229 protein-coding genes and 2 pseudogenes (1 of these 231 running past the window's edge) are annotated in these 224,684 nt (G+C 63.9%); 101 read left to right on the top strand and 130 right to left on the bottom strand.

Annotated features, from left to right (window positions below; translation table 11 throughout):
• From QUV25_RS01145 to QUV25_RS01100, 10 genes are all read right to left on the bottom strand, one after another.
• Window positions 1–209 carry the start of a creatininase family protein gene (locus QUV25_RS01145; protein WP_300860704.1) on the bottom strand. 649 nt of this gene lie to the left of the window's left edge, so the window shows 209 of its 858 coding nt (coding positions 1–209); its start codon is at window positions 207–209; its stop codon lies beyond the left edge, outside the window.
• 17 nt (window positions 210–226) lie between these two features.
• Window positions 227–688, bottom strand: coding sequence for a RidA family protein (locus tag QUV25_RS01140; RefSeq protein WP_300860703.1), 462 nt, complete (start codon window positions 686–688; stop codon window positions 227–229).
• Entirely contained in the window at window positions 685–1,989 is a 1,305-nt protein-coding gene (locus tag QUV25_RS01135) for an amidohydrolase family protein (protein ID WP_300860702.1), read from the bottom strand. The genes QUV25_RS01140 and QUV25_RS01135 overlap by 4 nt, the downstream gene beginning before the upstream one ends.
• A 14-nt stretch (window positions 1,990–2,003) precedes the next feature.
• Window positions 2,004–2,591, bottom strand: coding sequence for an NAD(P)H-dependent oxidoreductase (locus tag QUV25_RS01130; RefSeq protein WP_300860701.1), 588 nt, complete (start codon window positions 2,589–2,591; stop codon window positions 2,004–2,006).
• Between the two features lie 2 nt (window positions 2,592–2,593).
• The gene (locus QUV25_RS01125) at window positions 2,594–2,896 is read right to left on the bottom strand and encodes a 2Fe-2S iron-sulfur cluster binding domain-containing protein (RefSeq protein WP_300860700.1); all 303 of its coding nucleotides are present in this window, start codon (window positions 2,894–2,896) and stop codon (window positions 2,594–2,596) included.
• A 128-nt stretch (window positions 2,897–3,024) separates the two neighbouring features.
• Window positions 3,025–3,693: a TetR/AcrR family transcriptional regulator gene (locus QUV25_RS01120; RefSeq protein WP_300860699.1), complete on the bottom strand. Its 669-nt coding sequence runs from the start codon at window positions 3,691–3,693 to the stop codon at window positions 3,025–3,027.
• Between the two features lie 40 nt (window positions 3,694–3,733).
• Window positions 3,734–4,168 carry a VOC family protein gene (locus QUV25_RS01115; RefSeq protein ID WP_300860698.1) on the bottom strand — a complete coding sequence of 145 codons (435 nt, stop codon included), beginning with the start codon at window positions 4,166–4,168 and terminating at the stop codon, window positions 3,734–3,736.
• Window positions 4,165–5,145: a 2-oxoglutarate and iron-dependent oxygenase domain-containing protein gene (locus tag QUV25_RS01110; RefSeq protein WP_300860697.1), complete on the bottom strand. Its 981-nt coding sequence runs from the start codon at window positions 5,143–5,145 to the stop codon at window positions 4,165–4,167. The genes QUV25_RS01115 and QUV25_RS01110 overlap by 4 nt, the downstream gene beginning before the upstream one ends.
• Before the next feature lie 19 nt (window positions 5,146–5,164).
• Window positions 5,165–6,193, bottom strand: a complete 1,029-nt coding sequence (locus tag QUV25_RS01105; protein ID WP_300860696.1) for an ABC transporter substrate-binding protein — start codon at window positions 6,191–6,193, stop codon at window positions 5,165–5,167.
• A gap of 79 nt (window positions 6,194–6,272) precedes the next feature.
• Entirely contained in the window at window positions 6,273–7,652 is a 1,380-nt protein-coding gene (locus QUV25_RS01100; protein WP_300860695.1) for an amidohydrolase family protein, read from the bottom strand.
• 389 nt (window positions 7,653–8,041) lie between these two features.
• Between QUV25_RS01100 and QUV25_RS01095 the strand changes: the two genes are divergently transcribed.
• Window positions 8,042–9,061, top strand: a complete 1,020-nt coding sequence (locus QUV25_RS01095) for an aromatic ring-hydroxylating dioxygenase subunit alpha (RefSeq protein WP_300860694.1) — start codon at window positions 8,042–8,044, stop codon at window positions 9,059–9,061.
• Window positions 9,062–9,124: 63 nt separating this feature from the next.
• Here QUV25_RS01095 and QUV25_RS01090 read toward each other — a convergent pair whose 3' ends face one another.
• The 10 genes from QUV25_RS01090 to QUV25_RS01045 all read right to left on the bottom strand — a co-directional run bounded on the left by QUV25_RS01090 (window position 9,125) and on the right by QUV25_RS01045 (window position 21,485).
• The gene (locus QUV25_RS01090; RefSeq protein WP_300860693.1) at window positions 9,125–9,601 is read right to left on the bottom strand and encodes a nucleoside deaminase; all 477 of its coding nucleotides are present in this window, start codon (window positions 9,599–9,601) and stop codon (window positions 9,125–9,127) included.
• Between the two features lie 129 nt (window positions 9,602–9,730).
• Entirely contained in the window at window positions 9,731–10,495 is a 765-nt protein-coding gene (locus QUV25_RS01085) for an ABC transporter permease (RefSeq protein ID WP_300860692.1), read from the bottom strand.
• Window positions 10,496–10,511: 16 nt separating this feature from the next.
• Complete coding sequence (locus tag QUV25_RS01080; protein WP_300860691.1) at window positions 10,512–11,354, bottom strand: ABC transporter ATP-binding protein; 843 nt, start codon at window positions 11,352–11,354, stop codon at window positions 10,512–10,514.
• A 68-nt stretch (window positions 11,355–11,422) separates the two neighbouring features.
• Entirely contained in the window at window positions 11,423–12,454 is a 1,032-nt protein-coding gene (locus tag QUV25_RS01075) for an ABC transporter substrate-binding protein (RefSeq protein WP_300860690.1), read from the bottom strand.
• 361 nt (window positions 12,455–12,815) lie between these two features.
• Window positions 12,816–14,165, bottom strand: coding sequence for a nucleobase:cation symporter-2 family protein (locus QUV25_RS01070; RefSeq protein WP_300860689.1), 1,350 nt, complete (start codon window positions 14,163–14,165; stop codon window positions 12,816–12,818).
• Window positions 14,166–14,337: 172 nt separating this feature from the next.
• Complete coding sequence (locus QUV25_RS01065) at window positions 14,338–16,635, bottom strand: NADP-dependent malic enzyme (RefSeq protein WP_300860688.1); 2,298 nt, start codon at window positions 16,633–16,635, stop codon at window positions 14,338–14,340.
• An 11-nt stretch (window positions 16,636–16,646) separates the two neighbouring features.
• On the bottom strand, window positions 16,647–17,900 hold the full coding sequence (locus QUV25_RS01060) for a M20/M25/M40 family metallo-hydrolase (RefSeq protein WP_300860687.1): 1,254 nt from the start codon (window positions 17,898–17,900) through the stop codon (window positions 16,647–16,649).
• A gap of 55 nt (window positions 17,901–17,955) precedes the next feature.
• Complete coding sequence (gene uraD / locus QUV25_RS01055) at window positions 17,956–19,737, bottom strand: 2-oxo-4-hydroxy-4-carboxy-5-ureidoimidazoline decarboxylase (RefSeq protein ID WP_300860686.1); 1,782 nt, start codon at window positions 19,735–19,737, stop codon at window positions 17,956–17,958.
• A 24-nt stretch (window positions 19,738–19,761) separates the two neighbouring features.
• The gene (puuE, locus tag QUV25_RS01050; protein ID WP_300860685.1) at window positions 19,762–20,715 is read right to left on the bottom strand and encodes an allantoinase PuuE; all 954 of its coding nucleotides are present in this window, start codon (window positions 20,713–20,715) and stop codon (window positions 19,762–19,764) included.
• 104 nt (window positions 20,716–20,819) lie between these two features.
• Entirely contained in the window at window positions 20,820–21,485 is a 666-nt protein-coding gene (locus QUV25_RS01045; RefSeq protein WP_300860684.1) for a GntR family transcriptional regulator, read from the bottom strand.
• Window positions 21,486–21,569: 84 nt separating this feature from the next.
• Between QUV25_RS01045 and uraH the strand changes: the two genes are divergently transcribed.
• On the top strand, window positions 21,570–21,923 hold the full coding sequence (uraH, locus tag QUV25_RS01040) for a hydroxyisourate hydrolase (protein WP_300860683.1): 354 nt from the start codon (window positions 21,570–21,572) through the stop codon (window positions 21,921–21,923).
• Window positions 21,924–22,040: 117 nt separating this feature from the next.
• On the opposite strand, the gene QUV25_RS01035 is transcribed toward uraH, so the two are convergent.
• Window positions 22,041–22,418 (bottom strand): hypothetical protein, encoded by a 378-nt coding sequence (locus tag QUV25_RS01035; protein ID WP_366945620.1) that lies wholly within the window; start codon window positions 22,416–22,418, stop codon window positions 22,041–22,043.
• 372 nt (window positions 22,419–22,790) lie between these two features.
• On the opposite strand from QUV25_RS01035, the gene xdhC reads away from it, so the two are divergent.
• The 8 genes from xdhC to QUV25_RS00995 all read left to right on the top strand — a co-directional run bounded on the left by xdhC (window position 22,791) and on the right by QUV25_RS00995 (window position 30,348).
• Window positions 22,791–23,627: a xanthine dehydrogenase accessory protein XdhC gene (gene xdhC / locus QUV25_RS01030; protein WP_300860682.1), complete on the top strand. Its 837-nt coding sequence runs from the start codon at window positions 22,791–22,793 to the stop codon at window positions 23,625–23,627.
• A 177-nt stretch (window positions 23,628–23,804) separates the two neighbouring features.
• Window positions 23,805–25,001: a urate hydroxylase PuuD gene (locus QUV25_RS01025; RefSeq protein ID WP_300860681.1), complete on the top strand. Its 1,197-nt coding sequence runs from the start codon at window positions 23,805–23,807 to the stop codon at window positions 24,999–25,001.
• Window positions 25,002–25,235: 234 nt separating this feature from the next.
• Window positions 25,236–26,342, top strand: coding sequence for an S-(hydroxymethyl)glutathione dehydrogenase/class III alcohol dehydrogenase (locus tag QUV25_RS01020; RefSeq protein WP_300860680.1), 1,107 nt, complete (start codon window positions 25,236–25,238; stop codon window positions 26,340–26,342).
• A gap of 10 nt (window positions 26,343–26,352) precedes the next feature.
• The gene (locus tag QUV25_RS01015) at window positions 26,353–27,276 is read left to right on the top strand and encodes an alpha/beta hydrolase (RefSeq protein ID WP_300860679.1); all 924 of its coding nucleotides are present in this window, start codon (window positions 26,353–26,355) and stop codon (window positions 27,274–27,276) included.
• Window positions 27,277–27,302: 26 nt separating this feature from the next.
• Window positions 27,303–28,175, top strand: coding sequence for an S-formylglutathione hydrolase (gene fghA, locus QUV25_RS01010; protein WP_300860678.1), 873 nt, complete (start codon window positions 27,303–27,305; stop codon window positions 28,173–28,175).
• Window positions 28,176–28,267: 92 nt separating this feature from the next.
• On the top strand, window positions 28,268–28,927 hold the full coding sequence (locus QUV25_RS01005) for an HAD-IA family hydrolase (RefSeq protein ID WP_300860677.1): 660 nt from the start codon (window positions 28,268–28,270) through the stop codon (window positions 28,925–28,927).
• Window positions 28,928–28,951: 24 nt separating this feature from the next.
• Window positions 28,952–29,332, top strand: a complete 381-nt coding sequence (locus tag QUV25_RS01000) for a Rieske 2Fe-2S domain-containing protein (protein ID WP_300860676.1) — start codon at window positions 28,952–28,954, stop codon at window positions 29,330–29,332.
• Window positions 29,333–29,364: 32 nt separating this feature from the next.
• Entirely contained in the window at window positions 29,365–30,348 is a 984-nt protein-coding gene (locus QUV25_RS00995) for a S49 family peptidase (protein ID WP_300860675.1), read from the top strand.
• Window positions 30,349–30,474: 126 nt separating this feature from the next.
• On the opposite strand, the gene QUV25_RS00990 is transcribed toward QUV25_RS00995, so the two are convergent.
• Window positions 30,475–31,350 (bottom strand): MobA/MobL family protein, encoded by an 876-nt coding sequence (locus QUV25_RS00990; RefSeq protein ID WP_300860674.1) that lies wholly within the window; start codon window positions 31,348–31,350, stop codon window positions 30,475–30,477.
• A 397-nt stretch (window positions 31,351–31,747) separates the two neighbouring features.
• Here QUV25_RS00990 and QUV25_RS00985 point away from each other — a divergent pair, with 397 nt between their 5' ends.
• Entirely contained in the window at window positions 31,748–32,032 is a 285-nt protein-coding gene (locus QUV25_RS00985) for a hypothetical protein (protein WP_300860673.1), read from the top strand.
• 91 nt (window positions 32,033–32,123) lie between these two features.
• Here the strand turns inward: QUV25_RS00985 and QUV25_RS00980 are convergent, their stop codons facing one another.
• The 28 genes from QUV25_RS00980 to uppS form a co-directional block, all read right to left on the bottom strand.
• The gene (locus QUV25_RS00980; RefSeq protein ID WP_300860672.1) at window positions 32,124–32,894 is read right to left on the bottom strand and encodes a YdcF family protein; all 771 of its coding nucleotides are present in this window, start codon (window positions 32,892–32,894) and stop codon (window positions 32,124–32,126) included.
• A gap of 4 nt (window positions 32,895–32,898) precedes the next feature.
• Window positions 32,899–33,939 carry a UDP-glucose 4-epimerase GalE gene (gene galE / locus QUV25_RS00975; RefSeq protein WP_300860671.1) on the bottom strand — a complete coding sequence of 347 codons (1,041 nt, stop codon included), beginning with the start codon at window positions 33,937–33,939 and terminating at the stop codon, window positions 32,899–32,901.
• A gap of 46 nt (window positions 33,940–33,985) precedes the next feature.
• A complete protein-coding gene (locus QUV25_RS18240; protein ID WP_366945635.1) occupies window positions 33,986–34,444 on the bottom strand; it encodes a UDP binding domain-containing protein in 459 nt (152 codons plus the stop codon).
• A complete protein-coding gene (locus tag QUV25_RS00970; protein WP_366945619.1) occupies window positions 34,339–35,130 on the bottom strand; it encodes a hypothetical protein in 792 nt (263 codons plus the stop codon). Before QUV25_RS00970 ends, QUV25_RS18240 begins: the two co-directional genes overlap by 106 nt.
• A 228-nt stretch (window positions 35,131–35,358) precedes the next feature.
• Window positions 35,359–35,448, bottom strand: coding sequence for a hypothetical protein (locus QUV25_RS18235; RefSeq protein ID WP_366945634.1), 90 nt, complete (start codon window positions 35,446–35,448; stop codon window positions 35,359–35,361).
• 69 nt (window positions 35,449–35,517) lie between these two features.
• Window positions 35,518–36,603, bottom strand: a complete 1,086-nt coding sequence (locus tag QUV25_RS00965) for a DUF1972 domain-containing protein (protein WP_300860670.1) — start codon at window positions 36,601–36,603, stop codon at window positions 35,518–35,520.
• Window positions 36,591–37,718, bottom strand: coding sequence for a glycosyltransferase family 4 protein (locus QUV25_RS00960; protein ID WP_300860669.1), 1,128 nt, complete (start codon window positions 37,716–37,718; stop codon window positions 36,591–36,593). The genes QUV25_RS00965 and QUV25_RS00960 overlap by 13 nt, the downstream gene beginning before the upstream one ends.
• Window positions 37,719–37,759: 41 nt before the next feature.
• The gene (locus QUV25_RS00955; RefSeq protein ID WP_300860668.1) at window positions 37,760–38,941 is read right to left on the bottom strand and encodes an O-antigen ligase family protein; all 1,182 of its coding nucleotides are present in this window, start codon (window positions 38,939–38,941) and stop codon (window positions 37,760–37,762) included.
• Window positions 38,942–38,954: 13 nt separating this feature from the next.
• Window positions 38,955–40,508, bottom strand: coding sequence for a hypothetical protein (locus QUV25_RS00950; protein ID WP_300860667.1), 1,554 nt, complete (start codon window positions 40,506–40,508; stop codon window positions 38,955–38,957).
• Complete coding sequence (locus QUV25_RS00945) at window positions 40,495–41,391, bottom strand: hypothetical protein (protein WP_300860666.1); 897 nt, start codon at window positions 41,389–41,391, stop codon at window positions 40,495–40,497. Before QUV25_RS00945 ends, QUV25_RS00950 begins: the two co-directional genes overlap by 14 nt.
• Window positions 41,388–41,987, bottom strand: a complete 600-nt coding sequence (locus QUV25_RS00940) for a methyltransferase domain-containing protein (protein ID WP_300860665.1) — start codon at window positions 41,985–41,987, stop codon at window positions 41,388–41,390. Before QUV25_RS00940 ends, QUV25_RS00945 begins: the two co-directional genes overlap by 4 nt.
• Before the next feature lie 181 nt (window positions 41,988–42,168).
• On the bottom strand, window positions 42,169–43,416 hold the full coding sequence (locus QUV25_RS00935; RefSeq protein WP_300860664.1) for a hypothetical protein: 1,248 nt from the start codon (window positions 43,414–43,416) through the stop codon (window positions 42,169–42,171).
• A 25-nt stretch (window positions 43,417–43,441) separates the two neighbouring features.
• A complete protein-coding gene (gene pseI, locus QUV25_RS00930) occupies window positions 43,442–44,500 on the bottom strand; it encodes a pseudaminic acid synthase (RefSeq protein WP_300860663.1) in 1,059 nt (352 codons plus the stop codon).
• 201 nt (window positions 44,501–44,701) lie between these two features.
• On the bottom strand, window positions 44,702–45,484 hold the full coding sequence (locus tag QUV25_RS00925; RefSeq protein WP_300860662.1) for an imidazole glycerol phosphate synthase subunit HisF: 783 nt from the start codon (window positions 45,482–45,484) through the stop codon (window positions 44,702–44,704).
• Window positions 45,478–46,116 (bottom strand): imidazole glycerol phosphate synthase subunit HisH, encoded by a 639-nt coding sequence (hisH, locus tag QUV25_RS00920; RefSeq protein ID WP_300860661.1) that lies wholly within the window; start codon window positions 46,114–46,116, stop codon window positions 45,478–45,480. Before hisH ends, QUV25_RS00925 begins: the two co-directional genes overlap by 7 nt.
• Before the next feature lie 3 nt (window positions 46,117–46,119).
• The gene (locus QUV25_RS00915; protein ID WP_300860660.1) at window positions 46,120–47,271 is read right to left on the bottom strand and encodes an N-acetyl sugar amidotransferase; all 1,152 of its coding nucleotides are present in this window, start codon (window positions 47,269–47,271) and stop codon (window positions 46,120–46,122) included.
• A gap of 20 nt (window positions 47,272–47,291) precedes the next feature.
• A complete protein-coding gene (locus QUV25_RS00910; protein WP_300860659.1) occupies window positions 47,292–47,912 on the bottom strand; it encodes a pseudaminic acid biosynthesis-associated methylase in 621 nt (206 codons plus the stop codon).
• Window positions 47,909–48,667, bottom strand: coding sequence for a glycosyltransferase family protein (locus tag QUV25_RS00905; RefSeq protein WP_300860658.1), 759 nt, complete (start codon window positions 48,665–48,667; stop codon window positions 47,909–47,911). Before QUV25_RS00905 ends, QUV25_RS00910 begins: the two co-directional genes overlap by 4 nt.
• Window positions 48,664–49,839: a UDP-4-amino-4,6-dideoxy-N-acetyl-beta-L-altrosamine transaminase gene (pseC, locus tag QUV25_RS00900; protein ID WP_300860657.1), complete on the bottom strand. Its 1,176-nt coding sequence runs from the start codon at window positions 49,837–49,839 to the stop codon at window positions 48,664–48,666. Before pseC ends, QUV25_RS00905 begins: the two co-directional genes overlap by 4 nt.
• Window positions 49,840–49,850: 11 nt before the next feature.
• Window positions 49,851–50,849, bottom strand: a complete 999-nt coding sequence (gene pseB / locus QUV25_RS00895; protein ID WP_300860656.1) for a UDP-N-acetylglucosamine 4,6-dehydratase (inverting) — start codon at window positions 50,847–50,849, stop codon at window positions 49,851–49,853.
• A 2-nt stretch (window positions 50,850–50,851) separates the two neighbouring features.
• Complete coding sequence (locus QUV25_RS00890; RefSeq protein WP_300860655.1) at window positions 50,852–51,007, bottom strand: hypothetical protein; 156 nt, start codon at window positions 51,005–51,007, stop codon at window positions 50,852–50,854.
• Between the two features lie 112 nt (window positions 51,008–51,119).
• Window positions 51,120–51,317 (bottom strand): hypothetical protein, encoded by a 198-nt coding sequence (locus tag QUV25_RS00885; RefSeq protein ID WP_300860654.1) that lies wholly within the window; start codon window positions 51,315–51,317, stop codon window positions 51,120–51,122.
• Between the two features lie 12 nt (window positions 51,318–51,329).
• Window positions 51,330–51,611, bottom strand: a complete 282-nt coding sequence (locus QUV25_RS00880; protein WP_300860653.1) for an ORF6N domain-containing protein — start codon at window positions 51,609–51,611, stop codon at window positions 51,330–51,332.
• A 68-nt stretch (window positions 51,612–51,679) separates the two neighbouring features.
• On the bottom strand, window positions 51,680–53,122 hold the full coding sequence (locus QUV25_RS00875; RefSeq protein WP_300860652.1) for a mannose-1-phosphate guanylyltransferase/mannose-6-phosphate isomerase: 1,443 nt from the start codon (window positions 53,120–53,122) through the stop codon (window positions 51,680–51,682).
• A 19-nt stretch (window positions 53,123–53,141) separates the two neighbouring features.
• Window positions 53,142–54,290: a glycosyltransferase gene (locus tag QUV25_RS00870; RefSeq protein WP_300860651.1), complete on the bottom strand. Its 1,149-nt coding sequence runs from the start codon at window positions 54,288–54,290 to the stop codon at window positions 53,142–53,144.
• A gap of 10 nt (window positions 54,291–54,300) precedes the next feature.
• Window positions 54,301–55,491, bottom strand: coding sequence for a Wzz/FepE/Etk N-terminal domain-containing protein (locus QUV25_RS00865; RefSeq protein WP_300860650.1), 1,191 nt, complete (start codon window positions 55,489–55,491; stop codon window positions 54,301–54,303).
• 5 nt (window positions 55,492–55,496) lie between these two features.
• Window positions 55,497–57,803: an SLBB domain-containing protein gene (locus QUV25_RS00860; protein WP_300860649.1), complete on the bottom strand. Its 2,307-nt coding sequence runs from the start codon at window positions 57,801–57,803 to the stop codon at window positions 55,497–55,499.
• Window positions 57,804–57,836: 33 nt separating this feature from the next.
• Window positions 57,837–58,574, bottom strand: a complete 738-nt coding sequence (uppS, locus tag QUV25_RS00855; protein ID WP_300860648.1) for a polyprenyl diphosphate synthase — start codon at window positions 58,572–58,574, stop codon at window positions 57,837–57,839.
• Between the two features lie 253 nt (window positions 58,575–58,827).
• Here uppS and galU point away from each other — a divergent pair, with 253 nt between their 5' ends.
• On the top strand, window positions 58,828–59,715 hold the full coding sequence (galU, locus tag QUV25_RS00850) for a UTP--glucose-1-phosphate uridylyltransferase GalU (protein ID WP_300860647.1): 888 nt from the start codon (window positions 58,828–58,830) through the stop codon (window positions 59,713–59,715).
• Window positions 59,716–59,759: 44 nt separating this feature from the next.
• Here galU and QUV25_RS00845 read toward each other — a convergent pair whose 3' ends face one another.
• On the bottom strand, window positions 59,760–60,560 hold the full coding sequence (locus QUV25_RS00845) for an SAM-dependent methyltransferase (RefSeq protein WP_300860646.1): 801 nt from the start codon (window positions 60,558–60,560) through the stop codon (window positions 59,760–59,762).
• A complete protein-coding gene (locus tag QUV25_RS00840) occupies window positions 60,557–61,183 on the bottom strand; it encodes a Maf family nucleotide pyrophosphatase (protein WP_300860645.1) in 627 nt (208 codons plus the stop codon). Before QUV25_RS00840 ends, QUV25_RS00845 begins: the two co-directional genes overlap by 4 nt.
• Window positions 61,184–61,219: 36 nt before the next feature.
• On the opposite strand from QUV25_RS00840, the gene QUV25_RS00835 reads away from it, so the two are divergent.
• From QUV25_RS00835 to nagZ, 23 genes are all read left to right on the top strand, one after another.
• On the top strand, window positions 61,220–61,792 hold the full coding sequence (locus QUV25_RS00835) for a YceD family protein (RefSeq protein ID WP_300860644.1): 573 nt from the start codon (window positions 61,220–61,222) through the stop codon (window positions 61,790–61,792).
• Window positions 61,793–61,966: 174 nt separating this feature from the next.
• Complete coding sequence (rpmF, locus tag QUV25_RS00830; RefSeq protein ID WP_019575026.1) at window positions 61,967–62,149, top strand: 50S ribosomal protein L32; 183 nt, start codon at window positions 61,967–61,969, stop codon at window positions 62,147–62,149.
• A gap of 134 nt (window positions 62,150–62,283) precedes the next feature.
• The gene (gene plsX / locus QUV25_RS00825) at window positions 62,284–63,345 is read left to right on the top strand and encodes a phosphate acyltransferase PlsX (protein WP_300860643.1); all 1,062 of its coding nucleotides are present in this window, start codon (window positions 62,284–62,286) and stop codon (window positions 63,343–63,345) included.
• Window positions 63,346–63,358: 13 nt separating this feature from the next.
• Window positions 63,359–64,336, top strand: coding sequence for a beta-ketoacyl-ACP synthase III (locus QUV25_RS00820; RefSeq protein WP_300860642.1), 978 nt, complete (start codon window positions 63,359–63,361; stop codon window positions 64,334–64,336).
• A gap of 66 nt (window positions 64,337–64,402) precedes the next feature.
• Window positions 64,403–65,356: an ACP S-malonyltransferase gene (fabD, locus tag QUV25_RS00815; RefSeq protein WP_300860641.1), complete on the top strand. Its 954-nt coding sequence runs from the start codon at window positions 64,403–64,405 to the stop codon at window positions 65,354–65,356.
• A 16-nt stretch (window positions 65,357–65,372) separates the two neighbouring features.
• Window positions 65,373–66,134 carry a 3-oxoacyl-ACP reductase FabG gene (gene fabG, locus QUV25_RS00810; RefSeq protein WP_300860640.1) on the top strand — a complete coding sequence of 254 codons (762 nt, stop codon included), beginning with the start codon at window positions 65,373–65,375 and terminating at the stop codon, window positions 66,132–66,134.
• A 119-nt stretch (window positions 66,135–66,253) separates the two neighbouring features.
• Window positions 66,254–66,493: an acyl carrier protein gene (acpP, locus tag QUV25_RS00805; RefSeq protein WP_291011388.1), complete on the top strand. Its 240-nt coding sequence runs from the start codon at window positions 66,254–66,256 to the stop codon at window positions 66,491–66,493.
• Between the two features lie 120 nt (window positions 66,494–66,613).
• A complete protein-coding gene (gene fabF, locus QUV25_RS00800) occupies window positions 66,614–67,858 on the top strand; it encodes a beta-ketoacyl-ACP synthase II (RefSeq protein WP_300860639.1) in 1,245 nt (414 codons plus the stop codon).
• Window positions 67,859–67,897: 39 nt separating this feature from the next.
• Complete coding sequence (locus tag QUV25_RS00795; protein ID WP_300860638.1) at window positions 67,898–68,359, top strand: hypothetical protein; 462 nt, start codon at window positions 67,898–67,900, stop codon at window positions 68,357–68,359.
• 64 nt (window positions 68,360–68,423) lie between these two features.
• Complete coding sequence (rpoE, locus tag QUV25_RS00790) at window positions 68,424–69,065, top strand: RNA polymerase sigma factor RpoE (protein ID WP_300860637.1); 642 nt, start codon at window positions 68,424–68,426, stop codon at window positions 69,063–69,065.
• 56 nt (window positions 69,066–69,121) lie between these two features.
• Window positions 69,122–69,802, top strand: a complete 681-nt coding sequence (locus QUV25_RS00785; protein ID WP_300860636.1) for a sigma-E factor negative regulatory protein — start codon at window positions 69,122–69,124, stop codon at window positions 69,800–69,802.
• Between the two features lie 95 nt (window positions 69,803–69,897).
• Complete coding sequence (locus tag QUV25_RS00780; protein WP_300860635.1) at window positions 69,898–70,902, top strand: MucB/RseB C-terminal domain-containing protein; 1,005 nt, start codon at window positions 69,898–69,900, stop codon at window positions 70,900–70,902.
• A gap of 138 nt (window positions 70,903–71,040) precedes the next feature.
• Complete coding sequence (locus tag QUV25_RS00775; protein ID WP_300861961.1) at window positions 71,041–72,501, top strand: DegQ family serine endoprotease; 1,461 nt, start codon at window positions 71,041–71,043, stop codon at window positions 72,499–72,501.
• 150 nt (window positions 72,502–72,651) lie between these two features.
• Window positions 72,652–72,792 carry a hypothetical protein gene (locus QUV25_RS00770; RefSeq protein WP_300860634.1) on the top strand — a complete coding sequence of 47 codons (141 nt, stop codon included), beginning with the start codon at window positions 72,652–72,654 and terminating at the stop codon, window positions 72,790–72,792.
• Between the two features lie 221 nt (window positions 72,793–73,013).
• Entirely contained in the window at window positions 73,014–74,822 is a 1,809-nt protein-coding gene (lepA, locus tag QUV25_RS00765) for a translation elongation factor 4 (protein ID WP_300860633.1), read from the top strand.
• An 11-nt stretch (window positions 74,823–74,833) separates the two neighbouring features.
• Window positions 74,834–75,799, top strand: a complete 966-nt coding sequence (gene lepB, locus QUV25_RS00760) for a signal peptidase I (protein WP_300860632.1) — start codon at window positions 74,834–74,836, stop codon at window positions 75,797–75,799.
• Window positions 75,800–75,842: 43 nt separating this feature from the next.
• Window positions 75,843–76,190, top strand: a complete 348-nt coding sequence (locus QUV25_RS00755) for a DUF4845 domain-containing protein (protein ID WP_300860631.1) — start codon at window positions 75,843–75,845, stop codon at window positions 76,188–76,190.
• A gap of 43 nt (window positions 76,191–76,233) precedes the next feature.
• The gene (gene rnc / locus QUV25_RS00750) at window positions 76,234–76,950 is read left to right on the top strand and encodes a ribonuclease III (RefSeq protein WP_300860630.1); all 717 of its coding nucleotides are present in this window, start codon (window positions 76,234–76,236) and stop codon (window positions 76,948–76,950) included.
• A gap of 22 nt (window positions 76,951–76,972) precedes the next feature.
• Complete coding sequence (era, locus tag QUV25_RS00745; RefSeq protein WP_300860629.1) at window positions 76,973–78,016, top strand: GTPase Era; 1,044 nt, start codon at window positions 76,973–76,975, stop codon at window positions 78,014–78,016.
• A gap of 181 nt (window positions 78,017–78,197) precedes the next feature.
• The gene (recO, locus tag QUV25_RS00740) at window positions 78,198–78,986 is read left to right on the top strand and encodes a DNA repair protein RecO (RefSeq protein ID WP_300860628.1); all 789 of its coding nucleotides are present in this window, start codon (window positions 78,198–78,200) and stop codon (window positions 78,984–78,986) included.
• Window positions 78,987–78,988: 2 nt separating this feature from the next.
• Window positions 78,989–79,762 (top strand): pyridoxine 5'-phosphate synthase, encoded by a 774-nt coding sequence (locus tag QUV25_RS00735; RefSeq protein ID WP_300860627.1) that lies wholly within the window; start codon window positions 78,989–78,991, stop codon window positions 79,760–79,762.
• 7 nt (window positions 79,763–79,769) lie between these two features.
• On the top strand, window positions 79,770–80,183 hold the full coding sequence (gene acpS / locus QUV25_RS00730; protein ID WP_300861960.1) for a holo-ACP synthase: 414 nt from the start codon (window positions 79,770–79,772) through the stop codon (window positions 80,181–80,183).
• Window positions 80,184–80,185: 2 nt separating this feature from the next.
• Entirely contained in the window at window positions 80,186–81,277 is a 1,092-nt protein-coding gene (gene nagZ / locus QUV25_RS00725) for a beta-N-acetylhexosaminidase (protein ID WP_300860626.1), read from the top strand.
• Window positions 81,278–81,420: 143 nt separating this feature from the next.
• Here nagZ and QUV25_RS00720 read toward each other — a convergent pair whose 3' ends face one another.
• The 19 genes from QUV25_RS00720 to QUV25_RS00630 all read right to left on the bottom strand — a co-directional run bounded on the left by QUV25_RS00720 (window position 81,421) and on the right by QUV25_RS00630 (window position 100,848).
• Window positions 81,421–82,104 carry an LON peptidase substrate-binding domain-containing protein gene (locus QUV25_RS00720; RefSeq protein WP_300860625.1) on the bottom strand — a complete coding sequence of 228 codons (684 nt, stop codon included), beginning with the start codon at window positions 82,102–82,104 and terminating at the stop codon, window positions 81,421–81,423.
• Entirely contained in the window at window positions 82,101–82,979 is an 879-nt protein-coding gene (accD, locus tag QUV25_RS00715) for an acetyl-CoA carboxylase, carboxyltransferase subunit beta (protein WP_300860624.1), read from the bottom strand. The genes QUV25_RS00720 and accD overlap by 4 nt, the downstream gene beginning before the upstream one ends.
• 169 nt (window positions 82,980–83,148) lie before the next feature.
• Window positions 83,149–83,958 (bottom strand): tryptophan synthase subunit alpha, encoded by an 810-nt coding sequence (gene trpA / locus QUV25_RS00710; RefSeq protein WP_300860623.1) that lies wholly within the window; start codon window positions 83,956–83,958, stop codon window positions 83,149–83,151.
• The gene (trpB, locus tag QUV25_RS00705) at window positions 83,955–85,286 is read right to left on the bottom strand and encodes a tryptophan synthase subunit beta (RefSeq protein WP_300860622.1); all 1,332 of its coding nucleotides are present in this window, start codon (window positions 85,284–85,286) and stop codon (window positions 83,955–83,957) included. Before trpB ends, trpA begins: the two co-directional genes overlap by 4 nt.
• A 41-nt stretch (window positions 85,287–85,327) precedes the next feature.
• Window positions 85,328–86,005, bottom strand: coding sequence for a phosphoribosylanthranilate isomerase (locus tag QUV25_RS00700; protein ID WP_300860621.1), 678 nt, complete (start codon window positions 86,003–86,005; stop codon window positions 85,328–85,330).
• Window positions 86,006–86,101: 96 nt separating this feature from the next.
• On the bottom strand, window positions 86,102–86,881 hold the full coding sequence (gene truA, locus QUV25_RS00695; protein ID WP_300861958.1) for a tRNA pseudouridine(38-40) synthase TruA: 780 nt from the start codon (window positions 86,879–86,881) through the stop codon (window positions 86,102–86,104).
• Between the two features lie 82 nt (window positions 86,882–86,963).
• On the bottom strand, window positions 86,964–89,624 hold the full coding sequence (locus QUV25_RS00690) for a FimV/HubP family polar landmark protein (protein WP_300860620.1): 2,661 nt from the start codon (window positions 89,622–89,624) through the stop codon (window positions 86,964–86,966).
• A gap of 182 nt (window positions 89,625–89,806) precedes the next feature.
• The gene (asd, locus tag QUV25_RS00685; protein WP_300860619.1) at window positions 89,807–90,937 is read right to left on the bottom strand and encodes an aspartate-semialdehyde dehydrogenase; all 1,131 of its coding nucleotides are present in this window, start codon (window positions 90,935–90,937) and stop codon (window positions 89,807–89,809) included.
• A gap of 318 nt (window positions 90,938–91,255) precedes the next feature.
• Window positions 91,256–92,326: a 3-isopropylmalate dehydrogenase gene (leuB, locus tag QUV25_RS00680; RefSeq protein ID WP_300860618.1), complete on the bottom strand. Its 1,071-nt coding sequence runs from the start codon at window positions 92,324–92,326 to the stop codon at window positions 91,256–91,258.
• Between the two features lie 116 nt (window positions 92,327–92,442).
• Window positions 92,443–93,087 carry a 3-isopropylmalate dehydratase small subunit gene (gene leuD, locus QUV25_RS00675; RefSeq protein WP_300860617.1) on the bottom strand — a complete coding sequence of 215 codons (645 nt, stop codon included), beginning with the start codon at window positions 93,085–93,087 and terminating at the stop codon, window positions 92,443–92,445.
• Window positions 93,087–93,218 (bottom strand): entericidin A/B family lipoprotein, encoded by a 132-nt coding sequence (locus tag QUV25_RS00670; RefSeq protein ID WP_300860616.1) that lies wholly within the window; start codon window positions 93,216–93,218, stop codon window positions 93,087–93,089. Before QUV25_RS00670 ends, leuD begins: the two co-directional genes overlap by 1 nt.
• A gap of 12 nt (window positions 93,219–93,230) precedes the next feature.
• Complete coding sequence (leuC, locus tag QUV25_RS00665) at window positions 93,231–94,652, bottom strand: 3-isopropylmalate dehydratase large subunit (RefSeq protein WP_300860615.1); 1,422 nt, start codon at window positions 94,650–94,652, stop codon at window positions 93,231–93,233.
• A 146-nt stretch (window positions 94,653–94,798) separates the two neighbouring features.
• Entirely contained in the window at window positions 94,799–96,109 is a 1,311-nt protein-coding gene (locus QUV25_RS00660) for a citrate synthase (protein WP_300860614.1), read from the bottom strand.
• Between the two features lie 38 nt (window positions 96,110–96,147).
• A complete protein-coding gene (locus QUV25_RS00655; protein WP_300860613.1) occupies window positions 96,148–96,435 on the bottom strand; it encodes a succinate dehydrogenase assembly factor 2 in 288 nt (95 codons plus the stop codon).
• Between the two features lie 19 nt (window positions 96,436–96,454).
• The gene (locus tag QUV25_RS00650) at window positions 96,455–97,159 is read right to left on the bottom strand and encodes a succinate dehydrogenase iron-sulfur subunit (RefSeq protein ID WP_291011455.1); all 705 of its coding nucleotides are present in this window, start codon (window positions 97,157–97,159) and stop codon (window positions 96,455–96,457) included.
• Between the two features lie 66 nt (window positions 97,160–97,225).
• On the bottom strand, window positions 97,226–99,037 hold the full coding sequence (gene sdhA / locus QUV25_RS00645; protein WP_300860612.1) for a succinate dehydrogenase flavoprotein subunit: 1,812 nt from the start codon (window positions 99,035–99,037) through the stop codon (window positions 97,226–97,228).
• Between the two features lie 4 nt (window positions 99,038–99,041).
• Window positions 99,042–99,407, bottom strand: a complete 366-nt coding sequence (gene sdhD / locus QUV25_RS00640; protein ID WP_300860611.1) for a succinate dehydrogenase, hydrophobic membrane anchor protein — start codon at window positions 99,405–99,407, stop codon at window positions 99,042–99,044.
• A 24-nt stretch (window positions 99,408–99,431) separates the two neighbouring features.
• Window positions 99,432–99,863 carry a succinate dehydrogenase, cytochrome b556 subunit gene (gene sdhC, locus QUV25_RS00635; RefSeq protein ID WP_300860610.1) on the bottom strand — a complete coding sequence of 144 codons (432 nt, stop codon included), beginning with the start codon at window positions 99,861–99,863 and terminating at the stop codon, window positions 99,432–99,434.
• Between the two features lie 160 nt (window positions 99,864–100,023).
• Window positions 100,024–100,848: a GntR family transcriptional regulator gene (locus QUV25_RS00630; RefSeq protein ID WP_300860609.1), complete on the bottom strand. Its 825-nt coding sequence runs from the start codon at window positions 100,846–100,848 to the stop codon at window positions 100,024–100,026.
• A 214-nt stretch (window positions 100,849–101,062) separates the two neighbouring features.
• On the opposite strand from QUV25_RS00630, the gene QUV25_RS00625 reads away from it, so the two are divergent.
• The 3 genes from QUV25_RS00625 to acnB are packed head-to-tail and all read left to right on the top strand — an operon-like array spanning window position 101,063 to window position 105,718.
• A complete protein-coding gene (locus QUV25_RS00625; protein ID WP_300860608.1) occupies window positions 101,063–102,049 on the top strand; it encodes a malate dehydrogenase in 987 nt (328 codons plus the stop codon).
• Between the two features lie 16 nt (window positions 102,050–102,065).
• Entirely contained in the window at window positions 102,066–103,076 is a 1,011-nt protein-coding gene (locus QUV25_RS00620) for an aldolase/citrate lyase family protein (RefSeq protein WP_300860607.1), read from the top strand.
• A gap of 41 nt (window positions 103,077–103,117) precedes the next feature.
• Window positions 103,118–105,718: a bifunctional aconitate hydratase 2/2-methylisocitrate dehydratase gene (gene acnB, locus QUV25_RS00615; protein WP_300860606.1), complete on the top strand. Its 2,601-nt coding sequence runs from the start codon at window positions 103,118–103,120 to the stop codon at window positions 105,716–105,718.
• A gap of 63 nt (window positions 105,719–105,781) precedes the next feature.
• On the opposite strand, the gene QUV25_RS00610 is transcribed toward acnB, so the two are convergent.
• Window positions 105,782–106,666 (bottom strand): DUF364 domain-containing protein, encoded by an 885-nt coding sequence (locus QUV25_RS00610; protein ID WP_300860605.1) that lies wholly within the window; start codon window positions 106,664–106,666, stop codon window positions 105,782–105,784.
• Window positions 106,667–106,807: 141 nt separating this feature from the next.
• On the opposite strand from QUV25_RS00610, the gene QUV25_RS00605 reads away from it, so the two are divergent.
• From QUV25_RS00605 to QUV25_RS00575, 7 genes are all read left to right on the top strand, one after another.
• Entirely contained in the window at window positions 106,808–109,675 is a 2,868-nt protein-coding gene (locus tag QUV25_RS00605) for an aconitate hydratase (protein ID WP_300860604.1), read from the top strand.
• A gap of 106 nt (window positions 109,676–109,781) precedes the next feature.
• A complete protein-coding gene (locus QUV25_RS00600; protein WP_300860603.1) occupies window positions 109,782–110,690 on the top strand; it encodes a trypsin-like peptidase domain-containing protein in 909 nt (302 codons plus the stop codon).
• 106 nt (window positions 110,691–110,796) lie between these two features.
• Entirely contained in the window at window positions 110,797–111,801 is a 1,005-nt protein-coding gene (locus QUV25_RS00595; protein WP_300860602.1) for a MoxR family ATPase, read from the top strand.
• A 95-nt stretch (window positions 111,802–111,896) separates the two neighbouring features.
• Window positions 111,897–112,826 (top strand): DUF58 domain-containing protein, encoded by a 930-nt coding sequence (locus QUV25_RS00590; RefSeq protein WP_300861956.1) that lies wholly within the window; start codon window positions 111,897–111,899, stop codon window positions 112,824–112,826.
• Between the two features lie 76 nt (window positions 112,827–112,902).
• Complete coding sequence (locus tag QUV25_RS00585; protein WP_300860601.1) at window positions 112,903–113,982, top strand: VWA domain-containing protein; 1,080 nt, start codon at window positions 112,903–112,905, stop codon at window positions 113,980–113,982.
• Between the two features lie 76 nt (window positions 113,983–114,058).
• Entirely contained in the window at window positions 114,059–115,282 is a 1,224-nt protein-coding gene (locus QUV25_RS00580) for an FAD-dependent monooxygenase (RefSeq protein WP_300860600.1), read from the top strand.
• Window positions 115,283–115,435: 153 nt separating this feature from the next.
• Complete coding sequence (locus QUV25_RS00575) at window positions 115,436–116,410, top strand: tripartite tricarboxylate transporter substrate-binding protein (protein ID WP_300860599.1); 975 nt, start codon at window positions 115,436–115,438, stop codon at window positions 116,408–116,410.
• 222 nt (window positions 116,411–116,632) lie between these two features.
• On the opposite strand, the gene kynA is transcribed toward QUV25_RS00575, so the two are convergent.
• The 9 genes from kynA to QUV25_RS00530 all read right to left on the bottom strand — a co-directional run bounded on the left by kynA (window position 116,633) and on the right by QUV25_RS00530 (window position 124,103).
• A complete protein-coding gene (gene kynA, locus QUV25_RS00570) occupies window positions 116,633–117,502 on the bottom strand; it encodes a tryptophan 2,3-dioxygenase (protein WP_300860598.1) in 870 nt (289 codons plus the stop codon).
• A gap of 11 nt (window positions 117,503–117,513) precedes the next feature.
• The gene (gene kynU / locus QUV25_RS00565; RefSeq protein ID WP_300860597.1) at window positions 117,514–118,806 is read right to left on the bottom strand and encodes a kynureninase; all 1,293 of its coding nucleotides are present in this window, start codon (window positions 118,804–118,806) and stop codon (window positions 117,514–117,516) included.
• Complete coding sequence (gene kynB / locus QUV25_RS00560; protein WP_300860596.1) at window positions 118,803–119,432, bottom strand: arylformamidase; 630 nt, start codon at window positions 119,430–119,432, stop codon at window positions 118,803–118,805. The genes kynU and kynB overlap by 4 nt, the downstream gene beginning before the upstream one ends.
• Before the next feature lie 91 nt (window positions 119,433–119,523).
• Window positions 119,524–120,441 carry a class I SAM-dependent methyltransferase gene (locus QUV25_RS00555; RefSeq protein WP_300860595.1) on the bottom strand — a complete coding sequence of 306 codons (918 nt, stop codon included), beginning with the start codon at window positions 120,439–120,441 and terminating at the stop codon, window positions 119,524–119,526.
• A 13-nt stretch (window positions 120,442–120,454) separates the two neighbouring features.
• The gene (locus tag QUV25_RS00550; protein WP_300860594.1) at window positions 120,455–120,775 is read right to left on the bottom strand and encodes a YkgJ family cysteine cluster protein; all 321 of its coding nucleotides are present in this window, start codon (window positions 120,773–120,775) and stop codon (window positions 120,455–120,457) included.
• A complete protein-coding gene (locus QUV25_RS00545) occupies window positions 120,772–121,332 on the bottom strand; it encodes a hypothetical protein (protein ID WP_300860593.1) in 561 nt (186 codons plus the stop codon). The genes QUV25_RS00550 and QUV25_RS00545 overlap by 4 nt, the downstream gene beginning before the upstream one ends.
• Before the next feature lie 37 nt (window positions 121,333–121,369).
• Window positions 121,370–121,834, bottom strand: coding sequence for a GNAT family N-acetyltransferase (locus tag QUV25_RS00540; protein WP_366945618.1), 465 nt, complete (start codon window positions 121,832–121,834; stop codon window positions 121,370–121,372).
• A complete protein-coding gene (gene argF / locus QUV25_RS00535) occupies window positions 121,831–122,778 on the bottom strand; it encodes an ornithine carbamoyltransferase (protein WP_300860592.1) in 948 nt (315 codons plus the stop codon). Before argF ends, QUV25_RS00540 begins: the two co-directional genes overlap by 4 nt.
• A 125-nt stretch (window positions 122,779–122,903) precedes the next feature.
• Window positions 122,904–124,103, bottom strand: coding sequence for an aspartate aminotransferase family protein (locus QUV25_RS00530; protein WP_300860590.1), 1,200 nt, complete (start codon window positions 124,101–124,103; stop codon window positions 122,904–122,906).
• Between the two features lie 311 nt (window positions 124,104–124,414).
• On the opposite strand from QUV25_RS00530, the gene QUV25_RS00525 reads away from it, so the two are divergent.
• On the top strand, window positions 124,415–124,732 hold the full coding sequence (locus tag QUV25_RS00525) for a DUF3579 domain-containing protein (protein WP_300860589.1): 318 nt from the start codon (window positions 124,415–124,417) through the stop codon (window positions 124,730–124,732).
• 69 nt (window positions 124,733–124,801) lie between these two features.
• Window positions 124,802–125,026: a dodecin family protein gene (locus QUV25_RS00520; protein WP_300860588.1), complete on the top strand. Its 225-nt coding sequence runs from the start codon at window positions 124,802–124,804 to the stop codon at window positions 125,024–125,026.
• A 132-nt stretch (window positions 125,027–125,158) separates the two neighbouring features.
• On the opposite strand, the gene rpsT is transcribed toward QUV25_RS00520, so the two are convergent.
• Window positions 125,159–125,458 carry a 30S ribosomal protein S20 gene (gene rpsT / locus QUV25_RS00515; RefSeq protein WP_300860587.1) on the bottom strand — a complete coding sequence of 100 codons (300 nt, stop codon included), beginning with the start codon at window positions 125,456–125,458 and terminating at the stop codon, window positions 125,159–125,161.
• 190 nt (window positions 125,459–125,648) lie between these two features.
• Here rpsT and murJ point away from each other — a divergent pair, with 190 nt between their 5' ends.
• The 5 genes from murJ to QUV25_RS00490 all read left to right on the top strand — a co-directional run bounded on the left by murJ (window position 125,649) and on the right by QUV25_RS00490 (window position 130,245).
• Entirely contained in the window at window positions 125,649–127,214 is a 1,566-nt protein-coding gene (murJ, locus tag QUV25_RS00510) for a murein biosynthesis integral membrane protein MurJ (RefSeq protein WP_300860586.1), read from the top strand.
• 21 nt (window positions 127,215–127,235) lie between these two features.
• Entirely contained in the window at window positions 127,236–128,093 is an 858-nt protein-coding gene (locus QUV25_RS00505; protein ID WP_300860585.1) for a tetratricopeptide repeat protein, read from the top strand.
• A 123-nt stretch (window positions 128,094–128,216) separates the two neighbouring features.
• Window positions 128,217–128,609 carry a PA2779 family protein gene (locus tag QUV25_RS00500; protein ID WP_300860584.1) on the top strand — a complete coding sequence of 131 codons (393 nt, stop codon included), beginning with the start codon at window positions 128,217–128,219 and terminating at the stop codon, window positions 128,607–128,609.
• Between the two features lie 55 nt (window positions 128,610–128,664).
• Entirely contained in the window at window positions 128,665–129,570 is a 906-nt protein-coding gene (locus tag QUV25_RS00495) for a PA2778 family cysteine peptidase (protein WP_300860582.1), read from the top strand.
• A 42-nt stretch (window positions 129,571–129,612) separates the two neighbouring features.
• A complete protein-coding gene (locus tag QUV25_RS00490; protein WP_300860581.1) occupies window positions 129,613–130,245 on the top strand; it encodes an NAD-dependent dehydratase in 633 nt (210 codons plus the stop codon).
• A 21-nt stretch (window positions 130,246–130,266) separates the two neighbouring features.
• Here QUV25_RS00490 and QUV25_RS00485 read toward each other — a convergent pair whose 3' ends face one another.
• Entirely contained in the window at window positions 130,267–131,460 is a 1,194-nt protein-coding gene (locus QUV25_RS00485; protein ID WP_300860580.1) for an MFS transporter, read from the bottom strand.
• Window positions 131,461–131,467: 7 nt separating this feature from the next.
• On the bottom strand, window positions 131,468–132,508 hold the full coding sequence (gene purM, locus QUV25_RS00480) for a phosphoribosylformylglycinamidine cyclo-ligase (RefSeq protein WP_300860579.1): 1,041 nt from the start codon (window positions 132,506–132,508) through the stop codon (window positions 131,468–131,470).
• Window positions 132,509–132,642: 134 nt separating this feature from the next.
• Between purM and QUV25_RS00475 the strand changes: the two genes are divergently transcribed.
• Genes QUV25_RS00475 through folK form a run of 5 tightly spaced genes read left to right on the top strand, consistent with a single transcriptional unit; the run spans window position 132,643 to window position 137,436 of the window.
• Window positions 132,643–133,773 carry an AI-2E family transporter gene (locus tag QUV25_RS00475; RefSeq protein WP_300860578.1) on the top strand — a complete coding sequence of 377 codons (1,131 nt, stop codon included), beginning with the start codon at window positions 132,643–132,645 and terminating at the stop codon, window positions 133,771–133,773.
• Window positions 133,774–133,793: 20 nt separating this feature from the next.
• Window positions 133,794–134,480, top strand: a complete 687-nt coding sequence (gene hda, locus QUV25_RS00470) for a DnaA regulatory inactivator Hda (protein WP_300861951.1) — start codon at window positions 133,794–133,796, stop codon at window positions 134,478–134,480.
• A 46-nt stretch (window positions 134,481–134,526) separates the two neighbouring features.
• Entirely contained in the window at window positions 134,527–135,210 is a 684-nt protein-coding gene (locus QUV25_RS00465; protein ID WP_300860577.1) for an HAD family phosphatase, read from the top strand.
• Entirely contained in the window at window positions 135,207–136,937 is a 1,731-nt protein-coding gene (gene pcnB / locus QUV25_RS00460) for a polynucleotide adenylyltransferase PcnB (RefSeq protein ID WP_300860576.1), read from the top strand. Before QUV25_RS00465 ends, pcnB begins: the two co-directional genes overlap by 4 nt.
• A gap of 1 nt (window position 136,938) precedes the next feature.
• Window positions 136,939–137,436, top strand: coding sequence for a 2-amino-4-hydroxy-6-hydroxymethyldihydropteridine diphosphokinase (gene folK, locus QUV25_RS00455; protein ID WP_300860575.1), 498 nt, complete (start codon window positions 136,939–136,941; stop codon window positions 137,434–137,436).
• Window positions 137,437–137,451: 15 nt separating this feature from the next.
• Here the strand turns inward: folK and QUV25_RS00450 are convergent.
• Window positions 137,452–138,483: pseudogene (locus tag QUV25_RS00450) on the bottom strand (integron integrase).
• Between the two features lie 123 nt (window positions 138,484–138,606).
• Here QUV25_RS00450 and QUV25_RS00445 point away from each other — a divergent pair.
• From QUV25_RS00445 to QUV25_RS00415, 7 genes are all read left to right on the top strand, one after another.
• Window positions 138,607–139,041, top strand: coding sequence for a hypothetical protein (locus tag QUV25_RS00445; RefSeq protein ID WP_300860574.1), 435 nt, complete (start codon window positions 138,607–138,609; stop codon window positions 139,039–139,041).
• A 149-nt stretch (window positions 139,042–139,190) separates the two neighbouring features.
• Window positions 139,191–139,874, top strand: coding sequence for a GNAT family N-acetyltransferase (locus tag QUV25_RS00440; RefSeq protein ID WP_300860573.1), 684 nt, complete (start codon window positions 139,191–139,193; stop codon window positions 139,872–139,874).
• Window positions 139,875–140,001: 127 nt separating this feature from the next.
• On the top strand, window positions 140,002–140,433 hold the full coding sequence (locus QUV25_RS00435) for a GNAT family N-acetyltransferase (RefSeq protein WP_300860572.1): 432 nt from the start codon (window positions 140,002–140,004) through the stop codon (window positions 140,431–140,433).
• Between the two features lie 132 nt (window positions 140,434–140,565).
• The gene (locus QUV25_RS00430) at window positions 140,566–141,030 is read left to right on the top strand and encodes a hypothetical protein (protein ID WP_300860571.1); all 465 of its coding nucleotides are present in this window, start codon (window positions 140,566–140,568) and stop codon (window positions 141,028–141,030) included.
• A gap of 161 nt (window positions 141,031–141,191) precedes the next feature.
• Window positions 141,192–141,662 (top strand): hypothetical protein, encoded by a 471-nt coding sequence (locus QUV25_RS00425; RefSeq protein WP_300860570.1) that lies wholly within the window; start codon window positions 141,192–141,194, stop codon window positions 141,660–141,662.
• A gap of 156 nt (window positions 141,663–141,818) precedes the next feature.
• Entirely contained in the window at window positions 141,819–142,262 is a 444-nt protein-coding gene (locus QUV25_RS00420) for a DUF3592 domain-containing protein (RefSeq protein WP_300860569.1), read from the top strand.
• Window positions 142,263–142,447: 185 nt separating this feature from the next.
• On the top strand, window positions 142,448–142,669 hold the full coding sequence (locus QUV25_RS00415; protein WP_300860568.1) for a DUF6429 family protein: 222 nt from the start codon (window positions 142,448–142,450) through the stop codon (window positions 142,667–142,669).
• Between the two features lie 15 nt (window positions 142,670–142,684).
• Here QUV25_RS00415 and pdxH read toward each other — a convergent pair whose 3' ends face one another.
• A complete protein-coding gene (pdxH, locus tag QUV25_RS00410; RefSeq protein WP_300860567.1) occupies window positions 142,685–143,320 on the bottom strand; it encodes a pyridoxamine 5'-phosphate oxidase in 636 nt (211 codons plus the stop codon).
• Window positions 143,321–143,364: 44 nt separating this feature from the next.
• On the bottom strand, window positions 143,365–144,030 hold the full coding sequence (locus QUV25_RS00405) for a gamma-glutamylcyclotransferase (protein WP_300860566.1): 666 nt from the start codon (window positions 144,028–144,030) through the stop codon (window positions 143,365–143,367).
• A 109-nt stretch (window positions 144,031–144,139) separates the two neighbouring features.
• Here QUV25_RS00405 and QUV25_RS00400 point away from each other — a divergent pair, with 109 nt between their 5' ends.
• Window positions 144,140–144,664: an OmpA family protein gene (locus QUV25_RS00400; protein WP_300860565.1), complete on the top strand. Its 525-nt coding sequence runs from the start codon at window positions 144,140–144,142 to the stop codon at window positions 144,662–144,664.
• Between the two features lie 77 nt (window positions 144,665–144,741).
• Here the strand turns inward: QUV25_RS00400 and gloA are convergent, their stop codons facing one another.
• From gloA to QUV25_RS00345, 11 genes are all read right to left on the bottom strand, one after another.
• Window positions 144,742–145,152, bottom strand: coding sequence for a lactoylglutathione lyase (gene gloA / locus QUV25_RS00395; RefSeq protein WP_300860563.1), 411 nt, complete (start codon window positions 145,150–145,152; stop codon window positions 144,742–144,744).
• A 34-nt stretch (window positions 145,153–145,186) separates the two neighbouring features.
• Window positions 145,187–145,750, bottom strand: a complete 564-nt coding sequence (locus QUV25_RS00390; protein ID WP_300860562.1) for a PaaI family thioesterase — start codon at window positions 145,748–145,750, stop codon at window positions 145,187–145,189.
• Window positions 145,751–146,020: 270 nt separating this feature from the next.
• Window positions 146,021–149,125 (bottom strand): efflux RND transporter permease subunit, encoded by a 3,105-nt coding sequence (locus QUV25_RS00385; RefSeq protein WP_300860561.1) that lies wholly within the window; start codon window positions 149,123–149,125, stop codon window positions 146,021–146,023.
• Window positions 149,125–150,207, bottom strand: coding sequence for an efflux RND transporter periplasmic adaptor subunit (locus tag QUV25_RS00380; RefSeq protein WP_300860560.1), 1,083 nt, complete (start codon window positions 150,205–150,207; stop codon window positions 149,125–149,127). The genes QUV25_RS00385 and QUV25_RS00380 overlap by 1 nt, the downstream gene beginning before the upstream one ends.
• Before the next feature lie 61 nt (window positions 150,208–150,268).
• Entirely contained in the window at window positions 150,269–151,066 is a 798-nt protein-coding gene (locus tag QUV25_RS00375; RefSeq protein ID WP_300860559.1) for an SDR family NAD(P)-dependent oxidoreductase, read from the bottom strand.
• Between the two features lie 13 nt (window positions 151,067–151,079).
• Entirely contained in the window at window positions 151,080–152,207 is a 1,128-nt protein-coding gene (locus QUV25_RS00370; RefSeq protein WP_300860558.1) for an ankyrin repeat domain-containing protein, read from the bottom strand.
• Complete coding sequence (locus QUV25_RS00365) at window positions 152,204–152,779, bottom strand: RNA polymerase sigma factor (protein ID WP_300860557.1); 576 nt, start codon at window positions 152,777–152,779, stop codon at window positions 152,204–152,206. Before QUV25_RS00365 ends, QUV25_RS00370 begins: the two co-directional genes overlap by 4 nt.
• A gap of 71 nt (window positions 152,780–152,850) precedes the next feature.
• Complete coding sequence (locus tag QUV25_RS00360; RefSeq protein WP_300860556.1) at window positions 152,851–153,747, bottom strand: hypothetical protein; 897 nt, start codon at window positions 153,745–153,747, stop codon at window positions 152,851–152,853.
• Between the two features lie 126 nt (window positions 153,748–153,873).
• Window positions 153,874–155,265 carry a HAMP domain-containing sensor histidine kinase gene (locus tag QUV25_RS00355; RefSeq protein WP_300860555.1) on the bottom strand — a complete coding sequence of 464 codons (1,392 nt, stop codon included), beginning with the start codon at window positions 155,263–155,265 and terminating at the stop codon, window positions 153,874–153,876.
• The gene (locus QUV25_RS00350; RefSeq protein WP_300860554.1) at window positions 155,262–155,924 is read right to left on the bottom strand and encodes a response regulator transcription factor; all 663 of its coding nucleotides are present in this window, start codon (window positions 155,922–155,924) and stop codon (window positions 155,262–155,264) included. The genes QUV25_RS00355 and QUV25_RS00350 overlap by 4 nt, the downstream gene beginning before the upstream one ends.
• Before the next feature lie 69 nt (window positions 155,925–155,993).
• Window positions 155,994–156,215, bottom strand: coding sequence for a hypothetical protein (locus tag QUV25_RS00345; RefSeq protein WP_300860553.1), 222 nt, complete (start codon window positions 156,213–156,215; stop codon window positions 155,994–155,996).
• A gap of 165 nt (window positions 156,216–156,380) precedes the next feature.
• On the opposite strand from QUV25_RS00345, the gene QUV25_RS00340 reads away from it, so the two are divergent.
• The gene (locus tag QUV25_RS00340) at window positions 156,381–156,764 is read left to right on the top strand and encodes a hypothetical protein (protein ID WP_300860552.1); all 384 of its coding nucleotides are present in this window, start codon (window positions 156,381–156,383) and stop codon (window positions 156,762–156,764) included.
• A 28-nt stretch (window positions 156,765–156,792) separates the two neighbouring features.
• Here the strand turns inward: QUV25_RS00340 and QUV25_RS00335 are convergent, their stop codons facing one another.
• Window positions 156,793–157,836, bottom strand: a complete 1,044-nt coding sequence (locus QUV25_RS00335) for an endonuclease/exonuclease/phosphatase family protein (protein WP_300860551.1) — start codon at window positions 157,834–157,836, stop codon at window positions 156,793–156,795.
• A gap of 206 nt (window positions 157,837–158,042) precedes the next feature.
• Window positions 158,043–159,815, bottom strand: a complete 1,773-nt coding sequence (locus QUV25_RS00330; protein ID WP_300860550.1) for a DEAD/DEAH box helicase — start codon at window positions 159,813–159,815, stop codon at window positions 158,043–158,045.
• A 333-nt stretch (window positions 159,816–160,148) separates the two neighbouring features.
• Between QUV25_RS00330 and QUV25_RS00325 the strand changes: the two genes are divergently transcribed.
• From QUV25_RS00325 to QUV25_RS00310, 4 genes are all read left to right on the top strand, one after another.
• Window positions 160,149–162,320, top strand: coding sequence for a DUF1631 family protein (locus QUV25_RS00325; RefSeq protein WP_300860549.1), 2,172 nt, complete (start codon window positions 160,149–160,151; stop codon window positions 162,318–162,320).
• Window positions 162,321–162,470: 150 nt separating this feature from the next.
• A complete protein-coding gene (ettA, locus tag QUV25_RS00320) occupies window positions 162,471–164,132 on the top strand; it encodes an energy-dependent translational throttle protein EttA (protein WP_300860548.1) in 1,662 nt (553 codons plus the stop codon).
• 117 nt (window positions 164,133–164,249) lie between these two features.
• Window positions 164,250–164,801 (top strand): DUF1415 domain-containing protein, encoded by a 552-nt coding sequence (locus tag QUV25_RS00315; RefSeq protein WP_300860547.1) that lies wholly within the window; start codon window positions 164,250–164,252, stop codon window positions 164,799–164,801.
• Window positions 164,802–164,903: 102 nt separating this feature from the next.
• A complete protein-coding gene (locus QUV25_RS00310; RefSeq protein WP_300860546.1) occupies window positions 164,904–166,961 on the top strand; it encodes a DUF1631 family protein in 2,058 nt (685 codons plus the stop codon).
• 27 nt (window positions 166,962–166,988) lie between these two features.
• On the opposite strand, the gene QUV25_RS00305 is transcribed toward QUV25_RS00310, so the two are convergent.
• From QUV25_RS00305 to QUV25_RS00290, 4 genes are all read right to left on the bottom strand, one after another.
• Window positions 166,989–168,317 (bottom strand): TAXI family TRAP transporter solute-binding subunit, encoded by a 1,329-nt coding sequence (locus QUV25_RS00305; RefSeq protein ID WP_300860545.1) that lies wholly within the window; start codon window positions 168,315–168,317, stop codon window positions 166,989–166,991.
• A gap of 48 nt (window positions 168,318–168,365) precedes the next feature.
• Complete coding sequence (locus QUV25_RS00300; protein WP_300860544.1) at window positions 168,366–169,949, bottom strand: methyl-accepting chemotaxis protein; 1,584 nt, start codon at window positions 169,947–169,949, stop codon at window positions 168,366–168,368.
• Window positions 169,950–170,119: 170 nt separating this feature from the next.
• A complete protein-coding gene (locus tag QUV25_RS00295; protein WP_300860543.1) occupies window positions 170,120–171,499 on the bottom strand; it encodes a heavy metal sensor histidine kinase in 1,380 nt (459 codons plus the stop codon).
• Window positions 171,496–172,182, bottom strand: coding sequence for a heavy metal response regulator transcription factor (locus tag QUV25_RS00290; RefSeq protein ID WP_300860542.1), 687 nt, complete (start codon window positions 172,180–172,182; stop codon window positions 171,496–171,498). The genes QUV25_RS00295 and QUV25_RS00290 overlap by 4 nt, the downstream gene beginning before the upstream one ends.
• Before the next feature lie 100 nt (window positions 172,183–172,282).
• On the opposite strand from QUV25_RS00290, the gene QUV25_RS00285 reads away from it, so the two are divergent.
• The 6 genes and pseudogenes from QUV25_RS00285 (at window position 172,283) to QUV25_RS00260 (ending at window position 176,878) form a co-directional block, all read left to right on the top strand.
• Window positions 172,283–173,431 (top strand): hypothetical protein, encoded by a 1,149-nt coding sequence (locus QUV25_RS00285; RefSeq protein WP_300860541.1) that lies wholly within the window; start codon window positions 172,283–172,285, stop codon window positions 173,429–173,431.
• 13 nt (window positions 173,432–173,444) lie between these two features.
• Window positions 173,445–174,884 (top strand): copper oxidase, encoded by a 1,440-nt coding sequence (locus QUV25_RS00280; RefSeq protein WP_300860540.1) that lies wholly within the window; start codon window positions 173,445–173,447, stop codon window positions 174,882–174,884.
• Window positions 174,885–174,954: 70 nt separating this feature from the next.
• Window positions 174,955–175,437 (top strand): annotated as a pseudogene (locus QUV25_RS00275) (cupredoxin family protein); the annotation flags it as partial.
• Window positions 175,438–175,464: 27 nt separating this feature from the next.
• Window positions 175,465–175,965: a DUF411 domain-containing protein gene (locus QUV25_RS00270; protein WP_300861949.1), complete on the top strand. Its 501-nt coding sequence runs from the start codon at window positions 175,465–175,467 to the stop codon at window positions 175,963–175,965.
• 11 nt (window positions 175,966–175,976) lie between these two features.
• Window positions 175,977–176,306, top strand: coding sequence for a copper-binding protein (locus tag QUV25_RS00265; protein WP_300860539.1), 330 nt, complete (start codon window positions 175,977–175,979; stop codon window positions 176,304–176,306).
• A gap of 35 nt (window positions 176,307–176,341) precedes the next feature.
• Complete coding sequence (locus QUV25_RS00260) at window positions 176,342–176,878, top strand: hypothetical protein (protein ID WP_300860538.1); 537 nt, start codon at window positions 176,342–176,344, stop codon at window positions 176,876–176,878.
• A 12-nt stretch (window positions 176,879–176,890) separates the two neighbouring features.
• Here the strand turns inward: QUV25_RS00260 and QUV25_RS00255 are convergent, their stop codons facing one another.
• From QUV25_RS00255 to QUV25_RS00230, 6 genes are all read right to left on the bottom strand, one after another.
• Window positions 176,891–177,619, bottom strand: coding sequence for a thioredoxin family protein (locus QUV25_RS00255; protein ID WP_300860537.1), 729 nt, complete (start codon window positions 177,617–177,619; stop codon window positions 176,891–176,893).
• A gap of 94 nt (window positions 177,620–177,713) precedes the next feature.
• On the bottom strand, window positions 177,714–178,760 hold the full coding sequence (locus QUV25_RS00250; protein ID WP_300860536.1) for a glycerophosphodiester phosphodiesterase: 1,047 nt from the start codon (window positions 178,758–178,760) through the stop codon (window positions 177,714–177,716).
• A 62-nt stretch (window positions 178,761–178,822) separates the two neighbouring features.
• Window positions 178,823–179,569 carry an amino acid ABC transporter ATP-binding protein gene (locus QUV25_RS00245; protein ID WP_300860535.1) on the bottom strand — a complete coding sequence of 249 codons (747 nt, stop codon included), beginning with the start codon at window positions 179,567–179,569 and terminating at the stop codon, window positions 178,823–178,825.
• Between the two features lie 12 nt (window positions 179,570–179,581).
• Window positions 179,582–180,685, bottom strand: coding sequence for an amino acid ABC transporter permease (locus QUV25_RS00240; RefSeq protein ID WP_300860534.1), 1,104 nt, complete (start codon window positions 180,683–180,685; stop codon window positions 179,582–179,584).
• Window positions 180,686–180,689: 4 nt separating this feature from the next.
• Window positions 180,690–181,862 (bottom strand): ABC transporter permease subunit, encoded by a 1,173-nt coding sequence (locus QUV25_RS00235; protein WP_300860533.1) that lies wholly within the window; start codon window positions 181,860–181,862, stop codon window positions 180,690–180,692.
• 145 nt (window positions 181,863–182,007) lie between these two features.
• Window positions 182,008–183,027, bottom strand: coding sequence for an amino acid ABC transporter substrate-binding protein (locus QUV25_RS00230; RefSeq protein ID WP_300861946.1), 1,020 nt, complete (start codon window positions 183,025–183,027; stop codon window positions 182,008–182,010).
• Window positions 183,028–183,358: 331 nt separating this feature from the next.
• On the opposite strand from QUV25_RS00230, the gene QUV25_RS00225 reads away from it, so the two are divergent.
• The 3 genes from QUV25_RS00225 to QUV25_RS00215 are packed head-to-tail and all read left to right on the top strand — an operon-like array spanning window position 183,359 to window position 186,372.
• Window positions 183,359–185,071, top strand: coding sequence for a long-chain fatty acid--CoA ligase (locus tag QUV25_RS00225; protein ID WP_300860532.1), 1,713 nt, complete (start codon window positions 183,359–183,361; stop codon window positions 185,069–185,071).
• Window positions 185,072–185,117: 46 nt separating this feature from the next.
• Window positions 185,118–185,405 (top strand): hypothetical protein, encoded by a 288-nt coding sequence (locus tag QUV25_RS00220; protein WP_300860531.1) that lies wholly within the window; start codon window positions 185,118–185,120, stop codon window positions 185,403–185,405.
• The gene (locus QUV25_RS00215; RefSeq protein ID WP_300860530.1) at window positions 185,371–186,372 is read left to right on the top strand and encodes an MDR family oxidoreductase; all 1,002 of its coding nucleotides are present in this window, start codon (window positions 185,371–185,373) and stop codon (window positions 186,370–186,372) included. Before QUV25_RS00220 ends, QUV25_RS00215 begins: the two co-directional genes overlap by 35 nt.
• A 156-nt stretch (window positions 186,373–186,528) precedes the next feature.
• Here QUV25_RS00215 and QUV25_RS00210 read toward each other — a convergent pair whose 3' ends face one another.
• Both QUV25_RS00210 and QUV25_RS00205 read right to left on the bottom strand, forming a co-directional pair.
• Window positions 186,529–187,386, bottom strand: a complete 858-nt coding sequence (locus QUV25_RS00210) for a DUF2189 domain-containing protein (RefSeq protein ID WP_300860529.1) — start codon at window positions 187,384–187,386, stop codon at window positions 186,529–186,531.
• Window positions 187,387–187,484: 98 nt separating this feature from the next.
• Window positions 187,485–187,898 carry a hemerythrin domain-containing protein gene (locus QUV25_RS00205; RefSeq protein ID WP_300860528.1) on the bottom strand — a complete coding sequence of 138 codons (414 nt, stop codon included), beginning with the start codon at window positions 187,896–187,898 and terminating at the stop codon, window positions 187,485–187,487.
• Window positions 187,899–188,028: 130 nt separating this feature from the next.
• Between QUV25_RS00205 and QUV25_RS00200 the strand changes: the two genes are divergently transcribed.
• The 12 genes from QUV25_RS00200 (at window position 188,029) to QUV25_RS00145 (ending at window position 196,670) form a co-directional block, all read left to right on the top strand.
• Complete coding sequence (locus tag QUV25_RS00200) at window positions 188,029–188,772, top strand: 2OG-Fe dioxygenase family protein (RefSeq protein WP_300860527.1); 744 nt, start codon at window positions 188,029–188,031, stop codon at window positions 188,770–188,772.
• 274 nt (window positions 188,773–189,046) lie between these two features.
• Window positions 189,047–189,562, top strand: coding sequence for a hypothetical protein (locus tag QUV25_RS00195; RefSeq protein ID WP_300860526.1), 516 nt, complete (start codon window positions 189,047–189,049; stop codon window positions 189,560–189,562).
• A gap of 385 nt (window positions 189,563–189,947) precedes the next feature.
• On the top strand, window positions 189,948–190,304 hold the full coding sequence (locus QUV25_RS00190; RefSeq protein ID WP_300860525.1) for a metalloregulator ArsR/SmtB family transcription factor: 357 nt from the start codon (window positions 189,948–189,950) through the stop codon (window positions 190,302–190,304).
• Window positions 190,301–190,774, top strand: a complete 474-nt coding sequence (locus QUV25_RS00185) for an SRPBCC domain-containing protein (RefSeq protein ID WP_300860524.1) — start codon at window positions 190,301–190,303, stop codon at window positions 190,772–190,774. The genes QUV25_RS00190 and QUV25_RS00185 overlap by 4 nt, the downstream gene beginning before the upstream one ends.
• The gene (locus QUV25_RS00180; RefSeq protein ID WP_300860523.1) at window positions 190,771–190,962 is read left to right on the top strand and encodes a hypothetical protein; all 192 of its coding nucleotides are present in this window, start codon (window positions 190,771–190,773) and stop codon (window positions 190,960–190,962) included. The genes QUV25_RS00185 and QUV25_RS00180 overlap by 4 nt, the downstream gene beginning before the upstream one ends.
• A gap of 83 nt (window positions 190,963–191,045) precedes the next feature.
• The gene (locus QUV25_RS00175; RefSeq protein ID WP_300860522.1) at window positions 191,046–191,399 is read left to right on the top strand and encodes a DUF1428 domain-containing protein; all 354 of its coding nucleotides are present in this window, start codon (window positions 191,046–191,048) and stop codon (window positions 191,397–191,399) included.
• A gap of 26 nt (window positions 191,400–191,425) precedes the next feature.
• Window positions 191,426–191,866, top strand: a complete 441-nt coding sequence (locus QUV25_RS00170) for a VOC family protein (protein WP_300860521.1) — start codon at window positions 191,426–191,428, stop codon at window positions 191,864–191,866.
• A 155-nt stretch (window positions 191,867–192,021) separates the two neighbouring features.
• Complete coding sequence (locus tag QUV25_RS00165) at window positions 192,022–192,612, top strand: dihydrofolate reductase family protein (protein ID WP_300860520.1); 591 nt, start codon at window positions 192,022–192,024, stop codon at window positions 192,610–192,612.
• A gap of 423 nt (window positions 192,613–193,035) precedes the next feature.
• A complete protein-coding gene (locus QUV25_RS00160) occupies window positions 193,036–193,959 on the top strand; it encodes a LysR substrate-binding domain-containing protein (protein ID WP_300860519.1) in 924 nt (307 codons plus the stop codon).
• Window positions 193,960–194,082: 123 nt separating this feature from the next.
• Window positions 194,083–195,531 carry an FAD-linked oxidase C-terminal domain-containing protein gene (locus QUV25_RS00155; protein WP_300860518.1) on the top strand — a complete coding sequence of 483 codons (1,449 nt, stop codon included), beginning with the start codon at window positions 194,083–194,085 and terminating at the stop codon, window positions 195,529–195,531.
• The gene (locus QUV25_RS00150) at window positions 195,528–195,788 is read left to right on the top strand and encodes a hypothetical protein (protein WP_300860516.1); all 261 of its coding nucleotides are present in this window, start codon (window positions 195,528–195,530) and stop codon (window positions 195,786–195,788) included. Before QUV25_RS00155 ends, QUV25_RS00150 begins: the two co-directional genes overlap by 4 nt.
• Before the next feature lie 15 nt (window positions 195,789–195,803).
• On the top strand, window positions 195,804–196,670 hold the full coding sequence (locus tag QUV25_RS00145; protein ID WP_300860515.1) for an ABC transporter substrate-binding protein: 867 nt from the start codon (window positions 195,804–195,806) through the stop codon (window positions 196,668–196,670).
• Between the two features lie 437 nt (window positions 196,671–197,107).
• Here QUV25_RS00145 and QUV25_RS00140 read toward each other — a convergent pair whose 3' ends face one another.
• The gene (locus QUV25_RS00140; RefSeq protein ID WP_300860514.1) at window positions 197,108–197,950 is read right to left on the bottom strand and encodes a helix-turn-helix transcriptional regulator; all 843 of its coding nucleotides are present in this window, start codon (window positions 197,948–197,950) and stop codon (window positions 197,108–197,110) included.
• Between the two features lie 130 nt (window positions 197,951–198,080).
• Here QUV25_RS00140 and QUV25_RS00135 point away from each other — a divergent pair, with 130 nt between their 5' ends.
• The 5 genes from QUV25_RS00135 to QUV25_RS00115 all read left to right on the top strand — a co-directional run bounded on the left by QUV25_RS00135 (window position 198,081) and on the right by QUV25_RS00115 (window position 204,245).
• Window positions 198,081–199,667: an ABC transporter substrate-binding protein gene (locus tag QUV25_RS00135; RefSeq protein ID WP_300860513.1), complete on the top strand. Its 1,587-nt coding sequence runs from the start codon at window positions 198,081–198,083 to the stop codon at window positions 199,665–199,667.
• Between the two features lie 91 nt (window positions 199,668–199,758).
• The gene (locus QUV25_RS00130; RefSeq protein WP_300860512.1) at window positions 199,759–200,727 is read left to right on the top strand and encodes an ABC transporter permease; all 969 of its coding nucleotides are present in this window, start codon (window positions 199,759–199,761) and stop codon (window positions 200,725–200,727) included.
• 9 nt (window positions 200,728–200,736) lie between these two features.
• Complete coding sequence (locus QUV25_RS00125) at window positions 200,737–201,564, top strand: ABC transporter permease (protein WP_300860511.1); 828 nt, start codon at window positions 200,737–200,739, stop codon at window positions 201,562–201,564.
• Window positions 201,565–201,571: 7 nt separating this feature from the next.
• Complete coding sequence (locus QUV25_RS00120; protein WP_300860510.1) at window positions 201,572–203,233, top strand: ABC transporter ATP-binding protein; 1,662 nt, start codon at window positions 201,572–201,574, stop codon at window positions 203,231–203,233.
• 7 nt (window positions 203,234–203,240) lie between these two features.
• The gene (locus QUV25_RS00115; protein ID WP_300860509.1) at window positions 203,241–204,245 is read left to right on the top strand and encodes an asparaginase; all 1,005 of its coding nucleotides are present in this window, start codon (window positions 203,241–203,243) and stop codon (window positions 204,243–204,245) included.
• A gap of 261 nt (window positions 204,246–204,506) precedes the next feature.
• Here the strand turns inward: QUV25_RS00115 and QUV25_RS00110 are convergent, their stop codons facing one another.
• On the bottom strand, window positions 204,507–204,869 hold the full coding sequence (locus tag QUV25_RS00110; RefSeq protein ID WP_300860508.1) for a hypothetical protein: 363 nt from the start codon (window positions 204,867–204,869) through the stop codon (window positions 204,507–204,509).
• Between the two features lie 58 nt (window positions 204,870–204,927).
• On the opposite strand from QUV25_RS00110, the gene QUV25_RS00105 reads away from it, so the two are divergent.
• From QUV25_RS00105 to sulP, 3 genes are all read left to right on the top strand, one after another.
• A complete protein-coding gene (locus QUV25_RS00105) occupies window positions 204,928–205,566 on the top strand; it encodes a peroxiredoxin (RefSeq protein WP_300860507.1) in 639 nt (212 codons plus the stop codon).
• A gap of 76 nt (window positions 205,567–205,642) precedes the next feature.
• Window positions 205,643–206,539 (top strand): MBL fold metallo-hydrolase, encoded by an 897-nt coding sequence (locus QUV25_RS00100; RefSeq protein ID WP_300860506.1) that lies wholly within the window; start codon window positions 205,643–205,645, stop codon window positions 206,537–206,539.
• 50 nt (window positions 206,540–206,589) lie between these two features.
• Window positions 206,590–208,347: a SulP family inorganic anion transporter gene (sulP, locus tag QUV25_RS00095; RefSeq protein ID WP_300860505.1), complete on the top strand. Its 1,758-nt coding sequence runs from the start codon at window positions 206,590–206,592 to the stop codon at window positions 208,345–208,347.
• Window positions 208,348–208,352: 5 nt separating this feature from the next.
• On the opposite strand, the gene QUV25_RS00090 is transcribed toward sulP, so the two are convergent.
• The gene (locus QUV25_RS00090; RefSeq protein ID WP_300860504.1) at window positions 208,353–209,072 is read right to left on the bottom strand and encodes a class I SAM-dependent methyltransferase; all 720 of its coding nucleotides are present in this window, start codon (window positions 209,070–209,072) and stop codon (window positions 208,353–208,355) included.
• A gap of 118 nt (window positions 209,073–209,190) precedes the next feature.
• Here QUV25_RS00090 and QUV25_RS00085 point away from each other — a divergent pair, with 118 nt between their 5' ends.
• A complete protein-coding gene (locus tag QUV25_RS00085; RefSeq protein ID WP_300860503.1) occupies window positions 209,191–209,604 on the top strand; it encodes a DsrE family protein in 414 nt (137 codons plus the stop codon).
• A gap of 49 nt (window positions 209,605–209,653) precedes the next feature.
• Here the strand turns inward: QUV25_RS00085 and QUV25_RS00080 are convergent, their stop codons facing one another.
• From QUV25_RS00080 to QUV25_RS00040, 9 genes are all read right to left on the bottom strand, one after another.
• The gene (locus QUV25_RS00080) at window positions 209,654–210,115 is read right to left on the bottom strand and encodes a PaaI family thioesterase (protein ID WP_300860502.1); all 462 of its coding nucleotides are present in this window, start codon (window positions 210,113–210,115) and stop codon (window positions 209,654–209,656) included.
• 36 nt (window positions 210,116–210,151) lie between these two features.
• On the bottom strand, window positions 210,152–210,544 hold the full coding sequence (locus QUV25_RS00075) for a hypothetical protein (RefSeq protein WP_300860501.1): 393 nt from the start codon (window positions 210,542–210,544) through the stop codon (window positions 210,152–210,154).
• Between the two features lie 181 nt (window positions 210,545–210,725).
• Entirely contained in the window at window positions 210,726–211,154 is a 429-nt protein-coding gene (locus QUV25_RS00070; protein WP_300860500.1) for a group II truncated hemoglobin, read from the bottom strand.
• A complete protein-coding gene (locus QUV25_RS00065; protein ID WP_300860499.1) occupies window positions 211,151–212,287 on the bottom strand; it encodes an FAD/NAD(P)-binding oxidoreductase in 1,137 nt (378 codons plus the stop codon). The genes QUV25_RS00070 and QUV25_RS00065 overlap by 4 nt, the downstream gene beginning before the upstream one ends.
• Window positions 212,284–212,937 carry a hypothetical protein gene (locus QUV25_RS00060; protein WP_300860498.1) on the bottom strand — a complete coding sequence of 218 codons (654 nt, stop codon included), beginning with the start codon at window positions 212,935–212,937 and terminating at the stop codon, window positions 212,284–212,286. The genes QUV25_RS00065 and QUV25_RS00060 overlap by 4 nt, the downstream gene beginning before the upstream one ends.
• A gap of 91 nt (window positions 212,938–213,028) precedes the next feature.
• Entirely contained in the window at window positions 213,029–213,646 is a 618-nt protein-coding gene (gene petA, locus QUV25_RS00055) for a ubiquinol-cytochrome c reductase iron-sulfur subunit (RefSeq protein ID WP_300860497.1), read from the bottom strand.
• A gap of 74 nt (window positions 213,647–213,720) precedes the next feature.
• Window positions 213,721–213,885, bottom strand: a complete 165-nt coding sequence (locus QUV25_RS00050) for a DUF2474 domain-containing protein (RefSeq protein ID WP_300860496.1) — start codon at window positions 213,883–213,885, stop codon at window positions 213,721–213,723.
• Window positions 213,882–214,886, bottom strand: coding sequence for a cytochrome d ubiquinol oxidase subunit II (cydB, locus tag QUV25_RS00045; protein ID WP_300860495.1), 1,005 nt, complete (start codon window positions 214,884–214,886; stop codon window positions 213,882–213,884). Before cydB ends, QUV25_RS00050 begins: the two co-directional genes overlap by 4 nt.
• Window positions 214,887–214,896: 10 nt before the next feature.
• On the bottom strand, window positions 214,897–216,309 hold the full coding sequence (locus QUV25_RS00040; RefSeq protein WP_300860494.1) for a cytochrome ubiquinol oxidase subunit I: 1,413 nt from the start codon (window positions 216,307–216,309) through the stop codon (window positions 214,897–214,899).
• A gap of 274 nt (window positions 216,310–216,583) precedes the next feature.
• Between QUV25_RS00040 and QUV25_RS00035 the strand changes: the two genes are divergently transcribed.
• Window positions 216,584–217,948, top strand: coding sequence for a sigma-54-dependent Fis family transcriptional regulator (locus tag QUV25_RS00035; RefSeq protein ID WP_300860493.1), 1,365 nt, complete (start codon window positions 216,584–216,586; stop codon window positions 217,946–217,948).
• Window positions 217,949–218,055: 107 nt separating this feature from the next.
• Here the strand turns inward: QUV25_RS00035 and QUV25_RS00030 are convergent, their stop codons facing one another.
• From QUV25_RS00030 to QUV25_RS00005, 6 genes are read right to left on the bottom strand one after another with little or no spacing between them, the layout of a single operon-like run.
• Window positions 218,056–218,658: a bifunctional 2-polyprenyl-6-hydroxyphenol methylase/3-demethylubiquinol 3-O-methyltransferase UbiG gene (locus tag QUV25_RS00030; protein WP_300860492.1), complete on the bottom strand. Its 603-nt coding sequence runs from the start codon at window positions 218,656–218,658 to the stop codon at window positions 218,056–218,058.
• 10 nt (window positions 218,659–218,668) lie between these two features.
• A complete protein-coding gene (locus tag QUV25_RS00025; protein WP_300860491.1) occupies window positions 218,669–219,457 on the bottom strand; it encodes a c-type cytochrome in 789 nt (262 codons plus the stop codon).
• Window positions 219,458–219,471: 14 nt separating this feature from the next.
• Window positions 219,472–220,839 carry an NAD(P)/FAD-dependent oxidoreductase gene (locus tag QUV25_RS00020; RefSeq protein ID WP_300860490.1) on the bottom strand — a complete coding sequence of 456 codons (1,368 nt, stop codon included), beginning with the start codon at window positions 220,837–220,839 and terminating at the stop codon, window positions 219,472–219,474.
• Complete coding sequence (locus tag QUV25_RS00015) at window positions 220,839–221,300, bottom strand: cytochrome c class I (protein WP_300860489.1); 462 nt, start codon at window positions 221,298–221,300, stop codon at window positions 220,839–220,841. The genes QUV25_RS00020 and QUV25_RS00015 overlap by 1 nt, the downstream gene beginning before the upstream one ends.
• Window position 221,301: 1 nt before the next feature.
• Window positions 221,302–222,525 (bottom strand): hypothetical protein, encoded by a 1,224-nt coding sequence (locus QUV25_RS00010; protein WP_300860488.1) that lies wholly within the window; start codon window positions 222,523–222,525, stop codon window positions 221,302–221,304.
• Window positions 222,526–222,529: 4 nt separating this feature from the next.
• Window positions 222,530–223,921: a cytochrome c gene (locus QUV25_RS00005; RefSeq protein ID WP_300860487.1), complete on the bottom strand. Its 1,392-nt coding sequence runs from the start codon at window positions 223,919–223,921 to the stop codon at window positions 222,530–222,532.
• Window positions 223,922–224,684: the final 763 nt, after the last annotated feature.

Genomic DNA, 224,684 nt, shown 5'->3' with positions numbered 1-224,684 from the left:
GGCACGTCGTCTGGCAGGCGGGCCAGCGCATGGCCGACCACACCGGCGGAGATGACGGTGTCCACCGCGCAGGGCAGGTGCGGGCCATGTTGCTCGGTGGCACCGGTGGGCAGCACGATGACGGTGTTGGCCTTGTCGGGCAATTCGGCAACCTGCGTCCAGCTCAGGTACGGGAGAAAGCGCGCGGGTGGGTTGTAGCCATGCAGCATGGTGTTTCCTCGGATGGCTAGCGTTGGGGAAGCCAGGCTGTGGCTTCGACTTCGATCAGGATGTCGGCGCTGGGCAGCATGGCGCTGACCTCGACCACGGTGGAGGCGGGTGGCTCACCCGGAAAGAACTGCTTGCGCACTCGGCTGTAGTGCGGAAAGTGGTCCAGGTTCTTGAAGTACTGAACCAGCTTGAACACATCGCTCATCTGGCCGCCAGCGGCCTCCATGGTTTGGCGAATGCGGTCGAGCACGTACCAGCTCTGCGCCAGGATGGGGCCTTCCTTCATGTCGGTGCTGAATTCGCCGGTGCGGCCAATCAGCGTGGCCGCCGCATCGGGAATGTCGTCGTAGCCGAGCACGATCTTCTTCGCGCCAGGATCCACCGCGATCACACCGGAGAGAAAGACGAAGTCGCCCGCGCGCCGCCAGGCGGCGTAGCGCGCCAGCGGCTGTGCGATGCCCGGTGCCGATGGCTTCATGCCTCACTCCCGGCCAGTGCGGCCTCGGTCACCATCCAGGCCGCTGGCACCAGGCCGTGGGCCACGCGACCCGCGCGCAGCACCACACGCGGCTGGGTACGAGAGGGAAAGCCCCAGGCATCTGCTGTGGGAAACACCAGCAGATCGGCCAGACTGCCCGTCAAAGGTGGTGCCGTGGCGACCCCGGCATGCAACCGGTCTGCCCGGCACACGGCATCGCTCCATTGGTCGAAGGGCGCGTCGAGTTGCGCGGCGAGCACGCCGGTGGCGAGAGCGTCAAGCGGGTCGTAACTGCCCACTGGGCAAAACGGGTCTTGCACGTTGTCGCTGGACACCAGCAGCGGGATGCCCCGCGCGCGCGCTTCCTTCACCAGCGTCAGTCCCCGCTGGCGGGGCGTGCGCCCGGTGCGTGCGTCCTGCAGCAGCAGGTTGGTGATGGGCAGGGTGATCAGGGTGACGGGTGCCTTGGCCACGGCATCCAGCGTGCTCAAGGCTTGGTCTTCGTCTTGTGCGGCCAGGGCGCAGTTGTGGCCGCACACCACCTGCCGCTCAAAGCGCAGGTCTCGCAGCAACCGCGTGGTGGTGGCCAGGCCACAGGCAGCGGGTTCAAGCTCTTCGTCTATGTGCAGGTCCACGCCCAGCTCGTGTTGCTGTGCGGCTTCGAGCAGGTGCCGCAAGGCTTGCGGGTCCCAATTGGTCGAGTGCACAAAGCCCCCCATCAGGGCGCCTGGACCGCTGCGGGCCACGGTGGCGGCCAGGGCATTCGCTGCATCTCGCTCAGCGAACAAATGCAAAGGCATGAGGCTCACGCGCTCGATCGTGATGCGGCCAGCCCAGTCCTGGGCCAGTTCACCCAACACGTTCCAGGCCATGGGCTGCACCTCGGGTTCCCACCAGTCGCAGTGGGTGCGCAGGTGCACCACTCCGGCTTCATGGGCCCACTGCAGCGCGCGGCTGGCCCGCTCGCGCACATCGGCCTCGGTCCAGGTCAACCGGTCCGCCATCATGGCTTGAATCGCACCCAGAAGGCCCGGCGTGACCCGACCCATGCGAGGCAGCGTGAAGGTCTTGTCGAGGTGGGTGTGTGCGTCCACCAGGCCAGGTAGAACCAGGGCGCCGTTCAAGTCCCAGGCCAGTGGATCGGTGAGCGCAGGCGTGTGTGGTGCAACAGCGCTGATGCGTCCCGCGCTCAGGCGCAGGTCGGCCAGCATGGGTGCGACCCCTTGCAAAGGCCAGTCAGCCGGCAGACACCAGTGCGGCAGGCGGGCGCGTTGAAGGAGGGTGGGCGCGTTGTTGAACATGGTGGGCAGTCGGCTCAGGCAAACTGCGCCATGGCGCGTCCGACACGGGCCTTGAAGGCCTGGAGTTTCGGCGGAGTGGCCACGTTCATGTGATAGCAGGCGTGGTAGTCCACGCGCGCGCTGCCGCCCGTGAGCAGGCGCAGGTAGCGGGTCACTGACTTGCGCGGTGGGTCCCCCATGAGCAGGGCGGTCCAGCGCGGACGGCCATAGGTGACCACCGCCGAGATGCGCTTGATGTGGGTGAGAGACGGCTTGACGTTGTGCGGATCGCTGATGTCGAACGCGACACCCGGCATGAGCACCCGGTCAAAAAAGCCTTTGAGCATGGCGGGCATGCCAAAGCACCAGGTGGGAAAGCAGAACACCACCGCCTCTGTGCGCATCAGCCGGTCCACATACCCTTGCACAGGTAGGCGGTTGCTCGGCACCTCGTGATAGCCCAGGCGTTCCTCGCGCGACAGCACCGGGTTGAAGCCTTCCGCATAGAGGTCGCAGTTGTCCACTTCGTGACCGGCGGCGGTGAGGCCCGCGAGAACCTCGGCGTGCAAGGCCGCGTTGTAGCTGGTCTCGACCGGGTGGCAGTAGATGACAAGCACGCGCATGGTCACAGGTCCAGGGTGAGCCGATCGCTGTGGCTTCGCGCACAGCAGATCGCCAGCTGACTGCGGCGCTCATCGGCACCCAGGCAGCTGTCGCGGTGTTCAGGGTCACCGGCCAGCCAGGTCGTGACGCAGGTGCCGCAGACACCTTGCTCACACAGCGTCTCGACCTGAACGCCCGCCAGTTGCAGCACGTCGGTGATGCTCTCGTTGGCACCCACGGTCAACTCGGTGCCACGCCGAGCCAGAACCACGGTGAAGGCGCGGTCAAGGCGGGTCGTGGGCGCGGTGGCGGCGAGTGCTGGCATCGTTGGCAGAAAAGTTTGAACAGTTGGTCAAACTCAAGCAAGCCTTGTGCCAATGGCGTTGGGCCGCCCCTCGGGCCGGCTGGGTGCACCAACGCACCGAGGTGAGGAAGCGGCGGACCCGACCCGCCTCAGTCTGGTGCCAGCCCGCAGCCCAGGAGCACGAAGTTGGTGAGCTCGCGGGCGATGGGCTCCCGGTCCAGGGTTTGGTCGGGCGCCAGGCCCAGCATGACCTGCACCTGCACACCGTAGTCGGCATAGTGCTGGGTCATGCCCCAGATCTGCATCAGCAGCAGTCTGGCGTCGAGCGAACGCATCCGGCCTTCGGCCATCCAGCGGTTGATCACCACCACCTTCTGCTGGGTGGACTTCACCGCCACTGGCCAGTACCGGCCCAGGTTGCGCCCGCCGCCCAGCACCTCGCTGGTGAAGATGCGCGAGAGCCCCGGGTTGTCCAGCGCGTAGTCCAGCTTCTTGCGCACGTAGTGGCTCAGCACCTGCTTCGGGTCGTCGCTTTCGATGTCAAACGCGAACGCGCTGGACCAGCCGTTGAGCACCGAATACAGCAGGTCTTCATACAGTTCTTCCTTGCTGCTGATGTAGTAGTGCAGGTGTGGCTTGGTGAGACCAGCGCGTTCAGCAATGGCCTTGGTGGAAGCGCCCTTGAACCCATGCCGGCTGAACTCCGCGATGGCGGCTTCGCGGATGGCCGCCAGCATGCGTTCGCGCCCGGGCTTGCCTCGGCCGGTCAGGTTGTCGGCGAGGTTTTCGGACAGGGTGTCGTCTTCCGGTGTGGTCATGGCCGAAGGATAGCGCGCGTGTTCCGGCGACCAGTCCGCATCAGTGCGGCAGTTGCAGGGCAGGCGCGGTCAGGCCAGGTGGCAGCTCGCCCGCGCTCAACCGGAACACATGGTCTTCCGGGTCGCACAGCACCGCCTGCCATTCACCGTAGTAGGTGGCGTAAGGTCCCTTGATCACGCGCCCACCCAGTGGCTGCACACGCGCCGTGGCTTCGCTCACAGCGGCCGCGCTGTCCAGCATGAATGTGGCGTAGGCGGTGACATCGCCCGGCGTGCCCACAGCGGGTGCGCGGCCACTCAGGTTCAGCAGGTCGTAGGCCGCAGGCGCATGGAAGCCGAACTGGAAGCTGGGCGAGGCCAGCGCGCAGTAGATGGGCGAGCGGCTGTGCGTGGCTTCTTCCAGGCCCAGCAGAGCCTGGTAAAAGCGAAGTTGCTGCGCGATGTCGTGGCAGAACAGATTGACATAGAGCTTCATGCGACCTCGGTCTGCTCGGTGGTTTGTTTCAAGCTGTAGGTCCTCTGGTACATCTCGTTGAGATGTTCACCGGCGGTGCAAGGCGGGTACTTCGGCGCTTCGCCGGGCGCCACCGTGCCGGGCACCGCTTCAATGCGCGCGAAGAATTCCGGCTCGTAGAAAAAGGGGATGGAATAGCGCGGCGCGCCGCCGGAATGCAGGTTGCGCACGCGGTGCGGGTTGGAGTGGTAGAGGCCGTTGGTCCAACGCGGAATCATGTCGCCCAGGTTGACCACGAAGCAACCTTCAATGGGTGTGGCCGGTACCCAACTGCCATCGGGCATCTGCACCTCCAGGCCGCCGTGGGCGTCCTGCGCCAGCACTGTCACGGCGCCCCAGTCGGTGTGCGCACCGGCACCAAAGGTGCGCTCGTCCGCGCCTTCCGGGTGGGCCGGGTAGCGCGCCATGCGCAGCGTGACCATCGGGTCCTTGCAGGCAGCATCGAAGTGGTCTTCCGGCAGTCCCAGCGACAGCGCCAGCAACTGCATCAGCCGCAGCGACAGTGCGTTCATGGTGTCGATGTACGCCTCGCAGATGGCTTGCGCATGTGGCAGCTCTTCGGGCCACTGGCTGGGGCCGTAGGTCTGGTGGCCGGCCAGCACATAGGGGTGATCGGCGGGCCAGTTCATACCGCAGTAGAAGCTCTCCTTCAGGTCAGGCCTGGCACTGGCGTCCAGCGTCTGCGCGCCCAGCGCTTCAAAGCCACGCATGATGGGCGAGTGCTGGATGGACAGCGCCTCGCGCCGCTCCAGCGGCAGCTCCATCAGTTCGCGGGCGATGCTGAACTGGCGCGCCACCACCTCGGCCGGCACCCCATGGTGACGAACATAGAAGAAGCCCGCGCTCATGGCCGCCGCGCGCAGTTGCTGCGCCACTTCGGCAGAGCGCGGGCCACCGGGCGCCAGCGCGCCGCTCAGGTCGATGACGGGTATGCCCATGGTGCGTGGCTCCCTGCGTTCAGGTCTTGAGCCGGCGCTCGACGGCTGTGGGCAGGAACTGGTCCGTCCAGAACTCGGCCACGGTGGGCGAGCTCTTGAGGTTGAAGGCCGCCACGGTTTCGTCTATGGTGCCCTGCAACCGCGCGGTGGTGGCCGCGCCCCAGCCGTTGGCCTGGGTGTCGGGCGTCTTCATGGTGCCGTCCACGATCAGCTTCAGCCGCTCGAATTCCAGGGTTTCATTCGCCAGCGGCTCGCGTGCCTTCACGGCGGCCGCGCCCGCTTTGGGGTCCGCGATGCATTCGATCCAGCCGCGCGTGCTGGCCTTCACGAAGGCCTTGAGCACGTCGGGGCTTTTGCTCATCACCTTCGGGTTGGCCACCAGGCCGTTGCCATACGACTTCATGCCGTGGTCCGAGAACCGGAACACCGTGAGCTGCTCCGGACCCATGCCGCGGGACTGCAGGTTTAGCAGGCCGGTGAAGAAGAAGTAGGCCACCGCGTCAAAGTCGCCTTTGACGAAACGCGTGTCGCCAATGTCGGGGGTGGCGTTCTCCCACTTCACGCCGCTGGGGTCGAAGCCCTGCGCCTTGGCAAACACCGGGAACAGCTTGCGCGACGCATTGAAAGGCTGACCCAGGATGGACTTCCCCGCTAGGTCGGCGGGCTTCTTGATCGGGCCGTCCTTGCGCACTATCACCGCGTTCGGGTTCAGGTCGTACTGCATGGCCACCGCCTTGAGTGCCACCTGCGGGTTGGCCAGGTTGAACTCAATCATCGAAGACAGGTCGGCAGACGCGGCGTCGTAGGCGCCGCCACCCACCAGGCTGATGGCGGCCGCCGAGCCGTTGCCGGTGTCGATGGTCACGTCCACGCCCGCGTCCTTGTAGTAGCCACGCTGCTGCGCCAGCAGGAAGCCGGCACCTGATGCCTCCACCTTCCAGCCCAGGTTGAACTTGAACTCCTGCAGCGAACCTTGCGCACGCACAAACGGCGACACGGCCAGCAACGATGCGGCGCCAGAGGCGCAGAGGAGGGAACGGCGTTTCATGGAACAAGTCTCCTTTCAGAGGAAGGAACCTGCCTGGGCAGGGGAGGGGTGGAATAAAAGAAGGGCATGCATGAGCGGTTCAGCCCGCCACGGTTTGTGTGATGTGCTGCACCGCTTCGCGCGCGTGCGCGGCCAGCTGTGCTCGGTCCAGGCCGGGAATCTCCCCGCCCATCAACACGGGCTTTCCGGCCACCCACACGGTGTCGGTTTGCAGCGCGCGGCCGCACAGCACGGGCGCACTGCCGGGGTCGTGCAGACCGATGGCGGCCGCGCTGTCCAGGCGGTAGCTGGCCAGGTCGGCGGCCTGGCCAATCTCCAGCGTGCCAATACCGGGCAGTCCCAGCACATCGGCGCCACCAGCCGTGGCCATGTGCACCACGTCGTCGGTGCTCAGGGCCTCAGGGCCATGGCGCAGCCGGTGCATCATGTAGGCCATGTGCACCTCGCTGAGCATGTCGGCGGCTTCGTTGGAGGCCGCACCGTCCACACCCAGCGACACCTTGCCCCCCAGGCGCAGCAGTTCCACCACTGGCGCCGTGCCCGAACCCAGCCGCGCGTTGCACTGCGGGCAGTGCGCCATGCCGGTGCCGCTCTGCGCCAGCAGGCGCTGCTCGGCTTCTTCCATCCACACCAGGTGGGCGAACCACACGTCCGGCCCCACCCACTCATGCCGTTCCACAAAGGCCAGCGGTGTACAGCCGTACACCTCACTGGTGTGGCGCCCATAGTCGGCCGTTTCAGACAGGTGGCTGTGCATGCGAAGGCCCAGCGAACGCGCAAACCGCGCGATCTCGCGCAACTCATCCGGCCGCACCGACCAGTTCGGCGTGGTGGGTGCCACCACCACGCGGCGCATGGCGTCGGGCGCGGTGTCGTTGAAGCGCGTGGCATCGTCTGCCACGCGGCGGAAAAACAGGTCCAGCGGTTCGGGTGCAATTTGTGGCGAAGGAGTGGCATCAATCTGCCGAACCTGCGTGGCCAGTCCCCGGCACACCACCATGCGCAGGCCCAGCTTGTCGGCTTCGTCGAACACCACGGCCGTGGGGTCGAAGGGCATGTCCGGGTAGTGGTGGTACTGGTGGTCGGCCACCGTGGTGCAGCCAGACGCCAGCAGTTCGCTCAGGCCCACCCGCACCGCCAGGCGGAACAGGGCCTCATGGTCGAACGCACGCCGGTGGCGCACCGGCACCGCCGCCAGCCAGTCGGCCAGGCGCGCATTCAGGCCCGCCGGCACGCCCTTGAGCAGGCTCTGGAACAGGTGGTGGTGGGAGTTCACCCAGCCGGGCGCCAGCACACAGTCTGTGGCGTCATAAACCACCTCGCCTGGCTCGGGCACCAGCGCCCCCATGGCGGCGATCTTGCCGTGACGCACGCGCACATCGCACTGGGGAAGCCGCGCGCGGTCTCCGGGCAGGCCGGTGAGCACGGCGGTGGCGTTCAGAATGAGGCAGTCGTTCATGCCAAGCTGAAACTGCTTGCTCAAGACCTGCGCCCTTGAACCATGGCATGGAACCAGGCAGGCAAATGGGAATGGCTGCGATGCATGAGGTGCTCCAAGGGCGTGCAACTTGTGGCCACCCCCATCTGCCTTGCGGGCAGAAGGGGGCGGTACAAGAGCAATTTCCGGGCACGTGCCACTGGGACACCACGCTGAACGCTTCTACTCTTGCCAGTGATGCACGCAGGAGTCATGCCAGTCCTGGGTCGCCATGGTTCTCCAAAACGGTGCACCGCCATGGCCTGTCTTTTGCTAACATCCAGCGCCAGAGTAGAAGCGTTCACCCTGCACCACGCAGGGCAGGAAATTGCTCTTGAGATCCCTCAAGCCATTTCATTCAGGAGCGTTTCATGCTGGTCACCCAACAGCCCATCTTCCGCAAGCATTGGCATGCCGTCATGCCGCTGTCCCACCTGCAAGACGGCCCCAAGCCCTTTACCCTGCTGGGCGAAAACATCGTGCTCTTCCTGGATGAGCACGGCCAGCCCGCCTCCCTGAAAGACCGCTGCTGCCACCGCACCGCCAAACTCAGCAAAGGCTGGTGCAAGAACGGCAACCTCCAGTGTGGCTATCACGGTTGGGTCTACAACCGCACCGGCCGCGTGATCGAAATTCCCCAGTACGGTGCAGACCGCGAAATCCCCAAGGATTACGGCACGCCGGCCTACCACTGCGTGGCGCGCTACGGCTACGCCTGGGTGGCATTGGAAGATCCAGTGGCCGACATTCCGGTGATCCCGGAATTCGAAGCGGACGGCTGGCGCACCATCTTCCAGTTTTATGAAACCTGGCACACCAGCCCGATGCGCGCGCTGGAAAACTCCTTTGACAACTCGCACTTCAGCTTCGTGCACCGCGCCACTTTTGGCGTGGCAGCATCCCCCAAGCCCAGCAAGTACGAATTGATCGAAAACGAAGCCGGCTTTTACGCCGAGACCGTGATCGACGCGGTGAATCCTGAAAAATTTCACCGCATCAGCGGCGTGCAGGATGCCATCACCCAGCGCCACATGCGCAACGCCTACTTTCAGCCGTTCTCCCGCCGGTTGGACATCGAATACCCCAGCGGTGTGCGCCACGTGATCATCAACGCGTTCACACCCATCGACGATGGCCGCATGCAGCTCTGCCAATGGCTGTTCCGCAACGACACCGAAGCCGATTGCCCCGCGCAGTTGCTGATCGACTTCGACGAAGAAATCACGCGCGAAGACAAGGACATCCTCGAATCCACCGACCCCGACGCAGTGGTGGATTTGCGGCGGCGGGGGGTGGAATACTCGATGGACTCTGACCGGCCCGGCATCCTCATCCGGCGCAAGTTGATGGCAATGTTGTCGGAGGCGGGGGAGGCGGAGGTGCATCGCTGACTTCGCGCCGGCGGAGCCGGACACCCCGGTCACCGTCGGCCGGACTCGCCAGAGAAGTAAAACTCAGCGCGAAGCCCAGAACCCCTGATGAGGCGCCAGCATCTCGGCCTCCAGCTCAGGCACCGGCCCGATCACCTCGATGTGCTTCTGCCCTCTCGCCAACACCTCGCGGCATGGCAATGAGAGTGTCGGGTTCTCCTCATGGCTGCCCGTGAGCGCCAGCAAAGCCTCTTCACTGGCCCCGTACACCACCCGCCCCAAGTTCGCCCAGTACAACGTGCCCGTGCACATCGCACAAGGCTCGAACGTCGTTACCAGCGTGCACCGCGCCAGATACTCGCCCGGCCAGTTGTCCGCTGCGGTGCGCGCCAACGTAGCCTCCGCATGGTTCACCGTGTCGATGTTCCCCTGCTCCGCCAACACCGTCTCACCATCCGGCGCCACCAGCAATGCCCCAAACGGATGCCGCCCCATCGAAGCAGCGCGTCGAGCCACGTCGTTGGCACGGCGAAGATGACGGGTGATCTGATCTAGGTTCATAAAAGGAACATAAAAGCCTAGCGAAGGGCAGTTGGTCCAGGGACACCGTGGAACCGGCTTTGCCGGTTCACAGGTATCGTCCCCCCGCGAAGCAGGGGGGGAAGCGGCGTCAGGCGCTCAGGGGGTTACTTAGTGCTGACTCCCGCGATGTGCCCAACCGGTCGTGTGCTTCTCCACGAAACTGAACAGCTCGTACATCGCCATCGCCATCACCCCCACCACCAGCAGGCCGCTGAAGGCCAGGCCCATCTGCATCGAGCTGCCAGCGGAGATCAGCAGGTAGCCAATGCCTTCGTTGGACGCGGTCATCTCGGACACGGTGGTGCCCACAAAAGCCAGCGTGATCGCGACCTTGAGCGAGCCGAAGAAGTAGGGCATGGAACGGGGCAGGCCGACCTTGGTCAGCACGTCCCAGCGCTTGGCGCCCAACACCCGCAACACATCCTCCAGCTCGGGCTCCAGCGTGGCCAAGCCGGTGGCGATGTTGACCATGATGGGGAAAAAGCTGATCAGGAAGGCGGTCAGAATCGCCGGCCCCACCCCGATGCCGAACCACACCACGAGGATGGGCACAAAGGCAGCCTTGGGCAGGGCGTTGAACGCCGTCATGAGCGGGTACACCGCGGCATAGGCCAGGCGTGAGCTGCCGATCAGAAAACCGAGTAAAACGCCTACCACGATTGCAATGCCAAAGCCGGCCATCGTCACCCAGAAGGTGCGCCAGGCGTGCCCCAGGATGGTGGTCTTGTGTTCCAGCGTCTGTTCCCAGATGCGCGAGGGGCTGGGGAAAATGAATTCCGAGACACCAAAGCCGCGCGTGATCGCTTCCCACAGGGCCACGATGATGATCAGCAGGATCAGGGGCGACCAGCGTTCGAGTTGTTTCTTGGTCATGGTGTTGGGCTCTCTGTCACTGGTTGATCACGGCGCCGGCCTTGCGCATCGCGCCGATGTGCCCGCGCAGTTCGTGCACGATGTCGGTGAATTCCTTGGTGTAGGTCACCTCCAGGTCGCGGGTGCGCGGAATCGGGATCTCGCGCTGAACCACGAAGCGACCCGGGCTGCGGCTCATGCAATACACGGTGTCGGCGAGAAACACCGACTCGCGCAGGTCGTGCGTGACGAGGATGACGTTGAAGCGCTGCGCCTCCCACAGGTCGCGCAGCGTGCACCAGAGCTCTTCGCGGGTGAACGCATCAAGCGCACCAAACGGCTCGTCAAGCAGCAGCATCTTGGGTTCGTGGATCAGGGCGCGGCAGATGCTGGCGCGCTGCTGCATGCCGCCCGAGAGTTCCCAAGGGAACTTGGCTTCCATACCGCCCAGACCCACGCTCTCCAGTAGGCGACCGGCTCGCTCCACGTACTCTTTGCGGCGGTCCTTGAACTGGCTGCGGTAGGGCTCGACGATTTCCAGCGGCAGCAGCACGTTGTCCAGCGTGGTGCGCCAGGGCAGCAGCGAAGGCGCCTGAAAGGCCATGCCCGAAATTTTCAGCGGACCGGTGACCGGCTGGCCATCGATCGTGATCTTGCCCATGCTGGGCATCTTCAGCCCGGTGGTGAGCTTCATGAATGTGGACTTGCCGCAGCCCGAAGGGCCGACGATGGCAATGAACTCGCCCTGCTTGACTTGCAGGTTGATGTCTTCCACCGCAAAAACGTTCTTGGCCTTGAGCTCGTCGTTGTAGGCGAGCCAGACGTCCTTGAAATCGACAAACGGCGTGTCGCTGCGGGGTGCGGTTTCGGTGTCGGGCATGAAGAATCCTGAAAAAAGGCCAGCCGTCCTGCAAGGGGGCTGGCCTGTGGCCTGACCAGGGGAGTGGTTTACTTTTTGGCCGGAGGCAGCACGTTGAGCTCGGCTGCCGTAGGCAGCATGGAGCCATCCCACACGGCCTTGGGGTCGACGCGGGCCTTGGTGCCGTAGGCGTCAGACACCTGCGAAGCCATCAGTGCCAGACGGCCGGGCACGACCTGGCCAAAGCCTTCCTTGCGTGCATCGGGGCTGGCCACGACGGCGTCGATAGCGAGTTGCAGGCGGCGTGTTTCCAGGCCCACGTTGATGATGCCGTCGCGCGCCTTGACCGACTCGATGCCCGTGGTCGGGCTGGCCATGGCCTCTTTGGCGCCCTTTGCAAAAGCGGAGAGGAAGGCCTTGATCGCGGCCGGGTTCTCCTTGATCAGCTTGGGACTGGCGATGATCGCGTTGCCATAGAGCTTCACGCCGTTGTCGGCGTACGGCATCATCACCACGTCGGCCGCAGGCACGCCGCGCGCTTCCAGGTTGAGCAACGAAGTGAAGCCAAAACCGGTGATGGCGTCGATATCACCGCGCACCAGCATGGTTTCGCGCAGTGGCGGGTCCATCGAGGTCCAGGTCACGTTGCTGATGTTGTTGGCCTTCTGGAAAATCGGGAAGGCTTTGCGGCCAGCGTCAAACACTGGTGCGCCCAGTTTCTTGCCATTGAGGTCGGCTGGCTTGGTGATGCCGCTCTTCTTCAGAGCGAGCACGGCGGCGGGCGTGTTGTTGTAGACCATCATCACGGCCACCGGCTTGTTGGGGGCGTCCGGGTTGTTGGCGTGGAATTCCATGAGCGCAGCCATGTCGGCAAAGCCCATGTCATAGGTGCCCGAGGCCACGCGGGTGACGGTGCCGCCCGAGCCGTTGCCCGAGTCGATGGTCACGTCCAGGCCGGCGGCCTTGAAGTAGCCCTTGGCGGCCGGGTGAAGGAACAGAGCGGCAGGGCCCTCGAAGCGCCAGTCGAGCTGGAACTTGATCGCGGTCTGGGCATGGGCGCTGCCAAAGGCTGCGGCTGCGGCCAGTGCAGCGGTGGTCTTGAGGAAGTGGCGCTTGTTCATGAAGGCTCCTGGAAACAGGGAAGGTGAGGAAAAAGGCATCTGGCGGTTGGCGCCATGCACGGGGTTCAGCACAGCCAAGTCAGCAAAAAGGGTGCCAGCTGCCGAGGGCTGAACGACAGCCTGGAGTCGGCCAACGGCTCCTGAATACACAACGTGTATACATATTGTTTGGCGTGTACGGGCCAGCGTCATCATGGCTAACCCTGAATCGGTGCATGGTCTGGGCTCATTTGCACCCAAGTGGTGCGCATGAGCCCAGACCATGGGTCAGCCTGGATGCTTCGTGGTCGGCTCGGCCGCTTCGATGCCAGTCGACGGTGTGCTCAGGGGAGCGCCGCGAGGCGAGCCGCCAGACCTGCTCTCAGTCCAGTTCCTGAGGCAGCAGCAGGTTGAGCACGATGGAGATCACGGCTGCCGGCAGCAGGCCGCTGGTCATCAACACCTGAGCCATCTTGGGCAGGTGCTGCAAGGCGTCGGGCGCCAGCTGCAGGCCCAGGCCGACCGAAAGGGAGATGGCGAAGATCACCATGTTGCGCCGGTTCCAGGTCACGTCGGAGAGCATGCTCACACCGGCCGCAGTGACCATGCCAAACATGATGATCACACCGCCACCCAGCACGGTGATGGGCATGGAGGCGATCACAGCGCCAAACTTCGGGATCAGGCCACAGACGATCAGGAACACGGCGCCCAGTGTGACCACATGGCGGCTCATCACACCCGTCATGGAGATCAGGCCCACGTTCTGGCTGAAGCTGGTGTTCGGCAGGCCACCGAACAGACCGGCAACGGCAGTGCCCAGGCCATCGGCGAAGGTGGCGCCAGAGATCTCCTTGTCGGTGGCTTCGCGCCCGGCGCCGCCCTTGGTGATGCCAGAGACATCACCCACGGTTTCCACCGCAGACACCACGGCCATGAAGCACATGCCGACGATGATGGCCCAGTTGATCTCCCAGCCAAATTTGAACGGCTCGGGCGCGGTGAACCAGGCCGCCGAGGCGATCGGGGCGAAGTTGACCTTGCCCAGCAGCAGGGCGTAGCCGTAGCCCGCGACCAGACCGACCAGCACCGCGGCAACCGACAGCATGCCGCGGGTGAAGAACTTCAGCACCAGCGTCACCACGATCACCACCAGCGCCACGGACCAGTTGACCAGGCTGCCGAACTCAGGCTTGCCCTTGAGCGGGATGCCGCCGGCGGCGTATTCGATGCCCACCTTGACCAGCGCCAGACCGATCATCAGCACGATCAGGCCAGTGACCAGTGGCGGCAGCGCGTGGCGGATACGGCCGATGAAAAAGCCCAGGAAAAAATGGAAGATGCCGCCGATGACGATGCCCGTCATCAAGCCTGCCATGCCCGCCACACCAGCGCCCGCCACGGCCGGAATCATGATCGGGATGAAGGCGAAGCTGGTGCCCTGCACGATGGGCAGGCGGGCGCCGACCGGGCCGAATCCGATGGTCTGCAGCAACGTGGCAATGCCCGCGAGGAACATCGACATCTGGATCATGTAGATCATGTTCGGAAAGTCGGGCGAGTTCGATCCGAACCCGAACCCAGCTGCACCGGCCACGATGATGGCCGGCGTCACGTTGCTCACGAACATGGCCAGCACATGCTGGATGCCCAGCGGAATCGCCTTGCCGAGCGGCGGCGTGTAGTTGGGGTCTTGCAGCTGTTCGCGGGTGCCCAGGCTGTTGTGGTTCATCGATCGCTCCAGTGAAAAGGCGCAGGTCGTGGTGCCTGCGAAAAGTGTATACACATTATGTGTACAGAGAGATAAACCGTTCTGTGGGTAAACCCTGAGAGCGGTCGCCATCTGTCCGATGGCGCAAAAAAAGGGACGCCTGAGCGTCCCTGTGGGTGGTGCGCGTTTGCGTTCAGCGGCGTGCGCCAGCAGCGGCCAGTGCCGTCATGTTGAGCACACGCCGCACCGTGGCCGCCGGTGTGAGGATGTGTGCGGTGGCGGAGCACCCCATGAGCACCGGACCCACCGTCACGCCGCCGCTGGTGGTGGTTTTCAGCACGTTGTAGAGGATGTTGGCCGCGTCCAGATTCGGGCAGATCAGCAGATTGGCCGAGCCGCTGAGCGTGGAGTCGGCGTTGTAGTGGTTGCGGATGTCTTCTTCCAGAGCAGCGTCACCGTGCAGCTCGCCGTCGCACTCGATCTCGGGGTGCTGGGACACGAACAGGTCGCGCGCGTGGCGCATCTTTTTGGCTGAGGCGCGGCGGCTGGAGCCGAAGCTGGAGTGCGACAGAAAGGCGACCTTGGCCGGGATGCCAAAGCGCTGCACCTCCTGCACCGCCATCCAGGCGATCTCGGCAAGCTGCTCGGCGTCGGGGGCTTCGTTCACATAGGTATCGGCCACGAACAGCGGCCCTTTGTCGGTCATCAGCGCATTGACCGCGGCGTAGTTGCTCACGCCCTCGCGTTTGCCCAAGATGCTGTCGATGCGCTCCAGGTGCGTCATGTAGTGGCCGGCCAGGCCGCAGATGAGCGCGTCGGCGTCGCCGAGCGAGACCATGAGCGAACCGATGATGGTGTTGGAGCGGCGCACCGCGGCCTTGGCCACCTCGGGGGTCGCGCCGCTGCGCACCATGAGCTGGTGGTATCGCTCCCAGTACTGGCGAAAGCGCGGATCGTCTTCCGGGTTGCAGTTCTCCACATCCACGCCCAGCCGCATGCGCAACCCGGCCTTTTCGATGCGTGCGGCGATCACGGCCGGGCGTCCGATGAGGATGGGCTTGGCCAGGCGGTCGTCGATGGCCATTTGCGCAGCGCGCAGGGCGCGCTCGTCTTCGCCATCGGCATAGGCCACGCGCTTCTGCGCGTCGGGCATCGCCTTGGCGGCGGTGAAGATGGGCCGCATCAAAATGCCAGTCTGGTAGACGTAGCGACCCAGGCTTTCGATGTACGCCGGCATGTCGGTGATCGGGCGCGTGGCCACGCCCGAGTCGGCCGCAGCCTGTGCCACCGCCGGCGCGATCTTCAGGATCAGGCGCGAATCGAACGGCTTGGGGATCAGGTAGTCAGGCCCAAACACCAGCTCCTGGCCGGCATAAGCGTTGGCCACCTCTTCGCTGGTTTCGCTCTTCACCAGGTCAGCGATCTGGCGCACACAGGCCAGCTTCATTTCTTCGGTGATGCGGGTCGCGCCGCAATCCAGCGCGCCGCGGAAGATGTACGGGAAGCACAGAACGTTGTTGACCTGGTTGGGGTAGTCCGAGCGGCCGGTGGCAATGATGCAGTCGGGCCGCGCGGCCTTGGCCAGTTCGGGGCGGATTTCCGGCTCCGGGTTGGCCAGCGCCAGGATGATGGGCTTGTCGGCCATGGTCTTGACCATGTCCACCGTCATCACACCCGGAGCCGAGCAGCCCAGGAAGACATCAGCACCCTTGACCGCGTCGGCCAGGGTGCGGTCGCTGGTAACGCTGCAATAGCGCTGCTTGGACACATCGAGCTTGCCGGCTTTGGCATCGTCGCGCTCGGTCTGGATCACACCTTTGGAATCGCAGACCACGATGTTCTCGGCCTTCACGCCCAGGCCAACCATCACGTCCAGGCAGGCGATGGCGGCCGCCCCCGCGCCCGAGACGGCGATCTTGACCGCGCCAATGTCTTTGCCCACCAGCTCCAGCCCGTTGAGCAGGGCGGCGCTGGAGATGATGGCGGTGCCGTGCTGGTCGTCGTGGAACACCGGGATGTTCATGCGCTCGCGCAGCTTCTTCTCGATGTAAAAACACTCGGGCGCTTTGATGTCTTCGAGGTTGATGCCACCCAATGTCGGTTCGAGCGCGGCGATGATTTCGACCAGTTTGTCCGGGTCCTTCTCGGCCAGCTCGATGTCGAACACGTCGATGCCGGCGAACTTCTTGAACAGGCAGCCCTTGCCTTCCATCACCGGCTTGGAGGCCAGTGGGCCGATGTCCCCCAGGCCGAGCACAGCCGTGCCGTTGGTGATGACGCCCACCAGATTGCCGCGTGAGGTGTATTCGGCGGCCAGCGACGGGTCGGCCTCGATCGCCAGACAGGGGTAGGCCACGCCAGGCGAATAGGCCAGCGACAGATCGCGCTGGTTGGACAGCGGCTTGGTCGGGACGACCTTGATCTTGCCCTTGCTGGGTGAGCGGTGGTATTCGAGCGCGGCGTCGCGCAGGGCTTCTTCGGCTGGGGTCATGTCTCTCTCACTTATTTGGGTTGCAGCAGGTCAAACAGGGTACGCGCAATCACCTTGGTGGCGCAACGCAGGTCGCTGAGCGCGAGTCGCTCGTCGGCGCGCTTGGCGTGCGACTCCAGCACCGTGCGCGGTCCCGCGCCGTAGATCACGCCCGGGATGCCGCGTTCGACGTACAGGCGCACATCGGTGTAGAGCGGCGTACCGATGGCAGGGATGGCTTCACCCAGCACCGCGTGTGCGTGCTTCTGGATGGCTTGCACCAGCGGCTGGTTGCCTGGCAGCGGCTTCATGGCGCGAGACAGCAGCAGGCGCTTGACATCTACCGTGACCTGTTTTCCACCACGTGGCGGGTTGAAGCTCGCCGCTGCCTCGGCGATGGTGCGGCGGATGGACGCCTCGACCTCGGCCGGGTCCTCTTCGGGGATCATGCGGCGGTCGATCTTGAGCACCACCTTGCCCGGGATGACATTGGTGTTGGTGCCGCCCGCGATCTGACCCACGTTGAGGTAGGGGTGGGTGATGCCTTCGACCTTCGACGTGACGCCCAGGTACTCGGTGTTGAGCGCATAGAGTGCACTCAGGATGTGGGTCGCGGCCTGCAGCGCATCGGTGCCGCTGTCGGGGATGGCGGCATGTGCCATGTCGCCGTGCACCGTAGCCTCCAGCTGCAGGCAGCCGTTGTGCGCCACCACCACCTGGTAGCTGAAACCGGCAGCGATCAGGAGGTCGGGCTTGGTCAGGCCATGGTTCAGCAGCCAGTCGGGACCGACCACACCGCCAAACTCCTCGTCGTAGGTCACGTGCAATTCCACGCCACCCGCCAGCTGGGCGCCCAGCGATTCCAGTGCGCGGATGGCAAAGGTGAAGCTGGCGATGTCGCACTTGCTCACCGCGGTGGCGCGGCCGTACATGTGGCCATCCACGATCTCGCCGTCATAAGGATCGTGCGTCCAGCCTTCGCCGGGCGGCACCACATCGCCGTGTGCGTTCAGCGCAATGGTCTTGCCGCCATCGCCGTAGCGGCGGCGCAGGATCAGGTTGGTGACCGACTCCAGTCCTGCGGCCCTGACCTCGGCATCGGGCACCGCGTGTTTTTCGGCGTTCAGGCCCATGGCGGCCAGCAGCTCGGCGGTGCGCTCGGCGTGCGGTGCGTTGTTACCGGGCGGTGTGTCGGTGGGTACACGCACCAGCTCCTGCAGAAAACGCACTTCTTCGTCGAAGTGGGTGTCGATCCAGGCGTCGAGTTGTTCCAGGGCTGAGGTCATGTGGGTGGGTCTCTTGGGGATGGGAATGGGAATGGGAGGATGAGGAAGGCGCAGGCTAAGCGGTCCCGGTGGCCAGTTGCTGCAACAGATGAGAGAACGCGTGCACGCAGAGATCGATGTCGTCGCTGGTGGTCGACTCCAGCGGGTTGTGGCTGATGCCGCTGTTCTGACCACGCACGAACAGCATGGCCTGCGGCATGATTTCATGCAGCTTCATGGCGTCGTGGCCGGCGCCGCTGGGCAGGCGGTACAGCGCAACGCCGAGCGACTTCACCGCTGTCTCCCAGCGCGACTGCCACTCCGGCGCGCTGGGCGCGGCGGCAGCGCGCATGGTTTCTTCCAGCGTGTGGCGAACGCCGCGGCGCTCGCAAATCTTTGTTAGTTCGGCAAGCACGTCGCGCGCCAGCGCGTCTCGCTGGGCGTCGCTGGGCGCGCGCAGGTCGAGCGAAAACGTGCAGCGCCCTGGGACCACGTTGATCGATCCGTTGGGCACTTGCAGCATGCCGATGGTGGCCACCGAGTCGCCGTCTTGCCGTGCACGTTGTTCGGCGTAGAGCGCGAGTTCGGCCACGGCGCAGGCGGCGTCGCGTCGCCGGTCCATGGGCGTAGTGCCGGCGTGGCAGGCCATGCCAGTCACGGCGCCCAGGTAGCGCACGCTGGCATTGATGGAGGTGACCACGCCGAGCGGGATGTCGAGCTCGTTGAGCACCGGGCCCTGTTCGATGTGCACCTCGACAAAGCCGAGGTACTTCTGCGGGTCGCGCTGCAGGGCCTGAATGGCCTCCAGCGTGGCCGGCAGGCCTGCGTGGAGCATGGCCTCGCGCATGGTGACGCCATCGGCGTCTTGCTGCTCCAGCCAGGCCGGGTTGAAGTGGCCGGTGAGCGCGCCCGATCCGAGGAAGGTCGCCTTGTAGCGCTGACCCTCTTCTTCGGCAAAGCCCACCACTTCGATCGAGAACGGCAGGCGCTGTCGGGCTGCTTGCAACTGTTTGACGCAGGCCATGGGCACATAGATGCCCAGGCGGCCGTCGTACTTGCCACCGTTGCGCACCGTGTCGTAGTGACTCCCGGTGAGCAGGTTCGGTGCGTCGGGCGTGGTGCCCAGGTAGCGTCCCACCACGTTGCCCACGGCGTCGATGTGCACCTCGTCAAAACCGCAGTCGAGCATCTGCTGCTGCAACTGCACGGCACAGGAGCGGTGCGCCTCGGTGAGATAGGTCACGGTGAGCTGGCCCAGCTCGGCGTATCCCGGGTCGGTGTGCTGAGCCAGCGATTCGTGCCAGTCCCAGACGGCGTGGCCCAGGATGGGCTCGGCACCGAACTTGTCGTTGAGGCGGATTTCGGCGATGCGGTGGATGTGGCGCAGGCATTCGGCCTGCTCAAAGTCCACCGGGTTATGCAGTCGGCGCTCGAACGTGGCGATGATCTCGGCCTTGCTCAGACCCGTGCCGCGTGGCCCGCGCACCGCGAGGATGAAGGGAAAGCCGAAGCGCGCGTTGTAGTCGGTGTTGAGTCGCTGGATGTGGGCAAACTCTTCGGGCGTGCAGTTCGTGAGGCCGGCCTTGCTTTGCTCGTTCGTGGACTCGGCGGTGAGCGTCTGGCTCACCATGGCCTTGCCGGCAAGCTCCGGGTGGGCGCGAATGAGCGCCAGCTGCAGCTCTGACCCGGCTGCATGCAGCACTTGCGCACAGGCGTGCTTCAAGGCCGCCAGCGAGACAAATGGCCGCTTGGCCATGGCAAGTTCGGCGATCCAGGGGGAATGCTCGTAGAGGCCGTCGAGCAGCTGCACGGCTTCAGGCAGCGGCGCGGCGTTGAGTTGGTCCAGGGTGATGGGCATGGTCGGGGTTCTCGGGCGGTGTGCTCAGGTGGCGAGGGGATGCGCGGTCTTCCAGTGGCGCGCGATGTCGATGCGGCGCGCTACCCAGACCTGGTCGTGCCGCTGGATGTGGTCCATGAAACGCTGCAACGCGGTGATGCGGCCAGGGCGCCCAAGCAACCGGCAATGCATGCCGATGCTCATCATCTTGGGGCGGTCCAGACCGGCCGGGTCGCCTTCGGCGTACAGCGCGTCGAAGCTGTCCTTGAGGTACTGGAAGAACGGATCGGCGTGTGAATAGCCCTGGGGCAGGGCAAAGCGCATGTCGTTGTTGTCCAGCGTGTAAGGCACGATGAGCAGATGGGCATCGCTGCCGTCGGTCTTGCGAACTTTCATCCAGAACGGCAGGTCGTCGCCGTAGTAGTCGCTGTCGTACTCGAAGCCACCGAAGTCCGCCACCAGGCGGCGCGTGTTCGGGCTGTCGCGCCCGGTGTACCAGCCCAGCGGCTTTTCGCCGGTGAGCCGCTGGATGATGGTCATGGCCTCGGCCATGTGGGCGCGCTCGGTGCCTTCATCCACCTGCTGGTAGCTGATCCACTTCAGGCCGTGGCAGGCGATCTCGTGGCCGAGTTCCTTGAATGCCGCGGTTACCTCGGGCGAGCGCTGCATGGCCGTGGCCACGCCAAACACGGTGAGTGGCAAACCCCGCTTCTCGAATTCGCGCAGCACCCGCCACACGCCGGCGCGGGATCCGTATTCGTAAATGCCCTCCATGCTGATGTGGCGATCGGGGAAGGCGGGCGGGTTGAACATCTCCGACAGGAATTGCTCCGAGCCCCCATCGCCATGCAGCACGCTGTTTTCGCCACCCTCTTCGTAGTTCAGCACAAACTGCACCGCGATGCGTGCTCCTCCCGGCCAGCGCGCGTGCGGCACATCGCGGCCATAGCCGATCAGATCACGGGGGTAGGCAGCGGTGGAGTCGTAGACGGAGGGCATGGGTGTATCTGATGGAGTGTCTTGTTTTCAGAACGCCGCAGATCCGGCTTTGCCGGTCTGCCAGCGTTGCCCCTTGAGGGGCGGAGCGAAGCGACGGGGGTGGGTCAAGTCAACGCCAGCGACAGGTCGTTGGTCGGGATCTTGCGGTCGAAGGTCAGGTTTTCTTCCACATGCATCAGGTGCTCGTTCATCAGGCGGACCGCGAGCTCTTCGTCCTTGGCGGCCAGGGCCTTGACGATGTCGGCGTGTTCGTCGTTGGAGTGTTCGGCCGCGTGCGTGCTCTGGTACATGAGGGTGATCAGCGCGCAGCGCGAGATCAGCTCGCTCAGCAACTCGGCCAGCACCTGGTTGCCCATGAGCTCGGCCATGCGCACGTGAAAGTCGCCCAGCAGCTCGGTGCGGCTGGGCACGTCTTCTTGCTGCACAGCCAGCTTTTCCTGCGCCACATGCTCGCGCAGCGCCTTGATGCGTGCCGGAGTCGACGAGCGGGCAAAGGCGCGCGCCATCTCGGCTTCCAGCATGCGGCGCACCGCGAACACCTGCTTGGCTTCTTCCACCGAAGGCGCTGCCACGAAGGCGCCGCGCGCCGGCTCCAGCTTGATCAGCCGGTTTTGCGAAAGCTGGAACAAGGCCTGTCGAACCAGGGTGCGCGAGACGCCGAAATGGTCGGCCAGTTTCTGCTCCGCCAGTTTGGTGCCGGGGTGCAGCCGGTGTTCCACGATGGCGCGGGTCAGCGATTCGACAATGTGGTTGGTGCTGGAGGTTTCCATGGACGCATGGTATCGGGAAAAACAAAAAGTGTATACACTTTCGGTCGACTGAAAGCATTGTCCGCATATTTTCAAGGAGACCCCATGGGCTTGAGCACCCACGTACTCGATACCATGCACGGCTGCCCGGCTGCCGGCATGGCGGTTGAGCTGTACACCACCGAGGGCGAGCAGGCCACCCTGGTCAAGCGCTTCACGCTGAACCAAGATGGCCGCAACCCTGATGGCCCGCTGTACGACAACGCCAGCCTCAGAGCCGGCACCTACCGCCTGGTGTTCGATGTCAAAGGGTATTTCGCAGCCAAAGGCGTGGCCTTGCCCGAGCCCAATTTCCTCAATCGCGTCGCACTGGACTTTGGCGTGGCTCACACCGACCAGCACTACCACGTGCCCTTGCTGGTGAGCCCCTGGAGCTATTCGACCTACCGAGGAAGCTAGGCGTCTGCGCCACACAAGGAACGTCGGCTGCAGCTGACGCCGCGCAGGCTCCTGGGCCAAAAAAAAGCCCGCGCGAGCGCGGGCTTGTCAACCTCAGAGAAAGAGACGAAGTGGCGCTCAGCGGTCTCGCTGGCCTTCGGTGAGCGTGTCGAGCTGGAAATTACCGCTGCGGTCCCAGAGCCAGACATCGGTGTAGGTCACGCCGCCGAGTTGCACCGGCGCAGGGAACGGCGCCGCGGCGCGCACCGTGCGCTCAATCTCGCGCATGACGTCCGGCACGTGGCTGGGCGCGCGCATCCAGTTGATGTTGCGCACATTGCCGCGGCCGTCGAGGTCGACCTGCAACACGCCCACAGCGTGCATCAGCGGCGGCAGCCTGCCTTTGTAGATCCGGTTGGCGTTGAGGCCATAGAGGTGCTTCGCTCCGTCTTTCCGGTAGTCCTTCGCGGTGCGGGCGTTCGAGATAAGTGCAGGTGGCGCCGGTACGACGGCCACCGGAGGCGGAGGCGGTGGCGGGGCTGGCGCCGGAGCGGGCGGTGGTGGTGGCGGCGGCGGAGGCGCCGGAGGTGCGGCGCAGGACGCAAGCACCAGGGCGGTCAAGAGGCCCAGCGCCCGGCTTGCACGGGATGCGATTGCGCGATTCGGGCTGGCGGCGATCGGTGTGTCTTTCATCATTGGTCTTCCCAAGTGTTGGTCTGCGATCGGGACCGGATCCGGTCAGTTACCGCCGGGCGAAGCCTAAGAGCGCTTGAAGTGTAGGAGGGTTTTTCGGCCAGCGAAAGCTACCAGGCGGCGATACTGCGCATCGTTGACCAAGTTTACGAATTCACACATTTTCATGGCCTGAGCGCCACATGCAGCCTGCCCATGGCCCACCTTCTGGACGATTTCCTGCGCCGTCTGGCGACTGAGCGCGCCATTCTCGTCAGCGTGCGCGTCACACGCGGATCGGTGCCGCGCGAGGCCGGCACCTGGATGGCGGTGTTCGCCCAAGGGCAGGTCGGCACCATCGGAGGCGGTCATCTGGAGTGGGATGCGCTGCGCGCCTGCCGAGAGCAGTTGAAGACACAGCCCCAGGGTGGCGCGCCCTGGGTGCACGACGTGGTGCTGGGCCCAGCGCTGGGGCAATGCTGCGGCGGCGCACTCGCGCTGGACTTCGAGCCGGTCGGCGCAGACAACATGTCCGACTTGCGCCAGCGGCTGGTCGAAGTTTCGCAGCCGGTGGCGCTCTTTGGCGGTGGCCATGTGGGCCAGGCCATCGTGCAGGCGCTGGCGCCGTTGCCGTTTGCCGTGACCTGGGTCGACAGCCGGGACGAAGTCTTTCCGCCGGCACTGGCGGGCCTGGCGGCCACCGAGCATTCCGACCCGGTGCATGCCGCGGTGAATGATCTGCCTGCCGGCGCGTTCGTCCTCATCATGAGCTTTTCTCACGCCGAAGATCTGGACATCGTGGCCGCCTGCCTGCGGCGCCAGCGCGCGCGCGCCGATCTGCCGTTCGTGGGCCTGATCGGCAGCCAGACCAAATGGGCCAGCTTTCGCAGCCGGCTGCAGGCGCGCGGTTTTGCACCCGCAGAGCTGGCCCAGGTCAGCTGTCCGATCGGCCTGCCTGGCATCCGCGGCAAGGCGCCAGCGGTGATTGCGGCCTCGGTGGTGGCGCAGTTGTTGCAAGTGCAGTCCCAAAGCGAAAGCGCCCGCTCGGGGTGATCGCGGGTTAACCCTGGACTTGTTGTGCTCAAAAACTGTATACAATTTGATTTCGGTCGCAGCGGTGCGGGTGAAACAGACTTTGGTCTCTCACTCATACGCGGCCCCCAGTCGACTCAGAGCGCCCGCGGTGGTGAGTCGCAATCCCTGACGGTCATGCCGTCCTGAGGAGGCGCCATGGAAACCTACCTGCTCGACTGGGCCAATCTGCTGTTGCGCTGGCTGCACGTCATCGTCGCCATTGCCTGGATCGGCTCTTCCTTTTATTTCGTCTTTCTCGACAGCAGCCTCACGCCGCCCGTGGACGAGCAGCTGAAGAAAGATGGCGTGAGCGGCGAACTCTGGGCGGTGCACGGCGGCGGCTTTTACCACCCGGTGAAGTTTGCGGGCGCCCCGCCCAAGCTGCCCGAGCACCTGCACTGGTTCTACTGGGAGAGCTATTCCACCTGGCTCTCGGGCTTTGCGCTGTTCCTGATCTCCTACCTGTGGAGTCCCAGCGTCTACCTGATCGACCCCAACGTCATGGCCTGGAGTCCCGCGGGCGCCATTGCCGCCGCGCTGGCGTTTCTGGTGGTGTTCTGGCTGCTTTACGACGCCATCTGCCGCACCCTGGGCCAGAGCGAAAACGGCGACTCCAAGGTGGGCGCGCTTGTGCTGGTGCTGGTCTGTGTGGCGTCTTACGCCGCCACCCACATGTTTGCCGGCCGCGCCGCTTTCCTGCTGGTGGGCGCCATGATCGCAACCGCCATGAGCGCCAACGTGTTTTTCTGGATCATCCCGGGCCAGCGCACCGTGGTGGCGCAGATCAAGGCTGGCCAACCGGTGGATCCGATCCACGGCCAGCGCGGCAAGCAGCGCAGCGTGCACAACACCTACTTCACGCTGCCGGTGCTGTTCGCCATGCTGAGCAACCACTACAGCTTCACCTACGTCCACCCGCAGAACTGGCTGATCCTGATCGGCATGATGTTCGCTGGCGCCGCCATCCGCCAGTTTTTCGTGTTGCGTCACGGCTTCAAGCTCGGCCGCAATGCCCATCCCTGGCCGTATGCCGCGGTGGGCGTGGTGGTGTTGCTCGCGCTGATCGTCTGGCTGCGGCCGGCGCCGGTGGCGGCGGTGGCACTGCCCGAGACGGTCGACTACGCCGCACTCAAGCCAGTGATCGAGCAGCGCTGCGTGATGTGCCACGGCGAAGCGCTGGCTTCCAAGAACGTTCGACTCGATTCGCCCGAGGCCCTCAAGCAGCACGCGCAAACGGTGTACCAGCAGGTGGTGGTGAGCAAGCTCATGCCCATGAACAATGCCACTGGCCTCACCGACGAAGAGCGGGCCTTGTTCGGAAAATGGTTCCGGGACGGCGCACGGGTGGACTGACCCACCCGACGGCTTTGCCGTCACCCACTGGGGGGCAACGCTGGCGGCCTGGCCAAGCCAGCTCCGTGGCGAAACTTGGTTCACCCCGCAGCGTTTCGCGCTACCCCTCGAGGGGCAACACCTGCGGCCTGGCAAGTCCAGTTCCGCGGAGTTATGGGTTGAGGGATTTCGCGCTCCAGCGTCTTCCTCCTGCGGTACCCTTGAGCAGTTGTTCAACTCTCAAGATCTCCATCCATGAAAACCCGCGCCGCCGTCGCCTGGAAAGCAGGCCAGCCCCTCAGCATCGAAACCGTGGACCTTCAGGGTCCGAAGCTCGGTGAGGTGCTGGTCGAGATCAAGGCCACTGGCATCTGCCACACCGACCAGTACACGCTCAGCGGTGCCGACCCGGAAGGCATCTTCCCGGCCATCCTCGGCCACGAGGGCGCGGGCATCGTGGTCGATGTCGGCCCTGGCGTGACTTCGCTCAAAAAGGGCGATCACGTGATTCCGCTCTACACGCCGGAATGCCGGCAGTGCAAGTTCTGCCTCAGCCGCAAGACCAATCTGTGCCAACTCATTCGCGGCACCCAGGGCAAGGGCCTGATGCCCGACGCCACCAGCCGCTTCAGCCTCGACGGCAAGCCCATCTTTCACTACATGGGCACCAGCACCTTCAGCAACTACACCGTCGCGCCTGAAATTTCCCTGGCCAAGATCCGCGAAGACGCTCCGTTCGATAAGGTCTGCTACATCGGCTGCGGCGTCACCACCGGCATCGGTGCGGTGCTGTTCACCGCCAAGGTGGAGGCGGGCGCCAACGTGGTGGTGTTCGGCCTGGGCGGCATCGGACTGAACGTGATCCAGGGCGCGAAGATGGTGGGCGCCGACAAGATCATTGGCGTCGACATCAACCCGGCTCGCCAGGAAATGGCGAAGAAGTTCGGCATGACGCACTTCATCAACCCGAAAGAAGTGGACAACGTGGTGGACGCCATCGTTCAGCTCACCGACGGTGGCGCCGACTACTCGTTTGAGTGCATTGGCAACACCCAGGTGATGCGCCAGGCGCTGGAATGCACCCACAAAGGCTGGGGCCGAAGCATCATCATCGGCGTGGCCGAGGCCGGCGCTGAAATCAGCACGCGCCCGTTTCAGCTCGTCACCGGGCGCAAATGGGAAGGCTCGGCGTTTGGCGGCGCGCGCGGCCGCACCGATGTGCCCAGGATCGTCGACTGGTACATGGAGGGCAAGATCAACATCGACGATCTCATCACCCACACCATGCCGCTGGAAGACATCAACAAAGGCTTCGACCTGATGCACCGCGGCGAGTCGATCCGCAGCGTGGTGCTGTACTGAGGCCGCGGCCATGAGCGGGTTGATGGTGCCCCTGCACTCGGTGAGAGCCGGTGTGCTCGACGTGTCGTACTTCGCTGCCGGTCCGGCCGACGGTCCGCCCGTGCTGCTCATGCACGGCTTCCCCTACGACATCCATGCCTATGTCGAAGTGGCGCCGATGCTGGCGGCCGCGGGCTGCCGCGTCATCGTGCCCTACCTGCGCGGCTTCGGTGGCACGCGCTTTATGAGCGCCGACACGCCGCGCTCCGGCGAGCAGGCGGCATTGGGTACCGACCTGCTGGCGCTGATGGACGCGCTGGCCATTCAGCGTGCGGTGCTGGCGGGTTACGACTGGGGTGGCCGCGCCGCCTGCGTGGTGGCGGCGCTGTGGCCCGAGCGCTGCAGCGGCCTGGTGTCTCTCAACAGTTACAACATCCAGAACATCGCGCGGGCCATGGTGCCCGACCAGCCGGCCAACGAACACCGGCTCTGGTACCAGTACTACTTCCACAGTGAGCGCGGCAGAGCGGCGCTGCAGGCCGAGCGGCGCGGCGTCTGTCGGCTGCTCTGGCAGCTCTGGTCGCCCAGCTGGCGCTTCGACGACGCCTGCTTTGATCGCAGCGCAGAAGCGTTCGACAACCCCGACTTTGTTGACGTGGTGATCCACTCTTACCGCCACCGCTTTGGCCTGGTGCCCGGCGATCCGGCACTTGCCGAGATTGAGCGCCGCCTGGCCGAGCAACCCGTGATTGCCGTGCCCGCCATCACCTTCGACGGGGTGGACGACGGCGTGCGCTCGCCCGACGCGGCCGAGGTTCACGCGCCACGATTTGGCGGGCCGCGCTCGCATCGCATCATTCCCGGCGTGGGCCACAACCTGCCGCAGGAAGCGCCGCAGGCCTTTGCCGACGCGGTGCTTGAGCTGGTGAGATCTGCCGCGCTGGCCAGGCCTTAGCCTTTTATTTTTTGGAGCCTATCCCGATGCCGATTGCTTTCGAGCGCCTCGAACTCATCAGCGAACACGCCTGTTTCGGCGGCGTGCAGCGCTTCTACAAACATGCGTCGAGCGAGATCGGCCTGCCGATGCGCTTTGGCCTGTTTCTGCCGCCGCAGGCGCTGGCCGGCAGTCAGGTGCCCTTGCTCACTTTCCTGGCCGGCCTGACCTGTACCGAAGAAACCTTCGCGACGAAGGGCGGCGCCCAACGGATGGCTGCCGAGCTCGGCCTGGCGCTGCTCTCGCCCGACACCAGCCCGCGCAACACCGGCGTGGACAGCGAGGATCACCATTGGGACTTTGGCGTGGGGGCTGGCTTTTACCTCGACGCCACCCAGTCACCCTGGTCGGGCCACTGGTGCATGGAAAGCTACCTGCTCAAGGAGCTGTTGCCGGCGGTCTTGGGTGAGTTTCGGCTGGTCCAGGAGCGCCAGGGGCTGTTTGGTCACTCCATGGGCGGCCATGGCGCGCTCACCCTCGCGCTGCGGCATCCGGGCGTGTTCGCCAGTGTGTCGGCCTTCGCTCCAATCTGCGCGCCCACGCAATGCCCCTGGGGTCACAAGGCGTTCACCGGCTACCTGGGTCAGGACGAGTCGACCTGGGCGGCCCACGATGCCAGCCTGCTCATGGCCGCACAGACCCGGGCGCCATACCCCGAAGGCATCCTGATCGACCAGGGTCTGGCCGACAAGTTTCTGCAAGAGCAATTGCACCCGGAGGCCTTCGAGGCCGCTTGCGCCGCTGCCTCTCAGCCGCTGACCCTGCGCCGGCATGCCGGCTACGACCACGGCTACTATTTCATCGCCAGCTTTGTGGCTGACCACTTGCGGCATCACGCCCAGACCCTGAGGGCGGCTTGACGCGGTCGCCATGCCTGTGCTGCTCAGGGGGTGTAGGCTCAGGCTTGAGGTTCGCGCGCCGATAATTGGGCATGTCCCACTTCCTGCCAACCATGCGCCCGCGCCAATTTGATCTCATCGCCTTCGACTGGGATGGCACCCTGTTCGACTCCACCGCACTCATCACCCGTTGCATCCAGGCCGCGGTGCGCGATGTGGGCGGCACGGTGCCCAACGACAAAGACGCCAGCTACGTGATCGGCATGGGCCTGATGCAGGCGCTCGCTCATGTGGCGCCCGATGTGCCTCAGAACCTGTACCCCAAGCTCGGCAAGCGCTACAAACACCATTACACCAAGCATCAACACGACCTGGCCTTGTTCGACGGCGTGTTGCCGCTGCTGGCCGATCTGAAACAACGCAACCATTGGATCACCGTGGCCACAGGCAAGAGCCGAGCCGGTCTGAACGAAGCCCTGCACGCCGTGGAACTCAAAGGCATGTTCGATGGCTCGCGAACCGCCGACGAGACCGCCGGCAAACCCAGCCCGCTGATGCTGCATCAGCTCATGCACGAATTTGGCGTTGAGCCCGAACGCACCCTCATGATCGGCGACACCACGCACGACCTGCAGATGGCGCTCAACGCCGGCTGCGCCAGCCTGGGCGTGAGCTATGGTGCGCACGAGCCCGACGCGTTTCACGCGCTCAAGCCGCGCTTTGTCGCGCACTCGGTGCGCGAACTGCACGACTGGCTCAACACCCACGCCTGAGCGCCCTGAAACCGTTTCAACACCATGTCTGGCCCCAGCGACGACAGCCTGCACCCCCTGTGCAACAGCGGCGACTTGCAGAACGGTGGCCGCGCGGTGTCATTCGATGTCGTCTACGGCGGCCAGACCTGCCGCGCCTTTGCGGTGCGCTATCAGGGGCAGGCCCACGCCTACCTGAACCGCTGCGCCCATGTGGCGATGGAAATGGACTGGCAGCCCGACCGTTTCTTTGACGACACCGGCCGCTGGCTGCTGTGTGCCACCCATGGCGCCACTTACGCGCCCGACACCGGTGCCTGTTCGGGCGGCCCTTGCCGGGGCGGACTGGTCAAGATCGAGCTGCTGGAGCAGGGCGGCGTGGTGCACTGGCGGTCACAATACAACTTGCAGCCGCTGGCATTCTGATCGCCGGCCTAGTTTCCAGACGAGCACCCACCATGACCGAACCCACCTTTGGCCCCTCCACCAGCAACTCCCCCGATCGGGTGGGCGGCGTCACCTGGGAACGCGCCACCATCGAAAAGCTGGTGCTGGCCCAGATCAGCGAGCAGCGGGCTGCGCGGCGCTGGAAGATGTTCATGCGCCTGCTCTGGCTGGCGATCATTGGCGCTGTGATCTGGTTCGTCTACAAGGCCGAGTCAATGAGCGTGCCCATCACCACGCCGCACACCGCGGTGATCGAGATCCGCGGTGAGATCGCATCCGGGGCCGAAGCCAGCGCCGAAAACGTCGTGGCGTCCCTGATCTCCGCCTTCGAAGACAAAGGCGCGCAGGCGGTGGTGTTGCTGATCGACTCGCCTGGCGGCAGCCCGGTGCAGGCCGGCATCATCAACGACGAAATCACCCGCCTCAAAGCGCTTCACAACAAGAAGGTGTACGCGGTGGTCGAAGAGACCTGTGCATCCGCCGCGTATTACATCGCTGCCGCTGCCGACAGCATCTATGTGGACAAGGCCAGCCTGGTGGGCAGCATTGGCGTGCTCATGGATGGCTTTGGCTTCACCGGCCTGATGGAGAAGCTGGGCATCGAGCGCCGGCTCATGACCGCGGGCGAAAACAAGGCCATGCTCGACCCCTTCAGCCCGCAAGACGAAGCCCAGCGCGCCTACATCCAGGCCATGCTCACGGAGATTCACACCCAGTTCATCGGGGTGGTCAGGAAAGGCCGCGGTGATCGCCTGAAGGAAACGCCCGACACCTTCAGCGGCCTGGTCTGGAGCGGTCAGCAAGCGGTGAACCTGGGTCTGGCCGACGGCCTGGGCAGCCTGGACTACGTGGCACGCGAGGTGGTGAAAGCCGAAGACATCGTGGACTACACCCAGCGCGAAAACCTCGGCCTGCGGCTGGCGAAGCGCTTCGGCGCCAGCATCGGCGAGGGCATGTTCTTCGCGGCCCGCTCCACTGGCATGCAGTTGAAATAGCAGCCTAGCCCGGTCTGGGGGCTCAGGACTCGGTCGGATCGATCCCAGGGATGATGCGATTCATCCGCACACACGGTCCGTGCCCAGGCAAAGACCCTGGGCTTCACGCGCAGTCGAGTTCGGTCCTCAGCCCCGGGGGATGTCCCGCCACCACTGGACATCTTCTTGCGGGTACTGGTCATCGGCCAGGTCCTGCTCGGGGTTGGCGGTTGGCGGGTAAAGATTCGGGTCGAACGGCCAGGCAATCCCATTCTCCTCAAAGACTCTGGAGAACTGGTCGCAGACTTCTGGGGTGAAGGTCTTCAGAAGCCGGCGGTTCAGTGAGCGGATGATGCGGTTGCGTTTGCGGCGCTTCTCCGAGCCCGGCCCCCTGCCTTGTGCAATGGTCGGGACCTCCAGGCGACCCAGCGTCGCGTGTGACCGGTGATCGACGCGCGACGCAAGCTGGCACTCGGCGAGCGCCTGGTTGACGAACTCGCACCACTGCTCCCTGATCTTTTGGATCTCTTTGGGGCCATCGGAAATGTGATCAAGCTCCCTGCATTTTTTTGTGAAGCCGTCTGGCCCGAAACGGCGAGTCGATGTCAGCATGTGAGCGTGGAAGTTTCGGTGGTCGTTGCACTCAGTTGGTTCATGAATAGCCAGATCCACCACGCAGGCGTAGTTGTCAACAATCCATCTGGCCATCTTCACACTCAGCATGTATTGCTGAAACCTGGGGAGCTCATGCGGCAGGGACACCAGAACTTCCCGGGCAACGGTGGAATCCTTGCGGCGTTCAGCGGCCTCCGCCTGGTTCCAGCATGCCCCTCGTGACAACTCAGGGGCACCAGCAGGAAAGAACAATTGCTTCAATGCGACACCACCCCGGCCACCGAAGTCATGAACAAAGCCAGTGCGGATATCGACGATCCGCTCCCCCGAGCGATATGCGGCAGCCGCAGTTCCTGATTCGCCTTTCCTGCGGCTGAAACACTTGACGTGGCAGTGAAAGATGGCCATGTTGAATACTCCTGTAGAAGTGCATTTGTGACAGTTGCTTGGGTCAAGGTCGGCGAGAACATGAGTGGTCTGTGGTGTGCTGATGTTGTTCGCAACGCTTGCGAGAAAGTCTCACCGATCCGCAGAGCTAAATCAAATCACTACAGTCAGGACATGTCAGCCAAGCGTTTTCTTGCGGTGGGCGTGACAGCATCTGCAGCCCGCGACCAGCCTGCGGCGCATCATGTTTGTGAGGCAGCAAGTTGGCCGTTTTTGGCCAATGCCTAACTGCACTATGCGCCCGCTAAGAGCACGTTCTTCGCGAGCAAGTCGCTGCCACTTCGGTCGATGCCTCGCCTCAGAACAAGGTCTTGGCGGGCGGGGATCGGTAGTGGCTAGGCAAGATTTGCAATCGCCTTTGGATTTCGCGAAGATTGTCTCGTTCATCAACTTCTTCGAGAAACAAGTCATGCAGAACGATCCTTCCCCCGCAAACGACTCATCCACCCGAGCCGAGCAGTTGCTTGCCTGGCGAGAAAATTTCTCTCCCAAGCGATGCTCGCGCAAGAAGAGGCGCCCCGACACATCACCTCAGAAAGTGGGGTGTTGGATACAGGGCCGCTATCCAGAGAAGTACGCAAGAATTCTGGAAATGATCGAGGAAGAAAAGCGTGCCGAGCCGCCCAAAAAACCAGTCGCTTGAAGGTGAGGGGCGTTGGCGGGGGGCTGGGCGAAATGCGGTCTGGAGTGCGCACAGGGCTTTCGCTCGCTTCGCGCAGCCCGCGGCGCGATCTCTACAGCGTCGCCCGCCCCGACACCCAGTACGCGAAGAGTCCCAGGCACTCGTGCAGGGCGAACTGCCATTGCTGCACGCCACGGGTCAGCGAATAGGCGGTCCAGGGTGTCTGCTCACTGCCACGAAAATCCACCGGCCAAGGAGTCACGTTCCAGCCCTGGGTCTGAAACGTCGCCATGGCGCGCGGCATGTGCCAAGCTGAAGTGAGCAACAGCCAGGGTTGCGTCTTGTCTACTCCGGACAGTTGGGCGGTCAGCAGAGCGTTTTCAAAAGTGGTGCGTGAAGCCGATTCATATTGCACCCGGTCTGGCGCCAGACCCATTTGGGTGAAGAAGCGGTGGGCCAGCTCGGCCTCGGCCACAAAGCCTTCGCCCGTGTCCACACAGCCGCCAGTGAAGACGATGGGCAGGCTCGGGTGTTCCCTGGCCAGCGCCACCGCTTCCGTCAGGCGCTCGGCATGCGCGTTCAGCTGCACCTTCTCTCGCATGACCTGCAGCAGCGCGCTTTCGAAAGATCCACCCAGCACCACCACACCTGCGTAGGCAGAAGGGTCCTGAACGGCAGGGGGATGCCAGGTTTCCAGCTGGTGCATGACCGCATTCGACGGGAGCCGCCAGCCCAGCAACACCAGGATCACCAAGCCCGCCAGGACCCAGCGTCTGCCCCCAGCAGGCCGGCGCGTGCCCAGCAGCATGCCAACTGCCAGCAGGGTCACGACCCAGAACAGTGGGTCGGTCAGCAGGCTGCGCGCCAGTCCATAGAGCTGCAAGGACTCAGCCCCGGTACCCGTTCGGGTTGCCGCTCTGCCAGCGCCAGGCGTCGGCGCACATCTCGTCCAGCGAGCACTTCGCCTCCCAGCCCAGCAGGCGCTTCGCGAGCGAAGCATCGGCGTAACACTGCGCCACGTCACCCGCGCGCCGCGGGGCAAACACATGGGGAATGGTCTTGCCACAGGCCCGCTCCACCGCGCGAATCACCTCCAACACGCTCACGCCCCGGCCCGTGCCCAGGTTCACCGTGAAGCTCTCGCCCTTGGAGAGCAAAGCCTGCAGTGCCGCCACATGGCCCGCAGCCAGGTCTTGCACGTGGATGTAGTCGCGCACCCCGGTGCCGTCGGGCGTGGCGTAGTCGTTACCGAACACGTTCACATGCGGCCGCTGGCCCACCGCCACCTGCGTCACAAAAGGCATGAGGTTGTTCGGAATGTCGGCCGGGTCTTCACCCATGAGCCCGCTGGGGTGCGCGCCCGCTGGGTTGAAATAGCGCAGCACGCCGACACGCCACGCCGGGCTGGCCCGCCTGAGCGAAGCGAGCATTTCTTCAATCACCAGCTTGCTGTGGCCGTAGGGGCTGGTGTGGCTGAGCGGAAAGCTCTCAAGGATAGGCACCGAAGCCGGGTCGCCATAGACGGTGGCGCTGCTGGAGAACACCAGCGTGGGCAAGGCGGGCGCGCTCCCGTCTTCGAACACGGTGGTCATTGCCCGCAGCAGGCTCACCGCGCCACCGATGTTGTTGTGAAAGTACTTCAGCGGCTTGGCCACACTCTCGCCTACTGCCTTGTCGCCCGCAAAATGCACCACGCCCGCCGGCCGATGGCGCCGCAACACATCTGCCACCCAGGCCGTGTCCAGCACATCGCCACGCTCCAGCAACACCGGCCGCCCAGAGATGCGCTCCAGCCGCTCCAGCACCACCGGATGGCTGTTGGCAAAGTTGTCGAGGATCACCGGCTCAAAGCCCGCCTCGCGCAGGGCGATGAAGGTGTGGCTGCCGATGTAGCCGGCGCCGCCGGTGAGGAGGATGGTCGTTGACATGTGGTCTCTCTGGTCAATGGAATCAAAGCGCGGGCGGCAAGCCTTTTCAGGCGTCATCACCAAACAGGTCGCGGGTGTACACCTTGTCTTGCACGTCGCGGATCTCGTTGGTCAAACGGTTCGCCACGATCACGTCCGCCTCGGCCTTGAAGGCCGCCAGATCGCGCACCACGCGCGACTTAAAAAAGTCCAGTGCTTCCAGCGCTGGCTCGTACACGATCACCTCCACACCCTTGGCCTTGATGCGCTTCATGATGCCCTGCACCGACGAGGCGCGGAAACTATCCGACCCCGCCTTCATGATCAAGCCGTGAATCCCCACCACCTTCGGGTTCCGACGCAAGATGTCTTCGGCCACAAAGTCCTTGCGCGTCGAGTTCGAATCCACGATCGTGCGCATCAGGCTCTGGGACACCTGGTTGTAGTTGGCCAGCAGCTGCTTGGTGTCTTTGGGCAGGCAATAACCGCCGGAGCCAAACGAAGGGTTGTTGTAGTGGTTGCCAATGCGCGGGTCCAGGCACACGCCTTCAATGATCTGCCGCGTGTCCAGCTCGTTGAGTTGGCCACCCGCATCGCGAGGAAAGTGTTGGCAAACAGCTTGATCGCCTCGGCCTCGGTGTTGTCGGTGAGCAGCACCGGCACGTTTTGCTTGATGGCGCCTTTGCGCAGCAACTGCGCAAACGCCTGGCCCCGCTCGGAGCGATCCCCCACCACGATGCGGGATGGATACAGGTTGTCGTACAGCGCCTTGCCCTCGCGCAGAAATTCTGGCGAGATCATGATGTTGTCGCAACCCAGTGACTGTTTCAGCTTCTGCGTAAAACCCACTGGCACCGTGGACTTGATCACCATCACTGCCTGCGGGTCGACCGGCATCACGTCGCGCGCCACCGCTTCCACCAGGCGCATGTTGAAGGTGTTGGTCTGCGGGTCGTAGTCGGTCGGCGTGGCGACGATCACAAAGTCCGCTCCGGCGTGGGCATCGTGCTTGTACATCGTGGCGCGCAAGTTCAGCGGCTTGCTCGCCAGGTACTCGTCAATCTCGGGATTTTGGATCGGTACGCGCTTCTGGTTGAGCAATGCCACCTTGGCGGCATCGATGTCCAGCGCCACCACCTCAAGCCGCTGGGCCAGCAAGATGGCGTTGGACAAACCTACGTAGCCGGTACCGGCTATGGCGATTTTGGTCATGGTTGGATGAACTGTTTCACAAACTCAAAAGTCTTCTAGACAGGCACGCCACGACTCGTGGACACCTTTTAGAGTTCAAGTTTGCTCGATGGGCTTCGGCGTCGATGGGAGTTGAGCTGCCTCGCCAGCGCGCAGGCGATGTAGATCGGCGAATCAGGGCGTGTTCTACAGTGTTCTGATGAGGAACACATCCCGAATACCACTCAGCAATAGTGTCCTCAACAGGTCTTACACCATGGGTTTGTCATAAACCGGTATTAGCAGCTTGCACACCGCTTGAACAAAGAGATAAAGCCTGGTTCCGGAACCTCCTACCAGTACGCACGCCTTTGCATATCATTCAGCGCCTATCATTAACATGTAGGATTAAATTTCAACAAAACAATTTCATGTTATTGCGGCATCCACGTACTCAGAAGCTATATTGGTCGCCGTGTACCGCTTGCGAAGCTCAGCGCGTCCGTCTGGCGTGGTGTCCGTGACTTCGATTAGTCGAGCTAATTCGTTAGCATCAGAAAAATATGAAGCCGCATGGCCAGCAGTCTCGCGGTTAAAGCTGCAGTCGAAGCAAAGGATCACGCAATCGTAGAACAGCATTTCAACTAACGAAGGGTTTGTTCCACCCACACTATGTCCATGAAGATAAAGCCCGCATTGCTCGCGCAACTGAGCTAGGGCCTTTGAATCATAAATTGGGTCCAATAGATTCAACCGAGGGTGGGCGGAATATCTGTTACGCAGCTTGCGTCCATACTCGCTCGCATTCCAATTGCCAACAACCGTGTACATATTGAGTTTTGAGAGTAAAGCGCCTTCTATCAAAAGATTAATCTGGTTCTCTGGCTCTATGCGACAAATCGTGAGGGCTGTATTGCTGTCACGTTGTAAATCGGAAAAACGCAAGACATGATCTCCAGGGTAGCCGATCTGCACCGCTTTGCTTCGACAGTAAGGTAAGACAAAATCTAATAGCGCTACATTATCGTAGACAACGACATGGGAGAATATCTGAGCGAAAGCGTCGAAAAATCTAAGGGCGCAGCGGTGCCAAGTAGTGAACTTTGATCGTCGCCACTCTACGCCGTCAATATTAACAATCAGACGTTTTCCAGAAAAAGTGCACATTAGACGCCAAAGCGGGAACCAAGGGCCTCCAGAAACACCGAGAACGACAATGTGCGTGGTGTAACGATAGACACGGAAGAAGGCGCATAGATCATGAATTATTGAAGCAATCCCGTTAGCCCTTATACCGATAAAAAGCCGGACTACTCCACGATAACTGGCCTCCCTATCGTTGTAAAGAGACCTGTCGCATGTGACGGTAACAGAATGCCCTTGAGCAGCTAAGACAGGTGCGCAATGCTCGAGAAATGCCTCGAATCCTCCGTAGCGGTTGGGGATACCAGCGCTGCCAATAAACGCAAAATGGCAGGGCTCTTTGCACTTAGCGAGATTAGTCAAAGAAGACATTGAATGACTTTATGAAGATCTCGAGCAAAGCCTTCGTCAGAAAAGCGCTCTGAGGAAGAGCTTGCTGCAGCACTCGCTTGTGCCCAAGCTTGGCCATTACTTGCTAGCTCTGTTACGCGTGAACACAGTGCGTCAAGATCCTTAGAATCAATGAGCCAACCACCTTCACCGTCCCGCACTAATTCTGTGCATCCACCGACCTGAGGTGCAATAACTGGAATACCACACGCCATCGCCTCTAGCAGAGTGAGACCGAATGACTCGACACAGGCTTCACGATGACTAAGATTGACGACCAGCCCTGCGTCGCGATAATGTTCATACACGGAAGTTGGACGCCTGACGAGCTCTAAGTTATCCGGTAGGTATTGAGATGAAATGAAATTCTCGAATTCCTGCAACTCACAGTTGATTACGAGTTTGAAACGGATGCCTGCATTTTTCAGTCGTCGTGACGCTTCTATGAACGAGTCGATGCCTTTGTACCATTTAAGAGAGCAAGCCATCAGCACTGTGAATGGTTGATGAGGCCCAATTTCAAGATTCTGCGCAGCAATCCGATTGGCCATTTCGCGATCCTTCTGTGGTAAAGCGTTATAAACTACGACCATTTTTTCTCTGTTTAGAGGTAGATTTATCGCGACGTAATTTGATACGCATATCACGCGGTCGGCCCCCCAGTGGACGACCCGGATCAACATGTGAAATAGAGTCGGAGTGCCTAGGCCTACCTCATGCATGTGTACAACAACTGGGACCCGACAAAGCACAGCCGCTATGACGGCACCGGCCGGCAGTACGGTGTTTGCATATACAACGTTCGGCTTCCACGAGCGACAATATTTGCATGTAGCGAGAAATAGTCGAAACTGCGCTGCAGCAAAGGAGAACAACATTCGGAACTTTGAGCCGCCGAAAGAGTAATTAAACAAAACTACTGGGTGAAACTCCCTGATAAATCCGGTGGCGCCGTATGAGCCAACGAGCGTGAGAATGCTGTGACCGTGTCGATGTAACGCGTCAATTGATTGTGCCATCACTTTGGATGATCCACTAAAGTCATCATACAGATGAACGCACAGAACTTTCTTTAACTCATCAACCTTTGGTGGCATTGTTGAACTATATAATTAAGTGTTACAACGAGCGCGCGTTGCTACTTGTGGTTGCGTTCGACGCGAACCATGAAAGCGCATCCGAGTCCGAGAAAAAGTACGTGACTCCATTCTGTAAGTCCTTGCAATGTGACCGCCTTAAGGAGGACGAATAGCACGATCCACCGTCCAGCTGCATGCAGAATTTCCAATTCCCGGCCGATCGATCTATGAGAGAGAGACCAGTGGCGCGCAAGGTAGATTAAAAGCATGACAATTCCTACCAAGCCGAACTTCACAATAATAGTAAGAAAACTGTTGTGAAGGTGAGGGATGGAGGTGTTGTCATTAAAATCGAGTACGCCAGATGGCAGAGGAACGCGTGCACCGAAGCCAAAGCCTGCTAGCCACTCAACGGGACCTGCCCCTAGCATCATATCCAAGAAGGATGCGTTCTCCATGAGACGCCACCCCACCGATGAATCGTCTGCTCCAACGCCGGAAGCTATTCGATTCTGTACGACATCTAGCGAAATAAACAGCGGTAGCAATAATACTACTATGCAAAGGCCGTATAGGATGCGGCGGCGCACTAAGCGGTTGGCCAATAACTGTGGCAAATGACGGACCAATAGAACGAACAGAAACAATGCGACCAGAATGAGATCGGTGCGTGACAGCGAAGCAAGTGTGCCAACGACGCAAAAGGCAAAACGCCGAACATAAACGGCTGCGTGAGATTTTTCAGTTTGTGCCAGCACATAGTTAACTACCATCAGATACGGAAGCCAAGAATGTGAGGGCGGAATGAACTCTCCGCGCCATTGATATGCACTAGCACCAGCAATGTATGCTAGGGATGCAGCCACAAGTGTAGCTACAACAATCAAGAGACCAACTTCAGACAGCGCCTTAAGATTTTGCTTGACCGGATCACCATGTCCCAAAAAAACAAAACGGCCGACGAAGAAAGCTGCGATTGCTCCTAAGTCACGCAGCACGTCTCGCAATTGTGCCTCGTTGAGATAGGTGATGATCCCCATGAAAACGAGCCATATGCAGAACGGTAGCCACCACATTGAGGGAGGTCGTATTCGGTATTGCAGGTTGCTTGGATTGAGGACCTTATGCAGCGAAAGCAGTGCGAATGCGACCAGATATCCCAGGTACGCCGGTTCAATAAGACTTTGAGCTAACGCAATGGCCACCATAAACACAACGATGGCGAAACGGTGTCTGCTCATGTTGCCGTCGTGCTTAATCCGCACTTACTCTGCACTTACCGACAGCGATACGATCGTTTAAAAGACGGGCTACGCTTTGCAGTGCGACCGTATCGCCGAGAGAAGCCTTGAAGTCGAACGCGCCAGCAGCCGTGAACTCAGCATACGCAGCCATAGCTTCGAGCACTTCCTGCGGAGGACAGTCAGGACAGTTCAGGGCCCACTCAAGTGCTGCTCCTATACCGGCACAGGTTTGCACCATGCGAACATTCGGAAAATATCCGTAAAGCACATCTCCCAAAGCAATCACAGGCTTGCCCATCGCTGCCGCCTCAAAGCCAAGCGTGCTGGTCACGCAGACGACACCCACGCTTTCGCGTGCGAGGCGCTTAGCTGAAACGTGCGAAGCCAGTAAATCTACGTTCGGAAGTTCGGACAACTGCCGGTAAAACTCCCGTGGCTGCATTGCAACGGCAGACGGATGCTCTTTAACTACCAAGCGAACACTAGATGGCAAACGGAATGCTATCGATTTTATAACGTGCATTTCATCGATGAAGTCAGGGGCCAATACGGAGGTGGAGGCTTCCGGATGGAAGTGCAGTGGATAAAGAATAAAGCGTCCATGGCGCGGCTTCAATTTGTAAAATTCTCGGACAAAGGTGAAACGGATGCGCCGTCGCAACGCTCTCATGAAATAGGCCCATGAAAGTTTGAAGGGGTCTCCGTGTTGATATGCCAATGCAATATCCTCAGGGTATTTGCGTCGATATTGCCATGCACGGCCAAGATGCTTTAACTTGCTGATGTTGGCGTACCGTCCCAACAGGCCGATCCGTGAAAGCATCTCACCGGCTTGCCCAGCCTTCATGTAGTCGGGAACCGCTGTATCAACCTGTGCAATGTATTCTGCTGCTATTCGCCAAGAAGATTGGTCTATCTGCCTATCTCGGGCCTTTTTACAATGCTCTGCTAGAGTTTTGTAGTCCTCGATCCCACCTGTTGAGCTTACCTCGATACGACCCGGGATACGGGCTGGAGCAATGCTGCAAAATGGGATACCTTCTTTCTTAGCCCGAGCGTGTGCTGAGAGGGCAAAGCTGTTGCTGGCCTGCTCGTACAAGACGGCAACTGGTTTCCAGCGATCGAATGCATCGTCGAAAAACTCGCGAAGTAGTTTCGGAATGTGCTCATAACGTAGGGGCCCATCCGCTTTGAGCGCTGGACGGATATTCATTGTCAAGAAGCGGTCAAAATCTGAAAACAACAAAGACCAACCAGGTTGGCAATCATCAGTGTAGTCATCGGGTAGGGGCATGCGGCTGCGGCAGTAGTCGGTAAAGTACGCCGCATTTGCGAGCGGAAGTCCATCGGAATACATGACGTCGGATAGGTGTGAGTCCAATGCATATGCCACCTCATACCCGAGCCCCTTCAAAAGCGGCTCTAATTGTTGGAAATACGTCCGGCTATAAGCAGCAGCATTTACTAGGCAAAGAATCACTGGTTTACTACAGGAGCTGGACACATCATTTCCTATCATTACAACATTTCGACTTTTTGTTGAGTTTGGATTAGGGTCGCTCATATAGAAGCGAAGTAACTTCAGTTGGGTTGTAAGAAGTAACCTCTTCAACAGTCAAAGGAGATCTGAAGACTGTTGGCATAATCGAATACCTGAACTGGACCAGTAGGCGCCTTCCGCTGTACGGCAGTTGGCCCTTGTGCATTCCGAACGTGTCTTCCATGAACGCATCACCGGCGCAACCAGTTATCTTTAGCAGACGCTCATTGCCAAAACATGCCTGAACCTCGCTGTCTGTGAATCTACGGCGATCAAGAAGACTCGAGACTGTATGTGATTCAGTCACGAAGCAATGAGGCCCATGCATGTCATCTACATCTGTCAAGTAGAGGAAAAATTTAAGAAAGCGGATGGAATCGTTGTCGCGATGATAGTTTTCCGCTTCCTCTGGGTCTTTGTTTCCTGGCAATGACCACCAAGCCTGAACACTGTCAAGATAGGGTCGGCATCCGAAGTAAGCAGCGGCCATGCGCAGCAAACGCTGATCTAGTGCCAGTTCGTGAAGTACCCGAAGCGTTGGTGCCGCAGGAATATCTGCAACGTGTGTTCCTGCAGGTGCATCATCAAACCTGAACGTACCGACATGGGGTTTCCATGGATCACGGCAAGGAAACGTTGAAAGAATTTCTCTAAGCTGAGCAGCCTGCGAAGGGTCGATAAATCCTGGCATTCGGAATAAGCCCAAACGCATTAGTTCAGCATCTTCGACGCCGGTTTGCGTTGTCGTGCTGGGCCTTACAGTTGCGATTATGCGGGACAGCATACTTCGCAATGCTGGATTGCGAATTCGCTCCTGAATTCTGTGCCATACGCGAATAGAGATGGACGGCTGGACTCCGCTGCGACGAGTCCTTAGCGTTTCAATAGATGATAAGCCTGACATCATGATCTCTCCTTAATGCTGAATACTACTGCTACATTCGAGACATTTTCTACGAGGCCTGATGAGCTATGAGACACGCCTCGTGGTGCATCATGATTAAAGTAAACGTGATCGACCTTGTCCTTAAAAAGTGCCAGTATCTGTGCCGTCGAATTTACGCGGGCGCCAATTTTTTCAAATTCTTGAATCTGATAACCTAAAAGTTTTTTCTCATCGTCTGGACCCATCGTTGAGTACTCAACTCCTATACCCACGATTCCGCCAGGGCGAGTTACGCGAATCATCTCGCTGGCCGCGAGAAATGGGTCGGTACTGTAGCTGAGTGTCCAACCGCAGATAATTGCGTCGAAGCTTTCGTTAGGGAATGGAATCTGGTGCATATCCCCAAGTTTTATATGCTTAGAGTAGCTGATTAGATCCAGTCCGACAATGTTTTTTAGCTTGAAGCCCAGTCCCTTCAGAGCGAATAAGTCATTCTCGTTCCGTGGGCCGATTACGAGGATTTGAGAATTTACATTTAGAGTTTCAATGATGGCTAGTGGATATATCAAGAGATTTGTCCTGTTGTTTGCACCATACAGGGATTTGAGATTATGCATCACATTTGCCTTGACGGCATTTTGGCTTTCAAGCGTGTGGAGCTGACCGCGTAGACGCACAAAGTACCAAATTCGTATCAGAACAATGTAATGTCGGAGCGTTGGTTCGATTAGTAGATTAATCCGCCTTAATGATCGTAGGAATTTGTTTATCATGATTCTCTTTTATTTAGTTTAATTATTAAATTTGATTATTGGCTGAAAGGAACTTAAACAACCAGCGACGCCCTATCCACAGCAGCAATGCCGAACATGGCGAGGCTATTGCCGCGCCGACAAGGCCGAGATTGGACACCAGCGTTACACTAATAACTATTCCACAAGCAAGGCTGCCCAGGGCGAGCCACATTAGCGATATATCTTTGTGTGCGGCGTAAATGGCGAGATGTAGTGGCTGTGACCCTACTATCAATATCTGCGCAGCCAAGAGCAAGGGCAGTATCCATAGCCATCCAAGATATTCAGGATGCGACGTTAGCCAGACTAGTGGCAAAGCAGTAAGCCCTATAGCGGCCGATAGCCCGATACCGATGGCCCAACTCCGACGACCTACCCTTGATAAAAGCTCCATGCGATTGGGCGTTTGTCGACCGAAAGCGCCCAGGAGCTGAGGCAGCCACACGTTGAGCACTGCCGACTGAACAAGCGCGGGGAGTGTGTTGGCTAGAGTTTGGAAAAAAGTGAATATTCCCACCGCAGTCGGTCCCAGCATCATTTGAAGTACGAATCGATCCAAGTTGCTTTGTAGTACTGATGCACTAGCGATGAGATAGTACGTGCGCGACAGCGCAAGACCGCGTACCAGATATCTAAATCGTGGGCGCACCGCCGAGCCGAGCGCTTCACGCATGATCCATAGTGCCCAGCTCACACTGAGCAATGACGCCAATGCCCAAAGAGCTAAGAGCGCAGTCAGCTCTTCGTTTGTGCCAAGATAGGTAAGTAACAGCGGCTGCCAGCCTGCTGTCCTGATGAAGGTCATTGTTACTGAATGAAGCGGCCTATTTGTCAGTACCATGAAACGGCCGACCTCATTGGAGAGCATGCCGGTCGCGACGATCGTTCCCAGTAGCACGAGCTCTGTGGCGGAGAGGTGCAACCGCAACACTAAGGCAACCGTAACTGCCACCAAAACCGCCAGGGGCGCGCACACCGTCAGTAACTGAAAGTGGCTCGCAGCGCACAGCCGCAGCATCGTACGACAAGGGCGACGGGCGTAGCGCCGTGTTGTGAAGGTATGAAACTCCAAACCACAAAGATAAACAATCACCATCTCTATGGCCACTAGGAGACCGAACACGCCTAGTAGCGTCGATCCACTCCAGCGCAGTATGGCTAACATGAAACCTAGCCTGATGACGAGGCCAAGACCGTGCAGCACTAAAGAGCTCAGACCTGGCTGCGCCTTTATGGTGTCGCGCAGGCGCATTAACGACTCCAAAGATGTGCTCCGACTAGCCAACGAATTCCCATGTCAGTGGCGTGCCTGCGATTGCGTCGCGTGAAGCGCAGCGTCCGATGACCATGTCCAAGTATTTGGGCGGTAGCCCAAAACCAGGTCTAACGCTGCGCACGCTGTCTGCTGTTATCACATCACCGGCTTTCATGTCTTTAACGATGTAAAGCGAGCGGCGGAATTTCATATTTCCTTGCTCACTTGACTTGCGTCCATAGTCCACTCTCCCCAAAGCCAGCCAAGCAGTTTTGGCTCCGGCACACAATTGAGCCATTTCGATAGGTTCTAAGCTGAAGCTGTCATCCGGCCCGCCGCCGTTGCGGTCAAGAGTGAAGTGCTTTTCTATGATCGAAGCACCTAGGGCCACGCTGGTGATGGCGGTGGTGTTGTCCAGGGTGTGGTCGGACAGCCCGGTGACCAGGCCAAAGCGCTTGATCATGTCTGGGACGGTTCGCAGGTTGTAGTCCTCCGCCGGGGCGGGGTAGCCGCTCACGCAGTGCAGGATGGCGAGTTCCTTGCAGCCGCCTTCCTGCGCAGCATCGATGGCTTCCTGGATCTCCTCTGCGTCCGCCATGCCGGTGGAGATGATCATCGGCTTGCCGGTGCTGGCAACGTACTTGATCAGCGGCAGGTCGACCGCCTCGAACGATGCGATCTTGTAGGCTGGGGCATTGAGATCTTCCAGCAGGTCGACCGCAGTGTTGTCGAAGGGCGAGCTGAAGATAGTGATTCCGAGCTTACTGGCGTGCTCGAACAGCGGCTTGTGCCACCCCCAGGGCATGTGCGCTTCTTGGTAGAGCTGGTAGAGCGTCTTGCCGTTCCACAGGCCGCCGTGGATCTGGAACTCCTCGGCATCGCTGTTCAGGGTGATGGTGTCGGCGGTGTAGGTCTGGAGCTTGACCGCATCGGCACCGGCCTTTTTGGCTTGTTCGATGATTTTCATCGCCGTGTCGAGCTTGCCGTTGTGATTGGCTGAAAGTTCGGCGATGATGTAGGGCGGCTCGTCGGCTGCGATACGACGCCCTGCGATGGAAATAGATGGAATGTTCGACATCATTTTTTCTCTCATTTGATAGGTGCCTGTTTGGTCGCGCAGGCCTTGGAGTCCTGCTCTTGTGTGGCGCCTAGCCAGTGGCGGTGGTCGAGGTCGGGGTTGGTGCCTTTGGGCCGGGCGCGGTCGCGATTTCTGCCATCGTCAAACAGCGCATGACGTGTCCTGTGCCAATCTCCAGCGCGGCGTGGGTTCGGAACACAGCTTTCATGTAGAGGCAGATTCCCTGAAGGAGTCTCTCATTGGGATTCCTGCAGCGGCCAGCGCAGCCTTGGCGCCAGCCGGGGTTTGTTCGGTGAAATGGAACATGCTGGCGGCGGCTACCGCCGATGCGCCGGCTTTTGTCACGGCCTCCACCAGGTGCTGGTAGGCACCCGCGCCACCAGAGGCGATCACCGGGATGTTGACGGCCCGCACCACGGTCTCGATCAGCGCGAGGTCGTAGCCCTGCATGGTGCCGTCGCGCTCGATGGAGGTGATGAGGATCTCGCCGGCACCGCGGTCTTCGAGTTCTCGCGCCCAGGCCGCCACCTCGCGGCGGGTGGCTTGCTGACCGGCGTGGCTGAAGCAGGTCCAGCCACCGCCGATCTGCGCGCGCACGTCGATGCTGGCCACGACGCACTGCACGCCGTGGCGTTTTGCGATCTCGGACACCAGCTCGGGGTGGCTGTAGGTAACGGTGTTGAGGCTGACCTTGTCGGCTCCCGCGCGCAGAAGGCGCTGCACCTGTTCCATCCGCGTGATGCCGCCGCCCACGGTGAGCGGCACAAAGCAGTCCTGACCAAACTCGTCGATGGATTCGAAATCCGGGTCATCGTCGCCCAGGTGGGCGACGATGTCGACCAGCACCAGCTCGTCCACCTCGCGCTGGTTGTAGACCTTGATCGCCGGCAGCACCGGCCCGACGCGGCGCCAGCTGTCGAAGCCGACGCCCTTGACCAGGCCGAACTGCTTCCAGAGCAGGGTGGGGATGACGCGCACCTTCAGCATGCCGGTCCCGCGATGAAGTTGCGCAGCAGCTGAAAACCGGCGCGGGAGCTTTTTTCGGGGTGGAACTGGGTGCCCCAGACGTGGCCGCGTCTGACGGCGGCCGTCACCGGGATACCGCAGTCGGTGGTGGCCAGTACATCGTGTGCGTCGGCGGGTACGAAGGCGTAGCTGTGCACAAAGTAGAAATCGGTGCCGTCGGGAATGCCTTTGAACAGGTGATCGCGGGTGGGTGTCTGGGCGATCCCGTTCCAGCCCACATGCGGCACGCGCGCGGTGCATCCCAGCGTGCGCAGGTGCTCAACGCGGCCGGGCACCAGCCCCAGGCCAGGGACACCTTGCGAGTCGCTCGCGCCTTCCATGCTGGCATCGGCCAGCAGCTGCATGCCCAGACACACGCCGAGCAGCGGGCGGTTGTAGCCCAGCACCTCGTCGCGCAACGCCTGCATCCAGCCACCACCCTGAAGCAGTTGAACGCAGTCAGCGAAATGACCGACGCCGGGCAGGATCAGACAGTCGGTGGCGTGCATGTCCTGTGCGCGGTTGACCAGCACCGGCGTCACGCGCAGTGCTTCCACTGCGCGCAGCACCGAGCCCAGGTTGCCCACGCCGTAGTCTATGACGCCGACCTTCATGGTTCAGATGTTGTCGTCATTGATCTTCGTGAGGTTGCCGTCGCGGTCTTTCATCAGTGCACCGCTCACGTCGCGCTTGAAGATCTTCTTGTTGGTGAACTTGTCGCAGATGCGGATGAATTCGTCTTCGGTCAGTTCCAGCGGCCGCAGGATGTCTTTGAGCGACTTGCCCAGGTACTCCCAGGGGAACAGCCCGTCCAGCCGCTTGACGGCTTCCAGGCCGTCTTGCCGCGTGAGGCGGCCGCGGCGGATGTGCAGGCAGGCCAGGTCGGTGGCGCGGCCGAAGCCGAACTTCAGGAACTTGAAGTAGTCGTGGATGCCGGTCTGGTGGTTGTCCAGGTTCTCGTAGTTGACCATCGAGCCTTCGACCACCTTGTGGTAACTGTGGAAGCCGTTGGCCTGCGCGATCAGCGTGTTGGACAGGCCGTCCCAGGGCAGGTAATGGCCCAGAAACAGACCGGTCACGCCCACCCGCTGCAGCTCTTCGTCGCTCGGGTAGGTGTAGTGGATCAGGTGCTTGGCTTCGATGCCTTCCTGACCAATCAGATCGGACACGCGCATGCCGAGCAGGCCGCCGAACTCTTCGAGCCAGCGGCGGTTGAGCACGTTGTTGTCGGCCGCGGCGGCGGGGCCGCCGTATTCGTTCTGCGAGTTCTCACCCCAGACGATCAGCGGCACGTTGAACTGCACGGCGGCGCGCACGGGAATCGTGAAGATGCCCACGTGTTCGGGCCACGAAATGTCGCCCACTTGGGTGAGGCCCACGCGGTTGAGCTTGGCGCGCACCAGCGGGTTGGGGGATATCTCGATGTGGTCCACGCCCAGGCGTTTGAGGTTCTCGATGTTGGCGCGGCCCAGCGGCGAGAGATCGCAGGTGGACGAGGTCACGCAAAGCGGGTTCAGGCCCAGCTGCAGCATGCGCACCACCTGGTAGGTGCTGTCCTTGCCACCGCTCACCGGCACGATGCAGTCCCAGTGGCTGCCGTCCGGGCGCCGGTACTTGTCCAGCACCTTGAGCAGGTCCTGGTAACGCGCGTCCCAGTCGACCTCGGTGCGTTTCTCGTAGCTGCGGCAGGCGTTGCACACGCCGTGTTCGTCCAGGTGCAGGTCCGGCTTCGTGTCCGGCATCACGCAGTGTTTGCAGTAGGTCAGCATGCTCTTCTCTTGGAAAGGAATCAGCGCTTTTCCATCAGGAACCAGGTGATGTCGTCCTGCGGAAAGTTGGGGTCGCGGCGGTAGGCGAAGCCGTAGTCCACCAGCTGCAGCTGCGGATGGCGTTCCATGATCTCGCCAGCGAAGTCGCGCTTGAACAGTCGGTCGCTGTGGCCGCGGTAGGGAATGGCCACCGGCGCCGGGTTGTAGTACTCGGCCACCATCAGGTAGCGGCTGGTGCTGGCCACAAGCTTGTCGTACACCTGAGGCAGCACCTCGGGGTTGATGTGGATGAGCACGCCCTTGATGAGCGTCAGATCCCACTGGCGTGAGGGCGCAAAGTCCAGGATGGAGCTGTGGTGCACGTTCGCTGCGGGGATCACCTCGCCGAGCTGCCGGGCCGCTTCGGCGTTGATCTCGATGGCGTGCGCGTCGATGCCGGGATGCAGCAGCTTGAGCGCCCTGAGGTTCATGCCGATGTTGGCGCCGAATTCGATGCAGCTTTTGATGCCGCGCGCCTGGCGCAGGGCCTTGCCGAAAAAATCGAGGTTGGAGGCCAGCAAGGCATCGCCCTGGTTGCGCTGGATGTACTCGGTGCCGAAGTCGCCGGCCCAGAAGGCTTCCTGCTCGGTCTTGAACGTCATGGGTGGGTCTCCTGTGGGGTTTGTGATTCGGTGGCCGGCTTCTGCCGGATGTGCTGGTTGATCGCGATCCAGTCGGGATGGGCATCAAGCACGGCGAGGATGTCGTTTTGCGTGAAGTGGGGCCGTGCCGGATACAGCGCTTCGAACAGGCGACGGACCAGTTCGTAGTCTTCCGCCGTGTCCACCGTCCAGCGGTGGTGGCTCAGATCCACCGGGCTGGTGACGTTGCGCAGCCGGTAGCGCTCGGGGTGCGCGTAGAGGAAGGGCGTGACGTGTTCGCGCTCGGCGGGCTGCCTGGCTTCGGCGTGCGCCTGCTGCAGCGCGGCGGCGCTGAACACCTCGACCGCCATGCCGTAAGGCCAAGTGGGCGGCAGCATGTTGGAGACGCAGTCGCTGTCGCCTTCTTCGTAAACCGCGATCACCTGGTCGATCAGCGCCGGGTCGATCAGCGGGCAGTCGGACGTGATGCGCACCACCACGTCGGCCCTGTGCAGGCCGGCCGCATCGGCGTAGCGCGAGAGCACGTCGAGTTCGCTGCCGCGGTGGCAGGGCACGCCCAGTTTCGCGCACAGCTCGGCGATGGCGTCGTCGGTGGTGTTGGTGGTGGTCGCGATGACGATGGCATCGGCGCGCTGCACCCGGCGCAGCCGCTCCACCAGCTGCGTCAACATGGGCTTACCGGCCAGCGGCAACAGCACCTTGCCCGGCAAGCGGGTCGAGGTCATGCGGGCCTGCACGATGATCAGCATTGTCATGCTTGCAGGGCTTTCTTCAACGCCGCCACCACGTAGTCCTGCTGCTCATCGGTCAGCGACGGATACAGCGGGATCGACAAGGCCTGCGCGGCGTAAGCCTCGGCTACCGGGAACTGGCCGGGACGGAAGCCCAGACCTCGGTAATAGGGTTGCAGCGGGATCGGTTCGTAGTGCATGTTGACGCCGATGCCCGCCTCGCGCAGACGGGCGAACACGGTCGCGCGGTCGGCCACGCCGGGGCTGGGCACCACCTCCACCACATACAGGTGCCAGGACGACTGGGCGGTCGCGCTGGCCGACGGCGCTCGTGCGGGCAGCTTCAGCGGCAGACCGGCCAGCAGCTGGTCGTAGCGGTCGGCCAGGCGTTCGCGCGCGGCCTGGAAGCTGTCCAGACGCTGCAGCTGCGAATACCCCAGGGCCGACTGGATGTCGGTCAGGCGGTAGTTGAAGCCCAGGCTGTGCTGTTCGTAGTGCCAGGCGCCCGTGTCGGGTTGCTGCATCTCGCTGGTCTCACGCGTGATGCCATGCGAACGCAGCAGCTGCAGTCGACGAGCGATCGCAGGGTCTTGGGTGGTGACCATGCCACCCTCGCCGGTGGTGATGATCTTGACCGGATGGAAGCTGAACACGCTGGCATCGGCGTAGCGGCTGCCGATCGGCTGGCCCTCGTAGCTGGCACCCACGCCGTGCGAGGCGTCTTCCAGCAGCTTGAAGCCGTAGCGATCAGCCAGCGCGCGCATGGGCAACAGGTCGCAGGGTAGGCCGGAAAAATGCACCGGGATCACCACGGTGGGCAGCGAGCCATGGCGCTCGGCTTGCTCCAGCTTGGCCTGAAGTGCTGCGACGCTCATGTTGCGCGTGAGCGGGTCGATGTCCACGAAATCGACGTCGGCGCCGCAGTACAGCGCGCAGTTGGCCGACGCCACAAAGCTGTTGGGGCTGGTCCAGACCGTCTTGCCCGGACCTGCACCCAGCGCGAGGCAGGCTATGTGCAGACCGGCAGTGGCATTGCACACGGCCACCGCGTGTGCCACGCCATGTGCCTGAGCGAAGGCTTCTTCGAAGCGAGGCCCTGCAGGCCCCTGTGTGAGCCACCCGGAACTCAACACCTCCTGAACAGCGGCGATGTCGTCTTCGTTGATCGACTGCGTGGCGTAGGGTATGACGTTCATGGTGAGCCGGCTCAGATGCGGCCGATCTTGTCCTGGTGCTGCGCGATCCAGGTCTGCAGGGCGGCTGCGTCCATCCACTCGGTGTTGCTGTCGCTGGCGTAGGTGAAGCCTTCGGGTACGCGTTGGCCATCCTTGATGCGCTTGAAGTCCTCGTGCCAGCTGTGGATGGCCGGCAGGATCTTGAAGTGCTCGGGGTATTCGTAGGTGTAGTAGGCGTCTTCGGGGCTGATCATCTGCTCGTGCAGCTTCTCGCCCGGACGGATGCCCACAATCTCGTGCCTGGCGTCGGGGTCCACCGCGTGCGCGATGTCGGTCACCTTCATCGACGGGATCTTCTTCACGTAGATCTCGCCACCTTCCATGTCTTCAAACGCGTGCCAGACCAGTTCCACGCCCTGTTCCAGGGTGATCATGAATCGCGTCATGCGGTCGTCGGTGATGGGCAGCGAGCCCTTGCCCTTTTGCGTGAGGAAAAACGGAATGACCGAGCCGCGCGATCCCATCACGTTGCCGTAGCGCACCACCGAAAATTTGCAGCCATCGGCTCCCGCATAGGAGTTCCCCGCCACGAACAGCTTGTCGGAGGCGAGCTTGGTCGCACCGTACAGGTTGACCGGGCTGCTGGCCTTGTCGGTCGAGAGCGCCACCACACCTTTCACCCGGGTGTCGATGCAAGCATCGATCACATTCATGGCGCCGTTGATGTTGGTCTTGACGCATTCGAACGGGTTGTATTCGGCCGTGGGCACGATCTTGGTGGCCGCCGCGTGCACCACGTAGTCCACGCCATCGAGCGCGCGGTACATGCGTTCGCGGTCGCGCACATCGCCTATGAAGAAGCGCACACGGTCATCGCCCTGGAACAGCTTGGCCATTTCCCATTGCTTCATCTCGTCGCGCGAGTAGACGATGAGCTTGCGCGGCTGGTAGCGGGCCAGCGTCATCGGCACAAAGGTGTTCCCGAAAGAGCCAGTGCCCCCGGTGATCAGGATGGTTTTGTCGCGCAGCATGTTCAGGCTTTCTTGGTTGGTTGGATGCGGCCGTAGGTGTCTTCCAGCTTGTCTCGGCTGTGCAAGCGGTGCACCTCGCCAATCGGGATGTAGGTGCTGGCTGTTTGTATGGGCTGGACCCGTCCGACCATGGCTGTGTTTGCATGTGTGTGTTTCATGGACTCTTTGGCAAGGGCTTAGGGTTTGTTGGGGTCTCAATGTCGGCCGTAAAGCCGATGGGGTGGCTGCGGGTTTGGGGTGGTGTCATGAGTTCGCGCAGGGCGTAAACACTTATTTGAGCTGGTTGCGGCTGTTGCGGCTGAAGGTGTCGTGCTGCATGGAGAGCAAACCGGTTCTTTCTTCAAGCTCACTGAGCTTCTTTGCAAGCTCGCCGTGTGTGGCGGCCAGCTCGCGCATCCGCACAAACGTGCGCACGATTTCGATGTTGACCGCGATGGCGCGCGGGCTTCCGAGAACCGAGGACAACATGGCAACGCGTTGCTACGTGAAAGCGTAGGGCGCCGAGCGACGGCCACCGCTGCCAGGTTTTGAGGTCACAGTTTGTGACTTCAAAGCGCTGAACTCGTCGATGATCAACTGAAACATGAAATCAGCAGGAAACCGCGTGAGGTTGCGTTTGACGGCCTGAACCAGGACCTTGGTCTGAACGCCGCAGAGTTCGGCCGGATCGGCGTCGAGCATCACGCGCTGCTCTCGCAGCAGCAAGAAGCGCCCACCGATGACCGTCTGGAGCGGCGCTGTGGTCGTTTCTGGGGGCATCATGGGCAAACAAGTTGTCTGGTCGATTGCAAAGGGGGTCGGGCGTTGTGCAGGTGAAGAGGGATCGGCCTTTACTTCACCCGCCCATACGTATCTTCCAGCCGAACAATATCGTCTTCCCCCAGGTAGCTGCCCGACTGCACCTCGATCATTTCCAGATCAAGCTTGCCGGGGTTGTGCAGGCGGTGCACCTCGCCGATGGGGATGTAGGTGGACTGGTTCTCTGACAACAGGTAAGTTTCTTGCCCCCGCGTGACCTCCGCCGTGCCCTGCACCACGATCCAGTGTTCGGCGCGGTGGTGGTGCTTTTGCAGGCTGAGGCTGGCACCCGGCTTGACGCCGATGCGCTTGACCTGGAAGCGCTCGCCTATGTCCACGCTGTCGTACCAGCCCCAGGGGCGGGCCACGCGGCGGTGGACTGCGGCTTGGGGGATCTTCTGCGCCGAGAGGTGCGCCACCACATCCTTCACCTGCTCGGCGTGGTTGCGGTTCGCCACCAGCAAGGCGTCGGGCGTGTCGATGATGAGCAAATCTTGCGTGCCCAGCGCCACCACGGTGCGGCCGGGGGCGTGGATGTAGGTGTTGCGCGAATGCAGGCTGTGGCCCTGGCCGGTGATGCGGTTTCCATCGCTGTCGGCCGGGCTGAGCTCGGCCACGGCGTTCCAGCTGCCCACATCGCTCCACTGGCCCTGGAAAGGCACCACGGCCACGTTGTCGTGTGGCTCCATCACGGCGTAGTCGATGCTCTGCGAGCGACAGGCCAGGAAGGCTTCGGCGGCCGGGCGCACGAAGGCCACCGCACCGCCGCCGCTGCTCACCTTCTCCTTGCCTGGGCTGGCCATGGCCTGTTCGCAGGCTTGCAGAATGTCGAGCGCGTGCTGCCTGAGCGCGGCCAGCAGCACGCTGGCGCGGGTGAGGAAAATGCCGGCATTCCACAACACGCTGCCTTGCAGCAGCAGGGCCTGGGCCGCGGCAGGCGCTGGCTTTTCGATGAAGCGCGCCACGCGGTGGCTGCCGTCGGCGCGGTCGGTACCCTGCTCGATGTAGCCGTAGGCGCTGCTCGGAAAGCTGGGCACCACGCCGTAGGTGACGATGGCGCCGGCCCTTGCGGCGGATATGCCCTGGCGGATGGTGGTCGCAAAAGCAGTGGCGTCCGGAATGTGGTGGTCGGCCGGGCAGAACAGCAGCAGTGGGTCAGCGCCTGCTGCGCTGGCATGCAGCGCGGCCAGCGCCATGGCCGCCGCCGTGTTGCGCCCGGCTGGCTCCAGCACCACCTGGCTGCCGGCAAACTGGCTGCCCAGCGCATCGGCCACCAGGAAGCGGTGTTCCTCCGCCGCCACACACGTCACCGGCTGGCCACACCAGGCCAGGCGGCCAAGAGTGAGCTGCAGCAGGCTCTGGTTGCCAATGAGTGGCACGAACTGCTTGGGGAAGCTCTGTCGGCTCAGCGGCCAGAGGCGGGTGCCCGAGCCACCGCAGAGGATCACCGGGGTGATGGCGGTGTCGAGGGTCAAGACAAGCTCCTTGGCAGTTTCATGGCTGGTGGGTCGGCTTCGTACGCGCCTCGGGCAGCCCCTCAAGAGGCGCAGGCGCGCTGGTCAGTCCGGCCAGGTCGCTGTTGGCGGTCGGGTGCAAACGGGCGCGCGCAGCCAGGCGCTGGTAGACGAGGTGGTACACCAGCACGCAAGCTGCAAAAGAGGCGGCGAGCGTCGACTCAGCGGCACCTTGCAGCACCACGCCCAGCGAGGCGGTCAGTCCGGCATAGAGCCACATGGCGGGTGAAACCGCAGCATTGCGCAGCCTGGGGTGCCAGTTGGGGAAGCGGGGCATGATCAGCTGGGTCTTCACCAGGCTGTGCAAGTGCATGCTGTCTGGCGCGCCGGCCGAGAGCTTGTTTCGCCAGCGGCGCCATACGCTGTAAAGCACCTCGATCACCGGGTAGCCGCAGGCCAGAAGGGCGGCCCAGGGCGACACGGCTGGGTGGCGCATCAGCAGCAAGACGGCGATCCAGGCCAGCGCGAAGCCCACAAAATAAGCCCCGCCATCGCCCAGAAACAGCTTGCCGAGCGGAAAGTTCACAAGCCAGAAGCCGCCAATGGCTGCTGCCGTGAGCGCACACAGCCACACCAGCGGCTCATCGCCCTGCAGGCCAGCCAGGCTGCCCAGCGCAGCCAGCGCGATCAGCGCGGTGCCGCTGGAAAGCCCGTTGAAGCCGTCAATGATGTTGATGGCGTTGGCCACGCCAGCCGCTGCAAAGGCCGTGAACAGAATAGCCAGCGGAGTCCAGACCAGCAGTTCGTTCACGTACGGAATGCCGACACGATTCAACGCGAAGCCGGTGAGGCCACAGGCCAGCGCGCCACTGACCATGGTGGCCAGCAGGCGAGCCTTGACACCCACGCGCTTGGTCACGTCTTCGGCCATGCCCGCCGCAAAAGCCGGAATGCTGGCCAGCAGGAGTGGCCCGAGCAGCGCCCGCACCGCAGCAGGTGCGAGCGCATAACCCGCCACCATGCCAGCGCCGATGGCAATGCCGCCGATGCGAGGCGTGGGCTTGGTGTGGAACTTCTGCACGCCTTCGGTGTGGTCCAGGCTGAAATGGCCGTGCCAGTGCTTCGTGAACACCAGCACCAGGCTGGTGCCCAGCGCGACGCCGAAGGCCAGGGTAATGAAGGATTCCATCAGGCCAGGCTCACGGCGCGGTGTTGCTGCGCCTGCCCAGCGCTCTCGCCCAGGCCTGGCGCAGCCGGCTCAGCTTGGCGGCGGACTCGGCATCCTGAGCGGCGTTGCGCACCGCTTGCCTCACGAACACGAACAACAGCAGCGCAAAGCCGGTGGCCAGCGTGGCGAGTACGGCGATCATGGCCTTCTTCGGCTTGCTCTTTCGCTCGGGCGCCACGGCCACATCCACCACCTGGATCACCGCGGCTTCGCGGCTTTCGTCCACCCGGGCCAGCTCGTATTGCTTTGCGAACAGCTCAAACAGGGTTTCGTTGTACTTGAAGTTGCGGAACCGGGCGATGTACTCGTTGCTGCTGGCGGCGCCTGGTGCCTGGGCCTGTTCGGCTTTGTTCAGCTGATTGCGCAAGGCGGCCAGCTCGGTCATGGCCTGACGGAAATCGGGGGCGTTTTCGGTCAGGTAGCCGCGCATGGAGGCCACTTTGATTTCCTGTGCGGTGATGCTGGCCTGCAGCTTGGCCAACCCTTCCACCGCCGAAGCCGGGTCGGCCTTGAGGGTGGCCAGACTCACGCCGGTGGCCTGAAGGGCTTGTTCCGCATTGACCAGCTTGTCCTTGGCATCGGCCAGCTGCTTCTCAAAAAACACCCGGCGCTGCTGCGCTTCAGTCAAGGCCAAACGCCCCAGCATGTCTCTGAGTTCCGACACATGGGCGTTGGCCAATTGCGCCGCCAGCGCGGGGTCCTGGTCGTCTACCGACACACTGACCAGGCCGCTTTTCCCGCTTGAAATGCGAACATGGCCAGAGAGGGCGAGTCGAGCGTCGTGCAGGTTGCTTGCGCCATAGCGCTCTACCAGCTTGAAGCGCTGAATGAGTGCATCCTGGATCGAGCGGCTTTGGAGGAAGGTGACAAACTGTTCGTTGGTGTTCTTGATGCCGGTGGCCGCGCCAGCCAGGCCGCCGAGCGCACCCAGGTTTTGCAGCAGTGCGGCTGCCGAACCCTGCTGCTGGAGCGGCGGCATGAACTGGGTGGTGGCGGTGAAGGTGGGCGGGATGAAATAGCTGATGCCCAGCGCCAGCAGGCCAGCAGCCAGCGGCGCAAACACGAGCAGACGCAGGTTTTCCACCACGGTCTGCAACAGATCGAGCAGACTGATTTCGTCTTCATCTTCCGCAGCAGAAACCGCGTGTATGGGCTCGTTCATGGTGTTCACAGCGAGTTGATCGCAGCCACACCCAGGCCGAAGTTGGCGAAGATCTGTGTCCAGTCTTTGAGCGCGCGGGTAATGAAGCTGTAACGGCTTTCGCGGTCGATCTGCGCCGGCACCACCAGGGTGTCACCCGGCATGATCTCCGTGCTTTCAAAACCGCTGCCGAAGAAGCCACCCACATCGCGCCGGGCGATGATGGAGCCATCGGCCCGCAGCACGAACGCCTGGCTGGGCTCGGCGTCTTCGGTCAGGCCAGCCGATTTCATCACGTCACCCACCGTGCGGCCAGGGCGGTGGATGAACACGTTTTCGTTGTTGACTGAGCCCAGCGCCGAGACAAATCCGGGACGGGCCGGAACCAGCACGCGGTCTCCGTCTTCCAGCGGCAGGTCGGGCAACGCGGAGACATCGGTCACTTTGGGATCGAGCTCCAGTGCCATGCGCCCGTTGCTGCTGAAGCTTTTGAGCCGCTCGATCTGGCTGCGCAACTGGGCCTGCTGTTGCTGCTGAATCACTTGGGCCTGCGCGGCGTTCTCGGTGCCCGAGTTGGAAATGACGGTACTGACCTGAGATTGCAGCTGGCCCTCCAATCGACGAACCAGCTGGGTCAGGTTTTCTTGCTGGCGCTCGCGCACCGAGACACGATTGAGTTCGGTGCCGAACACGTAGGCCTGCGGGGTCAGACCACCGATGCGCTGCAAGAGCTGGGGCAGTGTTTCACCCGGTTGGGTCTGGTAGACCCCCGGCGCACCCACCTCGCCCTCAACGCGGACCAGCCGCGTCTGCTTGCCTTGGGGCAGGCGCAGGTCGTTCTGGCTGAGGATGGTGACCACGTCTCCCGGCAACAGCGCCAGGTTTTGCGCAGGGTCCTTTTGCAGCACCGCCTTGCCCAGGTTGAAGGGGATCAGCTCGGCGGTGAGTTTGCTGCGGTCGAGCCGCTCGATCACCGCGTAGTCCCAGTTGATCTGGTCCGCGAGACCGCGCACCCGGCTGCTCACGCCGGCGCCAGCGGTTTTGGCCACTTCGGCGTTTTGCACCAGCAGGTTTTTGCGGCGGTAGTAGTCGGGTGTGATCAGCGCATCTTGTTCGGGAATCAGATCGAGGATGCGCATGCCCTCGAACCAGCGGTAGCGCAGGGGCGCTGCCACCGTGCCCTGCAGCGTCACCGCGTTGGCAAACGCGGGGCTGATGCCGAGCAGGATGAGCACGTCACCATCGCGCATGACTTGTTTCAGGCCGTCGGCATCCAGCGCAAGGTCCTGCACCTGGCGGGGCGGGCTCTTTTCTGGCGCGATGCGTTCGAGCAAGGCCTTTTTGGCATTGGCCAGGGAGGGCAGGCCGCCGTTCAGGCCAAGGATGTCGCCAACGGTGTCGGCCCCTGGCTTCAGTTCGTAAATCGCGGCCTGGTCGAATGCGCCCGTGACGGCCACGCGAGGTCCTGCTGCGGGAATGACGATCACGTCGCCCGCCTGCAGCGACAGGTCTCGGCCCTTGTCGCCGCGGGCAATGAAGTCGTACAGGTCCAGCGTCGTGATCGTGCGCCCGGCTCGCTTGAGCTGGATGTTGCGCATGGAGCCGTTCGTTGAGGGGCCGCCGCTGACGAACAAGGCGTTGACGAGTGTGCTGAGGCTCGACACCTGGTGCGCGCCAGGCTGCTGCGCCTGGCCCACCACGTAGATCTGGATGCTGCGCAAACGACCGAGGCTGGCATTGACCTCGAAGTTGGTAAACACCTTGGCGATCTGGCCGCGCAGCACCGTATCCAGGTTTTTCACCGGAACGCCTGCGAGGGGCACCACGCCCACCCGGGGCAAGGTGATCTGGCCGTTGCGATCCAGCGTGTGGCTGCCGCTGTAGTCCACCGCTCCCCAGATCTGAACCCTGACCTCGTCGCCCGGGCCGATCGCATACTCCGCAGGTGGGGGCAGGGCCGTGTCGGGCGAGTAGGTCTGTGTGCCGTAAAACAGGTCGCTGCCAAAGATGTCCAGCTGGCGGCCTGTGGACTCCTGCACAAAGCGCTGAAACTGGCTGGCGGCTGGTGGGCGGCGCAGCGGTTCGGGGACCTTGCGTTGCTCAATCAGCGCATCGCGCATTGGCGCTGGCTCTGCACGCTCAGCAGAAGGCTCCATCAGGCTGCGGCGGCTGGTCTCTTTGCTCTCGATGGAGGTGGGGAGCGCAGTGGCCGTGGTTGAAGTGGTCGAAGCCCCGCTAGTAACGGGGGACCCAAGACTGAACTGCGCATGGGCGCTGACGGACAGACTCAGCAGCAGCAAGGCGACAGTGCGCGAGATCAAGGAAGAAGCCATCAATGCCATCAATCAAATAAAGGAGCTCGGGAATCAGCTCGCAGTGCGCTGAGTTTCGCTGCCGAATCGGCGGTCCCGCTTGGCGTACCAGTCAACAGCCTCTTCCAGCACCTGTGAAGTGAAGTCGGGCCAGAGAGCGGGCGTGAAATAAAGCTCGGTGTAGGCGCTCTGCCACAACATGAAGTTGCTGATGCGCGACTCACCGCCCGTGCGGATGAGCAGTTCGGGGTCGGGTGCGTAGGCCAGGCTCAAATGCGGCTTCAAAGCCTCTTCGCTCAATTGGCTCACAGGGGTGCCAGGGTGGGCTTCTTGCCAGCGCTGCACCGCTTGCAGCATGTCCCAACGACCACCGTAGTTGGCGGCAATGGTGAGCGTGAGGCGGCGGTTGTGAGCGGTCTTTTCCTGCGCAAACTTCATCAGCGCCTGCAACCGGTTGTCAAAGCGAGAGGTGTCCCCCGCGACCATCAGGCGCACGCCGCCCTGGAGCATGCTCTCGACTTCCTTTTCCAGGTAGTGAACGAACAGGCCCATGAGGCTTGAAACTTCTTCCTGGGGGCGTTGCCAGTTTTCGGTGCTGAACGCGAACAGCGTGAGGTGGCGCACGCCCATTTCTTTGCACGCCATCACCGTGCCTCTGACCCGCTGCGCGCCGCGCGCGTGTCCCACGGCTTTGGGCAGCCCCCGCTGTTGCGCCCAGCGGCGGTTGCCGTCCATGATGATGGCGACGTGCTGAGGTACCTTGGGCCCGGCAGGGAACTTGATGACGGTCATGCCATGCTGCCTCGGTGGGCGAGTGGTGCGTTCATTTTTGTGACAGGTTTTGCAGCGTGGGGAGTCTGTGCGCCCTTGATCATCTGCGTCGAGCACTGCTGGGCAAGCAGTCTCGAGGGTGTAATGCGTACATGGCAGCAATGCTGCGCCGCAATATTGCTAACCGGTGATTTTACCTGTAGGCCCGAGCGAAACTGTTTCTGAATCCTTCAGCCGCAGATTCGTGAAATATGACTCTGAATTGGGAGGAACCATGGTGGTGATCAAAAAAGCTGTTCTCCCTGTGGGGGGCCTAGGCACTCGGTTTTTGCCTGCCACCAAGGCCATTCCGAAGGAGATGCTCCCTGTGGTGGATAAACCACTGATCCAGTACGCCGTGGAGGAGGCCTATGCCGCCGGGGTACGCCAGATGATCTTCATCACCGGGCGCCATAAGCGCGCCATTGGCGACCATTTCGATGCGGCTTTTGAGCTGGAATACGAGTTGGAGAAGTCCGGAAAAATGGACATGCTGGCGGTGGTTCACGGCATCAAGCCCGACGACATGGACTGCGTGTTCATTCGTCAGCCGCGCCCCCTGGGGCTGGGTCATGCCGTCTTGTGTGCCGAGAGTGTGGTGGGCCATGAGCCATTTGCCGTTTTGCTGGCCGACGATCTGATGCTGGGGCGCGAGCAAGCGCAGGGCGGCGCGACCGTGCTCCAGCAGATGGTGCAGGCCTACGAAAGCAGTCCTGGCACGGTGCTGGCGGTGCAGGATGTGCCCCGGGCGGAGACCCGCCGCTATGGCGTGGTCGATGTCCATGGCGAAACTCAGCCGCTCGCCGAGGTGTTCGGCATGGTTGAAAAACCGGCGCCTGAAGCCGCACCGTCGACCCTGGCGGTAGCGGGCCGGTACATCCTTACACCGGCGGTTTTTGACAGCATCCGGCGCCAGCCGCGAGGCGCGGGCGGCGAAATCCAGCTCACGGACGGCATCGCAGCCTTGATCGGGCAGGAAAAGGTGCAGGCGTTTCGGTACGACGGCGTGCGCTACGACTGCGGCAGCAAGGAAGGATTCCTGCAGGCCACGATTGACCTGGCGCTGGCCAACCCTGAGTTACGTACGTCAGTACTTGCTCACTTGCAGGGCCTGAAGGGGTAACGAAGTAAGCCTCCCTGTCGCTTGCCCGAGGGTTCGAAAGCGTTTCAGCGGCCGATGAGAAAAACGCTGGGCAAGGCCAGCGGCAGGGCTTTCGCCTGGAAAGCTGGCGCGCGCCATTGCCGCACTGTTCCGCTCCGACACACCTGGCCGGGCAGGCTGAGGCCGCAGCAGATGGCCAACCGCGTGTCGGGATGCAGGGTCTTCACCAGCGCTTCCAGCAAAGCTGTGTTTCTGTAGGGCGTCTCGATCAGGATCTGGGTTTGGCCCGATTGGGTGGCCAGCCGCTCCAGTTCGTGCAAGCGCTTGGCCCTTTCGGCCGGCTCCTGCGGCACGTAGCCGACGAAGGCGAAAGATTGGCCATTCATGCCGCTGGCCGCCAGCGCCAGCATCAGCGACACCGGGCCCGCCAACGGCGTCACAGGCACCGCCATCGCGTGGGCAGTGCGCACCACCGAACTGCCCGGGTCGGCGATGGCCGGCATGCCGGCTTCACTCACCAGGCCGATGTCGTGGCCATCCAGGGCCGGCTGCAGCAGCGCGCGAGCGGCGGCATCGGTTTGTGCATCGGGCCTGTGATCGCCCTTTTTGTGCGTGGCACGCGCAAGCTCGGTGATCTGCTGGGCCTGGATGGGCGCAGCCAGGGGGGAAATCTGATCGACCCGCTTCAAGAAGGCCCGCGTGCTCTTGGCGTTTTCGGTGATCCAGTGTGTCAGCCGGCTGGCTGTGGCCACCGTATCGCCCGGCAGCAGCTGGTCCAGCGGGGCTGGATCTAGGGAGGCGATGCCGAAGTCCAGCGGTGTGGGGACGAGGTACAGCGTCCCAGGTTGAAGCGTGGCCTCGCTCATGGGATGGTCAGGCCCGCAGCGCGGAGCATGCGGCAGGTTCGAATCAGGGGCAGGCCGACCAAGGCCGTCGGGTCGTCGTTGTCGATGCGCTCCAGCAGCGCAATGCCCATGCCCTCGCTCTTGGCGCTGCCGGCGCAGTCGTACGGCTGCTCCGCGATCAGGTAACGCTCGATTTCTTCACGCCCAAGAGAACGGAACACCACCCGCACAGCGGCCACCTCGGCCTGTTCAAAGCCTGTGGCCCCGCAGACCACGCACAGCGCAGTCTGGAACACCACCGTCTGACCGCTCATCTGCTGGAGCTGCGCCACCGCACGCTCGTGGGTGCCAGGCTTGCCCAGGGCCAGCCCGTGCAGGTCGGCCACCTGGTCGCTTCCGATGACCACGGCTTGCGGGTGGCGTTCGGCCACCGCGTGCGCCTTGGCGCGTGCCAGGCGCAGTGCCATGTCGACGGGCTGCTCGCCCGGCAACGCCGTTTCGTCAACGTGGGGGCTGTCGGTGACGAAAGGCACGCCCAGCCGCTGCAAAAGGGCATGCCGGTAGCGCGATGTAGACCCCAGGATCAGCGGGCGGGCGAGGGGGGGCAGCGTGGCCGCAAGGGGGTCTGATGGGGATGCTGACATGGGCGTATTGTCCCAGCGATCTCTTACACTGCCCGCATGAAACCGAACCCGCCCACAGCATGGAACCCGTCGCGCCTGGATGCCCGGCGGTTTGCCGAGGCGGGTGGCGAATTGCGCGGTGAGGTGCAGGTGATGGACCTGATTCGACTCAGGGAAGACCTTCATGCCGGTGGCGAAGGGGCAGCGACTGGTCAAGTGACCTGGCAGGCTCGCGCCGAGCTGAGGCCCGCTGCGCAAGGTGGTGCGCCCGCCGCCTGGATGCACCTGGAGGCCAGCGCCGAGGTGCCGCTGACCTGTCAGCGCTGTCTGGGGCCGGTGCAGGCGACGTTGATGGTCGATCGCTGGTTCCGTTTTGTGGCGACCGAAGCGGTGGCCGAGGCCGAGGACGACGACTGTGAGGAGGACCTGCTCGCGCTGGAGCCTCGACCCAGCCTGATCGGGTTGCTGGAAGACGAGCTGCTCATGGCTTTGCCGCTTGTGCCCATGCACGAGACCTGCCCCGTGGCCGTGCCCATGGCGTCAGCTGACCGGCGCGATGCGGATGAAACGGAGCCAGCTCGGCCAAACCCGTTTCAGGCCCTGGCCCAGCTGAAGCGCCCTCGCGGCTGAGCAGCTCCCTCGCCTGCCTCGGCGGGTTTGCTGCCGTGGCCGGTTTCGGGCTACAATCTAAGGCTTCGCGTCGGTCCAGCGTTTCCAGTGTGCCTGGAAGACGATCAAGATCGGTCCGAGTGGCTGAATGCTTCGCACGCAAGCCACCACACCACATTTCCACAGGAGCCCGTCATGGCCGTCCAGCAAAACAAAAAATCGCCGTCCAAGCGCGGCATGCACCGTTCGCACAACGCCTTGAACGTGCCCGGTATCGCAGTGGAGCCCACCACTGGCGAGATCCACCTGCGTCACCACATCAGCCCCAACGGCTTTTACCGTGGCCGTCAGGTGCTCAAGAACAAGTCCGAAGCCTGAATGACAAGCCACCTCTGGCCCCGCCGCGCTGGCGTGGCTGGGGTCATTGAAGCTGTCGAGGCGCAGGCCCGCATGCTGCATGCGGGCTTTTTGCGTTTCTGGCGCCCGTCTGCGGCGCAGCTTCAGGAGTCTGCATGATCACTTTGGCGGTTGATTGCATGGGGGGTGACGTCGGCCCCGCGACCACGTTGCCTGCTTGCGAGGCTTTCCTCACCAGCCATCCCCAGGCACAGTTGCTGCTGGTGGGCAAGCCCGAATCGTTTGCCGCCTGGCCGCAGGTGCTGAACAACGTGCGTTGTCGCGTGCTCCCGGCCACCGAGGTGGTCACGATGGACGACTCGGTGGAGGTGGCCTTGCGCAAGAAGAAGGACTCTTCCATGCGCGTGGCCATCCAGCAGGTCAAAGACGGTGGCGCGCAGGCCATGGTCTCTGCGGGCAACACCGGCGCCTTGATGGCCATTGCGCGCTATGTGCTCAAGACGCTCGACGGCATCGACCGCCCGGCCATCGCCACCCAGCTGCCCAACGCCCGAGGTGGCGCCACCACGGTGCTGGATCTGGGTGCCAACGTAGACTGCTCCGCCGAGCACTTGCTGCAGTTCGCGGTGATGGGCTCTGCACTGGTGGCTGCCATGACGGGCCGCTCAGAGCCCACCGTAGGCCTGCTCAACGTGGGCGAAGAAGTCATCAAGGGCAGCGAAGTCATCAAAAAAGCAGGTATCTTGCTGCGAAATGCGGCCAACACCGGCGATTTGAATTTCTTTGGCAACGTCGAGGGTGACGATGTGTTCAAAGGCACGGTCGACATCGTCGTTTGCGACGGCTTTGTCGGCAACGTCGCACTCAAGGCCAGCGAAGGCTTGGCTGCCATGATAGGTGGCTTCATCCGCGAGGAGTTTTCTCGCAATATCTTTCGGAAAATGGCGGCGATCGTTGCCTATCGTTCGCTAATGGCATTCAAAAAGCGGGTGGATCACCGCCGCTACAATGGTGCGGCCTTGCTTGGCCTGCGCGGCATGGTGTTCAAGAGCCACGGTTCTGCTGACGCGTTTGCGTTCGAGCAGGCGCTGGCGCGGGCTTATGATGCGGCACACCACGGCATGCTCGACAACGTGCGCGAGCGCATTGCCCATGCGGCTCCGCTGATCGCGGGCACCGCGGCCGCCAGCGAATTCAAGAGCATCCCCACCCTCTGACCCTCTTGCCCACATGACCCGCTTTGCCCGCATCACCGGCACCGGCAGTTGTTTGCCGCCCAGACGCCTGAACAACGACGACATGGTGGCCCTGCTCGCGGAGCGCGGTGTGGAGACCAGCGACGAGTGGATTGTCGAGCGCACCGGCATCCGGGCCCGGCACTTCGCTGCCGATGGCGTGTTCACCAGCGACCTGGCCGAAACCGCTTGTCGTCAGGCCTTGCAGGCGGCGAACACGGCGCCCGGTGAGATTGACCTCATCATCGTGGCCACCTCAACCCCAGACATGGTGTTCCCATCGTCCGCCGCCATCCTCCAGCACAAGCTGGGCATCGCAGGATGCCCGGCGTTTGATGTGCAGGCGGTTTGCAGCGGTTTCATTTATGCACTGACGGTTGCCAACGCGATGATCCAGACCGGTTCGGCTCGCAAAGCCCTCGTGGTCGGTGCCGAGGTGTTCAGCCGCATTCTGGATTTCAACGACCGCACCACTTGTGTGCTGTTTGGTGACGGCGCCGGGGCCGTGGTGCTGGAAGCCAGCGACACGCCCGGCATTCTCGCCACCGACATCCATGCCGATGGCAAACACGCCGACATCCTGTGCGTGCCCGGCCATGTGTCGGGCGGCAACATCCTGGGCGATCCCTTGCTCAAGATGGACGGGCAGGCGGTGTTCAAACTCGCTGTCGGCGTGCTGGAGGACACCGCGCTGGCTTCGCTGGCCAAAGCGGGTCGCACAGCGGCCGATGTCGACTGGTTGATCCCGCATCAGGCCAACATCCGCATCATGCAAAGTACGGCGAAGAAGCTCAAGCTGTCGATGGACAAGGTCGTGGTCACGGTGCACGAGCATGGCAACACCTCGGCGGCATCCATTCCGCTGGCGCTCGACCATGCGGTGCGCTCGGGGCAGGTCCGGCGTGGCCAGACGCTGCTGCTCGAAGGCGTGGGCGGCGGATTTACCTGGGGTTCGGTGCTGCTCGACTTCTGAGCGCCCGGTGGGCGCCCAGTGGAGCCCAACCGTGCGCGTGTCTCCATCTTTCCAAAGAACCTATCCATGAGCAGCCCATTTGCATTGGTTTTCCCCGGACAAGGCTCGCAGTCGGTCGGAATGCTCGACGCCTGGGGCGATCACCCGGCTGTCGCCACCACCCTGAAAGAGGCTTCTGATGCGCTGGGTGAAGACATCGGGCGTTTGATTCATGAGGGCCCCAAAGAGGCACTCGCGCTGACGACGAATACCCAGCCTGTGATGCTGGTGGCCGGAGTGGCAGCGTGGCGAGTCTGGCAGGCCGAGGGGGGCGCTGCCCCAGCCTTGATGGCGGGGCACTCGCTGGGTGAGTACGCGGCGTTGGTGGCTGCAGGCGCATTGACGCTGACCCAGGCGGCACCGCTGGTCCGGTTCCGGGCAGCGGCCATGCAGTCGGCCGTGCCGGTCGGCACCGGGGCGATGGCCGCCATCCTGGGCATGGACGCCGAGCGCGTGGTGGCAGGTTGCGCCGAAGCCCAGGCGATCTTTGGCGCGGACAGCTCCGAAGTGGTCGAGGCGGTGAACTTCAACGATCCGGCGCAGACGGTGATCGCCGGCAGCAAGGCCGCGGTGGACAAGGCCTGTGAGCTGCTCAAGGCACAAGGTGCCAAACGGGCACTGCCGCTGCCGGTGTCGGCGCCGTTTCACTCCAGCCTGATGAAGCCCGCCGCCGAGGCGCTGAAAGCCAAGCTGGCCGACACGCCTTTTGCCACACCCCGTATTCCGGTGGTGAACAACATCGATGTGGCGGTCGAGACCGATGCCGACCGCATTCGCGACGCCCTCTATCGCCAGGCCTTTGGACCGGTACGCTGGGTGTCCTGTGTGCAGGCCATACAGGCGCGCGGAGTGACCACCCTGGTGGAATGTGGACCGGGAAAGGTGCTGGCGGGCTTGGCCAAACGCATCGATGCTGGCCTGACCGGCGTCCCCCTGTTCGACCCGGCCAGCCTGGCCGAAGTCAAGCATCTGTTGGGCTGAGCCCGGGAGCACAAACATGTCTGAACCCACATTTGCTGGCCAGGTGGCCCTGGTCACCGGTGCATCGCGTGGCATCGGCGCAGCGATCGCCCACGAACTGGTCGCGCGCGGCCTGATTGTCATCGGCACGGCAACGAGCGAAGCCGGCGCGGCCAAGATTTCCGCGACGTTGAAAGCAGTCGCTGGCGCCGCTGAAGGCTGCCGCGGCGCAGTGCTGGATGTCAACCAGGGAGCTGACTGCGAGGCCCTGATCGAGGACATCACCAAGGCCCACGGCGGTCTGCAGGTGCTCGTCAACAACGCAGGCATCACGCGCGACATGCTGGCCATGCGCCTGAAAGACGATGACTGGGACGCCGTGCTCAACACCAACCTGAAGGCTGTCTTTCGCATGAGCCGGGCCGTCATCCGCCCCATGATGAAGCAGCGTTACGGCCGCATCATCAGCATCACCAGCGTGGTCGGTGCGTCCGGCAACGCAGGGCAGGCCAACTACGCTGCGGCCAAGGCCGGTGTGGCTGGCATGACGCGCGCCCTGGCCCGGGAGCTTGGCAGCCGAAACATCACGGTCAACTGCGTGGCGCCGGGTTTCATCGAAACCGACATGACGGCTGCGCTGCCGGAAGAACAGCAAAAAGCGCTGCTGGGTCAGATTCCCCTGGGACACCTCGGCAAGGCAGCGGACATTGCGCACGCGGTGACTTACCTCGCCAGCCCTCAGGCGAGCTATGTCACGGGCCAGGAGCTGCACGTGAACGGCGGCATGTTCATGGCCTGAACCCGCGTACTGCCAACGATCTGTGCCAGCCGGGATGGCCGCCCGGCGGGCCGTCTAGGGTCAGCTCCCTAGCCCGGCTAAAATGGCGGCCTGTATTTCAACCACCCTCAGAGGGACTTATGAGCGATATCGAAGCACGTGTGAAGAAAATCATTGCCGAGCAACTTGGCGTGGAAGAGGGCCAGGTCACCCCGGAGAAGGCCTTTGTGGCCGATCTCGGCGCCGATTCGCTGGACACGGTTGAGCTGGTGATGGCTCTGGAAGACGAGTTCGGTATCGAGATCCCTGACGAAGACGCCGAAAAAATCACCACGGTGAAAAACGCCATCGATTACGCGATGGCCCATCAGAAGGCCTGAATGGGTCGGTGAGCGGTCAGCGAGCCAGCGTTCCGCAGTGACCCTGCTGGAGCGTGGCGCGCGGCCAGATCAAGACTGGCCTTGCCGGGATCTCGCCGGCACGGGCCTGAGAGGAAATTGATGAGTCGACGTCGTGTCGTGGTGACCGGCCTGGGGTGCGTGAGCCCCGTGGGCAATACCGTCAACGAGGCCTGGGCCAATCTGCTGGCTGGGCGTTCCGGTATCGACCGCATCACCAAGTTTGATGCGTCCGCGTTTGCCTGCCAGATCGCGGGCGAGGTGAAGGGTTTCGACTTGGAGTCTTACATCGGCGCCAAAGAAGCGCGTTCGATGGACACCTTCATCCACTACGGCATCGCTGCGGCGCATCAGGCTGTGGTGGATGCGGGCTTGCCCATTGGTGATGCGCTGGACGAAGAGGCGGCGCATCGCATCGGTTGCATCATCGGTTCGGGCATCGGCGGCCTGCCGCTGATCGAAGCCACGCACGCCGAGTACGTTGGCCGCGGCCCGCGTCGAATCTCGCCGTTTTTTGTACCGGCCTCGATCATCAACATGATCGCCGGTCACGTTTCGATGCGATTCGGCTTCAAGGGTCCGAACCTTGCCGTGGTGACGGCATGCACCACGGGTCTGCATTGCATCGGTGAGGCAGCTCGCAAGATTGAATACGGAGACGCCGATGTGGTGATCGCCGGCGGCTCCGAGGCCACGGTATCGCCGCTGGGCGTGGGAGGATTCGCCGCCATGCGTGCCCTATCGACCCGCAACGACGACCCCGCGACCGCTTCGCGTCCCTGGGACAAAGACCGCGACGGCTTCGTGCTCGGTGAAGGTGCGGGTGTGATGGTGCTCGAGTCGTACGAACACGCCATGGCCCGCGGCGCTCGCATCTACGCCGAAGTGGCAGGTTATGGCATGAGCGCCGATGCCGGTCACATGACCGCGCCCAACATGGACGGCCCGCGACGCGCCATGCAAAACGCGCTGCGCAACGCCGGAGTGAATGCCGACGAGGTGCACTACCTCAACGCGCATGGCACCTCGACACCACTGGGCGACGTGAACGAATCCAACGCCATCAAGGCCGCGCTGGGCGACCATGCAAAGAAGACGGTGGTGAATTCCACAAAGTCCATGACGGGACATCTGCTGGGTGGCGCGGGAGGGATCGAGAGTGTTTTCACCGTGCTGGCGGTGCACCACCAGAAGAGCCCGCCCACCATCAACATCTTCAACCAAGATCCCGAGTGCGACCTGGACTATTGCGCCAACACTGCTCGCGATCTGAAGATCGATGTGGCGCTGAAGAACAACTTCGGCTTTGGTGGCACCAACGGCTCGCTGGTCTTCCGACGCGTGTGAATGCATCGCGGGTCGCCGGCTCCTGCTCACCTCTGACCCATGCAACGCGCCCCATCGGTGATGTACCCGGTGGGGCGTTGTGTTTGGTACGGGCGTCTGCTGTTGGGGCTCGCGTCTGCACTGGCTTTGGTATGGGCCGCCTGGTGGTGGCTTGGCGCGCCCTCGGGCTGGCTGTTGTTTTCGAGCGGCGGCGCGGCATGCGGGATCTGGGGCCTGATGGCTTGGCGCAGCTGGCGAGAACCTGCGGTTGGCCAGCTGCACTGGGATGCCCAGGCGCCCGGCCTGGTCGACGGCGAGGCCGGCCGTTGGTTGTGGCGCGCTGGATCGGCAATCGAGGGCACGCCCCTGAGGCGCGTCGAAGTGACTTTCGACGGGCAGACCGTGGCCTGGTTGCGGCTGCATGGTCCCGCCGAGGTGCCGGCCTGGATCTGCTTGCAGCGGGCGAGCGATCCTGCCCGGTGGCACGCCTTGCGGCGCGCCTGGGTCCAGGCCGCGCGTTGATCGGTGCGGGGCTTGTGCAGCGCCTGACGGCACGGCCCAGGCCGTGCGGTATATTTTGCCGCGCATGACCCAAGAAGATCACACTGCTCCACCTCCGCCCGACAGCGACGTCATGCTCGTCCAGCGCACGCTGGCAGGGGAGCAGCGGGCCTTCGAGTTGCTGGTCATCAAATACCAGAGGCGGGTCGAGCGCCTGATCGGGCGCATGGTGCGCGACGTCGACCTCGTGCCTGATATTGCCCAGGAGACGTTCATCCGCGCCTACCGCGCCCTGGGCCAGTTCCGCGGCGATGCGCAGTTCTACACCTGGCTTTACCGCATCGCGGTCAACACGGCCAAGAAGCAGCTGATGGAACTCAAGCGCGACCCGCTGATCTTCCAGTCACAGATGAAATCTGCCGATGACGATGAAACTTCCGGCTCGGATCGCGAACTAAACCCCAACGTGGCAGACAGCGAAACGCCCGAGGCGATCTTCGCCAGCAAGGAAATCGCCGAGGCGGTCAATGCTGCCATGGATGCATTGCCGGAAGAATTGCGCATGGCGATCACCCTGCGCGAGATCGAAGGTCTGAGCTACGAAGAGATTGCGCAGGCACTGGATTGCCCCATTGGCACCGTGCGATCCCGCATCTTCCGGGCTCGCGAGGCGATCTCCAGTCGCATCAAGCCCATGTTGGATCGCCAGACGGGCAAGCGCTGGTGAACGCGCAGGGCATCGAGAACTCAGGGGCCAGTGAGCCGGAAACAGGAAGTCAGGACATGAACGCCAAACAGAACAAGGATTTGATCGCGGCCACCGCCGCGGGTGCTGGTGAAGACCTGTATCAGGACAGCGCGCTGTCGGCCATGCTGGATGGCGAACTGCCTGCGCACGAGCTTGAGGGCTGGCTTGAAGGCGTGGCCTCGTCAGCATCGACTGCGACGCGCTGGCACGCCTATCAGCTCATTGGCGAATCGCTTCGCGGTCAAGCCCCGGCACTGCCTGTGCAAACGCCGGCCGAGTTCTTGGCGGCGGTGCAACTGCGCCTGGCCCAGGAGCCGCTCTCGGTCACTGTCGCACCCGAACGGGCCGTGGTGATCCAGCATGTCCGTGGGCAGGCTGCCAACGACGCGGTGTTCCGCTGGAAACTGCTTGCGGGCGTGGCCTCGCTGGCCGCGGTGATGGCTGTGAGCTGGACCGTGCTGGGCACTACGCCGGGCAGTCCGACGAACTCCGCAAGCCCCCAGCTGGCGCTCATGGGCCCGGCAGCGGCACCCGCAGCCCAGCTCGCGCGCGTCGGCACCGAGCCGGTGGCGGTCAACACCTCCCAAGGTGTACTGATTCGGGACGCTCAGCTCGAAGCCCTGATGGCCGAGCACCGGCAGTTTGGTGGCGTGTCAGCCCTGCAGATGCCTGCCGGCTTTCTGCGCAATGCAACCCACGACGCCAACGAGCGCTGAATCCCATGACTGCTCACATGCACGTGACGTCGTTGCTGGCCACCGCATCAACGGGGGGTGGTCGCCTTTTTTCCGCTTGCCGCAAAACGCGGGTGGTGCCATCTGTTCGGCGCTGGACGGTGGTTGCCGCGGTGTCGGTGTTGACTGGTCTTGCGATGCCGGTGATGGCCCAGAGCACGGCACCCGCTGCGTCCGAGACCCGCAGCATCAACGACTGGCTGACCCGCATGCACGAGGCCTCGCGGCAGCGCGCCTATCAGGGCACGCTGGTGGTCTCCGCCGGATCGGCCATGTCGGCCTCGCGCATCTGGCATGTGTGCGATGGCGTGCAGCAGATGGAGCGGGTAGAAACGCTCACTGGTGCGCCGCGCACCACGCTGCGGCGCAACAGTGAGGTCATCACCTTCGCCCCGGAAACAAAGACGGCCTGGGTGGAAAAGCGAGAATCGTTGGGTCTCTTTCCCGAGCTGCTGCGCACTCCTCGCAACGCCATTCCCGCGTTCTACGATGTGCGTGAAACCGGTGTGGACCGCGTGGCCGGGCACAAGGCCGATCGCATCGAGATCGTGCCGCGCGACGAACTGCGTTTTGGCTATCGCATCTGGGCGGAAAAAAACTCGGGCCTGGTGGTCAAGATGCAGACGCTGGGTGAGCGAGGCGTCGTACTGGAACAGGTGGCGTTCTCCGAGCTGCAGCTGGACGCACCCGTGCGCATGGACAAGCTCAGTCAGCAGATGAACGACACCAAGGGCTACGACGTGCAGCGCTCGGTGCAGAAGAAGACCACGCCCGACGCCGAGGGCTGGCGCCTGAAGGAGTCCGTGCCAGGTTTTGCGTCCATGAGTTGCTACACCCGAGGCTCGGTGGCTGGGTCGACCGAGGCCCCAGGCATGCAGTGGGTGTTCTCTGACGGTCTGGCTTCGGTATCGCTGTTCGTTGAGGCGTTTGATGCCAGTCGCCACGGCGAGGAGAAAGTGGCGTCGGTCGGCGCCACCCATTCCGTGACACGCCGTCTGGACAAGCACTGGCTCACCGTGCTCGGCGAGGTGCCACCCGCCACGCTGCGCCGGTTTGCTGACGCGCTGGAGCGAACGCGCTGAACCGCTTCGCGCCCTCGTGTTCTGCTGCGACTTCCAGGGTTTCCGTTCTCCGGATACACCGTCGTTGTGTTGTTTGACTCGATTTTGTTTGAGCAGAGGTTTTTCATGATGCTTCGTCGTTGGCTTCGTCTTCCTCAAATGGCCTTGCTGGCCAGTGCTGCGCTCGCGGGTGCTGGTGGCGCCGTCCTGCTGACTCATGCGCCCCTGGGGGCGCAGACGCCTGCCGTTGTCGCGCCCAGCGTGCGGGGCCTGCCCGATTTCACCGACCTGGTTGATCTGGTTGGTCCTTCCGTGGTCAACATCCGCACACTGGAGAAGGCCAAGGCCGAGACGGGTTCGGGTCCTGACGAGCAGATGCTGGAGTTTTTTCGCCGCTTTGGTATCCCGGTTCCTCCCGGCGCGGTCCCAAGGGGACCGCGCTCTGACCGGGGTCCCTCAGACGAGGCGCAGCCCCGCGGCGTGGGTTCGGGCTTCATCCTGAGTTCCGATGGCCTCATCATGACCAACGCCCATGTGGTCGACGGTGCCGACGAATTGATCGTGACCTTGCCGGACAAGCGCGAGTTCAAGGCAAAGATCGTCGGCACCGACAGGCGCACCGACGTGGCCGTGGTCAAGATTGAAGCCAGTGGACTCAGCGCGGTCAAGATCGGCGACATCGATCGGCTGCGGGTCGGCGAGTGGGTGATGGCGATCGGCTCGCCGTTTGGTCTGGAAAACACGGTGACCGCCGGCATCGTCAGCGCCAAGAAGCGCGATACCGGCGATTTCCTTCCCTTTATTCAGACCGACGTGGCGATCAACCCGGGCAATTCCGGCGGGCCGCTGATCAACATGCGTGGCGAGGTGGTGGGCATCAACAGCCAGATCTACTCGCGCTCGGGCGGATTTCAAGGCATCTCGTTTGCCATCCCGATCGATGAAGCGGTTCGTGTGTCCGATCAGCTCAGAAGCACTGGACGCGTGACCCGCGGGCGCATCGGGGTGCAGATCGATCAGGTCAGCAAGGACGTGGCGGAGTCGATCGGCCTGGGTGCACCCAAGGGTGCCCTGGTGCGCGGCGTGGAGCCGAATTCGCCAGCCGCTAAAGCCGGCGTCGAGCCGGGCGACATCATTCTGAAGTTCGATGGCAAGTCGATCGACAAGTCGGTTGACCTGCCCCGGTTGGTGGGCAATACCAAGCCAGGCAACAAGAGCAGCATGACGGTGTTCCGGCGCGGCGCCGAGCGCAATCTGAGTATCGTCGTGGCGGAGCTGGAGCCGGAGCGACCTGAGCAGCGTGCAGAGGCGCCCGAGACGCCGAAGGCACCGGCCACGGGTGCAGCGCAGTCGCTGGGTCTTTCACTTTCCGAGCTCACGGCTGCGCAGCTGAAGGAGTTGAACCTCAAGGGCGGTGTGCGCGTGGTGGCCGCCGACGGCATTGCGGCCCGTGCCGGCCTGCGGGAAGGCGATGTGATCGTGCAGTTGGCCAACACCGAGATTCAGGGCCTGAAAGAGTTTGACGCAGCACTGGCCAAGCTGGACAAGAGCAAACCCATCAACGTGCTGTTCCGCCGCGGTGAGTGGGCTCAGTACGCGGTGATTCGCCCGGCACGCTGATCCTTTCCGCACCCATGTGCCCCTACAGTCCCGTGTCGGATGTGGGGGCATTTTTTCGAGTTGGTCGTTTTGCGACACATGAACCCGCGACATTCCCGTCAGTGGCCCGACCCCAAAAGTCAGTGGTTGCTTACAAACATGAGCATGCCCATGAGCGAATTCGATAAAATCTTGGCATCTGTGGCCAGATTTGTGCGCTGGGTGCGTTGGTTGGTCCACGATGTGAAAATGGCAGGCGACGTTGCGCGGGTCATCCACAGCAGCCGTACCAATTGTGTGGATTGCCTGTGATCAATCTGTGGATAAGTTGCTTGTTGCAGCGCTGCGACAACCAGGGAAAGCGGTGTGGGTGGTGTGTCTTCCAGGCTTTTTGCCTACAATGAAACCCCAACTATCGCAGTTGCCATTGATTGTTGGTTCTGGGCGCGTCAACACCTGACGCGCCCTTTTTTATGCTCGTGTGCTGCGGTAAGTCAGCCCACCTATGTCTTTGAGTTGAGCCGTTTTTTTCGATGAATCACATCCGCAATTTTTCCATCATCGCGCACATCGATCACGGCAAATCCACGCTCGCCGATCGCATCATCTCGCGCTGTGGAGGGCTCGCCGATCGCGAGATGAGCGAGCAGGTGCTCGACTCCATGGACATCGAGAAAGAACGCGGCATCACCATCAAGGCGCAGACTGCTGCGCTGCATTACAAAGCGCGCGATGGTCAGGTCTACAACCTCAACCTGATCGACACACCTGGTCACGTGGACTTCTCGTATGAGGTGAGCCGCTCGCTCTCGGCGTGTGAAGGCGCGCTGCTGGTGGTGGACGCCAGCCAGGGCGTGGAGGCGCAGACCGTGGCCAACTGCTACACCGCATTGGACCTCGGCGTGGAAGTCGTGCCGGTGCTCAACAAGATGGATCTGCCGAATGCCGATCCGGAGAACGCCAAGGCCGAGATCGAAGACGTGATCGGCATTGACGCCACGGACGCGATTCCCTGTTCGGCCAAAACCGGCATGGGCGTGGAGGACATTCTGGAGGCGGTGGTGGCACGTATCCCGCCACCGCGCGGCAATCCCGATGGACCGCTGCGCGCCATGATCGTGGACAGCTGGTACGACGCCTACGTGGGCGTGGTGATGCTGGTGCGAGTGGTTGATGGCCGTTTGCTCAAGGGCGAGCGTTTCAAGATGATGGCGACCAACACCGTCTACAACGCCGACACCCTGGGCGTTTTCACACCGGCCACCGAGCCGCGTGAGTCGCTGCAAGCGGGCGAGGTGGGCTACATCATCGCGGGCATCAAGGAACTGCAGGCCGCCAAGGTGGGGGACACCATCACGCTGGAAAAAAAGCTGCCGAACAACGCCGGCCCGGCGGCCCAGGCCTTACCCGGTTTCAAAGAGGTTCAGCCCCAGGTGTTCGCCGGCCTCTACCCGACGGAGGCCAACCAGTACGACGGCCTGCGCGACGCGCTGGAAAAACTCAAGCTCAACGATGCCGCGCTGATGTACGAGCCCGAGGTGTCCCAGGCGCTGGGTTTTGGGTTTCGCTGCGGCTTCCTCGGCTTGCTGCACATGGAGATCGTGCAAGAACGCCTGGAGCGCGAGTTCGACCAGGACCTGATCACGACCGCGCCCAGCGTGGTCTACCAGGTGGTCAAACCCGATGGTGAAGTGATCCTGGTGGAGAACCCGTCCAAGATGCCTGACCAGGGGCGCCTGGAGGAGATTCGTGAACCGATCGTGACGGTGCACCTTTACATGCCGCAGGAGTATGTGGGCGCCGTCATGACGCTGGCCAACCAGAAACGCGGCATGCAGCTCAACATGGCCTACCACGGCAAACAGGTCATGTTGACCTACGACATGCCGCTGGGTGAGATCGTGCTGGACTTCTTTGACAAGCTCAAATCGGTGAGCCGTGGTTATGCTTCCATGGACTACGAGTTCAAGGAGTATCGGGCGGCCGATGTGGTCAAGGTCGACATCCTGCTCAACGGCGAGAAGGTCGATGCGCTGTCCATCATCGTGCATCGCAGCCAGTCTCAGTACCGCGGGCGGGCAGTGGTCGCCAAGATGCGCGAAATCATCAGCCGGCAGATGTTTGACGTGGCGATTCAGGCGGCCATCGGCGGCAACGTGATCGCGCGCGAAACCATCAAGGCTTTGCGCAAGAACGTGCTGGCAAAATGTTACGGCGGCGACATTTCCCGCAAACGAAAACTCCTCGAAAAGCAGAAGGCGGGTAAGAAGCGCATGAAACAGATCGGTTCAGTGGAAGTTCCCCAGGAGGCCTTCCTGGCCATTTTGCAGGTGCAAGACTGATGCAGGCCGCCATGAGCATGATCACGGGCGTGATCCTGGTGGCCTTCGTGGGTTACGCCTTCGCCTGGTACACCGGCTCGGTCGAGGGCAACTTCGCCTTGCTGCTGATGCTGGCGGTTGGGGTGACCGGAGTGTATTGGGTCGCCGAAAAGCTGTTCTTTCTGCCGCAGCGCCGCCGAGCCGCCGATCACCTGTTGCATGAGCACCAGAGCCGCAAGGAAGCGCTGCGCAAACAAGGCTTCAGCGACGTTGAAGGTGATGTGGAGCCTGCGCGCCAGCAGCTCTTGGCGCAACCTTGGTGGCTGGACTGGACGGCGGGCCTGTTCCCCGTGATTCTGGCGGTGTTTGTGTTGCGCTCGTTCCTGTTCGAGCCGTTCAAGATCCCGTCGGGTTCTATGATCCCGACGCTGCGGGTGGGTGACCTGATCCTGGTCAACAAGTTTCATTACGGACTGCGTTTGCCGGTGTTCAACACCAAGCTGCTGGCCAACCACGAGCCCCAGCGGGGCGACGTGATGGTGTTTCGCTATCCGCCGCAGCCCAGTCTGGACTACATCAAGCGTGTAGTGGGCGTGCCCGGAGACGAGGTGGCCTATCTCAACAAGCGGCTGATCATCAACGGGCAACCGGTGCCTCAGGAAGCCCTGGCGGACTTCTTCGACGGTGACAGCATGCGTTACGCCAAGCAGTTCCGCGAGACGGTGGGGAGCAAGCAGTATGGCACCCTGAATGACGAAGATCGTCCCGCCTTCATTCCAGGTGCCACCGATTTTCCCAACAAGTCCAATTGCCGCTACACCGTCGAGGGCGTGGTGTGCAAAGTGCCTGAAGGCCACTTCTTCATGATGGGTGACAATCGAGACAATTCACTGGACTCACGCTATTGGGGTTTTGTGCCCGAGGCCAACATCGTGGGCAAGGCGTTTTTTGTCTGGATGAACTTTGGTGATCTGGGACGCATCGGCTCGTTTGAATGACGAGCGATGCGAGGGCTTTGAGGCACAGCAGGAGTACACACACATGATGCAGCGCAAATCACAACGCGGCCTGACCTTTCTGGGCCTTCTCTTCGTCGGCATCTTGCTGGCTTTTGCCGGCGTGGTGTTCGCGCAGGTGGTGCCTACCTACATCGAGTACATAGCGGTCCAGAAGGCCGTGGACAAGGCGTCGGCCGGTGAGACGGTGGCAGAAGTGCGTTCGATCTTTGACAAGGCCGCCCAGATCGACGACATCCGAACCATTTCGGGTAAGGACTTGGAAGTGGGGAAGGAAGGCAGCAAGGTGGTGGTGTCTTTCGCCTACGAGCGCGATGTGCACTTGGCTGGCCCTGCCTTCCTGGTCATGAGGTACCAGGGCCGCTCCAAGTGAGCCTGGTGCGGAGCAACTGGGGCCGTGGCGGCCGGCGTTTCGCTTGAGCACGGAACTGCAGGCGCTGCAGAAGCGACTGGAGTTGGCATTTGCCAATCCACGCCTGCTGGAGCGCGCGCTCACCCACCGCAGTTTTTCGGCTGATCACAACGAGCGGCTGGAGTTTCTGGGCGACTCGGTACTGAGCCTGGCGATCTCGGGTCTGCTGTTTGAAAAGCTGAGCGATCTGCCCGAGGGCGATCTGTCCCGCGTGCGCGCGAACCTGGTCAAGCAGGACACCCTGTTTCAGCTGGCCTCTCGGCTGGATCTGGCGGCCGCCCTGCGACTGGGCGATGGCGAGAAGCGCTCGGGTGGCCACAAGCGGCCGTCCATCCTCGCCGATGCGCTGGAGGCCGTGATCGGCGCGGTCTACCTGGACGCCGGCTTCGAGGCCGCATCCGCCCTGGTGCGACGCCTCTTCAGCGGCGTTGAGCTCAGCGCTCAGATGAGTGCCTTGGGCAAGGACCCCAAAACCGAGTTGCAGGAGTGGCTGCAGGGGCGCAAGATGAAGTTGCCGATTTACCGGGTGGTGGCCACGCTCGGCGAGGCCCACAAACAGACCTTTGACGTGGAGTGCACCGTGACCGATACGGGCCACAGTGAGCGCGGCATCGGTGCTTCTCGCCGCGCTGGCGAACAGGCTGCCGCAGCGGCGATGCTGCAGCACCTGCACCGAGCCCGACCCGAAGCAGCAACTCTGCCGCCCAACCCCTCCGCCTGATGGCGGCGTGAACCGACCCGACATGCCCCGATCCAAACCCGACTCCACCGCCGCCCAGGCCGCCATCCCACCTAATCCCGAGCTCGATGCCATGCTGGCTCGAGCGCTGGGTCGTGAGGCAGGTGCCGATGCGGGCTTGCCTGCCGCCGACGAGGAGCCCGCCGACCCTGAGGTGATCGATCCGGATCGACAGCACTGCGGCCTGGTCGCGATTGTTGGCAAGCCCAACGTGGGCAAGTCCACCCTGCTCAACGCGCTGGTGGGCCAAAAGATCAGCATCACGTCGCGCAAGGCCCAGACCACGCGCCACCGCATCACCGGCTACCGCACCGTTGGCGCCAGCCAGTTCGTGTTTGTCGACACACCAGGCTTCCAGACCCGGCATGGCAACGCGCTCAACCGCTCGCTCAACAAGACGGTGCTGGGCGCGGTGGCCGATGTGGATCTGATCCTGTTTGTGGTGGAGGCTGGTCACTTCAACCAGGCCGATGCCAAGGTGCTGGATCTGCTGCCTGACAACATTCCGGTCGTCCTGCTGGCCAACAAGTTCGACCTGGTGCATCGCCGGGGAGACCTGGCGCCCTGGTTGCAGTCGATGCAGGAGCGCCGTGCCTTTGCCGAGTTCGTGCCCATGTCGGCCAAGACGGCGCGTGATATCCAGCGGCTGTTTGGCATCTGCGAAAAGTACCTGCCCCGCCAGCCCTGGATGCACGCGCCGGAAGAGCTCACCGACCGCAGCGAGCGTTTCATGGCCAGTGAAATGGTGCGCGAGAAATTGTTCCGCCTGACCGGCGACGAGCTGCCCTACACCTCCACCGTCATCATTGACAAGTTCGAGCAGGAAGGTTCGCTCAAGCGCATCGCAGCGACCATCGTTGTGGAGCGGGAAGGGCACAAGGGCATGGTGATCGGCGACAAGGGCGAAAAACTCAAGCGCATTGGTACCGAGGCCCGCCAGGAGCTGGAGAAGCTCTGGGACTGCAAAGTCTTTCTGGAGTTGTGGGTCAAGGTGCGGTCGGGCTGGGCCGACGATGCAGCGCGGGTGCGGTCGTTCGGTTATGAGTGAAGGTGCCCCCACGCTCCGCCGCTGCGCGGGTCGCTGCCCCCCGAGGGGGCTGGGCCTGCCTTGGGGCGGCCCGGCGGCTGGCCCGCTGGCCCCTTTGGGAGCTGCATCCCGCGGATGCGACCTGCGGCGCCGCCGCTGCGCGGGCCGCTGCCAGGAATTTTGGCGTTGAGCACGCTCGACGATGGCCACGCGTCGCTCGGCTGAAGAGCCTGCTTTTGTCCTGCACCGCTACGACTGGAGCGAGTCCAGTCTGATACTGGAGGTCTTCAGCCGCCGCGAGGGCCGCATTGCGCTGGTGGCCAAGGGGGTGAAGCGGCCGACCTCGCAGTTTCGCCCGGTGCTGCTGCCCTTGCAGCCGCTGCTGCTGGGTTGGGGGGGGGATGCCGAGGTGCGCACGCTCAAGTCGGCGCAGTGGCGGGGCGGCCACGTGATGCCAACCGGCGAGGCGCTGCTCTCGGGCAGCTACCTCAATGAGTTGCTGATGCGGCTGCTGGCCCGAGATGATCCGCACCCAGGCTTGTTCGACCACTATGAGATGGCGGTTCAGTTGCTGGCCGAGCGGGGCGATGCGCAGCAGTTGGTCTTGCGCGCCTTTGAGCTGCTGCTGCTGCGTGAGGTGGGTTTTCTCTCGGACCTGGGGCAGGAGGGCAGTTCGCTGGCGGCGCTCGATCCGCAGGCCAACTACCTGCTGGTCCCCGAGAGCGGTCTGCGGCTGGCGCAGCCCGAGGAGGCGCACAGCCTGACCGGTGCGCAATGGCTGGCGCTGCAGCGAGCGATGCGGTCCGACGATGTGTTCATCGCCACCCTTCGTGCCTGCGCGCCCGCTCTGCCAGCCCTGCGCACGCAGCTTCGCACCCTGCTGCACTACCATTGCGGCGTGCGCGTGTTCAAGACCCGCCAGCTGATGCTCGATGTCCAGGCCATGCGCCGCCTGCCAGAGCTCGATGCGTTGCCCAACCCACCCCTGTGACCATGAGTTCCTCCTCCAAGCACACCGCCCTCTCGGTTAACCTCAACAAGGTGGCACTGGTCCGCAATACGCGCCACCTGGGCATCCCTTCGGTGACCCGTGCAGCCACGCTCTGCCTGCAGGCGGGTGCGCGCGGCATCACAGTGCACCCGCGGCCCGACGAGCGCCACATCCGGCTTCACGATGTGCTGGATCTCGCCGAGTTGATGTTGAGCTGGCCGGATCGCGAGTTCAACATCGAAGGCAACCCGTTTCACAACCTCATGGCCATTGCCGCCGACTTGCGCGCGCGCGGGCTGCCTCTGCACCAGCTTACCTTTGTACCCGATAGCGAAGGCCAGTTCACCAGCGATCAAGGCTGGCGCTTTCCCGAAGACGCGCAGCGGCTGGCGCCGCTGGTGGTGCAGGCCCAGGCGTTGGGTGCTCGAGTGAGCCTGTTCATGGACGCCGAAGTCTCCGCCATGCCGGCGGCCAAGGCGGTGGGCGCCGACCGCGTGGAGCTCTACACCGAGCCTTATGCCGCGGCCTGGGGAACCCCCGGGCAGGCCGAGCAACTGGCGCGTTTCCGCGCGGCGGCACAGGCCGCGCTGGATGCTGGTCTGGGCGTGAACGCCGGCCACGACCTCAACCGCGATAACCTCACCGCGTTTTTGCGCGCCGTGCCTGGCGTCAGCGAAGTCTCGATCGGTCACGCGCTGATCGCCGATGCGCTGGAGCAGGGCTATATGGCCACCGTGGCCGCGTACATTGGCTGTATCGATGAGGCGTTCGCCTGAAACCTGCATGATTTACGGCATCGGCACCGACGTCTGCGATATCCGCCGCATCGAAACCACGGTTCAGCGGCAGGGTGAGCGATTTGTCCGCAAGGTGCTGGGCGAGGCCGAGTGGCTGGTGTGGCAGCAGCGAAGTGTGCGTTGGCCACAGCGCGGTCTGCGCTACCTCGCCACGCGTTTTTCCGCCAAGGAGGCGTTCTCCAAGGCCATTGGCCTGGGTATGCGCATGCCGATGAGCTGGCGGCGCTGTGAAATTCTGAATGAACCCAGTGGCCGGCCAATGATCGTGTTGCACGGCGAGCTCAAGACGTGGTTTGAGGCGCAGGGCTTGCGCGCCCACGTCACGGTGACCGACGAGACCGACTACGCAGCCAGCTTTGTGGTGGTCGAGCGCGACCCAACGAACCTCACTATCTCTTAGCTATGAACCTCCACGCCCCTTTGATCATTGACGTCGCCGGGCTCGCGCTCACCGAAGCCGACCAGCAGCGTCTGGCCCACCCGCTGGTGGGCGGCGTGATTCTGTTTGGCCGCAATTGGAAAGACCGCACCCAACTCACCCACCTGTGTGCTCAGATCAAGGCGGTGCGTGCGGATTTGCTCATCGCGGTCGATCACGAGGGCGGGCGGGTACAGCGTTTTCGCACCGACGGTTTCACCCACCTGCCTCCCATGGCGGCGCTGGGTGCGCTGTGGATGAGGCCGGAAAAAAAGGGCGAAATCGCAGGCGCGTCGGCGCTGCTCGCCTGCAACACCGCCACCGCGGCGGGGTATGTGCTGGGCGCGGAGCTGCGCGCCTGTGGCGTGGATCTCAGCTTCACCCCGGTGCTGGACCTGGATCACGGAGGCAGCTCGGTGATTGGGGACCGCGCGCTGGGCCGGGACGCGCGTGTGGTCACGCTGCTCGCTCAAGCCCTCATGCTCGGGCTCAGGCAGAGCGGCATGGGCAACTGCGGCAAACACTTTCCGGGCCATGGTTTTGTCAAGGCCGACTCACACCTGGAGATCCCGGTGGATGGGCGCAGCCTGAAAGCCATCCTGGCGGAGGACGCGGCCCCCTACGGCTGGTTGTCGAGCAGCCTGGAGGCGGTGATGCCGGCGCATGTCATCTACCCCAGGGTCGATCGCCGCCCGGCGGGTTTTTCTGAACGCTGGCTACAGGACATTCTGCGTCACCGGCTGGGCTTCACCGGCGCCATCTTCAGTGACGACCTGAGCATGGAGGCGGCGCGCTTCATCGATGGCCGGCGGGTGAGCTTCACCGAGGCGGCGCTGGCGGCGCTGGCGGCTGGCGCCGACATGGTGCTGCTGTGCAACCAGTCCGTCGTGGACGACGGCGCACCCATTGATGCGGCCATCGATGACCTGTCGCGCGCGGTGCTTCAGGGCGACTGGGCGCTCAGCGCTGCGAGTGACGCCAGGCGCCTGGCGCTGCTGCCCGCAGGCGCTGCTGTCGAATGGGACGAGCTGATGGTGAGCGATCGCTACATGCACGCCTTGTCGTTGCTGCCCTGAGGCCAGGCCTGCGCTGCGGTGGCGCAGCAAAACATATGCGCAGGACGCGGCTGGAAGGGAATCCAACGATCCGGCGCCGGTCCGGCCCACGCCGGATCAGCCCCTTCGGGGGCAGCGGTCCGCTCAGCGGTGGAGCATGAGGGCTATCTCTCCACACCCATCTTGTCCAGCAGATCCGACACCAGCTCCAGCCTGAGCAAGGGGTTGTCGAGCGTCATCAGGCGCTGCTTGAGTTCGGGCGGCGCCGGCAGCAGCTCGACCCAGCGGTTGGCTACCCAGCCGCTGTCGTCCCAGCGATAGGGCGGCTGCAAGGGCAGCTCGTTCAGGCTGTCGGGTTCGCGCTCCCGCAGATTGTCCAGCAGGCGCTGCAAGGCGTCGCGGGTGGACATCAGGTCCTGGGGTACCGGCACCACCGTTTCGGTGGGTTGCAGCGTGACATCCGCCACCCAAAGGCCGTGGGGCAACTGGTGGCTGCCATCGATCTGGAAGCGCTGCAGACCGCGGCAGTGGATCATGAGCAGGCCGGGCTGCGGCTTTTCCAGCCGCTCGATCCGCGCCAGTGTGCCCACCGGGAAAAACGCCTCGCGTGCAAACGCGTCGCCGGTGGGAGGCGCCTTGGGATCGATTCGACGCACCTCGCTGCCCTGGGACAGGCAGACCACACCAAATGGCGCGCCCGCCTTGTGGCAGCGGCTGATCATGTCGAGGTAGCGCACCTCAAAGATGCGCAGCGGCATCCAGCCGTCGGGAAACAGCACAGTCTGCAGCGGGAACAGGGGCAACTGCTGAAGGGTGAGCGGCGCTGCCGCGTCGTTGGTGTCGCTCAATCGGCGACCACCGCGTCGGCGCTCTGGCGTTGCAGCATCGCGAGCACATTGGCCACTGTGGCGCGCAGCTCACGCCGATCGCAGATGAAGTCCAGCGCGCCTTTGGTCTGCAGGAACTCGGCGCGCTGGAAGCCTTCGGGCAGCTTCACCCGCACCGTGTTCTCGATCACGCGCGGACCCGCAAAACCGATCAAGGCCTTGGGTTCGGCAATGACCACGTCCCCTACAAAGGCAAAGCCGGCGCTCACACCACCCATGGTGGGGTCGGTGAGCACGCTGATGTAGGGCAAGCCCTTCTTCGCCAGGCGGGTCAGGGCCGCATTGGTCTTGGCCATCTGCATCAGCGACAGCAGGCCTTCCTGCATGCGGGCACCCCCGGTCGCGGTAAAGCACACGAACGGCACCTTCTGCGCAATCGCTTCTTCCACGCCACGCACAAAGCGCTCGCCCACCACCGAGCCCATGGAGCCACCCATGAAGTCAAATTCAAAACAAACGACCACCAGGCTCATACCTTGCACAGCGCCGCCCATGACCACCAGCGCGTCGGTCTCGCCCGTGGTCTCCAGCGCTTCCTTCAGGCGTTCGGGATACTTGCGGCTGTCTTTGAACTTCAGCGCATCGACTGGCAGCACCTCCTGCGCCAGCTCGTAGCGGCCTTCGGCGTCCAGAAACGCATTGAGCCGCGCGCGGGCGCCGATGCGATGGTGGTGGCTGCAGTGCGGGCACACATTCTGGTTTTTTTCCAGATCGGACTTGTACAGGACCGCTTCGCAACTCGGGCACTTGATCCACAGCCCTTCGGGCACGCTGCGGCGTTCAGTGGGATCGGTGGGGGTGATCTTGGGGGGCAACAGTTTTTCTAGCCAGGACATGTGGTTCTCCTAAAGCGAAGCAAATTAGACCATGCAGGCAGGCGATGGGTCACTGGCCTGCCGGGCCGCTCCCGAGCGAGGCCCTGCACCCTTAAGCCGGGAAAGCAGCTGGTGGCTTGCGGGTCCAAGGGCAGCGTCCCGCGCAGCGGTGGAACGCGCGGGCCATCCATCACGCATCGAGCGCTTTGCGGATCGTCCGCATGAATTGCGATGCCACCGCAATCACCTTTTCGTACGGCTCGTTTTCGATCAGCTGGATCAACCGACTGCCAATGACCACGGCGTCGGCTGACTTGCCGATGGCTTTGGCGGTCTCGGCATCACGAATGCCAAAACCCACGCCCACCGGCACCGTCACATGCTGGCGGATGCGCGGCAGCATGGCCTCGACCTGCCCGACGTCCAGCGTGCCAGCACCGGTCACGCCCTTGAGCGAGACGTAGTACACGTACCCGCTGGCCACCCGGGCCACTTGTGCCATTCGCTCGTCGGTCGAAGTCGGCGCCAGCAGAAAGATCAGGTCCATGTTGTTCGCGCGCAAAGTCGAGGCGAACTCTTCGCACTCCTCCGGTGGGTAGTCCACGACCAGCACCCCGTCGACACCGGCGGCCGACGCGTCTTGCACGAAGCTGCCTTCACCGTGTTTCTGGTCGTAGCGCTCAATCGGGTTGGCATAGCCCATCAGCACCACGGGGGTCTGCTTGTTGCGCTCACGAAACGCCTTGACCATGGCGATCACCTGCACTAGGCCAACGCCCAGCGCCAGGGCTCGGTCACCCGCCTTCTGGATCACTGGGCCGTCGGCCGACGGGTCCGAGAACGGTACGCCGAGTTCGATCACATCGGCGCCACCCTCAACCAGTCCATGCATCAGCTCGGGTGTGATGTTGGCGAAAGGAAATCCGGCCGTGACGAAGGGAATGAGCGCTTTGCGGTTCTGCGCCTTCAGGGCACTGAACGTGGTGTCGATACGGCTCATGGTGTTTTGGCCTCCACGCTGGTGGCGCTGCGTGCCACGCTGGCTGTCACCTTCATCACCGAGGTGTCGGCGCCGCCCTTCACCGACTGGCCTTTGCAGCTGGGGCGGCAGTAGAAGTCGGCTTGCGACAGATCGGCCACGGTGCCGATGTCTTTGTCGCCGCGGCCGGACAGATTGACCAGGATGGACTGGTCAGGCTTCATGGTCTTGGCCAGCTTCATCGCGTAAGCAATGGCGTGGCTGGATTCGAGCGCGGGAATGATGCCCTCGGTGCGGCAGAGGTAGTGAAAGGCTTCCAGCGCTTCGGTGTCGGTGATGCCCACGTAATCGGCACGCCCGATGTCTTTGAGAAACGCATGTTCGGGGCCGACACCGGGGTAGTCCAGGCCAGCGCTCACGCTGTGGGTTTCGGTGACCTGGCCGTTGTCGTCTTGCAGCACGTAGGTGCGATTGCCGTGCAGCACGCCCGGACTCCCTTTTTGCAGCGAGGCCGAGTGTTTGCCACTCTCCAGTCCTTCGCCGGCCGCTTCCACACCGACCAGACGCGTGGCGGCGTGGTTGATGTAGGGGTAGAAGATGCCCATGGCGTTGCTGCCGCCGCCCACGCAGGCGACCACCACATCGGGTTGCTCACCGGTGCAGCCTGCGGTCTTGAGCATCTCTGGCATCTGCACCAGGCATTCGTTGCCGATCACACTCTGGAAGTCGCGCACCATCATGGGGTAGGGGTGCGGACCAGCCACGGTGCCGATGATGTAGAAGGTGTTGTCGACGTTGGCGACCCAGTCGCGCATGGCTTCGTTGAGCGCGTCTTTCAGCGTCTTGCTGCCCGACTCCACCGGTACCACGGTCGCACCCAGCAGCTTCATGCGGTAGACGTTGGGGCTCTGGCGCTTGACGTCTTCGCTGCCCATGTAGACCACGCACTCCAGGCCGTAGCGCGCGCAGATGGTGGCGGTGGCCACGCCATGTTGGCCGGCGCCGGTCTCGGCGATGATGCGCGGTTTGCCCATGCGCTTGGCCAGCATGGCCTGACCGATGGTGTTGTTGACCTTGTGGGCACCGGTGTGGTTCAAGTCTTCGCGCTTGAGGAAAATCTGTGCGCCGCCTTGTTCGCGACTCATGCGCGCGGCGTGGTAGACGGGGCTTGGGCGGCCGACGAAGTGGGCCAGCTCGCTCTGGAACTCGGCCAGGAACTCGGGGTCGTGCTGGTATTTCGCGTAAGCCGCTTTGAGCTCGTTGATCGCGTGGGTGAGCGTCTCGCTCACGAAGCTGCCGCCGTAAATGCCGAAATGGCCTCGGGCGTCGGGTTGCTGGTAGGTGTCCATGGGTGTCTCGGTTCAATGACCCGAGCGACTCGGAAACGGGTTCAGCTCGGGCGGGATAAGAGGGCGTCGGCCGCGCGAACGGCGGCGACGAATGCGTGGATCCTGTCCGCGTCCTTGATGCCTTTGGACACCTCGACGCCAGAACTCACGTCAACGGCCCAGGGCCGCACGCGGCTGATGCCATCGATCACGTTTGCAGCGTCGAGTCCACCAGACAAAACGAGGCGAGAGCTGGCGTTTAGAAGCGGGTGTGACCACGGGAAAGCGTTCCATTCGAAGGATTGACCTCCGCCACCAAATCCTTCGACATGGGCGTCGAGCAGGATGGCCTGGGCGGCAGAAAAGTCTTCTGCGTATTTTAGGAGATCAAAGCCCGACCCGGCGGGGCCGGTGGGTATGCGGGCGGCGCGCAGATAAGGTCGGCCAGCGGCCAGGCAGTCGGCGGGCGTTTCGTCACCGTGAAATTGCAGCAAGGCATTGGGCACGGACTGCACGCCTTGCGCGATGAACTCAGGGCTTGCGTTCACGAACAGCAGCACCGGCGTGACGAAAGCCGGCAGGCGGCGCGCCAGTTCACCCGCCCGCTCGGGCGGCACGAAGCGCGGGCTGTGTGAGTAAAGCACAAAGCCGATGGCGTCCGCACCGGCCTGCACGGCCGAGTCCACGTCGGACTCGCGGGTAAGTCCACAAATCTTGATGCGCGTGCGAAGGTGTTTCATCAGCAAAGGTGTCTTGATCAAGGACGCCGCGGAACCGGCTCCGCCGGGCCGCCAGTGTCGCCCTGGGGGGTGACGCCGAAGGCGGCGCGGGGGGAGCTAAGGCAACCAGTCAAACGCGGGCGTGCGGTCCGGCAGACCCCATGACGCATCGTAAACCGGTCCCAGGAAATACAAGCCATCTGGCGAAAAGGTGGGCGCGGCGGCATCTCGGTTGCGGGCTGCCAGCACCTCGGCCATCCAGCTCACCGGCTGCTTGCCGGTGCCAATCGCGATCAGGCAGCCCATGATGTTGCGGATCATGTGGTGCAGGAACGCAGTGGCCTCGAATTCAAAACGCCAGTAGGCGCCACGCCGCGTGATGGCGATGCGCAGCACGTGTTTGACTGGGCTGTGAGCCTGGCAGCTGGAGGCGCGGAACGAGCTGAAATCGTGTTCGCCGACGAGTGTCTGCGCTGCGCTCACCATGGCATCCTGATGAAGAGGCCGAAACACCCAGCCCACCTGGCCGCAATCCACGCTGGGCCGCACGGGCGACTCGAGCAATACGTAAGCGTAGCGCCGCGCTCGGGCGCTGGCGCGGGCATGAAAGCTGGACGGCACGCGTTGCGCCCACTGCACCGCGATGGTCTCGGGCAGGAAGCGGTTGGTGCCGCGCACCCACGCGTTGTCGTCTCGTTGCAGTGGGGTGTCGAAGTGCACCACCTGCATCAGGCCATGCACACCGGAGTCGGTGCGACCTGCGCAGAGCGTCTGCACGCGCGGCAGAGCGCAAAAGCTCGCCAGCGCCTGCTCCAGGTGGTCTTGCACGGTGATGCCGCTGGCCTGGCTCTGCCAGCCCTCAAACGCCCGACCGTTGTAGCTCACGCCCAGCGCCATGCGCTGCGGCGTGGGGGCGTCGGGGGCCGTGGACTCGGGTGCGGAAGCGCTCAAGGCACGGACGCGCGGGCCGGGCCCGGGCTCAGGCCAGATCGCTGAGGAAGGTGCTGGCCTTGGTCTTGAGCGTACCCGAGGCTTCGGCCAGCACTTCCTCGGCCAGCGACCGCGCGCCCTCCAGATCGCCGATGGCCCGAAACTCTTCGGCCAGCGAGAGCTTGGTTTCCAGCGGGTTCTCTTCCGTCAGGCCTTTGTCCACGCCTTCAGCGGTCTCGGGCGTTTCCAGATCAAGGTTGATGTCGTTCAGGTCGAAGGACATCAACTCGTTGTTCTCGACAGCCGGTGCTGCGGCCGCTGCCGCGGGCATTTTGGGCTCAACTTCAGCCAACGGGGTTGGCTCCGAAGGTGCATCGAGCGCAAAGTCAGGCAGGATCTCGCTGTCGTCGAACATAGACGCGTCGGGTGTTGCCTCGGGTGCGACGGTATCGGCTTTGGCCGCCTGCAATGGCGCTGGATTGGTGGGGAAGTCCAGATCAAAGTCCATCAGCCCCGAATCGGCTGCCACGACCTCAGGCGCTTTGGCTGCGGTGAGTGCCTCGGTGCTCTTCAGGTCGTCCAGCGCCGACATCACGTCGCCGCTGGACGCAGCGGGTTCGTCTGCCGAGAAATCGAGATCCAGATCCAGACGGCCTTCGTTGGTCCGGCCCGTGGCCTCGGACAGTGTGCTGTTGCCAAACGGCACCGTCATGGCGCCACCGGCGGCGGTCATGGCCACGACCTTTTGAGCGGGCGCACCGCCTGGCTGGTACAGCGGATTGCTCGGATCCAGCTCCTTGCCCAGCGCGCACGCCTGTTCCCATTCGGGCCCTTGGCCTTGTGTCAGGGCGTAGGCCTCGGTGGCCACGACCTCGAAGGCCTTGGCATCGCGGCGCTTGGCGTAAATCTCGAGCAGCTTGTTGTGGATGGCGACACGGGTGGGCGTGCTGCGCATGGCCTCCTTGAGGATTTCCTCAGCCTGCAGGTCGCGGCCATAGGCCAGATAGACGTCAGCTTCGGCGACTGGGTCCACGTCTCCGGCCGCATCCAGCTGGCTGGGTGAATAGACCATGGACGAGCCCGATGCGCTGGCTTCGGCGGTGTCGATACGCTGCCCACCGCTGGAGCCAAAGAACGAATCGGGCTGCAGTCGGCTCTCCAGGAACGAACTGTCGACGGCGGCACCTTTTTTGCGCTGGCGCATCCGGTACAGGCCAAAGCCCGCCAACAAGGCCAGCAGGCCACCCGCAGCGGGCAGCACCAGAGGATTTTCCTGCAGCTGCTCAAGCAGAGAGGGTTCTTCGAGCATCGGCGCAGGCGGGGGGGCTGGCGCAGGCTGCGGAGCGGGTGCCGCGACGGGCGCTGGCTCGGCCACGGCAGGCGTGCTTTCGGCAGGGGTGGTTGCCGTCGCGGTATCAGCCACAGGGGCCGTGGACGTGGCCTCCGCCGTGGTGGCGACGGCGCCGGGCAGCGTCACTGCGCCGGTGGGCGAAGCGCTGGCCGCGGCGGCGGTGGTGGCCGCCGTGGTGGTACCCAGCTTGGCCAGTTCGTCAATGTTGCGAGAGAGTTCGGCGACCCGGGCCGAGGCTTCCTGGGCCTGGCGCTCTTGAGCGATCTTGTCTTCGCTGGCGGTCGCTCCTGGCGTGGCGCCTTTGGACAGGGTGAGTTTGTCCTGAGCAGGGGCCGCAGGAGCTTGGTCTTGCACCTCGGCCTGCACGCGTCCTGCAGCTTCACGGCCACCGGTTTCGACGGCGGCGGCAGGAACACGGTTGGCAAGACGGCGGCGGAATTCGTTGAAATCGCGGCTCTGGGCCGCGATGATTTGCCGGGCTTCACCGGTCGGGGTGCTGTCCGCATCGGCGGCGCTGGGCAAGTCGATGATCGCGCCGGCCTTGACGCGGTTCACGTTGCCGTCGATGAAGGCATCCGGGTTGGCGCGCAACATGGCGACCAGCATCTGGTCCAGCGACACGTTGGCGGGGCGGTTGGCGTTGGCGATGCGGCCGGCGGTGTCGCCAGCGCGAACTCTTACCTGCCCACCGGCGGCCTGGGGTGCTGCAGGCGGCTGAGCCGCTGGCGCGCGCGCGGGTGCTGGGGCGCGGGCGGCAGGCGCCACCACGGGTGGCAGAGGTTGTGCGGCGACGGGCGCGGGTGCGGGGGCTGGCGAAGGCCGTGCGGGCGCAGCCTGCGGCGCAGCGGCGGCAGGCACCGGGGCCACGGGGGCAGCAGCGCGTGCCTTGGGCGGATCGATCAGCAGGGTGTAGTCGCGAAGGATGCGACCAGAGGCCCAGTTGGCCTCGACGATGAGGTCGACAAAGGGCTCATTGATCGGGCGCGGGCTGGTCAGGCGCAGAAACGCCCGGCCATCTGGACGGCGCTGCAGACTGACCTGGGCATTGCCCAGCGCAGGATTGAACTCCATGCCGGCGGCGCGAAACGCTTCTGGCGAGGCCAGACCCACACGAAGGGTGGATGCCTCTTCCGCGCTGATGTCGGGCACGTCGATTTCGGCCCGCAGCGGCTCACCCAGGGCTGACTGCACCGCGATGCGGCCAAGCGCCAGCGCCAGGGCGTCGGGAGTGTGCGCGAGCCCGGTGCAAAGCACCACAGCCGCGGCAACTGCGTGTAACCGGGTCAGGCCGATTGAAGTGGGGTTTTTTCGGGACGACGAGGCCGTTTTGAATAGGGTATTGCGGGTGGTGGATGGCACGTGGACCTCGACGTAAAAAACCGAGAATTGACCTTAACATCAACGCATTAGGGTGACAAGCTGAGAATCCGCTTGAGTTTCCAAGGCGCCCGTTGGTCGGGATTCTGGTGCCTCTGCGTTGTGGAGTCGCAACGCAGACGCTGGACGTGAAGGACGCCCGGCGCGGTTTCGATTGCTGACAGTCAGGCCACCAGCAGGATGCGCAGCATGCGGCGCAGCGGCTCGGCAGCGCCCCACAACAACTGGTCGCCGATGGTGAAGGCGCCCACATATTCAGGTCCCATCGCCAGTTTGCGGATGCGGCCGACGGGAATGGTCATGGTGCCGGTCACGGCCACCGGTGTCAGGTCGGTGATGGTGGCTTCGCGCGTGTTCGGCACCACCTTGGCCCAGGGGTTGTCGGCGGCGATCATGGCCTCGATGTCGGCCACCGGCACGTCTTTCTTCAGCTTGAAGGTCAGGGCCTGGCTGTGGCAGCGCATGGCGCCCACGCGAACGCAGAAACCATCAACCGGGATGGGTGCTGAGCCGAAGCCTTCACCCAGCCCGAGGATCTTGTTGGTTTCGGCCATGCCTTTCCACTCTTCCTTGGACATTCCGTTGCCCAGATCCTTGTCGATCCAGGGGATCAGGCTGCCACCCAGCGGCACGCCGAAATTGGCGGTTTCCGCCCCGCTCAGGCTGCGCTGCTTGGCGATCACCTTGCGGTCAATCTCCAGGATCGCGCTCTTGGGGTCGTCCAGCAGCGCTTTCACTTCGGCGTTCAGCGTGCCGTACTGCGTGAGCAACTCGCGCATGTGCTGTGCGCCACCGCCGGAAGCGGCCTGGTAGGTCTGGGTGCTCATCCATTCGACCAGCCCCGCCTTGTACAGCGCGCCCACACCCATCAGCATGCAGCTGACGGTGCAGTTGCCGCCGACCCAGTTCTTGCCGCCCTTGCTCAGTGCATCCTTGATCACCGGCATGTTGACCGGGTCGAGGATGATCACCGCGTCTTTTTCCATGCGCAGCGTGGAAGCGGCATCGATCCAGTGGCCGTTCCAGCCGGCGGCGCGCAGCTTGGGGAACACGGCGGAGGTGTAGTCGCCGCCCTGGGCGGTGATGATGATGTCGCAACGCTGGAGCGCGGCGATGTCGTGCGCGTCCTGCAGCGTGGTTTCGTTCTTGGCCATCGCGGGGGCTTTGCCGCCGGCATTGGAGGTGGAGAAGAACAGGGGTTCGATCAGGTCGAAGTCTTTTTCCTCGACCATGCGATCCATCAATACCGAGCCGACCATGCCGCGCCAGCCGACCAAACCAACCAACTTGCTCATTTCAAACGCCCTTTCAAGTAGATAAACAGGTCCAAACCAGACCGACTTGCCCCGGCTCGTCTGGCCGGGGAGGGCGCACGACGAACCAGGCTGGATCAGCCCTTAACGGTCGTGGTTTTGATGGTGGTTGCGAGCGCAGCCACATCCGCCGGGGCGGCAGATGCGAGGTTCAGGTCGAACGGGCTGGTCGCAGACATAGACCCGAATTGTATCGGAGCCTGGCTTGACGCCAGCTGACAACCGTCCGGCCGGCGGCGTGCTGTGTCCATGAAAAAGGGCGGCCACAGCCGCCCCGGGATCACGGTGGAGCGTGTTGGATCAGCCCAGCGCCTGGACCACTGCGTCGCCCATCTGGGCGGTGCCCACTTGGGTGGTGCCTTCACTGAAGATGTCCGGAGTGCGAAGACCTTGCGCCAGCACCTTCTGCACCGCCGCTTCGATTCGCTGCGCTGCGGCTTCCTGGTTCAGGCTGAAGCGCAGCATCATGGCCGCGCTCAGGATGGTGGCCAGCGGGTTGGCGATGCCCTGGCCCGCGATGTCGGGCGCGCTGCCGTGACTGGGTTCGTACAGGCCCTGGTTCTTGCTGTTGAGCGAGGCCGAGGGCAGCATGCCGATCGAGCCGGTGAGCATGGAGGCTTCGTCGGACAGGATGTCGCCAAACATGTTGCCGGTGACGACGACGTCAAACGCTTTGGGTTTCTTGACCAGCTGCATGGCCGCGTTGTCCACGTACATGTGCTCCAGCTCCACGTCGGGGTACTGGGCATGCACCTCGGTGACGACGTCTCTCCAGAACTGGAAGGTCTCCAGCACGTTGGCCTTGTCGACGCTGGTCACCTTCTTGTGGCGCTTGCGCGCAGCTTGGAAGGCCACGTGGGCGATGCGCTCGATTTCGGGCTTGCTGTAGCGCATGGTGTCGAAGGCTTCCTCGGCGCCGGGGAAGTGCCCATCGAAGGCGGTGCGCCTTCCGCGCGGCTGGCCGAAGTAGATGTCGCCGGTGAGCTCGCGGATGATCAGTATGTCCAGCCCGGCAATCAGCTCTGGCTTCAAGCTGGAGGCGCCCACCAGTTGTTCGTAGCAGATGGCGGGGCGGAGGTTGGCGAACAGCCCCAGGTTCTTGCGCAGGCCCAGGATGGCCTGCTCAGGGCGCAGTGGGCGATCCAGTTTGTCGTACTTCCAGTCGCCGACCGCGCCAAACAGGATGGCGTCAGCCGATTGCGCCAGCTTGAGCGTGGATTCGGGCAGCGGGTGCCCGTGGGCTTCATACGCTGCACCGCCGACCAGGGCCGATTCCATCTCAAACGGGAGGCCGAGCGCATCAAGCACTTTGACCGCTTCGGCCACGATTTCGGTGCCGATGCCGTCACCAGGAAGAACTGCAATTTTCATGGGGGTAGGGAAGTGAAGAGGTGTGCTGACAGGTGATCGCGGGTCCGGCTGCTCCGGCCCGAGAACAACTTCCCCACGAAGGGGAGGCGCCGCAGGCGCCGCCGGGGCGCCGAGGCCTACATCGTGCTGGCCAGCCAGGGCTTGGTCGCCAGCCGCTCGGATTCAAATGCGGCGATCTTGTCCTGGTGGCGCAGCGTGAGACCGATGTCATCCAGGCCGTTGAGCAGGCAGTACTTGCGAAACGCCTGCACGTCAAATGGCAGCTCGTCGCCCTGCGGCTTGACCACCACTTGACGCTCCAGGTCGATGGTCAGCTCATAGCCGGGGAACGCCGCCACCTCGTCGAACAGCCGGTCGACCTGTGCCTCAGGCAGCACGATGGGCAGGATGCCGTTCTTGAAACAGTTGTTGTAGAAGATGTCGGCGTAACTGGGCGCGATCAGGGCACGGAAACCGAATTGCTCGATCGCCCATGGCGCGTGTTCGCGGCTGGAGCCGCAGCCGAAGTTCTTGCGCGCCAGCAGCACCGAGGCGCCTGCATAACGCGGCTGGTTGAGCACGAAGTCGGTATTGGGCTTGCGGCTGGCCGGGTCCTGTCCGGGCTCGCCTTTGTCGAGATAGCGCCACTCGTCAAACAGGTTGGGTCCGAATCCGGTCTTGCGGATCGACTTCAGGAATTGCTTGGGGATGATGGCGTCGGTGTCGACGTTTTCACGATCGATGGGCGCCACCAGCCCCTTGTGCACGGTGAAGGCTCGCATCACTTCTTCTTGGCAGCGTCTTCGAGCACCTGCCCGCCTTTCTGGATGTCCTGACCTACGCCCTGTACGGTGTTGCAGGCGCTCAGGGCCAGCGCGATGGTGGCAGCAAAGATGGCGGCAATGGCTTTCATGGCGTTTTCCTTTCAGACAAATTGACGGACGTCGACGAAGTGACCATGGATGGCCGCAGCGGCCGCCATGGCGGGAGAAACCAGGTGGGTGCGACCGCCAGCACCCTGGCGGCCTTCAAAGTTGCGGTTGCTGGTTGAGGCGCAGCGTTCGCCGGGCTCCAGGCGATCGGCGTTCATGGCCAGACACATGGAGCAGCCAGGCTCGCGCCACTCAAAACCGGCGGCCTTGAAGATCTCGTGCAGACCCTCTCGCTCGGCCTGCTCTTTCACCAGGCCCGAACCTGGCACGACCATCGCAAGCTTGACATTCTTGGCCACCTTCTGGCCCAGCTTCTTCACCAGGGCCGCGGCTTCGCGCATGTCTTCGATGCGGCTGTTGGTGCAGGAGCCGATGAATACCTTGTCGACAAAAATGTCGTTGAGTGGCTTGCCGGGCTGCAGCGCCATGTATGTGAGCGCGCGCTCGATCGCACCGCGTTTGTTCGGGTCTTTTTCCTTGTCGGGATCGGGCACGATGCCGTCCACGCCGAGCACCATCTCGGGCGATGTTCCCCAGGTGACCTGCGGCACGATGCGGCTCGCATCGAGTTCGACCACGGCGTCGAATTCGGCGTCGGGATCGGATTTCAGCGTCTTCCAGTAGGTCACCGCCTGCTCCCAGGCCACGCCTGTGGGCGCCAGCGGGCGGCCCTTGACGTACTCAATGGTCTTGTCGTCCACGGCGACCAAGCCAGCTCGGGCACCGCCTTCGATGGCCATGTTGCACACCGTCATGCGGCCTTCCATGGAAAGCGCCCGGATGGCGCTACCGCCGAACTCGATGGTGTAGCCGGTGCCGCCTGCGGTACCGATCTTGCCGATGATGGCCAGAACGATGTCTTTGGCGGTCACGCCCTTGGCCAGTGAGCCTTCCACTTTGACCAGCATGTTCTTGGCCTTCTTGGCCAACAGCGTTTGCGTGGCCATGACATGCTCGACTTCACTGGTGCCGATGCCGTGCGCCAGCGCACCGAAAGCACCATGGGTGGAGGTGTGCGAGTCGCCGCAGACGACAGTCATGCCGGGCAGGGTGGCCCCGTTTTCCGGGCCGATCACGTGCACGATGCCTTGGCGCTTGGACATGAACGGGAAAAACGCCGCTGCGCCGAATTCAGCGATGTTCTTGTCGAGGGTGACGATCTGCTCTTTGCTGATCGGGTCGGTGATGCCGTCGTAGCCCATTTCCCAGCCCGTGGTGGGCGTGTTGTGATCAGCCGTGGCGACGATGGAGCTCACGCGCCAGACCTTGCGGCCAGCCTTGCGCAGGCCCTCAAAGGCTTGTGGGCTGGTGACTTCGTGCACCAGGTGCCGGTCGATGTAGAGCACCGAGGTGCCGTCGTCCTCGGTGTGAACAACGTGCTCGTCCCAGATCTTGTCGTAGAGGGTGCGTCCCATGTGGCTTGTGTGTGGTCTTGGTCGGGTCGAAGGGTGTGACGGGTGATTTTAGGGCTTCACCTGAAAAAACGCCCGCCCGGCATGTCGCGGGGCGGGCGCAGGCACTGCGGCCGGGCCGATGACTCGGCCCAGGGTGCGGCGTGCGATCAGCGGCTGAGGGCTTGCGGCATGTCGCGGCGCGGCGAACCGGTGAACAACTGGCGCGGGCGTCCGATCTTGTATTCCGGGTCACCAATCATCTCGTTGAGCTGGGCGATCCAGCCCACGGTGCGGGCCAGCGCAAACACGCCGGTGAACAGGTTGACCGGGATGCCGATGGCGCGCTGCACGATGCCAGAGTAGAAGTCGACGTTGGGGTAGAGCTTGCGCGACACGAAGTATTCGTCTTCCAGCGCGATCTTCTCCAGCTCTTTGGCGAGCTTGAACAGTGGGTCGTTTTCCAGACCCAGCTCAGCCAGCACGTCGTTGCAGGTCTCCTGCATCAGCTTGGCGCGCGGATCGTAGTTCTTGTACACACGGTGACCAAAACCCATGAGCTTGACGCCGGAGTTTTTGTCTTTGACCTGCTCCATGAATTCGCCGACTTTGGCCACGCCGCCCTGCCGCTGGATGTCTTCCAGCATGTTCAGGCAGGCTTCGTTCGCGCCGCCGTGTGCCGGACCCCAGAGGCAAGCCACGCCCGCGGCTATGGCGGCGAACGGGTTGGTGCCCGACGAGGCGCACAGGCGCACCGTCGAGGTAGACGCGTTCTGCTCGTGATCGGCGTGAAGGATGAAGATGCGGTCCAGCGCCTTTTCCAGCACCGGGTTGACCACGTAGTCCTCGCACGGTGTGCCGAACATCATGCGCATGAAATTGCCAGCGTAGGACAGGCTGTTCTGCGGGTACATGTAGGGCTGACCGAACTTGTACTTGTAGGCCAGCGCCACCAGCGTGGGCATCTTGGCGATCAGTCGGATGGCTGCGATTTCGCGGTGCTCCGGGTTGTTGATGTCGGTGCTGTCATGGTAGAAGGCCGACATGCCGCCCACCAGCCCGGTCAGGATGGCCATGGGGTGGGCATCGCGTCGGAAGCCGCGCAGAAAGAACTGCATCTGCTCGTTGACCATGGTGTGGTTGGTCACGAGCTTGTGGAAGTCGGAGCGCTCCTTGTCGTCAGGCAGTTCGCCCTTGAGCAATAGGTAGCAGGTGTCGAGGTAGTCGCAGTGCGTGGCCAGTTGCTCGATCGGGTAGCCACGGTACAGCAGCTCACCTTTGTCGCCATCGATGTAGGTGATGGCCGACTGGCACGACGCGGTAGACAAAAAGCCCGGGTCGTAGGTGAACATGCCGGTCTGCGCATACAGCTTGCGGATGTCCACCACGTCGGGGCCGATGCTGCCGGCATACACGGGCAGCTCGACGCTGGGACTGCCATTGGAAAACGACAGGGTGGCTTTGTTGTCAACGAGTTTCATGCGGTTTCCTTCACGTGGCGCGGTAACGAATGGCGCTGTTAAATGGTGGTCCTGGCTGCGCGCAGCATGCCCAGGACCTGGCTGACGTCTGCACGGGCCAGTTCGCCCTCGGGGTGTGTTCGGCCCAGCAACAGATCCAGCAGATCGTTGTCAGACAGGTCCATTAAAACCCCCAGAGCTTCGGCCTGACTGACAGTCAAGCCAGATTCATGCCGGCTGAAAAAGCGCTCGATGAACAAGTCGTTTTCGAGCAGTCCACGCCGACAGCGCCAGCGCAGCTTGCTCAGAGCCCGTTCATCGAGCAGTGGGTCGCCGGTGGCGTTCATGCTGACGGAGGATGGGCGCTCAGACCGAGCGCATCACCATCATTTCCTTGATCTTGCCGATCGCCTTGGTCGGATTCAGCCCCTTGGGACAGACGTCGACGCAATTCATGATGGTGTGGCAGCGGAACAGGCGGTAGGGGTCTTCCAGGTTGTCCAGACGCTCGGCCGTGCCTTGATCGCGGCTGTCGGCGATGAAGCGGTAGGCCTGGAGCAAGCCGGCCGGGCCGACGAACTTGTCCGGGTTCCACCAGAAGCTCGGGCAGCTGGTTGAGCAGCTGGCGCACAGGATGCACTCGTACAGACCGTTGAGCTCTTCGCGCTCCTCGGGGCTTTGCAGGCGCTCTTTTTCGGGCGGTACGGTGTCGTTGATCAGGTAGGGCTTGATGCTGTTGTACTGCTTGAAGAACAGCGTCATGTCCACGATCAGGTCGCGCACCACGGGCAGACCGGGCAGGGGTTTGAGGGTGATCACGCCGGGCAGCGTGTTCATGTTGGTCAGGCAGGCCAGACCGTTCTTGCCGTTGATGTTCATCGCGTCCGAACCGCACACGCCTTCGCGGCAGGAGCGGCGGAACGAGATCGACGGATCGACCTTCTTGAGCTTGCCCAGTGCGTCCAGCAGCATGCGCTCGTGACCGTCGAGTTCCACCTCGATGGTCTGCATGTAGGGCTTGGCGTCCTTCTCGGGGTCGTAGCGGTAGATCTTGAAGGTGCGAAGTGACATGGTGTGATCCTGAAATCGGTTAACGGCGGTGCGCCTGGCTCGCGGCGCTGCGTGCGAGCGGGTAGGTCAAAACGTTCGGACTTTGGGCGGAACGGATTCCACTGTGAGCGGCTTGAGGTTGACCGCCTTGTATGTCAGGCTGTTGTCCGCGCTGTGCCACAAGGTGTGTTTCATCCATTCGGCATCGTTGCGACCCAGCGGGAACTGCGCGTCATCGGCCGGACGCTCGTAGTCGTTGACCGTGTGCGCACCGCGGCATTCCTTGCGCGCGGCGGCCGAGGTCATGGTGGCCTGGGCGCACTCGATCAGATTTTCCACCTCCAGCGCTTCGATGCGCGCGGTGTTGAACACCTTGGACTTGTCCTTGAGTGCAATGGCATTGACGCGTGCCCGCATGGCGTTGATCTTGTTCACGCCTTCGTCCATGCTGGCCTGGGTACGGAACACGCCTGCGTGTTGCTGCATCGCTGCGCGCAGGTCGTTGGCCACGTCCTGCGCATATTCGCCGTCGGTCGCATTGTCCAGTCGCGCCAGTCGTGCCAGGGTCTTGTCGGCCGCGTCGGCCGGCAGCGGCTTGTGGGTCTTGGTCTTGTCGTGGTTCTGCACGATGTGGTTGCCGGCTGCGCGACCGAACACCAGCAAGTCGAGCAGGGAGTTGGTGCCCAGGCGGTTGGCGCCGTGCACGCTCACGCAGGAGCATTCGCCCACCGCGTACAAGCCGTTGACGACTTCTTGCTTGCCGCTGCCATCGGCCGCGGGCGTGACGACCTGGCCGTTGATGTTGGTCGGGATGCCGCCCATCTGGTAGTGGATGGTAGGAACGACCGGAATCGGCTCTCGGGTGATGTCGACGTTGGCAAAGTTCACGCCGATCTCATACACCGAAGGCAGGCGTTTGTGGATGGTGTCGGCCCCCAGGTGATCGAGCTTGAGCAGCACGTAGTCCTTGTTGGGTCCGCAGCCACGGCCTTCCTTGATTTCCTGGTCCATGCAACGGCTGACGAAGTCGCGCGGTGCCAGGTCTTTCAGGGTGGGCGCGTAGCGCTCCATGAAGCGCTCGCCTTCGCTGTTGAGCAGGATCGCGCCTTCGCCACGGCAGCCTTCGGTCAGCAGCACGCCGGCACCGGCCACGCCGGTGGGGTGAAACTGCCAGAACTCCATGTCTTCCAGCGGTATGCCGGCTCGTGCTGCCATACCCAGGCCGTCGCCGGTGTTGATGAAGGCGTTGGTAGAGGCCGCAAAAATGCGGCCGGCGCCACCAGTGGCCAGCAGCGTGGTCTTGGCTTCCAGGATGTAGGTTTCGCCGGTTTCCATCTCCAGCGCGGTCACACCCACCACGTCGCCGCTCTGATCGCGGATCAGATCCAGCGCCATCCATTCCACAAAGAAAGTGGTGCGTGCCTGAACGTTTTGCTGGTAGAGCGTGTGCAGCATGGCGTGACCGGTGCGGTCGGCTGCGGCACAGGCGCGCTGCACCGGCTTCTCGCCGTAGTTGGCGGTGTGGCCGCCAAACGGGCGCTGGTAAATCGTGCCATCCGGGTTGCGGTCGAACGGCATGCCGAAGTGTTCAAGTTCGTACACGACCTTGGGTGCTTCGCGGCACATGAACTCGATCGCATCCTGATCACCCAGCCAGTCCGAACCCTTGATGGTGTCGTAGAAGTGGTAGTGCCAGTTGTCCTCATTCATGTTGCCGAGCGAGGCGCCGATGCCGCCTTGCGCAGCCACGGTGTGCGAACGGGTCGGGAACACCTTGGACAGCACGGCGACCTTGAGGCCGGCGCGAGCCAGTTGCAGCGAGGCGCGCATGCCAGAGCCGCCGGCACCGACGATGACGACGTCAAACTGACGCTTGGGAAGATTTGCGGTTGCGGACATGAAATCAGAGCCTCCAGAGAACTTGAACGGCCCAGCCCAGACAGGCGACCAGCCAGACCATCGTGAACACGTGCAGCACGACGCGGACACCGGCGGGCTTCACATAGTCCATCCAGATATCGCGCATGCCGACCCACACATGGTAGGTGAGGGCCAGTAACACAACGAAGGTGAGGGCCTTCATCCACTGGGCAGCAAAGATGCCGGCCCAGGATTCGTAGCCGATGGGTCCCGAGGTGAACAACACCTGCAGCAGGACGATGAGGGTGAAGACCGCCATCACGGCGGCGGTGAGACGCTGGGCCAGCCAGTCGCGTAGACCGTAGTGGGCGCCGGTGACGACGCGTTTGGAACCGTAGTTGACAGACATGGTGGGTGATCCTTTTGGTGTGGCTCAGTACAGGCCGAAGAGCTTGGCTCCCAGCACCAGGGTGAGGCCGATGCTCAGCGCCAGCGTCACGATGGCCGACGACTTGCCGAATTCCTTGGTCACGGCGTGGCGCGCGTCCATGAACAGATGGCGCAGCCCGGCGATGAGGTGGTGCAGATAGGCCCAGATGAGGGCCAGCACCACCAACTTGAAGAGCCAGCCAGGCAAAAAACCGATGCCAGCTGCAAATGCCGAGGTGAAGCGGGCAAACGAGATTTCGGAGGAGATGGAGGTGTCGAACAGCCAGACGATCAGGGGCAGCAGCACAAACATCAGGCCGCCGCTGGCGCGGTGCAGAATGGAGACCCACCCAGCTGGAGGCAGGCGATAGGTGGTGAGGTCCTTGAACGCATTGATGTTGCGGAACTCGGGCCGCTTGCGGCTCAATTCGGTCATGGTGGGGGCTTTCTTGCGGAGGTGGGAGCGGGAGGTTGGCAGGCGATGTGACGGCTTGGTAACTCGGTCGCGCAGGGCTCAAATTCTAGGGCAAGGCAACATACTGGAGGCTGACGCCGGGGCGATTGACCTGCAACGTACTCGGTGTCGCGTGTTCAGCTCAGTTCAACTCGTTGCGGTAGTGCCGGCCGTCGGTGCGGTAGAGGCCGCGCCGCAGCTCCATCGGTACATCGTTGTAGGTGTAGGCGATCCGCTCCACGCTCAGAAGAGGCGCGCCTTCGGCCACCTTGAGCAGCGCCGCGGCTTCCGCATCGGCGCTGACCGCCTTGATTTTCTCGACTGCGCGCACCATGCGCACTCCAAACTGGGTTTCGAACAGGGCGTACATCGGGCCTGTGTCATCAGACAGGGTCTCCACCGTGAGGCCCTTGAACGGACCGCCCGGCAACCAGATCTCTTCCAGGATGGCTGGTGACGCGTCAAACGACAGCACGCGTCGCACCTGCAGCACCGGGTCGCCAGTACGGGCACCCAGTTGGCGCGCCACCTCTGCGCTGGCGCGCTGGCGGCGGCAGTCGATGATGTGGCGCTCGGCTGGCCCCTGGCTTTCCAGGTCACCGGTATCGGGCAAAAGGCGCAGGAAGCGGTACTGGATGTGCTGCTCGGCGTGGGTGGCCACAAAGGTGCCCTTGCCCTGGCGGCGCACCAGCAGGTTGTCCGTGGCGAGTTCGTCGATCGCCTTGCGCACCGTACCCTGGCTGACTCGGAAGCGTGCGGCCAGATCGAACTCGCTGGGAATCGCGTCGCCCGGCTTCCATTCGCCCGCCTGCAGGCTGCGCAGAATGAGTGTCTTGATCTGTTGATACAGGGGGCTGAAGGCCGGCGCGATCTGGCCCGCGGTGTCGACTTCTGCGCTGCCAGCACGGGCATCCGACGAGGGCAGGTCGGCTGGCATTGAGGGAGGAGTGGCGGGCGAAGTGGGCATGAAGGCTGATGGCGCCAGAGGCCGCCAAGTGTTGCAATCATATCTTATATAAGACATAAGACAAATTGACGTATCAGGGTTTCCGCGGGTACACTTCAACGCTGACTTTGACCCCCGTTTTCCGGGTTTTCCCGCAGGCTGGTGGCCGCCGTCCCCTGGGGCTTGGTCCCCCGGTCTCTCCTTCATTTCCACCGTCCCATTCTGGAGTTTTCACATGAGCAAGAAGCCTGTCCGAGTTGCCGTCACTGGAGCCGCTGGCCAGATCGGTTATGCCCTGCTGTTTCGCATCGCCTCGGGCGAAATGCTGGGCAAAGACCAGCCCGTGATCCTGCAACTGCTGGAAATTCCCGATGAAAAGGCCCAGAAGGCGCTCAAGGGCGTGATGATGGAGTTGGACGATTGCGCCTTCCCGCTGCTGGTGGAAATGACCGCTCACGGCGACCCGATGACAGCGTTCAAAGATGCCGACTACGCGTTGCTGGTCGGCTCGCGACCCCGCGGCCCCGGCATGGAGCGTGCCGAGCTGCTCGCCATCAACGGTGCCATCTTCATCGCGCAGGGCAAGGCGCTCAACGCTGTGGCCAGCCGCGACGTCAAGGTGCTGGTGGTGGGCAACCCGGCCAATACCAACGCCTACATCGCCATGAAGAGCGCGCCCGATCTGAAGCCGGGCAACTTCACCGCCATGCTGCGCCTGGACCACAACCGCGCCGCCAGCCAGCTGGCCGCCAAGACCGGCAAGGCCGTCTCCAGCATCAAGAAGCTGGCCGTGTGGGGCAACCACTCGCCCACCATGTACGCCGATTACCGCTTCGCCACCATCGACGGCGCATCGGTCAAGGACATGATCAACGACCAGGCTTGGAACAAGGATGTATTCCTGCCCACAGTGGGCAAGCGCGGCGCCGCCATCATCGAAGCGCGTGGCCTCTCCAGCGCGGCCTCCGCCGCCAATGCCGCCATCGACCACATGCGCGACTGGGCGCTGGGCACCAACGGTGAATGGGTCACCATGGGCATTCCGTCGCAAGGCTGGTACGGCATTCCGAAGGACGTGATGTTCGGCTTCCCCGTCATCTGCGCCAACGGCGAATACAAGGTTGTCGAAGGTCTGGAGATCGACGCGTTCTCGCAGGAATGCATCAACAAGACACTGGCCGAACTCGAGGGCGAGAAAGACGGCGTCAAGCACCTGCTTTGATGGCCGCTCGCTGCCCATGAACGCTGCCCACCCCCGTGACGTGCTGCTGGGTGCCCAGGCTTCGGCCTGGGCTTTGCCTGTTTGCGATCACTACAGCGGGGTCGAGGCGCGCATGCACAAGAGCCTGCAGCTTCAGTCTGAGTTGACGGCTGAGTTCGGTACCTGCGTGTTTGACGTAACGCTGGACTGCGAAGACGGTGCGCCCGTAGGGGGCGAAACTGAGCATGCTGCCCTGGTCACTGAGCTGATCCTGGGTGCGGCGGCCGATGCCCGCGTCGCGGTACGCGTGCATCCGGTGGACCACCCTTCGTTCGATGCTGATGTGTCCGAAATCGCGGGTCGCGCGGGCCATCGCCTGCGTCACCTCATGGTGCCCAAGGTCGAGTCGCTCGCCGACGTGTTGCGGGCCATCAAAGCGGTGGATGCTGCGGGTGCCTCGGCCCTGCCGCTGCACGTGCTCATCGAATCACCAGCGGCAGTGCACCGCGCGTTCGACATCGCGGCCCACCCGCGGGTGCAATCGCTGAGCTTCGGGCTGATGGACTTTGTGTCGGCGCACGGCGGCGCCATCCCCGCTGACGCCATGGGCGTCGCGGGCCAGTTTTCGCACCCGCTGGTGCAGCGCGCCAAGCTGGCCATTGCGTCGGCCTGCCATGCCCACGGCAAGGTGCCCTCGCACAACGTGGTGACCGAATTTCGCAACACCGATGCGCTGCAGATCGCGGCGCGTCGCGCAGCCCGTGAGCTCGGCTACACGCGCATGTGGAGCATCCACCCCGACCAGATACGACCCATCCTGGCGGCGTTTGCACCCAGCGACGGCGAGGTACAGCAAGCCGCGGCCGTGCTGGGCTGCGCGGTCGCAGCCGACTGGGCGCCGGTCTCGGTGGAAGGCCGCCTGCATGACCGCGCCTCCTACCGCTTTTACTGGCAGGTGCTGGTGCGCGCCCATCAGACCGGCCACGCTCTGCCCGACACCGTGGCGCACTGGTTTCAGAGCTTAACCGCCGAGCCCGCGCTGCATTGACTTTCTGAGCTTCGTTCCCTCCCACTTCTCTGGAGAAAACCATGTCCGACTTCCTCACCACCTACCGCGCCCACACGGCCGAGCGCGCCGCCCTGGGTATTCCGCCGTTGCCGCTGGACGCCAAGCAGGTGGCCGCGCTGATCGAGCTGATCAAGAGCCCGCCCGTCGGCGAAGACGCCTTCCTGATGGACTTGCTCACCCACCGGGTGCCACCGGGTGTGGACGACGCGGCCAAGGTCAAGGCCAGCTTCCTGGCCGCTGTGGCGCACGGCGACGAGAAGGTCCAGCTGGTCAGCAAAGCCAAAGCCACCGAACTGCTGGGCACCATGGTGGGCGGTTACAACGTGCACCCGCTGATCGAGTTGCTGGACGATGCCGAGGTGGCCACTGTGGCCGGTGCCGCGTTGAAGAAAACGCTGTTGATGTTCGACTTCTTCAACGACGTGGCTGAAAAAGCCAAGGCCGGCAACGCCGTCGCCAAGGAAGTGATGCAAAGCTGGGCCGACGGTGAGTGGTTCACCAGCCGACCGGAAGTCGAGAAGAAGATCACCGTCACCGTGTTCAAGGTGCCGGGTGAGACCAACACCGACGATCTCTCGCCCGCCCCGGATGCCACCACGCGACCGGACATCCCGATGCACTACCTCGCGATGCTGAAGAACACCCGCCCGGACGCAGCCTTCAAGCCCGAGGAAGACGGCAAGCGCGGCCCGATGCAGTTCATCGAAGACCTGAAGAAAAAGGGCAACCTCGTGGCCTATGTGGGCGACGTGGTCGGCACCGGATCTTCGCGCAAGTCGGCCACCAACTCGGTGGTCTGGGCCACCGGCCAGGACATCCCGTTTGTGCCCAATAAGCGCTTCGGCGGCGTCACCCTGGGCGGCAAGATTGCCCCCATTTTCTTCAACACACAGGAAGACTCGGGCTCGCTGCCCATCGAAGTGGACGTTTCCAAGCTCGAAATGGGCGACGTGGTGGACGTGTTGCCCTACGACGGCAAGCTGGTCAAGAACGGCCAAACCGTGGCTGAGTTCAAGCTCAAGAGTGATGTGCTGTTTGACGAAGTGCGCGCCGGCGGCCGCATCAACCTGATCATTGGCCGTTCGCTGACCGCCAAGGCCCGCGAATTCCTGGGCCTGCCAGCGTCCACGCTGTTCCGCCTGCCCAGCACCCCCGTGGCCACCAAAGCCGGCTTCACGCTGGCGCAAAAAATGGTCGGCCGTGCGGTTGGTTTGCCCGAAGGCCAGGGCGTGCGCCCCGGCACCTACTGCGAACCCAAGATGACCACCGTGGGCAGCCAGGACACCACCGGCCCCATGACCCGCGACGAGCTGAAAGACCTGGCTTGCCTGGGTTTCAGCGCCGATCTGGTGATGCAGAGCTTCTGCCACACCGCCGCCTACCCCAAGCCCGTGGACGTGAAGACGCACCGCGAACTGCCCGCCTTCATCAGCAGCCGCGGCGGCGTGGCCCTGCGCCCAGGTGACGGCGTGATCCACAGCTGGCTCAACCGCCTGCTGCTGCCCGACACCGTGGGCACCGGTGGCGACAGCCACACCCGCTTCCCCATTGGCATCTCCTTCCCCGCAGGTTCCGGGCTCGTGGCTTTTGGTGCCGCCACCGGCGTGATGCCGCTGGACATGCCCGAGTCGGTGCTGGTGCGTTTCAAAGGTGAAATGCAGCCCGGCGTGACCCTGCGCGACCTGGTGCACGCCATTCCGCTGTACGCCATCAAGCAAGGTTTGTTGACCGTGGCCAAGGCCGGCAAGATTAACGAATTCTCCGGTCGCATTCTGGAAATTGAAGGCCTGCCCAACCTCAAGGTCGAGCAAGCTTTTGAGTTGTCTGACGCGTCCGCCGAGCGCTCGGCTGCCGGCTGTACCATCAAGCTCAACCCCGAGCCGATCAAGGAATACCTCACCAGCAACATCGTGCTGATGAAGAACATGATCGCCGACGGCTACGAAGACAAGCGCACCCTGCAGCGCCGCATCGAGAAGGTCGAAGCCTGGCTGGCCAAGCCCGAGCTGCTCGAAGCCGACAAAGACGCCGAATACGCGCACGTCATTGAGATCGACCTGGCCGACATCAAGGAACCCATCCTCTGCTGCCCGAACGATCCGGATGACGCCAAGTTCCTGTCTGACGTGGCCGGCACCAAGATCGACGAAGCCTTTATTGGTTCTTGCATGACCAACATCGGCCATTTCCGTGCGGCGGCCAAGCTGCTCGGCGGCAGCCGCGACATCCCGGTCAAGCTGTGGGTGGCGCCGCCCACCAAGATGGACGAGAGCGAGCTCATCAAGGAAGGTCACTACGCCAGCTTTGGTGCCGCCGGCGCCCGCACCGAAATGCCGGGCTGCAGCCTGTGCATGGGCAATCAGGCGCAGGTGCGCGAAGGCGCGACTGTGGTCTCCACCAGCACGCGCAACTTCCCCAACCGCCTGGGCAAGAACACCAACGTGTTCCTCGCTTCGGCCGAGCTGGCGGCAATTGCGTCCAAACTGGGCAAGATCCCCACCGTGGCGGAATATCACCAAGCCATGGGCGTCATCAACAAAGACGCCGCCGACACCTACCGCTACATGAACTTCGACCAGATTGAGGAATACGCAGAGACGGCCAAAGGCGTCACGGCGTAAGCTGATTGGCTGAGTCGTCCAAAGAAAGCGGCCTTCGGGCCGCTTTCTTTTTTGGGGCTCGCCTCAGGTGCCGGCGAGCAATCGCCAGCCTGGCCAACTCTCGCGATGGATTGCAAACTTCTGCGTGCAGGCGCTCCACGAATCACCTGCCGCCAGGGCGTCGCGGAAGGCGGCGCGATCGGTCACCCGGGTACCACCGAGCAGCGTCACGCCGCGCTCGAACAATACATCGGGCCATAGCCCTGCCGACGGGCCGATGACTGCGAAGCGCTGGGCGTTCGGCGCTGCGGCGAGCATGGCGTCGAGCGTGTCGTTGAGCAGCATGGTCGAGGTGCCGACGACCAGGTTGCAGTCGCGCAGTGTGTCTCTGTCCTGGGAAATGCTCACGCCCGGGAAGCGCGCTTGCTGGCGCGCCACCATTTCGGTGTTCATCTCAACCACGCTCAGCCGCCCGCCGGCCTCGGTGATGCGGCGCACCAGCGGTGGAAAGAAGCCGATCATGCCCAGGTGATCGCTGGAGCTCAGCGCGATGTCGCCCAGGGAATTGCCGGCGGCTGGCGGCTCGTAACCAATCCGACGCCACACAGCGTCGGTCATCGCGTTGACGACCGCCAGCGCAAGTGCGCGTTCCACCGGGTCGCCACCGACCAGCGGCTGAGCGAGCGCCATCGGATCGACACCGGCCAGTGGCGGCGTGCTTCGCGCGTGGTCGTGGCGCGCCAACAGTGCGTGCAGCGTGTCACCGAGCAGCACATAGGACAAGCCCATGCTGCCGTCGGCCAGTTCGATGGCGCAAAACTCGGCGTCGTGGGGCTGCCCGGTGGGCGCCCGGGCGGGGATGTGCAGGCGTGCCACGGGCGCTGGGGGAAAGCGCGCTGCGATCACGTCCATCTGGTCGAGCAAGGCCCGGGCGACCGGGGTGCTGCAGTGCGGTGTGATCGTGTTCATGGCGGGATGGTATCGCCCGAGTCGCTCAGGCGCGTGCGAGGCGCATCTCCGGTCTTGGGCAGGGAAAGAAACCGCGCCGCTGGCATAGGCATTGGCGGGGTCCACAATGAACAGATTGCCACCCAGCTGTCAGGAGTCTTTGTGTCGCCCACGCCATCCCCGTTTGCCCACCCGTTCGCCGCCACCGTCAAAGGGTTCAAGACCGCCTCGGGCAAGAGCGGACGCCTGTATTCGCTGCCTGCCCTGGCCAAGCGCTTCCCGAACATCCATCGCTTGCCGGTATCGCTGCGCATCGTGCTGGAGAGCGTGCTTCGCCATTGCGATGGCGAGCGGGTGACCGGCGAGCATGTGAAGCAGCTGGCGAACTGGGCACCCAAGGCCGTGCGCACCGACGAGATTCCTTTCACGGTGGCGCGGGTGGTGTTGCAGGACTTCACCGGCGTGCCGCTGCTGGCCGATCTGGCGGCGATGCGCAGCGTGGCGCAGCGGCTGGGGCACGACCCGAAGAAGATCGAACCGCTGGTGCCGGTGGACTTGGTGGTGGACCATTCCATCATGGTCGATCATTTCGGCACCAAAAACGCGCTCGATCTGAACATGAAACTGGAGTTTCAGCGCAACCACGAGCGCTACCAGTTCATGAAATGGGGCATGCAGGCGTTTGACACCTTCCGCGTCGTGCCGCCCGGTTTTGGCATCGTGCACCAGGTCAATCTGGAGTACCTGGCGCGTGGCGTGCACCTGAAGGGCGGGCTGTACTACCCCGATACCTTGGTGGGCACCGACAGCCACACCACCATGATCAACGGCATTGGCGTGGTGGGCTGGGGCGTGGGCGGTATCGAAGCCGAAGCGGCCATGCTCGGCCAGCCGGTGTACTTCCTCACGCCCGATGTGGTGGGTTTTGAGATGAGCGGGCAGCTGCGCGAAGGCGTCACCGCCACCGACCTCGTGCTCACCGTGACCGAGATCCTGCGCCAGCACAAGGTGGTGGGCAAGTTTGTGGAGTTTTTTGGTGCCGGCACCGCTTCGCTCACGCTGCCAGATCGCGCGACCATCGCCAACATGGCGCCCGAGTACGGCGCCACCATGGGGTTTTTTCCGGTCGACGACAAGACCCTGGACTACCTGCGTGGCACCGGCCGAAGCAAGGCCGAGATCGAGGCCTTTGAAGCGTATTTTCGCGCCCAGGGCATCTTTGGCGTGCCCGGTGCGCCAGGTGCCACCATCAAGGCTGGCGAGATCGCGTATTCGCAGGTGGTCAAGCTCGACCTGGGCTCAGTCACGCCCAGCCTGGCCGGCCCCAAGCGGCCGCAGGACCGCATTGAGCTGGATCAGGTTGCTGCGCAGTTCAAGTCGCTGTTCAGCAAGCCCAACGAGGAGAACGGCTTCAACCAACGTGCCGACAAGCTTGCGCTGCGCGTGTCGGTGCATCCCGGCGGTGGCCACGCCGTCGGGTCGGGTGTGAGGGAGACCACCGCCGGTGCGCCACGCGACCTGGCCGAAATGGTCAGCAACCGGCCCGCGCTGGCTGCGCGTACACCCACGGGCGCCAAGGACATCACGGTGGGCAACGGTGACGTGCTGATCGCTGCCATCACCAGCTGCACCAACACCAGCAACCCCAGCGTGTTGCTGGCCGCAGGTCTGCTGGCCAAGAAGGCGGTGGAGGCCGGCCTCAAGGTCCAGCCACACATCAAGACTTCCCTGGCTCCGGGCTCGCGCATCGTCACCGAGTACCTGACGCAGACTGGCCTGCTGCCCTACCTGGAGAAGCTGGGCTTTGCGGTGGCCGGCTACGGCTGCACCACCTGCATCGGCAACGCGGGCGACCTCACGCCCGAGCTGAACGAGGCGATCACGAGCAACGATCTGGTCTGCGCCGCGGTGCTCTCTGGCAATCGCAACTTCGAGGCGCGCATCCATCCCAACCTCAAGGCCAACTTCCTCGCCAGCCCGCCGCTGGTGGTGGCCTATGCGATTGCGGGCACCGTCATGAAAGATCTGATGACCGAGCCGGTGGGTCAGGGCAAGGGTGGGCGCGATGTGTTCCTGGGCGACATCTGGCCGACCAGCGAAGAGATCCACCGCCTCATGAAGACCGCGATGAACGGCAAGGCCTACCGCGAGAACTACGAACGCGTGAAAAGCGAGCCGGGCAAGCTGTGGGAACGGATTCAGGGCGTGAGCGGCGAGGTGTACAACTGGCCGGAAAGCTCCTACATCGCCGAACCGCCGTTCTTTGAAGACTTCTCGCCCGAGACGCCTGCGCTGGAGGATGCGGCGGTCAAAGGGGCTCGCATCATGGCGCTGTTTGGCGACTCCATCACCACTGACCACATCTCGCCTGCGGGCTCGATCAAGGAGAGCTCGCCCGCCGGGCAGTGGCTGCGAGAGCGTGGCGTTTTGAAGGCCGATTTCAACAGCTTCGGGGCGCGGCGAGGTCACCACGAGGTGATGATGCGCGGCACGTTTGGCAACGTTCGCATCAAGAACCTGATGCTGCCCGCCGATCAGCACGGTTCGCGCGAAGAGGGCGGCTTCACCCTGTTCGAGGGCAAGGGCGCCAAGGTCTCGATCTACGACGCCGCCATGCGCTACCAGGCGGCCGGCGTGCCTACCGTGGTGCTGGCGGGTGAGGAGTACGGAACCGGCTCCAGCCGCGACTGGGCGGCCAAGGGAACGCAGCTGCTGGGCATCAAGGCCGTGGTGGCGCGCAGCTTCGAGCGCATCCACCGCAGCAACCTGGTGGGCATGGGCGTGCTGCCGCTTCAATTCAAGGCCGGCGACTCCTGGGAAGCCCTGGGCCTCAAGGGCGATGAAACCATTGATGTGCTGCCCCACCCCGAGCTGTGTCCCCAGAGCGAAGCCACGCTGGTGGTCACTTCGCCGGGCGGCCAGCGGCGCGAGCTCCAGCTCGTGCTGCGCATCGACACGCCGGTGGAGGTGGCTTACTACCGCGCCGGCGGAATCCTGCCCTACGTACTCAGGCAATTGTTGAGCGCTTGAGCGGGACGCCGCAACGCGGCATGATGTATGCGACCGCGCCCATCCTGACGCGGTGACCTAGCCGCCGGGTCCGGCCCAGCCGGACCCGAGGCGCCAAGGAGCTGTCATGCGAAAGCCCGCTCTCTACAGCCGGTCGGACCGAGGTCCGACCGTGCGGGTCCCCGAGCCGCCGATGGCGGACCCGGTTGTGCCTGGTGCGGCGCGTGCTCGCTGGCGCGGTGCCCTGTCGGCTGCGGCGGTCAACCCCCGGGTGATGTGGGCGGCCTTGGCCCTCCTGGCCACATTGCTGCTGGTCAGCGTGCTCCAGCGTGGTGCGTTGGGACCCAAGGCCCTCACCCAGAAAGACATCGACGCCGCAGTGTTGCGCACGCTCACCACCCAGAACATGCCATCGGCTGCGGCACGAGCCGCCGAAGCCATTCGCCCCGCAGTGGTGCGCGTGATGTCGTTCACGAAGAACAAACAGGGCGAAGAGGTGGAACAAGGCGTGGGCACCGGTGTGGTCATCGTCGACAAGGGCATCATCCTCACCAACCTGCATGTGGTGCAGTCGGCGCAGGTGATCAGACTGGTGTTTGCCGACGGCAGTGAGTCCGAAGCCTCGGTGACCGGCGCGCAGCCGGAAAACGATCTGGCGGTGCTGCAGGCCAAGACCATTCCCGACGATCTCATCGCCGCCACGATGCGCGGCACGGCCGATCTGGTGCCAGGCGACCAGGTGGTGGCGGTGGGCTTCCCGTTTGGCATCGGCCCCTCCACCTCGGCCGGCGTGATCTCAGGCCTCGGACGCTCGTTCCGTTCGCCTGAGGGTGAGCAGGAAATCGGCAACTTGATCCAGTTCGACGCCGCAGCCAACCCGGGGAACTCGGGGGGGCCGCTGGTCACCATGAGCGGTGAGGTGGTCGGTATCGTCACCGGCATCCTCAACCCCACCAGCCACCGCACGTTTGTGGGCATCGGTTTTGCTGTGCCCATCGAGAGTGCGGCGGCAGCGGCGGGGCTGCCGCCTTTCTAGGCGCTCCTCTCGCGTCGCCTGCGGAGACGCTGGCGGCCTGGCAAAGCCAGATCCGCGGTGCCCTTGGACAAGACATTTCTCGCCGAATAAATGATTGGAGATCAACATGAGTGAGCCGAACAAGAGCAACGACACCGCAGAGTTGATGGAACAGATCCTCTATGAGGTCAAACGCGTGGTGGTGGGGCAGGACCGTTTCCTGGAGCGCGTCATGGTCGCCATGCTGGCCCAGGGTCACCTGCTGGTGGAGGGTGTGCCCGGGCTGGCCAAAACCCTCACCGTCAAGACCCTGGCCAATGTGGTGCAGGGGCGTTTCAAGCGCATCCAGTTCACGCCCGATTTGGTGCCGGCCGACCTGGTGGGCACGCGCATCTACAACCAGAAGAACGGCGATTTCAGCACCGCCCTCGGCCCCGTGTTTGCCAACCTGCTGCTCGCCGACGAAATCAACCGCGCGCCGGCGAAGGTGCAGAGTGCGCTGCTGGAGGTGATGCAGGAGCGCCAGGTGACCATTGCCGGCGAGACGCACAAGGTGCCCACCCCGTTTCTGGTGATGGCGACTCAAAACCCGATCGAGACCGAGGGCACCTACCCGCTGCCTGAAGCGCAGGTTGACCGTTTCATGATGAAGGTGCTGGTGGACTACCCGACCGATGAAGAGGAGTTCGTGATCGTCGAGCGCGTCACCGGGCCAGCGGTGCAGGTGCAGGCGGTCGCCACCACCGATCAGCTCGCCGCGCTGCAGGCGCAGTGCCGCGAGGTGTACGTGGACCCGTCGCTGGTGCAGTACGCGGTGAAGCTCATTTCGGCCACGCGAACCCCGGACAAGCACGGCATCAAGGACTTGGCGCGTTTCATCACCTACGGCGCGAGCCCTCGCGCCACCATCGGCCTGGTGGAGGGTGCACGCGCCCTGGCCATGCTGCGCGGACGAAGTTACGCGCTGCCAGAGGATATGACTGACCTGGTGCCCGACGTGTTGCGCCACCGCGTGGTGCTGTCCTACGAAGGTCTTTCCGAAGGGCTGAGCAGCGATGCGCTGATCAGCCGCATCATGGCCGGCGTCAGGCCGCCCGCACGGCCGCTGGAGCACGAAAAGAAAGCGGCCTGACGGCGCATTGCCCCATGTTTGGCCTGTTCAAGAAGCGCCCCGAAGTCGAAGCCGCGCCGGCGCCGCTGGCCGAGCCGCAGGAGCGTGCCGATGCCATGCTGCAGCGCCTCGAATGGACTGTGATTCGCCGGCTTGATGGCCTGCTGCAGGGGGACCACCGCACCCTCATGCGCGGCAGCGGACTGGACCTGGCCGACCTGCGCGAGTACCAGCACCACGACGACGTGCGCCACATCGACTGGAACGTGACGGCGCGCCTGCAACAGCCTCATGTTCGCGTATTCACCGAAGACCGAGAAATGGCAGCCTGGTTTCTGCTGGACCTGAGTCCGTCGGTTGACTTCGGCTCGGGCGCGCAGCGTAAGAGCGAGCTGCTGCTCGGTTTTGTGGCGGTGCTGGCGCGGCTGATCAGCCGCCATGGCAACCGCGTGGGAGCGGTGCAATACGGCGCGCTGGGCCAGGCCCAGGTCGACGCGGTGCTGCCCGCGCGCGGGGGCCGCGCCCAGGTGCTGCGCCTGATGCAGCTGGTGCGCAAAGGGGTGGCCGCATCGTCCACACCGTCCAGGCACAACGGCGTGACGCGACTGGCCGATCTGCTGCGCAGCGCCACCCATGCGGTGCGCCAGCGCAGCACCGTGTTCGTGGTCTCGGATTTCATCAGCGAACCGGGCTGGGAAAAACCGCTGGGGGAATTGGCCCGGCGCCACGACGTGGTGGCGGTGCGCCTGCTCGACCCGCTGGAGCTCAATCTGCCCGACCTGGGCCTGGTGACGGTGCGAGACGCCGAGACTGGCGAGCAGATGCTGGTGGACACGCATGACAGCGGTTTTCGTCAGCGCTTTGCCCGCATCGCGGCGCAGCGCGAGGCTCAGCTGCGCGAGAGTCTGACTCGCGCCGGTGTCGACACGCTGGAGCTGGCCACCGACGACGACCTGGCCGAGGCCATCCTGCGTTTTGTGGACCTGCGCCGCCGCCGCAGTGCCTTGCGCGCCGGCCAGCCACTGCCATCCCACATGGCTCGTTGATGCCTGCCATGTCGAATGATTTTTTGCCTTTCCTGCGTTCCGCCTGCCGCGGGGCACCGCACCTGGGAGCCCGATCGTGAACATCAACTTCGCCAACTTTCCCGTCACCTTCCTCTGGCCGCAGTTTCTCTGGCTGTTGCTGGCGTTGCCCCTGCTGGTGCTGCTGTACTGGTGGCTGTTGCGCCGCCGGCGCCAGGCCTCGTTGCGGTTTGCCAGCCTGTCGATCGTGCGCGAAGCGATGGGCAAGGGTCCGGGCTGGCGCCGGCATGTTCCGCCGCTGCTCCTGCTGCTGGCGTTCGCCGCCATGCTGCTGGCCTCGGCGCGGCCCATGGCCACCATCGTGCTTCCCAGCACCGAGCAGACCATCATCCTGGCCATGGATGTTTCGGGCAGCATGCGCGCCGAGGACGTGGAGCCCAACCGACTGGTGGCATCACAAAACGCGGCCAAGGCGTTTCTGGCCGACTTGCCGCGCCATGTGAAGGTGGGCATTGTCGCGTTTGCTGGCACGGCGCAGGTAGTGCAGCCGGTGACGCTCAGCCGCGAAGATCTGGTGGCGGCGATCGACAAGTTTCAGCTTCAGCGCGCCACCGCCATTGGCAGCGCGCTGGTGGTTGCGCTCAGTGAGTTGTTCCCGGGCCAGGGCATTGATCTGGCCAGCCTGACCTACGGGCGCAACAACGATCCCTTTGCGCCACAAGGGCGCGCCATCGATCAGCCCAAGACCGAGCAAAAGGCATTCGAACCCGTGGCGCCGGGCTCTTACGGCTCGGCAGCGGTGATCCTGCTCACCGATGGCCAGCGCACCACTGGCGTCGACACGGCCGAGGCGGCCAAGATGGCGGCCGACCGCGGCGTTCGCGTGTACACCGTGGGCGTGGGCACGGTGGATGGAGAAATCATCGGCTTTGAGGGCTGGTCCATGCGGGTGCGGCTGGATGAAGACACGCTGAAGGAAGTCGCCAAGACCACGCAGGGTGAGTACTACTACGCCGGCACCGCCGAAAACCTCAAGCAGGTCTACCAGTCGCTCAGCACCCGCCTCACGGTGCAGAAGAAGGAGACCGAGGTCTCTGGCCTGCTGGCCTTGTTCGCTTCACTGCTGGTGATGGTTTCTGCAGGCCTGTCGCTGGCCTGGTTCAACCGCGTGCTCTGAGCCCAACCCACCTGGACGCAGGCGGCGCTGCGCCCGGAAAATCCTTGGGTTCATCTGCGCTGCACAATCCACAGCCATGACGCAAGACGTGATCGTGGTGGGCGGGGGTATTGGTGGTCTGGGTGCTGCCCTGGCACTGGGCCGCTCTCAGGTTCGAGTGCGGCTGCTGGAGCAGGCCAGCGCCTTTGGTGAGGTGGGGGCCGGGCTGCAACTGGGGCCCAATGCAGTGCGCGTGCTGACCGAATGGGGTCTCAGCGATGCCCTGGGTGGCTGCGCAGCATTTCCCGATGCCTTGATGGTTCGCGACGCCCACGCAGGCAGTGTGCTGGGCCGGCTGAGGCTGGGTCAGGCGATGCAAGAGCGGTATGGTCAGCCCTATGCCACGTTGCACCGCGCCGATCTGCACGCGCTGTTGTTGAAAGCCGTGCAAGAACTGGCCCCGGTGACACTCCAGCTGGGGGCTCGCGTGGCGGGCTACGCCGAGCGAGCCGATGGCATTGAGATGACGCTGGAAGACGAGACTGCGCTCAATGCGCCGGCCTTGATTGGTTGCGACGGGCTCTGGAGCCGCGTACGCAGCCAGATGCTGGGCGCGCAGGCGGTGCGAGCCAGTGGTCACCTGGCCTACCGCGGCATGGTGCGCAGCGCCGACCTGCCGCTGGCCCTGCGCGCACCGGTGGTCACTGCCTGGCTCGGGCCAAAACTGCATGTGGTGCACTACCCGGTGAGGCGTGGCGAGTGGTTCAACGTGGTGGCGGTGGTGCACGGTGTGCTGGGTCAGGGTCACGGCGGTGCGGTGGGCGCCGACCCGAGCAGCTGGTCGCACCAGGCCCAGGCGGCCGATCTGTTGTGTGCGCTGGGCCCCGCCTACAGCGAGCTGCTGGCCATGATCGACGCGGTGCCGGCCTGGACGCTCTGGGCGCTCAACGACCGCCCGCCCATCCGCGGACCCGCGGAACATGCCCAGGGTCGCGTGGCGCTGCTCGGCGATGCGGCGCATCCGCTGCGCCCTTACCTCGCCCAGGGCGCTGCGATGGCGCTGGAAGATGCCTGGACGCTGGGCCGCCTGTTGGCCCATCAGGGCGCACCCTCAGCTGACACCTGGCCTCGACTCTTTGACCGCTTGGCACAGGCGCGCTGGCAGCGCAACGCGCGCGTGCAGCAGCGCTCGGCGCGCAACGGCTCCATCTTCCACGCCAGCGGTGTGGTGCGCCTGGGGCGCAATGCCGCCATGGCCATGCTGGGAGAAGCGTTGCTGGACAACCCCTGGCTCTACGCCGGCCCGCCAGATCCGGCATAGCACCCTGCGCGGCTGACGCCGCTTCCCCCTGCTTCGCGGAGGGACCTCACCTGTGACCAGGCAAAGCCCGTTCCATGGTGCGCGCTGGACCTGCGCCTGCCCTGCTGCCGATAATCTGCATCTCTTTTTTTGCTGCAGTCCAAGGACCTTCCCATGTTCCAGCTTCGCCGCCGCTTCACCATCACCGCCACCATCGCGCTGGCGTGTGCCACCTCATCCGTGTTCGCGCAGCCCGCCTGGCCGAGCCAGCCGATCAAGCTCGTGGTGGGATTCCCTGCCGGCTCCTCGCCCGACCTGATGGCGCGCACGCTGGCGGAACCGCTGGCGCAGGCGCTGGGGCAACCTGTGGTGGTGGAAAACCGCGCCGGTGCCGGCGGCAACATCGCCGCCGCGGCGGTGGCACGCGCCACCGACGACCACACCCTGGGCCTGATGATCAACGGCAACCTCACCATCGCCAAGATCCTCAACCCCGCCACGCCCTACGACCCGCTGACCGATCTCACGCCGGTGTCGCTGATCGCAGTGGCGCCGCTGGTGCTGACCGCGCCGCCGAGCGCGCCGGCCGATGGTGCGGCGTTCTTTGCGGCGGCCCGCCAGGGCGGCGACCGCTGGAACTACGGCACGCCTGGGGTAGGTACCGTCGCTCACCTGGGCATGGAGCTCATCAAGTCGCGCGCCGGCATCGCGCCGGTGCACGTGCCTTACCCCGGCAACCCGCAGGTGATCACCGCCATGATCAGCGAGCAGGTGCAGATGGCCTTGCTGCCGCCTGGTCTGGCCATGGCCCAGGTGCGTGGCGGCAAGCTGCGCGCGATCGGTGTGACATCGGCCGGGCGCAGCAGCGTGGTGCCTGAAGTGCCGACCCTGACCGAGTCCGGCGTACCCAACCTGCAGCTCGAAATCTGGAACGCCGTGGCCGCGCCCAACAGCCTACCCAAGGTTCACGTGAAACGCTTGTCTGCGCTGCTGGTGGAGATCGTGCGTCGCCCCGAAGTGCGCGAAAAAATCCTGGCGCAAGGCTGGCAGGTCACCGGCACCTCACCCGAAGGCCTGGCCAACCGCATCCGCACCGACACCGCGGCGATGTCGGACGTGATTGTGAAGAACGGCATTCAGGCAAGGTAACCCCCCGCTCCGGATGCGCCGTCTCCCGTCGGGGGTGGCGGCACTGGCGGCCCGGCGAAGCCGGTACCGCGGTGCCCTGGAACAACTTCCCTTCAGGCCAGCAGAGTCTTCTGCTGGGATGCGGTGGAACCGGCTTTGCCGGGCCACTTGCATCGCCCCCTTTGAGGGGGTGACGCAACGCAGGTGCGGCCCAGGGGTGCGCCAAGTGCAGCCGCGCGGTGGTTACAACAAAGTCCTGACGCTCCAGATTTCCGGGAACAGCACCACGTCCAGCATTTTGCGCAGGTAGCTCACGCCGCCGGTGCCACCGGTGCCGCGCTTGAAGCCGATCACGCGTTCCACCGTGGTCACATGGCGAAAGCGCCAGAGCCGAAAGGCGTCTTCCAGGTCGGTGAGCTCTTCGCCCAGCTGGTACAGGTCCCAGTGTTGTTCCGGGCTGCTGTAGACCTGCAGCCACGCTTGCTCGACCGCCGGGCTGGCGCCGTAGGCCTGGGTCCAGTCGCGTTCCACATGGCTGGCGGGTACGGCCAGGCCGCGCCGCGCCAGCAGGCGCAGGGCCTCGTCGTACAGGGAAGGCGCCTCGAAGGCGGCTTGCACTTTGGCCAGCCGCGTCGGGTGGTGGGCGTGCGGCTGGAGCATGGTGGCGTTCTTGTTGCCCAGCGCGAATTCGATGCAGCGGTATTGAAAGCTCTGGAAGCCACTGGAGTTGGCGAGGTAGGGCCGGATCGCGGTGTACTCGGGCGGCGTCATGGTGGCCAGTACGTCCCAGGCGTGCACCAGCTGCTCCATGATCTTGGACACGCGGGCGAGCTGCTTGAAGGCCGCGGGCAGTTCGTCGCTGGCGACGTTGTGCACAGCGGCCGTGAGCTCGTGCAGCATGAGCTTCATCCAGAGTTCACTGGTCTGGTGCTGCACGATGAACAGCATCTCGTCGTGTGCGGGCGACAGCGGATGCTGCGCGTCGAGGATGGCGTCAAGGTGCAGGTAGTCGCCGTAGCTCATGTCGCGGCTGAAATCGAGCTGCGCCTTCTCGTCGCGCACGATGGCTTCGGTGGCCGAGGTGGCGGGCTGGTCGTGGTAGGGGCAGGTCATGGCGACTTCTCTCAGGTCACAGCATGCTTGCGGCTGAACTCGGGGCGCTGCCACTCGCTGGATTCAAGCACCTGCTTCAGGTGCTCGACCGCGTTCCACACATCGAGAAAACCGATGTAGAGCGGCGTGAAGCCGAAACGCAGGATGTCCTGGTATCCGGTTCGTCCTGAGCCCGTCGAAGGATCGCCGGCGCGGAAGTCGCCAATCACGCCACGCGCGATCAGCGCCTGCACGATGGCATAGGCGCCTTCTTCTCTGGTCAAACACACTTGAGAGCCGCGCTGTGCGTGCTCGCGCGGCGTGGCCAGCCCCAGGCTGTGGCCGGCGCAGCGTTCTTCAACCAGTTGGATGAACAGGTCGGTCAGCGCCAGCGATTTGGCGCGCAGTGCTGCCATGCCGCCCAGCGGTTCGGCAGCCAGGGCGGTGTCCACACCGCATTCCAGCGCGGCCAGGCTGATCATGGGCTGCGTGCCGCACTGGTAGCGCGTGATGCCTGGCGCGGGCTGGTAGTCGGGCGTGAAAGCAAACGGCGCGGCGTGGCCCCACCAGCCGGCCAAGGGCTGCCAGCAGCGGTCGGTGTGAAGGGGGTTGACCCAGACGAAGGCCGGTGCGCCCGGGCCGCCATTGAGGTATTTGTAGCCGCAGCCGACCGCAAAGTCGGCGCGCGCGGCGGACAGGTCCACCGGCACTGCGCCGGCGCTGTGCGCCAGGTCCCACACCACCAGCGCGCCTTCGGCGTGGGCGGCGGCGGTGATGGCCGCCATGTCGTGCATGGCGCCGGTTCGGTAGTTCACGTGGGTCAGCATGAGCACCGCCACCTGTGCTGTCAGGGCTTGTGCGATGCCCTCGGGCTCCACCAGCACCAGCTCGAAACCGCGTTCTCTGCACAGCGCCTCGGCGATGTAGAGGTCGGTCGGGAAATTGCTGCGTTCGCTCACGATCTGCCGACGCGTAGGCGCGTCCTGCGCCGCGATATTCAGCGCCGCCGACAGCACCTTGTACAGGTTGATCGACGTGGTGTCGGCCGCCACCACCTCGCCAGGGCCCGCGCCGATCAGGCGCGCGATCTTGTCGCCAACCTTTTGCGGCAGCTCGAACCAGTGGTTCTTGTTCCAGCTCTGGATCAGGTCGGTGCCCCACTCGCGCGTGACCATATCGGCCACGCGCGCTGGCGCGGTGCGGGGCATCACACCCAGCGAGTTGCCGTCGAGGTAGATCACGCCAGGGGGCAAAGCAAACAGATCGCGCAGCGAGCGCAAAGGGTCTTGCGCGTCGAGCGCGCGGCAGTCTTGCAGTGTGGTCATGTGAGCGAACGGAGGATGGCACGCACCGGCGAAGCGTCGGCAGTGGTCAGTTTCAAGGGCAGGGCAATGAGCTCGTAGTCGCCTTCGGGCACGTCGTCGAGCAGCAGGTTTTCCAGCACTCGCAGCCCACGCCGGCGAATCACCTGGTGGCTCTCCAGCGACTTGCTCTCGGCAGGGTCGATGCTGGCGCTGTCGATGCCGATCAGCACCACGCCCAGGTCGGCGAGGCGCTCCACCGCTTCGGGCGCGAAGGCGGGCAGGGTGTTGTCGAAGCGGTCTTGCGGCATGTGCTTGTAAACGCGCACCAGCACGCGAGCGGGCAAGTGTTTCATGGCATGCGCCAGGTGCTCGGGCTGCACCAGCGGCCCGCAGTCGATGGCATGGATCACGCGGCAGGGGCCGATGAAGGCTTGAAGGTCCACGGCTCCGATGGCCGCGCCTTCGGGTTCGTAGTGCAGCGGTGCATCCGCATGCGCGCCCACGTGTGGGCTCAGCGTGATGGCGCTGACGTTCACCGGGCAGCCTGGGGAGATGCTGGCCACCCACTGTTGGTTGTAGGCGGTGTCACCCGGGAACACAGGCGACGCTGCGTGGACGGGTGGAGAAATGTCCCAGAGCTTTTTCATGGTCCGGTGAAGGTAGCACCGGCGAAAAAACCGTGGTGTCGGTAATTTCCAACGATCAGAAAAATGACTTCAGACCCAAATCAAATGGCCGTCAAGGCAACGGCGGCAGGCGCACCACCAGCACCTTGAGCGCCCGGTCGCGGGACACATCGGCAAACGCCGGCGGATTGGGAAGGCGCTGTTGAACGGACAGTGAAGGCGCCTCAGCGGCGAGCACGTCGCGCAGGAACTGTTCGGGGATTTCCGGTGCGTTCAGGCAGAGCAGGGCGTGTCCGCCAGGGCGCAGCAGCTCGGGCAGGCGGCGCACCAGGCGCGGCCAGTCCTTGTTCGCCACGAAGCTGCCTTTCTGGTGACTCGGCGGATCGGCGATCACCAGGCCGTAGGGCCCCATGCGTGTGACCTTGCCCCAGGAACTGAACAGGTCGTGCGCGAGGAACTTGGCACCGCTGGTGATGCCGTTGAGCTGGTGATTCTGCTGTCCGGTGGTGAGCGCGCCCTGGGACATGTCGAGGTTCACCACTTCCTTGGCGCCACCTTGCAGTGCCGCCACCGAGAAGGCGCAGGTGTAGGCGAACAGGTTGAGCACCTTGTGGCCCTGCGCGTGCGCGCGCACCCAGCGCCGGCCTTCGGCCATGTCCAGGAACAGGCCGTGGTTCTGGCCGCGCTGCAGGTTGATGCGGTGCCTCGCGCCGTCTTCCGTGACCACATGCGACTCGGGCACGCTGCCGGCCAGCACCGTGGCGTCGCTGCGGCCCTCGTGCCGCGTCTGCAGCACGGCGTTGAGCGGCTGGTCGGGGGCGGTCTGCGCTTGCCGCCTCAGCAGCGCCTCGGTCAGCGCGGTCGTTTCGGCCGACGTGACTTCTCCGAACCGAGTGACCAGCCACACCGGTGGGAATGCGTCCAGCGTCCACGCTTCACAGCCTGGAAACAGGCCGCCACGGCCGTGGAACAGCCGCTGCGCGTCGGCGGGCATGTGCGCGTTGGCGATCGTGTCGAGCAAGGCTTGCATGGGGGTGTTCGCGTCAGTCGCCGAAGGATGCGCCCAGCGGCGCCAGCGCGTGGCGGCGGCGCGCCTGGGCGCAGGCGTCGCTGCCCTCTTCGAACTCGCGGCAGGGGTTGGGGCGCCATTCGTAGATGCCGCAGGTGGCTTTTTCGCCTATCTTTCCGCACAGCGCAGCGCAGCGCGGGCTGGCGTGGTCGGTGCCGCGCATCCTGGCTGTGTGGTCCGTGACTGGAACCCACAGGCCGTCGGGCACGGTGCCGCCTTGCGCCTGGGCCTCCAGCACCGAGAAGTCCACACGAAAGCTGGCGCAGCAGGCACCGCAGGAGGTGCAGTGGCTCATGCGCTGGTGCTGCGCGCCACTCGGGCAATGCGTTGCAACAGGCGCTGGCGAATGAGGCCGCTCACCGGGCGGATGGCATACCAGTAAGGTGCGAAGCGGCGGCGCTGTTCGTCTGTGGGGCAGTGCACGCGGGTGTGGGTGACCAGACGGCAGCCGTGATCACCCACCGGCTCGACGCAGACGTTCAGCAGCAGCCGGGGCTGGTCGGTCATCGCCGTGAATGCGACGGCATCGGCCACCGGGCGCAGGCCGTAGTCCAGTTGCCAGAACTGGCCGACCAGACCGAAAACCACCTCCCGACCGGGCGTCTGACCGAGGCAGGTGAAGCTGTGAAAACCGAACGCTTGGGGTGGCAGTGTGTTGTGCGAAAGGCCAAGCCCGCGCAGCAGCCGACCGGGCAGCTCGCGCAAGGCAATTGCCTTGGCGATCAATGGGTCCTCTGCGCTCAGGCTGGGCACGATGCTGGCATAGGCCTGTGCCGGGGAGACGCCATTCGGCATCAGTTCATGCCGCTCGGCGAACTGCCATTCGGGCAGCAGTCGGTTCATCAGTTCCATGGGATGTCCTTGCGGTGACCTCTTAGGAAAACGCCATTCACAGCTCTTTCGAGTACATGATGGCGCCGTTGTAGTGGGTCATTCGGTCGTACAGACGGCGAGCAGTCTGGTTGTTTTCGAAGGTCGTCCAATACACCCGTGAACAGCCTGCGGATCGCGCTTCGGCGTACACCCTTTCGATCAACGCACGTCCAATGCCTTGACCTCTTACCGAGGCCGACGCGAACAGGTCTTGCAGGTAACAGACGTCATGCAAACGGGTGGTGCTGGGGTGGTAGACGGTGTGCACCAACCCGACAACTTGCTCATTCATCATCGCCACAAACGCCTTGACTGGATCGGACGCAATGAAGAACCGGTCCCAGGTCTGGCGCGTGATGGCTTCATCCAGTGCCGTTGGCCCTTCACGTCCGTAGAAGGCGTTGTACCCATCCCAGAGATAGCGCCATTGCCCATGGTCACCCAGGGCAATGGGCCGTACCAAAACAGCGGGAGTGATCAAGCCAGCTTGCCCAGCAGCAGGTACTCCATCAGCGCCTTTTGCGCGTGCATGCGGTTTTCAGCTTCGTCCCAGACCACGCTTTGTGGTCCATCGATCACCTCGGCCATCACCTCTTCACCGCGGTGGGCGGGCAGGCAGTGCATGAAGAGGGCATCGGGTCTGGCCGCGGCCATCATGGATTCGTCCACGCACCACTGCGCAAACGCGGTGCGGCGCACTTCGTTCTCCGCCTCAAAGCCCATGCTGGTCCAGACGTCGGTGGTGACCAGATCGGCGCCGGCGCAGGCCTCGCGCGGGTCCTTGAAGACCTTGTAGCAATTGCGGTTGCTGATGCCGGCGAGCACTGGGTCAACTTCGTAGCCGCTGGGCGTGCTCACGTGCACCGTGAAGCCCAGCAGCTCGGCCGCCTGCAGCCAGGTGTTGGCCATGTTGTTGCCGTCGCCCACCCAGGCCACCACCTTGCCGCGTATCGCATCCAGTGGCAGGCCGCTGGCGGCCGGACGGTGTTCGGCCAGAGTGAACAGGTCGGTGAGGATCTGGCAGGGATGAAATTCGTTGGTCAGCCCGTTGATCACCGGCACGCGCGAGTGCTCGGCAAAGCGCTCCAGCTTGCTCTGCTCGTAGGTGCGGATCATCACCAGATCGACCATGCGACTGATGACCTTGGCGCTGTCTTCGATCGGTTCTGCGCGGCCGAGCTGGCTGTCGCCGGTGGTCAGGTGAACCACCGAGCCGCCGAGCTGGTACATGCCCGCTTCGAAACTCACGCGGGTGCGGGTGCTGGCTTTTTCGAAGATCAGCGCCAGCGTGCGGTCGGGGTCAGCGAACGGCTGGTGTTTTTCGAAGGCCTTGAACTTCTGCTTGATGAAGGTGGCGCGCTGGAACAGGTAGCCATACTCGTCAGCGCTGAGGTCTTTGAACTGCAGGTAGTGCGGGATGGTCATGGGGTCATCAGGTTTTCAATGGGGCGGTGAGCAGCGCGGCAGGCGAGGCCAGCGCGGAACTCGCTTTGCCAGGCCGCTGCTGGCGCCCCATTGAGGGGGTGACGCGAAGCGGCGCGAGGTGGGCACTACTCGGCCAGGAAGGTGGTGATGAGCGGCAGCAGGATGTCAGCGACCTGGTCGGCTTCGGCCTCGGTCATGATCAGCGGCGGCACGATCCGGATCACGCTGTCGGCCGTGACCGAGATCAGCAGGCCAGCGTCGGCTGCGCGCTGCGTCAGCACGCCGCAGGGTTTGGCCAGCTCGATGCCCAGCATCAGGCCGTGGCCACGGACATCGCGCACGCCGGGGTGCTCCATCAAAGCGGTTGCGAACCGGGTTTTCAGTCGCGTGCCCACCCGCTCTGCGTTGGCCAGCAGGCCGTCTTCTTCGATGATGCGGATGGTTTCCACACCCGCTCGCATGGCCAGCGGGTTGCCACCGAAGGTGGTGCCGTGGTTGCCGGGTGCAAAAATGTTCGCGGCCTTGGGGCCAGCCACGACCGCGCCGATCGGCACGCCCGATCCCAGGCCTTTGGCCAGGGGCATCACGTCGGGCAGGATGCCGGCCCACTGATGGGCAAACCATTTGCCGGTGCGGCCCATGCCGCACTGCACCTCGTCGATCATCATCAGCCAGTCGTTGGCGTCGCACAGCGCGCGCAGGCCTTGCATGTAGTCCACCGTCATGGGATTCACGCCGCCTTCGCCCTGGATGGCCTCGAAAAACACCGCGACCACGTTCGGGTTGCCTGCCGTGGCCTTCTTCAGCGCCGCCAGGTCGTTGGCCGGCACGCGGATGAAGCCTTCGACCAATGGGCCGAACCCGGCCTGGATCTTGGGATTGCCGGTGGCCGAGAGGGTGGCGATGCTGCGGCCGTGGAAGGCCTTTTCGTAGACCACGATCTCTGGGCGCTCAATGCCCTTGTCGTGACCAAACTTGCGCGCCAGCTTCAGCGCCGCCTCGTTCGCCTCCAGGCCGGTGCTGCAGAAGAACACATTGCTCAGCCCCGAGCGCTCCACCAGCATCTGCGCCAGACGTTCCTGGTCGGGCACGTGGTAGTAGTTGCAGCAGTGGATCATCTTGGCCACCTGGTCCTGCAAGGCAGGCACCAGCTTGGGGTGCGCGTGGCCCAGGGTGTTGACCGCAATGCCGGCCAACGCGTCCAGATACACCTTGCCATTCGTATCCCACACGCGGCATCCATGGCCGTGCGTGAGCGCGATCGGCAGGCGGCCGTAGGTGTTCATGACGTGCGGCGAGGCCACGGGATTCAGGGCAGCGTTCATGGGGGACTCCGGTGCAGGCATGAAAAACGAATCGGCTCAACGTGGCCAGGAGCCGGTTGAGCCGTCAAAAAGCGATTCTAGAGGCAGGTGCCGGCCCGATCCTTGCTGTCTGCACATCACAGCGATGCAGAGACCCAGGGACTTGCACGGACCGCAGCCGGAAATGAACGAGCCGCTGCAACGCGAGGTGTGGTGGAGCGCGGGTTTTCCCTGATCGCAGGTCTTATATAAGATAGAATACCTGAGACGGTCTTGTCGAGTGATCCTCGGCCAGCAACCCACTCTGCGCCCCATCCCGAGGCTCTCCATCGATGGCCCCCACCCAAGCCAAACAAGTGTTCATCCAGGGCGTGACCGCCAGTGGCCGCACCTTTCGCCCAAGCGACTGGGCGGAGCGACTGGCGGGCGTGATGAGCCCGTTTCGCCCTGGCGGCGCCAGCAGTCCGGGCAGTCACCTGAGCTATTCGCCCTGGTGCGTGCCCAACACCATCAACGGCATCAAGTGCGTGGTGGTGCATACCGATCTGCGCGAGGCTGAGCCCATGGCCTGGGATTTCGTCATGCACTTTGCGCGCGATAACCAGTTGCAGGTGGTTGAAGGCTGCCTGTTGCCGGACCGACCCGCCTGAGCTTTCGTTTGGCCGCTGGCTGCGCAGGTGCTATAAGAAGAACTCATTCACTTTAGAGGAGTTCGTCGCATGGCCGTCGCCAAAATCATCGAAATCATCTCGGGCAGCAAGAAGAGCTTTGACGATGCCATGAAGCAGGGCATTGAGCGGGTTAACGACAGCGTGACCGAGGTAACTGGTGCCTGGATCAAGGATCAGCGCGTGGTGGTGACCAAGGGATCGGTTACCGAGTACCGCGTGGTGATGAAGGTCACCTTCATCGTGAAAGACAAGGCACCAGCCCGCAAGAAGTGAAGCCCGATCCGGAAACAGAAAAGCCGTCTTGCGACGGCTTTTTTGCTTTTGCTGGCAGCGCACCCGTTTCAAACGGCAGACCCACGTGGGTCCGGGCTGTGGGCTTGACGCGGTGGTCAGGCCCGTGGGGCGTCAGGCGGAGGCGGTGGCCAATGCCTTGACTTTGGAGGACAGGCGGCTCTTGTCGCGCGCTGCCTTGTTCTTGTGGAAGATGCCCTTGTCGGCCACGATGTCCACAACCTGTTGCATCTTGGCAAACAGTTCGGTGGCCTTGACCTTGTCGCCGGCCAGCACGGCCTTTTCGACGTTCTTCACCACGGTGCGGTATTTGGAGCGCAGCGAGGTGTTGGCTGCGTTGAGCTTGACGTCCTGACGGGCGCGCTTGCGACCCGAGGCAAGTCGGGGGTTCTTTTTCTTCGGCTTGGTGGCCATGATGTGTTTCCTTTGGTGTTTGGGGATGATGCCAGCAAAGCCCGCGATTCTACCATCCAAGTGCTGGCGGTGCAGGGGCGTGCAGGGCGGGCGCGGAGTCGGCTGGCTCGGGCCACGACCTGCGCCTCACCTCCCGCGGGCGAGGGGTAAGACGCGAGAGGCAGCGCAAGGGGGTGGTTAAACTCCGGCGGTGTCGCTGTTCAAATCCGCCTCCCTGGTCTCGCTGCTGACGCTGGCTTCGCGCATCACCGGGCTGGTGCGCGAGCTGCTCATGGCCGCCACGTTTGGCGCCAGCGCGCTCACCGATGCGTTCAACGTCGCCTTCCGCATTCCGAATCTGCTGCGCCGTTTGTTCGCTGAGGGCGCGTTCAGTCAAGCTTTTGTGCCGGTGCTGGCCGCCACGCGCGAGAAAGACGGCGATGCCTCCACCCGGGAACTGATCGACCAGATCGCCACCGTGCTGGCCTGGGCCTTGACGGCCACCTGCGTGATCGGCGTGGCCGCCGCGCCGGTGCTGGTCTGGGTCATGGCCAGCGGCCTGAAACAGAGCCCCGAGGGTTTCGACGCGGCGGTGTTCATGACGCGCTGGATGTTTCCCTACATCGGCTTCATGTCCATGGTGGCACTCTCTGCTGGCATCCTGAACACCTGGAAGCGCTTTGCCGTGCCGGCGGCCACGCCGGTGCTGCTCAACCTGGCCATGATTGCCGCTGCCTACTGGGGAGCGCCCTGGTTCGCCGAGCTGGGTATCGAGCCGATCTATGCGATGGCTGGCGGCGTGATGCTGGGCGGTTTGTTGCAGCTGGGTGTGCAGATCCCTGTTTTGCACCGGCTGGGCCTGCTGCCGCGCATCCGACTGCGCTGGTCGTCGCTGCGCAGCGCCTGGAACCACCCGGGCACCCGGCGCGTGACCACGCTCATGTTGCCGGCGCTGCTGGGCGTGAGCGTGGCGCAGATCTCGCTGCTGATCAACACCCAGATTGCCTCGCACCTGGTCACCGGCAGCGTGAGCTGGCTGACCTACGCCGATCGGCTCATGGAATTCCCCACCGCCATGCTCGGCGTGGCACTGGGCGTGGTGTTGCTGCCGCAGCTGGCAGCGGCCCAGGGCGCCAATGACGCCGCCCGGTACAGCGGCCTGCTCGACTGGGGCTTGCGGCTGGTGGTGCTGCTGGCCGTGCCGTGTGCGGTGGCGCTGCTGACCTTTGCCAAACCGCTGGTAGCAGTGCTTTACCACTACGGCCGCTTCACGGATCACGACGTGCAGCAGACGTCGGTGGCGCTCATGGGCTATGGCGCTGGCCTGGTGGGCCTGATCGCGATCAAGGTGCTGGCACCGGGCTTTTATGCGCGGCAAGACATCCGCACCCCGGTGAAGATCGCCATCGTGGTGCTGGTGCTCACCCAGTGTCTCAATTTGGTGCTGGTGCCGCTGCTGGCCCACGCCGGCCTGGCGTTGGCGATTGGCATCGGGGCGATGGTCAATGCGTCCTGGCTGCTGATTGGCCTCATGAGCAGAGGGGCCTACACGCCATCGCCTGGCTGGGCGCGTTTCGGCTTGCAGGTGGTGGCGGCCAGTGCCATGCTGGCGGTGTACCTGATGTGGGTGGCATCGGCCCAGAACTGGCTGTCCTTTGACGGCCATGGCCTTCAGCGTGTAGGCTTGACCACCCTGAGCATCATCGGCGCGGTGGTGGTGTACTTCTCGGCTTTGATGCTCTCGGGTGTGAAGTTGCGCCAGTTCATGCGTAAGTGAGGGCCGTCCCGGTCTGGACCCATGTCTTTTGCGTTCGATCTTTCAGCGGCCACGCCGCTGGGTTATTTCGCCGCCCTGGTCGGGGACGACGACAGCTTGCCGCTGCTGGAGGCCGCCGCGTCCATTGCGCAGGACGAATACCCCGAGCTCGACGTGCAGCAGGTGCTGGGCGATGTGGACCAGCTGCTCGCCCGCGTAAAGCGGCGCAGCGCAGAAGCCACCGATCCGCTGCAGCGTCTGCGGGTGCTCAACCAGTTCTTCTTTCGCGACATGGGCTTTGGCGGCAACGTCAACAACTACTATGATCCGGACAACAGCTACGTCAATGTGCTGCTCAAGACGCGGCGCGCGATCCCGATCACGCTGGCCGTGCTGTGGCTGGAGCTGGCCCAGGGCCTGGGGCTGAAAGCCCGAGGCGTCAACTTCCCCGGGCATTTCATGGTCAAGGTCAACCTGCCCAATGGCCAGGTGGTGATCGATCCGTTCACGGGCCAGTCGCTGAGTCGTGAAGACCTGTCCGAACGGCTGGAGCCCTACAAGCGGCGCAACGGCCTGGTGGACGAGTTCGACGTGCCGGTGGGGTTGTACCTGCAGGCGGCAGGGCCGCGCGAAATCCTGGGGCGCATGCTGCGCAACCTCAAGGAAGTGCACCGCACCCAGGAAGACTGGCTGCGCCTGATCGCGGTGCAGGACCGCCTGCTCATCCTGCTGCCCGACGCGTGGGTCGAGTACCGCGACCGCGGACTGGCGTGGGCCGAAATGGGCGACAACCGGCTGGCGGTGAGCGATCTCGAGATCTATGTGGCTCAGACCGACGATGCGCTCGACCGCAATGCCATCGAGCAGCGCTTGCTGGAACTGCGGCGCGAGTTGAACTGAACTGAGACCACCCGGTGGGGTTTCAGGTTGTAAGCTTTGTTGACGCAGACCAGTCGACTCCTGATGATGAAAGACCGTCCGACGTTTGGGCGCTTTGTCTCAACGTTTCCAACCATTCATGTCATGCTCATTTTTCTCAAACGCCTCGTCGCCTCCGTTCTCATTCCTTGCGTCGCTCTGGCCGGCCTGCCGCTGACGGCCCAGGCAGGTATCGTCAGCACCGAGCAGGCCATGACCGCAGACGCGGCCGATGCCAACCGCGACCGCGTGACCAGCTTTCTGAGCCGCGACGATGTGCGCGCCGAGTTGCAGGCGCAGGGTCTGAGCACCACTGACGCGGTGGCCCGCGTGCAGGCGATGTCGGATGCCGAAGTCGCCCAGCTGGCGCAACGCGTGGATCAGGCGCCGGCCGGCGCGGGTGTGGTCGGGGTGCTGTTCAGCATCTTCGTGATCCTGCTGATCACCGACATCCTGGGTTTCACCAAGGTCTTCCCGTTCACCCGTGCCATTCGCTGACTCCACGACGCGACCGCTACGGTCGCCGCGCACCACCCCCGCCCTGGCGGGGGTTTTGCTTTCTGCGCTGCTGCTGACGGCTTGCGCCACTGCGCCCTCGGTCGCGGTGTTCGAGCAGGGCTGGTCGGCACGCTGGCCCGAGCGCGTGCTGCTGGAGCGGGTGCCTTTTTTTCCGCAGGACGACACGCTGTGCGGCCCCACCTCGCTGGCCATGGTGGCCCAGGCGGCAGGCAGCAGCGTCACGCCTGAGGCGCTCACGCCCCAGGTCTACCTGCCAGGTCGGCAGGGCAGCTTGCAGATCGAGATGCTGGCCGCCACGCGGCGCCAAGGACTGGTGCCGTATCTGCTGGAACCTCGGCTGTCGGCGCTGCTCGACGAGGTGGCCTCAGGTGCGCCGGTGCTGGTGCTGCAAAACCTGTCGCTGCCGATGGTGCCGCAGTGGCACTACGCGGTGGTGATCGGCTACGACCGCGCGGCGCAAACCGTCATCTTGCACTCGGGCACCACGCCGCGGCTGGTGCTGCCCCTGTCGACCTTTGAACTCACCTGGGCACGCTCGGACCGCTGGGCAGCGCGGGTGACCGCGCCCGACCGGCTGCCGGCCACGGCCGAGGCCGACCGCTGGGCGGCGGCGCTCGCGCCCCTGGAACGGGTCGACCCGGCTGCTGCCGGGCTCGGCTGGCGCACCGCACTCTCGCGCTGGCCCGACCACCGCATCAGCCTGCTCGGCCTGGGCAACAGCGCGTATGCACAAGGCCAGCGGGCTGCTGCCGCAGCCGCTTACGTCGCGGCGGTGCAGGCCCACCCCGATTTCGCCGACGCCTGGAACAACCTCGCCCAGGTGCGGCTGGAGCAGGGCGACCGTGCAGCAGCGGCAGAGGCTATCGATCGCGCGCTGGCCCTGGGTGGTCCTCGCTTGAGCGAATACCAGCGCCTGCAGCGCCGCATTGCCATGCCGTGATCCCAAAGCCGTCCACAATCGGGCTTTGCCTGAGGACGCAACATGACACGTGTGATGCTGGTGGGAGCCACCGGGCTGGTGGGCAGCCGCGTGCTTGCCCAAGCCCTGACCCACGATGCGGTGACGCAGCTGGTGGCGCCCACTCGGCGCCCCTTGGCGACCCACCCCAAGTTGCTCAATCCCGATGTGAGCTTCCATCGCCTGCCAGAGGAGGCCGAATGGTGGGCTGTGGACGCTGTGATCTGCACCCTGGGCACCACCATCGCCAAGGCCGGCAGCAAGCCGGCCTTCTACCAGGTGGATCACGACCTGCCGCTGCGCGTCGGGCAGCTGGCGCTGGCTCACGGTGCGCGCGCCTACGCGCTCAACTCCGCGCTGGGTGCCGACGTGCAGTCGCGGGTGTTTTACTCCCGCACCAAGGGTGAACTGGAGCGCGACCTGCTGGCGCTTGGTTACCCCTCGCTCACCTTCGTGCGCCCGGGGCTGATCGGCGGCGAGCGCAACGAATCGCGCCCGGCCGAGCAGTTCGGTATCACCGTATCGACATGGTTGCGACCGCTGTTGCCGTCCCGCTACCGCGTGGTGCCGGCCGCGCGCATTGCTCAGCACTTGCTGCAGGCCGCACTCGCCGCGAGGCCGGGTGTGCAGGTGGTGATGCCCGAGCAGATGGTTTGAGCGCCGGGGCGGCCTGGTGGGTCAGGGAGCCAGGCGGCCGGTACGGCTGCGCCATGCGATGGCCAGGAGCGCCAGCAGGCCAAAGCCCATGCCTGCCATGAAGGTGCTCGGTGCACCCAGCCGGTCCCACAGCCAGCCCGCCAGGCCACTGGCCACCAGCAAGGCCATGCCGCACACAAGGTTGAACATGCCGTAGGCGGTGCCGCGTAAGTCGGCGGGTGCGGCGTTGGCTACCAAGGTGGCAAGAAGGCCTTGAGTGAGCGCCATGTGCAGGCCCCACAAGGCCACGCCGGCCCAGAACACCGCGCCGTGGTCGCTCCACGCCAGCAGGCCGTCGGCGGCGATCAGCACCATCAGGCCGGCGATCAACACCTTGGTGTGGCTCACAGCGTCAGACAGTCTGCCCAGCGGGTAGGCCCCCAGCGAAAAAACCAGGTTCAGCACGATCAGCACCAGCGGCGCCGCGGCCAGCGGCAGCCCGCCTTGTTGTGCGCGCAGCACCAGAAAGGCCTCGCTGAAGCGCGCCAGCGTGAACACCGCGCCGATGCCCACTACCCACCAGTAGACGCCCGAGAGGCGCCTGAGGTTCGCTCGGCTAATGGGGCTCACGCGCGCCGCCGCCGGGGCGCGCTCGGGCTCCTGCACCCCCCACAACAGCAGGGCCACGCACAGCACGGCCGGCACGCAGGCGGCCCAGAACACCGCGCGAAAGTCGTTGGCCCAGAGCAGCATCAGGGTCATGGCGAAAAGCGGACCGATGAAGGCTCCGGCGGTGTCCAGCGATTGGCGCAGGCCGAACGCGGCGCCACGCATCTCGGGAGGTGCCAGGTCGGCCACCAGCGCATCGCGCGGTGCGCCGCGGATTCCCTTGCCCACCCGGTCGAGCAGGCGCGCGGTCACGATCAGGCCCATGCCACCGGCCAGCGCAAACAGGGGTTTGGACAGCGCGCCCAGGCCGTAACCCAGCACGGCCAGCGGTTTGCGGCGACCCCACCAGTCGCTGAGCACGCCAGAAAACACTTTGACCAAGAGTGCGGTGGCTTCAGCTGCGCCTTCGAGCAGGCCGATGGTGAGCATGCTCGCGCCGAGCACGGTGGCCATGAAGACGGGCAGCAAGCTGTGAATCGCTTCGGATGACACGTCCATCAGCAGGCTGACAAAACCCAGCACCCAGATGCTCCGGGGCAGGAGGCGACGCGGGCTGGCGTCGCTCACAGAATCCTCAGGCGACGGTGACAGCCGCGCCTTCGCTACGCTCGGCGATGGTGCCGATCTCGTGCACCGTTTCGCCCAGTTCACGCAAGGTCGCGGCGCAGGCGGCTGCTTCTTCGGCGGCGATCACCACCACCATGCCGATGCCGTTGTTGAAGGTGCGGTTCATCTCGATGTCGTCGATGCCGGCGGTCTTCTGCAGCCAGGCGAACAGCTCGGTCTGCGGCCAGCTGCCCTTCTTCAGATGTGCGGCCGTGCCGTCGGGCAACACGCGCGGAATGTTTTCCAGCAAGCCGCCGCCGGTGATGTGGGCCAGCGCCTTGACGGGGTGCTTGGCCAGCGTGGCCAGCACGTTTTTCACATACAACCGCGTCGGCTTCATGATGGCCTGCCTGAAAGGCTGGCCGTCCAGCGTGGCGGGCAGGTTGACCCCGGCGCGCTCGATGCATTTGCGCACCAGCGAGAAGCCGTTGGAGTGCACGCCGTGCGAGGCCAGGCCCAGCACCACGTCGCCGGGCTTCACATCCTTGCCGGTGAGGATCTTGCTTTTCTCGACCGCGCCAACGCAAAAGCCCGCCAGGTCGTATTCGCCCGCCGGGTACATGCCGGGCATTTCGGCCGTCTCGCCGCCGATCAGTGCGCAACCGCTCAGCTCGCAGCCGGTCGCGATGCCGCCAACCACCGCCGCGGCCGTGTCCACATCGAGCTTGCCGCAGGCGAAGTAGTCCAGAAAAAACAGCGGCTCGGCCCCTTGCACCAGCACGTCGTTCACGCTCATGCCCACCAGGTCGATGCCCACGGTGTCGTGCATGTTCCATTCAAATGCCAGCTTGAGCTTGGTGCCCACGCCATCGGTGCCGCTCACCAGCACCGGCTCCTGGTAGCGCTTGGGCACCTCGAACAGCGCGCCGAAGCCGCCGATCCCGGCCATCACGCCCTCGCGCATGGTCTTTTTGGCCAGCGGCTTGATGCGCTCGACCAGCGCGTCACCGGCATCGATGTCGACGCCGGCGTCTTTGTACGAGAGAGGGGTGGGGAGGCTGGAGGTCATGTTGGGCGGTCCTGGCGAACGGGGCCAGACGCGGGGTTGCGGCTGCGGGCAGCCTGTTTCAGGGCGGAGCGGGTGCGAGGAATAGAATTTGCTCCTGATTTTAAGGGCCGCGTCCCCGCGGCCATCGAACCTTCATGACCTTCACCCCCACCCAGATCCGCGCCGCTTCCTGGGCCGCCATTGCGGTGCTGTCCTGGCTGCTGCTGGTGATGCTGGCGCCGGTGATCATGCCGTTTCTGCTGGCGGCGGTGCTGGCCTACGCGCTGCACCCGCTGGTCGAGCTGCTGCATGCGCGCCGCATCCCGCGCTGGCTGGGCGCTGGCCTGGCGATCACCCTGCTGATGCTGGTGCTCGCGGCGGTGCTGCTGCTGATCGTGCCGGTCATCACCAAACAGGTGCCACTGCTCAAGGAGCAGGTGCCCGCTTTGCTCGAACGACTCAACGACTCCCTGTTGCCGATCGCTGCGCGCTTCGGCATCGACCTTCAGGTGGATGTGGTCATGGTGCGCGACTGGCTGCGCCAGCTCGTCGCTGGCCACGAGGGCGAACTGGTGCAGGGGCTGCTCTCGTCCCTGCGCATTGGCGGCAGCGCCCTGGCGGCGGTGTTTGGCAACCTGGTGCTCATGCCCATCGTGGCCTACTACCTGCTGCTGGACTGGGCCCGCCTGGTCGAGCGCGTCAAAGGTCTGATTCCGCCGCGCTGGCGCGCCGGGGTGCAGAGTTTTCTGGACGAGACCGACGAGGTGCTGGGCCAATACCTGCGTGGCCAGCTGCTGGTGATGGGAGTGCTCGCCGTGTTCTACACCGTGGCGCTGGCCTTGGTGGGGCTGAAGCTGGCCCTGCCCATCGGGGTCTTCACGGGCCTCGCGGTGTTCGTGCCCTACCTGGGCTTTGGCCTGGGTCTGATCATGGGCCTGCTGGCGGCGGTGTTGCAGTTTCAGGCCTTGCTGGGTGTGGTGCTGGTGGGCGTGGTCTACGTGGTGGGACAGACCGTGGAGAGCCTGTACGTGACACCGCGCCTGCTGGGCGAGCGCATCGGCCTGCACCCGATTGCGGTGATTTTTGCGCTGCTGGCGTTTGGCCACCTGTTTGGTTTTGTGGGCGTGCTGATCGCGCTGCCGGCCAGCGCCGTGCTGCTGGTGGCGATCCGCCGCGCCAAGGCGAGCTATCTGGCGAGTGAGCTTTACCAGGAGGGCTCGCCGGTGCCATCGCCCCTGGCCATCGCCGCCCCCCCTCGCGACAGCGACTCGGACCGCACCACATGACCACCGGCGCCCCACCGCCCATGAAGCAGCTCGCGCTGGACATCGGCCTGGCGCCCACGCCCACGCTGGAGAGTTTTGTGCCGGCGGGCAATGAGGCGGTGCTGGATCACCTCAAGCTCTGGGCCGGCAACCCCTTGCGCTCACCCGTGCCCACCTTTCTCTGGGGCGAGAGCGGCAGCGGCAAGACGCATTTGCTGCGCGCGGTGCGCGAATCGCTGCGCGACCAAGGCGCGCGCGTCGGCTGGATCGATGCCAGCACCCTGCACCCGGCCGATTACGACGAGCACTGGGACGCGGTGCTGCTTGACGATTGCCAGCTCTACACCGCCGACCAGCAGGCCGCTGCCTTCAACTGGTTTGTCAATGCCCAGAGCCCGGCCCACGGCCCGGCGCGCTGGGTGCTCGCCGCCGCCGACCGCCCGCCAGCCGACCTGAAGCTGCGCGAAGACCTGCGCACCCGCCTCGGCTGGGGCCATGTGTTTCAGCTGCTGGCACTGGGCGAGACCGAGCGCCGCGCCGTGCTGCGCCGCGCCGCCGACGAGCGCGGCCTGTTCCTGAGCGACGAGGTGATGGACTTCATGCTCAACCGCTTCGCCCGCGATCTGTCCAGCCTGATGGCGCTGCTGCTGCAGCTCGACGCTTACGGGCTGCGCACCAAGCGCGCCGTCACTATTCCGCTCATCAAGTCCATGCTGGACAACGATTGACCTACCTGCAAGCCCGGTGACCCGGTGCTTCGCTCAACCCGCTTTCATGTCTGCCTCTTCCGTGCGCCTTGCCCTGTTTGATCTCGACCACACGCTGCTGCCGCTGGACTCCGACCACGCCTGGGGCACCTTCACCGTGGAGCTGGGCTGGCGCGATGCGGAGACCCACAGCCGCGCCAACGACGCTTTTTATGAGCAGTACAAAGCCGGCACGCTGGACATCGCCGAGTACGTGCGCTTTGCCACCAGCGCAGCGCGCGAACACGGCAAGACGCGTGCCGACCAGGCCCACGCGCGCTTCATGGAGCGGGTGATCCGTCCGGCCATGCAGCCGCAGGCGCTGGAACTGGTGAGAGCCCACCAGGCTGCGGGCGACACGGTGATCATCGTCACCGCGACCAACGAATTTGTCACCCGCCCCATCGCCCAGGCCTTTGGTGTGGACGAGCTGATCGCCATTGAGCTTGAGCGAGATGCTCAGGGCGAGCCCACCGGCGAAATCCGGGGCACGCCCTCGTTTCGAGAGGGCAAGGTGGCGCGTGTGGAACAATGGCTGGTTTCACGCGGCCTGTCCTGGGACCGTGTGACGCACAGCAGTTTTTACAGCGACTCGATCAACGATCTGCCGCTGCTGGAGAAAGTGCACCAGCCCGTGGCCACCAACCCGGACCAGCGCCTCAGCGCCATCGCCACCGAACGCGGCTGGCGCATCCTGAACCTATTCGAATGATCAAGAAATTTTTTGACAAGCTGCTGGGCAAAGCCAGTGGCGGCAAATCGGCCCCGGCTCCGAAGTTTGGCAAACGCGAAGACGTGCCCGTGGAGGTGCACGGCATCGACCGCAGCCTGGTGGACCAGCGCGCGCTCGACGTGGTGCACACCCTCAAACAAGGCGGCTTCGAGGCCTACATCGTGGGTGGCGCGGTGCGCGACCTGCTGCTGGGCCTGCGCCCCAAAGACTTCGACGTGGCCACCAGCGCCACGCCCGAGCAGGTGAAAAGCCTGTTTCGCCGCGCCTTCATCATCGGCCGGCGCTTTCGCATCGTGCACGTGGTCTATGGCCGCGGGCGCGACAACGAGGTGATCGAGGTTTCCACCTTCCGCGCCTATCTCGACAGCGCCGACGCCGATCAGGTCAAAGGGAACGAGCGCACCAGCAAAGGCCAGCTCGCCGGCATGACGCACGCCGTGGACGCCAGCGGCCGCGTGCTGCGCGACAACGTCTGGGGCCCGATCGAGCAAGACGCCGCCCGGCGCGACTTCTCCATCAACGCCATGTACTACGACCCCGAGTCGCAGATCGTGGTCGACTTCCACCACGGCATCCGCGACGCGAAGAAAAAAACGCTGCGAATGATTGGCGACGCCGCCACCCGCTACCGCGAAGACCCGGTGCGCATCATCCGCGCCGTGCGTTTTGGCGCCAAGCTCAGCCACCTCGGGTTCGGTTTCGACGCCAAGACGCTCGCACCCCTGGCCTCGTCGCGCAACCTGCTGGCCGATGTGCCGCAAAGCCGCCTGTTCGATGAGATGCTCAAGCTGCTGCAGACCGGCCATTCGCTCGACAGCGTGGCCCAGCTGCGCCAGGTCGGGCTGGATACCGGCATCTACCCGCTGCTCGACGTGGTGGTGCAGCGCGCCGACGACCCGTTTGTGAAGCTCGCGCTGCAGGACACCGACCGCCGCGTGGGCGAAGGCAAGCCGGTGGCGCCGAGTTTCCTGCTCGCCTGCGTGTTGTGGTCCGATGTTCGCTCAGGCTGGCAACAGCGCCTGCAACCGCGTGGCAACCAGCGCCCGCCCGCGCCCGTGGCCGCACTGCTCGACGCGGTGGACGACGTGTTTGAAAACCGCATCGGTGATGTGTCTGGCCGCGGCAAGCTCGGCGCCGACATGCGCGAAATCTGGCTCATGCAGCCGCGCTTCGACAAGCGCGTGGGCAACGGCCCGTTCAGCCTGGTCGACCAGCCGCGCTTTCGCGCCGGCTTCGACTTCCTGCGCCTGCGCGCGCAAGTCGGCGAGGTGGAAGAAGAACTGGCGCACTGGTGGGAGACCTTCCAGAACGTGAGCGACGCCATGCGCGAAGACATGGTTGACGCGCAGCGCAGCAACCAGCCTGGCCGCGGCGCCGGCGGCTCGCGCAGCCGCCGCGTCAAACCGACCGACGCCGATCACCCGGCGAATGCAGCCAGCGCGCCAAACGACGACCCACGCTTCCGCTCCGCAGACGGCGACAAAGCCCCGGCTCCGCGCCCCACCCCAGCCCGTTCTTACGGCAGCGCGTTCGCACCCGACGAAGAGGACGCCGACGACACCGAGACCAGTGACGATGGTGCCGGTGGCGACGGTGCCGCCGCAGCCCCGGCCAAGAAGCGCCGCCGTCGCCGCCGCAAGCCGTCTGGTGGTGGAGGTGCCGGCGGCGGATCGGGAGAAGGTGGACCCGCTCCGGCAGCCGACTGACATGACCCGGGCAGAGCGCCTCGCGCGGCCCGAGGTGCTGGCCTATGTGGGCCTGGGTGCCAACCTGGGCGATGCGCCCCAGGCGGTGCGCGATGCGATCGCCGCCCTGGAGGCCGCGCCCGGCGTGTCGCTCGTGCAGGCCTCCAGCCTCTACCGCAGCGCCCCGGTTGACGCCACCGGCCCCGATTACACCAACGCCGTGGCCTGCATCAGCACCACGCTCACCGCGCCCGCTTTGCTGCGCGCCTTGCAGACCATCGAAGACACCGCCGGCCGCGAGCGACCCTACCGGAACGCCCCGCGCACGCTGGACCTGGATCTGCTGCTTTACGGCAGCGCCCACATCGCCTCGCCCGACCTCACGGTGCCGCACCCGCGCATGGGGGAGCGGGCGTTTGTGTTGGTGCCATTGAGCCAGGTGGCGCCCGAGCTGGTGGACACAGAGGCCTTGCAAGCCGTTGCGGGGCAGGGTGTAGAACGGCTCGCCGCCACCGATTGACGGGCAGCGGCCATCTCAGGCTGGCAGCGCCGGCGCATCGAGCGGGCTGGCGGTTCCCCCGGCCGCCACCTTGAGCACATGGGTGTAGATCATGGTGGTGGACACATCCGAATGCCCCAGCAACTCCTGCACCGTGCGGATGTCGGTGCCTGCCTGCAGCAAGTGCGTGGCGAAGGAGTGGCGCAGCGTGTGGACGGAAACGTGCTTGGCGATGCCCGCCTGTGCCACGGCCTTCTTCAGCTCTCGATTCAGCCGATCTTCGTAGAGGTGGTGGCGCCGTTCCACGCCGGTCTGCGGGTCAACCGACAACTTGTGCGACGGAAACACCCAGAACCACGCCCAGCTTTCGCCCGCCCGTGGGTATTTGCGCTCAAGCGCGTGAGGCAGAAACACACCGCTTCGTCCGCTGGCGCGATCCTGGCCCCAGACGGCTCTGGCATGGGCCAGCTGCGCCTGTAGCCGTGCCAGCAGCGACTTGGGCAGCATCACCACCCTGTCTTTGTCGCCTTTTCCGCTGCGCACCACAATGGCGTTGCGGGCGAAATCCACGTCCTTCACCCGCAATCCCAAAGCTTCGCGAAGGCGCAGCCCACTGCCATACAGCAGGGCAGCCATCAGCGCCTCGGTGCCGGCCATCAAGCCCAGAACAGCCTGCACCTCTTGGACCGTCAAAACCACTGGAATGCGCTTGCGTTCCGGCGGCCGACCGATCTGCTGCATCCAGGGCAGTTCCATGCCCAGCACCTGCCGTTACAGAAAAAGCAAAGCGTTGAGCGCCTGCCGGTGGGTAGCGGGTGCCACCTGTTTCTCGTTGGCCAGCATGGTCAGGAAGCCTTTCACCTCCGCCTGCCCCATCTCGCGCGGGTGACGAAAACCGCCGCCGCTGCGTGCCGCCCACAACACAAACGCCTTGGCCCAGTAGACGTAAACCTTCTCGGTCTGTAGGCTGTAATGCAGGTAGCGAACGCGTTCGCGCACCTGATCCAGCAGCCGGGCGGACCGGGGAGGGACCCAGTCGGGTTTGTCGGATCTGTTAAAACTGTTTATGCATACAGTATGAGGCGCTACAGGATTGATTTCAAACACATTTTGGGGATGTCATGAGACTTTGTTTAACGGCAGCGGTTGTGGGTATCCGGCGTTTTGCCGTTTAAATCAAAGTTAGGCGTCATGCAAAACTCCGCGCGCTCCTTCATTTCGATCGGTGCAGACCTCGGTGAACCTGAAGCAAACGCGCTCGCAGATCTGAAGATTCCTCTGTTCAGGCTGCTTTCCGAGTGGGTCAACTCGACACACTGCGCCGCTATTGATGAATACGCTCTTGTCTTGCGTTTCGACGGACGCTTCGCCCAATTCGGGGAGGAAGGCTTAGCACGCCTTCGTTTGGCTAAGGCTCGCAGGTACGTCACCGTCGATATTCAGATACCGGAGGCGGTCTGGAAGCCAATGAATGCCGAAGACTTCAAATCCTATTTGAGCCGTCAGGTCCTGCTTGCCCTCAGGGCCTGCGTCGCGCGCCTCCAAAAGGAGAAGTTCATTGTCGAAGAGCAAGCTCTTTTTGCCCAGGTAGGCATGGCAACGCAAGAGTACATTTCGGCAAAATGACGCCTAACCCTTCCATCGAGGGGATGCCCAAAAGGCTGCGCCTTTTAGTCACCCCTCATGTCAAACGTTAGGCCGCATAACCGGAGATGTGCGTGTGGACCAACCGAAACTACCTTCCTTTCTGCCGCGGCGAAAGATGAGGACTGAACATGCAGTGGCCTGACCTTGACGCAGCGTTTCGCGAGGTTCCCTTGCCGGAGGGCTATCGGTTCCGCCAGCTCAGGCATAGTGACGTTCCAGCCCTTCGTGCGGCAATTGCTGAGTGGCATCCCGATGTCTCCGTAGGCGCTGCCAGTTGCTACCTTGAACAGGACTTCTACGAAACAACCGCTACGTTTGCCGGCGAGACGGAGCGCGATCTCTTGATCGTGCTGGTTTGGAAGGAGGAAGAACTCGTCGGCTTCGTGTCCTGGGATCGCGAGCGCGCCCAGCAGTCCCTGTATGGCCGATTCGGTGTCATCTCCCCGGCTCACCGAGGAGCCAAGCTCTCGACCTGCATGATGCAACTTGGAGAGACGATCGCCCGCGCCATGGGCGCTGGCTTCATCTATACGCTGGCAACGCTGAAGGTTGCGAGCATGCAACTCGCTCTCGAGCGCGCCGGCTATCAGTTGCTCGGGATCGCTCCCGGCTATGACCGCGAGCTCGTGGCGCCGGGAGTCGTTAAACGCGTGTACGAGGCTTGGTATGCGAAAGTACTTGTGCCCGACAGCGAACTGCTTCGCCCAGATCCCACCAAGATGACGCCGAAGACCAGGGAGCTCTTCCAGTTGCTGTTCCCGCACCTCATTCAACCGAACCAGCCGCCAACGAGCGTGCCGAATGCGGCCTAACCCCTCGGTCAACCGGACCCGCTACGGCAGGCAGCGTAAGGCGGGCGCGCAGCGGCTTCGCCACTGTCGCGCGCCCGCCTTACGCCGCCTGCCTCCGCGGGCCGGTTACCTCGAACGTTAGGCAAAAATGAGAATCATCGAATACACTATCGAGCGTTACGACGAGGTATTAGCTCTAATGCAGAAGACGCCAGGTGTCTCTATTCGCGATGCAGACTCACGAGAAGCAACAGCATTTTATCTGACGCGTAATCCTTCATTAAACTTTCTTGCTGAAGAAAACGGAAAAATTGTTGCTTGCGCCATGTGCGGTCATGATGGACGACGTGGTTATCTCCAGCACGTGATTGTCGAGACTGAATATCGCGGAAAAGAAATAGCCCATACACTAATCGAAAAATGTTTAAGAAATTTAGAGCTGATAGGAATTCTAAAGACTCATATTGATGTATTCGTGACGAACGAAATTGCGAATCGTTATTGGATTCGTCGAGGCTGGAAGAGGCGCGACGATATATACAAATATTCGATTACCAGAAATAAAAATGAAAACGCCTAACAAAGCAGTGGAGCCAACGAGCATGGCTGTCACATTTCGTGCTCCGAGCAGCACGAAATGCGCCAGCCATCATCGCGGCTCACTTTTAACGTTAAGCGTCGCAGCCACAACCCAGTCGCAAGGAACTGCAGCATGTTCCGAGATCCGCCGCCGAACACTCTTGTGCTGGAGGGCTTTGACGAGACCTTCACTCTCCCTGTTAAGGATGCTGTCTACTGCATCCTTCCCGACGGCAGATTCAGCATGTCGATTGAGTCTGAGAACCACCCTTTGATGGGCGAAGCGGTCTTCACCTTCGAGCGAGTCAGTATACCGGGTGGGCTTGCTACGGGCGCGGTGCTTTCCGTCCCCTACCCGCAGGGTGAACGTGAGAGCTTTGACGAGGCGAGCACACACCTCTACTTCGGCACTCACGACGACCCGCGGGAAGCCTTGGTCGAAGTTGTGGCATTGACACAGGGCGTCCTCGCGGTCGTAGGTCAGTTCCTTTGGCATGAGAGCTACGCTCCGGAGTTGGGAGGAATGCGCTATGCGAAAGGGCGCTTTAAAGCAGCGTGCCGCCGCGGGACGCACGAGGAACTGCGAGTCCTCATGTAGAAACGCCTAACCCTTCGCTCGAGCGGACCGCCACCGGGAAGTCGCTTGGCCCGCAAGACGGATGATGAACCACACCGCCTCGCGCGCCAAGCGCCTTCCCGGCGCCGGCCGCTCAGCTCAAACGTTAGGCTTCACAAACAACGCCGTCGCGACGTCACAAGATGCAAAGCTCCCAGCAGTCTCTGTACGCCGCGCTGAAGGACGATGTTGCTGCCGTCGCGGATCCGCTTTTCCGTCTTTCCGAGGCGCTCATAAGAAAGTATGGCAACTTTCTACCCCACGGCCTTGTACTTCATGACCTTGGCAAAGACACAGTTGTTGGAGCCGTCGAAGACAACGGCACTGGCAAAAGTAGCTCGACCCAAACTCTTCCCCTGGTACATGAAGGACTACGTCAAGAAGTTCGCACTAGATCGTCCCGCGCCATTGGTGTGGCTGAGAACGTGACGATCACACCAGACAGCGGAAGCAGAACGTGCGCGATCAAGGTGCTCTTTGAGCATAGAGACGGACTATGCGTGGCGCTTTACCTTCCGTTTAAGAGAAGGTTTCTCCGCGGCTACGAGTTCGGCAGCATCTTCACCATTGCGGCGGAGCCCGAAGTCAAGCCATGGGCACGCGGTGAAGCCTAACCCCTCGTTCAACCGGACGCGCTCCGGCAGGCCACCTTGGCCCGGTCGGCTGTACGCGGTACATTTTCGCCAACCGGGCCAAGGCGCCCTGCCTCCGCGCGCCGGTTAACTCGTTAGGCGTCGCAACGTGCCTTCCGAACCGCCACTTCGACACTCATGCAACTTAGCCCCCAAATCGCCAGTCTCATCGCCATTGTTTTAGGGCTTGGTTCCGGCGCCTACCTGCTCCGGTCACTGATCCGTCAGCATTCGTCAAAACGGTGGCCTACAACGATCGGAGAGATTCTGGAAAGCAACATTGAAGAAGACTCCGATGGTTGGGCTCCTCACGTCCGCTATGCGTATGCCGTCGAGAGGAAACACTACACGAACGACCGGCTCTACTTTCACCTCAGTAACGGAAGCACTGAGCGAGACGCCAGGAAGCATCTATCTCCCTATCCCGTTGGCAAGAGAGTCACCGTCTACTACAACCCACGAAAACCAGAGGAGGCTGTACTCGACAGACGAATGCCTTTGTGGTGGCCAATCTTCTGGTTTTTCTTCGCGCTTTTTATGCTAGTAGCCGGAGTGGCGATGTGGCGTGACGGAGCATTCTGAATCCATGAATCCTCTGCTTCGCGGATCGTTGGGGCATCTGAGAACGCCGCCTAACTCTACAGTCAAGCGGACCGCCACAAGCTGCGCTTGTAAAGCGCCCCGGTTTTCTTGGATCTTTATAGGTTTGAGTCAGACCTTCCCTGTGGAGACTGGAATGGTGAACCCGACTAATGTGGAGTCCGCACATGTGCGACGATCAGAAAATCGAAGAGGCGGTGTTGGCGCTGCTGGGCGCCTTTGCGTTCGACAACGGCCGAGCGTGGAAGCGGTTTGACTTTGGCGCGATGCAGGCCCTGGCCGCGAAGGGGCTGATCTCGGAACCCATGGGGCGTGCCGAATCGGTGCACCTCACGCCGGAAGGTTTGGCGCGGGCGAAGGCGTTGGCCCTGCAGTGTTTCGGTCGCTGAAAGCCGCCTCGGCGCTCAGGGCGCCAGCCGTTCCCGAAGCCACCCGCCGTCGGCCTGGCTGGTGTATCGCAGCCGGTCGTGCAAGCGGCTCTTGCGGCCTTGCCAGAATTCCCAGCGCTCGGGTTTGAGGCGGTAGCCGCCCCAGTGGGGCGGGCGGGGGGGCTGCAGCAGGAACTGCGCGCCGTATTTGGCGGCGTTGGTCACCAGGACCGTGCGGCTTTCGATCACCTCGCTTTGCGGGCTGGCCCAGGCGCCGATGCGGCTGTCGAGCGGGCGGCTTTTGAAGTAGGCGTCGCTTTCTTCTTCGCTCACCTTTTCCACCACGCCTTCGATGCGCACCACCCGCTCCAGCTCGACCCAGTGAAACTGAAGCGCGGCAAACGGGTTGCCGGCGAGTTCGCGGCCTTTGCGGCTGGCGTAGTTGGTGTACCAGACGATGCCGTGTTCATCAAAGCCTTTGATGAGCACGATGCGGGTGCTGGGCCGCAGATCGCTGCCCACGGTGGCGACCGTCATGGCGTTGGGCTCGGGGACCTCGCTGCTGATGGCCTCGGTCAGCCATTGGTCAAACTGTTTGAGCGGGTCGCCGTGAGAGGCGGACTCGCTGAGCTCGGCTTTTTCGTAGCTCTTGCGCAGGTCGGCGATGTTCATGCGGGCAGTATAGGCAGGGCCTGCGCCACAGGGCCTGCGCTGGGTCAATCGGAAGCCTGTTCTGGGGCGGTGAGCCGCAGCAGGCGTGCCAGGGCGCGGTCTTCAATGCCGTGCTCGCGCAGGCCGTGCAGGGTCTGGCGGGCATAGTCGAGCGTGCTGCCGTAGCGGCCCACCGAGTGGGCGAAGATCTCTCGGTATTGATCGTCGCTCAGCGGCCCGGTGTGGTTGGGGCTGCGGTGCGACAGCGTGAAGCTCAGTGCGGGCACCCAGCCTTGTGCGGTCTGGGCGGGCAGCCATTTCGGGTCGTACACCGGGTTGGGCATTTCGCGCGCCCACAGCGCCGGCATCAGCGCTTCCACCCGCTCGTGCGGAATGCGCAGGGCCAGGCCTTGCACGCTGCCGCCGCGCATGAGCGCAAACACCAGACCGGGGCGCTCGGGCGTGCCCCTGTTGACGCGGCTCCACATCTGCAGGCAGCGGTGGTGGCCGTGCACCCGCGCCAGCCGCGTTTCAGCCGCTTCGAACTCCGGGCGCCAGACCAGCGAGGCGTAGCCAAACACCCAGAGATCGGGCCGCGGCCCCATGGCGCGCCAGGCAGCCAGGGTGTCGACCATCATCTGCGCGCCATTGCGCTCGGCCGGCACCCAAGTGCGCAGTCGCGGCAGGCGGGGGAGGGTGATGGGGGCGGGCCGGGCAGTGTGGGTGGGCATTTACAATCGTGGGTTGTTTCGGTTGGCCATGTTCATGGCTCGCCAGCCGCCAGCGGGCTTGTACAGGCCTTGGCGCTTTGATTTCTTTTTTTTTCACGGAGTCTGTTTCATGTCTTCCCAAGATACCGACGAGGATAGCCGCGTCGTCGCAGTGGTTGTGATTTTTGCGGTTTTGCTGGCCGTGGGCGTGGCCCTGGGCTTTGGCATCCACAAGGCCCGTGGTGGTGGCGCTGCGGCCTCCGCTTCGGTGTCCGCACCAGCGGCGGAGGCGGCACCAGCCGCTGCCATGGCGGCGGTGGGTGAAGACGCGAGCGTGGTGGTGGAAAACGGCGTGGTGAAGTTTTACTTTGCGTCTGGCAAGGCCGACCTGGCCGCTGGTGCGCTCGGTGCGCTGGGTGACGCGATTGCCGCCGCCCAGGCCGGCAAGCAGCTGGTGATTTCGGGTTTTCACGACGCCACTGGCGACGCGGCCTTCAACGCCGAGCTCGCCAAGCAGCGCGCCATGGGCGTGCGCGACGCGCTGATGGGCGCTGGCGTGGCTGAAACCAGCATCGAGCTGAAGAAGCCGGAAGAGACCACCGGCAGCGGCAACAACGCCGAGGCGCGCCGCGTCGAGGTGGTGATCGCGCAGTAAAGCGCGCAGAGCTGACGAAAAAAAGCCCGGTTGTCCGGGCTTTTTGCTGGGCGGCCGGTTTCAGCGGCGTGCTGGGTTCAGCTCAGGCCCACACCAGCGGCGTGTTCGGGGCGCTGGATGAGCTCGATCTTGTAGCCGTCGGGGTCGGTCACGAAGGCGATCACGGTCTTGCCGCCTTTGACCGGACCGGCCTCGCGCGTCACGTTGCCGCCGGCGGCCTTGATCTTTTCGCAGGCGGCGTAAGCGTCGGTCACGCCGAGTGCGATGTGGCCGTAGGCCGTGCCCATCTCGTAGCTGTCGGTGCCCCAGTTGTGGGTCAGCTCGATTTCGGCCTGCGCCGGGTTGCCCTCGTAGCCCACAAAGGCCAGCGAGTACTTGTACTCGGGGTTCTCCGAGGTGCGCAGCAACTGCATGCCCAGCACCTGGGTGTAGAAGTCGATGGAGCGCTGCAGGTTGCCTACGCGCAGCATGGTGTGAAGAAGTCGCATGCCGAAAGTCCTTGCTCGGGGATTCAAAGGGTGATTATGTCGTCGCACCGCCGGCCGGCTTGTGCTGCAGGTCGAACACCAGGCAGGTGGTGGTGGCATGGGCGTAGAGCGTGCCGTCGGGTCCGACCAGCTGCGCATCGGCCGTGGCGAGCTGGCGCCCGGAGTGGATGACGCGGCCAATGGCGCGCACGCGCGGCACCTTGAGGGTGAGCGCGCGCACGATGTTCACGCTCAGCTCGGCGGTGGTGTAGCCGCGGCCCGGCAGCATTTTGGTGTGCACGGCACAGCCCAGCGCAGAGTCCAGGATGGTGGCGAACCAGCCGCCGTGCACCGTGCCCATGGGGTTGAGATGCTCTGGTCCCGGCGTGCCCTGGAAAGTGGCGGTGCCGTCGCCGATATCGATCGCCATGAAATCGAGCGTGCGCGCAATGGCTGCAAAAGGCAGCTCGCCGCGCAGCATGGCCTGCATCTGTTCCAGACCGGTCTTGCCGGCGATCTGCTCCGGGCGCGCCACGCCGGGGCCCGGGCCGCTGTTCAGGTGTCGGAGTACGGAGGCTTCTTCGGCCAGCCAGTCGTCAAGCAGGGAATGTGTGGTCATGGGGGTGATATCGATGGAGCAGGGAAAAAGTGTAGCTAGTCCGTGCGCCAGGGCTTGTCACCTGCGCAGGGGGCCCAACCGCTTTCTTTGCCGTGGGTTGTCTCGTCCGGGAAATGCCCGGTAAGACCACAGACGGACCAGGGTGGTGCGAATTGCCCGGAAGTCTGCCGCTGGCTCAAGCTCAGCAGCAGGCGCAGCAGCTGATGGAGCAGGCGATTGCGCGCGCGCTCCGACAGTCTGGTGCAGGCCTGCGAGCTGGCGGGCTGAGCGTCAGCGATCGGCGCTGTCGACCTGTTGCAGCTCGGCAGCCAGCCGCTCGCCCTGCTGGGCGCGGGGCTTCACCAGCCGCGCGATGCCCAGGTACAGAACGGGCGTGAGGAAGAGGGTGAACAGCGCAGCGATCGACAGCCCGCCAAAGATCACCCAGCCGATGGCGGCGCGCGATTCAGCGCCAGGGCCCGCGCCCAGCACCAGGGGCAGGGCACCCAGCACGGTGGAGGCCATGGTCATCATGATGGGGCGCAGTCGGGTGGTGGCGGATTCCAGCGCGGCCTCTGCCACGCTGCGCCCGGCGTCACGCAGCTGGTCGGCGAACTCCACCATGAGGATGCTGTTTTTCGCCATCACGCCCACCAGCAGCAGCAGCCCGATCTGGCTGTAGAGGTTGACCGAAGTGCCGCTGGCCAGCATGGCGAACACGGCGGCGGCCAGACCAAACGGCACGCTGATCAGCACCACGCTGGCACTTGTGACGCTCTCGAACTGTGCCACCAGCACCAGGAACACGACCAGCAGCGCCAGAGCGAAAGTGATCACCATGTCGCGCCCGCTCTGCTCCAGCGTGGCGGCGTCGCCGCGAAACAGCAGGCCCATGCCGTCAGGCAACTCGCTGGCGGCCAGCGTACGCAGCTCGTTGACCACGGTCTGCAGCGGTACCCCTTCGCGGTTCACTGCGCTCATCTCGACCGCGCGTCGCTGGCCGAAGCGCTCCAGCTCAGGCGCGATGGCGGTCTCCTCGATGCGCACAAACTGCGACAGCGGCACCAGCCGGTCGCCGTCCGCCGTGCGGGCGCGCACGCTGTAGCTCAGCAGGTCGCCCGGGTCGGTGGCGCCGCGCGCGCTGGACTGCAGGAAGATCGGCACCGTGCGGTCGTTGACCGTGACATCGGCGACCTCGGTGCCGTCGACCAGCGCCCGCAGCACGGTGTCCAGACCGTCCAGGGGAACACCCAGCGCGCTGGCGCGTTCGCGGTCGATCTGCAGCGTGAGCTGGGGCTGGGTGGCGTTGTAGTCCACGCGCACATCGCGCAGCGCAGGCAGCTTCTCTTCGATGGCACGGGCAAACGCGTCGGCAGCCTCGGCGATGCGCGGGTAGTCGTCGCCGGTGATGGCCATCTGCACGCTGCCGTCGCCGCCGCCCACGCCGAGCGAATTGCCACCGCGGATGCGCACACGTGCACCAGGCAGGTTGTTGAGTTCGCGCTGCAGCTTCGCGGCCAGCTCGGCCTGGCTCTCGCTGCGCTCGCCCCAGTCGGCCAGCGGCGCCACGATCTCGGCGCGGTTGAGATCGAAGCGTCCGGTGATGGTGAAGAGGTTGGTCACCAGACCCTGGTCCTTCAGCGGTTGCACCACCGCCAGCGCGGATTCGAGCTGCTGGTCGGTGAAGCCCAGCCCCACACCATCAGGCGCATCGATGCGGATCGAGATCACGCCGCGGTCTTCGGTAGGGGTGAGCTCCTGGTCGAGCTGGGTGTAGGCGAACGCAGCGGCCGCCCCCAGCGCCACGCACACGCCCAGTACCCACCAGGCATGGGCCAGTGAAGCGGTGATGAGTCGCTGGTAAAGGTGCACGCCGCGCTCGCCCAAGGCAGACAGGCGCCGCCAGACGGGGCCGGGGGTGCGATTTTCAGGCAGTCGCGAGGCGATCATCGGGCCCAGAGAAAGGGCCACGAACGAGGAAATGGCCACCGCCACCGCCATCACAAAACCGAACTCGGCAAACAGGCGCCCGGTGGCCGAGGGCAGGAAGGAGATCGGCACGAACACCGCCACCAGCGTCGCGGTGGTGGCCACGATGGCAAAGAACACCTCGCGCGTACCCAGCACCGCCGCGGCGCGCGGCGGTGCGCCCAGGGCGCGTCGGCGCTGGATGTTTTCCAGCACCACGATGGCGTCGTCCACCACCAGACCGGTGGCCAGCAGCAGGGCCAGCAGCGTGATGAGGTTGATGGAAAAGCCCAGCAGCCAGATGGCAGCCAGCGTGCCGATCAGCGCGATGGGGATGGCCGCCACCGGCACCAGGGTGGCGCGCCACTGGCCGAGAAAAATGCCAACCACCGCCACCACGATCAGCACGGCGAGCACCAGACTGGTGGTGACTTCGGTGATGGCGCCGCGGATGAAGACCGCATCGTCCGCCACCACGCTCAGCCGAAGGTCGTCGCCTTCTCGGTTGAGCCGCTCCACCACGGCGCGCACGCCTTCGGAAATCGCCACGCTGTTGGACTGCGCCTGGCGCACCACACCCAGGCTGATCACGGTCTCGCCGTTGAGCCGAACATAGGCGCTGGGATCGGCCGGGCTGTAGAAAATGTCGGCCACATCGCCCAGCAACAGCTGCGGACCCAGGCGCAGCGCGCGCAGGCCCTCGGGTGAACTGGCGGTGGCGTTGGCGCGCACCAGCACTTCCTGCTCGCCCGATGCCAGGCTGCCCGCGGGCACGTCGACCCGCACCGAGCGCAGCAGCGTGGCCACGTCGTCCACCGATAGGTTGTAGGCCGCCAGACGCAGCGGGTCAATGCGCACCCGCATCACGCGTTCCCGGTTGCCAAACAGCGTGATGTCGGCCACACCTTCGACCGAGATCAACTCGGGCTCAATGCGGTCTTCCACCAGGCGAGAGAGCTCGTCGATGGCCAGCGATTTGCTCGACACCGCCAGCTGCACCACCGGCTCGGCGTCGGCATCGGCCTTGACGATGGTGAGGTTCTCCACGCCATCGGGCAGCGAGCCTTCGATGCGGGCCACGGCGTCGCGCACATCGTTGGCCGCACCCACCAGATCCACGCCAGGGTTGAACTCGATGATGACGCGGAAATTGCCCTCTTCGCTGGCCGAGCGCACCAGGAACACGCCCGGCACCCGGGCCGCAGCGCCCTCGACCACCCGCGTGACCTCGGCGTCGATGGTCTCGGGTGCAGCGCCAGGGTAGTCGGCGCGCACCGCCACGATCGGGCGGTCGATGTTGGGCAGCTCGCGCACTTCTACGCCCAGCCAGGCCCCCACCCCAGCGATCACGATCAGCAGGTTGATCACGATCACCAGCCAGGGCCGGCGAATCGACAGCGCCGGCAAGTCGCTTGCGCGGTCGTCCATCAGCGGATCTCGGCGGCGTTGCGCTCGCCCACCACGCGCACCGCGCGCCCTGGCCGCAGCCGCTGCACGCCCTCGACGACCACGGGCTCGCCCGCGCGCAGCGCGCTGTCGATCAACACCCGCCCGGCGGCGCGGCGCAATACGCGGGCCGGCACTGCCTCGGCCTTGCCCTCGCGCACCGCCCAGACAAAGGGTCCGTCTCGGTCGAACTGCAGGGCCAGCTCGGGCACGCTGATGCGCGGTTCGCCCGCCAGCACCAGGCGCACCTGGAACGACATGCCTGAGCGCAGCTGATCGTCTGCGTTGGGCAGCGTGGCGCGTACCCGCACGGTGCGCAGGGTGGCGTCGATGCGGCTGTCGACCTCGCGCACGGTACCGGCAATGGGGGCGCCGGGGTAGGCCGGGCTGGTCGCCTGCACCGGCTGGCCCGGCTTCAGGCGGGCGAGGTAGGCCTCGGGCAGCGAAAACTCCACCACCAGGTTGCGCCGGTCGTCGAGCGTGGTGATGGCGCTGCTGGGCGAGACCCGGTCACCCAGCTCCACCGCGGCAATACCCACCACGCCCGCAAACGGCGCATTCACCTTCAGTTCGTCCAGTGCCTGTCGGGCCTGAGCCAGCTCGATCTGCGCATTGCGCCGTGCGGCCACCGCTTCTTCAACTTCGATCTCGGGCACCGCCCCCGTGCCCCGAGCCGACTCGAAGCGCCGCGCCAGCAGGTTGGCAGTCTCCAGCCGCGCAGCGGCCAGGTCCACCGCCAGCCGCTGTGCGCGATCATCGAGCTGCAACAGCAGCTGTCCAGCCCGAACCGACTGGCCGGTGCGAAAAAGGACCCGGGTCACTTCGCCCTCGACCTGGGGAAACAGCGTGACCGAGCGTTGTGCCAGTCCGCTGCCCAGCACGTCCAGCGTCACGCTGTCGGAGAGCACCGAGCTGGGCGAGACGATGACAGGCGCGGCCTCTGGAGCGCGGGCGGGCTGGGCGGTCGCGAGGGGGACGGTCAGCAGACTGGCGCAGGCTACCGAGGCGGCGCTCGCTCGACGCGCCCAGCGAGGCAGATGCAAGAAAAGCGGAGCGATGCGCATGCCTGAATGGTAGTGCGCGGGCCGTGCCGGGCGTTGGCACTGCTTGCAATACCCCGGGAGCTCAGACCGGCACGGTGTAGTTCAGCGTCATGCGTCCGCCGTCCACCGTGACGATCTCGCCGGTGACGTAGCTGGCCGCGTCGCTCGCCAGCCAGGCCACGACGTCGGCGATTTCATCCGGCTCTCCCAGGCGGCCCATGGGTGTGCGGCTCAGCACTTTGGTGCGCGCGGCGTCGCTGGTGAGCACCGCCTTGGCGGCGAGCTCGGTGGCGATGGTGCCTGGCGCCACCGCGTTGACGCGAACGCCGTGCGGCGCCAGCGCGAGTGACATCACGCGCGTGAGCTGGTTGATGCCGCCCTTGCTCACGTTGTAGCTGGCGATGTTGGGAATGGCGAGCACACCGTTGACCGAGCTCATGTTGACGATGGCGCCGCTGCGCTCGGCCGCCATTTCGCGCGCCACCGCCTGGCCCACGAGAAACGAGCCCTTGAGGTTGATGCGCAGCACTTCGTCAAAGTCGGCTTCGCTCACGTCCAGGAAATCGGCCGCTTTGAAGATGCCGGCGTTGTTCACCAGCACGTCGATGCGGCCGTGGGTGGTCATGACCTTGGCCACCAGGTCGTCAACGTCAAGCTTGTCGCCGACATCGCAGTGGCGGTACATCGCGCCCAGCTCGGTGGCCAGCGCCTTGCCCGGCACATCGGCTACGTCGGCGATCACCACCAGGGCGCCTTCCTGCGCAAAGCGGCGCGCGCAGGCTTCACCGATGCCTTGCGCGCCACCGGTGACGATGACGACGCGGCCCTGGTGGCCGAACTGGATACGTGGCGGATCGGGCGGGGTGTGTGCTGGGCTCATGCTGAGATGTTACTCACCGCGGGCGCAGGCGCTGGGCGAGCGCATCGTGGCCTGCGCGCAGCGCCAGGTCGGCGGCGCTGGCGCCAGTGCGGTCGGCGCGGCGGGTGTCGGCGCCAGCCTGGAGCAGCAGCTCAGCGAGCGTGTCGTCACCTCGCAGGGCGGCGAGCATGAGTGCGGTCTGGCCGCTGCGGTTCACCGCGTTGACATCTGCGCCTTGCTCTAGCGCGGTTCGGCTGGCCAGGACATCCCCGCGCGCCGCTGCGGCCAGCAATGCGGCGCTGGCGGTGCTTGGCTGGGCCTGAGTCGCGCCGAGGGGTGCGGTATCGGCTGCCGATTCGGCAGCCAAGGGAGCAGCCGCTGCAGGCGCAGCGCGGCGCATCGCTGCGGCCGCAGGCGCCTGCGCGGGAGCGGCGGGGGCGCTGGCACCGGCACTTTCTGCGCGCGGTTCGGCGCTCGGGGTCGCTGCCGAAGGTGCCGCCTCGACCAGCGCTTCGGGCGCGCGGTCCCGTGAAGGCGTGGAAAGGGATGTGGCTGATGCGCTGGCCGTTGAACGGGCTGGGAAGGGCTCCGGGCTTGCGCCACTCAGCGCGGGTGTTTGCACGGCGGCTGGCGGCATGGGGGTGTCAGGCACTGGGCGGCTGGCGGACGCGGCTGCGGGGCTGGATGGCGCAGGCTTGGCGACCCGCTCGCGGGCGATGGTGTTCTCGCTGGTGTGGTCGTTAGGCTTCGCTGGCGCCACACCGACTTCGGGCGTTGCGCCAACGCGAGGTACTGGCGGCGACGCTTCGGGAACAGGTGCCGGTGGCGGCAAGGTGCTCGGCGCGCTGGGGCTGGGACGGCCCAGCGCGGTGTCCCGCTCGGCTTCGCTGCCGCGGTCGAATTGCAGCGCCAGCAGGCCAACAAGACCCAGCACGGCCAGGCTGCCCAGTGCGCGGAGCGTCCATTGGGCGTCGTTGGCGGCCGGGCGGGTGGTGGCCGAGGGCGCACGCGGCGCCGCAGCCGCGCGGGCCTTGGCGAGCACCTGCTCCCGCAGGGCGGGCGCCGGACGCGCGCTGTCCAGCGCGTTGGCCTCGTGGTACCGCTGCAGCAGCGGATCGTGGTCGCGAGAGGCAGTGTTTCGGGTGTCGTCGGGGCGGTTCATGCGAAAGCCTCCAGGGTTTCGCGCAGGCGGGTGCGGGCGTAGCGCAGGCGGCTTTTGGCGGTCTCGGCGCTCACGCCGGTGGTGGCCGCGATCTCGGCCACGCTCAGGCCGCCTTCGGCCTGCAGCAGAAAAGCTTCGCGTTGCAAGGGCGGCAGAGCGGCCAGCGCGTCCAGCAGCGCCTGCGCCTGCTCGCGCGAATCCAGCCGGCGCTCCGGACCAAAACCCGATTCGGCGGCCAGCGTGTCGGCGAGCGACGCGCCGTCTTCGGTGCTGGCATCCAGGCTGGCGTGGGGCCGGTGGCGGCGCCAGTGGTCGACCACGCGGTGGTGCGCCAGGGTGAACAGCCAGGTTCGAAAGCGAGCGCGCGCCTCGTAGCGCGCCGCTTCGCGCACCACGGTCAGCCACACTTCCTGCACCAACTCGTCGGCCAGCTCGGGCTGTTGCACGCTGCGCAGCACGAAACGCCACACCGGCAAGGCATGCCGGTCGTACAGCGTTTCGAACGCACGCGCGTCGCCATGGGCATAGGCCTGCATCAGGTGCCCGTCGCTGGGCTCGGCGCTGTCGTGCATGCGCTGGATTATGGGCGGCGACACCTGGCTGCCATCTCGCTCCAGCCACCCAACAGCGGCCACCTGTTGGCTCAGGAAGGATCGGGTGCGTAGCGCGACACCGCGGGTTCGGGGAACGGGTTGGGGCGGGGCGGCACTGCGCGCTGTGGAATCACGCCCATGGCCACCAGGTTGTCGAAGCTGTCGTACCGGATGCGGATGATCTCGTCGGGCCGCGAGCTGCGGCGCTCGAAGTTGGTGTGACCGACCCGGTCGCCTTCGCGTGCGCCGTGTCCCGTGCCCAGGCGTGGCGCGGGTGCCGCGGGTGCCATGCGGCGAGACGCCACCGGCGAGTCGGCCAGGCTCTCGGCGGATGCGCCGTCGGCTGATGCCCGCTGCTCGGCCATGGGGGCGGCGCTCTCGGCGCTGGCTTCGCCCGCGGCTGCGCCCAGGCGCTCTCGGTTCTGCGATGGGCTGTAGGGACGCGGTGCCGGCATCAACACCGGTGGTGGCACCACCTTCTCGCGGAACAGCGCCACACCGATCACACCCAGGTTGGCGGGGCGACCGGTTCGCTCAGCGTAGGAAGCGGGTGAGGCGGTGAAGTGGAACGCTGCGATCTCGCTGTCGCTCTTGCGCCAGCCCGTGACCTGGTAGCTCTGCCAGGCGCCGAGCACATAGCCGGTCTGGTGCAAGGCCGCGGTTTCTCCGGAAATGACGTTCACGCCATCGACCGAGACCACGTTCAGCGTGCGCCCCGAGCTGGTGTTGCGCAGGGCCACGGCGTAGCGCGCGCCGCTGCGCCCGGCGACCCAATGTTCACCCTGGTGGCGGTAGACCGGCAGCACTTCGCCGCTGTCGCGGTCGATCAGCTGCACATCGGCCAGGCGACCCAGGGCGTGGGCGCGCAGGGTGACCAGCAAGGCCATCACGCCGCAGGCGCTCAGCAGCAAGTGGCGGGGCAGGGTGGAGGAAGCAAGAGGGCGCATGGGTGAACTCCGAGAAAGTGGAAGGAGCTCACTGAAACGTTGGCCAGCGCAAAAAGGGGTTGAACGCGACCGGGCGCTTTTTGTAACGCTTTGCAAGCGCGCCGGCGACGGGGCCCCGCCAGGACCTCACGCGGGTGGCAGCGACGATCCGTTTGTGCGCAGGTGAACCCGCACCGTGAGGCCGCCGCCGGGCGTCTCCTCCAGCTCCAGGCGACCCTGGTGTTGCTGAACAATGCGGGAGGCGATCGCCAGGCCCAGCCCGCTGCCGTGACCTTGTTGAGGGGTCAGGCGAACGAAGCGCTGCAACGCGGCTTGGCGCTGGTCTGGCGCTATGCCTGGACCGTTGTCGCTCACCACCAGGCTCACTTCGTCACCGGCTTGCGTCACGCGCACGTCCACCCGGCTGCCCTCGGGCGTGTGGCGCAGCGCGTTGGACACCAGGTTGTTGAGCAGCACGCGCAGCTCCGCGGGGTTGCCGAGCACAGAGGCGCAGTCGTTGCCGACGCGGCCGAGGTCGATGTGGCGGGCCTCCGCCTGGGCCGAAAACGCCGCCACCACTTGGCTGGCCAGGTGGTCCAGGCGCACCACTTCGTTCTGCCGCTGCGCCAGCTCGGGCTCCAGCCGTGCCATCTGCAGCAGCTGCGCCACCAGGTGGGTTGCGCGGGCGATGCCCTGGTCCAGCTCGTCGAGCGCCGCCGAACGCTCCCCAACGCTGACCCGCCGAGCCAGCTGGGCCTGCAGCTTCACCGCGGCCAGTGGGGTGTTGAGTTCGTGGGCGACGTCGGCGATGAGCTGCCGCTGACCCGAGAGCAACTGATCCACCCGCTCCAACAGCTGGTTGAGCGCGCTGGCGAGCGGCTGCAATTCGTCGGGCAGTTCGTCGGCAGCCACGGCGTGCAGATCATTGACCTCGCGCCTTCCGATTTCCCGGCCAAGCTGATCCAGCGGCAACAAGGCCTGGGTGACCGCGGCATGGATCAGCAGGCTGAGCAGCAACACCAGCAGGCCCAGCGGCACCAGCAGCCAGGGCACGAGGTCGGCAAACCCCTGGGCCCGGTTGGCCGAGGTGACCGCGACCTGCACCATCTGGCGACGGTCGGCCACGGTGTAGACCCGCCAGTCTTCGTCCTCCCACCGCACCACGTGAAAGCCCGTGGGCTGCAGCGGCGGGCCTACGTTGTCCAGCGAGGAATACACGAGCTGGCCAGCGTCGTCCCAGATCTGGCTCACGAACTGACCCAGGTCTTCGATCTCGATCGCTTCGCCGTTGTCAATGGCGTCCGAAGCGATGGAGTGGTCCCGAAGTGCGGTTTCGGGGGCGGGCGTCATCAACGGGCGCACCAGCGCCGGCTTGATGCCGTGGCGCACCACCGAATAGGCGATCTGCTCCAGACCATAGTCGCGGATGCGGTTGAAGCCGTTCCAGGCGAGCAGGTAGGTCAGCACGCTGACCAGCACGCCCGTGACGATGAGAGCGCCGATCTGCCACAGCAGCAAGCGCTGACGAATCGAGTTCAATCGGCCTCGACCAGCTTGTAGCCGACGCCGCGCACGTTCTTGATCCACGCGGCGCCCAACTTCTTGCGCAGATGATGAAGATGGACCTCGACCGCGTTGCTCGCGACCTCGTCCTGCCAGCCGTAGAGGCGGCTTTCCAACTGCTCGCGCGAAAGCACGGTGCCGGGCCGCTCGATCAGCACCGCGAGCAGGTCGAACTCGCGCGCGGCCAGCGTCACCGGCTTGCCGTCCAGCAGTACCTGGCGCTTGAGCGGTTGAACCACCAACCGGCCCAGGCGCATTTCTGGCTCACCCCGACCGCTGCGGCGGCGCCCCAGGGCGTGGATGCGGGCGATCAGCTCGTCGAGGTCAAACGGCTTGGTGAGGTAGTCGTCGGCACCCAGGTTGAGGCCAGCCACACGGTCGCTCACTGCGTCGCGCGCAGAGACCACCAGCACCGCCACCTCCTGCTGCTGGCTGCGAAGCCACCGCAACACCTGCAGGCCGTCTTTGCCTGGCAGGCCGATATCAAGCAGCAGCAGGTCGTAGGCCACAGCGTGCAGGGCTGCCTCCGTGGCCTTGCCGTCGCGCACCCAGTCGACGTTGAAGCCTGCCAGGCGCAGGCCACGCTCAATGCCGCTTCCCAGCATCGAGTCGTCTTCAGCCAGCAGAATCTTCATCGATTGAAGTGTGCGCGAAAAAAAAGCGGGGAGAACCCCGCTTGGACCAGTCGATCCGGCTGAGATGGATCAGGACTTCTTGTCTTCCTTCTTCATTTCCTTCTTCTCTTCTTTCTTCATTTCTTCCTTCTTGGCTGGAGCGGCGGTGGTGGTGCCGGTGGCGGTGCCCGAAGCGGCAGCGGTGGCTGCGACAGCAGGCTTGGCGGCAGCGGGGGCGGCCGGGGTGGTGGCGTGGGCCACACCGATCGACAGCAGTGCGGAAGAAATCAGGGCGATCAGGGTCTTGCTCATGGAGGGTCCGTTGGATGAATGAAAAAATCGTCGTGGGTCGGCGACCGCGACGGAGCGCATTCTGTGCCTGTGAGACTTAGGGAACATTTAAATCAACTGCCCTCTGACCGTCTGTTAAAACCGAAGCCGTGCCGCCGTCCGGCGCCGATGTACTCAGGAGTTGTCATGACCGTGTTTCACAAGACCGTGCTGTTCACCGACACCGACGGCCGCGCGCGTTTTCGCGAAGAGACCGTGGCGCTCTCTGAAGGCACGCCCGCCGCACGCCTATCTCCACTGATGGCCAGCGGCGGCTACCAGCTGCGCCAGAGCCCGGTGGGTTTTCGCAGCGAGTTCCACTGCACCGGAGCGCCGCAGTGGCTGTTCGTGTTGCAGGGTCGCATGGAGATCGGCCTGCAAGATGGCAGCACCCGCGAGTTCGGTCCCGGCGAGCACTTCTATTCGGCCGACACCTTGCCCGAAGGCGCCGTGTTTGACCCTCAGCGGCACGGTCATCGCAGCCGGCAGGTGGGCGACGAGCCGCTGGTGACACTGTTTGTGCGCGGTTGACGATGGCGCCTGAGCGCGGCTGCAGGCTTCAGCTGTCCGGTAGCTTCAGTCGCAGCAACGCGCGCACAAAACCGTGGTCGCTCCGGGTGCGGTCGCGGCCTTCGAACAGATGGTCGTTGAACACCTCCACGCGCCTCACATCGCCGATGGCGTTGCGGCTGGTGGCCACGAATTCTTCGCTCACCAGCATCTGGTCCAGCACTTCGGGGTAGCCCTGGTGGATATGGGAGTACGCCACGTCGCGCCGCAGCGCGGCTTCACCCTGGACATCCCACGCGCTGTAGAGCGCGCTGTCCCGCGCGCCCCTGTTGTAGGCGGTCTGTGAGGTGGCGGCGATCAGCTGGGTGGTCACGCTGTGCGGACTGTCGTTGAGGTCACCCATGACGATGAGCGGCAGGCGCGTGCGGTGCAACAACTCCACCACTTTCAGGCGCAACGCCATCGCTTCGCTGGCGCGCATGATGAGCGATCGCAGCGCCCCCAGGGCCTGCACCGCCGGGTCTTCTGTGTCTTCTGAGGTTCGACCGTCGGCGTCCTGAAGGAACTTGGGTCGCTTGGATTTCAGATGGGCCGTGATGACGGCCACCGGCTGGCCGTGCTTGAGCCTGAGCGTGACCAGCAGCGGCGGGCGTTCGAAACGGTTGTGCGCGCCAAGACCCGGCACCTGCACCACCGCCTGCGGCGGGAAGTCGACTAGCGACTCCACCGACTCCACCGCCAGGCGGGTGACGATGCCGACTCGCGGCGTGCCTTGTGCACCGCTCTGGCCGGGCCCGTTTTCTGCACCGGGCACGGAAACGAATCCGTAGTTCAGTCCACTGGCTGCCACCGCGGCGCGCAGCGCCACCTCGTCCCACACCTCCTGTACCGCCAGCACGTCAGCGTTCAGCACCTGGATGCGCTCGCCCAGCCAGTCGACCTTGCGACGGAAATCCGTCTCGTTGTACGGATCCTGGCCACTGTAGAAAAACCGGCCAGCCTGCGCCAGGTTGAGCAGGTTGGCGGTGGCCAGCATCAGGGTGGCGTAGCGCGGCTGGGTCGAATTCGGACCGGATGGGGAGGGCGAAGTCATGTCCGCACTGTAGCTACTCTGCGCTTGGTGATTGAGATCCCCCTGGCTGGTACCCTGTCTGACGGTCGCAGATTCTGAAGTGGCTGGTTGTGAGATGGCACCCGGGCTGATGGTCTCAGCGCTGCCTGCGCCGTCTATCGACGTGGCTCGATGGCGAGCACAAAAAAGCGGACCGAAGTCCGCTTTTTTTCGGGTGCCTTATCGTGTCAGCGAATGCGGCCGAAGCTGGTGCGCAGCGGGTCGGCTGCACCACCACCACCGCCGCCACCCTTGCCGCGACCACCGCCGCCGCCACCGCCACCCTTGCCGCGGTTGCCACCGCCGCCGCGCATGGAGTCGATGCTGGTGCGCAGCGGGTCAGGCTGGCCACCGGGTGCAGCGCTGCGAGGACGGGGTTCGCGGATGCGCAGGCTCCCCAGGTGGGCGTTGGGTCCGGGCTGGCGCTCTTCGCGTGGTTCGCGGTCTTCTCGCGGACCGCGGTCTTCACGGGGCGCGCGCTCGGCACGCGGCTCGGCATGGCGAGGCTGGCCGTGGCTGGGTCGGTTGCCGCCGCCGCCATTGCGGCCACCGGCGCGCCGGCCCTCGCCGCGCGGTGCCTGGCGCTCGCCATCGGCACGGGGCTGTCCGTCGCCGCCACCGGCAGGCCGCTGGCGCTGACGCTGTCCGCCGCCTCCGTTGCCACCGCCATCAGCGGCCTTTTTCTCGCGCACGCGCTGCAGCATCTCGGTGCGCGCGGCTTTGGCCGCAGCGGCCATGACTTCGCGGCTGGGTGGCTTGCCGGCGCCACCCCAGATGGTCTGGCGACCCATGGCGATGGGTTCCGCACGCTCACCGGGCTCGGGCATGAACTCCGGAAAAATCTGCACCGGAATCTGCTGCTTGGTGAAGCGCTCGATGTCCATCATGAAGCCTTCTTCGTCCAGGCTCACCAGGTTGACGGCTTCCCCGCTCTTGCCCGCGCGACCCGTGCGCCCGATGCGGTGCACATAGTCCTCCGAGACATTGGGGATTTCGTAGTTCACCACGTGCGGCAGCTCGTCGATGTCGATGCCGCGTGCCGCGATGTCGGTGGCCACCAGGGCGCGGATCTCGCCGCTCTTGAAACCGGCCAGGGCCTGGGTGCGCGCACCCTGGCTTTTGTTGCCGTGCAGCGCCATCGCCTGGATGCCGTTCTTGGTCAGGAACTCGGCCACGTTGTTGGCGCCGAACTTGGTGCGGGTGAATACCAGCACCTGGCTCCAGTTGTGCTGGTTGATGATGTACGCCAGCAGCGCCTTCTTCTTGCCGCGGCCCACCGGGTGGATTACCTGGGTGATGCGCTGCACCGTGGTGTTGCGCGGCGTGACCTGGATGCTCAGCGGATCCTTGAGCAGGTTGTTGGCCAGATCGCGGATTTCGTCGCTGAAGGTGGCCGAGAACAGCAGACTCTGCTTTTCTTTGGGCACCAGGGCCAGGATCTTCTTCACGTCGTGGATGAAGCCCATGTCGAGCATGCGATCGGCTTCGTCGAGCACCAGCATCTGCACGCCGGAGAGGTCGAGGAAACCTTGCTGCTGCAGGTCGAGCAGGCGGCCGGGTGTGGCCACCAGGATGTCCACGCCGCGCTTCATGGCGTTGATCTGCGGGTTCATGCCGACGCCGCCAAACACCACGGTGGAGCTGAGTTCCACGTGTTTGCCGTAGGTGCGAACCGATTCCTCCACCTGGGCCGCGAGCTCGCGGGTGGGGGTGAGCACCAGGGCGCGGATGCCGATGCCGCCGAACTTGCTCTTGCTGCGCTCGCTCTGGCTCAGTCGCTGCAGCATGGGCAGGGTGAAGGCGGCGGTCTTGCCGGTGCCCGTCTGGGCGCCACCGAGCAGGTCGCGCCCGGCCAGCACGGCCGGGATGGCCTCGATCTGGATGGGGGTGGGGGTTTCATAGCCGTGCTCGCGCACCGCCTGGACAATGGCCGGGGCCAGATTCAAATCGTCAAAAGTCATTTGCTTGAGGCGCCCTTCCTGGGCGCTGGGGGCATCTGCCCGTTCGGATGCCGAGACATCCGCTCAGTAGAAGGCAGACTGGGGTCAGAAAGTGGACCGGCGCGCCCCAGTGGGTGGGTCGCTGGTCCTCCAGCAGGGTGCTGGTGTTGCGAGTCACTGAAGCAGCGCAACGGTCATATTGTCGCACGTCTGCGCCAGCGACCGGTCAGGCGGTCAGGCAGGGAAAAACCCCCCACCACTTCCATAATCGTGTAAATGTGTTCGGCCACACTGCGCTGAATGCCCTGATTTCCCTTTTCTGATGCCTGCCGACCGCCTTTTTCCGTTGTCCCGATGAAGACCCCGATGATGCTGCGCCTGGGCGTGGCCAACGACATGAGCCGCCTGCGACCCTCGTTGCAGGACTGCCTGGAGTCGGTGCTGTCCGTTTCGGATTCAATGGTCGAAGACCTGCTCGAAAGCCTGAGCGAGTCGATCGATCCCGAACATGCGGGCCAGATGGCCCGCACCCACGGCCGGGTGGATCCCGGGCTGCTGCGGCGGCTGGTGGCACAGCAAGACGCTCTCAAGCGAACCTGGCACGAAGAGCTGCGCCGAGCGCTGTACCACGGCGGCGAACTTGACGCGGTGGGACGCTCGCCGGTTCGATTTGACGATTTGCGCCTGCTCGACGAACAGCAGATCGACGCCACCATCGGCTTTGCGCTGGCAGAACAGGAGCTCACGCGGGTCAGCGCCGACCTGTTGCCCCGTCTCAATGCCTTGGTCAGCAGTCTGCTGGGCTGGCTCACGGTGCAGGCGGACCTCAACCCGCTCAAACCTGCTGCCTTTGCCCGCGCCCTTCGTGGTGTGCTGTTGCACCATGTGCCCGATGTGGCTCAGCGCAACGCGCTTTTTGCCCCAGCCGCGGGTGCGCTGGCGGAGAGCCTGAGACAGGTCTACCGAGAACTGATCCAGTGGCTGCTGGTGCACGGTGTGGAGCCGCTGGAGAGCCCGGTGGTGCGACTGCGCCGTGAGCACCTGCCTCGCGGCGCCGTGGGGCGCACCCTGCTGACCCTGGGGCGTTTGCGCCAACTGCTTGCTGGCGATCTGGAACGGCCAGCGCTGGATGGCGCCGGGCAGGAGTTCCTGCACACGGTGCCGCTGTCCATGACGGCCCTGGAAGACATGGACATGGTCGAGCCGCTGATCCAGCGCCTGCGTCAGCGGGTCGTCCAGGCGCCGGAGGCGGCCGCGCCCGAATTGCCCATCATTGACGAGCAGCACCTGGGACGCTTGCTGGGTCAGGAAGTGGTGCGCCTGATGCTTGACAACCTGACGCAGGACGAGCGCCTGCTGCCCGCGATCCGGCAGCAGATTGGTCTCTTGGCGCCGGTCCTGGTGAAGCTGTCCCATGCCGATCCGCGGTTCTTCAGCGAGCGTCAGCATCCGGCGCGCCAGCTGCTCGAGGCCATCACCCAGCGCAGTCTGGGTTACCTGAGCCAGAACGACGAAGGTTTTGCCGAGCTCAGGCGTTCGGTGGTCGGCGCGGTCAAGGCGATCAACAGCGCACCGGCCACCGAAGAGGTGTTTGCCCGTCTGCTGCGCCGGCTTCGCCGCCGCTGGGACGAGGATGACGCCCGCAAGAACCAGATGCGCACCGAAGCCGCGCGCGCCCTGCTGCACGCCGAGCAGCGCCACCTTCTGGCCGAGCGGCTGGCCGCAGAGTTCCAGCAGCGGCTGGCTGAAAAAGAAGTGCCCGACTTCGTGGTTGACTTTTTGCGTCGGCCCTGGGCACAGGCGGTGGCCGAATCGCAACTCAGCGGCGCGCTCAGCGCAAACGATGGCCCACCGATCGACGCCGTGGCCGATGACCTGATCTGGAGCGCCCAGACCTCGCTCATCCGCCGCGACCGCAGCCGGCTGGTCAAGCTGGTGCCGCGCCTGCTCGGGCAGTTGCGCCAGGGCTTGCAGCTGATCGACTACCCGGCCGACCGCACCGCCCAGTTTTTTGATGCGCTGGTGGCCCTGCAGGAGCAGGCGTTTGACCCGCCGGTGGCTGCGCCTTCGCCAGCCCCGCCCACGCTGGTGGCGGTGGTGCCGACGCTGGTGGAGCGGGTGGAAGCGGCGTCGGCACCGGCGCCGCTGGACGAGGCGGGGCGGGGTTTCTGGATGGCAGGCCAGGAGGCAGTGGACGCGGGCTATGTGTCCGACGAATCCGGCCCGATGCCGCTGGAGCCGCTGCAGTCCGTCGCCACCGATCTGCTGCCTGGTGCCTGGGTCGACCTGCTGATCGAAGGCGTCTGGGTGCGTGCCCAGCTCACCTGGGCCAGCCCCCACGGCACGCTGTTCATGTTCATCTCCACCCACGGCCTGGCGCACTCCATGACCCGGCGCACCCTAAAGCGGCTGCTCAACAACGAGGTGCTGCGCGTGATCTCGAGCGGAGATGTGATCGAAGGTGCGCTCGACGCGGTGGCCCAGACCGCCTTGCGTAATGCAGGCGAACCGGACAGCCTGAGCTGACTCGAGGCCGGCCCGGCAGCGGCAGGGGATAATCGAGGTTTTGGCTGTGGCAGCCCTCGGTCGAGTCGGCTCGATCAGGCCCCGGGCGCGAAACTTTGCGTCCGAAGCCACTCCCCTGATCCCACCCAGCACCGAATCGGACAGTTAGCAATGGCTCAATACGTTTTCTCCATGAACCGGGTCGGCAAGATCGTGCCGCCCAAGCGACAAATCCTCAAGGACATTTCCCTGTCCTTCTTCCCGGGCGCCAAGATCGGCGTGCTCGGCACCAACGGCTCTGGCAAGTCCACGCTGCTGAAAATCATGGCCGGCATCGACAAGGAAATCGAGGGCGAGGCCATCCCCATGCCGGGCATCCGCATCGGCTACCTCCCGCAGGAGCCGCAGCTCAACCCGGAGCAAAACGTGCGCGAGGCGGTGGAAGAGAGCCTGGGCGAAGTGCGCGCAGCCCAGAAACGGCTGGAGGAGGTGTACGCCGCCTACGCAGAGGAAGATGCCGACTTTGACGCACTTGCTGCCGAACAGGCCAAGCTCGAAGCCATCATCGCCACCGCCGGCACCGACAGCGAACACCAGATCGAGATTGCCGCCGACGCGCTGCGCCTGCCCCCCTGGGACGCCAAGATCGGCGTGTTGTCTGGCGGTGAGAAGCGCCGCGTGGCGCTGTGCTGCCTGCTGCTCAGCAAGCCCGACATGCTGTTGCTTGATGAGCCCACCAACCACCTCGACGCCGAGTCGGTGGACTGGCTGGAGCAGTTCCTGGCGCGCTTCCCGGGCACCGTGGTGGCCATCACCCACGATCGCTACTTCCTCGACAACGCCGCCGAGTGGATCTTGGAACTCGACCGTGGCAGCGGTCACCCCTACAAAGGCAACTACTCCAGCTGGCTGGAGCAAAAGGAAGCCCGTCTGGAGCAGGAGAACCGCACCGAAGATGCGCGCACCAAGGCCATGAAAAAAGAGCTGGAGTGGGTGCGCCAGAACCCCAAGGGTCGCCAGGCCAAGAGCAAGGCGCGTCTGGCGCGCTTTGAAGAGCTGAGCGATGTCGACTACCAGAAGCGCAACGAAACCAACGAAATCTTCATCCCGGTCGCTGAGCGCCTGGGCAACGAGGTGATCGAATTCAAGGGCGTCACCAAGAGCTTCGGTGACCGCGTGCTGATCGACAACCTGAGCTTCCAGATTCCGGCCGGTGCCATCGTCGGCATCATCGGCCCCAACGGTGCCGGTAAGTCGACGTTGTTCAAGCTCATCAGCGGCAAAGAGCAGCCCGACAGCGGCGAGGTCAAGATTGGCCAGACGGTCAAGATGGCGGTGGTCGACCAGAGCCGCGAAGACCTGGCGAACGAAAAAACCGTGTGGCAGGACATCTCCGGGGGTCTGGACATGATCACGGTCGGCAAGTTCCAGATGCCCAGCCGCGCCTACTGCGGCCGCTTCAACTTCTCCGGTGGCGACCAGCAAAAGCGCGTGGGCAGCCTCTCGGGCGGTGAGCGCGGTCGCCTGCACCTGGCCAAGACCCTGGCCGAAGGCGGCAACGTCTTGCTTCTGGACGAGCCGTCCAACGACCTGGACGTGGAAACCCTGCGCGCGCTGGAAGAGGCGCTGCTGGAATTTGCGGGTTGTGCTCTGGTGATCAGCCACGACCGCTGGTTCCTCGACCGCATCGCCACCCATATCCTCGCCGCCGAGGGCGACAGCCAATGGACCTTCTTCAACGGCAACTACCAGGAGTACGAAGCCGACAAGAAGAAGCGCCTGGGCGAAGAGGGCGCGAAGCCGAAGCGGGCTCGATTCAAGTCGCTGGCTTGACCCACCCCCGCGCCGCGCCTGCGGCGCGTCACCCCCTCAAGGGGGTGATGTCTGTGGCCCGGCGAAGCCGGTTCCACGACATCCTGGGTTGAACTTTCACTCGCTCCGGAGTTGCTCTTGGAACCACTCGACGAACAGGTCCTCGCCGACACCCGCCACTGGATCGAGAAGGCGGTGATCGGGCTCAACCTGTGCCCGTTCGCCCGCGCCGTCTATGTGAAGAATCAGGTGCGCATCGTCGTGAGCCGCGCGCGGCATCTCGATGCGTTTCTGGACGAACTCGATGCCGAGCTGGACCTGCTGAAGAACACACCGGCCGAACAGATCGACACCACGCTGCTGGTGCACGCCACGCTGTTTCCAGATTTCGAGGTCTTCAACGACTTTCTCGGAGTGGTCGACGACGTGGTGGCCGAACACGATCTGGAGAGCGTGATCCAGGTGGCCAGTTTCCACCCGGCCTACCAGTTCGCGGGTACCGAGCCCGACGACATCACCAACGCGACCAACCGTGCGCCTTACCCCGCGCTGCACCTGCTGCGCGAGGACAGCGTGGAACGCGCTGTCGCCACCGAGGGCGGGGACGCCGACGCCATCGTCGAGCGCAATCTGGCCACCTTGCGCGCACTGGGGCCCGACGGCTGGCGCGAACTGCTCGCAAAGCCCTGAACTGGCTGGTTTCCGGCCCTATTTCGGCGCTTTGCGTCGGGGCGGTCTGCTCACAATGGGAAGCAGGTTCCACCTTGCCCCTCGTGGGTTCACCCGCCTGCCATGACCGCCCGCACCGACACACCCTTGCAAGCCTGCCTGGCCGTGGCGCTGGGGCTGGCGCGCGGCTGGATTGCGCGCTGGCTGGACCAGACGCAGGCCGCGCTGGCTCAGCGTGAGACAAACGCCCGCCACGGTCATGAAAAACACAGCCTGGGCCAGGCGCGCAGCGCCTTGATGGCGCACCGAGCCCTGCTCGGTCAACGCTTTCTGGATGCCCTGTGCGATGGCCTGGAGCAGTGCGAACCCCCTGCGCCGACCGCTGCGCCAGCTGCCCGCCAGCTCCACTCGCTGAGCTTCGACGAACTGGAACTGATGGACGACGACCAGATGCAGCAGTCGGTGAACCTGACGCGCGTGCAGCAAATCATCAAGCTGGAAGCGGCCGACGAACTGGCTGCCTTCAGCGCCCGGTTGAGTCGCGCCCAGGGCTTTGACGTGCTGCGTGCCGACGCCAATCCGCTGCGACCCGAGGCGGTGATGACCGCGCTGGTGGCGGCGCTGGACAGTCTGCATGTGGCTGATGGCATCCGCTCGCACTGGCTCGCAGCCGGCGCGGCACCGCTGGGACAACAGCTCTCGCGCTTCTACCAGCAGCTTGAAGAGTGGCTGGATCATCAGGGCGTGGCCCCTGCGGGCTACGTGGTGATCCAGTCGCCCACACCGCGCCAGACCCAACGCGCCAGCCCTGCCGGCCCCACGGCGAGCGCCATGCCTGTCGAGACCCTGATGGACCTGCACGCGCTGCTGCCTCTTGATCGGCTGCACGATTTGCTCGCAGGCAACCTGGCCCAGGCGGGTGCCGCCGTCTCCGACCAGGGACGCTCCGGCTCGGGCAACGCCATGGTGCGCACCCTGGCCGGCGAGCTGGTCAATCGCCTGTTGCGCCAGGCCACTGGCGAGCCGCACCTGCTGCCCTCGGTGCGCGATCTGATGCTGCAGCTCAAGGAGCCGCTGCGCCAGCTGGCGCGCACCGATCCCCGTTTTTTTGCAGATCGCCAGAATCCGGCGCGCCGGCTGCTGGAGAGCATCGCCACCCGAGGCCTGGAGTTCGCCACCGAGCAAGACGCCGGCTTCGAGACCTTTGCAGGCTCGCTGTTGGCCGTGGTGCGCTCCCTGCAAGCGCCAGCGCACCGCTTGCCATCGTTGCTGTCCGCTGCCATCGGGCAGTTGCCGCCTGCCACCCAGCCCGCCGCGCTGATGCCCACTGGCTCGGCTCAGCCGCGCCTGGCGCCCCAGAGCGCCTGCGATGTGCTTGCGGAGCAGGTTGCCGCCGAATTCCAGGCGCGCGACGACTTCGCGCGTGCTCCAGGCGTGGTGCGGCGCTTTGTCACCGGACCCTGGGCCCAGGTGGTGGCGCAGGCCCGGCTGAGCCTGGAAGCTTCCGGCAGGCCGCTGGAATCGGATGCGCCGGTGCTGCGCTACATCGACGTGCTGACCGATCTGCTGTGGTCCAGCCAGCTGGTGCTGGCCAGCCGCAACCGGCCGCGCCTGATCAAGGCGGTGCCCAATGTGTTGCGCACCTTGCGCGAAGGGCTGGACACCATCGACTACCCGCGCCCCAAGGCCGAGGCGTTTTTCCACACCTTGCTGGGGCTGCAGGATGCGGCCTACCTCACGCAGCACAGCGTGGACCTGGTGCATGAACCGGTGTGGGCCGATGCCGGCAGCAGCGCCCAGGCGGGCGGCGTTGGTCACAGCATTCGGGTGCGCCCGAATGCAGCGCATGACAGGTCCCAGTTTGTGGATGGCGAATTCCACACGCCACCCGATTTTGTCGACACCGAACCGGTCACCAGCGACTGGCTGGCCCTCAACGGGCGCGAAGCACCGCCGGTGGCCGATGGGTTGTCCGTGGGGGCCTGGGTCGATCTGCACGAGTCTGGCCGGACCCTGCGTTGCCAGTTGAACTGGGCCAGCCCGCACGGTCGCCTGTTTCAGTTCGTTGCGCCGCAGGGCCGGTCGATTTCACTCAGCAGGACCGGGCTGCAGCGCTTGCACATCGCTGGCAGGTTGCGGTTGGTGGCCGGCGCGCCCGACGCCATGGCGGTGCGCCACTGAGCCACGCGGCTGCGGCGCAGGCCGCGATCAGGCCTTGCGCAGCAGTTTCTTGCGCACCAGACCGATGTTGCTGCGCAGCGCGTAGAGCTCGTCGGTGTAAGACAGCGGCACCACCACTTTCTCCACCTTGCTCTCCATCGCGTCGAGCTGATCCAGCAGCGACTGGATAGGCTGCTTGCTGCCGTTCTCATGGCTTTGTTCGATGTCGCGCAGCTCGGCGTACCAGCGGAACACGCGTGAGCGGATGCGAAAGCTGTAGAGCGGCGGCACGATGCGCGAGAGCGGCAGCGCCAGCGCAATGATCAGACCCATCGCCAGCCACATGCGTTCGACGAGGTTGGCGAGCCAGAATGGCAGGTAGCGCTGGAGAAACGGCGGGCCGTTGCGGATGGCACGCACCGCCTCAGGCGACAGGGGCACTTCGCTGTGTTCCAGGCTGGGGTATTCACCGGCCCGGCTGAACCAGCTGGAGCCGCCATGCAGGTTGACGGCGGTCTGGGCAAACAGCTGCAGGATGGCCGGGTGCGTCTTCGCGCTGGCCAGCAGGCTGGTGGTCGAGGCCACCAGCCGCATGTCGCGCTCGGGGATGTTGTTGGCCAGGTCCACCACACCCTGCGGCATCACCACCGGCGTGAGGTAGCCAAAGCGGCGCGAATACGCCTCGCTCTGCGCAAAGTCGAGCAGATTCACGCCTGGCGACTGCAGCAGCATCTGCACCATGAGTGACTCGGGCGCAGAGGCGAACACCACGGCATCGAGCTGACCATTCAGAAAGTCGACGGTCGCGGGCGTTTGCGCCAGTTCGCTGAGCTGGACCTCTTCCCTGTTGATGCGGTTGACGTCCAGAAGCGTGGAGAACAGACGCGGCACGCCGCTGCCGGCCGTGCCCACGTTGACACGCCAGGATTTGAGGTCGGCCAGGTTGTCGATGGTGCCCGTCTGATCCAGCTTCTGCGCGGTGTCCTCCCGGTAGAACAGCCACAGCGGCTCCACAAACAGGCTGCCCAGCGAGACGATGGTGTCTTCCTCGTCGTAGCCGATGTCGGCCGTGCCGCCTTGCACAAAGCCCAGGTCGGCCTTGCCACTGCGGATCAGCTCCAGATTGTCCGACGATCCTTCAGAGGGCAGCAGTTGAACCGTGATGCCGTAGCGCGCCAGCGCCTCGGCATAGCGCTTTCCGAACTCGTCGTAAGCACTCTGGTCGGGGCCAGTGGCCAGGACCACCCGCTTGGGTGGGTTCGGGTTGAGCCACCAGTAGGCCAGCGCCAGCAGCAGCACCGTGAGCAAGGCAAATGGTCCAAACGAAACGGCCAGGTCGCGGATGGACAGCAGGGTGTAGCGGATGCCGGTGGTCATGTCCGCTACGTTAGCATGCCGACCGGCTCAGCCGGCGATGGAAACGCCTCAGGTTTTGCTCTGACGTTTACCGTCCAGGCGGAAGATGCCGACCGCGTCTTCCATGGTTTTTGCCTGCTCCTGCAAGCTGCTGGCCGCTGCGGCAAGTTGCTCGACCATGGCGGAGTTCTGCTGCGTCACCGAATCCATGTGATTCACGGCCTGGTTGATCTGGGAGATGCCGAGCGACTGCTCGTCGCTGGCGTGGGTGATCTCGGCGATCAGGGCGCTGACCTGGCCGACGGTCTGCACCATGCCGCTCATGCTCTGCCCTGCTGAATGCACCTGGGCTGTCCCCCGGTGCACCTTGCTGGAAGACTCTTCGATCAGCGCCTTGATTTCCTTGGCCGCGTCCAGCGTGCGTTGCGCCAGTTGCCTCACTTCTGCCGCGACCACGGCGAAACCACGGCCCTGCTCACCGGCTCTGGCCGCTTCGACAGCGGCATTCAGCGCCAGGATGTTGGTCTGGAAGGAAATGCTGTCGATCACCTGGATGATTTCACCGATGCGGCCTGAAGAGCGGCTGATTTCTCCCATGGTGGATACGAGCTCGGACACCGCGGTGTTGCACTGCTCGGCCACGTTGGTGGCCTGACCCGCCAGCAGGGTGGCCTCGCGCGCAGACTGATTGCTCTGTTGCACGGTGCTGTTGATCTCGTTCATCGAGGCTGCGGTCTGTTCCAGGCTGCTGGCCTGGGACTCTGTGCGCGAGGACAGGTCCTGATTGCCGCTGGCGATTTCAGCCGAAGACAGCCGAACGCCTCGAACCTCTTCTCTCACGTCGGAGACAACGGCTTGCAGGTTGACGTTCAACTGGTTGAGTGCCTGGTTCAGCTCGCGCGTCACGCCCGCGCCTTTGGGTTCCAGTCGGGCGCTGAGATCGCCGGCAGCCATCAGGTTGGCAAAGCGCACGGCCTCCTGCATCGGTTGCTCGATGCGATGTCGCAGCCACCACGTTGCCATCAGTCCCAGACCCAGCAGCGCCGCCATGAAAACCGCCTGCAATTCTGGTCCGACATCGCGGGTGAGGTGGCTGATCACGAAGCCGAGGGTGACCAGACTCAGGCAAATGGCTCCGAGCTGGCGCGCCAGGGTCATGCGCGTGAGGGACTGCAGGCGGCCAAGCAGGCTGGATCGCACCAGTTGCCCGCGCTGCAACGAGAGGGTCGCGCGACCCTCTTTCGCCTCGGCCCGCATGTCTTTGTACAAAGACTCCGCGGCCTCAATCTGCGGGCGGGTCGGTTTGGTCCGCACCGACATGTAGCCCACCGTCTGGCCGCTCGCCACCACCGGCGTGGCGTTGGCCACGACCCAGTAGTAGTCGCCGTTTTTGCGTCTGTTCTTGACCAGTGCCGACCATGGCTGCCCACTCTTGAGCGTGGCCCACATGTCCCGGAACGCTTCGGATGGCATGTCGGGGTGCCGGATCAGGTTGTGGGGTTGTCCGATCAGCTCTTCGCGGTCGTATCCGCTGACGGCGAGGAACGCCGGGTTGCAATAGGTGATGTGGCTGGTGAGGTCGGTGGTGGAGACCAGCGTGTCGCCGTCCTGGATCTCGTATTCGTTCTCAGTCACTGGCAAATTGGTGCGCATGGCGTTTGGCCTTGGTTCAGGCGGCTCCGTGAGGGTGGACAGAGAAGGGATGGAATGATGCTAGGGGCCATGCGGCCGCTCAATCCGTGGAATACAGCCCGGTTCTGGCCTCATATCGACGCTTGGGGAAGGCGCGTTCGCGCAAGGCCAATCCCAGCGGCCTCTGAGCGTCAATGGACTGGAAATCTCAGACAGAAGCAGGTTCGCTGGTTCGACGAATCGACCGAAACGAGGCCGCCGTGGGCAGCCATGATGGCCTGGGTGATGGCCAGCCCGAGACCGGTGCCCTCGGCGCCAAGCTGGGTACGCGATTTGTCGACCCGGTAGAAGCGGTCGAACAGGCGCGGCAGATGTTCGGGCGCAATCGTGGGGCCGGCATTCTCCACGCACAGGCTGGGTTCACCGCGCGTCTGGCTCAGGCGAACGGCCACGCGAGACTGCGCCGGCGCGTGGCGGATGGCGTTGGACAGCAGGTTGCTGATGGCGCGGCGCAGCATCAGCTTGTCGCCGGTCACCGTCGCGTCGCCCTCCAGCACCAGACAGATGCCTTTGTCGTCGGCCACCGCGTCATAAAAATCAAACAGCGCCTGCACTTCTTCGCGCAGGCGGATCGGCTCGCGGTGCGGCAGCGCCAGGCCGTGCTCGGTCTTGGCCAGCAGCAGCATGTCGGACACCATGCGGCCCAGGCGCTGAAACTCCTCGGCGTTGGACGCCAGCGTGTCGCGGTAGGCCGGGGCTTCGCGCTGCTGCGCCAGCGTGACCTGGGTCTGGGTCAGCAGGTTGCTGATGGGGGTGCGCAGCTCGTGCGCCAGATCGCTGGAGAATTCCGACAGGCGCTGGAAGTCGCGTTGCAGCCGCTCCAGCATGGTGTTGAGTTCGGCGGCGAGCTCGGCCATTTCCACTGGCACGCTGGCCACCGGCATGCGCTCATCCAGCTGGTGGGCCGTCACCCGCCGGGCGCGTTCGCGCATGTCGCGCAGCGGCGCCAGGCCGCGCCGTGCAGCCCACCAGGCCAGTACTCCACTGAGCAGCGCCGCGACCACCAGGTAGATCAGGAGGCTGCGTTGAAGCTCTTCCATGAAGTGGGTGTGGTGGTGCGTGTCCATGGCCAGCAGCAGACGAAGGGCCGGCGCGCTGTCGCCGCCCAGAAACAGCGGCGCTGGCAAGGTCACTGCCGCGCCGCGCAGCAGGGTGCCGTCCCAGGCCCAGTCGGTTGGTTGCAGGCTGCCCGGGGAGGGCGCCAGTTCGGCCGGGAAAGTCTCGGCGACTGCTCCGTACAGAGTGCGCTGTGCCTGCTCCAGCCGCACCGTGAGGCCGGTGTGGCTTTGCATCAGTTCGGCCAGCCGCCGTGACAGTTCGCCCAGGTCATTGCTGCTGCCCACCACCTGACGCACCAGGGCGGCCTTGTCGGCGAGGTAGTCGCGGTCCAGATCGACAAAGTGTGCCTGGTTGGCCAGCGTCACCAGCGCGCCCAGCCCGCACAGAACGGCCATCGAGACCACGCTGTAGAGCAGGGTGAGGCGTGCGGTCAGTGTGAGGCGCTGGTTCACGCTTCGGCCTCTGGTATCTCCATCACATAGCCCATGCCGCGCACGGTGTGGATGAGACGCGGCTCAAAGCCCTCGTCCACCTTGGCACGCAGTCGGCGTACCGCCACATCGATCACGTTGGTGTCGCTGTCGAAGTTGAGGTCCCAGACCTGGGAGGCGATCAGCGAGCGCGGCAGCACCTCGCCCTGGCGCCGCATCAGCAGCTCTAGCAGGCCAAACTCCTTGGCGGTGAGGTCGATGCGCCGACCTGCGCGCGTGATGCGCCGGCGCAGCAGGTCGAGCTCCAGATCGGCCAGACGCAAGGTGGTCAGCTCCTGCCCGGGGCGCCCCCGGCGAAGGATCACCCGCACGCGGGCCAGCAGCTCGGCGAAAGAAAAGGGTTTGACGAGGTAGTCATCTGCGCCCAGCTCCAGGCCCTGAACCCGGTCTTCGACCTGATCACGCGCAGTGAGAAACAGCACCGGCATCTGCCGCCCCATGCTGCGCAGGCCTTTGAGCACCTGCCAGCCGTCGAGCCCGGGCAGCATCACGTCGAGGATCACCAGGTCGTGCTGACCAACGAGTGCCAGATGCAGGCCATCGTTGCCTCGGGTGGCGAGGTCCACGACAAAACCGGCCTCGCGCAGCCCCTGGCGCAAGTACTCGCCGGTTTTGGGCTCGTCTTCGACGATCAGGATGTTCACGGCCTGTAGTGTGCCCGCTCGCGCTCGGTCCAGCCCAACATGACAAATTTGTCATGTTGCCGACAGACGCCTGTCGGGCAGCAGCCGTGACACTGCGGGCATGCCTAAAAAACGCCTATTGCCTGCCCACCCGCGCCGCGCATGGCGGACGCGGATCGGTCACGCCGCCCTTGCGTTGCTGCTGCCCTTGAGCGCCTGGTCTCAGACGGCCAACGCGCCGCCCCAGGCCGGTATGCCCCCACCCCTGACCGACTGGCGCGGCGCCAACGACGCCGTGGCCCAGTTCAAGCGCGGCCACATCGACCTGCTCAAGTGGGAGAGCGCCAACCTGAAGGCCGACTCGGCCGCGCCGGCCGCCGCGCCCAACCTGATGCTCATGACGCCAGCCGATGCGGTGCGTCAGGCCTGGCGCGTGCACCGCGAGCTGGCGCGTACCCAGAGCCGCCTTGGCGCCGAGGCCACACAGCGCGTGGCCGATGGCCGCTGGGACACGGTCGACCCCAGCCTGCAGCGGCGCGTGGACGACATGGACGAGCTGCTGGAAGTGGCTACGGACGCGCGCAGGGCGTGGCTGAACGCGGTCGCTGCGCGCAAGCTGCTGCGGTTTCGGGAGGCGGCGCTCACCAGCGCCGAGGCCGGCGAAGAACTCGGCCGGCGCATGGTCAGCGTGGGCAACTGGAGCCCCTTGCAGGCCACGCCCTTCCAGCTGGCGCGCGCCTCGGCCCGCGTGGCGCTGCAGAGGGCGCAGGTCGCTTCCATGAAGGCCGATGGTGCGCTGCTGCAATTGCTGCGTCTGAGCGGGTCCGACACGCGCCTGGGTCTGCCCGCCGATCTGCCCGAACTGCCGACAGAGTCGCTGACCCGTGACACCTGGCAACAGCGACTGTCCGCGGTTCAGGCGCACGTGCCCGGCATCGATGCGGTGCGCAACCGGATCGCTTCCGAGACCGCCTTCGCGGTGCTCCAGACCAGCCACGCGATCGCGCGCGCCAGCCGAGGCGAGGTGCTCCAGCTGCGAAGCTTCATCACCGAGGAAACGCTGCTGCACTACAACGGCATGCTCAAGAGCGTGTGGGACCTGCTGGGCGAGGTCGGTAACCAGGCCAGCGCCGAGGTCGATGCCATCGAAGCCCAGCGCGACTTCTGGCTCGCCGAGACCGATCTGCAATGGACGCTGCAAGGTGGCGCGCCCACCAGCTTTGTCTCGCCCGGTGGTGGTGGCACAGAAGCAGCCGCACCCGCTCACTGATTCAGGACCCCACATGACGTCTCCCAACGCCCGACGACAGTTTTTCACCGGTGCCGCTGTCTCGCTGGCCAGCGTGGCCGTGGCCCGATCGGCCCTCGCGGCACTGCCCGAGCCGGTGATCCAGACCTCTGTCAACACCGCACCGCCCCTGACGCCTCAGACCGGACGCCCCTACAACCCGGTGGTCACGCTCAACGGCTGGACCTTGCCCTGGCGCATGAACAACAACGTGAAGGAGTTCCACCTGGTGGCCGAGCCGGTGGTGCGTGAGGTCTCCAAGGGTTTCAAGGTCAACATGTGGGGCTACAACGGGCAGAGCCCGGGACCGACCATCGAGGTGGTCGAAGGCGACCGCGTGCGCATCTTCGTCACCAACAAGCTGCCCGAGCACACCAGCATCCACTGGCATGGGCAGCGCCTGCCCAACGGCATGGATGGCGTGGCCGGTCTCAATCAGAAGGCCATTCCGGTGGGCAAGACCTACGTCTACGAATTCGTGGCGCGCCGGCCCGGCACCTTCATGTACCACCCCCACGCCGACGAAATGGTGCAGATGGCGATGGGCATGATGGGCTTCTGGGTCACGCATCCCAAGGCCAGGCACCCGCACATCAGCGAAGTCGACCGCGACTTCTGCTTCCTGCTCAACGCCTTCGATGTCGAGCCCGGCGCCCGCACGCCACAGATCAACACCATGCTCGACTTCAACATCTGGTGCTGGAACAGCCGGGTGTTTCCGGACATCGACACACTCAATGTGCGGCTCAATGACAAGGTGCGTATCCGGGTGGGCAACCTCACCATGACCAACCACCCGATCCACTTGCATGGCCACGAATTCCAGGTGACCGGTACCGACGGCGGACCCACTGCACCGGGCTCGCGCTGGTGGGAGGTCACGACCGACGTGGCGGTGGGCCAGATGCGGCAGATCGAGCTGCTGGCCGACGAAGAGGGCGACTGGGCCATGCATTGCCACAAGAGCCACCACACCATGAACGCCATGGGCCACGACGTGCCGACCATGATCGGCATCGACCACCGCGGTCTGGTGAACAAGATCCAGCAGGTGGCGCCCGACTACATGGTCATGGGCGAGCGCGGCATGGCCGACATGGGTGAAATGGAGATGCAGATCCCGGACAACACCGCGCCCATGATGACCGGCCGCGGCCAGTACGGATCGCTTGAGATGGGCGGCATGTTCACCGTGTTCAAGGTTCGCAAAGACCAGAAACCCGGTGACTACAGCGACCAGGGCTGGTATGCCCATCCCCCTGGCACCTCGGCCTTCGAGTACACCGGCGCCCTGGCCGAACCAGCGCGTTTCCAGTCCGAGGTGAAGGCTGGCGGTCGACCCGTGACCGGGCTCAACAATCCGGCGCCCGTGCCCATGGAGAAACCGTCGCCAGCGAACGCCCAGGCGGTCAAGCCCAAGGGTCACTCACATTGAACTCCAGCCGCTGGCAGTCTTGCCCGTCATGAACTTTTTCGATGTCCGATCCCTCTGAAAGCCTGTGCCGATGAATGCGCTTGTTACCCCTCTGTTGGTCTCGCTGACCCTGTTCGTCGCCTCGCCCGCGTGGGCCCACGGCGAAGAAACCCATGCCAAGAAGGCAGGCCCCGTGGTCAAAGAACAAAAGGCCTGGGGCATTGCCGGCGATGCCCGGGCGGTGAGGCGCACCATCGCCATTGCAATGAGCGACAACATGCGGTTCACGCCCGCGAGCATCGAAGTCAACCAGGGTGATACCGTGCGCCTGACCCTCACCAACACCGGAAAGGTGATGCACGAGCTGGTCATTGGCACCCAGCAGGAGCTGTCCGAACACGCGGCGCTCATGAAGCGCTTCCCCAACATGGAACACGAGGAGCCCTACATGGCCCACGTGGCGCCGGGCAAGACCGGTGAGATCGTCTGGACATTCAACCGACCCGGCGACTTTGAATTCGCCTGCCTGCTGCCCGGCCACTTCGAAGCTGGCATGGTGGGCAAGATTCTGGTCAAAGCCTCAATCTGGAGCCAAGCCATGATGAACACAGCCACCTCCCGCACCGAACCTCAAGGCCTTCGCCGCCGCCACCTTGCGGCGCTCGCGGCGGCTGCCTGGCTGCCCGGCTGGGCACTCGCGCAATCGGCCACGGCCCCCGCCGGTCCGCTGGTGCAGGTCTGGAAAGACCCGAACTGCGGCTGCTGCAAGGACTGGGTGATTTACCTGGAGAAGAACGGTTTTCGCACCCAGACCTTCGATACCGGCAACAGCGCGATTCGCAGCCGGCTCGGCATGCCGCAGAAATACGGCTCCTGCCACACCGCCCTGGTGGCGGGTTATGTGATCGAGGGCCACGTGCCGGCGCGCGATATCCAGCGTCTGCTCAAGGAGAAGCCGCAGGCCCTGGGCCTGTCGGTGCCGCGCATGCCGATCGGCTCGCCTGGCATGGACGGCCCCGAGTACGGAGGCCGAAAAGACCCCTACGACGTGTTGCTCGTGACCCGAGACGGCAACACCACCGTGTTTCAACATTACTCCTGAAGGAAAACCACATGACTCCGATCCGCACCCTCGCCCTGGCCGCCGCGCTCGCCGCGCCGCTTGCCTGGAGCCTGCCAGCCGCCGCCCAGGCCACGCCGTCGGCTGTTGCGCCCGCCACCGAAATGGCCGATGGCGAAATCCGAAAGGTCAGCAAAGACACCGGCAAGCTCACCATCAAGCACGGTCCGATCAAGAGCCTGGACATGCCGCCCATGACCATGGTGTTCACCATCAAGGATCCAGCCCTGCTCGACAAAGTGGCGGTGGGTGACAAGGTGCGCTTTGTGGCGGTCGACCAGGGCGGGCAGATGGTGGTCACCGACATCCAGCCGGCGAAATGATCCGGCGCCGATGAGCCCGCGGGCAGCACTCACCGATGGACATCCTGGCGCACGGTCTCTGGGCGGGGGCCGCGGTGGTGGCCGTTTCGCGCCAGCGCCCTCCCGCTTCGCTGTTGGGCTGGACCGTGGCGCTCGCTGTGGTGCCCGACCTGGCTCACATGCTGCCGGTGAGTGGCTGGGCGCTGACCACGCTGTCCAGCACCGAATGGTGGCAATACGCCACCGCATCGCCCGGGCAGGAGCCGCCGATGCCACACGCGATCCTTTTCTGGGCTCATCACCTGCACTGCGTTTTTCACAGCGCGATCGTGGCCACGCTGGTGAGCGCCATCGTGTGGTGGCGTCGGGGTGCATTGTGGCTGCCCCTGTTGGGCTGGTGGTCGCACATCGTGATCGATGTGTTCACCCACTCGGCCGAGTTCTTTCCCTCGCCGGTCTGGTACCCGCTGACGTACTGGGGGTTTGACGGCGTGGCCTGGAACCGCCCGGGCTTTGTCTGGGCGAATTACCTGGCGCTCGCGGGGGTTTGGGGCTGGCTGATCTGGCGCTCGCGCAAACGCCAACTGCGCTGAAAGGTCAGCCGCTCAGCCGTCACAGCTGAGCGCAGCCGCCTGCACGGGCTTCAGCCCGTCGGCCTGCGTTACGACAAACACCACCCGCTGGCCAGTGACCCCGCTCAGGCTCAGCGTGTGTTGCCTGGTCTGGTCGGCGGCCCAGGGTGCCACCGGCTGGTAGAGCCGCACCACATGGTCGTTGCGAAGCGTTTCGCCGGCGTTTTCGCCCCGTGTGACGGCGCTCCTCTGATCGTCCTGCAGCACCGCCCAGTAGCCGCCCAGCATGGCTGAGCCTTTGCCCGCGCCGATCTGAGCCGTCACCTGCTGACCCGAGCGCACCAGCCGCAGGCCGGGCACGTCCGGCGCCTTCAGTGCCGGCAGCTGATCAGCACGTTGGCCACGCCAGCCCCGGTAGTCTTCGCCGTTGAGCACCACCTGCGGCGTGTAGACGTATTGGCCGCGAATCGCCTCCTTGATCTGGCGCTGGCGCTCGGTGGTCTGCGGCGTGGCAAACGGATCTTTCCAGCCCAGGTGGTTCCAGTAGTTCACATGGAAGCCCAGCGCAATCACGCCCGGCTGATTCTTCAGACCCGAGAGCCATCGGTCGGCAGGCGGGCAGGAGCTGCAGCCTTGTGAGGTGTAGAGCTCGACCACGGTCGGCGGTCGGACCCCCGCCGTCACTTCGCAAGTAGCCGCGAATGCGGGCAGGGACAGCAGCGCGAGGCTTGCGACAAGCAGGGGGTGATGGACGCGGTTCATGGGCTTCTCCAGTGGCTTGGAGCCTGGGTCGCGCCGCGCCGTCAGAACTTACACCCGAGTCCCATCGAAGTGGGTGCACAGCAGGCAGGCGGCCTCACCGATCCAGGATTTGCACCGAGCGCAGCGGTGTCAGCGGCACAGTGGCGGCGGGCAGCGCCATGCCGCGCTGTTGCATCACCGCGCGCAAACGGTCGGGCCGGTCGGTGATGATGCCGTCCACGCCCCAGTCCATCAGCCGCTCCATGTCGGCGATCTCGTTGACGGTCCAGGGAATCACGCGCAGCCGGAGTTCCCGCGCGCGCCGCAGCACGGCCTGGCTGAGGTTGCTGTGGTGGGGTGACCAGATCTTGCCACCAGCGCTGGCGACCTGGTCGGGCGTGCTCTCGAACGCCTCACGCCTGAGACCCAGCGTCCACTCGCCGCTGCTCACGGTGTCGAATCGGGGCAGCTGGGCGGTGAGGTAGGCAGTGGGGATCGCGGGCGCGAGCTGCTGGGCAATCTGCAGCGTGCGCCAGTCAAAGCTCTGCAGGCTGACGCGGCGCTCCATGCCGTGCGCACGCACCACCTCGACGATGGCGCGCACGAACGCCTCGGGCGTGGCCGCGGGCACGGCACTGCCAGGCTGCAGCTTGGTCTCGATGTTGAAGCGCACACCGTCCGCGCCGAGCTGGCGCACCCGCTCGAACAGGCTGGAGAGCGTGGGGATGCGCTCACCGTCGCGCGGCACCTGCTCGGCAAAGTCCCGCGCATATCGGCTGGCGGGATTGATGCGACCCACATCCCAGGTCTGCAGCTCCTGCACCGTGAGTGCGTGAATGGGCTGGTTGCGCTCCTGCAGCCAGCGGCCCGCGGCGTCCCGCGTGATGTCGGGATTGAGCACCGGATCGTGCGTGATCACTGGCACGCCATCGGCGCTGATCACCACATCGAGTTCCAGCGTGCTCACGCCCAGCGCCAGTGCCTGTTCGAAGCCAGCCAGTGTGTTCTCTGGCGCAAGACCACGCGCTCCCCGGTGCCCTTGCAGGTCGAAGGCAGCGGCGGAATCGAGACTGAGCGCCAGCAGGATCACGCCCAGACACGAGCCAAAGCGCGATCGCAGCCGGCGGGCCGGGTCAAGAACGAAGAAGGGCGAAGCGTGCATGGTGCTGGGCACGATTGTGGCAGCACCTCGCATCGGCGTGCAGCGCCGTATCCGTCTCGATTTCAGTGCCCGAGAATCTTGGACAGAAAGTCCTTGCTGCGCTCGTTCTGCGGGTTGTTGAAGAACTCATGCGGGTTGTTCTGTTCGACGATCTGGCCCTGGTCCATGAAAATGACCCGGTCGGCCACCGCTTTGGCAAAACCCATTTCGTGCGTCACGCAGATCATGGTGATGCCCTGGTTGGCCAGTTCGATCATCACGTCCAGCACTTCCTTGATCATTTCAGGATCCAGCGCTGAGGTGGGCTCGTCGAACAGCATGATCTTGGGTGTCAGGCAGAGGGCGCGTGCGATTGCCACGCGCTGCTGCTGGCCGCCCGAGAGTTGCAGCGGGTATTTGGCTGCCTGCTCGGCGATGCGCACGCGCTCGAGCTGCTGCATGGCGCGCTCCTCGGCTTCTTTCTTGGGCATCTTGCCGACCCACATGGGCGAGAGCGTGAGGTTTTCCAGCACCGTCAGGTGAGGGAAGAGATTGAACTGCTGAAACACCATGCCGACGTTTTTTCGCACTTTGTCGATGGCCTTCACGTCGTCGGTGAGCTCGATACCGTCGACCGTCAGGTGGCCTTGCTGGTGCTCTTCGAGGCGGTTGATGCAGCGGATCAGGGTGGACTTGCCCGAGCCGGAAGGTCCGCAGACCACGATGCGCTCACCCTTGGCGACGTCGAGGTCGATGTCGCGCAACACGTGGAAGTCATTGCCGTACCACTTGTTGACTTTGTCAAATTTGATGATGGATGCTTGGGACATGGTGTTCGATCCTTAGCGGGCCTTGCTGGCCGACAGTTGCTTCTCAACCCACAGGCTGTAGCGCGACATGGAAATGCAGAAGATGAAATAGATGAAGGTGATGAACAGGTAGGCCTCAATCTTGAAAGGTCGCCAGTTCACGTCCGAGTTGAGTGCCAGCGACATGGCGCCGACGAGTTCGTAGAGCGAGACGATGAACACCAGCGAGGTGTCCTTGAAGATCGCGATGAAGTTGCCCATCATGCTGGGCACCGTCATGGCCAGGGCCTGCGGCAGCACGATCTTGCGCTGCGTCTGCCAGTAGGACAGGCCCAGGGTGTCGGCAGCTTCGAGCTGACCTTTGGGCAAGGCCTGCAAGCCGCCGCGGATGATTTCTGCCATGTAGGCGGCGGCAAACAGGGTGATGCCGGCGACCACGCGCACCAGCACATCGATCGTCACGCCTTGCGGCATGAACAGCGGAAACATGAACGAGGCCATGAAGAGCACCGAGATCAGCGGCACACCTCGTATCAGCTCGATGTAGACGATGCAGACCGAGCGGATGGCGGGCAGGTTGCTGCGCCGGCCCAGTGCCACCATGATCGCGATCGGGAACGCGAGGAAGATGGACAGCGTGGCCAGCATGACGGTCAGTGGCAGGCCACCCCAGACGTCGGTGCGCACAGGCTCCAGCCCCAGGACGCCTCCGCCCATGAGGGTGAAGAACACGGCCAGCACGCCGACCCACATGATGGCCAGCCACGGCTTCCAGAAGTAGCGCATGCAGCTCAACACCAGCGCGCCGATCATGATGGACGTGGCCAGCAAGGGACGCCAGTGCTCTTCGTAGGGGAAGCGCCCGAACAGAATGAGTCGGTACTTCTCGGTCACCACGCCCCAGCAGGCGCCCGTGCCGCGCGCGGCCTGGCAGGCGTCGGCGTCGGCGCGCACGACCGAGTTGAAGAGACCCCAGTTGGCCAGGCCTGGCAGCACGTACAGCACCAGACCGATGACGAAGAGGGTGGTGAGCGAGCTGCGCCAGTCGTTGAACAGGTTGCGCCGAACCCAGGGCACGAAACCGGTGACCTTGACCGGCGACGGGCGCGGGGCGATGGGGGTGAAGGTGTCGGCCATGGCTTCAGCGCTCCTTGATGGCCATGCGCTGGTTGTACCAGTTCATGAAGGCCGAAGTGGACAGCGAGGTGGTCAGGTAGACCAGCATGATGATGGCGATGCACTCGACCGCGCGGCCGCTCTGGTTGATGGTGGTGTTGGCGATCGAGACCACGTCGGGGTAGCCCACGGCCACGGCTAGCGAAGAGTTCTTCGTCAGGTTGAGGTACTGGTTGGTCATCGGCGGAATGATCACGCGCAGGGCTTGCGGCAACACCACCAGCTTCATGCTCTGTTTCTGATTCAAGCCCAGCGCAGACGCCGCTTCCACCTGGCCCGCGCTGACCGACTGGATGCCGCTGCGCACCACTTCGGCGATGAAGGCTGCCGTGTAGATCGTCAGCCCAATCAGCACCGCCATGAATTCGGGTGTGGCGGCCACACCACCGTCGACCATGAACACCAGTTGCTCGGGCACGTCCCACGTCATGGGCATGCCGGCCACGGCCCAGCCTGCTGCGGCGAAGGCCAGCACCAGCGCGGCAGGGCCCCAAATCCGGTTGCTGTCCTGGCCCGTGAGTTCAAAGTGCTTCTGTTTGCGGTCACGCCAGAACCAGGCGCCGACCAGGCCGATGCCGGCACCAGCCAGCACATGCCCCACACCTTCAGTGGGAAAGGGGAACGAGAGGCCGCCTTTGCTCAGAAAGACCAGATTGGCCAGGTTCCAGGCTTCGTTGGAAGCTGGCAGCACCTCAATAAAGATCAGGTACCACATCAGCAATTGCAGCAGGATGGGCACGTTGCGAAACAGCTCCACATACCCATAGCACAGGCCACGCACCAGGGCGTTGCGCGAGAAACGGCCTACACCGATCAGCACGCCCACCAGCGTGGTCAGCACGATACCGATCACCGCCACTTTGAGGGTGTTGAGCACGCCGACCCAGATCGCCTTGCCGTAGCTTTCGCTGGGCTGGTACTCGATCAGGGTTTCACCGATGTCGAAGCCCGCGGTGGAGCCCAGGAAGTCCCAGCCGCTTTCGATGCCGCGGATGCGCATGTTCTCTTGCATGTTGTGCCAGAGGAACCAGACACCTGCCGCGACCAGCGCGAGGGTCACGACCTGAAAGATGATGCCGCGCGTGGCGCGGCTGTTGAGCGACCAGGCTCGTTTGGGAGGGGGCGGTTGGTGATTCAATGCGGCCTCACATTCGGGGAGCGGAAACAAGGGAGATGGTTACAAAACAGGCCTTGGGCATTTGCTCAAGGCCTGTTGGGAAAACGAATCGACCCTCGCCGACTGGCCAGTTTCGGCAGTCAGGCGAGGGTCGGAGGCGCTGTTTTCAGCGGACAGGCGGGGCGTACATCAGGCCGCCGTTGCTCCAAAGGTTGTTCATGCCACGCGGCAGGCCAATGGCGGTTTTGGGCCCGACATGGCGCTCAAACTGCTCGCCGTAGTTCCCGACGGCCTTGATGGCTCGCAGCGCCCATTCCTTGTCCAGACCCAGGAACTTGCCCGTGTCTTCGGTACCGGCTCCAACCAGACGCATGATGTTGGGGTTGGTGCTGCTCTTCATGGAGTCGGCATTGGCCTGGGTCACGCCGTAGTCTTCGGCTTCGATCAGGGCGAAACCGACCCACTTCACGATCGCAAAGAAGTCGTCATCACCCCGGCGGACCACTGGGCCCAGAGGCTCTTTGGACACCAGCTCGGGCAGGATCACGTGATCGGCCGGATTGGTGGTTTCCTTGGCGCGAATCGAAGCCAGGCCAGAGGCGTCGGTGGTGTAGGCCTGGCAACGGCCAGCCACATAGGCGGCGGTGGCAGCTTCCACTTTCTCAAACACGATGGGCTTGAGATCCAGCTTGTTGGCGCGCGAGTAGTCGCTCAGGTTCAGCTCGGTCGTGGTGCCGGACTGCACACAGACGGTGGCGCCTTTGAGCGACTTGGCGCTCTTGACGTTGAGCTTTTTGGGCACCATGAATGCCTGGCCGTCGTAAAAGTTCACGCCGGTGAAGCTCAGGCCCAGCGAGGCGTCGCGGGTCAGCGTCCAGGTGGTGTTGCGTGCCAGCATGTCGATCTCGCCGGACTGCAGGGCGGTGAAGCGCTGCTGGGCTGTCAGGGGCACGAAGCGCACCTTGTTGGCGTCACTCAGAATGGCCGCAGCCACGGCACGGCAGACGTCAACGTCCATGCCGCTCCACTTGCCCTGGCTGTCGGCAGCGGAAAATCCAGCTAGGCCGGTGTTCACGCCGCAGATCAGTTCCCCGCGCTTCTTGATCGCGTCCAGGTCTTTACCGGCATGTGCCGGCAGGCTGACCAGGGTAGTTGCCGCCGCTGCGGCCGCCAGGACCAGCTTCATGGATTTCAATTTCATCGAGTCTCTCCGTTGGTGAGGATCAGGTTGGTTGACAGGTTCATGACGCACCGGGTCGGTGCGATCCGAAGCCGCTTCGAGACTGTATTGCTGCCTCAAGTGCCCTCGCATCGGGGTTTACGTGGGCACTTCATGCGAAAAATGCATGCCGCGACAACTGCCAGCCATGTGAAACGCCTGTGCCCAAACGGCTTGCAGAATTCGTGCCACCGACACATCCGCTGTCTCGGGGTCTCAGCTGCGACATAGGTGGATTTGATGCGCGGTGAGGCCACCGTATGCTCGGGCGCACATCCAAGAGACAGGAGCCCCGACCATGTCCGACGCCCAGGCCCCCGAGCCGATGACCGAGCGCGCGCACCACGTGTTTTGGCCCAAGCGCCTGCCGCGCAGCATCCGACCGCCGCAGACCTCGCTCTGGTTCAACCTGGTGGTGAGCGCCCAGAGGTACCCCGACAAACCGGCGCTGGTGTTTTTTGACCGCCAGATCAGCTACCGCGAGCTGCACGACCAGGCCGAGCGTGTGGCGGCGCACCTGCAGGTCCAGGGCGTCAAGGCCGGCGACCGCGTGATCTTGCTGATGCAGAACTGTCCTCAGTGGGTCATCGCCTGCTACGCCATCCTGCGCGCCAACGCGGTGGTGGTGCCGGTCAACCCGATGAACCGGGCCGAAGAGCTCAAGCACTACATCACCGACCCGGATGCGCGGGTTGCCATCTGCGCCGCCGACCTCGCGCCCGACCTGCTCAAGGCCAGCGCCGAGCTGCCCGCCGAACAGCGCCTGCAGCATGTGCTGGTGAGCCATTACAGCGACGCCATGGGGCCGGCCGCCGAGGTGCCTGAGGCCTGGCAGACCTGGCTCGGTACCCGACACCCGCTGCCCGAGTTACCCGGTGGCCAGGTGAGCGACTGGCTCGATGCGCTCGCCACGCCGCGCGCGCCCGGTGTGCACGACCGGACTCCCGATGACCTGTGTGTGCTGCCTTACACCAGCGGCACCACCGGCTTGCCCAAGGGCTGCATGCACACCCATGCCAGCATCGCGCACAACGCGGTGGCGAGCTGCCTCTGGGGCAACAGCACGGCCGAGGCCGTCACCCTGCTGGTGGTGCCGCTGTTTCACATCACCGGCATGGTGACCGGCATGCACGCCGGCATCTACGCGGGAGCCACCGTCGTCGTCATGCCACGCTGGGACCGCGACCTGGCCGGGCGCCTGATTTCAAACTGGCGCGTGACCAGCTGGACCAACATCCCCACCATGGTGATCGACTTGCTGGCCAGCCCCCGGTTTTCCGAATACGACCTCTCCAGCCTGGCCTACATCGGTGGTGGGGGTGCGGCCATGCCGCAGGCCGTGGCGCAGCGGCTGCTCGACGCTTATGGCCTGCGCTACGCCGAGGGCTACGGCCTGACAGAGACTGCCGCACCTTCGCACAGCAACCCGCCCGATGCGCCCAAGCAGCAGTGCCTGGGTGTCCCCTTCGTCAGCGTGGACGCCCGCGTGGTGGATCCCGAGACGCTTCAGGAAATGCCAACGGGCGAGGCGGGCGAGATCATCATGCGTGGGCCGTCGGTGTTCTCGGGCTACTGGAAGCGGCCCGACGCCACCGAGGCCGCGTTCGTCATGTTCGAGGGTCAGCGCTATTTCCGCTCTGGTGACCTGGGGCGGGTGGATGAAGACGGCTACTTCTTCATCACCGACCGCCTGAAGCGGATGATCAACGCCAGCGGCTTCAAGGTCTGGCCCGCCGAGGTGGAAGCGCTCATGTTCCGCCACCCGGCCATTGCCGAAGCATGCGTGATCGGCACCCGCGACGCCTACCGCGGCGAGAGCGTGAAGGCGGTGGTGGTCTTGCGCGCCGAGGCGCGTGGGCGCGTCAGCGAACAAGACATCATGGCCTGGTGCCACGAGAACATGGCGGTCTACAAAGCGCCGCGCGTGGTGCAGTTCATCGAGGCCTTGCCCAAGAGCGGCAGCGGCAAGGTGATGTGGCGCCTGCTGCAGGAGCAGGAGCCTGCGCCCTGAGCTCCAGCCTGCCCGCAGCGCCCGGCATTGGGCGGCAGAATAGGGCATGCCTTCGACGGAAAACCCCTTGCACCGCGCCTTCACGCGCCTCTGGCAGCCGCGGCGCCCGCTGTTCTGGCTCATGGTGGCGTTCAACGCCCTGTCATCGGTGCTGGCGTGGATGCTCCATCTGCTGCAACCCACCGGCGGCCTGCTGGTTGCGTTGACGCTGCTCGCGCTGGCCAACGTGTTCATGGGCTGGTGGCTGCTGTCGATTCTTTGGCGCGAAAGCGCTCCATCCCCCCTTTCAGGAGACCCTCATGTTCAAAGCCCTGCTCGTCAACAAGACCGATGACGCCGGATACCACTGCACGCTGAGCGAGCTCGACGAGAGCCAGTTGCCCGCCAGCGGCGATGTGACGGTGCGCGTCGAGTGGTCCACCATCAACTACAAAGACGGCCTGGCCATCACCGGCAAGGCGCCCGTGGTGCGCAGCTTTCCCCTGGTGCCCGGCATCGACTTTGCCGGCGTGGTGACCGCCAGTGATCACCCCCAATGGAAAGTGGGCGACCGCGTGGTGCTCAACGGCTTTGGCGTGGGCGAAAACCACTGGGGCGGTCTGGCGCAAATGGCGCGCGTCAAGGGGGACTGGCTGGTGGCTTTGCCCGACGCTCTGAGCACCCGCGAGGCCATGGCCATCGGCACCGCGGGCTACACCGCCATGTTGTGCGTGATGGCCTTGCAGCGCCACTGGGATGCGGCCGGTGTGAAGCCGCGCAGCGGAGAGGTGCTGGTGACCGGCGCGGGCGGCGGCGTAGGCGGTGTGGCGATTGCCTTGCTCGCGGCGATGGGCCACACCGTGGTGGCATCGACCGGGCGACTGGAAGAGAGCGAGTACCTCAAGGGGCTGGGCGCGACCGAGGTGATGGACCGGGCTGGCTTGAGCGTGGCGGGCAAGCCGCTGCAGAAAGAACGCTGGATCGGTGTGGTGGATTCGGTGGGCAGCCACACGCTGGCCAATGCCTGTGCCAGCACCCGCTACGGCGGTGCCGTGGCCGCTTGCGGCCTGGCCCAGGGCATGGACTTTCCGTCGTCGGTGGCGCCCTTCATCTTGCGCGGCATCACGCTCTATGGGATCGACAGCGTGATGGCCCCGCTCGAAAAACGCCAGGCCGCCTGGCAACGCCTCGCGACCGATCTGGATCGCGCGAAGCTGGCCGCCATCACGAAAGAAGTGGGCCTGGCTGAAGCCCTCGCAGCAGCGCCCGACATCCTGGCCGGCAAGGTCCGCGGGCGGCTGGTGGTCAACGTCAACGCCTGATCACACCGGGCCGCCCCAAGGTGAATCAGCCCCCTTGGGGGGCAGCGACCCGCGCAGCGGTGGAGCGTGTGGGCGAGCGATTCACCGCTGGGCCGCCCCAAGGTGAATCAGCCCCCTTGGGGGGCAGCGACCCGCGCAGCGGTGGAGCGTGGGGGCTCAGACTTCCTCAGGAACAATGTGCCGGTACGCGTGCCAGGTCGCGTGCCCGATCACCGGCCCGGCGATCAGCAGGCCCAGGAACCAGGGCAGCATGGCCAGGCCGATCACCGCGGTGATCAGCGCTCCCCAGATCAGCATCACCCCCGGGTTTTGCAGACAGGCGCGGATGCTGGTGAGGCCGGCAGACACGGCGTCGGTCTGGCGGTCCATGATCATCGGAATCGACACCACGCTGGTCACAAATATGAGGCCGGCAAACACCGCTCCCACCACGGTGTAGGTGATGAGAAAGCCGATGTTCTCCCACGCAAAGATATGGGCCAACAGGTTGCCTTCGGGCAGGTTGTTGAACGACACAGCAAACACCACCATCGACGCACGGCCCCACAACATCTCCAGGATCAGCAGCACGCCAGCAAAAATGCCCATTGCGCCTTTGGTAGGGCGCCACGCCGTGAGCGAAGCGCTCAGCGAAGGGCGGTGGCTGTGGGTTTGCATGGCCTTGCTGGCGTCGTACAGGCCAAGGCACAGGAAAGGGCCGAGCAGCAGAAAACCTGCGCTCAGCGCCAGCACATAGGCCGGCGCACGTTCGAACACCGCCAGCAGCGCATGGCCCATGGCAAAAAAGCACAGCCCGTAGAACAGGCCGATGCGCGGGCAGCGCTTGAAATCCTGCCAGCCCAGGCGCAGCCAGGTGAACGGGTCGCTGGGCTTCAGATCGGTCAGCTTCAGGTCGAACACCGAAGGGCGGCGGGGCTCCGTGCCGGTGTCGGCGTCTGGGGTGAGGTGGTCGGTGGAGGCAGCGGGTTCGGCGTCACCGTGTGCTTGCTCCCCGACTTGCATTGCGCGGGCCATGGCGATCTCCTGTATCCAGATCAATATAACCATCGCCGAATATTCGGCGCACATGGTTTACCCCGAAGCGGGGTCCAGCAGGCGGCGCTCTGCGCGTCTCAGGCTGAGGATCGCCGAAGCGAGGTTTCTGCCTGACCTCGCAGGTGCACAGCCAGGGCCGCGTCCAGCGACTGGGTGTGCTTGACGAACCAGGTCGCCAGCTCTTGGGCCATTTCGCGCACCGGCGGCAAGTTGCCGCGGCGCGTCATGGCCAGGCCGTCGCGCAACAGGTTGAGCACCACACGGTGCTGCAGCATGTGATCGGTAGCACCGGCAAAGTGCGTCTTGCGCATCCACTGGCTTTCGCGTTCGAACAGCCGCGCGGTGTGGTCAACGATTGCGGACCAGGCGCTGGGCAATTGCGCGTCGTTGGCGCTCTGGGCCTGCCCCAGCAGGGCCACGAATTCGCGGTGCATCCGGTCCATCGGTTCAAAACCCAGAACCAGGGCATCGGACCATTCCAGGGTGTTCATCACGGACTCCTCTTGCACTGAGGTTCCGAGCTTCGCAGCGAGCGCCCGCCAGGGCTTTGATCCAGCGCAGAAACGGGTCGCTTCGGGGGCCAGGCCGCTGCCGATCCGCTCACCGGTACACTGCCCGGCCATGATGCCCCTGGAACCCTCACCCCCCTGCACCCCGGTCAGTGCCCTCGTGCCAACCCTTGGCTCCCAGGGCTTTGCCGTGCTCGGCGCGGACGACGTGCGTCACTGGCTGGGCGCCAAACCCGACGAACTCAGTCAGCTGCACACCAGCTGGAACGACCTGCCCAAAGACGCCTACCTGAAAGACGGCGGCCACTACCGGCGCCGGCGCCACAGCTGCTTTGTGGTCGACGCCGAGACGGTGACGCAAATGCCCCACCGGCCCCACTGGCAACCCCTGGCCTACAACGCACTGCACGGCGGCATGCAGCGCTGGTTCGAGCCCATGGCCGATGCGGTGGTCAGCCACCCTCTGTGGCAGCGCATCCTGCTGCGCCTGGGCGAAACCGCCAGCGGCCTGCGCAGCGCCCAGCCCTGGTTTGTGGAAGCGCACCCTTTTCGCATTGACACCACCGACGGCATCGGCCGACCCACGCCCGAAGGCGCGCACCGAGATGGTGTGGACCTGGTGGCCGTGTTCATGCTGGGGCGCCACGGCATCAAGGGCGCCGAGACCCGCGTGTTCGAAGCGCACGGCCCCAGCGGCCAGCGCTTCACGCTGCGCGACCCCTGGTCGGTGCTGCTTCTGGACGACGAGCGCGTGATCCACGAAAGCACACCCATCCAGCCGCTGGAAGACGGCGCACTGGGCTGGCGCGACACCCTGGTGCTCACCTACCGGCGAGGCGGGTTCCAGGGCGACTGAGCGGGGTCTGATTGGCGACCAAGGTCGGCGCCGGGTTGTTCACACGGCGCATGGTAGTCGCATGCGAGTGACTGAATTCGGCCAGTAGCAACAGCGCGCTCGACCGCGGGCAAGGTCGCTTCAAGGCTGAACTGAGTCACTCGCACTTGAGTCCTGAGCGGCGACGACGTTCATCACCGGCCATTCGATGCTCTAGGAAAGGTATGACCGCTCTACCGCCGAAACGAAACATTGATGCACCGATACTTGCCATTTGGCTCTCTGCCTTTGCACTGTGTTTGTCCTTCGCTGCACCCAAAAGCTCCTTGATCGGCTGAGCTCAAAGCCTGATCCAGAATCGGCACCGCCGGACACAGTCCTCGGCGACTGGTACGCCAATCTGATCCGCGTAGGCCGAATCCAGGTTGTACTCGCTGTCAGCGAGCGAAGCTTGTTGCCCGTGGTGGTGCCGGCACGGGATAGTCGAGCCCTCGTTCAGCGACTCTGCGAGGCCCTGGAACCGATCCTCGCCGAAATCGGCGTTCCAGCGGACGAAGCGGCTGCCGAGCGCGGTGCAATGCAACTTTGGGCAGTTGGAAAGACGGCAAATCGCAGAGTCCTCGGATCGCTCAACGATTTGGCATTTCAGCTGCAAGTTGGGATGATGAACTCCCCGGATCGAACTCTGATGGCGCAATCGCTCTGGTTGGCCAAGACGCCCCTGAAAGTCATCGACTACGGTGCACCCGACCAAGCCACACTCGCTGCGTTCGCTGCTCACCGGGCGCTTCAGGCGGCCATCGGCCGATGACCGCTTCACTCTGACGCGAGCTGCAAGTAGCGACCCTGAGGCGACGGTGGAATCTCGTACTCAATCCGGTCACCTGTACAGTCTTCTTGGCTTGCCAACGAGTGGGCAGAAGGACCGGATGACCAGACTACACGTACCGTCCAGCTTATGCCGCAGGTTTTGCAAGTTGCATCATCTGAGACATCACAAACACCTTCATGTCAGAAGTGACTCCTAACCCGCCAAAGCAACCAGCTTTTCGCGACCCTGAGCGGTCACCAGCCAGAGACAGGCTAAGCGCATTGGGGTAGAGATATCCGGTTGTGGCCTTGGCGGAGGTCGAACAAAAGGCGGGGCGATGCGACGGCTTGACATTCTTGAAGAACGTATTTAACATTTTAGTTAAATGAAGCATAGACCTTTAAACATTACCAACAGCTTGACAGCGACCTTCTCGGCTCTGGCCGATCCGACGCGACGCGCCATTCTGGCTCGTTTGGCTGAAGGCGAGGCGACGGTGAATGAACTGGCCGAGCCTTTCCCTTTCAGCCTGCCTGCGATCTCTCGGCACCTGAAGGTGCTAGAGGCCGCCGGTCTCATCTCCCGCAGCCGGGAAGCGCAATGGCGCCCTTGCCGGCTGGAAGCAAGCCCCATGAAAGACGTCCATGACTGGGTCGCGCACTACAGACCCTTCTGGGAGGGAGGATTCGATCGCATGGCCGCATATCTACTCACTCTGCAGAAAGAGCAGGCGAAAGAATGATCGTCTCAGACAGCCCCGAACTCGAGATCGAGCGCACCTTCGATGCACCTGCAGCGCTTGTGTTTTCGATGTGGTCGGATCCGAAGCATTTCGCAGCCTGGATGGGGCCCGAAGGCTTCACTTGCCCAGTTGTCGAAATCGACTTCCGAGAGGGCGGCGCCTACCGCGCGCTGATTGTGTCTGAGGAGACGGGTGAGAGCTGGTTCAGCGGCGTCTATCAGGAGATCGCTCCCCATACCCGCCTGGCTTTCACCTTCACCTGGAACAACTCTGGACCATCGGCAGGCGTGGAAACGCTGATCACGCTCAGCTTTGAAGAGCGGGATGGGCGAACGACCCAGACTTTCCACCAGGCAACTTTCCTGGACAACGAGCGCCGCGACAGCCATCGCGGCGGCTGGACTTCGGCATTCGAGAAACTCGCTAGCCGCATCGAAGCGCTCAAGGCCAAACAGGAGACCACCCAATGAAGCTCTATGGGACACCGCCGACGCTCGCGGTACGCGCACTTTGGCTCATCAATGAACTCGAGATCGATTGTGAGATTGTCGAAGTCGATTTTGGAGTCGGCGAACACAAGGGCGAGGCAGTTCGAACCATCAACCCGATCCTTGACAGCTTTGCATCCTATGCATCGCGATTGCCCGCCTCTGACTGAAAGCGCCGGTCGCATGCCGCGGCCGACGAATTTCCAAACTGCGGCCTTGAGGCTGCATTAACCCAAGCTGAAGGAGAGAGAAAATGACCTATGTCGATGGTTTCGTGGCAGCCGTGCCGACCGCCAACAAGGAGGCCTATCGCAAGCACGCCCAAGCGGCTGCTGTCGTCTTCAAGGAGCATGGGGCGCTCAGCCTCGTTGAATGCTGGGGCGACGACGTGCCGCAAGGCAAGATCAACTCCCTGCACACGGCTGTGATCCGCAAGGACGATGAGACGGTGGTGTTCTCCTGGACCCTGTGGCCGGACAAGGCCACGCGGGATGCCGGCTGGCAGAAGATCATGGCCGATCCGCGCATGCAGCCCGACGTCAACCCGATGCCCTTTGATGGCTCGCGGATGATCTTTGGCGGTTTTGAAGTCCTGTCCCAGGCATAGGGCCTGCAAACCAAGGAGGCTGACCAATGCGAGGAATAACCCCCTACCTGCAAGTGAAGAGCGCGGGCGAAGCGATTGCATGGTACGTGCGCGTCTTCGCCGCCACCGAGGTCCGCGCCCGGCTGGTCGCGCCAGACGGAACCTGCATGAACGCCGAGATCGAGATCGAGGGCACACGCTTGATGCTGGCCGACGAGATGCCCAGGATCGGTTCGACAAGCCCTGAAACGCTGGCGGGCACCTCAGTCGTGCTCGATCTGCACGTGGCCGAAGCGGATGTGGTGTTTCGCAAAGCACTCGAAGCCGGAGCGACCGAGATCTACCCGCTTGCTGATCAGTTCTACGGCGACCGGGCGGGGCGTGTGCGGGACCCATTCGGCCACCACTGGATCATCGCCACACGACTCCGCGAGGTTCCCGAGGCAGAGATGGTGGCAGCGTTCAAGGCCATGTTCGAGGATGCCTGAGTTCAACAGGCGAGGAAGCCAGTTTGGGCGTGAAGGCGGCGTTCATCGAAACAGCCGCCCGGACGCTGGCGAACGACTCGCCGCATGAGCCTTACGAGCAGTATCGCCGAATCACCGACCTGCTGGCCGCTGCGATATGAAAGGAAGTCTCTGACATGACCCGTACCTGCGTGCTCTGGATGGTGGTCAGCGTAGACGGCTACATCAATGGCCCTGGCGGCGAGTTCATCGGGCCGCGATGGACTGCCGATCTCGACAACTGGGCCAGCGAAGTGGCCGAGCGGTTCGACACCCTTCTCTATGGTCGCGCTGCCTGGGAGGGCATGGCAGCTTATTGGCCTCATGCCGAGGCCGACCCCGCGACACCGCCAGCCGCCCAGGCCCTGGCTCGCTTCATGAATGGCGCACGCAAGATCGTGTTCAGCCGCACGTTGCAGGATGCGGGGAAATGGGTGAACTCGGAGATCGCGGACACCGACATTCGCGCAGTTGTTGCACGGGAAAAGGCCAGGCCTGGACGCGACATCGGGATCTTTCCTGGCGCCCGATTCGCGCAGACAGCGCTGGCCGCTGGCGTCGTCGATGAACTCTCACTTCTGGTGATCCCCGAGCTCTTCGGCCACGGCACACGCCTCTTCGAGGGCCACGGGCTGCGACGCAATCTGGAGCTTGCCGAGGTGCGGGTGATGGACACCGGCGCAGCGCTGCAGCGATATCGGGTGGTGCAAGAGCCGAGGCGCTCATGATGTACACCCCTCAATACGGCTTTCGCCCTGAGACACTGGACGACATCGAACTTCTGTGTCGTTGGCAGGGGGAACCCCATGTACATGGTTGGTGGGACGACGAAGATCAGTTTGACGAAGGGGATGTCGTCGACCCACGTGTGTGTCGATCTATCGGCTCGCTCGGCGATCAGTCCTTCGCCTACATGCAGGATTCCGCCGTCCATAGATAGGGCGTTTATCCCTTCGAGCATATGCCTGCTGGGTCGAGAGGGACATCGACCAGTTCATCGGATGTCCGACTTGATCGGCAAGTGGAATCGGTCTGCCTTCGTTAGGCAACGCATGCAGTGTCAACCCGATATAGTTCGTGCGATTCATCCGACGAGCTGGCATCGGCATTCTCGCCATCAATTCCACCTCCTCCGGCAAGGCGCATCGCAGATGGAACTCCGGCAATTCAGATACTTCATCAAGATCGCCGATCTTGGCAGCTTCTCCAAGGCTTCGCGCGCATTGCACATTGCTCAACCCGCGCTGAGTCAGCAGATTGCTCTGATGGAGGCTGAGCTGGGACACCAGCTGTTTCTGCGGGAGTCTCGCGGTGTACGCCTTACCGAGCCCGGGCGGGCGATGTACAGCCATGCGCAGCGGTTGTTGAGACAGGTCGAAGACACCTTCAGTGCTGTCAAACACAGCGCAGCTCAGCCTGTGGGAAAAGTGAGTGTTGGGCTCCCGCTGAGCACCGCGTCCCAATACGCGCTGCCATTGCTGGCTGCGGTGCGGGAACGCAACCCTGGGATTGAGATCGAGTTTTTTGACGAAATCAGTGGCAACCTGATTCACGGGCTGAACAGCGGAAGACTGGATCTCGCAGTGTTGGTCAATGACGAAGACGCGTTGCTGTTGCCTGGGGTGCAGCTGATGGACGAGCGGCTTTTCTTGGTTTCTCGGCCCGACGCCCGCCCGACGCGAAAGACGATGTCCCTGCGTCAATTGCCGGGTTTGCCACTGGCCTTGCCGGGCTCCGGACAAGGGGTGCGTCCGATCCTGGACCAGGCACTGGCGCAACGCGGCCTGAAGCTGGGGCCATTGGCCGTGTGCGCGAACTCCATGAGCATCATGCGTCATGCCTTGCTGGAAGGCCTGGCTCACGGCGTCATGCCCTGGGGGGCTGTCTGCGACGATGTGCAAGCCGGTCGGTTGACGCTGACGTCCATTACGCCGGCATTAACCCGCCGCGTGCATGTGTGCGCCGGACCCGATGCCGGTCTCTCACTCGCCGCGAAGGCTGTTCATGACCTGCTGCTGGAAGTAACGCGCCGTCGGGTGCACGCAGGTCTTTGGGAGGGCGTCAAGCTACTCTAGGGACGGGCAAACCACCGGGACTCCACTCCATCGGATTGCGCGATGGGCCCAGACAAATTTCGTATTTCCCAAGTGCGTGCGCGCTGCCTAGACTGCCGCCCATCGTCACAACGGCAGACAAGCATGGAAACACGGAACCCAACTCTTGGCCCGATCGGACAGCTGCCCGACGCACTGGCAGTCGGCCTGACAACTTTGCTGGGTGATCGCTTCACTCAGAACCGCGCCATTCGGGAGCAGCACGGAAGCGATGAATCCAGCTACCCCTGCATGCCGCCCGATGCGGTGGCGTGGCCTGAATCCACTGACGAAGCGTCGCGCATCATGCGTTTGTGCGCAAAGTACGCCACACCCGTCATTCCCTTTGGAGCCGGCTCCTCCGTAGAAGGTCATGTGCTGGCGTTGCACGGTGGCGTCTGCCTGGACATGTCCCGCATGAACAAGGTGCTGTCAATTGACACGCAGGACCTGAGCTGCCGTGTGCAGGCCGGTGTGACGCGCGAAACTCTCAACAGCGCACTGGCAGGCACCGGCTATTTCTTCTCGGTGGACCCCGGAGCAGATGCTTCCCTGGGGGGTATGGTGGCAACTGGGGCTTCTGGTACGAACACCGTGCGTTACGGAACCATGCGCGAGAACCTCCTGTCGCTCACCGTTGTGCTGGCCAATGGCGAGGTCATTCGCACAGCGCAACGCGCTCGGAAAAGCTCAGCCGGCTACAACCTCACACAGCTGTTTGCGGGCTCCGAGGGAACCCTGGGACTGATCACCGAGGTGGTGGTCAAGGTTCACCCGCATCCGGAGGCCGTGGCCGCAGCCGTGGTGAATTTCCCCGATGTGCGAAGCGCGGTCAACGCGGTCATCGTCTGCCTTCAGGTGGGGGTTCCGCTGGCGAGGGCCGAGCTGCTGGATGCGCTGTCGATCCAAGCCATCAATGCCCACAGCCACACAGAACTGGCAGAACAGCCAACCCTGTTTCTGGAGTTCTGTGGCAGCAAAGTACAGGTTGCGGAGCAGGCAACGACCGTGAAAGACATCCTGGCCGAGCATGGCGGCCATGGTTTTCAGTGGGCCGATCGACCCGAAGAACGAAGGCGCCTGTGGACACCCCGCCACCATGCCTACTTTGCGTGTCTTCAACTGCGCCCCGGCAGCCGCGCGGTCTCCACAGACGCCTGCGTGCCGCTTTCGCGCCTGGCCGACTGCGTGGCTCAAACGCTGGACGATATTCAGGCTTCAGGTCTGATGGCCCCCCTGTTCGGCCACGTGGGCGACGGCAACTTTCACTGCGTCTTGCTGGTGGACACCGCCAACGCCGAAGAAGTGGCTTCGGCGGAGGCTCTCGCTCACCGCATCGCGCAACGCGCGATTGTCATGGAGGGAACCTGCACCGGTGAGCACGGGGTGGGAATGCACAAAATCTCCTACTTGCAGGAAGAACATGGGCCAGAGGGCGCGGAGCTTATGCGCCGAATCAAGCAGGCGCTGGATCCCCTGAATCTTCTCAACCCCGGGAAGGTGGTTGCCCTGCCAAGTGGCGCATCCCGGTGCAAGCCCTCGGAGGCCTTGTGAAACGAAGAACTGCATTGGCAGGTCAGTCGTTCGTATTGCCTGGTCTGGCTTCGACATCGCGCAACCAGGCGGTGAAGGGCGAGCCTGGAGTCAGTCCGCGCGAGATCACGTTCGGCCAGATCTGCGACATGTCGGCCAGCCGGGCAGCCGTCGCACTGGCCTACAGCGCTGGCGCGAGGCTTCACTTTGATGCAGTCAATCAACGCGGCGGCGTTCATGGTCGACTGTTGAGGACTGTGCAGTTCGACGATGGCTAACTCACTGAACGTGCCTTGGCGAACGCACGTCGGTTGACGCAGATGCCCGTCTTCGCCATGCTGCACTCTGTTGGCACAGCGATTGCGAGCGAGCTCATTCCTTTCCTGGAGTCCAGGCAGATTCCTTGCCTGCACCTGTTGACAGGGGCAGAGGAACTGCGCGCCCCAACCCTGAGCAGCCGCCAGACGTTTTACTTGCGGGCCAGCTATCGTCAGGAGGTCCGGCGGATCATTCACCATTTGCAGACGCTGGGAATTTTCCGGGTTGCCCTGGTACATGAAGATGAGCCCTTCGGCCATGGCATCCGGGCGCAGGTTGAAGCAGCCATGCAGGATGCAGCTCTGTCGCTCTCGGCTGTCGGACTGATACCGTTCAACCAACCTACCGAAGTTCAGGCCGCAGCCCGGCTGATCCACAGCGTCAGTCCAAATGTCGTGATTGTCGGCAGTGCGGGCGCCAGCGTGGAGAACTTTGTTTCAGCAAGCCACCAGTTGGGTCTGCGCACCACCTACTACTGCCTGTCGGTCAGCAACGTGGGACGGCTGTTCAAGGCGCTTGGCCCCTTGAGCAAAGGCGTCGTGATGACGCAGGTGATGCCGGGCCTGAGGGCAAGTGCCATGCCCGTCGTGCGCGACTACCTTGGCGCATCCAGCGAACCCAGCAGTTTCGGGCTTGAGGGGTTCATATCAGCGCGCGTGATCACCGGAGCGCTGCAGGCGACTGGCCCCCAATTGAATCGGGCAAAGTTCATTGCCATGCTGGAAACACCTCCCTCTGACCAGGTAGGCGGTTTCCCCATCGGCTACCCGCCTTCGACGCGCAATGGCTCACCGTTCGTCGAGCTGGCCATGGTCGGCGCACATGGAAGGTTGCTGAGATGACCAGGTCATCGAATGGTTTTTCAATGAAAACAAGTACCACTGACACGGCGTTGCTGCAGTTGTTCGAGAACGACGTACGCCGTGGTTGGCTCAAGCTGGCCTTGCGCCGTTGGATGATGCTTGACGAGCGTGGTACTGGTATTCCCCCCTCACCTCACCGCCTTCTGCGAGGCCGCTAGCGAAAGTTGCACACAACGGGAACTGGTGCAAATCAACAGGGCAGTCAGTGCGTGGATGTTCATGACTTCCGCCTCTGAGGGACCATGGTCTTTCGCCGCGAATGCCAACTCCATTCATTGAAGAGGGCACTGATACGATCCCTTGTGTCGCAGCAGCGATTCGCAGAGTCCGAGCATGCCAGGATCCATCATCGATAGTCATGCTGACTGATGTGTGAAGTGCGTTTCGATCGCCTTGAGACGCAACTGCAGATGACTTCAGAGCGGATGCGCACGCAACTGCCATGGGCGCGCCGGATCTTCGATGTGTGCGAGATAGCGCCGCGTTGGCGCTGACAATTCAGTGCTGTCAATTTCAAATAGTCCGCATCCTCTCAGGGCCTTGCGCGGGTCGATCACTCGCCCCAAGGCTTCCATCAGGACAGGGGAGGCGAAAGTGTGGTGTGTGTCCGAACCCGATACACCCATGGTCATCCCAGTTAGGAGTTGCACACGGTTGCGGTAGCTTGGATACAGGATCGTGTGGCTCAGCTCGCTGGCGGTCACTGTCTCCTGGTCAACCAGGTGCAACCTGTCTCCGACCATGACGATGACGCCGGAATACTTATAGACGTCGGGACGCCTTTTTTCCCCTTGCAGACTAAGGCGCTCTATGCGTCTGTAGCAGGTGTAGTCTCTCCAGGGGTGGATGGTCATCAGGGAGCGCAGGATCATCCCGGGACGCGTAGCAGAGTGGTAGTGAACGTAGTACCAGCCGAGCATGCGACTGAGTTCCGCGCGCTGGCGTTGCGCTTGCTGGAGCAGACCACGCATCAGGCCTGGCAAGTTGAGTGTTTCGCTGTCCCGACCAGGACGAAGCCGAAGGAGGCTCTTGAACTGCTCATGCGGCATGAGCAGTTCGAACTCGTCGACGCCGAAATGGTCGCAAATGCGTCTCAGGTTGTTCCGGGACGGGTGGGTCTTCCCTGCCAGGTACTTCATGAATTGGGGGCGGTTGATGCCCAGTTGGCGGCACAACTCACTGATGGATACATGGTGGCTCGCAGCAAACCGGAGGTTGGCCACGAAATCGGACGCGTTATCGGCTTGCAGGTCGACCACAGGTTGTTGCTTTCAGTGCGACAGTTTGCGACATATTATTCTTTGAACCGCTGACCCGTGCAAGCAGAAGATTTCTAAAGTTGATTGACCGTACTTTCGCTGCGGTTTCATCAACCTGGAGAGTTCTGCCATGTACCGTTCCATATTGTTTGCGGCGTACGCCGCTGTCACCCTGGCCGTGCCAGTCTCATCGGCATGGGCGCAAAAGCCCGGCGGCACGCTGGTGCAAATCACGCAGCCGGAGCCACCCAACCTGGCGCCCTACATCAGCACAGCTGGCCCGATCAGCCAGGTCACTGCCAAGGTATTCGATGGTCTGCTGGAGTACGGCTTTGACCTGAAACCCAAGGCTAGCCTAGCCGAAAGCTGGACAGTCTCGCCCGATGGCAAGGCCATCACCTTCAAGCTGCGCAGCGATGTAAAGTTCCACGACGGCAAGCCGTTCACTTCTGCTGATGTGCAGTTCACGGTGATGGATGTGTTGAAGAAGAACCACCCGCGCGGCATCGCCACCTTCCGCGACGTGACGGCGGTGGACACCCCCGACGCCACCACCGCCATCTTTCGCCTGGCCAACCCGGCGCCCTACATCTTGAAGGCGCTGGCCAGCTCAGAAAGCCCCATGCTGCCCAAGCACGTGTATGGTCAGGGTGACATCAAGACCCACCCCAACGCCAACCAACCGATCGGTTCGGGCCCGTTCAAGTTCGTGGAATGGCGTCGCGGCGAATTGGTGCGCCTGGACAAAAATCCGGACTACTGGCGCAAGGGCCTGCCCTATCTCGACCGTGTCGTCGTGCGTTTCATCGCTGATGCATCTACCCGCACCGCGGCCCTGGAGCGGGGCGAGGCCCACGTGGCCGGACTCGGTGCTGTTCCGTACAACGACGTCAAGCGCCTGAGCGCCCTGTCCAGCCTGGAGGTGACGACCGCCGGAACTGAAATGATCTCGCCGATGGTGGAAATGGTCATCAACACCAAGCAGCCGCCCTTCGACAACCCGAAGGTCCGTCAGGCGATCAACTACGCCGTCGACCGCAAGTTTGCGATCGACAACGTGTGGTTTGGCTTTGGCAAGCCCGCCATGGGGCCGATCAGCAGCAACTTCCAGCCAGCGGGCCTTTACGCCGCCGGCACCGACTTCACGGTCGCTGACCGCGTGGCACGCGCCAACAAATTGCTCGACGAGGCCGGCCTGCCCCGCAAGGCCGACGGTGTGCGCTTCGAGATCACGCATGACATCACCCCATACGGCGAAGAATGGCAGCGCTTCGGCGAAGCCGTGCAGCAGCAACTGCAGCAGGTGGGCATCAAGGTGACCCTGCGCTACGAAGACCTGCCTAAATGGCTCAAGCGCACCTACACCGACTACGACTTCACCCTGACGTCGAACTTCCTGTTCAACCTCGCTGACCCGGTGCTGGGCGTCCATCGCGGCCTGCACTCAGACCGAATCAAGCCCGGTACGGTGTTCGTCAACGGCTCGCGCTGGAGCAGCCCGGAGACCGACGCGCTCATGGACAAGGCCAGTGTCGCCACCAATGAAGCGGAGCGAGGGAAGCTGTATGCCGACCTCGTCAAGCGAGTGAGCGAGGCCAGCCCGGTGGTCTATGTGCTGGAGCTGCGCTACCCGGCGGTGATCAACCGGCAGTTCAAGAGCGTGATCGACACGCCGCTGGGCATCTACGGCAACTTCGCGACGGCTCACAAGCAGTAAGCCGCGACTTGGAGGGGGTCATCCCCTCTGCTTCTTCAATTCAACTTGTGCACCGCTGGAGGAACACCAGCGGTGCAGTGGAACCACGCCCATGGGTCAATACATTCTTCGTCGATTGTTGCAAACCGTGCCGGTTGTGCTACTGGTCGTGATCGTGAACTTCCTGCTCTTGCAGCTCGCGCCAGGAGACTTGGCCACGGTCCTTGCGGGCGAAGCGGGCGGAGCGCCCAAAGAGTACATCGATGCACTGCGGGAGCGCTTCGGGCAGGACCAGCCCATCCACGTGCAACTGCTTGCATACCTTGGAAACCTCCTGACCCTGGATCTGGGCTACTCGTTTCGCCAGAGCGCTCCCGTTCTCGATCTGGTTCTCGATCGACTCGGTCCCACCTTGCTGCTGATGGGGACGACGTTGATCGTGTCACTTGCGGTGGGCATCGGTATGGGCGTGCTGGCAGCGTTGTGGGTGCGCACCTGGAAGGACCACTTGATTTCCGTGGCCGCCGTGGTCTTCTACGCCATGCCCTTGTTCTGGGTGGGGCTGATGCTGGTGCTGTTCTTCAGCATCAAGCTGGACTGGTTCCCCACCTCGGGCATGGAAGATGTGGTGGCCTTTCACGAAGGGTGGGCGCGCGTGAAGGACATTGCACACCATCTGGTGCTTCCGACCCTGACGCTCTCGTTGTTCTACATCGCGCTGTACGCACGCCTGATGCGAGCCTCCATGCTGGAGCAGCGTGGGCTGGACTATGTGACGACCGCCAGAGCCAAGGGCCTGACCCACAGACAGATCACCACCCGCCATGTTTTTCGCAACGCACTGTTGCCGGTGGTGACCATGGCCGGCGTGCAGTTCGGTGCCCTTTTGGGGGGATCGGTCGTCGTCGAAGCCGTCTTCGCTTGGCCTGGTCTCGGTCAACTGGCGTACCAGTCGCTTTTTGCAAGGGACTACAACCTGCTGCTGGGCATCTTCTTCATGTCGGCTTGCCTGGTCGTCCTGATCAACCTGCTGGTTGATGTGGTGTACGTGTGGCTGGATCCTCGAATCAAGATGTCCTGAGGACAAAACATGAAGAGTTTTTCAAGCAAATTCCTGGGCAATCCCCGCGTTCTTTTCGGACTTGCATGGCTGGCGCTGGTGCTCGTGATGGCCGTGTTCGCCGACCTGCTGGCGCCCGTCGATCCGTTTGCCATTGTCGGATCACCCTTTGACCGACCTGCAGGACAGCACATTTTCGGAACGGACAGCCTGGGCCGAGACGTGCTGGCGGGGGTGATTCATGGGTCCCGAACCACCTTGCTGATCGCAGTCCTGGCTACCTTGGCTGCGGTCGTCTTCGGCACTGCGGTCGGTGCGCTGGCAGGGTACTTCGGGGGCTGGATAGACGACGTCCTGATGCGCTTGACCGAGTTCTTTCAGACCATCCCCTCCTTTCTCTTTGCCATCGTGCTGATCGCTGTGCTGTCGCCGTCGGCGACCAATCTCGTGATCGCGATCGGGGTGGTGAGTTGGCCGCCGATAGCGCGAGTGGTGCGGGGTGAAGTGCTGTCGGTCAAGTCGCGCGAATTTGTGCAAGCGGCTGTGGTGGCTGGGCAGCGCGACCTGGCCATTCTCGTTACCCAAGTGCTACCCAATACGCTCAGTCCGCTGATCGTGACAGGCTCTTTGCTGGTGGCCACAGCCATCCTGGTCGAGAGTGCCCTGTCATTCCTGGGTCTGGGAGCGCCCAATCAGATGAGCTGGGGTTTCATGATCGGCGCGGGCCGTTCGTTTCTGCGGGACGCATGGTGGCTTGTCACCATTCCCGGCATTGTCATTCTGCTCACGGTACTGGCCATCAATCTGGTTGGTGAGGGTCTGAACGACGCGCTCAATCCCCGGTTGGCCGATCTCTGAGAACATCATGAATCACATCACCGAACAACATGGCGACGCGGTGCTTCGCATCGAAGACCTGAAGGTGGCGCTGCCGCCTTGGTCGGACAGGCCCCACGCGGTCAACGGCATTTCGATCGAAGTGCGCCCCCGCGAGATCCTCTGCATCGTGGGCGAATCCGGATCGGGAAAGTCGGTCATGGGAAAAGCCATCATGGGCCTGTTGCCCAAGCCGCACCTGCGCGTCACGAACGGAAGAATCATGTTTGAAGGACGTGATTTGGTACATCTCAGCGAAGACGACATGCGGGCTGTTCGCGGCGGTCGCATCGCCATGGTGTTCCAGGAGCCCATGACAGCGCTGAGCCCGTTGATGAAGATTGGTCGGCAGATCGATGAGGTGCTGGAAATTCACACGGATCTGGTGCCTGCCCAACGCCGGGAACGCGTTCTGGCCCTGCTCAGAGATGTCCATCTTCCCGAACCTGAGCGGCTGATTGACAGCTTTCCACACCAGTTATCGGGCGGGCAGCGACAGCGAGTCGTCATTGCGATGGCGTTGGCGCTCGAACCGGCCTTGATCATCGCGGACGAGCCCACGACGGCCCTGGATGTCACCACGCAAGCCCAGATTCTCCACCTGATGAAGGAGCTGCAGCGCAGCCACGGCACGGCCGTGCTCTTCATCACCCATGACTTTGGCGTGGTGGCCGAGATTGCCGACCGGGTGGTGGTGATGCGACATGGCGAAATCGTTGAGACAGGCACCACCCAACAAGTGCTCGGAAACCCGCAGGCCGAGTACAGCAAAGCCCTGATTGCGGCCGTGCCCCGTCTCGCGCCGCGGAGCCGCAATGCCGACGTACCGGATATTGCCGGGGAAACCCCGCTGCTGGAGGTGAAGCTTCTGCAGAAGACCTATCGAAGTTCTGGCGGACTCTTCGCACGCAACCGACGGACCGTACCAGCGGTGCAGAGCGTCAGCCTAACGGTGAAGCGACAAAGCTCACTTGCACTGGTGGGCGAGTCTGGTTCCGGCAAGAGCACGCTGGCACGGTGCATCATCGGACTGGAAAAAGCCGACGGCGGCGAAATTCTGCTCGATGGAGCCCATCTCACCGGCCGCACTCGGCGCGAACTGCTGCCCCTGCGCAGTCAGGTTCAGATGGTCTTTCAGGATCCGTTTGCCTCGCTCAACCCCAGGCACAAGGTCGGGGAAATCGTGACCCTCGGGGCTCGCGTGCAAGGCGTTCCGCGGGAACAGGCTTACACGGAGGCACGCGAGCTGCTGCGCAGGGTGGGACTGAAGCCAGAGGCGATCGACCGCTACCCTCATGAGTTCAGTGGTGGCCAGCGGCAACGGATCGGCATTGCGCGTGCACTCGCCGTCAAGCCCAAACTGATCGTGGCCGATGAACCCGTGTCTGCACTCGATGTATCGGTTCAGAAGCAGGTGCTGGAGTTGCTAGACGAACTGCGCGCCGAAATGGGTCTGTCGTTGCTCTTCATCACGCACGACCTTCGGGTCGCCGCCACGGTTTGCGAAGAGATCGCCGTCATGAGCAAGGGGCAACTGGTGGAATCCGGTTCCACAGCCGACATCTTTGCCAACCCTCAGCATGCCTACACACGCAGCTTGTTGGCGGCAGTCCCTGGCAAGGAATGGGTATCGACGCATTGGGATGCATGATCTGCGCATGAAAACAAGCAAACTACCCAAGGTCGCGGTGCTGGGCACCGGCGGAACCATTGCCGGCTCGGGAGCCAGCAGCACGCAGTACGCTGGCTACCGCGCTGCTGTCACTGGTGTCGACGAGTTGTTGATGGCGATTCCTCCTTTGAAAGATGTCGCCGATCTTGAGAGCGAGCAAGTCGCTCAGGTGGCCAGCCAGAACCTGGGAGGTGCAACGCTGTTGCACCTCGCGAGAAGGGTCAACTTCTGGCTCAACCAGACCGATTGCACCGGGCTGGTTGTGACAGTGGGAACCAATACTCTGGAAGAGACAGCCTATTTTCTGAACCTGGTCGTCAAGAGCCGAAAAACCGTTGTGGTGACTGGAGCGATGCGCCCCTCCACCAGCCTGAGCGCTGACGGGCCCATGAACCTCTACCGTGCAGTCGTTGCGGCGGTCAGCATCCAGACGGTGGGGCTGGGTGTGCTGGTCGTGATGAACGACCAGATCATCGCTGCCCGCGATGTGCACAAGATGGACACCATGACGGTTGACAGCTTCAGGGCCCCTGTTTTTGGCATACTGGGCTGGGTGTTTGACAACCAGGTGCGGCTCTATAAGAGGTCTGCTCGCACACACACCTGTGATACCGAATTCGACGTGATCGATCTGAACAGCTTGCCACGTGTCGATATTGTCGTGGGGCATCAGGATGATTCAGGTGTTGCAGTTTCTGCACTGGTCGAGGCCGGAGCGAAAGGCCTGGTTGTAGCGGGAGCCGGATCTGCGTCGTTGAGTGAAGCAATGGCGGAGGCCGTTCTGAGCGCGACCCGAAAAGGCGTGGTAGTCGTGCGTGCCCCGCGCACTGCGACAGGAATAGTGATGCGAAACATGGAGTTTGACGATGCGTTGCATGGGACCGTTGCCGGCGACACACTGTCACCGGCCAAGGCAAGGGTCCTGCTTGCGCTGGCACTGGCCCACGGCAAACAAGCCGACGAGATCCAGGCCGCATTCGACATGTACTGAGGTCTGTTGACGCGCCTGCAATCGCTCGACTCTCTGTTTGTCATCGGAGGCCCTATTCGTTTGGTGAGCCTCACTAAAGAGAATCCATGACGCACAGGGCATCATCGATTTCCTGATCAGGGTCTTGACGCAAAGGCGCTGCGCGTCAATCCAGGGGACGACGGCAGGATCGCCCACCCAGAGCTACGCATCTACGACACGGGGACCATGCGTCGCAGACGCAGCTGACGGGTGGCCTGCCACCCCCTGCCATGTGCACGTCTACGTCAGGGCTGTGACGCCGTCTTCGAGAGCGCTCAAGCCAAGAATGAACTGGAACTCCCGACCAAGAAGGAGGCCCACACAGGAAAAACTGAATTGGGCGGAAGTGCGAAGCCTTACCACCGGCTGGCCTTGAATATCGACAAGTCCTGCATGAGCAGAATGCAGTGCAACTTGCTGAAGATCCCGGCTGGAAAGAGCGGCAGCGTGGCTCATGCTCCATGCGAAAACACGTCCTGAAGCGACCGCTAAGCCTTGCAAACGAACCAAACGTTCTTGGCTATCGACGTGTTTGCATATCCCAATGACTCGCTTGACAAAACGCAAGCTATCGAAGTCTGGCGCTTCATAAACTGCATTCATGGGTCAAGCAATTCTGCTTTCCCCGCTTTTCTCAAACTACCCCTGAATGGAGTTCCCCATGGAAAACGTTTCCACCTTCCCCCACCTCAACGAACCTGCCCCGGCCTTCAGCGCCAAGACCACCCACGGCGACCGCAGCCTGGCCGACTACAAGGGCAAGTGGCTCATCCTGTTCTCGCACCCCGCCGACTTCACGCCGGTCTGCACCACCGAGTTCATCGGCTTCCAGAAGCACGCTGACACCTTCCGCAGCATGAACTGCGAACTGCTCGGCTTGTCAATCGACAGCCTGTATTCGCACCTGGCCTGGACGCAGAGCATCAAGGAAAAGTTTGGTGTGGAGATCAGTTTTCCCATCATTGAAGACATCAAGATGGATGTGGCCCGCGCCTACGGCATGGTGCACCCTGGTGCCGCGGACACACAGGCGGTTCGCGCCACTTTCTTCATCGATCCGAACGGCATCCTGCGTGCCATGGTCTATTACCCGATGAGCAACGGCCGCAGCATCGAAGAGTTCGTGCGCTTGCTGCAAGCCATGCAGACCAGCGACAAGAACGCCATCGCCACTCCTGAGGGCTGGACGCCGGGTTGCGACGTGATCGTGCCACCACCCAAGACGGCCGAAGCACTGGCCAAGCGCGCCAGTGAAGGCTACAAGACTGTGGACTGGTATTACTCGACCAAGTCGCTGTAAGCGACCCGTGCTCTCAGCAGGGGCCCGCCCGGGAAGGCTGGGCCCCTTTCTTCTTTGATGCCTGGAGTTGCCCACCATGACCACCCCATCGCGACTGCACGTCGAATCCTTCTTCGACCCTGCCACCTTCACCTTCAGCCACATCGTCTGGGATCAGGCGACAGCACAGTGCGCGCTGCTCGACAGCGTGCTCGACTACGACCCCAAGTCCGGCCGCACCGACACGCGCAGTGCCGATCGCCTGATCGATCGCGTCAGCGAACTCGGCCTGAAAGTTCAATGGCTGCTGGAAACCCATGTGCATGCTGATCACCTGTCAGCTGCACCCTACCTGCAGAAGCGCCTGGGTGGTCAACTGGCCATTGGCTCACACATCACCACCGTGCAGAACACGTTCGGAAAGCTGTTCAATGCGGGCAGTGAGTTTGCGCGCGACGGAAGCCAGTTCGACCGCCTCTTCCACGACGGCGATCATTTCACCATCGGTGGTTTGCAAGCGGTGGCCATGCACACACCAGGGCACACCCCAGCCTGCATGACCTATGTGGTGCGCGACCACAGTGTCGATCCGTTGCGAACCGCCGCTTTTGTGGGTGATACCCTGTTCATGCCCGACTACGGAACCGCCCGGTGCGACTTCCCGGGCGGCGATGCCGCCACGCTCTACCGATCCATACAGCGCGTGCTGGCCTTGCCCGACAGCACCGAACTCTACCTCTGCCACGACTACCCGCCTGGCGAGCGAGAGCCACAATGCATCACCACGGTCGCCGAGCAGAAGGCCGCCAACGTGCATGTGCACCAGGGGGTCGGTGAGGCTGATTTCGTGCGGCTGCGCCAGCAGCGCGACGCCACCCTCGCCATGCCGGTGCTCATCCTGCCCTCGGTCCAGGTCAACATGCGCGCTGGCCACATGCCACCTGCGGAGAGCAATGGCACGATCTACCTGAAGATTCCGATCAACGCTGTCTGACCGGCCAGAAGCAGCCGCTCAAACCAACGCCGCATCGACGCCGCCCCGCCATGAACAACCCGTTGAGCCACTGGCTGCCCATCCTGCGCTGGGCGCCTTGTTACCGCGTCGAGCTCTTCACCGCCGACGCCGTGGCGGCCTCGGTGGTCACGCTGATGCTGATCCCGCAAAGTCTGGCCTATGCCCTGCTGGCCGGCATGCCCCCCGAAGCCGGCTTGTACGCCAGCATGGCGCCGCTGGTGGTCTATGCGGTGTTCGGCACCAGCAGCACCCTGGCCGTGGGTCCGGCGGCCGTCACCTCGCTCATGACGGCGGCTGCGCTGGGCAGCGTGGCCGCTGCCGGCAGTGTGGGTTACGCCGCCGCCGCTGCGCTGCTGGCGCTCCTGAGTGGCGCCATGCTGTTTGTCATGGGCGCGCTGCGCCTGGGTGTGGTGGCCAATTTCCTGAGCCACCCGGTGATCTCGGGGTTTGTGTCGGCTTCCGGCCTGCTGATCGCAGGGAGTCAGCTCAAGCACCTGCTGAACATCCCCCTGCAGGGCCAGACGCTGCCGCAGATCATGCTCAGCCTGTGGCAACACATCGGCCAATGGCATGGTCCCACCGTGGCCATCGGATTCGGTGCCTTGAGCTTTCTGGTGTGGGTACGGCGCTCGCTCAAGGCCCGCTTGTACGCACTGGGTTTCGCCCCCCTGGCGGCAGACGTGCTCACCAAGGCGGCCCCGGTGCTGGCGCTGGCCGTGACCACCCTGCTGGCCTGGACCCTGCGGCTGGACGAAGGCGGACTGCGCGTGGTGGGCGCGGTGTCTGGCGGCCTGCCGCCGCTCACGCTGCCGGTGCTGGACGCCACCCTCTGGCCACAGCTGCAACAGCTCGCCACCGCGGCGCTGCTCATCAGCCTCGTGGGCTTTGTTGAGTCGGTGTCGGTGGGCCAGTCGCTGGCGGCCAAGCGGCGCGAACGCATCGAGCCTGACGCTGAACTGCGTGCGCTTGGCGCCAGCAACATCGCTGCCGGGCTCACGGGCGGCTTCCCCGTCACCGGCGGCTTCTCGCGCTCGGTGGTGAACTTCGATGCCGGAGCGCGCACCCCGGCGGCCGGCGTCTTCACCGCCATCGGCCTGCTGCTGGCTGCCTTGCTGCTCACGCCCGCGCTGCACTACCTGCCTCAAGCCACGCTGGCCGCCACGATCGTGGTGGCCGTGCTCACGCTCGTGGATCTCGGAGCTTTCGCACGCACCTGGCGCTATGCGCGCAGCGATTTCACCGCGCTGGCGCTGACCTTCGCGTTGACCTTGCTGGTGGGCGTTGAAGCCGGTCTGGTGACGGGCGTGGGCGCTTCGCTGCTGCTGCACCTGTGGCGCACCAGCCGCCCGCACATCGCCACGGTCGGCCGGGTACCGGGTACCGAGCACTACCGCAACGTCTTGCGTCACGCGGTGGAGACCCACGCCAACGTGCTCAGTCTTCGGGTCGACGAAAGCCTGTACTTCGCCAACGTGCGTCCTCTCGAAGACCACATCGCCGCCCAGGTGGCCGCGCACCCGCGCATTGAACACGTGGTGCTGCAATGCAACGCGATCAACGCGATCGATGCCAGCGCCATGGAAAGTCTGGAGGCGATCACGCTGCGGCTCAAAGATGCGGGCGTGAAGCTGCACCTAAGCGAAGTCAAAGGTCCGGTAATGGACGGCTTGCGGCGCAGCGATTTTCTTGAACACCTGACAGGTCAGGTGTTTCTTACCCACCATCAGGCCGTGACGGCACTGACAGCGCCAACCGACCAGGGCCTGTCAACACCAAACAGACCCTGAAGCGATCAACCCTTTCGGCGCAGCAGGCGTACATGCATGGGCCGCACGAAAGCGGCGCCCTGCTCGCCACCATGCGGCTCAAACGCGGCGCGCACCCGCGCCAACATCGCTTCATCGATGCGGTGGTCGGCAAAGCTGGGGTACATCATGCGTTGCACAAAGTCGTCGAAGCTGGCGAACCGCACCGCTTGTGCAAACCGGCGTTCTGCGACCGCTTCCCAATGCTGGCCCGAAGACAGCGCACGGTCCAGCGCGGCCTGTGCGGCTGGTCGCACCACGCCCTCATCGTTGTACAGGCGCACCAGCTCGTTCATGGCGCCGCCGTAGATCGGCTCAGACACATACAGATGACCGCCGGGACGGACCACCCGCGCAACCTCTGCCAGCGCCTGATCCATCGCCGCCATGGGCACATGGTGCAAAGACTTGAGCATGAGCGCGAGATCAAACGATGCGTCGGCCAGCGGCACCGCCTGAGCGCCCGCAGCCACAAACACCAGCCGGTCTTGTGGTACCGCCAGTTTCTTGGCGTGTTGCACGGCGTCGACCTCCAGACCACTCACGTGGCACAGCGGCCAGCGCCGCAACAGGTCGCGTGCGAGCCGTGCACTGCCACAACCCAGCTCGATGATGGACTGAGCCTGCAGCGGCACCAGCTCGTTGAGCACCTCCAGCTCGTCGTTCTGGATCGGCAGCAGATCGGGGTCGGCAGAGCTGGGATTCATCAGGGCTTCTTTCGGGGAATCTCGTTGTAATTGCGTTTTGTCATGGATACCCACCATAGTATCCGGGAAGATCGCTTTTCTACCCGATTTTCCAACCATCCTCTCTAGGAGTTTTGACATGAAGAAGCTGATCACACTGGGTGCTGCGGCGTTACTGGTGGCGGGCGCGGCGCAGGCCGAAAGCCTGTTTGTGAACATCCACAGCGGCAACGCCATGGCCCAGGGCGCTGGCCTGGTACTGGCTGGTCAGGCGCTGGAGCAGAAAGCCGACGTGCGTGTGTTGCTGTGCGACGCGGCGGGCGATATCGCGGTGGCGGGCAAAGAGATGCCCAAGCTGAAGCCTCGCGATGTCACGCCACAGCAAATGCTGCAAGGTCTGATCAAGGCGGGTGCTACGGTGGAGGTGTGTGCGCTCTACCTGCCCAACTCCGGCCTCAAGGCCAGCGACCTGATTCCCGGCGTGAGCACAGCCAAGCCCGCTGATGTGGCGGCCCACCTGCTCAAGCCGGGCATGCACACGCTCGGCTTCTGAGCGTCGCACATCCCGCACACAACGGCGCCTTCTGGGCGCCGTTGTGCATTCAGGGCTGCCCAAAGCTCTCCGGCATCTGCACAGCCACCACCTCGCCCCGCGCCGTGGCCACGCCCCCGGCGAATACCGTGGTTTCAACCACCACCTTGCGGCCCTTGATCTCTTTCACCGTGCCGCGAATTTCCAGCTCCACCAGCGGCGTTGGCTTGAGGAAGTCCACATGCAAGGAACCGGTGACGAAGCGGAACGGGGGCAAAGAATCGAGGTCGCGCCCTGCTTGTCGGTACATGGCCGCCGCAGCGGTTCCGGTACTGTGGCAGTCGATCAACGAGGCGATGAGCCCGCCATAGGCAAAGCCCGGCACCGAGGTGTGGAACGGCTTGGGCTGAAACCGGGTCACGGTTTCATCGCCTTCCCAGACCGTCTTGATCTGGTGGCCGTGCGTGTTGTGGCTGCCGCAGCCGTAGCAGTGCGACACGTTTTCCGGGTAGTGGTTCTGGAATGCGTCCATGGCGAGTCTCCTGAAGGGTGGTGGTTGAAGGAGTTCCTATGGTGCGAGCCCCAAGGCGACGCGCAGGCTCTCGGCGCTGGCGGCGTACTCCACCGAGACGACCCGGCCCGCCTCCAGCCGGATCAGCGTCACCGCGTTTTCCTGGCGCGGCCAGTCTGCCAACCGTTTTGCATCGAGCACCACACCCACCTCAAACGGCTGTTCACGGAGCGAAGGAAGCGCGAACGTGCGCGTGATGAACCCGGGCATCTTGCTCATGTCGGCCAGATAGAGCGCACGGCGCGTGGCCAGAAAACCCTTGGGTTGCTGCCCCAGGACTTCCATCGCGAGGTTGGATGCTTTTCGCCCGGCTGCGAACAGCAACAAACGGGTGTCCGCAGCCATGCGCCAGGTTTGCCCGTGCTGGTCTTGAACGACCACGGTGGGCATGCTTTGCCCCGGCGTGGGCGGTTCGGCCCATGAGGCGACGGGCAGCGCCAGAGCGCAAGCGAGGATTAGCGACTGGATGTTCATGATGGAAAAAGCGTGAAAGAAAAAAGGGGAACGATCGCCGGCAGCAATCATTGCCGCGCGCTGGCACACCGCAATTGGGTTCCTTCGGCAGGGGTTCTCAATGTGCCATCTGGGCGGGGCATCCGCCCTGGCTTTCGGTGTTCACCATGTGGTCGGCCATCTGGGCGAAGGTGTGGATCAGGCCGTCGCGCAGATCGGTGTCGGTGACCTGCTCGGTGAGCGCTTGCGTCATGCAGAGCACCCACTCGTCGCGCATGCGCTGGTCGATGGCGTAGGGCGCGTGGCGCATGCGCAGCCGTGGGTGACCCTTCTTGGCTATGTAGAGCGAAGGGCCGCCAAACCAGCCTGACAGGAATTCGAAGAGGCTTTCGGCGCTGCCTGCCAGGCTGTCGGGGTGTAGCTGCCGAACCGCATAGGCTTCGGGCAGCGTGTCCATCAGCTCATAGAAGCGATTCACCAGGCGATGCAGCGCCGGCGCGCCGCCCAGCGCGTCATAGGGCGTGGCAGTAGTTTGGATGGTGGTCATCGGTATTTCTTCAGGTAAGCACCTTCGAAGAACCGCTTGGCCCAGTGGAACAGGCGGGTCGAAGGCAGGATGATCTGGCGCTTGGCGTTGCGAAAGACCAGCGTGCCGTGATCGATGGCGTCGATGATGCAAATGAGCTCGACCTTGAAGGTGGCGTGAGGCGTGTCGCCGCGCAAACCCGCCAGCAGGTTTTCCGCAGCTGCTGCAGCTTGGAGGTCGGCCATGTGCGCCTGCTTGGGCATCCAGTCCGGGCCTGGGAAGCTGCCCGAGTCACCCACCACGTAGACATGCTCGGTCCCGGCGACGCGGCACTGCGCATCGGCCTTGAGCAGACCGCCCGGCGATCGCGCCAGTTCGGTCTGATCGAACCAGGCGTTACCGGTCATGCCGGGCATGAACAGGATGAGATCGGCCGGGAACGATCCGCCCTCGGTCAACACGCGATTGGCCTCGAACCCCTTCATCTTGTGGCCCAGGCGTGTGCGGATGTCGCGCCGCTGCATCTCATCGAGCAGGTGCTGCACCGCCTTGGGACCGAGCCGGCTCCCGGGTTCGTTGGACGGGTTGAAGAACACCAGCTCGAACTTGTCGCGCCGGCGTTCTCGCCTCAGTTGCTCGTCGATGCCGAACAGGAACTCGAACATCGGGCCACCGCGCACCGCACTCGGTTCGTTCGGGTTGCCGGCAAAACCCACGGCGATGGTGCCCCCCTGCAGGGTCTGCAGACGATCTCGGATCTTTTCGGCAGCCGCAATGCCTTCGCAGGGCGTGATGGCGTGTTCAATACCAGGCAGCCTCTTGATGAAGCGCCCGCCGCTGGCGATCACCAGGGCATCGTTGGGGACTTCACCCCCGGTGGTGTCCACCAGACGACCGCCGTTGCGCAGCCCGGTCACCTCTGCCGCCAGGTGGCGAACGTTCATGCGCTGAAAGAAATTGGCCAGTGGCACGATCAGCTGTTCGCGTGTGCGCAGGCCGCTGGGGATCCAGATGATGCCGGGCAGGTAGTGGAGCTCGGCGCGGGGTGCGATCAGCGTGATCTCGGCCTTGGCGTCGCGTCGACGGATTTCTCGAACGCTGGACAGCGCGCCAAAGCCAGCGCCGATGATGGTGATATGGGAAGGGGATGTCATGCGTTGAGGGCTCGTGGAGTTTGCGCGCCTGAGGCGTTGTCCTGCAATGCGATCACTCGCGCCAGATAGGTGTCGCGAGAGGTCGCAGCAAAAAAAGGATGCCAGCGGCGCTGCTCATGCACCGTGCTCACTGCGCGGGCTTGGCGCTCGTGACCCGCGAACAGCAGCGTCTCGTCAGGCAGGGTGAAGATGCGCTGCGTGACGCTGTCCCACAATGTCTCAGGCTGCGCGGGCTGGGGCTGGTGCGGGCAGGCGTCTACCGACAGCAGGCCGCCGCAGAAGACGCGATCGCGCCAGACGAAGCTGAGGCAGTCGGGCGTGTGGCCGGGGGTCGCCAACACCTGCAGGAACTCGTTGCCGAACGGCAGCAACTCGCCGTGGGACCCGGTGTGAGCGCCGGGCCGCGGCTCACCCTGGACCACCGGGGCGTCCAGTCGACACAGGGAGGAGAACTCCAGCGGCTGCAGGCCATCGTGGTGGTGCGTCCGCAACACCCAGCGCAGGCGCAGGCCACGCTCGGCCAGCAGGGCCTGCAGGACTGGCAGGTCGGGACCGTGCGGGTCCACCACCACCGCCTCGCGTGCCTCGACATCGGCCAGCAGATAGCTCAGCTCGCTGCGGCGCTCATCGTGCAGGATGCGAAACAGCACTTCAGTGCTCCCAGCGCCAAAGGACGCAGCGCGACACGAACCCGGCACCGCGCATCCGGATGAGAAACCACATGTTGTTCTCCGGCACGAATCAGGCCGTACCGAGGCCATCCTCACCGATCAGCAAGCTGCCGTCGGCCAGGTACTGGTGCGGCGGTACCACCAGGTTGGTGGGCGCAGGCTTGTTCTTGAACACGCGACCCGCCAAGTCAAAGGTCGATCCATGACAAGGACAGAAAAAGCCACCCTTCCAATCGGGGGGTACGCTGGCGTTGGCCGTACCTTCGGGCAGGGTCACCGGGGAACACCCCAGGTGGGTGCAGATCCCGACCGTCACGAACAACTCGGGCTTGATCGAGCGGTATGTGTTGGTGGCATAGGCGGGTTGCTGCGGCTTTTCAGAATCGGGGTCGGCCAGTCCCGGCATGTCCTCGAGGGTGGCCAGCATATCGGGCGTGCGGCGCATCACCCACACGGGCTGGCCTCGCCATTCGACGGTTTTGATTTCACCAGGAGCCACCACCGCGGGATCCATGGACACGCTGGCGCCCTGCGCCTTGGCCCGCTCGCTGGGGGCAAAGCTGGACACGAAGGGCACCGCCACGGTCGATGCGGCGGCCACGCCCATGGCACTGGTGGCCAGCAGCCAGGTGCGGCGCTGCGGGTCGCCGGGCGCGATGAGTTGAGGAAGAATCGGGGTGAATGGCATGTCTGGCTCCTTGCCTTGTGGCTGGCGGGTGGGTGGGTTGGCGATGAATCGCGCAGTGCATCGTGAGCAGTGCGCTACGTCTTCAGCACCCAGCGCAGCAGCATGGCCACGACCAGCAGCGTGCCGATGCTGGCCGCCCAGATACCGGCCATCCAGAGCAGTCGCTTCCACAAAGGTTGCAGTGGCTCATCGGGGCGGGTGGTGCTGATATCCGGCCAGCGGAAAAGGTGGTTTTTCATGCGTGGTACCCGTCTGCGGTGACCTTGCCGCGAAACACCCAGTAAGACCAGGCGGTGTAGCCCAGGATCATGGGCAGCACGACCGCCGTGCCCCAGAGCATGAAGACCTGGCTGCTGCGGTCAGTGGCCGCGTCCCAGATGGTCACGGCGCCCGGTACGACGTCGGGGAACACGCTGATGCCCAGGCCGATGAAGCACAGCAGGAAGATACCCAGCGTGAGCAAGAAAGGGGCGACCTCGCGGCCCGTCTTCAGGCTCCGCACGAAGGCCACACTGGCCAGCGCCACCAGGATGGGCACCGGGGCCACCCACAAGATGTTGGGCCAGTGCAGCCAGTTGGCGAAGTAGTTCGCACTCAGAAACAGGGTGGCGACGCTGACCGCGACGATGGCCGCCAGGCTGGCGCCACCCAGCCACCAGGCCATGGCCCGGGCCTTGCGCTGCAGCGTGCCTTCGGCCTTCATCACCAACCAGGTGGATCCCAGCAGGGCGTAGGCCACGACCACGCTCAGGCCCGTGAGCAGCGAGAACGGTGTGAGCCAGTCCCACCAGCCGCCGGCATACGCCCGCTCGCTGATGCGCACGCCTTGCAGCAGCGCCCCGAGGATGACGCCTTGCGAGAACGCTGCCAGCAGCGAGCCACCGGTGAACGCAAGATCCCAGAAGCCGCGGTGGGCCGGGTCGCGCCAGCGAAACTCGAACGCCACGCCGCGAAAGACCAGGGCCAGCAGCATCGCAATGATGGGCGCGTACAGGGCAGACAGGATCAGGCCGTAGGCCAGCGGAAAGGCCGCCAGCAGACCGCCCCCGCCCATGACCAGCCAGGTTTCGTTGCCATCCCACACCGGCGCGATGCTGTTCATCGCGGTGTCGCGATCGTGGCCCACCTCGAAGGTGTTGAACAGGATGCCAATACCGAGGTCAAAACCGTCCAGTACGACGTAGATGAAGACGGCCAGCACGATGATGAAGGCCCAGACGAGGGTGAGATCGATGTTCATGCGGATCTCCTTATTCGGTTGCCAGCGCATCGGGCCGCAGCGCCACGGCGGGTGTGGTGCCGGCAGCGCGTGCGGGAATGTTGGGAGGGGCCGACTCGTGCACCACTGGCGGCTTGGCCATCAGCTTCAGGATGTAGATCACCCCGGCACCGAAGACCGCGAAGTACACGATCACAAAGGCCACCAGCGAGGCCGCCACTGCCGGCGCTGCCAGCGGTGAGGCCGACTCCGCCGTGCGCATCAGGCCCTGGATGGTCCAGGGCTGGCGACCCACCTCGGTGGTGATCCAGCCCGCGAGCACCGCGATCAACCCGGACGGGCCCATCACCAGCGCGAAGCGGTGCAGCCACTTCCATTCGTACAGACGGCCCTTGGCGCGAGCCCACAAGCTGAGCATGCCCAGACCGGCCATCAGGAAACCCAGCCCGACCATGATGCGGAAGGACCAGAACACCACGCCCACGGGTGGGTGATCGGCCGCAGGCACGGTGTCCAGGCCCTGCATCGGGGCGTTGAGATCGTGCTTGAGGATCAGGGAGGACAGCTTCGGAATTTCCACCGCGTAGTCCACACGGCCTTCGGCGCTGTTCGGAATACCAAACAGGATCAGCGGCGCCCCTTCAGGGTGGCTCTGATAGTGGCCTTCCATCGCCATCACCTTCACGGGCTGATGTTCCAGCGTGTTCAGGCCATGCATGTCGCCCAGAACGATCTGCAGCGGCGCCACGATGGCAGCCATCCACATCGCCATGGAGAACATGAGGCGCGCGCGCGGGTTGGTGCGGTCCTTCAGCAGGTGCCAGGCACCCACAGCGCCCACCAGGAACGCGGTGGTCAGGTAAGCAGCCGACAAGGTGTGCACCAGCCGGTAGGGAAAACTGGGGTTGAAGATGATGGCCAGCCAGCTGCCAGCGGAAATGAACTGACCATTGGCGTTCATCGCGTAACCGGCTGGGGTCTGCATCCAGCTGTTGACCGAGAGGATCCAGAAGGCGGAGACAAAGGTGCCCAAAGCCACCATCAGCGTCGCGGTGAAGTGCAGGCGTTTGCCCACCCGGTTCATGCCGAACAGCATCACGCCCAGGAAGCCGGCTTCGAGGAAGAAGGCGGTCAGCACCTCATAGGCCATCAGCGGGCCGATGATCGGGCCGGCCTTGTCGGAGAACACCGCCCAGTTGGTGCCGAACTGATACGACATGACGATGCCCGAGACCACCCCCATGGCGAACACCAGCGCGAAGATCTTGATCCAGTAACGGAACAGGTCCATGTAGTCGGCGCGCCCGGTTTTCAGCCAGAGGCCTTCGAGCACCGCCAGGTAACTGGCCAGACCGATCGTGATGGCGGGAAAGAGAAAGTGAAAACTCACCGTGAACGCGAACTGGATTCGCGCCAGCAGCAGCGCGTCGGTTACATCAAACATCTTGGGGTCCTTGCGTCATTCGGGGCTGGCCTGAATCGGCTCTGGAGTCTGAAGCGGTCCGTGTTCGGGATCTGTGCGACGGGCAACGGAGATATTCATCACCCATTACTTATCAAGATCCGTGCCTCGCGAGCGCGGACTCAAAAGTGCAATGAATTCAATGGTCTTTCGACTGAGCCTGTCAGGGGCTTTCTCTGCCACTGCCGCTACAACTGCCACTTATGGCAGAGAATGCCGGTGGCTTGCCGTTTTCGACCATGCCCAGGAACACGCCTTGAAACCCCTGCCCGAACTCACCGCCTTTCTCGAAGGCCTGCCTGAGCCGCACATCTTGTTCGATGCGCGGTACCGCATCCTCGCGGCCAATGCGGCGTACCGGCGCACCTACGGCGGCCAGCGCGACGTGGTCGGGCGCACCTGCCACGAGGTCTCGCATAACTTTTCGGTGCCCTGCGATCAGGCCGGGGAATCCTGCCCGCTGGCGCAGTCGCTGGTCTCGGGCCAGCGCGAGCGCGTGCTGCACCTGCACCACACCACCCAGGGCGAGGAGTACGTGAACATCGAGCTCTCGCCCCTGCCCGGGCCAGACGGTGAGCCGGCGTTTTTTGTGGAGAAGATGGAGCCGCTGCGCGTGGCCCAGGGTCAGCCGGCGGCACAGGGCCTGATAGGGCGCTCGGACGCGTTCCAGCGGATGCTGGGGCTGGTGGCGCGAGCGGCACCTTCGCGCGCCACCGTCTTGCTGCTCGGTGAATCGGGCACCGGCAAGGAGCTGGTCGCGCGGGCCTTGCACGAAGCCAGTCCGCGCGCGGGCAAGCCACTGGTGGCGGTGGATTGCTCAAGCCTGCCCGAGACACTGTTCGAATCCGAGCTCTTCGGCCACGAGCGCGGCGCGTTCACTGGCGCCAATGCCGCCAAGGGCGGCCTGGTGGAGGCGGCCAGCGGTGGCACGCTGTTTCTGGATGAGGTGGGTGACATCCCGCTGCCGATGCAGGTCAAGCTGCTGCGGCTGCTGGAGACCGGCACCTACCGCCGCGTGGGCAGCACCGAATTGCGCCATGCCGACATCCGCGTCGTCTCGGCCACCCACCGAGACCTGGACCAGATGGTGGCCGACGGCCGCTTCCGCGAAGATCTTTTTTACCGGCTGTCGATCTTCCCGATCCGGCTGCCCAGCCTGCGCGATCGTGCCGGCGATGTGGCGCTGCTGGCGCCCTCGCTGCTGGAGCGTGTGGCCGCGCCGCGCCGCCTGCACCTGAGCGCCTCGGCCCTCAAGCGGCTGGATGCGCAGGTGTTCCCCGGCAATGTGCGCGAGCTGCGCAACCTGCTGGAGCGCGCAGCGCTGCTGTGCGACGGCGATCTGATCGAGGCCGACCATGTGCAGCAGGCCATCGACACTGGCCGCCGCCCGGCTGGCGCACCGCTCCAGCTGAACCAGCCGCCCGCCGCCAACCCATCCTCAAGCGCTGGGGCCGAACCTGTGCTGGATTTCAGGGCCCTGGAACGCACCGCTCTGCGTGCAGCCCTCTCGGCACATACCGGCAGTCGGGCAGAGCTCGCAACCAAGATGGGCATCAGCGAGCGTTCGCTCTACCGAAAAATCAAGGCATTGGATTTCCCAGGCAAACCTTCCGAAACTTAGCCGGGTAGCTCAGCCCAGGGGAACTGCTGAAGGAGCTGACCTGCAGCTGCTCCCAAACGCGATCCCTCTCGAATCGGCCCTTGGCATCTGCCTGGGCTGTAAACCATTCAATCAGAGGCCCGACCCAGCCAGCGGGTGGTGTGTGCAAGGCCCTGGTGTCCGGGTCCTTCATCCAACGCCACCTCGCCCTCCCAGGCCATTTTTTCCTCGAGCAGGCCCGCGAAGTCGTCCCGCAGCAATTCGGGGGTGAACAGCATGGCTGGGTCCTTCGGACCACCGCTGCGATGCTGCAGTTGCTGTGGATGAAAACCTTCCAGCAGCAACCAGCCGCCCGGACGCAGAGCAGCGGCCAGACGCCTGTGGGACCCAACACGGACGGCGGGCGGCAGATGGACGAATACCAGCACCACCGCATCGAAGCTGAAAGGCTCGGGCGTCCAGTCGGCAAGGTCACCGAGCACGGTGTGCAGTGCGACGCCACGCTCGGTCGCCAGCGCCTGCGCCTTGTGCAGGCCCACAGCCGAGCCATCCATGGCCGTCACCCGGTGGCCCTGCTGGGCCAGCCAGACACCGTTGCGGCCCTCGCCGTCGCCCGGAACCAGCACATCGCTGCCGGGTTGGAAGCGTTGCTGCTGCTCCACCAGAAACGTATTGGGTGCGGTGCCGTACTTGTAGCCGCCGATCGAAAAGTTCTGATCCCAGAAGTTCATCACCAGCAGTCTACCGATTGCGCTCGGGCAGATCGGCGTAGTAGGTCGCCAATGCCTCGATCTCACCGCGCGTGAGTTTTTTCGCAAAGGTGCTCATTCCCTTGGCCGCGTCGTTCGAACGCACGCCGCTCTGGTAGTCGAGCAGGGTGCGGGTGAAGTACAGCGGGTTCTGCCCTGCCAAGGCCGACGCTTCCAGCTTGCCGCCCTGACCCTTCACACCATGACAGCTGGCGCAGGGTGTGAGCAAACGTGAGGGGTCGCCCTTGCGCACCAGCTGCGCTGCGCTCATGCCCTCGCCCAGGACTGAGGGGCGCGGCGTGCCATCGTCGCCCGGTGCTGGCAAGGCGGCGTAAAACGCCGACACGTCGGCGATCTGCTGCGGCGTCATCATGACGGCGATGTCGTGCATGAGTTCAGCCCGCTTGCCCTCCAGTCGCAGGCGGCTCTGGTAGTCGAGCAGCATCTTGGCCGTGTAGGCCGATTTCTGCCCGGCCAGATGGGGCCAGTTCTGGGTGGGTGCCACACCGTTGTCCCCGTGGCAGGAGGCGCAGAACAGCTGCTGGTTCACTTCCCGCCCGCGCACCTCGTCACCGGCTGGCAGTGCCGCCAGGGCGTGGCGCAAGGTGGCGGGCGTCCAGCCTTTCGCAACGCCGCTGTCGGTCGAATCGTTGGCCAACGCATTGCCAGCCGACAGACCGATCACAAAAGCGACGGCGGTGAGAGCGATCGCGCTGAGCGATCGACGAAACAGGCCATCGGTGGCTGCCGCCAGCTCTTCCAGGTAAGGATCGTGGGTCATGGGGCGGATTCCGTTCAGGTGAAGCAGTCGGCGGTGAAAGTGCGCAGCCAGGCCTGCTGGTAGCGGGCACCGAGTTTGATCTGAGCTGGCGTGGCGTTCAGCGGCAGGTAGCGCTGCTTCGTGTTGATGCGGGCGATCTTGCCGTCGACGATCTTGAAGACGTCGGCCACAAACAGGCCGTAGTCCTTGCCGGCCAGCGCGTAGCAGGTGTTCTCCCACAGGGGCTCGGGCGCGCTGCGCCCGGCCAGTTCCTCGACGATGGCGCGCGCCACCACCTTGGCCTGGTTGTTGGCGGAGAAACCGCTCTTGGGCATGGCATCCGCAATGCAGGCGTCGCCAATGACATGCACGTTGGGCTGCAGCGTGGAAGCAAACGTGCGCCGATCCACCGGGCAGAAGCCGCTGCCATCGGTCAGCCCCAAGGTCATGGCAACCTGCCCGGCCCTCATGGGTGGAATGACGTTGATCACATCGGCCTTGATGGTCTCGGCCTCGGTCTCGATGCGCATGTTCTTCGCGTCGATCTTGAGCGTGCGGCCGCCTTCCTTGCCACGCACCCAGCTCAGCATGCTGGTGCCGCTGTGCTGCTTTACTTCGACCTGACCCTGCATCTTCTCCACGTAGTCGGTGGGCAGGTTGAAGTTGTAGAGCCGGTTCCAGCCCAGCATCATGGTCTGGTCGGTCACGAAGCTGTCCTTCGGGTCGACGATGATGACCTTGGCCGTCGGGTTGTGCTTCGAGAACCACTCGGTCATGAGCGCGGCGCGTTCGTAGGGTCCCGGCGGGCAGCGGTAGGGGCTGGGTGGCGCCGCGATGACGAAGGTGCCGCCCCGGCGCATGCCCTGCAGCTGCCTGGCCAGCAAGGCGGTCTGATCGCCAGGAATCCAGCCCGAAGGCACGGCGGTGCGAGCCACGGACTCGCTGTAACCGGCGTAGTTTTCGTAGAGCAACTGGATGCCAGGGGAGACGACCAGTCGGTCGTAGGCGATCTTCTGCCGGCCAGCGGTATTCACGGTGCGCGCGACCGGGGCGAAGCCGGTGACGGTGTCGAACACGAAATTGATGCCGTAAGTGTTTCGCAGCGCGTCGTAGCTCACGTTGAGCTCATCCATGCTGGCGTGCTGGTTCAGCACCTCGCTGGAGCCATACGGTCGCACATAGACCGGGTTCTTCTCGATCACCGTGACCCTGAGCGACGGGTTGAACAGCTTGAGGTATTTCGCCGTGGTGGCACCCCCCACCCCGCCACCAACGATGACGATGTGGGCGGTCTCGGCGGCAAACGACAGACTGGGCGCCGCAGCCACCGAAAGCAGGCCGAGGGCCTGCATCAGCCAGTCGCGACGCGACAGGGAAGACTTGGATAGATCAGCGTGGGCCATCACTGACCTCCTTTGGATTCGGGTACCGCCTGGGGCGGGACGGCAACGAAAAAGTCGCCCATGGCGCGAATCTCGGCGTCGCTGAAGCCCTGGGCCACGTGGCTCATGAGCGTGGCCGGACGTCGACCTTCACGGAAGTCGGTCATGGTGGTCACGAACTGCCGCACCGGCATGCCGGCCAAGGGCACGAAGGACTCGTCGCCAAGTCGTCCCAGCGTGCCGTGGCAGGCGGCACAGCTGTGGGCCATCATTTCGCCCGAGACCAGCGGCTCGCTGGTCGGGGATGCGATTGCGTTTGCAACGGCCACCGGTGTGGGCGAGGTCTGCGCGATGGCGCGCACCGCCAGCGAGGTCGCCACGGTGGCACCGAGCGCCACCAGAATCGTCCAGACCAAGACCTGACGCCATGGCAGCGAGGGGTGTGCCGATGGCAAGGTCGACATGTCGAGTGGTTGTTTCATATCAGCGGGCCCAAACGTAAAAGCCAACGGCGAAATACAGCACGGTCCAAGCCACTAGCAGGCCGACCGACCACTGACCGATGCGGGTGACGGTGGAGCTGGGGGTGTACAGGCCCTTGCTCTGGCCGGCCTGCCAGGCGACGGTGAGCAGGTAGGCCAGCGTGACGCCGCCGACCACCCCGAAGGTGACGAAGAACAGCGAGGTGCTGTACCAGTCCATGTTGATCCGGTAGTCCATGGCGTCGTAGCCGTGGCTGCCCAGCAGGGTCACAAAACGCAACATCTCGCGCGCAGCGCCTACGACGATCAAGCCCAGGGCGCCGGCACCGAAGATGCCGTAGCCCCAAACACCGCTGTCGATGCGGTCCCGCAGCACCAGGGGCAAGGCCACCACGGCGAGCAAGGCCACCAGCGCCATCAGCATCCAGACCGAGGACGCAAACCAGGTCATCTTTTCAGGCAGGGTCAGCATCCAGACGGCACCGATCAGCACCGACACCACACCGCCGACCAGCATCAGGCTCTGGGCCAGACCGCGCACCCAGCGCAGGTAGGCGGCATCGGTTTCGCCACCACCTTGAAGATAGCGGCGGTAGCCGTACAGCCAGGCCCCCGTGACCGGGGCCGACAGCGCGATGAAGAACAGGAAGCGCGGCAGGTTCCAGTAGTGCAGCGAATGGCCATCGGGGTTGACCACGCCTTTGGGGGCATACCAGGCCATCCATTGTTCGGGAAACAGCATCTGGTTGGTCAGGCTGTGCACGATGAAGCCCACGGCCAGCAGCAGGGCCAGCGACAGCAGCATCCAGATGCCACCGCGCCCGCCATCGGCCATGATGTCATGGTTCTTCCAGTAGAAGATGTACATCGCGATGTAGCCGGCGATCAGCAACACGATGAAGCCGATCACCCACCAGGCCGAGAGCACATTGGACGTGTACCAGAACGGGTCGTACACCACCTGCACGAACAGCAGTGGCGCCACACCGATCACGATGGCGACCGACACCGCGATCTTGGCGGTGACCAGCATGGCAGCCGCCAGGCGACGCCAATGGGTGCTGGCGCTGAAGGCGCCGCGCAGTGTGAGCGAGGCAGCACCCAGCATCACCTGCACCGCCGCCATATGTAGCGCGAAGGTGAGCACGCCCAACACCAGGAACACCAGCGGGTGGGACGGTACACCTGCCTGATCGCGCAACGCATAGAGCATTTCGGGGGTCATGGTCTTACTCCTTGGCCGCGGTCCTGGCGGCGGGCACCTGGACCGTGCTCACCACCTGGGTGGGCGACAGCGTGACGATGAAGCTGGCGAGCGCTCGGGCCTCGTCATCGTTGAAAGGGATTTGCGGCATGTAAAGCGTGTTGCCACCCGACAGCGCCGCCTGCAGATACTCGGCCATCTCGGCCTCGGTGTGTGTTCCAGTGAAGTAGTTGCGCAGCGGGCGGATGCCGGTACTGCTCAGCGAATGGCAGTTGGAGCAGGTGTTGAGCGCCAGCAGGCGGCCGGCCTCGACGCGGTTGCCGTCGTCGATGGCGCGCAGCGCCTCGGGCACGAACACCAGCGTCTTCATGAAACCGTGCGCCTCGATGGTCGGAATCTCGGACTTCACACCCATGCCCGGCACATCGCGACCGATCACCTGGTTGGAGTACACATACTGGCCAGCTACCCAGGGCTTTCGGATGGATTCGCGCGCCACCTCTTCGGGCCAGAGACCGAAGACCAGTACCGCCACGGTCATGACAGCGGCGAGGCTGGACACCAGCGCGCGAGGCTGCACCAGCGTCAGGATGAAATAGGCCAAGGTACCCGCCACCACGCTCAATAGCGCGATGGGGAAGTGCTCTGGCAGGCGATTCTGCAGCACCACGTCGGCCGTCTCGGGCAGCGTGGCGAGGTACCACTGCAGCATGCCTGCCCCGGCCAGCGTGGCGACGATACCCAGCCAGGCCAGCTTCGTAGCAATGTTTTTCTTCAGCGCCGCGTCCTTGAACTGGCTGGCCACGATGCCGCCCACCACCGCCGTCATGGTGAACATGAACGCGGTCCGCATGCCCAACTGGGCGAAGGTGTTGGGGCCGTAGAAGGCGTTGAGCACGCCGCCGGTCTCGGTCCATTCCGCTTTGCCCGGCCACATCATGAAGCTCAGGATGCCCACGATGACCAGCATGGTGGTGTACGAAGTCAACCCGAAGATCAGCGAGATGCGGGTGTGTGTTTTCACATCAACCTTGCCCACCAGGTAGATCAGCATGTAGACGCCCACCACTTCAATCACGAAAAACACCCACTCGGTGGCCCACATCCAGACGAAACTGTGGATCAGCGCTGAAATGCCGCGCGGGCTGGCCACCGTAGTGGAGTACCAGATGCCCGGACCGGTGATGGAGCCCAGCACGTAGCTGAACACCAGCAAGAACAACCCGTAGCGCTTGATGAATTCAAGCAGCTCGGGCTTGTTGTGGCGGTGCGCGTGGTTGGTCAGCCAGGCAAAGAAAATGGCTGCGCCAACCGAGGTGTGGGAGAACAGCACGTGGATCGTGGCGATGAAGCCCACGATCCAGCCACTGCCCACTCCCGGCTCAAACCAGGTGGGATACAGACCGATCATGTCCATGTTCTTGTCTTCCTCGATGTCGCCGCTGCGGGGGAATGCCCGACAGGGTGTTAGGAGGAATCAACAAGAAGCGTGCCAAGGGATAGATTCGCTCTGAACCTATACAAATCAACAACTTACATATCGATCGCCGCAGACTTGAGCTGGAAAGCGAAGTGAAGCCGTCAACTTGGCAGACATAACTGCCAAAAACGTCAGGCCAAGAAGTGAGAACCGGATGAAACCAGCGCCGCTAGTCGGACCTGCCCCACCAACACGCGTCTATATGGGACGCGGTTAGGCACGACCTATTTTTTGCGTCGAGACGGTAACGTCTTCACCATCAATTGAGGCGAAGGTTGGGCGTGCACCTAGAAGCTCTGAGTCAACCAACACTCCTCGCCCAATGCGACAACGGCCCGGCTGGCCTTGTTTTGCAAACTCAGGCTCTATTTCGTTCAGTCACCCGACAGTCGAGACGGGACAGTGGTGACGTTTCGCTTCCGTCGCTGGCGAAGAACCAGAACGGGTCGACAGCGTGGGGTCGGCCCTTCTAGGAACGAACATTCGACCGAGGCTTGGCTGTGCAACCTCTGGCCTGCCACGCTGGATGACTGCAGCCCCCTTGCTACCGGTCGTTGATGCCGACGCGCTGCCGGGTGAGCCTATGACAGCTTGTTGCCAAGCACCGTGAACTCGGCTCCCGGCCGCGACCGACGGCAATCGCTGTATTGTGTTGAAAAACTCCGCTGAGCCTCAATTCTGGCCCGCGGTTTGCATGCCT

The sequence above is a fragment of the Hydrogenophaga sp. genome, from assembly GCF_030373245.1.
Lineage (GTDB): Bacteria > Pseudomonadota > Gammaproteobacteria > Burkholderiales > Burkholderiaceae_C > Hydrogenophaga.
This window is presented reverse-complemented; position numbering and strand designations above follow the sequence as displayed.

Coding starts and splice junctions, on each gene's coding strand:
- QUV25_RS01140 (WP_300860703.1), bottom strand. CDS start 688: ATGAAGCCATCGGCACCGGGCATCGCACAGCCGCTGGCGCGCTACGCC.
- QUV25_RS01135 (WP_300860702.1), bottom strand. CDS start 1,989: ATGTTCAACAACGCGCCCACCCTCCTTCAACGCGCCCGCCTGCCGCAC.
- QUV25_RS01130 (WP_300860701.1), bottom strand. CDS start 2,591: ATGCGCGTGCTTGTCATCTACTGCCACCCGGTCGAGACCAGCTACAAC.
- QUV25_RS01125 (WP_300860700.1), bottom strand. CDS start 2,896: ATGCCAGCACTCGCCGCCACCGCGCCCACGACCCGCCTTGACCGCGCC.
- QUV25_RS01120 (WP_300860699.1), bottom strand. CDS start 3,693: ATGACCACACCGGAAGACGACACCCTGTCCGAAAACCTCGCCGACAAC.
- QUV25_RS01115 (WP_300860698.1), bottom strand. CDS start 4,168: ATGAAGCTCTATGTCAATCTGTTCTGCCACGACATCGCGCAGCAACTT.
- QUV25_RS01110 (WP_300860697.1), bottom strand. CDS start 5,145: ATGGGCATACCCGTCATCGACCTGAGCGGCGCGCTGGCGCCCGGTGGC.
- QUV25_RS01105 (WP_300860696.1), bottom strand. CDS start 6,193: ATGAAACGCCGTTCCCTCCTCTGCGCCTCTGGCGCCGCATCGTTGCTG.
- QUV25_RS01100 (WP_300860695.1), bottom strand. CDS start 7,652: ATGAACGACTGCCTCATTCTGAACGCCACCGCCGTGCTCACCGGCCTG.
- QUV25_RS01095 (WP_300860694.1), top strand. CDS start 8,042: ATGCTGGTCACCCAACAGCCCATCTTCCGCAAGCATTGGCATGCCGTC.
- QUV25_RS01090 (WP_300860693.1), bottom strand. CDS start 9,601: ATGAACCTAGATCAGATCACCCGTCATCTTCGCCGTGCCAACGACGTG.
- QUV25_RS01085 (WP_300860692.1), bottom strand. CDS start 10,495: ATGACCAAGAAACAACTCGAACGCTGGTCGCCCCTGATCCTGCTGATC.
- QUV25_RS01080 (WP_300860691.1), bottom strand. CDS start 11,354: ATGCCCGACACCGAAACCGCACCCCGCAGCGACACGCCGTTTGTCGAT.
- QUV25_RS01075 (WP_300860690.1), bottom strand. CDS start 12,454: ATGAACAAGCGCCACTTCCTCAAGACCACCGCTGCACTGGCCGCAGCC.
- QUV25_RS01070 (WP_300860689.1), bottom strand. CDS start 14,165: ATGAACCACAACAGCCTGGGCACCCGCGAACAGCTGCAAGACCCCAAC.
- QUV25_RS01065 (WP_300860688.1), bottom strand. CDS start 16,635: ATGACCCCAGCCGAAGAAGCCCTGCGCGACGCCGCGCTCGAATACCAC.
- QUV25_RS01060 (WP_300860687.1), bottom strand. CDS start 17,900: ATGACCTCAGCCCTGGAACAACTCGACGCCTGGATCGACACCCACTTC.
- uraD (WP_300860686.1), bottom strand. CDS start 19,737: ATGCCCATCACCCTGGACCAACTCAACGCCGCGCCGCTGCCTGAAGCC.
- puuE (WP_300860685.1), bottom strand. CDS start 20,715: ATGCCCTCCGTCTACGACTCCACCGCTGCCTACCCCCGTGATCTGATC.
- QUV25_RS01045 (WP_300860684.1), bottom strand. CDS start 21,485: ATGGAAACCTCCAGCACCAACCACATTGTCGAATCGCTGACCCGCGCC.
- uraH (WP_300860683.1), top strand. CDS start 21,570: ATGGGCTTGAGCACCCACGTACTCGATACCATGCACGGCTGCCCGGCT.
- xdhC (WP_300860682.1), top strand. CDS start 22,791: ATGGCCCACCTTCTGGACGATTTCCTGCGCCGTCTGGCGACTGAGCGC.
- QUV25_RS01025 (WP_300860681.1), top strand. CDS start 23,805: ATGGAAACCTACCTGCTCGACTGGGCCAATCTGCTGTTGCGCTGGCTG.
- QUV25_RS01020 (WP_300860680.1), top strand. CDS start 25,236: ATGAAAACCCGCGCCGCCGTCGCCTGGAAAGCAGGCCAGCCCCTCAGC.
- QUV25_RS01015 (WP_300860679.1), top strand. CDS start 26,353: ATGAGCGGGTTGATGGTGCCCCTGCACTCGGTGAGAGCCGGTGTGCTC.
- fghA (WP_300860678.1), top strand. CDS start 27,303: ATGCCGATTGCTTTCGAGCGCCTCGAACTCATCAGCGAACACGCCTGT.
- QUV25_RS01005 (WP_300860677.1), top strand. CDS start 28,268: ATGCGCCCGCGCCAATTTGATCTCATCGCCTTCGACTGGGATGGCACC.
- QUV25_RS01000 (WP_300860676.1), top strand. CDS start 28,952: ATGTCTGGCCCCAGCGACGACAGCCTGCACCCCCTGTGCAACAGCGGC.
- QUV25_RS00995 (WP_300860675.1), top strand. CDS start 29,365: ATGACCGAACCCACCTTTGGCCCCTCCACCAGCAACTCCCCCGATCGG.
- QUV25_RS00990 (WP_300860674.1), bottom strand. CDS start 31,350: ATGGCCATCTTTCACTGCCACGTCAAGTGTTTCAGCCGCAGGAAAGGC.
- galE (WP_300860671.1), bottom strand. CDS start 33,939: ATGTCAACGACCATCCTCCTCACCGGCGGCGCCGGCTACATCGGCAGC.
- QUV25_RS00970 (WP_366945619.1), bottom strand. CDS start 35,130: ATGACCAAAATCGCCATAGCCGGTACCGGCTACGTAGGTTTGTCCAAC.
- QUV25_RS00965 (WP_300860670.1), bottom strand. CDS start 36,603: ATGTCTTCTTTGACTAATCTCGCTAAGTGCAAAGAGCCCTGCCATTTT.
- QUV25_RS00960 (WP_300860669.1), bottom strand. CDS start 37,718: ATGCCACCAAAGGTTGATGAGTTAAAGAAAGTTCTGTGCGTTCATCTG.
- QUV25_RS00955 (WP_300860668.1), bottom strand. CDS start 38,941: ATGAGCAGACACCGTTTCGCCATCGTTGTGTTTATGGTGGCCATTGCG.
- QUV25_RS00950 (WP_300860667.1), bottom strand. CDS start 40,508: ATGAGCGACCCTAATCCAAACTCAACAAAAAGTCGAAATGTTGTAATG.
- QUV25_RS00945 (WP_300860666.1), bottom strand. CDS start 41,391: ATGATGTCAGGCTTATCATCTATTGAAACGCTAAGGACTCGTCGCAGC.
- QUV25_RS00940 (WP_300860665.1), bottom strand. CDS start 41,987: ATGCATAATCTCAAATCCCTGTATGGTGCAAACAACAGGACAAATCTC.
- QUV25_RS00935 (WP_300860664.1), bottom strand. CDS start 43,416: ATGCGCCTGCGCGACACCATAAAGGCGCAGCCAGGTCTGAGCTCTTTA.
- pseI (WP_300860663.1), bottom strand. CDS start 44,500: ATGATGTCGAACATTCCATCTATTTCCATCGCAGGGCGTCGTATCGCA.
- QUV25_RS00925 (WP_300860662.1), bottom strand. CDS start 45,484: ATGCTGAAGGTGCGCGTCATCCCCACCCTGCTCTGGAAGCAGTTCGGC.
- hisH (WP_300860661.1), bottom strand. CDS start 46,116: ATGAAGGTCGGCGTCATAGACTACGGCGTGGGCAACCTGGGCTCGGTG.
- QUV25_RS00915 (WP_300860660.1), bottom strand. CDS start 47,271: ATGCTGACCTACTGCAAACACTGCGTGATGCCGGACACGAAGCCGGAC.
- QUV25_RS00910 (WP_300860659.1), bottom strand. CDS start 47,912: ATGACGTTCAAGACCGAGCAGGAAGCCTTCTGGGCCGGCGACTTCGGC.
- QUV25_RS00905 (WP_300860658.1), bottom strand. CDS start 48,667: ATGACAATGCTGATCATCGTGCAGGCCCGCATGACCTCGACCCGCTTG.
- pseC (WP_300860657.1), bottom strand. CDS start 49,839: ATGAACGTCATACCCTACGCCACGCAGTCGATCAACGAAGACGACATC.
- pseB (WP_300860656.1), bottom strand. CDS start 50,849: ATGCTGCGCGACAAAACCATCCTGATCACCGGGGGCACTGGCTCTTTC.
- QUV25_RS00890 (WP_300860655.1), bottom strand. CDS start 51,007: ATGAAACACACACATGCAAACACAGCCATGGTCGGACGGGTCCAGCCC.
- QUV25_RS00885 (WP_300860654.1), bottom strand. CDS start 51,317: ATGTTGTCCTCGGTTCTCGGAAGCCCGCGCGCCATCGCGGTCAACATC.
- QUV25_RS00880 (WP_300860653.1), bottom strand. CDS start 51,611: ATGATGCCCCCAGAAACGACCACAGCGCCGCTCCAGACGGTCATCGGT.
- QUV25_RS00870 (WP_300860651.1), bottom strand. CDS start 54,290: ATGGAATCCTTCATTACCCTGGCCTTCGGCGTCGCGCTGGGCACCAGC.
- QUV25_RS00865 (WP_300860650.1), bottom strand. CDS start 55,491: ATGAACGAGCCCATACACGCGGTTTCTGCTGCGGAAGATGAAGACGAA.
- QUV25_RS00860 (WP_300860649.1), bottom strand. CDS start 57,803: ATGGCTTCTTCCTTGATCTCGCGCACTGTCGCCTTGCTGCTGCTGAGT.
- uppS (WP_300860648.1), bottom strand. CDS start 58,574: ATGACCGTCATCAAGTTCCCTGCCGGGCCCAAGGTACCTCAGCACGTC.
- galU (WP_300860647.1), top strand. CDS start 58,828: ATGGTGGTGATCAAAAAAGCTGTTCTCCCTGTGGGGGGCCTAGGCACT.
- QUV25_RS00845 (WP_300860646.1), bottom strand. CDS start 60,560: ATGAGCGAGGCCACGCTTCAACCTGGGACGCTGTACCTCGTCCCCACA.
- QUV25_RS00840 (WP_300860645.1), bottom strand. CDS start 61,183: ATGTCAGCATCCCCATCAGACCCCCTTGCGGCCACGCTGCCCCCCCTC.
- QUV25_RS00835 (WP_300860644.1), top strand. CDS start 61,220: ATGAAACCGAACCCGCCCACAGCATGGAACCCGTCGCGCCTGGATGCC.
- rpmF (WP_019575026.1), top strand. CDS start 61,967: ATGGCCGTCCAGCAAAACAAAAAATCGCCGTCCAAGCGCGGCATGCAC.
- plsX (WP_300860643.1), top strand. CDS start 62,284: ATGATCACTTTGGCGGTTGATTGCATGGGGGGTGACGTCGGCCCCGCG.
- QUV25_RS00820 (WP_300860642.1), top strand. CDS start 63,359: ATGACCCGCTTTGCCCGCATCACCGGCACCGGCAGTTGTTTGCCGCCC.
- fabD (WP_300860641.1), top strand. CDS start 64,403: ATGAGCAGCCCATTTGCATTGGTTTTCCCCGGACAAGGCTCGCAGTCG.
- fabG (WP_300860640.1), top strand. CDS start 65,373: ATGTCTGAACCCACATTTGCTGGCCAGGTGGCCCTGGTCACCGGTGCA.
- acpP (WP_291011388.1), top strand. CDS start 66,254: ATGAGCGATATCGAAGCACGTGTGAAGAAAATCATTGCCGAGCAACTT.
- fabF (WP_300860639.1), top strand. CDS start 66,614: ATGAGTCGACGTCGTGTCGTGGTGACCGGCCTGGGGTGCGTGAGCCCC.
- QUV25_RS00795 (WP_300860638.1), top strand. CDS start 67,898: ATGCAACGCGCCCCATCGGTGATGTACCCGGTGGGGCGTTGTGTTTGG.
- rpoE (WP_300860637.1), top strand. CDS start 68,424: ATGACCCAAGAAGATCACACTGCTCCACCTCCGCCCGACAGCGACGTC.
- QUV25_RS00785 (WP_300860636.1), top strand. CDS start 69,122: ATGAACGCCAAACAGAACAAGGATTTGATCGCGGCCACCGCCGCGGGT.
- QUV25_RS00775 (WP_300861961.1), top strand. CDS start 71,041: ATGGCCTTGCTGGCCAGTGCTGCGCTCGCGGGTGCTGGTGGCGCCGTC.
- QUV25_RS00770 (WP_300860634.1), top strand. CDS start 72,652: ATGAGCGAATTCGATAAAATCTTGGCATCTGTGGCCAGATTTGTGCGC.
- lepA (WP_300860633.1), top strand. CDS start 73,014: ATGAATCACATCCGCAATTTTTCCATCATCGCGCACATCGATCACGGC.
- lepB (WP_300860632.1), top strand. CDS start 74,834: ATGAGCATGATCACGGGCGTGATCCTGGTGGCCTTCGTGGGTTACGCC.
- QUV25_RS00755 (WP_300860631.1), top strand. CDS start 75,843: ATGATGCAGCGCAAATCACAACGCGGCCTGACCTTTCTGGGCCTTCTC.
- era (WP_300860629.1), top strand. CDS start 76,973: ATGCCCCGATCCAAACCCGACTCCACCGCCGCCCAGGCCGCCATCCCA.
- recO (WP_300860628.1), top strand. CDS start 78,198: ATGGCCACGCGTCGCTCGGCTGAAGAGCCTGCTTTTGTCCTGCACCGC.
- QUV25_RS00735 (WP_300860627.1), top strand. CDS start 78,989: ATGAGTTCCTCCTCCAAGCACACCGCCCTCTCGGTTAACCTCAACAAG.
- acpS (WP_300861960.1), top strand. CDS start 79,770: ATGATTTACGGCATCGGCACCGACGTCTGCGATATCCGCCGCATCGAA.
- nagZ (WP_300860626.1), top strand. CDS start 80,186: ATGAACCTCCACGCCCCTTTGATCATTGACGTCGCCGGGCTCGCGCTC.
- accD (WP_300860624.1), bottom strand. CDS start 82,979: ATGTCCTGGCTAGAAAAACTGTTGCCCCCCAAGATCACCCCCACCGAT.
- trpA (WP_300860623.1), bottom strand. CDS start 83,958: ATGAGCCGTATCGACACCACGTTCAGTGCCCTGAAGGCGCAGAACCGC.
- trpB (WP_300860622.1), bottom strand. CDS start 85,286: ATGGACACCTACCAGCAACCCGACGCCCGAGGCCATTTCGGCATTTAC.
- QUV25_RS00700 (WP_300860621.1), bottom strand. CDS start 86,005: ATGAAACACCTTCGCACGCGCATCAAGATTTGTGGACTTACCCGCGAG.
- truA (WP_300861958.1), bottom strand. CDS start 86,881: ATGGCGCTGGGCGTGAGCTACAACGGTCGGGCGTTTGAGGGCTGGCAG.
- asd (WP_300860619.1), bottom strand. CDS start 90,937: ATGAGCAAGTTGGTTGGTTTGGTCGGCTGGCGCGGCATGGTCGGCTCG.
- leuB (WP_300860618.1), bottom strand. CDS start 92,326: ATGAAAATTGCAGTTCTTCCTGGTGACGGCATCGGCACCGAAATCGTG.
- leuD (WP_300860617.1), bottom strand. CDS start 93,087: ATGCGAGCCTTCACCGTGCACAAGGGGCTGGTGGCGCCCATCGATCGT.
- QUV25_RS00670 (WP_300860616.1), bottom strand. CDS start 93,218: ATGAAAGCCATTGCCGCCATCTTTGCTGCCACCATCGCGCTGGCCCTG.
- leuC (WP_300860615.1), bottom strand. CDS start 94,652: ATGGGACGCACCCTCTACGACAAGATCTGGGACGAGCACGTTGTTCAC.
- QUV25_RS00660 (WP_300860614.1), bottom strand. CDS start 96,109: ATGAAACTCGTTGACAACAAAGCCACCCTGTCGTTTTCCAATGGCAGT.
- QUV25_RS00655 (WP_300860613.1), bottom strand. CDS start 96,435: ATGAACGCCACCGGCGACCCACTGCTCGATGAACGGGCTCTGAGCAAG.
- QUV25_RS00650 (WP_291011455.1), bottom strand. CDS start 97,159: ATGTCACTTCGCACCTTCAAGATCTACCGCTACGACCCCGAGAAGGAC.
- sdhA (WP_300860612.1), bottom strand. CDS start 99,037: ATGTCCGCAACCGCAAATCTTCCCAAGCGTCAGTTTGACGTCGTCATC.
- sdhD (WP_300860611.1), bottom strand. CDS start 99,407: ATGTCTGTCAACTACGGTTCCAAACGCGTCGTCACCGGCGCCCACTAC.
- sdhC (WP_300860610.1), bottom strand. CDS start 99,863: ATGACCGAATTGAGCCGCAAGCGGCCCGAGTTCCGCAACATCAATGCG.
- QUV25_RS00630 (WP_300860609.1), bottom strand. CDS start 100,848: ATGCCCACTTCGCCCGCCACTCCTCCCTCAATGCCAGCCGACCTGCCC.
- QUV25_RS00625 (WP_300860608.1), top strand. CDS start 101,063: ATGAGCAAGAAGCCTGTCCGAGTTGCCGTCACTGGAGCCGCTGGCCAG.
- QUV25_RS00620 (WP_300860607.1), top strand. CDS start 102,066: ATGAACGCTGCCCACCCCCGTGACGTGCTGCTGGGTGCCCAGGCTTCG.
- acnB (WP_300860606.1), top strand. CDS start 103,118: ATGTCCGACTTCCTCACCACCTACCGCGCCCACACGGCCGAGCGCGCC.
- QUV25_RS00610 (WP_300860605.1), bottom strand. CDS start 106,666: ATGAACACGATCACACCGCACTGCAGCACCCCGGTCGCCCGGGCCTTG.
- QUV25_RS00600 (WP_300860603.1), top strand. CDS start 109,782: ATGCGAAAGCCCGCTCTCTACAGCCGGTCGGACCGAGGTCCGACCGTG.
- QUV25_RS00595 (WP_300860602.1), top strand. CDS start 110,797: ATGAGTGAGCCGAACAAGAGCAACGACACCGCAGAGTTGATGGAACAG.
- QUV25_RS00590 (WP_300861956.1), top strand. CDS start 111,897: ATGCTGCAGCGCCTCGAATGGACTGTGATTCGCCGGCTTGATGGCCTG.
- QUV25_RS00580 (WP_300860600.1), top strand. CDS start 114,059: ATGACGCAAGACGTGATCGTGGTGGGCGGGGGTATTGGTGGTCTGGGT.
- QUV25_RS00575 (WP_300860599.1), top strand. CDS start 115,436: ATGTTCCAGCTTCGCCGCCGCTTCACCATCACCGCCACCATCGCGCTG.
- kynA (WP_300860598.1), bottom strand. CDS start 117,502: ATGACCTGCCCCTACCACGACCAGCCCGCCACCTCGGCCACCGAAGCC.
- kynU (WP_300860597.1), bottom strand. CDS start 118,806: ATGACCACACTGCAAGACTGCCGCGCGCTCGACGCGCAAGACCCTTTG.
- kynB (WP_300860596.1), bottom strand. CDS start 119,432: ATGAAAAAGCTCTGGGACATTTCTCCACCCGTCCACGCAGCGTCGCCT.
- QUV25_RS00555 (WP_300860595.1), bottom strand. CDS start 120,441: ATGCAAGCCTTGCTCGACACGATCGCCAACGCGCACATGCCCGCCGAC.
- QUV25_RS00550 (WP_300860594.1), bottom strand. CDS start 120,775: ATGAGCCACTGCACCTCCTGCGGTGCCTGCTGCGCCAGCTTTCGTGTG.
- QUV25_RS00545 (WP_300860593.1), bottom strand. CDS start 121,332: ATGGAACTGATGAACCGACTGCTGCCCGAATGGCAGTTCGCCGAGCGG.
- argF (WP_300860592.1), bottom strand. CDS start 122,778: ATGACCATCCCGCACTACCTGCAGTTCAAAGACCTCAGCGCTGACGAG.
- QUV25_RS00530 (WP_300860590.1), bottom strand. CDS start 124,103: ATGAACGCTGCCCTGAATCCCGTGGCCTCGCCGCACGTCATGAACACC.
- QUV25_RS00525 (WP_300860589.1), top strand. CDS start 124,415: ATGGCCCCCACCCAAGCCAAACAAGTGTTCATCCAGGGCGTGACCGCC.
- QUV25_RS00520 (WP_300860588.1), top strand. CDS start 124,802: ATGGCCGTCGCCAAAATCATCGAAATCATCTCGGGCAGCAAGAAGAGC.
- rpsT (WP_300860587.1), bottom strand. CDS start 125,458: ATGGCCACCAAGCCGAAGAAAAAGAACCCCCGACTTGCCTCGGGTCGC.
- QUV25_RS00505 (WP_300860585.1), top strand. CDS start 127,236: ATGTCTTTTGCGTTCGATCTTTCAGCGGCCACGCCGCTGGGTTATTTC.
- QUV25_RS00500 (WP_300860584.1), top strand. CDS start 128,217: ATGCTCATTTTTCTCAAACGCCTCGTCGCCTCCGTTCTCATTCCTTGC.
- QUV25_RS00490 (WP_300860581.1), top strand. CDS start 129,613: ATGACACGTGTGATGCTGGTGGGAGCCACCGGGCTGGTGGGCAGCCGC.
- purM (WP_300860579.1), bottom strand. CDS start 132,508: ATGACCTCCAGCCTCCCCACCCCTCTCTCGTACAAAGACGCCGGCGTC.
- QUV25_RS00475 (WP_300860578.1), top strand. CDS start 132,643: ATGACCTTCACCCCCACCCAGATCCGCGCCGCTTCCTGGGCCGCCATT.
- hda (WP_300861951.1), top strand. CDS start 133,794: ATGAAGCAGCTCGCGCTGGACATCGGCCTGGCGCCCACGCCCACGCTG.
- QUV25_RS00465 (WP_300860577.1), top strand. CDS start 134,527: ATGTCTGCCTCTTCCGTGCGCCTTGCCCTGTTTGATCTCGACCACACG.
- pcnB (WP_300860576.1), top strand. CDS start 135,207: ATGATCAAGAAATTTTTTGACAAGCTGCTGGGCAAAGCCAGTGGCGGC.
- folK (WP_300860575.1), top strand. CDS start 136,939: ATGACCCGGGCAGAGCGCCTCGCGCGGCCCGAGGTGCTGGCCTATGTG.
- QUV25_RS00445 (WP_300860574.1), top strand. CDS start 138,607: ATGCAAAACTCCGCGCGCTCCTTCATTTCGATCGGTGCAGACCTCGGT.
- QUV25_RS00440 (WP_300860573.1), top strand. CDS start 139,191: ATGCAGTGGCCTGACCTTGACGCAGCGTTTCGCGAGGTTCCCTTGCCG.
- QUV25_RS00435 (WP_300860572.1), top strand. CDS start 140,002: ATGAGAATCATCGAATACACTATCGAGCGTTACGACGAGGTATTAGCT.
- QUV25_RS00430 (WP_300860571.1), top strand. CDS start 140,566: ATGTTCCGAGATCCGCCGCCGAACACTCTTGTGCTGGAGGGCTTTGAC.
- QUV25_RS00425 (WP_300860570.1), top strand. CDS start 141,192: ATGCAAAGCTCCCAGCAGTCTCTGTACGCCGCGCTGAAGGACGATGTT.
- QUV25_RS00420 (WP_300860569.1), top strand. CDS start 141,819: ATGCAACTTAGCCCCCAAATCGCCAGTCTCATCGCCATTGTTTTAGGG.
- QUV25_RS00415 (WP_300860568.1), top strand. CDS start 142,448: ATGTGCGACGATCAGAAAATCGAAGAGGCGGTGTTGGCGCTGCTGGGC.
- pdxH (WP_300860567.1), bottom strand. CDS start 143,320: ATGAACATCGCCGACCTGCGCAAGAGCTACGAAAAAGCCGAGCTCAGC.
- QUV25_RS00405 (WP_300860566.1), bottom strand. CDS start 144,030: ATGCCCACCCACACTGCCCGGCCCGCCCCCATCACCCTCCCCCGCCTG.
- QUV25_RS00400 (WP_300860565.1), top strand. CDS start 144,140: ATGTCTTCCCAAGATACCGACGAGGATAGCCGCGTCGTCGCAGTGGTT.
- gloA (WP_300860563.1), bottom strand. CDS start 145,152: ATGCGACTTCTTCACACCATGCTGCGCGTAGGCAACCTGCAGCGCTCC.
- QUV25_RS00390 (WP_300860562.1), bottom strand. CDS start 145,750: ATGACCACACATTCCCTGCTTGACGACTGGCTGGCCGAAGAAGCCTCC.
- QUV25_RS00385 (WP_300860561.1), bottom strand. CDS start 149,125: ATGGACGACCGCGCAAGCGACTTGCCGGCGCTGTCGATTCGCCGGCCC.
- QUV25_RS00380 (WP_300860560.1), bottom strand. CDS start 150,207: ATGCGCATCGCTCCGCTTTTCTTGCATCTGCCTCGCTGGGCGCGTCGA.
- QUV25_RS00375 (WP_300860559.1), bottom strand. CDS start 151,066: ATGAGCCCAGCACACACCCCGCCCGATCCGCCACGTATCCAGTTCGGC.
- QUV25_RS00370 (WP_300860558.1), bottom strand. CDS start 152,207: ATGAACCGCCCCGACGACACCCGAAACACTGCCTCTCGCGACCACGAT.
- QUV25_RS00365 (WP_300860557.1), bottom strand. CDS start 152,779: ATGCACGACAGCGCCGAGCCCAGCGACGGGCACCTGATGCAGGCCTAT.
- QUV25_RS00360 (WP_300860556.1), bottom strand. CDS start 153,747: ATGCGCCCTCTTGCTTCCTCCACCCTGCCCCGCCACTTGCTGCTGAGC.
- QUV25_RS00350 (WP_300860554.1), bottom strand. CDS start 155,924: ATGAAGATTCTGCTGGCTGAAGACGACTCGATGCTGGGAAGCGGCATT.
- QUV25_RS00345 (WP_300860553.1), bottom strand. CDS start 156,215: ATGAGCAAGACCCTGATCGCCCTGATTTCTTCCGCACTGCTGTCGATC.
- QUV25_RS00340 (WP_300860552.1), top strand. CDS start 156,381: ATGACCGTGTTTCACAAGACCGTGCTGTTCACCGACACCGACGGCCGC.
- QUV25_RS00335 (WP_300860551.1), bottom strand. CDS start 157,836: ATGACTTCGCCCTCCCCATCCGGTCCGAATTCGACCCAGCCGCGCTAC.
- QUV25_RS00330 (WP_300860550.1), bottom strand. CDS start 159,815: ATGACTTTTGACGATTTGAATCTGGCCCCGGCCATTGTCCAGGCGGTG.
- QUV25_RS00325 (WP_300860549.1), top strand. CDS start 160,149: ATGAAGACCCCGATGATGCTGCGCCTGGGCGTGGCCAACGACATGAGC.
- ettA (WP_300860548.1), top strand. CDS start 162,471: ATGGCTCAATACGTTTTCTCCATGAACCGGGTCGGCAAGATCGTGCCG.
- QUV25_RS00310 (WP_300860546.1), top strand. CDS start 164,904: ATGACCGCCCGCACCGACACACCCTTGCAAGCCTGCCTGGCCGTGGCG.
- QUV25_RS00305 (WP_300860545.1), bottom strand. CDS start 168,317: ATGACCACCGGCATCCGCTACACCCTGCTGTCCATCCGCGACCTGGCC.
- QUV25_RS00300 (WP_300860544.1), bottom strand. CDS start 169,949: ATGCGCACCAATTTGCCAGTGACTGAGAACGAATACGAGATCCAGGAC.
- QUV25_RS00285 (WP_300860541.1), top strand. CDS start 172,283: ATGCCTAAAAAACGCCTATTGCCTGCCCACCCGCGCCGCGCATGGCGG.
- QUV25_RS00280 (WP_300860540.1), top strand. CDS start 173,445: ATGACGTCTCCCAACGCCCGACGACAGTTTTTCACCGGTGCCGCTGTC.
- QUV25_RS00270 (WP_300861949.1), top strand. CDS start 175,465: ATGAACACAGCCACCTCCCGCACCGAACCTCAAGGCCTTCGCCGCCGC.
- QUV25_RS00265 (WP_300860539.1), top strand. CDS start 175,977: ATGACTCCGATCCGCACCCTCGCCCTGGCCGCCGCGCTCGCCGCGCCG.
- QUV25_RS00260 (WP_300860538.1), top strand. CDS start 176,342: ATGGACATCCTGGCGCACGGTCTCTGGGCGGGGGCCGCGGTGGTGGCC.
- QUV25_RS00255 (WP_300860537.1), bottom strand. CDS start 177,619: ATGAACCGCGTCCATCACCCCCTGCTTGTCGCAAGCCTCGCGCTGCTG.
- QUV25_RS00250 (WP_300860536.1), bottom strand. CDS start 178,760: ATGCACGCTTCGCCCTTCTTCGTTCTTGACCCGGCCCGCCGGCTGCGA.
- QUV25_RS00245 (WP_300860535.1), bottom strand. CDS start 179,569: ATGTCCCAAGCATCCATCATCAAATTTGACAAAGTCAACAAGTGGTAC.
- QUV25_RS00240 (WP_300860534.1), bottom strand. CDS start 180,685: ATGGCCGACACCTTCACCCCCATCGCCCCGCGCCCGTCGCCGGTCAAG.
- QUV25_RS00230 (WP_300861946.1), bottom strand. CDS start 183,027: ATGAAGCTGGTCCTGGCGGCCGCAGCGGCGGCAACTACCCTGGTCAGC.
- QUV25_RS00225 (WP_300860532.1), top strand. CDS start 183,359: ATGTCCGACGCCCAGGCCCCCGAGCCGATGACCGAGCGCGCGCACCAC.
- QUV25_RS00220 (WP_300860531.1), top strand. CDS start 185,118: ATGCCTTCGACGGAAAACCCCTTGCACCGCGCCTTCACGCGCCTCTGG.
- QUV25_RS00215 (WP_300860530.1), top strand. CDS start 185,371: ATGTTCAAAGCCCTGCTCGTCAACAAGACCGATGACGCCGGATACCAC.
- QUV25_RS00210 (WP_300860529.1), bottom strand. CDS start 187,386: ATGGCCCGCGCAATGCAAGTCGGGGAGCAAGCACACGGTGACGCCGAA.
- QUV25_RS00205 (WP_300860528.1), bottom strand. CDS start 187,898: ATGAACACCCTGGAATGGTCCGATGCCCTGGTTCTGGGTTTTGAACCG.
- QUV25_RS00200 (WP_300860527.1), top strand. CDS start 188,029: ATGATGCCCCTGGAACCCTCACCCCCCTGCACCCCGGTCAGTGCCCTC.
- QUV25_RS00190 (WP_300860525.1), top strand. CDS start 189,948: ATGAAGCATAGACCTTTAAACATTACCAACAGCTTGACAGCGACCTTC.
- QUV25_RS00185 (WP_300860524.1), top strand. CDS start 190,301: ATGATCGTCTCAGACAGCCCCGAACTCGAGATCGAGCGCACCTTCGAT.
- QUV25_RS00180 (WP_300860523.1), top strand. CDS start 190,771: ATGAAGCTCTATGGGACACCGCCGACGCTCGCGGTACGCGCACTTTGG.
- QUV25_RS00175 (WP_300860522.1), top strand. CDS start 191,046: ATGACCTATGTCGATGGTTTCGTGGCAGCCGTGCCGACCGCCAACAAG.
- QUV25_RS00170 (WP_300860521.1), top strand. CDS start 191,426: ATGCGAGGAATAACCCCCTACCTGCAAGTGAAGAGCGCGGGCGAAGCG.
- QUV25_RS00165 (WP_300860520.1), top strand. CDS start 192,022: ATGACCCGTACCTGCGTGCTCTGGATGGTGGTCAGCGTAGACGGCTAC.
- QUV25_RS00160 (WP_300860519.1), top strand. CDS start 193,036: ATGGAACTCCGGCAATTCAGATACTTCATCAAGATCGCCGATCTTGGC.
- QUV25_RS00155 (WP_300860518.1), top strand. CDS start 194,083: ATGGAAACACGGAACCCAACTCTTGGCCCGATCGGACAGCTGCCCGAC.
- QUV25_RS00135 (WP_300860513.1), top strand. CDS start 198,081: ATGTACCGTTCCATATTGTTTGCGGCGTACGCCGCTGTCACCCTGGCC.
- QUV25_RS00130 (WP_300860512.1), top strand. CDS start 199,759: ATGGGTCAATACATTCTTCGTCGATTGTTGCAAACCGTGCCGGTTGTG.
- QUV25_RS00125 (WP_300860511.1), top strand. CDS start 200,737: ATGAAGAGTTTTTCAAGCAAATTCCTGGGCAATCCCCGCGTTCTTTTC.
- QUV25_RS00120 (WP_300860510.1), top strand. CDS start 201,572: ATGAATCACATCACCGAACAACATGGCGACGCGGTGCTTCGCATCGAA.
- QUV25_RS00115 (WP_300860509.1), top strand. CDS start 203,241: ATGAAAACAAGCAAACTACCCAAGGTCGCGGTGCTGGGCACCGGCGGA.
- QUV25_RS00110 (WP_300860508.1), bottom strand. CDS start 204,869: ATGAATGCAGTTTATGAAGCGCCAGACTTCGATAGCTTGCGTTTTGTC.
- QUV25_RS00105 (WP_300860507.1), top strand. CDS start 204,928: ATGGAAAACGTTTCCACCTTCCCCCACCTCAACGAACCTGCCCCGGCC.
- QUV25_RS00100 (WP_300860506.1), top strand. CDS start 205,643: ATGACCACCCCATCGCGACTGCACGTCGAATCCTTCTTCGACCCTGCC.
- sulP (WP_300860505.1), top strand. CDS start 206,590: ATGAACAACCCGTTGAGCCACTGGCTGCCCATCCTGCGCTGGGCGCCT.
- QUV25_RS00090 (WP_300860504.1), bottom strand. CDS start 209,072: ATGAATCCCAGCTCTGCCGACCCCGATCTGCTGCCGATCCAGAACGAC.
- QUV25_RS00085 (WP_300860503.1), top strand. CDS start 209,191: ATGAAGAAGCTGATCACACTGGGTGCTGCGGCGTTACTGGTGGCGGGC.
- QUV25_RS00080 (WP_300860502.1), bottom strand. CDS start 210,115: ATGGACGCATTCCAGAACCACTACCCGGAAAACGTGTCGCACTGCTAC.
- QUV25_RS00075 (WP_300860501.1), bottom strand. CDS start 210,544: ATGCCCACCGTGGTCGTTCAAGACCAGCACGGGCAAACCTGGCGCATG.
- QUV25_RS00070 (WP_300860500.1), bottom strand. CDS start 211,154: ATGACCACCATCCAAACTACTGCCACGCCCTATGACGCGCTGGGCGGC.
- QUV25_RS00065 (WP_300860499.1), bottom strand. CDS start 212,287: ATGACATCCCCTTCCCATATCACCATCATCGGCGCTGGCTTTGGCGCG.
- petA (WP_300860497.1), bottom strand. CDS start 213,646: ATGCCATTCACCCCGATTCTTCCTCAACTCATCGCGCCCGGCGACCCG.
- QUV25_RS00050 (WP_300860496.1), bottom strand. CDS start 213,885: ATGAAAAACCACCTTTTCCGCTGGCCGGATATCAGCACCACCCGCCCC.
- cydB (WP_300860495.1), bottom strand. CDS start 214,886: ATGAACATCGATCTCACCCTCGTCTGGGCCTTCATCATCGTGCTGGCC.
- QUV25_RS00040 (WP_300860494.1), bottom strand. CDS start 216,309: ATGTTTGATGTAACCGACGCGCTGCTGCTGGCGCGAATCCAGTTCGCG.
- QUV25_RS00030 (WP_300860492.1), bottom strand. CDS start 218,658: ATGAACTTCTGGGATCAGAACTTTTCGATCGGCGGCTACAAGTACGGC.
- QUV25_RS00025 (WP_300860491.1), bottom strand. CDS start 219,457: ATGACCCACGATCCTTACCTGGAAGAGCTGGCGGCAGCCACCGATGGC.
- QUV25_RS00020 (WP_300860490.1), bottom strand. CDS start 220,839: ATGGCCCACGCTGATCTATCCAAGTCTTCCCTGTCGCGTCGCGACTGG.
- QUV25_RS00015 (WP_300860489.1), bottom strand. CDS start 221,300: ATGAAACAACCACTCGACATGTCGACCTTGCCATCGGCACACCCCTCG.
- QUV25_RS00010 (WP_300860488.1), bottom strand. CDS start 222,525: ATGACCCCCGAAATGCTCTATGCGTTGCGCGATCAGGCAGGTGTACCG.
- QUV25_RS00005 (WP_300860487.1), bottom strand. CDS start 223,921: ATGGACATGATCGGTCTGTATCCCACCTGGTTTGAGCCGGGAGTGGGC.